Source organism: Pedobacter sp. AW31-3R, from assembly GCF_052180285.1.
Classification (GTDB): Bacteria; Bacteroidota; Bacteroidia; order Sphingobacteriales; family Sphingobacteriaceae; genus Pedobacter.
The window spans coordinates 5,248,104-5,478,789 of sequence record NZ_CP197475.1; the positions used below are offsets into that span (position 1 = coordinate 5,248,104).

168 protein-coding genes and 2 tRNA genes (2 of these 170 only partly in view) are annotated in these 230,686 nt (G+C 42.3%); 58 read left to right on the top strand and 112 right to left on the bottom strand.

Going from position 1 to position 230,686, the window contains the following annotated elements:
- From ACSBL2_RS21590 to ACSBL2_RS21600, 3 genes are all read right to left on the bottom strand, one after another.
- On the bottom strand, positions 1–468 hold the 5' portion of the coding sequence (locus ACSBL2_RS21590; protein ID WP_442588632.1) for an adenylate kinase. Its footprint begins 102 nt before the window's first position; the window shows 468 of its 570 coding nt (coding positions 1–468); its start codon is at positions 466–468; its stop codon lies beyond the left edge, outside the window.
- A gap of 365 nt (positions 469–833) precedes the next feature.
- Positions 834–2,015 carry an MFS transporter gene (locus ACSBL2_RS21595; protein ID WP_442588633.1) on the bottom strand — a complete coding sequence of 394 codons (1,182 nt, stop codon included), beginning with the start codon at positions 2,013–2,015 and terminating at the stop codon, positions 834–836.
- A 211-nt stretch (positions 2,016–2,226) separates the two neighbouring features.
- Positions 2,227–2,778, bottom strand: coding sequence for a hypothetical protein (locus tag ACSBL2_RS21600; RefSeq protein ID WP_442588634.1), 552 nt, complete (start codon positions 2,776–2,778; stop codon positions 2,227–2,229).
- Between the two features lie 206 nt (positions 2,779–2,984).
- Here ACSBL2_RS21600 and ACSBL2_RS21605 point away from each other — a divergent pair, with 206 nt between their 5' ends.
- Both ACSBL2_RS21605 and ACSBL2_RS21610 read left to right on the top strand, forming a co-directional pair.
- A complete protein-coding gene (locus ACSBL2_RS21605; protein WP_442588635.1) occupies positions 2,985–3,362 on the top strand; it encodes a hypothetical protein in 378 nt (125 codons plus the stop codon).
- Positions 3,363–3,511: 149 nt separating this feature from the next.
- Positions 3,512–4,063 carry a ClbS/DfsB family four-helix bundle protein gene (locus ACSBL2_RS21610; protein WP_442588636.1) on the top strand — a complete coding sequence of 184 codons (552 nt, stop codon included), beginning with the start codon at positions 3,512–3,514 and terminating at the stop codon, positions 4,061–4,063.
- A 49-nt stretch (positions 4,064–4,112) separates the two neighbouring features.
- Here the strand turns inward: ACSBL2_RS21610 and ACSBL2_RS21615 are convergent, their stop codons facing one another.
- Positions 4,113–5,438 carry an SWIM zinc finger family protein gene (locus tag ACSBL2_RS21615; RefSeq protein ID WP_442588637.1) on the bottom strand — a complete coding sequence of 442 codons (1,326 nt, stop codon included), beginning with the start codon at positions 5,436–5,438 and terminating at the stop codon, positions 4,113–4,115.
- Positions 5,439–5,440: 2 nt separating this feature from the next.
- Complete coding sequence (locus tag ACSBL2_RS21620; protein WP_442588638.1) at positions 5,441–8,533, bottom strand: DUF6493 family protein; 3,093 nt, start codon at positions 8,531–8,533, stop codon at positions 5,441–5,443.
- Positions 8,534–8,944: 411 nt separating this feature from the next.
- Here ACSBL2_RS21620 and ACSBL2_RS21625 point away from each other — a divergent pair, with 411 nt between their 5' ends.
- On the top strand, positions 8,945–10,996 hold the full coding sequence (locus ACSBL2_RS21625) for a M13 family metallopeptidase (protein ID WP_442588639.1): 2,052 nt from the start codon (positions 8,945–8,947) through the stop codon (positions 10,994–10,996).
- Between the two features lie 178 nt (positions 10,997–11,174).
- Positions 11,175–11,732, top strand: a complete 558-nt coding sequence (locus ACSBL2_RS21630) for a GNAT family N-acetyltransferase (RefSeq protein WP_442588640.1) — start codon at positions 11,175–11,177, stop codon at positions 11,730–11,732.
- 248 nt (positions 11,733–11,980) lie between these two features.
- Here ACSBL2_RS21630 and ACSBL2_RS21635 read toward each other — a convergent pair whose 3' ends face one another.
- From ACSBL2_RS21635 to ACSBL2_RS21675, 9 genes are all read right to left on the bottom strand, one after another.
- A complete protein-coding gene (locus ACSBL2_RS21635; protein ID WP_442588641.1) occupies positions 11,981–13,207 on the bottom strand; it encodes a redoxin domain-containing protein in 1,227 nt (408 codons plus the stop codon).
- Complete coding sequence (locus ACSBL2_RS21640; RefSeq protein ID WP_442588642.1) at positions 13,204–14,877, bottom strand: trypsin-like peptidase domain-containing protein; 1,674 nt, start codon at positions 14,875–14,877, stop codon at positions 13,204–13,206. The genes ACSBL2_RS21635 and ACSBL2_RS21640 overlap by 4 nt, the downstream gene beginning before the upstream one ends.
- A 4-nt stretch (positions 14,878–14,881) precedes the next feature.
- A complete protein-coding gene (locus ACSBL2_RS21645; RefSeq protein WP_442588643.1) occupies positions 14,882–16,060 on the bottom strand; it encodes a redoxin domain-containing protein in 1,179 nt (392 codons plus the stop codon).
- A gap of 26 nt (positions 16,061–16,086) precedes the next feature.
- Positions 16,087–17,550, bottom strand: a complete 1,464-nt coding sequence (locus ACSBL2_RS21650; protein WP_442588644.1) for a PKD-like family lipoprotein — start codon at positions 17,548–17,550, stop codon at positions 16,087–16,089.
- A gap of 14 nt (positions 17,551–17,564) precedes the next feature.
- On the bottom strand, positions 17,565–18,272 hold the full coding sequence (locus ACSBL2_RS21655) for a DUF4843 domain-containing protein (protein ID WP_442588645.1): 708 nt from the start codon (positions 18,270–18,272) through the stop codon (positions 17,565–17,567).
- 33 nt (positions 18,273–18,305) lie between these two features.
- A complete protein-coding gene (locus tag ACSBL2_RS21660) occupies positions 18,306–19,730 on the bottom strand; it encodes a RagB/SusD family nutrient uptake outer membrane protein (RefSeq protein WP_442588646.1) in 1,425 nt (474 codons plus the stop codon).
- Positions 19,731–19,738: 8 nt separating this feature from the next.
- Positions 19,739–23,002 carry a SusC/RagA family TonB-linked outer membrane protein gene (locus tag ACSBL2_RS21665; protein WP_442588647.1) on the bottom strand — a complete coding sequence of 1,088 codons (3,264 nt, stop codon included), beginning with the start codon at positions 23,000–23,002 and terminating at the stop codon, positions 19,739–19,741.
- A gap of 278 nt (positions 23,003–23,280) precedes the next feature.
- A complete protein-coding gene (locus ACSBL2_RS21670; RefSeq protein WP_442588648.1) occupies positions 23,281–24,486 on the bottom strand; it encodes a FecR family protein in 1,206 nt (401 codons plus the stop codon).
- Between the two features lie 82 nt (positions 24,487–24,568).
- Entirely contained in the window at positions 24,569–25,168 is a 600-nt protein-coding gene (locus ACSBL2_RS21675) for an RNA polymerase sigma factor (RefSeq protein ID WP_442588649.1), read from the bottom strand.
- A 223-nt stretch (positions 25,169–25,391) separates the two neighbouring features.
- Between ACSBL2_RS21675 and ACSBL2_RS21680 the strand changes: the two genes are divergently transcribed.
- The 5 genes from ACSBL2_RS21680 (at position 25,392) to ACSBL2_RS21700 (ending at position 29,196) form a co-directional block, all read left to right on the top strand.
- A complete protein-coding gene (locus tag ACSBL2_RS21680) occupies positions 25,392–26,432 on the top strand; it encodes a sensor histidine kinase (RefSeq protein WP_442588650.1) in 1,041 nt (346 codons plus the stop codon).
- The gene (locus ACSBL2_RS21685; protein WP_442588651.1) at positions 26,413–27,177 is read left to right on the top strand and encodes a LytR/AlgR family response regulator transcription factor; all 765 of its coding nucleotides are present in this window, start codon (positions 26,413–26,415) and stop codon (positions 27,175–27,177) included. Before ACSBL2_RS21680 ends, ACSBL2_RS21685 begins: the two co-directional genes overlap by 20 nt.
- A gap of 159 nt (positions 27,178–27,336) precedes the next feature.
- Entirely contained in the window at positions 27,337–27,945 is a 609-nt protein-coding gene (locus ACSBL2_RS21690; protein WP_442588652.1) for a porin family protein, read from the top strand.
- Between the two features lie 76 nt (positions 27,946–28,021).
- On the top strand, positions 28,022–28,468 hold the full coding sequence (locus ACSBL2_RS21695; RefSeq protein WP_442588653.1) for a DUF2141 domain-containing protein: 447 nt from the start codon (positions 28,022–28,024) through the stop codon (positions 28,466–28,468).
- 53 nt (positions 28,469–28,521) lie between these two features.
- On the top strand, positions 28,522–29,196 hold the full coding sequence (locus tag ACSBL2_RS21700; protein ID WP_442588654.1) for a DUF4397 domain-containing protein: 675 nt from the start codon (positions 28,522–28,524) through the stop codon (positions 29,194–29,196).
- Positions 29,197–29,222: 26 nt separating this feature from the next.
- Here ACSBL2_RS21700 and ACSBL2_RS21705 read toward each other — a convergent pair whose 3' ends face one another.
- A complete protein-coding gene (locus ACSBL2_RS21705) occupies positions 29,223–29,558 on the bottom strand; it encodes a DUF6922 domain-containing protein (protein WP_442588655.1) in 336 nt (111 codons plus the stop codon).
- Between the two features lie 204 nt (positions 29,559–29,762).
- On the opposite strand from ACSBL2_RS21705, the gene ACSBL2_RS21710 reads away from it, so the two are divergent.
- Together ACSBL2_RS21710 and ACSBL2_RS21715 are read left to right on the top strand one after the other, a co-directional pair.
- A complete protein-coding gene (locus ACSBL2_RS21710; RefSeq protein ID WP_442588656.1) occupies positions 29,763–29,927 on the top strand; it encodes a hypothetical protein in 165 nt (54 codons plus the stop codon).
- Positions 29,928–30,098: 171 nt separating this feature from the next.
- Entirely contained in the window at positions 30,099–31,667 is a 1,569-nt protein-coding gene (locus ACSBL2_RS21715; protein WP_442588657.1) for a Fic family protein, read from the top strand.
- A gap of 451 nt (positions 31,668–32,118) precedes the next feature.
- On the opposite strand, the gene ACSBL2_RS21720 is transcribed toward ACSBL2_RS21715, so the two are convergent.
- From ACSBL2_RS21720 to ACSBL2_RS21730, 3 genes are all read right to left on the bottom strand, one after another.
- A tRNA-Arg gene (locus tag ACSBL2_RS21720) sits at positions 32,119–32,192 on the bottom strand.
- 97 nt (positions 32,193–32,289) lie between these two features.
- Positions 32,290–32,754 carry a redoxin domain-containing protein gene (locus ACSBL2_RS21725; protein ID WP_442588658.1) on the bottom strand — a complete coding sequence of 155 codons (465 nt, stop codon included), beginning with the start codon at positions 32,752–32,754 and terminating at the stop codon, positions 32,290–32,292.
- A 23-nt stretch (positions 32,755–32,777) separates the two neighbouring features.
- Positions 32,778–33,689: an SDR family oxidoreductase gene (locus ACSBL2_RS21730; protein ID WP_442588659.1), complete on the bottom strand. Its 912-nt coding sequence runs from the start codon at positions 33,687–33,689 to the stop codon at positions 32,778–32,780.
- A 150-nt stretch (positions 33,690–33,839) separates the two neighbouring features.
- Here ACSBL2_RS21730 and atpD point away from each other — a divergent pair, with 150 nt between their 5' ends.
- The 14 genes from atpD (at position 33,840) to ACSBL2_RS21800 (ending at position 51,258) form a co-directional block, all read left to right on the top strand.
- Positions 33,840–35,345 (top strand): F0F1 ATP synthase subunit beta, encoded by a 1,506-nt coding sequence (gene atpD / locus ACSBL2_RS21735; protein WP_442588660.1) that lies wholly within the window; start codon positions 33,840–33,842, stop codon positions 35,343–35,345.
- A 22-nt stretch (positions 35,346–35,367) separates the two neighbouring features.
- On the top strand, positions 35,368–35,610 hold the full coding sequence (gene atpC / locus ACSBL2_RS21740) for an ATP synthase F1 subunit epsilon (RefSeq protein ID WP_442588661.1): 243 nt from the start codon (positions 35,368–35,370) through the stop codon (positions 35,608–35,610).
- Between the two features lie 590 nt (positions 35,611–36,200).
- A complete protein-coding gene (locus ACSBL2_RS21745) occupies positions 36,201–37,091 on the top strand; it encodes a branched-chain amino acid transaminase (protein WP_442588662.1) in 891 nt (296 codons plus the stop codon).
- 58 nt (positions 37,092–37,149) lie between these two features.
- Entirely contained in the window at positions 37,150–38,847 is a 1,698-nt protein-coding gene (gene ilvD / locus ACSBL2_RS21750) for a dihydroxy-acid dehydratase (protein ID WP_442588663.1), read from the top strand.
- 34 nt (positions 38,848–38,881) lie between these two features.
- Positions 38,882–40,621 carry a biosynthetic-type acetolactate synthase large subunit gene (gene ilvB, locus ACSBL2_RS21755; RefSeq protein ID WP_442588664.1) on the top strand — a complete coding sequence of 580 codons (1,740 nt, stop codon included), beginning with the start codon at positions 38,882–38,884 and terminating at the stop codon, positions 40,619–40,621.
- 9 nt (positions 40,622–40,630) lie between these two features.
- Positions 40,631–41,251 carry an acetolactate synthase small subunit gene (gene ilvN, locus ACSBL2_RS21760; RefSeq protein ID WP_442588665.1) on the top strand — a complete coding sequence of 207 codons (621 nt, stop codon included), beginning with the start codon at positions 40,631–40,633 and terminating at the stop codon, positions 41,249–41,251.
- 71 nt (positions 41,252–41,322) lie between these two features.
- Positions 41,323–42,804, top strand: a complete 1,482-nt coding sequence (gene ilvC / locus ACSBL2_RS21765) for a ketol-acid reductoisomerase (RefSeq protein WP_442588666.1) — start codon at positions 41,323–41,325, stop codon at positions 42,802–42,804.
- 59 nt (positions 42,805–42,863) lie between these two features.
- Complete coding sequence (gene leuC / locus ACSBL2_RS21770) at positions 42,864–44,270, top strand: 3-isopropylmalate dehydratase large subunit (RefSeq protein ID WP_442588667.1); 1,407 nt, start codon at positions 42,864–42,866, stop codon at positions 44,268–44,270.
- A gap of 220 nt (positions 44,271–44,490) precedes the next feature.
- Positions 44,491–45,075: a 3-isopropylmalate dehydratase small subunit gene (gene leuD / locus ACSBL2_RS21775; protein ID WP_442588668.1), complete on the top strand. Its 585-nt coding sequence runs from the start codon at positions 44,491–44,493 to the stop codon at positions 45,073–45,075.
- Positions 45,075–46,538 carry an ATP-binding cassette domain-containing protein gene (locus ACSBL2_RS21780; RefSeq protein WP_442588669.1) on the top strand — a complete coding sequence of 488 codons (1,464 nt, stop codon included), beginning with the start codon at positions 45,075–45,077 and terminating at the stop codon, positions 46,536–46,538. Before leuD ends, ACSBL2_RS21780 begins: the two co-directional genes overlap by 1 nt.
- A 176-nt stretch (positions 46,539–46,714) precedes the next feature.
- Positions 46,715–47,809: a 3-isopropylmalate dehydrogenase gene (gene leuB / locus ACSBL2_RS21785; RefSeq protein ID WP_442588670.1), complete on the top strand. Its 1,095-nt coding sequence runs from the start codon at positions 46,715–46,717 to the stop codon at positions 47,807–47,809.
- 12 nt (positions 47,810–47,821) lie between these two features.
- Positions 47,822–49,330 (top strand): 2-isopropylmalate synthase, encoded by a 1,509-nt coding sequence (locus ACSBL2_RS21790; protein WP_442588671.1) that lies wholly within the window; start codon positions 47,822–47,824, stop codon positions 49,328–49,330.
- Positions 49,331–49,332: 2 nt separating this feature from the next.
- The gene (gene ilvA / locus ACSBL2_RS21795) at positions 49,333–50,583 is read left to right on the top strand and encodes a threonine ammonia-lyase IlvA (RefSeq protein ID WP_442588672.1); all 1,251 of its coding nucleotides are present in this window, start codon (positions 49,333–49,335) and stop codon (positions 50,581–50,583) included.
- 261 nt (positions 50,584–50,844) lie between these two features.
- Complete coding sequence (locus tag ACSBL2_RS21800) at positions 50,845–51,258, top strand: hypothetical protein (protein ID WP_442588673.1); 414 nt, start codon at positions 50,845–50,847, stop codon at positions 51,256–51,258.
- A gap of 20 nt (positions 51,259–51,278) precedes the next feature.
- Here the strand turns inward: ACSBL2_RS21800 and ACSBL2_RS21805 are convergent, their stop codons facing one another.
- From ACSBL2_RS21805 to hemA, 15 genes are all read right to left on the bottom strand, one after another.
- The gene (locus ACSBL2_RS21805; RefSeq protein WP_442588674.1) at positions 51,279–52,274 is read right to left on the bottom strand and encodes an ABC transporter ATP-binding protein; all 996 of its coding nucleotides are present in this window, start codon (positions 52,272–52,274) and stop codon (positions 51,279–51,281) included.
- Positions 52,275–52,454: 180 nt separating this feature from the next.
- Positions 52,455–53,264, bottom strand: a complete 810-nt coding sequence (locus tag ACSBL2_RS21810) for an outer membrane beta-barrel protein (protein WP_442588675.1) — start codon at positions 53,262–53,264, stop codon at positions 52,455–52,457.
- 102 nt (positions 53,265–53,366) lie between these two features.
- A complete protein-coding gene (locus ACSBL2_RS21815; RefSeq protein ID WP_442588676.1) occupies positions 53,367–54,221 on the bottom strand; it encodes a hypothetical protein in 855 nt (284 codons plus the stop codon).
- Positions 54,202–54,771: an RNA polymerase sigma factor gene (locus ACSBL2_RS21820; RefSeq protein WP_442592249.1), complete on the bottom strand. Its 570-nt coding sequence runs from the start codon at positions 54,769–54,771 to the stop codon at positions 54,202–54,204. Before ACSBL2_RS21820 ends, ACSBL2_RS21815 begins: the two co-directional genes overlap by 20 nt.
- A gap of 150 nt (positions 54,772–54,921) precedes the next feature.
- Positions 54,922–55,377, bottom strand: a complete 456-nt coding sequence (locus ACSBL2_RS21825) for a hypothetical protein (RefSeq protein ID WP_442588677.1) — start codon at positions 55,375–55,377, stop codon at positions 54,922–54,924.
- Positions 55,378–55,698: 321 nt separating this feature from the next.
- Entirely contained in the window at positions 55,699–56,838 is a 1,140-nt protein-coding gene (locus tag ACSBL2_RS21830) for a hypothetical protein (protein WP_442588678.1), read from the bottom strand.
- 19 nt (positions 56,839–56,857) lie between these two features.
- The gene (locus ACSBL2_RS21835) at positions 56,858–57,406 is read right to left on the bottom strand and encodes a CopD family protein (protein ID WP_442588679.1); all 549 of its coding nucleotides are present in this window, start codon (positions 57,404–57,406) and stop codon (positions 56,858–56,860) included.
- 47 nt (positions 57,407–57,453) lie between these two features.
- Complete coding sequence (hemE, locus tag ACSBL2_RS21840) at positions 57,454–58,476, bottom strand: uroporphyrinogen decarboxylase (protein WP_442588680.1); 1,023 nt, start codon at positions 58,474–58,476, stop codon at positions 57,454–57,456.
- Positions 58,477–58,633: 157 nt separating this feature from the next.
- Positions 58,634–59,152, bottom strand: a complete 519-nt coding sequence (locus ACSBL2_RS21845) for a hypothetical protein (RefSeq protein ID WP_442588681.1) — start codon at positions 59,150–59,152, stop codon at positions 58,634–58,636.
- On the bottom strand, positions 59,152–59,859 hold the full coding sequence (locus tag ACSBL2_RS21850; RefSeq protein ID WP_037439683.1) for a response regulator transcription factor: 708 nt from the start codon (positions 59,857–59,859) through the stop codon (positions 59,152–59,154). Before ACSBL2_RS21850 ends, ACSBL2_RS21845 begins: the two co-directional genes overlap by 1 nt.
- Before the next feature lie 5 nt (positions 59,860–59,864).
- Complete coding sequence (locus ACSBL2_RS21855) at positions 59,865–60,731, bottom strand: sensor histidine kinase (RefSeq protein ID WP_442588682.1); 867 nt, start codon at positions 60,729–60,731, stop codon at positions 59,865–59,867.
- Between the two features lie 179 nt (positions 60,732–60,910).
- A complete protein-coding gene (hemL, locus tag ACSBL2_RS21860; protein ID WP_442588683.1) occupies positions 60,911–62,284 on the bottom strand; it encodes a glutamate-1-semialdehyde 2,1-aminomutase in 1,374 nt (457 codons plus the stop codon).
- 1 nt (position 62,285) lies between these two features.
- The gene (hemB, locus tag ACSBL2_RS21865; RefSeq protein ID WP_442588684.1) at positions 62,286–63,206 is read right to left on the bottom strand and encodes a porphobilinogen synthase; all 921 of its coding nucleotides are present in this window, start codon (positions 63,204–63,206) and stop codon (positions 62,286–62,288) included.
- 62 nt (positions 63,207–63,268) lie between these two features.
- Complete coding sequence (hemC, locus tag ACSBL2_RS21870) at positions 63,269–64,849, bottom strand: hydroxymethylbilane synthase (RefSeq protein ID WP_442588685.1); 1,581 nt, start codon at positions 64,847–64,849, stop codon at positions 63,269–63,271.
- Between the two features lie 134 nt (positions 64,850–64,983).
- The gene (gene hemA / locus ACSBL2_RS21875; RefSeq protein WP_442588686.1) at positions 64,984–66,210 is read right to left on the bottom strand and encodes a glutamyl-tRNA reductase; all 1,227 of its coding nucleotides are present in this window, start codon (positions 66,208–66,210) and stop codon (positions 64,984–64,986) included.
- Positions 66,211–66,381: 171 nt separating this feature from the next.
- On the opposite strand from hemA, the gene ACSBL2_RS21880 reads away from it, so the two are divergent.
- Complete coding sequence (locus ACSBL2_RS21880) at positions 66,382–67,203, top strand: alpha/beta hydrolase family protein (RefSeq protein ID WP_442588687.1); 822 nt, start codon at positions 66,382–66,384, stop codon at positions 67,201–67,203.
- A 112-nt stretch (positions 67,204–67,315) separates the two neighbouring features.
- On the opposite strand, the gene ispG is transcribed toward ACSBL2_RS21880, so the two are convergent.
- The 5 genes from ispG to ACSBL2_RS21905 form a co-directional block, all read right to left on the bottom strand.
- Entirely contained in the window at positions 67,316–69,277 is a 1,962-nt protein-coding gene (ispG, locus tag ACSBL2_RS21885; RefSeq protein ID WP_442588688.1) for a (E)-4-hydroxy-3-methylbut-2-enyl-diphosphate synthase, read from the bottom strand.
- Between the two features lie 18 nt (positions 69,278–69,295).
- On the bottom strand, positions 69,296–69,910 hold the full coding sequence (locus ACSBL2_RS21890) for an RDD family protein (protein ID WP_442588689.1): 615 nt from the start codon (positions 69,908–69,910) through the stop codon (positions 69,296–69,298).
- Positions 69,911–69,916: 6 nt separating this feature from the next.
- Entirely contained in the window at positions 69,917–70,876 is a 960-nt protein-coding gene (locus ACSBL2_RS21895) for a LiaF transmembrane domain-containing protein (protein ID WP_442588690.1), read from the bottom strand.
- Between the two features lie 125 nt (positions 70,877–71,001).
- Positions 71,002–71,727 (bottom strand): PspC domain-containing protein, encoded by a 726-nt coding sequence (locus ACSBL2_RS21900; RefSeq protein WP_442588691.1) that lies wholly within the window; start codon positions 71,725–71,727, stop codon positions 71,002–71,004.
- Positions 71,728–71,751: 24 nt separating this feature from the next.
- Entirely contained in the window at positions 71,752–72,441 is a 690-nt protein-coding gene (locus ACSBL2_RS21905; protein WP_442588692.1) for an SDR family oxidoreductase, read from the bottom strand.
- A 143-nt stretch (positions 72,442–72,584) separates the two neighbouring features.
- On the opposite strand from ACSBL2_RS21905, the gene ACSBL2_RS21910 reads away from it, so the two are divergent.
- The 3 genes from ACSBL2_RS21910 to ACSBL2_RS21920 all read left to right on the top strand — a co-directional run bounded on the left by ACSBL2_RS21910 (position 72,585) and on the right by ACSBL2_RS21920 (position 75,074).
- On the top strand, positions 72,585–73,319 hold the full coding sequence (locus ACSBL2_RS21910; RefSeq protein WP_442588693.1) for an MlaE family ABC transporter permease: 735 nt from the start codon (positions 72,585–72,587) through the stop codon (positions 73,317–73,319).
- The gene (locus ACSBL2_RS21915) at positions 73,316–74,068 is read left to right on the top strand and encodes an ABC transporter ATP-binding protein (RefSeq protein ID WP_442588694.1); all 753 of its coding nucleotides are present in this window, start codon (positions 73,316–73,318) and stop codon (positions 74,066–74,068) included. The genes ACSBL2_RS21910 and ACSBL2_RS21915 overlap by 4 nt, the downstream gene beginning before the upstream one ends.
- A gap of 118 nt (positions 74,069–74,186) precedes the next feature.
- Complete coding sequence (locus tag ACSBL2_RS21920; RefSeq protein ID WP_442588695.1) at positions 74,187–75,074, top strand: class I SAM-dependent methyltransferase; 888 nt, start codon at positions 74,187–74,189, stop codon at positions 75,072–75,074.
- Between the two features lie 59 nt (positions 75,075–75,133).
- Here ACSBL2_RS21920 and ACSBL2_RS21925 read toward each other — a convergent pair whose 3' ends face one another.
- Positions 75,134–76,246, bottom strand: a complete 1,113-nt coding sequence (locus tag ACSBL2_RS21925; RefSeq protein WP_442588696.1) for an HmuY family protein — start codon at positions 76,244–76,246, stop codon at positions 75,134–75,136.
- Between the two features lie 140 nt (positions 76,247–76,386).
- On the opposite strand from ACSBL2_RS21925, the gene ACSBL2_RS21930 reads away from it, so the two are divergent.
- From ACSBL2_RS21930 to ACSBL2_RS21940, 3 genes are all read left to right on the top strand, one after another.
- Entirely contained in the window at positions 76,387–77,436 is a 1,050-nt protein-coding gene (locus ACSBL2_RS21930) for a hypothetical protein (RefSeq protein ID WP_442588697.1), read from the top strand.
- Positions 77,437–77,657: 221 nt separating this feature from the next.
- Complete coding sequence (locus ACSBL2_RS21935) at positions 77,658–78,455, top strand: Fic family protein (RefSeq protein WP_442588698.1); 798 nt, start codon at positions 77,658–77,660, stop codon at positions 78,453–78,455.
- Between the two features lie 206 nt (positions 78,456–78,661).
- A complete protein-coding gene (locus tag ACSBL2_RS21940; protein ID WP_442588699.1) occupies positions 78,662–79,249 on the top strand; it encodes a HupE/UreJ family protein in 588 nt (195 codons plus the stop codon).
- Here ACSBL2_RS21940 and ACSBL2_RS21945 read toward each other — a convergent pair.
- The 7 genes from ACSBL2_RS21945 to ACSBL2_RS21975 form a co-directional block, all read right to left on the bottom strand.
- Entirely contained in the window at positions 79,246–82,323 is a 3,078-nt protein-coding gene (locus ACSBL2_RS21945; protein ID WP_442588700.1) for a DNA gyrase/topoisomerase IV subunit A, read from the bottom strand. The two genes, ACSBL2_RS21940 and ACSBL2_RS21945, sit on opposite strands and share 4 nt — an antisense overlap.
- A gap of 362 nt (positions 82,324–82,685) precedes the next feature.
- The gene (locus tag ACSBL2_RS21950; protein WP_442588701.1) at positions 82,686–84,425 is read right to left on the bottom strand and encodes a RagB/SusD family nutrient uptake outer membrane protein; all 1,740 of its coding nucleotides are present in this window, start codon (positions 84,423–84,425) and stop codon (positions 82,686–82,688) included.
- A gap of 10 nt (positions 84,426–84,435) precedes the next feature.
- Positions 84,436–87,531: a SusC/RagA family TonB-linked outer membrane protein gene (locus ACSBL2_RS21955; RefSeq protein ID WP_442588702.1), complete on the bottom strand. Its 3,096-nt coding sequence runs from the start codon at positions 87,529–87,531 to the stop codon at positions 84,436–84,438.
- 35 nt (positions 87,532–87,566) lie between these two features.
- Positions 87,567–89,267 carry a RagB/SusD family nutrient uptake outer membrane protein gene (locus ACSBL2_RS21960; RefSeq protein WP_442588703.1) on the bottom strand — a complete coding sequence of 567 codons (1,701 nt, stop codon included), beginning with the start codon at positions 89,265–89,267 and terminating at the stop codon, positions 87,567–87,569.
- Positions 89,268–89,280: 13 nt separating this feature from the next.
- Entirely contained in the window at positions 89,281–92,283 is a 3,003-nt protein-coding gene (locus tag ACSBL2_RS21965; RefSeq protein WP_442588704.1) for a SusC/RagA family TonB-linked outer membrane protein, read from the bottom strand.
- Between the two features lie 486 nt (positions 92,284–92,769).
- Positions 92,770–94,005 carry a DUF2264 domain-containing protein gene (locus tag ACSBL2_RS21970; protein ID WP_442588705.1) on the bottom strand — a complete coding sequence of 412 codons (1,236 nt, stop codon included), beginning with the start codon at positions 94,003–94,005 and terminating at the stop codon, positions 92,770–92,772.
- A gap of 86 nt (positions 94,006–94,091) precedes the next feature.
- Positions 94,092–94,604: a cytidine deaminase gene (locus ACSBL2_RS21975; protein WP_442588706.1), complete on the bottom strand. Its 513-nt coding sequence runs from the start codon at positions 94,602–94,604 to the stop codon at positions 94,092–94,094.
- A gap of 759 nt (positions 94,605–95,363) precedes the next feature.
- On the opposite strand from ACSBL2_RS21975, the gene ACSBL2_RS21980 reads away from it, so the two are divergent.
- From ACSBL2_RS21980 to ACSBL2_RS21990, 3 genes are read left to right on the top strand one after another with little or no spacing between them, the layout of a single operon-like run.
- Positions 95,364–100,364, top strand: a complete 5,001-nt coding sequence (locus tag ACSBL2_RS21980) for a translocation/assembly module TamB domain-containing protein (RefSeq protein ID WP_442588707.1) — start codon at positions 95,364–95,366, stop codon at positions 100,362–100,364.
- Positions 100,348–102,675 carry a translocation and assembly module lipoprotein TamL gene (gene tamL, locus ACSBL2_RS21985; protein WP_442588708.1) on the top strand — a complete coding sequence of 776 codons (2,328 nt, stop codon included), beginning with the start codon at positions 100,348–100,350 and terminating at the stop codon, positions 102,673–102,675. The genes ACSBL2_RS21980 and tamL overlap by 17 nt, the downstream gene beginning before the upstream one ends.
- An 8-nt stretch (positions 102,676–102,683) precedes the next feature.
- Positions 102,684–103,706, top strand: a complete 1,023-nt coding sequence (locus ACSBL2_RS21990; RefSeq protein WP_442588709.1) for a YihY/virulence factor BrkB family protein — start codon at positions 102,684–102,686, stop codon at positions 103,704–103,706.
- Positions 103,707–103,836: 130 nt separating this feature from the next.
- Here ACSBL2_RS21990 and ACSBL2_RS21995 read toward each other — a convergent pair whose 3' ends face one another.
- Positions 103,837–105,741: a DNA topoisomerase IV subunit B gene (locus tag ACSBL2_RS21995; protein ID WP_442588710.1), complete on the bottom strand. Its 1,905-nt coding sequence runs from the start codon at positions 105,739–105,741 to the stop codon at positions 103,837–103,839.
- 182 nt (positions 105,742–105,923) lie between these two features.
- Here ACSBL2_RS21995 and ACSBL2_RS22000 point away from each other — a divergent pair, with 182 nt between their 5' ends.
- Both ACSBL2_RS22000 and ACSBL2_RS22005 read left to right on the top strand, forming a co-directional pair.
- Positions 105,924–107,276, top strand: a complete 1,353-nt coding sequence (locus ACSBL2_RS22000; RefSeq protein WP_442588711.1) for an APC family permease — start codon at positions 105,924–105,926, stop codon at positions 107,274–107,276.
- Between the two features lie 288 nt (positions 107,277–107,564).
- The gene (locus ACSBL2_RS22005; RefSeq protein WP_442588712.1) at positions 107,565–108,899 is read left to right on the top strand and encodes a DEAD/DEAH box helicase; all 1,335 of its coding nucleotides are present in this window, start codon (positions 107,565–107,567) and stop codon (positions 108,897–108,899) included.
- An 82-nt stretch (positions 108,900–108,981) separates the two neighbouring features.
- Here ACSBL2_RS22005 and ACSBL2_RS22010 read toward each other — a convergent pair whose 3' ends face one another.
- The 3 genes from ACSBL2_RS22010 to ACSBL2_RS22020 form a co-directional block, all read right to left on the bottom strand.
- Positions 108,982–111,642, bottom strand: coding sequence for an outer membrane beta-barrel protein (locus tag ACSBL2_RS22010; protein WP_442588713.1), 2,661 nt, complete (start codon positions 111,640–111,642; stop codon positions 108,982–108,984).
- Between the two features lie 422 nt (positions 111,643–112,064).
- Positions 112,065–112,793 carry an acyl-CoA desaturase gene (locus ACSBL2_RS22015; protein WP_442588714.1) on the bottom strand — a complete coding sequence of 243 codons (729 nt, stop codon included), beginning with the start codon at positions 112,791–112,793 and terminating at the stop codon, positions 112,065–112,067.
- Between the two features lie 176 nt (positions 112,794–112,969).
- On the bottom strand, positions 112,970–113,467 hold the full coding sequence (locus ACSBL2_RS22020) for a phosphoheptose isomerase (protein ID WP_442588715.1): 498 nt from the start codon (positions 113,465–113,467) through the stop codon (positions 112,970–112,972).
- Positions 113,468–113,727: 260 nt separating this feature from the next.
- Between ACSBL2_RS22020 and fabF the strand changes: the two genes are divergently transcribed.
- Positions 113,728–114,972 (top strand): beta-ketoacyl-ACP synthase II, encoded by a 1,245-nt coding sequence (gene fabF, locus ACSBL2_RS22025; protein ID WP_442588716.1) that lies wholly within the window; start codon positions 113,728–113,730, stop codon positions 114,970–114,972.
- Between the two features lie 53 nt (positions 114,973–115,025).
- Here fabF and ACSBL2_RS22030 read toward each other — a convergent pair whose 3' ends face one another.
- The 5 genes from ACSBL2_RS22030 to ACSBL2_RS22050 form a co-directional block, all read right to left on the bottom strand.
- Positions 115,026–116,117 carry a glycoside hydrolase family 43 protein gene (locus tag ACSBL2_RS22030; protein ID WP_442588717.1) on the bottom strand — a complete coding sequence of 364 codons (1,092 nt, stop codon included), beginning with the start codon at positions 116,115–116,117 and terminating at the stop codon, positions 115,026–115,028.
- 81 nt (positions 116,118–116,198) lie between these two features.
- Positions 116,199–117,371: a mannonate dehydratase gene (gene uxuA, locus ACSBL2_RS22035; RefSeq protein ID WP_442588718.1), complete on the bottom strand. Its 1,173-nt coding sequence runs from the start codon at positions 117,369–117,371 to the stop codon at positions 116,199–116,201.
- Positions 117,372–117,403: 32 nt separating this feature from the next.
- Entirely contained in the window at positions 117,404–118,144 is a 741-nt protein-coding gene (locus ACSBL2_RS22040) for an SDR family NAD(P)-dependent oxidoreductase (protein ID WP_442588719.1), read from the bottom strand.
- A gap of 16 nt (positions 118,145–118,160) precedes the next feature.
- Positions 118,161–119,207: a LacI family DNA-binding transcriptional regulator gene (locus ACSBL2_RS22045; protein WP_442588720.1), complete on the bottom strand. Its 1,047-nt coding sequence runs from the start codon at positions 119,205–119,207 to the stop codon at positions 118,161–118,163.
- Positions 119,208–119,313: 106 nt separating this feature from the next.
- Positions 119,314–120,342, bottom strand: a complete 1,029-nt coding sequence (locus tag ACSBL2_RS22050) for a LacI family DNA-binding transcriptional regulator (RefSeq protein WP_442588721.1) — start codon at positions 120,340–120,342, stop codon at positions 119,314–119,316.
- A 122-nt stretch (positions 120,343–120,464) separates the two neighbouring features.
- On the opposite strand from ACSBL2_RS22050, the gene ACSBL2_RS22055 reads away from it, so the two are divergent.
- The 6 genes from ACSBL2_RS22055 to ACSBL2_RS22080 all read left to right on the top strand — a co-directional run bounded on the left by ACSBL2_RS22055 (position 120,465) and on the right by ACSBL2_RS22080 (position 132,120).
- Positions 120,465–121,940, top strand: a complete 1,476-nt coding sequence (locus ACSBL2_RS22055) for a xylulokinase (RefSeq protein ID WP_442588722.1) — start codon at positions 120,465–120,467, stop codon at positions 121,938–121,940.
- A gap of 50 nt (positions 121,941–121,990) precedes the next feature.
- Positions 121,991–123,322, top strand: a complete 1,332-nt coding sequence (xylA, locus tag ACSBL2_RS22060) for a xylose isomerase (RefSeq protein ID WP_442588723.1) — start codon at positions 121,991–121,993, stop codon at positions 123,320–123,322.
- A 430-nt stretch (positions 123,323–123,752) separates the two neighbouring features.
- Complete coding sequence (locus ACSBL2_RS22065; protein WP_442588724.1) at positions 123,753–126,860, top strand: SusC/RagA family TonB-linked outer membrane protein; 3,108 nt, start codon at positions 123,753–123,755, stop codon at positions 126,858–126,860.
- Between the two features lie 18 nt (positions 126,861–126,878).
- Positions 126,879–128,720, top strand: a complete 1,842-nt coding sequence (locus tag ACSBL2_RS22070) for a RagB/SusD family nutrient uptake outer membrane protein (protein ID WP_442588725.1) — start codon at positions 126,879–126,881, stop codon at positions 128,718–128,720.
- A gap of 71 nt (positions 128,721–128,791) precedes the next feature.
- Positions 128,792–130,411, top strand: coding sequence for an endo-1,4-beta-xylanase (locus ACSBL2_RS22075; RefSeq protein ID WP_442588726.1), 1,620 nt, complete (start codon positions 128,792–128,794; stop codon positions 130,409–130,411).
- Between the two features lie 191 nt (positions 130,412–130,602).
- Positions 130,603–132,120 (top strand): GH35 family beta-galactosidase, encoded by a 1,518-nt coding sequence (locus tag ACSBL2_RS22080; protein ID WP_442588727.1) that lies wholly within the window; start codon positions 130,603–130,605, stop codon positions 132,118–132,120.
- Between the two features lie 24 nt (positions 132,121–132,144).
- On the opposite strand, the gene ACSBL2_RS22085 is transcribed toward ACSBL2_RS22080, so the two are convergent.
- The 5 genes from ACSBL2_RS22085 to ACSBL2_RS22105 all read right to left on the bottom strand — a co-directional run bounded on the left by ACSBL2_RS22085 (position 132,145) and on the right by ACSBL2_RS22105 (position 139,698).
- Positions 132,145–134,058 (bottom strand): sialate O-acetylesterase, encoded by a 1,914-nt coding sequence (locus tag ACSBL2_RS22085; protein ID WP_442588728.1) that lies wholly within the window; start codon positions 134,056–134,058, stop codon positions 132,145–132,147.
- Between the two features lie 3 nt (positions 134,059–134,061).
- Entirely contained in the window at positions 134,062–136,905 is a 2,844-nt protein-coding gene (locus ACSBL2_RS22090) for a glycosyl hydrolase 115 family protein (protein ID WP_442588729.1), read from the bottom strand.
- 675 nt (positions 136,906–137,580) lie between these two features.
- Positions 137,581–138,720 (bottom strand): porin, encoded by a 1,140-nt coding sequence (locus ACSBL2_RS22095; RefSeq protein WP_442588730.1) that lies wholly within the window; start codon positions 138,718–138,720, stop codon positions 137,581–137,583.
- A gap of 227 nt (positions 138,721–138,947) precedes the next feature.
- Positions 138,948–139,334 carry a response regulator gene (locus ACSBL2_RS22100; RefSeq protein ID WP_442588731.1) on the bottom strand — a complete coding sequence of 129 codons (387 nt, stop codon included), beginning with the start codon at positions 139,332–139,334 and terminating at the stop codon, positions 138,948–138,950.
- A gap of 142 nt (positions 139,335–139,476) precedes the next feature.
- The gene (locus ACSBL2_RS22105) at positions 139,477–139,698 is read right to left on the bottom strand and encodes a hypothetical protein (protein ID WP_442588732.1); all 222 of its coding nucleotides are present in this window, start codon (positions 139,696–139,698) and stop codon (positions 139,477–139,479) included.
- A 222-nt stretch (positions 139,699–139,920) separates the two neighbouring features.
- Between ACSBL2_RS22105 and ACSBL2_RS22110 the strand changes: the two genes are divergently transcribed.
- Together ACSBL2_RS22110 and ACSBL2_RS22115 are read left to right on the top strand one after the other, a co-directional pair.
- Positions 139,921–140,190: a UBP-type zinc finger domain-containing protein gene (locus ACSBL2_RS22110; RefSeq protein ID WP_442588733.1), complete on the top strand. Its 270-nt coding sequence runs from the start codon at positions 139,921–139,923 to the stop codon at positions 140,188–140,190.
- 50 nt (positions 140,191–140,240) lie between these two features.
- Positions 140,241–142,742: a M1 family aminopeptidase gene (locus ACSBL2_RS22115; RefSeq protein ID WP_442588734.1), complete on the top strand. Its 2,502-nt coding sequence runs from the start codon at positions 140,241–140,243 to the stop codon at positions 142,740–142,742.
- A 125-nt stretch (positions 142,743–142,867) separates the two neighbouring features.
- Here ACSBL2_RS22115 and ACSBL2_RS22120 read toward each other — a convergent pair whose 3' ends face one another.
- From ACSBL2_RS22120 to ACSBL2_RS22135, 4 genes are all read right to left on the bottom strand, one after another.
- Positions 142,868–143,653, bottom strand: a complete 786-nt coding sequence (locus tag ACSBL2_RS22120) for a TerC family protein (RefSeq protein WP_442588735.1) — start codon at positions 143,651–143,653, stop codon at positions 142,868–142,870.
- Between the two features lie 86 nt (positions 143,654–143,739).
- The gene (locus ACSBL2_RS22125; RefSeq protein ID WP_442588736.1) at positions 143,740–144,108 is read right to left on the bottom strand and encodes an STAS/SEC14 domain-containing protein; all 369 of its coding nucleotides are present in this window, start codon (positions 144,106–144,108) and stop codon (positions 143,740–143,742) included.
- 38 nt (positions 144,109–144,146) lie between these two features.
- Positions 144,147–144,314: a hypothetical protein gene (locus ACSBL2_RS22130; RefSeq protein ID WP_442588737.1), complete on the bottom strand. Its 168-nt coding sequence runs from the start codon at positions 144,312–144,314 to the stop codon at positions 144,147–144,149.
- Between the two features lie 111 nt (positions 144,315–144,425).
- Positions 144,426–146,681 carry a TonB-dependent receptor gene (locus ACSBL2_RS22135; protein WP_442588738.1) on the bottom strand — a complete coding sequence of 752 codons (2,256 nt, stop codon included), beginning with the start codon at positions 146,679–146,681 and terminating at the stop codon, positions 144,426–144,428.
- 118 nt (positions 146,682–146,799) lie between these two features.
- On the opposite strand from ACSBL2_RS22135, the gene ACSBL2_RS22140 reads away from it, so the two are divergent.
- The 3 genes from ACSBL2_RS22140 to ACSBL2_RS22150 all read left to right on the top strand — a co-directional run bounded on the left by ACSBL2_RS22140 (position 146,800) and on the right by ACSBL2_RS22150 (position 148,596).
- The gene (locus ACSBL2_RS22140) at positions 146,800–147,465 is read left to right on the top strand and encodes a metal-dependent transcriptional regulator (RefSeq protein WP_442588739.1); all 666 of its coding nucleotides are present in this window, start codon (positions 146,800–146,802) and stop codon (positions 147,463–147,465) included.
- 48 nt (positions 147,466–147,513) lie between these two features.
- Positions 147,514–148,314 (top strand): hypothetical protein, encoded by an 801-nt coding sequence (locus ACSBL2_RS22145; protein ID WP_442588740.1) that lies wholly within the window; start codon positions 147,514–147,516, stop codon positions 148,312–148,314.
- A 66-nt stretch (positions 148,315–148,380) separates the two neighbouring features.
- A complete protein-coding gene (locus tag ACSBL2_RS22150) occupies positions 148,381–148,596 on the top strand; it encodes a hypothetical protein (protein ID WP_442588741.1) in 216 nt (71 codons plus the stop codon).
- Positions 148,597–148,773: 177 nt separating this feature from the next.
- On the opposite strand, the gene ACSBL2_RS22155 is transcribed toward ACSBL2_RS22150, so the two are convergent.
- From ACSBL2_RS22155 to fucP, 4 genes are all read right to left on the bottom strand, one after another.
- Positions 148,774–150,426, bottom strand: coding sequence for a M28 family metallopeptidase (locus tag ACSBL2_RS22155; protein ID WP_442588742.1), 1,653 nt, complete (start codon positions 150,424–150,426; stop codon positions 148,774–148,776).
- A gap of 101 nt (positions 150,427–150,527) precedes the next feature.
- Positions 150,528–151,358, bottom strand: coding sequence for an amidohydrolase family protein (locus ACSBL2_RS22160; protein WP_442588743.1), 831 nt, complete (start codon positions 151,356–151,358; stop codon positions 150,528–150,530).
- Positions 151,359–151,394: 36 nt separating this feature from the next.
- Positions 151,395–151,739, bottom strand: coding sequence for an L-rhamnose mutarotase (locus ACSBL2_RS22165; RefSeq protein ID WP_442588744.1), 345 nt, complete (start codon positions 151,737–151,739; stop codon positions 151,395–151,397).
- A gap of 9 nt (positions 151,740–151,748) precedes the next feature.
- Positions 151,749–152,993, bottom strand: coding sequence for an L-fucose:H+ symporter permease (fucP, locus tag ACSBL2_RS22170; protein WP_442588745.1), 1,245 nt, complete (start codon positions 152,991–152,993; stop codon positions 151,749–151,751).
- Positions 152,994–153,149: 156 nt separating this feature from the next.
- Here fucP and ACSBL2_RS22175 point away from each other — a divergent pair, with 156 nt between their 5' ends.
- Positions 153,150–154,019 (top strand): AraC family transcriptional regulator, encoded by an 870-nt coding sequence (locus ACSBL2_RS22175; RefSeq protein WP_442588746.1) that lies wholly within the window; start codon positions 153,150–153,152, stop codon positions 154,017–154,019.
- Positions 154,020–154,129: 110 nt separating this feature from the next.
- Here ACSBL2_RS22175 and ACSBL2_RS22180 read toward each other — a convergent pair whose 3' ends face one another.
- The 4 genes from ACSBL2_RS22180 to ACSBL2_RS22195 form a co-directional block, all read right to left on the bottom strand.
- Positions 154,130–155,662, bottom strand: coding sequence for a RagB/SusD family nutrient uptake outer membrane protein (locus ACSBL2_RS22180; RefSeq protein ID WP_442588747.1), 1,533 nt, complete (start codon positions 155,660–155,662; stop codon positions 154,130–154,132).
- Positions 155,663–155,677: 15 nt separating this feature from the next.
- Entirely contained in the window at positions 155,678–158,938 is a 3,261-nt protein-coding gene (locus ACSBL2_RS22185; protein WP_442588748.1) for a SusC/RagA family TonB-linked outer membrane protein, read from the bottom strand.
- Positions 158,939–159,260: 322 nt separating this feature from the next.
- On the bottom strand, positions 159,261–160,292 hold the full coding sequence (locus ACSBL2_RS22190; protein ID WP_442588749.1) for a zinc-binding alcohol dehydrogenase family protein: 1,032 nt from the start codon (positions 160,290–160,292) through the stop codon (positions 159,261–159,263).
- A 4-nt stretch (positions 160,293–160,296) separates the two neighbouring features.
- Positions 160,297–161,307 (bottom strand): aldo/keto reductase, encoded by a 1,011-nt coding sequence (locus ACSBL2_RS22195; protein WP_442588750.1) that lies wholly within the window; start codon positions 161,305–161,307, stop codon positions 160,297–160,299.
- A 137-nt stretch (positions 161,308–161,444) separates the two neighbouring features.
- On the opposite strand from ACSBL2_RS22195, the gene ACSBL2_RS22200 reads away from it, so the two are divergent.
- Positions 161,445–162,305 carry an AraC family transcriptional regulator gene (locus ACSBL2_RS22200; protein WP_442588751.1) on the top strand — a complete coding sequence of 287 codons (861 nt, stop codon included), beginning with the start codon at positions 161,445–161,447 and terminating at the stop codon, positions 162,303–162,305.
- Positions 162,306–162,452: 147 nt separating this feature from the next.
- On the opposite strand, the gene ACSBL2_RS22205 is transcribed toward ACSBL2_RS22200, so the two are convergent.
- The 16 genes from ACSBL2_RS22205 to ACSBL2_RS22280 form a co-directional block, all read right to left on the bottom strand.
- Entirely contained in the window at positions 162,453–163,499 is a 1,047-nt protein-coding gene (locus ACSBL2_RS22205) for an NAD(P)-dependent alcohol dehydrogenase (protein WP_442588752.1), read from the bottom strand.
- A 267-nt stretch (positions 163,500–163,766) separates the two neighbouring features.
- Positions 163,767–165,014 (bottom strand): cystathionine gamma-synthase family protein, encoded by a 1,248-nt coding sequence (locus tag ACSBL2_RS22210; RefSeq protein WP_442588753.1) that lies wholly within the window; start codon positions 165,012–165,014, stop codon positions 163,767–163,769.
- Between the two features lie 90 nt (positions 165,015–165,104).
- On the bottom strand, positions 165,105–167,282 hold the full coding sequence (locus ACSBL2_RS22215) for a right-handed parallel beta-helix repeat-containing protein (protein ID WP_442588754.1): 2,178 nt from the start codon (positions 167,280–167,282) through the stop codon (positions 165,105–165,107).
- 25 nt (positions 167,283–167,307) lie between these two features.
- Positions 167,308–168,555, bottom strand: a complete 1,248-nt coding sequence (locus ACSBL2_RS22220; protein ID WP_442588755.1) for a hypothetical protein — start codon at positions 168,553–168,555, stop codon at positions 167,308–167,310.
- The gene (locus ACSBL2_RS22225) at positions 168,533–169,714 is read right to left on the bottom strand and encodes a glycosyltransferase (protein WP_442588756.1); all 1,182 of its coding nucleotides are present in this window, start codon (positions 169,712–169,714) and stop codon (positions 168,533–168,535) included. Before ACSBL2_RS22225 ends, ACSBL2_RS22220 begins: the two co-directional genes overlap by 23 nt.
- Position 169,715: 1 nt before the next feature.
- On the bottom strand, positions 169,716–170,777 hold the full coding sequence (locus ACSBL2_RS22230; RefSeq protein ID WP_442588757.1) for a glycosyltransferase family 4 protein: 1,062 nt from the start codon (positions 170,775–170,777) through the stop codon (positions 169,716–169,718).
- Between the two features lie 54 nt (positions 170,778–170,831).
- On the bottom strand, positions 170,832–172,007 hold the full coding sequence (locus tag ACSBL2_RS22235; protein WP_442588758.1) for a glycosyltransferase: 1,176 nt from the start codon (positions 172,005–172,007) through the stop codon (positions 170,832–170,834).
- A 92-nt stretch (positions 172,008–172,099) separates the two neighbouring features.
- A complete protein-coding gene (locus tag ACSBL2_RS22240) occupies positions 172,100–173,419 on the bottom strand; it encodes a flippase (protein WP_442588759.1) in 1,320 nt (439 codons plus the stop codon).
- A 204-nt stretch (positions 173,420–173,623) separates the two neighbouring features.
- On the bottom strand, positions 173,624–175,018 hold the full coding sequence (locus ACSBL2_RS22245) for a PQQ-dependent sugar dehydrogenase (protein WP_442588760.1): 1,395 nt from the start codon (positions 175,016–175,018) through the stop codon (positions 173,624–173,626).
- Between the two features lie 253 nt (positions 175,019–175,271).
- Positions 175,272–177,761 (bottom strand): TonB-dependent siderophore receptor, encoded by a 2,490-nt coding sequence (locus tag ACSBL2_RS22250; protein ID WP_442588761.1) that lies wholly within the window; start codon positions 177,759–177,761, stop codon positions 175,272–175,274.
- 220 nt (positions 177,762–177,981) lie between these two features.
- The gene (locus ACSBL2_RS22255; protein WP_442588762.1) at positions 177,982–178,719 is read right to left on the bottom strand and encodes a LytR/AlgR family response regulator transcription factor; all 738 of its coding nucleotides are present in this window, start codon (positions 178,717–178,719) and stop codon (positions 177,982–177,984) included.
- A 122-nt stretch (positions 178,720–178,841) separates the two neighbouring features.
- Entirely contained in the window at positions 178,842–180,164 is a 1,323-nt protein-coding gene (locus ACSBL2_RS22260) for a RagB/SusD family nutrient uptake outer membrane protein (protein ID WP_442588763.1), read from the bottom strand.
- A 151-nt stretch (positions 180,165–180,315) separates the two neighbouring features.
- Positions 180,316–183,672 (bottom strand): SusC/RagA family TonB-linked outer membrane protein, encoded by a 3,357-nt coding sequence (locus ACSBL2_RS22265; RefSeq protein WP_442588764.1) that lies wholly within the window; start codon positions 183,670–183,672, stop codon positions 180,316–180,318.
- A gap of 27 nt (positions 183,673–183,699) precedes the next feature.
- The gene (locus ACSBL2_RS22270) at positions 183,700–186,231 is read right to left on the bottom strand and encodes a zinc-dependent metalloprotease (RefSeq protein WP_442588765.1); all 2,532 of its coding nucleotides are present in this window, start codon (positions 186,229–186,231) and stop codon (positions 183,700–183,702) included.
- Between the two features lie 145 nt (positions 186,232–186,376).
- Positions 186,377–187,996: a histidine kinase gene (locus ACSBL2_RS22275; RefSeq protein WP_442588766.1), complete on the bottom strand. Its 1,620-nt coding sequence runs from the start codon at positions 187,994–187,996 to the stop codon at positions 186,377–186,379.
- Positions 187,997–188,216: 220 nt separating this feature from the next.
- Positions 188,217–189,074 carry a helix-turn-helix domain-containing protein gene (locus ACSBL2_RS22280; protein WP_442588767.1) on the bottom strand — a complete coding sequence of 286 codons (858 nt, stop codon included), beginning with the start codon at positions 189,072–189,074 and terminating at the stop codon, positions 188,217–188,219.
- 576 nt (positions 189,075–189,650) lie between these two features.
- On the opposite strand from ACSBL2_RS22280, the gene ACSBL2_RS22285 reads away from it, so the two are divergent.
- Both ACSBL2_RS22285 and ACSBL2_RS22290 read left to right on the top strand, forming a co-directional pair.
- Complete coding sequence (locus ACSBL2_RS22285; RefSeq protein ID WP_442588768.1) at positions 189,651–190,238, top strand: RNA polymerase sigma factor; 588 nt, start codon at positions 189,651–189,653, stop codon at positions 190,236–190,238.
- A gap of 65 nt (positions 190,239–190,303) precedes the next feature.
- The gene (locus tag ACSBL2_RS22290) at positions 190,304–190,984 is read left to right on the top strand and encodes a hypothetical protein (RefSeq protein ID WP_442588769.1); all 681 of its coding nucleotides are present in this window, start codon (positions 190,304–190,306) and stop codon (positions 190,982–190,984) included.
- Positions 190,985–191,415: 431 nt separating this feature from the next.
- Here the strand turns inward: ACSBL2_RS22290 and ACSBL2_RS22295 are convergent, their stop codons facing one another.
- The 23 genes from ACSBL2_RS22295 to ACSBL2_RS22405 form a co-directional block, all read right to left on the bottom strand.
- Positions 191,416–192,093: a LuxR C-terminal-related transcriptional regulator gene (locus ACSBL2_RS22295; protein ID WP_442588770.1), complete on the bottom strand. Its 678-nt coding sequence runs from the start codon at positions 192,091–192,093 to the stop codon at positions 191,416–191,418.
- A 301-nt stretch (positions 192,094–192,394) separates the two neighbouring features.
- On the bottom strand, positions 192,395–193,627 hold the full coding sequence (locus tag ACSBL2_RS22300; protein WP_442588771.1) for an alkaline phosphatase family protein: 1,233 nt from the start codon (positions 193,625–193,627) through the stop codon (positions 192,395–192,397).
- Positions 193,628–193,632: 5 nt separating this feature from the next.
- Complete coding sequence (locus tag ACSBL2_RS22305; RefSeq protein ID WP_442588772.1) at positions 193,633–195,090, bottom strand: SusD/RagB family nutrient-binding outer membrane lipoprotein; 1,458 nt, start codon at positions 195,088–195,090, stop codon at positions 193,633–193,635.
- Positions 195,091–195,103: 13 nt separating this feature from the next.
- Positions 195,104–198,535: a SusC/RagA family TonB-linked outer membrane protein gene (locus ACSBL2_RS22310; protein ID WP_442588773.1), complete on the bottom strand. Its 3,432-nt coding sequence runs from the start codon at positions 198,533–198,535 to the stop codon at positions 195,104–195,106.
- A 137-nt stretch (positions 198,536–198,672) separates the two neighbouring features.
- Positions 198,673–199,662, bottom strand: coding sequence for a FecR family protein (locus ACSBL2_RS22315; protein WP_442588774.1), 990 nt, complete (start codon positions 199,660–199,662; stop codon positions 198,673–198,675).
- Positions 199,663–199,858: 196 nt separating this feature from the next.
- Entirely contained in the window at positions 199,859–200,416 is a 558-nt protein-coding gene (locus ACSBL2_RS22320) for an RNA polymerase sigma factor (protein WP_442588775.1), read from the bottom strand.
- Between the two features lie 134 nt (positions 200,417–200,550).
- Positions 200,551–201,891: a serine hydrolase domain-containing protein gene (locus ACSBL2_RS22325; protein ID WP_442588776.1), complete on the bottom strand. Its 1,341-nt coding sequence runs from the start codon at positions 201,889–201,891 to the stop codon at positions 200,551–200,553.
- A gap of 123 nt (positions 201,892–202,014) precedes the next feature.
- A complete protein-coding gene (locus ACSBL2_RS22330) occupies positions 202,015–204,471 on the bottom strand; it encodes an outer membrane beta-barrel protein (protein ID WP_442588777.1) in 2,457 nt (818 codons plus the stop codon).
- 83 nt (positions 204,472–204,554) lie between these two features.
- The gene (locus tag ACSBL2_RS22335) at positions 204,555–204,821 is read right to left on the bottom strand and encodes a hypothetical protein (RefSeq protein ID WP_442588778.1); all 267 of its coding nucleotides are present in this window, start codon (positions 204,819–204,821) and stop codon (positions 204,555–204,557) included.
- A 35-nt stretch (positions 204,822–204,856) separates the two neighbouring features.
- Positions 204,857–205,408 carry a hypothetical protein gene (locus tag ACSBL2_RS22340; RefSeq protein ID WP_442588779.1) on the bottom strand — a complete coding sequence of 184 codons (552 nt, stop codon included), beginning with the start codon at positions 205,406–205,408 and terminating at the stop codon, positions 204,857–204,859.
- Positions 205,409–205,438: 30 nt separating this feature from the next.
- Positions 205,439–206,776, bottom strand: coding sequence for an ankyrin repeat domain-containing protein (locus tag ACSBL2_RS22345; protein ID WP_442588780.1), 1,338 nt, complete (start codon positions 206,774–206,776; stop codon positions 205,439–205,441).
- A gap of 10 nt (positions 206,777–206,786) precedes the next feature.
- The gene (locus tag ACSBL2_RS22350) at positions 206,787–207,974 is read right to left on the bottom strand and encodes an ankyrin repeat domain-containing protein (protein ID WP_442588781.1); all 1,188 of its coding nucleotides are present in this window, start codon (positions 207,972–207,974) and stop codon (positions 206,787–206,789) included.
- Between the two features lie 306 nt (positions 207,975–208,280).
- Positions 208,281–210,146 carry an alkaline phosphatase gene (locus tag ACSBL2_RS22355; protein ID WP_442588782.1) on the bottom strand — a complete coding sequence of 622 codons (1,866 nt, stop codon included), beginning with the start codon at positions 210,144–210,146 and terminating at the stop codon, positions 208,281–208,283.
- A complete protein-coding gene (locus ACSBL2_RS22360) occupies positions 210,140–211,663 on the bottom strand; it encodes a RagB/SusD family nutrient uptake outer membrane protein (RefSeq protein WP_442588783.1) in 1,524 nt (507 codons plus the stop codon). Before ACSBL2_RS22360 ends, ACSBL2_RS22355 begins: the two co-directional genes overlap by 7 nt.
- Before the next feature lie 22 nt (positions 211,664–211,685).
- On the bottom strand, positions 211,686–214,988 hold the full coding sequence (locus ACSBL2_RS22365) for a SusC/RagA family TonB-linked outer membrane protein (protein ID WP_442588784.1): 3,303 nt from the start codon (positions 214,986–214,988) through the stop codon (positions 211,686–211,688).
- 182 nt (positions 214,989–215,170) lie between these two features.
- Positions 215,171–216,130, bottom strand: a complete 960-nt coding sequence (locus ACSBL2_RS22370) for a FecR family protein (RefSeq protein ID WP_442588785.1) — start codon at positions 216,128–216,130, stop codon at positions 215,171–215,173.
- A 63-nt stretch (positions 216,131–216,193) separates the two neighbouring features.
- Positions 216,194–216,781 (bottom strand): RNA polymerase sigma factor, encoded by a 588-nt coding sequence (locus ACSBL2_RS22375; protein ID WP_442588786.1) that lies wholly within the window; start codon positions 216,779–216,781, stop codon positions 216,194–216,196.
- Between the two features lie 112 nt (positions 216,782–216,893).
- Positions 216,894–217,292 carry a response regulator gene (locus tag ACSBL2_RS22380; protein WP_442588787.1) on the bottom strand — a complete coding sequence of 133 codons (399 nt, stop codon included), beginning with the start codon at positions 217,290–217,292 and terminating at the stop codon, positions 216,894–216,896.
- Positions 217,285–219,132, bottom strand: coding sequence for a PAS domain S-box protein (locus ACSBL2_RS22385; protein ID WP_442588788.1), 1,848 nt, complete (start codon positions 219,130–219,132; stop codon positions 217,285–217,287). Before ACSBL2_RS22385 ends, ACSBL2_RS22380 begins: the two co-directional genes overlap by 8 nt.
- 165 nt (positions 219,133–219,297) lie before the next feature.
- Positions 219,298–219,948, bottom strand: coding sequence for a hypothetical protein (locus tag ACSBL2_RS22390; protein WP_442588789.1), 651 nt, complete (start codon positions 219,946–219,948; stop codon positions 219,298–219,300).
- Positions 219,945–220,775 (bottom strand): ABC transporter permease, encoded by an 831-nt coding sequence (locus ACSBL2_RS22395; protein WP_442588790.1) that lies wholly within the window; start codon positions 220,773–220,775, stop codon positions 219,945–219,947. Before ACSBL2_RS22395 ends, ACSBL2_RS22390 begins: the two co-directional genes overlap by 4 nt.
- On the bottom strand, positions 220,775–221,626 hold the full coding sequence (locus ACSBL2_RS22400) for an ABC transporter ATP-binding protein (protein ID WP_442588791.1): 852 nt from the start codon (positions 221,624–221,626) through the stop codon (positions 220,775–220,777). The genes ACSBL2_RS22395 and ACSBL2_RS22400 overlap by 1 nt, the downstream gene beginning before the upstream one ends.
- Positions 221,626–222,213, bottom strand: a complete 588-nt coding sequence (locus ACSBL2_RS22405) for a hypothetical protein (protein ID WP_442588792.1) — start codon at positions 222,211–222,213, stop codon at positions 221,626–221,628. The genes ACSBL2_RS22400 and ACSBL2_RS22405 overlap by 1 nt, the downstream gene beginning before the upstream one ends.
- A 597-nt stretch (positions 222,214–222,810) precedes the next feature.
- Here ACSBL2_RS22405 and ACSBL2_RS22410 point away from each other — a divergent pair.
- From ACSBL2_RS22410 to ACSBL2_RS22425, 4 genes are all read left to right on the top strand, one after another.
- Entirely contained in the window at positions 222,811–223,182 is a 372-nt protein-coding gene (locus ACSBL2_RS22410; protein ID WP_442588793.1) for a hypothetical protein, read from the top strand.
- Between the two features lie 2,011 nt (positions 223,183–225,193).
- Positions 225,194–225,267 (top strand) — tRNA-Ala (locus tag ACSBL2_RS22415).
- A 237-nt stretch (positions 225,268–225,504) separates the two neighbouring features.
- Complete coding sequence (locus ACSBL2_RS22420; protein WP_442588794.1) at positions 225,505–225,735, top strand: hypothetical protein; 231 nt, start codon at positions 225,505–225,507, stop codon at positions 225,733–225,735.
- A 4-nt stretch (positions 225,736–225,739) separates the two neighbouring features.
- Positions 225,740–226,744: a hypothetical protein gene (locus tag ACSBL2_RS22425; RefSeq protein ID WP_442588795.1), complete on the top strand. Its 1,005-nt coding sequence runs from the start codon at positions 225,740–225,742 to the stop codon at positions 226,742–226,744.
- Between the two features lie 208 nt (positions 226,745–226,952).
- Here ACSBL2_RS22425 and ACSBL2_RS22430 read toward each other — a convergent pair whose 3' ends face one another.
- Positions 226,953–228,626, bottom strand: coding sequence for a tetratricopeptide repeat protein (locus ACSBL2_RS22430; protein ID WP_442588796.1), 1,674 nt, complete (start codon positions 228,624–228,626; stop codon positions 226,953–226,955).
- Positions 228,627–229,726: 1,100 nt separating this feature from the next.
- Here ACSBL2_RS22430 and ACSBL2_RS22435 point away from each other — a divergent pair.
- A protein-coding gene (locus ACSBL2_RS22435) for a SusC/RagA family TonB-linked outer membrane protein (RefSeq protein ID WP_442588797.1) crosses the window boundary here: on the top strand, positions 229,727–230,686 show its beginning. Its footprint extends 2,193 nt past the window's final position; only the first 960 of its 3,153 coding nucleotides appear in the window; it begins with the start codon at positions 229,727–229,729; its stop codon lies beyond the right edge, outside the window.

Genomic DNA, 230,686 nt, shown 5'->3' on the forward strand with positions numbered 1-230,686 from the left:
AACATGGATCGTTTTACTGAAATACTCTTCAATGCGTTTTTGCAATTTATCTGCCTGATCATCAACCCTATTGGTTAATTTCTGACGTTCAGCAATACGTTTTGTCAGTTCATCCTGGTCCACATCCAAAGCAATTACACCCGCGATGGAACTTCCTTTACTTTCCAGAAATTCGTCAAGGGCAATGGCCTGAGGCACTGTTCTTGGGAAACCGTCAAAAATAAATCCTTTTGCTGATGGATTTTTGTCCACTTCTTCTTCCAGCATAGCAATCGTGATCTCATCTGGTACAAGCTGTCCGTCAGCAATAAGCGCACTTACTTTTTGTCCTAATGTAGTCTGGTTACTGATATGCGCCCTGAAAAGGTCGCCGGTAGAGATGTGTATCAATTGATATTTATCAATCAATTTTTCAGATTGGGTGCCTTTGCCTGCACCCGGTGGGCCAAAGATAACAAAATTGAGCATTTGGGTTGTCTTTTAAAAGTTAAAAGCCTTCCAGCCATCGGGCAAGCAAGGCTTTTTTTCAATTGATTATGTTCAGTGTCACAAGCAAAGCCTTTGTGCCTGTTGACTAAATTTATCTTTATGAATTCTATGCGAATTGATCGAAAATGTATTTCCTTATATCCCTTCCAAAATAAAAGAGATATTTCAATTGGCAAACTGCAAAACGTTATGCAGACCAAAATCCTTTCAAGGCTGCAAATATATAATTATAAATCAAGTTAGTTCTATTTTCAACAAAAAAATACGCTGATGGTCATTTGAAAGGAGCTTCCCCGGTGATATAAGGCAGCTGACAGTCGGCCGGTTTAATTGCTGTAAGCCATTTATTTAGCATAAATTCTGCGAAATGCCATATGCACCATCAAGGCAAGCAGGCTAAATCCCATACCTACGGCAAGCACCCCGTTCCATTGCCAATGCGACCAGCTTAAAGCAGCGAGGAATGTACCCAGCGAACCCCCAATAAAATAGGATGTCATATACACCGTATTCAACCGGTTATTGGCTTCAGGGTGCAGTGCAAAAATAGAAGATTGGTTCATAATGTGCGTAGCCTGCATGGCTATATCCAGAATGATGACCCCCAGGATCAGCGTCCAGTATTGGTCTCCCCCTTGGTAAAAGATGAACCATGCGGATAGAAAAATCAACATAAAAAATGCCGTAAGTTTGAAAAAGGAAACTTTCTTCGCCAGCTTCCCCACACCAACGGCCATCAGTGCCCCGGCCATGCCAATAATACCGAAAGCCCCGGCAATTTCACTTCCTGCGTTAAATGGAGGTTGGGCGAGATGGAAGACCAATGATGTCCAGAATGCGCTAAAAGAGGCAAACAGGAAAGCACCACGGAGTGCAGCAGCCTGTAAGGCAGGCTCTGTCCTGGCATAATGCAAAACAGATTGCATCAACTTTGCATAAGTCCCTTTATATACGGGATAGAGTTCTGGCAGTTTCCAGCTGATCATTACCCAAAGCACCAATGTAATCCCGGCAGCAATGAAAAACATGGCACGCCAGCCATACAGGTTGCCGACCCAGCCACTCAGGATTCTGGATCCCAGAATACCAATCAGCAGTCCGCTCATGACCAGGCCGATAGACTGGGTTCTTTTCTCCGGACGGGCAAGGCTTGCCGCCATAGGGATAAACAATTGTGGGACAACGCAGGTTAAACCGGTTAAAAAACTAAAGATGTAGATCTGGTAGAGCGACTGACTTAGTGCGATTCCTAAAACAGAGAGGAAAATAAACAGAAAATCAATGACAATCAGCCTTTTTCTGCGGAACAGGTCTCCGAGAGGCACAATGGTCAGTAATCCTGCGGCATAACCGATCTGTGTCAGCATAGCGATATTTCCGGCACTGGATTCCGATACCTGCAGGTCTTTCGCAATCAGCGATAAAAGAGGTTGGTTATAGTAATTATTGGCAACAACCAATCCTGATGAAATGGCCATTAACCAGAGTAATGGTGCAGTAAGTTGTGGTTTCTGAGAGGTATCCATTGAGGCAGCGGCTTTGTGTATCCCTCAAAACTATCATTATTTTCATAGAATAAACTTGTTTTCCAGTAGTTTTTCAATAACTCGACAACTTGGTTTCTCAATTTATGAATTGTTCTTCACAGGATTTCAAGAGTCCACCAGCCCGGTTTTCATGGCTGCTTGTATTCGGTAGGCACATGACGGATTTATCAGGGCTGCAAAAGACCTGTCCTTATTCTTCCTTTCCTGCAAATGCTGCAAGCGTGACCTTATGGCCAACACTAGTCAACGCATTGGCAACAAATGCACCCGTATAGTTCAGTTCAGGTACATCGAAAGCATTTTTACGGGAGGCGATTAACCTGTAACTTCTTTCCGCACCCTGATAAATCACCACATGTTCATGGATTTCCATTTTCTGGTCATCCTGGTAGCTATAAATGAGCTGTGGTTTTGCCTTAGCAGGGAAAGTGATTTTCAGTTCATCTTTACCCGCTTCCACCCATGCATCAGTAAAACCAATGGTACGAATGGCGTAGGCTCCCCCTCCTTCTGAAAAGAGAAAACCTGTATCATCAGAAAACCGGCTTTCTGTTACTTTTCCTTTGCTGGCATCATACAAAGAATATCCTGAGGAAACAATCAGGCTATCGCTGAAAAGATGGTATGACAGTGGCGTACCGCCATCACTCACTGTTGGCTCTCCGGAACCAGGAGCCAGATTCATTTTCTTACAGGAGCAAAATATGCCCGTCAGGAGGATAAGGATAATAGTTATTTTCATAAAATATACAGTCGATTAAACCTTAATTCATTAATCAATAACAAAGATAATTAATTTCCTTTTTATACGTAAAATAACCATAGTAAACACTTTTAATTCATATTGTAAAATTATTATAGCATATAGTTACAAATATCATACAATTTGCTAGTATTAAAGTACAGCGCCCAATAGCAAAACATCAAACAATTGGGAAAATTTGTGAGATGATACATTTGGGTAAAAAGTTAGAGGAAGTAGCAAAGGAAAGGGGGGTTGGGGCGACCGCACTGAGCAGGCAGCTGAATACAACCAGAGAGAATATCTACAGTATCTATACCAGGGAAAGCATTGACATTCCCCTACTGCTGCTTTGCTGCAAAGTTTTAAACTACAATTTTTTCCAGCATATTTACCAGGAAGAACCATTATTAAGCTTCAAATTACAGGAAGAGCAGGAAAAACGTGCAGAACTGGAAGCAGCCCAGCTCAAGATCAAAACCCTTGAGTCATCTTCCATCCTGCAAAAGGAACTCATAGAAACACAACGGAATTTATTGGTGGAAAGGGAAAAAGAGATCGGCCAGCTGAAAGAAAAAATTTAAAATACTTCCCGGTCCTGGCCCGGGACTCACATCAAATCCATTGACGAAAACAGTAATGCGCTCCACACCTGTTTAGTGTCCAGAATCATATTTCAAACTCATACTTTTTCCGGTAAACTTGAGTTAAAAAATAAGATAAGAGCAATCCCATGGCCGTTCCAAACAGTAAAGAAGAATTACAACAAGCAATCACCACCAATTATACTAAGCTCAGAGATGAGCTGTTGAAAATCCCTGTTAACTCCGCTACGGCCAAGGAACTGGAAGGACATGCAAAAGGTACTTTGATGAGTATCAATAACCTCCTCGCCTACCTCATTGGCTGGGGAGAGCTCGTGCTGAAATGGGAACAAAAGAAAAAAAACAATGAACCTGTGGATTTTCCTGAAACGGGATATAAATGGAATGGGCTTGGCATGCTGGCCCAAAAGTTTTATCAGGATTATGCTGAAGATGATTATCCCAGGTTAACCAAGAAATTAGACCATACCGTACAAAAGATCCTTATGTTAATAGAAACGAAAACAAATGAGGAACTTTATGAAGTTCCATGGTATGAGCACTGGACACAAGGGAGAATGATCCAGTTCAATACTGCTTCACCCTACCAGAATGCAAGGGGAAGAATAAGAAAATGGATCAAAACCATTGCAATTCCACAACACAAAATCACAGTAAATCATTCAACAGGAAATCAATAGCATACAAATAGGATCGCCATGACCAGTTACAGCGTAGTTGTGATCATCATCAAACCACCATTTTCACTGCCAGTATATGTTTACAAATGCCCCTCTTCCCCTGATAGGTAGTAAACCATTCACAGGTACAGCGGTCTCCTTTCCCATCCAGAACAACTTTATGCTGAACGCCGGTACCTTTTACACTGGCCTCAATATAACCTGCTTCATTCCGTAAAATCTGTACTTCCTCCTTATCGATCAGTTTTTTCGCATTTTTCAACCGGGGGTTTAAGCTCAGGATTCGTTCAGCTTTGAATGGCAGCTGTCTGTAAAAATGGTTACGTTCTGTCAGGTCATAACCCAACAGCCCAATGGAAGACAAGCTGGAAGTCAGCTGATCCATTGTTCCGAAATCTATATCATGCGCTATGGATAATAAAGTAGGATCAAAAGTCTCATTTGATTTCAGTAAACTATTCAATCCATACACCCATTCTACCGGAACATCTTCCTTCATATTTTCCAGGGCCTTTCCTTCTCCTGAAAATCCACGGTAAGCATCAGGCGAAAAAGCCATCAGTAACTGCATTTTACCACATTCGCAGACCATTGAACAGGTTTGTTGATCTGCCGATTCATAGATATAAACCTTCTCTGCCAATGCCAGTATGCCCTCCAGCAGCCGCAACCGGTGAATACCCCCGATCCGAACCGCATCTGCTGTCACCAGGGTAGAAAACATAAACTTACCGGCGCGTTTCGTGATAAAAAAATCCCCCTTAACACTTCCTTTGGGCAGGGTTTGAAAAAGTTGTATGGCCTGAATTCTATTCAGCTCAAACTTCAGGTCCATATCGGCAAGATAAAGCTGTACACTCGTCAGACCTTTGATCCAGCGCATGGGCAGTGTTACTTTCTTTTCTGTGACTTTAGTTTTAGCAGTAATTACCTGTACATCTTTCTGTCCGACAGCCAGGGTAACTTTTTCATTTTTCTGGATACTGTTCAGGGCATTCAGCATGGGATCATTAAAATCCACATTCGTAGTGCCATTGGCGATAAATTCTCCATCAATAGATTCCGGCTTCATATCCAATCTCACATACACACCATTGCAGGAAGAGAAACCTTCAAACCTGATTTTTTCTGTACCGGCTGAAACAATCGGGTCACGAAGACTGGGTGGAACAGGACCGAAACTGGAACGCACGACTTTAGCAATGGTACTCCAGCATTTTGCAGTCACGTATGGATCCGTGAGGCTACCCCAAAAGAAACAGGGAATAGTATTTACGGCCTCAATCTCAGTTTGATGGGCAAGAACAAGGCTGTTTACACCTTTCACTTTCGTATAGGTGGAAACTCCCTGATATGCATATTGTAAATCTGTCATTGTCATCTGTTTAAAATTTGTGCTGCCAATTTTTTCAAAGCTGTATTGGCCATTAGTTTCTCAAATAAGGTGATTACAGGCGGCGAAGGTTTCAAATTGGTCTTGTAAAGGACATCGACATAGTGTTCCACCAATTTCTTAAAATTAACAGGAAGCTTGTCCATGCCGGACAGCCCCTCAAATATGCCATCAATCAACTGTAAACATGCTGAATTGTGTAATGAAGAGACTTCCTTCAGCATCCCCATGCACTCAACTAACCTTAGGAAAGGGCCGTATTTGTGAAAAGCAAGAAAGGAAAATTTCCGGGCAAGCAGGTTAAGATCTACCGACCGCTTCTCTATCAGGTTAATCAATACCTCGGCGGACATCAACCGCAACTCTTTCTTATCCTGGAAAAATGTACAGGCATACAAAAGCAGAGCCGTATCCGAAAACAAGAAACCATATTGGTTCACTATGTTCAGAAATCCTTTAAGCTCCTCTCCACCACCAGCAGATGTTACACAGGAGGAACGTAAAAGGAAAACCGCTAGGGCGTCAGTATTTTGTGGCATCAGGCTGTTCCAATGATACACATTCCCCGCACTATGCAAGAGATAATCCCAGGTGTTTTTCCGGCTGAAGAGGTCCAACCCATATAAAAAATATCCTGTTGTTTGCTGATAACCGGGAAAGGGAATATGTATTTCATACCAGGATGTGGAGCGTTCCTTTTTCTTTGTCTGGTAATTTACATACTCATTCCAGCGTTCCTCAATTCTGATTTCCGGAAAAAATGGAGATACTACGAAAGGAACATTTTTAAGGGAAGTTCCATTAAATTCCGGAAATGTTTCGTTGGGATAATAAGTTCTGGCAGCCATGGCCCATAACTCCTCCAGGCCATCATCCGTTGCAGTCTTTATTTTTGACAGCAATTTATTGAGTATAGATGGTTTTTTGAGCAGAATTGCAGGTTCTGTTCCCAGGCAATACGCCATCAGATCTCTCAGATCAGCATTCAACTGTTCGAGCAAAGGAATAGCTTCGGCAATATTTTCCCGTGGCATCCTGCTGATGGCCATACTCAGGTCGAGTTTATTGATTTCCACTCCTAGCTGCTGACAGGTAATCAGCCGCTCCAGTAATATCTTTGGCGCAACCCAGTACGGATAGTGGGAAGGAAACGAAAGCATCGGTATAGACTGGAGACTATCGATCCTTTGCTGGACCGCATGGAGATAGGGTTTGATCAATAAAAGTGTCTTTATTTTATGATAAGCACTGTCCTGCACCTTAAAAACGTAATCATAGTTGTAAATCTTTTGCTGTAAGAAAACGCTGATATAAGACTTATAAGTACTATCAAAGTATTTCTTCTCCAACTGCTTTCCATAAGGCTGCAGTTGTTCCGCATAATTTTCAGGAAAAAGATGCCGTTGATTAATATATACATGGAGCAACAATTCAGCATCCAGTACTTCATCGGAGGTCATAAACTTTCCGAATAAAAAAACGATATCATTCCAATCCTCCGGCAGTTCAACTTCCTGAAGCAAAACTTTTTCTTTCTTTGGTTCGTACCGGTAAACTACCGTTTCCTCCAGATCCATTGTCGCTATATCCGGATGAAGAAGCTGACTTAAGTCAGTACTGATATTCCCCTGCATCAGGGAAACGTAATCAGATAGTTTCTCCTTCAAGACCTCATCTTTGTCAGAGGCAATTTTCAGGAGCAGCTTAGTTGCTCGCTCCTGTAAACTTAAATCCGGCACCATGTAAACATTAGCAGTCAGCAAGGTGATTTTTTGATTGAGCTCCGGATACAGCTTATTCAGCTTCTCCAACACCGGAAGCACACTTTTAATTGCTGCCTTGTTATCATTTGCCATCAATACCGGTTCCAGCCAGTCAAGAAAAGAATTTACATCGAATTCCTTTTCCTGGTACAATAGCTTACTCAGGTCCATAGCGAAATTCACTACGGGTGCATAGGTATATTGCAGACAGGCAAAGATATTCTCCTGAAAGGGCAAGAGTTCCCCAGCGACAGGATTTAATTCCGTCAGCCTTTTGCGAAAAAAAGATTTAAGGCTATTGTTCCAGTCTTTGGTCTGGATTAAAATGGTTTGTTCAATAAAATGTGCCCTGCTCAGTTTGCCTTCATCCAGCAGAGAATTGAAAAGGATTTGCCAGAGACTATGTGCATTGTAGGGCTCAGTGTCTTTATCCCTGAAATAAGATTGATGCAGACCGGTTTCATAATTAAACAATTCCGGGACTTCCCGTTCATAGGCAGTCTTATCATTCAATACACGCGTAATGAACGCTCTTGGTTTAATTTTAGCCGACCATTCATTGTATGAGGCCAGACTTAAGGCATACAATTCAGGCTGGAATTCAATTAAGGATTGATCTTCCAGAAAACGCAATGGCAGGTAATTGAATCTGATCCACTCACTTCTTTTACATTTTTCCAATATGAATTCAGCAATCCATGTGGGTTTAGCCCATTTCAATACGGCAAGGATGAATGGTTCCTCAGCTCTTTTGAATATTTCTATGGCTTGATCCCACGGATTGATGTCGGTTTTATTGCTCAGGGCAATCGCACTCAGTACAATAATATCTGACTGGATGGCATCTCCCCTTACTCCCCAATTAGACCCATTTTTCTTATATTCGGGTTCATTGACAAGATCTATATAATCTAACCAGTACCGTTTACACTTTCTAAAATGTTTTTTTAAGGCTTCAAGATTACCTTTTGAATGCTCCATTAAAAAAGGCAAAAGTGCCTGCAGATTCCTGGAGAGAAGAATCGCATCATAAGCTTCCAGCACAACTTTAATATCAGTTTTTGCATCTTTTCCTGATTTGGATGCTGAGGGAACGGCAACCACTTCTCCATTCTCCGAATATCCCTTTTTCATTTTCTCCTTCAACAGTTTTTCTGCTGCTTTCAGGCAATCTTCATGACTGGAAAATGATTTGGTTTGTGAAAGTCCCGGTGTGCCGTTTCTTCCATAAGTCACTGTATACGCTGTATCGGCAACTTCAATTTGCCAGAATTTATCTGATGTACCGTCAATGTATTTTAGCTGTTTCTTCATAATAATATCGGGCTTGACATTGTCCAACACAGGAATTGATCGTCAATAAATATGCGATTAATTCATTATTTATAAAAGAAAAAGAAGCGGCATGACCTATTCTTATTGTCCGTACGTACAAAGGATCTTTCGATCCGGCATCTCCATTTTCCTGACCGCTGAAACAATCCAGGGGACCTGATTTACACGCAGCACAGGTCTGCTCTGTTTAGCTTTAATCAGCTTACTACTCGCGGATAGTACATAGAATAACCAGATAGGTCTCTTTCCTGCACAAGCACATGACCGGACTGTTCGGCCTTATTTTATCCTTTTGCAACAAGGCAACAGGTTCCATTGTCGATTTCGGATAAACTACCGGAATGGTGAATTATTTTTTCTAGTTTTGACATCTACACTAATATATTCATAATGAAGATAAAAACAATGAAATCTTGTAGTGTTCCCCTACTGGCAGGGACAATATTACTGATGGCTTCCTGTAATGGTACTGGCAGCCATCAGCCAAAAGAACTGAAATCAGGAATCCTTACCCAGAATATGGATACTACTGTACTCCCGGGTAATGATTTTATGGCCTATGTGAATGGAACATGGCTGAAAAAAACCAGTATTCCATCTGATAAATCCCGTTATGGGGTTGGTGCCATTATCAATGACAAGGCACAGGAAGACGTCAAGGCCATCATCGAAAACGCAGTGAAGACCGGTGGAAAAGAGGGCTCTGAAGAGCAGAAAATCGGGGACTTTTATGAATCCTTTCTCGATAGTAAAGGACGTGACGCGATAGGCCTGAAGCCCCTGAATGAGGAGTTTAAAAAGATTGATGCGATTTCCTCGGCCAAAGATCTTTCGGCTTACTTTGCTTATGCAAATAAATTCGGCCATGACATCCCATTCGGGATAAGTGTGATGGAAGATCTGAAAGACCCTAAAAGGTATATGTTGATCACCTGGCAGGGTGGCCTGGGATTACCTGAGCGTGAATATTATTTACTTAAAGATGCCAGGTCGGCTCAAATCAGGGCACAATATGTTACCCACGTAGAAACCATGCTTGGTTTGTCTGGTCTGCCTGATGCAAAAGCAGCGGCGGCAAAAATCATGACACTGGAAACCCAGCTGGCAGTAAACCACATGAAAAAAGAGGAAACGCGGAATATGGCAGGTTTGTATAATAAATATGCAATTAAAGACCTGGGCAAACTGACTCCCGACTTCGACTGGAATACGATGATCAGTGAAGCAGGAATCAAGGGAACCGATAGTATTGTCATTGCACAGGTTGCATACACCAAAGCCCTGAATGGCATACTCAAACAGACACCCCTAACCACCTGGAAAACCTATTTAAAATGGACGGCGATCAATGGATCAGCATCATTTCTGAATTCAGCACTTGATAAAGAGCATTTCAATTTCTATTCAAAAACCCTGAATGGAATAAAAGAGCAAATGCCCCAATGGCGTCGTGCAGTGGACCTGGTGAATGACAATCTCGGAGAGATGCTGGGCAAGCTTTATGTAGAGAAGCATTTCTCTCCGGAGGCTAAAGAACGCATGTTACAACTGGTAGGTAACCTGTTGAAAGCTTATGAGTCCAGTATCAAAACATTAGACTGGATGAGTGAAGGTACTAAAAAACAGGCGTTGGATAAGATCAGTAAATTCACGCCAAAAATAGGTTATCCTGATAAATGGAGAGACTACTCCGCACTGAAAATTGTGAAGCATGATTTGTTTGGGAATAAAAAGCGTGCTGATGAATTTGAATACAACAGAACAATAAATAAGCTGGGCAAGCCCGTAGACCGCAGCGAATGGGGCATGACGCCTCAGACTGTAAATGCATACTACAATCCACCAATGAACGAGATCGTATTTCCGGCGGCAATCCTGCAACCTCCTTTCTTTGATATGACTGCCGAAGATGCAGTAAATTACGGAGCAATCGGAGCAGTGATTGGTCATGAAATTGGTCATGGATTCGATGATCAGGGAAGTACATTCGATGGGGATGGCGTGATGCGCGACTGGTGGACAGCGAAAGATAAAAGCGAATTTAAAAAACGTACAAGTGCACTGGTAGCACAATACAATAGTTTTAAGGTTTTCCCTGATCTGAATGTAAACGGGGATTTTACCCTTGGTGAGAATATCGGGGATCTTGGTGGATTAAGCATCGCCATTAAGGCTTACAAAGAGAGTCTTCATGGTAAACCGGCTCCTGAAATGGATGGGTTTACCGGCGAACAGCGGGTGCTTATTGGCTGGGCACAGGTCTGGGCAAATAAATCTACTGAAGAAGGATTGAGAACACAGGTAGGTACAGATCCGCATTCACCGGCACAATTCAGGGTAAATGGTGTGGTGAGAAACGTACCTGAATTTTATGAAGCGTTTAAGGTGAAAGCAACAGATTCCTTATATCTTGCTCCGGATAAAAGGGTGAGAATCTGGTAAACAGCGCAATGCATTACTGCATTATTAGGTAAGAAATTGATGTCTATCCTATAAAGTTGGTATTTTAACCCAATCATGGCCGGAAGAAATTCCGGCCATTTTCATATGTTGAAGAAAAAGCCAGGGTCAACCCGACATGGACTAATATTTTACCAGACATTTTAAAGAAAGTTAAGGTATGAAGATAAGAAAAGCAACAGTAGCCGATTCACAAGACATTGCTACATGTATTCTACTCGCTATGGGTGACATTATTTATCAGTTTATTGGTTGCAAAGACGATGTTCTGGCAAAAGAATTCATGTTATCCTTTGTCAGCAAAGGAGGCAACCAATACTCCTATGAAAACTGCTGGGTAGCAGAAGAGGACCATGGCATAATTGCAGCTGCCTGCATTTATGACGGAGCAGCACTGCATAGACTAAGAACCCCGGTTTTAGATTATGTTAAAAGTAAGTACGGTATGACATTAATTCTTGAAGATGAAACCCAGGAAGCGGAGATGTATATTGACTGTTTAGGGGTAGATGTTCATCAGCAAGGCAAGGGTATCGGCTCGGAAATGCTCCGGTTTCTGATTAAAGAATATGTGGTAAATCGCCATCAAATATTAGGCTTATTGGTCGATGAGGATAACCAGGCCGCGAAACGCCTGTATCTCAGTCTGGGTTTTATGGTGATGGGAAATAAGACTTTCGCAGGAAAAAAGATGGAGCACCTGCAGATCGGTCACTGAACTCCCTGAACGGTTGATCAGGATAAAGAGAAGGCAGAGATAAAGTGGATCCAGGTAAATCACCTTAGATAACAGGTAAACCACATCAGATAATGAAAGCCCCAGATTTCTCCGAGGCTTTCTAGGTGACCACATACCAATTCCAACCCCTCATCGCTCTGAGGGGGACAAGCGTTAGGACCTGCCGCTGTCATTGGTGCCCCCACAATTGGGGATCATGCAAAGAAAGGAGGCCAAATAACAGCAGATTATCTCCTTGACATATCGATCATGGTTTTGATTTCAGGGATTGCTTCATCTACGCCAATAAAACCAACAGTCCTGAACCTAATGATTCCCTCTTTGTCGATGACCAGTTTTGTAGGCAAACTACTTACCCTGAAAGCTGATGACATAGGGTTTTGGTTGCTCAAAGGGTCTTTCAAATCCATGTACACGTTAAAAGTATAGTGTTTACTATTGACAATCTTCATTGCATCTTCAGTTGCTGAAGCTCCCTTTTTTTCTGAGGTGTGCACAAACATGAAGACCACTGAATCATCACCTTTATAATAATCCACTGCTTTCTGCATTCCCGGAAAAGAGCCTACACAAGGAATACACCAGGTAGCCCAAAAATCAATGAATACCGTTTTTCCCTTTAGACTTTTTAGCGAAACAGTCTTTCCATTTACATCTTTAATCTCAAAATCTGGCGCAGGCTGGTTTACTTTCATTTTTTCAACCTTTGCCTGTATTTCTTTCGTTTGTACAGCAGCGATGGAATCCAATACTGTTTTAAAGCGCTGTTCACTGCCATATTTCTTCAGATAAAGTTTCCCGAGTTCGGTTTTAAAATCAGGACTGAGGTGTACATATTTCCCCCTTAGCAGTTTATTCGCTTCTGTGAGTGCCAGATCAGGATTGCCTGTGCGGATTAACGCCAGGGTATACAACTCAGGATATGCGCTACTCCCACCGCCCTGACCTGCTGCCAGGTAAGGCAAAGACTCTTTGTATTTCCCCTGTTTAAAGCGAATGACACCCAGTTGAAACTTCAGCTGCTGTTTTTCCTCCCCGGAAAAAGAAGCCGATCCCTTTTCATCAATCAACGGGATAATCATCTGCTCAGCTTTATCCAGCTTTCCCGCTTCGATAAGTGTACCAATTACCGCACTCCAACTATTGTTCTTCCAGCTTTGGTCTTTAATCTGCCTGATCCAATACTTGGCTTTTTCCGTATTCCCGGCTTCGGCATAGGCAATTGCCGTATGCTGTGCGCCGGCATCAAGCAGCATCTGGTTCATCCCATCATCCGGCTTTTTAAGCATCTGATTTAACATCAATTCCATACGGGGTGCTTCTACCTCTGATTTTATCGCGTTGTACAGGCCCGAAAGACTGGTATCGGCTGGTAACGACTGGGCAATTGCATTTGTGCTGAACAGCAAACAAACAATGCCGGCCTTCATTATATATAAAATATTCTTTTTCATGTCTTCCTCTTTACTGCTTGTTGAATAAAATCGGCAACAACATCTGCAGGCATTACAACTGCGGATGTTCTGCTGTGTCTGGCAATATTAATGCCCCTGAACCGGCCTTCAGCGTCAAAGACCGGGCTTCCGCACTCCTCTGCTTTAATTGCCGCGTCCTGAACAAAAACCTTCTTAAATCCATCTGAACGCGCACTTCTGCCACCCTCAAAATGACTGGCTACATGGTCGGCTCCAGGATATGCCGGAAGGTACATTTTTACCCGGATCGGCTTCCCGTCCCTTACAGCATCTATGCTAATGGAATCACCGGCAAGATACTTCATCAGCTCTGCGCCATATTCCGGTGGCCTGCTGATAGAGACCCCGTTAATTGCAGTGACCTGGTCCTGCAGTTTCAGAAATCCTGCTGAAGCACTTCCTTTCTGGATATCGGTAATGGTAATCTTCTGGTCAATGAACCTTGCATTCGCACCGAAATGACCCACACTGAAACGCATAGGCATATCGATAAATTCTGTACTGAGTACCCCTACTTTTTTGTGTTCCGCGGCCAATGCCGTCACCAGGAAATGTCCTAAATCAGCATGGCTCCATTCCGGCATTTCCTGATTAGTTTTCAGGGGGGTAACACCAGACATTTTGGCGACCGGTTTCAGTAACACCAGGTCATTGTCTTTGTCTCTGTAATATACCCCGGCAGGGATACTTTTTCCATTGAGCATAATTTTCACACTATCGGCAACAGCAGAACTTTTGCTCAGGATGTAAACTCCGTTTTGTCCCGCAGCGGAACATTCTACCACGGAACCCAGTATGTTCAACTTCGTTCCTCCCCTGGAACTTATTATTCCAACAACACTCTTCGCCGACTTTTCGGATAATCCTGCCAGCTGTTGTATTCCAGGGATCACCGATATTTCAGGTTGGCTTGCTGCCGGGTTCAGCTGATCCGGTTCTGGTAACTCCTGATAATCCTTCGCGACATTCAGCGCTGTCCAATATTTTTTGTAGAGATCTACAGGCACTTCGAAATTCTCCTCCTCGCTGTCCCTTATCCAGCTATGAAGCGCAAGCACTCTCCCCTCGATGTCAAACAACGGACCACCGGAATCGCCAGGCTCCATCTTGCAGCTTGAAGTGATATAACCGCTGCTGATATCTACGTTGGTGAACTGACCGAAACGGACATTGGGTTGTTTGCCGTCAAAAGATCCCGGATAAGAAATACTCAGGGCGGGCTGATAGACTTTGGTATTTGCATTGGATCCCATCTCTGCAAAGGGCCATTTCCCAGGTTTCAACATTTTGATCATGGCCATGTCCAGATCCCGGCCTTCTTTTTTGATGGCCATGCGACCAAGACCTGTTGCCAGATATTCAGTGCCATCGGGAAAAGTTACCTGGTAAACTTCATTGGGTTTAGTGGCATGGGCGACAGTAAGGATATGTCCTTCCGCAGTGACCACCACACCACTGAAGCCGCCCTCCCCGGTACGCTTGCTCAGCGTGTCATATGCACATATCCGCACACTGGAGGCAAAAGACTTTTCAATACCTCTGGAAATTAATGCCTCGAGTTTTTTAACCTCAGCAAGCTTTTGAGCGATGCTGCTCTGAACACAGAGCAGCAACAGCATTACAGGTAGAAACTTTATAACTTTCATCATTGGGTTAGCTGGACTGGCGGGATAACTCAATCATTGTCGACAATTCATTTACTGCAGCTTCATTGGTGCCACCAAATCCGCTGGTTGAAAAGCGAATATTGCCTGTTCCATCGATGACGAATTTAGCCGGGATACCTTTTACATCAAATAATGAAACCGCAGGATTTTTCTTCGTTTCCGGATCCCTGACATCCATATACAGCGGCAGATTAAAATTATTGTCGGCCAAATACTTTATTGCATCAGTCTTTGGATCATCAACACTTTCCCAGGTATGGATAAACAGGAATTTTACCTTCGGATCATTCTTGTATTTATTTACCGTCATCTGCATGGCAGGCAATGCTCTTTTACAGGGGCCGCACCAGGTAGCCCAGAAATCTATAACGACTGTTTGTCCTTTAAAATCGGCCAGCGTAACTACTTTTCCGTTCTGGTCAGTAACCTTAAAGTCCGGAGCAGGCGTTTTCAACATTTTGGCAACCAGTTCTTGTTTTCTTTGTTCTTCAGCCTGCTGCACAAGTCCGGCAAGATACGCTTTGGCATCTTTTCCGGGATTGACCTTACTGTAGGCGGTTTTTACTTCGTTCTTAAAGTCATCGTCCCCAAGACCAGCAGTCACAGCTTTTTCCAGTTCTGGAAGAGCCTCCTGGTAGGCACCCGTTTTACTCATCAGGTAGTAATATCTGGCAGTTAATGCCGGACTTTTCCTTTGCGCATCCGCATAATATTCCTTCATTGCCGTAAAAGCTTTGGCATAATCTCCTTTTTTTGCCATCAGCTGACTATACATGTTCAGTAACATCTGGCGATCTTGTGGAGAATTGTCAGCTTTAGCCATTTCCTCATTGAGCAATGCCTCAGCGGTTTTGATATCATATTCCATCAATTGCCCTGGTATAGTTCCCAAAGCCATCGTACGTGACCTTGCATCAATCTGACGGAAATAGGTAAGTGCCTTCTTTGTATTTTTTGCGTTTGCAAAATTACTGGCCAGCGTAAAATTATACATTTCAAAATTATCCTTCGGATGAGCGCTTTTTAATCGGTTGAGGATGGCTTCCTGCTGTAAAGGATCATTAATTATTTTCAGGGAATCCAGGCTTGCTTTGTAACCGGGTTGCTGACTGTAAGCTATAGCCGCAACGAATGTTAGGGCAGCTGTTGTTATAAATTTCTTCATTTGTTCTAAGTTTTAATTTTAATGTGTTATTCTTCGTAATTTCCTCTGGCCGCAGCCACTTGTTCAATCTCGCCAAAGCCTTCAAATTTCTTGGTATAGGTATTATTGGTAAACCTTCCCTGTCCGTCAATATCGAAGTAATAAACTTCGCCGGCATTCCCATGATTTATTCCCACCACCATTTTTGTACTGGTACTCCGCAGCATTTTGATATCCTTTATGACATCACCTGATGGGAAAGTATAGATCAGACTAGATGAATTGGCCAGCATATCATATACATATATTTTGTTTCCTGCAGCATAATACAGCTGCTTCAAAATCGATGAAGTAGCAAATTTTGTGGCATCGCCGATGTCAGGACTATTCAGGATTTGCTGGTAAATACCTGGAGAAACTGAAGAAATGGTACCTGTGGTCGACAGCAGAAAGCGTGCACCGGCCGTATTTTCCATCACATAATAGAATTCGGCACTTTGGAAATAGGAACTTGTCCCCATGTCATAGGCAATCATTTTTTTACCCACATTAGCCATATCAAAAGCTCCTGATGGTGTTGCCGCCGATGTGGTCATTGTCCTGTCCAGATACCCCAGCTGCACGAACTTCATGCCCTTATTATCATAAAAATGAGTAGTATATAAATTTCCGGAAAATACCCCCGGAAAGGCCTCATAATCTCCGTTAATACGGTCAGAAAAAGGCTTCAGGGCATCATCTCCAAAAGCACTGGCACCCAGGCCGGCGTACACGCCACCATCGGCCACAATAAACTGGTCATATCCAAGAATTGTTGTAGAAAAAGCCGGAGTGCTTTTAAATGGAAGACGGGTTGCCAGGCCAGGAAGTATAGTGGCGGTATTTCTAAGCTCCAGCCAGTCGTTGATATTAAACAGGTAGGCGCCCTGATCGGTGAAGAAAGCGAGCGTACCACCATCTTCATAAGCATATAAACCCAGGGCTTTTCCAGGATAGCTCTTGTCGTTAGTCGTTTCCATGGGATTATCAAATACTTCATCATCCGTACGGATCAAAGACACCCGGGCGATACCATTTTTAGTATTGACCACATACCAGCCTCCGTAATAAATTCCAGTTACGGTTAAGGTATATCTTGCCAGTGCTGAAATCCCGGTTTTATTGCTGGTTACTTTTGCAATGATCCGGTATGTTCCCGGGCTCAGCTCAACATACAACCTCAGGTCTTTGGTTGTTGCCAGGGGGGTAAATTCTGTATTGCTATCATAAGTATCACTCGCTGAAATCTGCCAGAGATAGGTATACTCCTCATTACCGGGCATCCCTTCCACCAGCTTAGGGCTGATAATTAATGAATCCAGTGCCGCTACCGTATACACCGAGTCAGCAGTTTCGAGTTTTAAATTATTGATTGGATTGTATTCAAACAATTGCTTGTCCTTATGACAAGCAGCAGCCAGCATTACCGTACAGGCAATCAGGCATTTTATAGCAAAATATTTTATACGCATGATTTCAAATTAAATTAAAAACTAACCTCATTGCCATTTTCATCTATCAGTGGTCCGTTCAGGGCCTCGTACTCTTCCAGGGCCTTTTGCAATTTGACAGGTAGATTGTATACCCCATCTCTTCCGATAGCTTCACTTGAAAAATCTGTCAAACCGGTAACCTCTACCATAAACCGGTATTTCACGGCACTAAATACGCCAAAAGCAGACTCCAGCCAGCCATCAGGTTCCACAAGCTGATTGGTAAGATCAATCTTAAAATATTGAAAATTCTCCTCCGTATACATTGTATTCGTTTCCGGGGTCTGACCTATCGTACCTAATTTAAAATCAGCTGTTTCCGCAGGTTCCAGCACCAGCCTGTACGTATTTGCCGCCATTCCTGGAGAGTTAAATACAACAACAGGATAATCGAATTTATAAGCACCTGCCGGGATGGTCACCTCCTTCAGCTCGTAATCCACTCCCGCAGTTGCCGTAGTGCCTTCAGCAGCTTTAAGCAATACCTTTCGCGGGTAATCCTTGACTGCTCCTGTAACCCGCATGCTCAGGAAAATGGTGTCTCTCGTTAATGCTGTTACCGCAAAAGCGAAGGAATACTTTTTAACGGCTTCGAGATGGTACTCCTCCCAGGTATAGGCAAAAAAGGAGATGCCATCTTTACCTTCGTAAGTCATCACCTCTTCTTTTTTACAGGAAAAGAGGGTTGATAATAGGATCAAAAAATATAAATATTTCATAATAATAGGCTATAACTAATTGGAATAATTGGGGTTAAATTGCAGTTCAGCATCCGGAATTGGCAATACATACTGTGAAGCGGTCATGGCTGCAGACCTGAATTGCATGGTAGAAGCGTTGATACGTTTGTAGTAAAAGAACAACTGGCCCTCTGCATAAAACTCCTTTTGGTATTCTTTTGTGATTGCTGTCCTCAGCGCCGCCTCAGTAGTGGCAGTAGTGGCTGCGAGCCCCCTGTTTTGTCTGACGGTATTTAAAAACGCCACACCTTCTGCAGGAGTTGCAGCAGTTTCTGCCAATATATAATACATTTCAGACCATCTGATGCCCGGCACGTACTGGTCCTTCCTGGTATCCGTAATCTCCGTATTTGCAGACTGCCAGAACTTAGATGGAAACAGCGCTGAACCATCCTGCTCTAAGCGGTAAACATACCTGATATCTGTTGACCCTCCCGAAGTAGTTTCATATAAGGTGTTGAAATTTGCCTGGCTACGGGTCAGTTTGGCATTTGCACTTCCATTGTACCTGAAATACGTTTCAGTCCAGTTAACCATATCCCTTACCCTGATCATAAACACCTGCTCGTTAAAATATAGCCGGTCGCGGGTATTTGAAGAACTCGATACCTGGGAAGCCTCAGCTTGTGTTACCCAGGTATATTTTCCTGAATTAATGACCACTTTAGCTGCCAGGGCTGCACCGGATTTATCACCGCTATACAGTAGTATCCTTGCCTCCAACGCTTTAACACCGTAATAATTTAATTTGTTACGCCTTGTCCTGGTATCACTGGTGACAATAGGATCAACTGCAATCAGTAAGTCCTCAGCCTCTTTTACATCGGCAAGTGCAAAATTGATGACTTCAGCAGTTGTCGCAGGTACATTGGCAATCTGGCTAACGGTAGTGGTATAGGGAATTGCTTTAAGCGATTCACCTGAAGCATACGCCGGACCAAATAAACGCAACAGGTCAAAATGGATGAAAGCACGCAATGCCAAAGCTTCTCCACGGATACGTCCATAAGCACTGGCGGTAAGTACTGCCCTGTTAGACTCCGTATTTGTAATGATCTTATTGAGACCTGCAATTGCAGCATAAGCTTCAGACCATATGGCAGCAGTATGTGTTTTCACTTCATCAGCAGCATAGTTCAGCTTTACACTCTCCACAAGCGGGATGTAACTATTCACGGTGATGGAATAGTTTTGCTGTAATGCGGAAACAAAGCCCATGGATAACTTATCACCATAAAGATTACGGCCAGCCAGTTGTGAATACACCCCGGTTAAGGCCTGCTGGAATCCCGCCTCAGAAGTAAATAACTCCTTTTCAGACACATTGGATTTTGGACTTACCTCCAGGAACTTTTTACAGCTGGCAAAGCACATCGCTACAGCGAGGCACCCTATCATAAAAATTTTATATTTCATCATTTCGAATTTTAAAAACGTGCAGTTAAATTTAGGGTGTACTCTCTCGCAAATGGATTATCTGTTCCACGTTCGATTTCAATTGAACTTAATGTATAGGTGTTATTCGAAGTGACACCAACCGTTAATCCTTTTATCCCGATACGCTGTAATAGTACAGGCTTGAACTGGTAATTGAAATTCACAGAACCCACCTGAATATTGTTGTCATTCTGCACAAAACGGGAAGTCAGCTGCGTTTGCGTAGCTGTACCACGGATTCTCCGGTATGGGCTCACATCACCAGGGCCAGTCCAGCCCAGGTCATACGCCCTGCGGTCTACGTTATTGCGGGCATCCACACCTTCTACCCTGTTCATCAAAGTAGAATTGTAAAGCTGTGCACCGTAGTTATACGTGAGACTGAAGTTGAAGCTAAAACCTTTATACAGAAAATTTGAATTGACGGCACCAGTCCATTTCGGACGTGTGTCCCCCGCATACACTTTATCTGCAACATCCCATAAAAAGGTGCTGCTGCCATCTTTTTTTACATACACTTCCTGGCCCGTAACCGGATCAATACCCAATGACTTCACGACATAAATCGCTGTAGTCGACTGGCCTTCAATAAACTGTGGATTTACTGCAGTCTGGTCCGTATTGTTTCTATTTAAAGCCTCATTAAAGGACCTTAGCTGATCTGAAAGTTCCTTTAAAACAGATTTATTGGTAGCCGCATTAGCGGATACATTCCACCTTAAACCGGTAGCGGGATTATTCAGAATCCGGTAACCGATATCAATCTGTAATCCCCTGTTCTGAATTTTGCCTAAATTCTCTGTATAAGATGAAAACCCTGTTGAAGGTGCCACAGAAACTGTGGTCAGCGCATTTTGGGTAACCTCCTGATACACCTCAGCATTAAACGTCAGACTGTTATCCAAAAAAGCAGTTTGCAAGCCAATATTTGATTTTAATACCCTTTGCCAGCTCAGATTTGGATTTCCGAGGCTTCCCAAAGTACTGCCGAGTTCTCCATAATAACCAGTAGTGGAATCGAAATTATACCTGAACTGCGATGCATAAGGATCCTGGGCGGAGGTACCTGTCGCACCATAACTTCCGCGCAGCCTCATCAGGTTAATGATGCGGTTATCTTTCAGGAATTCTTCATTGTGCATATTCCAGCCGATCCCTGCAGACCAGAAATTACCATATTTATTATTTTCTCCGTAGGCTGATGAACCTTCACGGGTATAGGTAAAATCTGTAAAATATCGGTTATCATAGGAATAATTGGCACTTCCGGTATAGGAAATCCTGTTTGTCGTAGCTTCAGTTCCGGTTGGCCTGCCCGCTGCATACTGGGTAGCAAACAGGATATGGTCCAGGCGATCAAAGGGGTATCCTTCTGTCGACATTAAATAAGAATCAGCTTTGGTTGTGCTCAGGTTCAACAATGCATTTGCGGAGATTCCGTGAAGCCCAATAGTTTTGTAATAGTTGAGGGAAGTATTTCCTTCCAGTGAAAACGAATTACTGGTATTGATCGTATAGCTGCCTTTTCGTGCCAAATCTGTTACCTCAGCAAAACGGCTATCCAGTCCAGAATAAAAATTATCAACCGTTCCGTTAACTTTAGTTAATCCTATACCTGCATTTACATATAGAGATTTACTGGCATCATAACGAACTGTGCTATTGTTCCGCAGGGTGAAATTCTTATTCCTGTTATCAATGGTATTATAGCTGACATCCATCAAAGGGTTCAGGACAGTAGAACCTTCCCTGGATGTACTGTTGGGAACGGATATATTTTCCAAGTATTCCTTCATCTGTCCATTCTGGTCATATGGGGTCCAATAAGGGTTGTATGACAGGTAGTCGCTGAATGAACCATAAGGCGAAGCATTGGAAATCACCTGGGTTCCGGTGGTATTGTTTTGGAAGAGGAACTTTTTGGATCTGTAACTGAGGGTAAATGCACCGGCATAATTTTTACGGTCCTGCCCTTTCATTACCCCCTGCAGAAAATTTGTGGTGAAATTCAGGTTAAATGTGAGGGCCTGATCACCTCCACGCAATCCCAAGGAAGTTCTGTTGCTGTGTCCGGTTTGTACAGGAATGGCTTTCCAGTCTGTATTTGCTCCGCTCAGCATCGCGTTATACCTTTCATTCCAGAGGTATTGCTGGCCAAAAGTCTGTACCAGTCCCGCACGCTTTTCAAAATCCAGTTTTTCCGAAGCATTTAACATATTGTAGACAGAAAGATCCGGAGTAGATAAAGTAAAATTATTGGTCAGGGAAACTTCTATAGTACCTTTAGGAGGCATAATCGTTGTTACTACCATTACACCATTTCCTCCTCTTGAGCCATAAGTAGCCGTTGCCGATGCATCTTTTAATAAGGTGACTGAGGCAATCTGGTTCATATCAAGATCCTGAATAGCCTGCAGGGTAACCTGAAAGCCATCAAGGATAAATAAAGGTGTATTTGGGTTACCTACAAGTTCAGAGCCCAGTGTTGGGTAGGAGTTTTGTCCCCGCATCTGCACATCAGGAAGCGCATTGATATCACCACCGGAAATATTATTCGGAATAATCCTGAAAGATGGATCCAGGGCCGCCACAGCAGTAAATACATTTGTCGGACTTACTTTCTTCAGTTCCTCAATGGTCATGCTTTTTGCAGCCCCTGTATAGGTTGATGCTTTACGTTCGATATTACCGGTAATCACGGTTTCATTGAGCACCTGCAAATCTTCTTCCAGATAAATGGTATAGTCAGCATTTACTGTAATTGGCATCACTACAGTTTTATAGCCAATATACCTGAACTCCAATGCCTTTGCACCCGAAGCCACACTAATGGAAAACTTCCCGTTCTTGTCGGTCTGGACCAAAGACTTCGTTCCTTTTATGGTCACGGTTACACCTGGTATGGGTTTACGGCTTTTATTGTCGCCTACAAAACCACTGATGATGTCCTGTCTCGCCACAGCCCCCATCTTAATAATCACGGTTTTGTCCCTGATCAGGTAGTCGAGCGACTGACCTTCAAATATCAGCTCCAGCACATCCTCCAGTGCAGCATTTTTCACATTGATGCTGATGGGGCCAGTATGCTGTAGCAGGTTATCCGTATAAAAGAAATTATAGCCGGTCTGTTCTTTCAATTCCTTAAAGACTGCTTTAAGGGGGGTATTAGATTTCGATAAAGTGACTTTCTGGGCAAGGCCTGAAGCGCTCACCTGCATAAAGAATGCTATTAATATCACGATGGTTAAGCGCATAGTTAGCAATATTTTTAGGTATAGCCGTTTAGGCATACCAAATTTCCTGGAATTTTGATACATTAGTGGAAGGTTTGGTTGATCAGTTGCCTTTTCTTTCGACGGGTCAGGCAACTGTGGTTAACGTTGATTTTTTAATTGAATGTTCCAAACTTGTGACCAGGTCCTGATTTGACATCGGGGCCTGGGTTCATTTCACAGGAATCTTTTAGGGTAGTTTTCTGATCATGCGCTTTTTCTTTTATGGTGAATATTCTGGTTAATTATCGGTTTAGGTTTTATTTTGACACGTATATTTTTCTTCCTTTGATTTCAAAATGAGCGGCACCGGTAGATTCAACGATATCCAATACCCTGGACACTTTGTCAAACCTTGATACGCCTCCGCTAAATCTTTCATTTGTTGGTGTTCCCACGTAGATGACCTCTACATTGTACCAGCGTTCCACCATCTTCATAATGGTTTCAATACGTTCGCTTTCTACGACAAATTCGTTGTTTTTCCAGGCTACGGCCAGGTCAGTATCAACTTCCGAGATATGGATTTTTCCATTCAGCACATTGGCCTGCTGACCAGGTTTCAAGACCCTGGAGCCCCCAAAAGCACTCAGTTTTATACTTCCTTCCAGCAGTGTGGTTTTTTCCTGCTCCTCATCTGCGTAACTGCTGATATTAAAATGGGTTCCCAGCACCTCGACTTCCTCTCGATCTGTTTTCACGATAAAGGGATGTGCCTTGTCCTTCGCTATCTCAAAATAACCTTCTCCACGCAGGCTTACCACACGCCTGCCGCCTTCGACCAGTGATGTTTTATAGCTGAGGCTCGATGCCGCATTCAGGTAAACAAGGGAACCGTCAGGCAGGTGCACCTGATAAGTTTCACCATTTGCAGTGGAGAGCGTGTTGACGGCATTTGTGTTCGATGCTGATTCTTCAATTTCATATACCAGCTTGCCATCTGCTGTTTTCGAGATCGATATACCGGATTCTTTCACCAGCTCGCCGTTGGATACATCTGCCAACCTGATTTTCTTGCCGTTTGCCAAGGTAAGCGTGGCACCAAAATCGCCAGGTGCAACATCATCTGCAGTGTGTACTGCAACATCCTGAACTATCGTTTGCTGATGGTAGGTATAGAAGTAAATACCCACTACCGCCAGTGCAATAGCAGCCGCGGCTGCAACCATACGGAAGCCAAGCTTCATCCTGGCTTGCCTTCTTACCGCCATCACATTGGTTGTTGAACGGATATATTCAAAAATATTATGATCTACCTTAGCCACAATAGAGGCCATTCTGGGGTCGATTTCTGTACTTTCGTCCTCAACGTCCTCAATAGCTAAAGTGGATGTAATCATCGTCCGTAGCAGGTCCTGATTGTCACCCAGATAAAAATAATCCATCAGTTCTTGCGTTTCTTCAAGACTACAGGCATTATTCAGGTATTTATGAAATAAATTTTGAAGTTGTTCTGGATGTTTCAAGGTTCAATTTTTACAGCTAATACGGAGCCGGGCAAAAAAATCCTTAGTCTGATGTGAATTTTTATTAAAAAAAATACATTTATCAGAATCCTTTGAATAAAACAGCTAAAATAACAGACATTTCCAATCCAGAGGTGTTACCAAAGTAATCTTTAAGAAATTTATTAGCCTGTAACATGTGACTACTGATAGTTTTCCCATTAATACCCATGATTTCTTCCACTTCTTTATAAGATTTACCTTCCAGCTTACAAAGTGTATAAACTTTTCTGCGTTGCGGTGGCATAAGTCCTATCGCATACTGAAATTTCTGGGAGTTTTCCCTGATGAGCATATTTTCTTCGATATGCAGGTAGATTTCAGAGCTTGATGCCATGATCTTAGCCAGTAGCCGTTTATCCTTTGCCACTTTCCGAAAGTAATCGTATACCAGGTTCTCCCCGATACGAAAAAGGTAAGATTTAAACGATTTTTCAGGATCAATATCAGCCCTGCCTTCCCAGATTTTAACAAATAGCTCCTGCAAAATTTCCTGCACCAGATCATCCGACTTCAGCAGCTTGAACAGGTTACCAGCAAGACGGAACTTATAAGTATGATATAGGGTTTCAAATGAACGCTCGTCACCCATCTTCAATTGAAGCAGTAGTGCTTTTTCATCAGCTTGGCCAACAATATTCATGATTTGATCCCCAGACAACTAAACGTGTTATACAAAGCGCAATTTATAAATTATTTAAAAGCTTCCTACCATCCCCTGGAATAAAGATACGGTGGCCATGTCAGCAGTAGTTATATATTAAAGAAAGCAAATGGGAGCCGGATTACTATTCTTTAAATCCAATTTTGTCCGCTTTAGGTAGAAATACCTAAATCCATCTGTCTGAATAGCTAGCTTTATAGCTATGCAGGAAAAATTACCTTTAAAGCGCTTAGGCAGTTTAACATGCTTGCAGGCTGTTATCATAGGTTTTATATTTTATCTGATAGCATCCTACGCCGATAAATCTCCTGCACATATTCCACAATACACCCTTCTTACCATACTGGGAATTCTGCTGGTAGGCTTTTCTGATATTGCCTTAATGGTGATGCTGGGACAGCTATTTCCCATCAGGTCTAAAAAGTTCAAATACCTGAGACGCCTGCTGACCTATCTTTCCAGTATTGCCATATACCTGATTCTACGTCCTGTTTTTGCTTATTTTAGTCACAAAAATTGGTCATTTTGGGAAACAGGCTCTCTTTTAGCATTCATCGGATCAGGTATAGTGATCAACACCCTTATAACCTTACTGCATGACTCTGTGTTGTTATATGAGCATAAAATGAATAGTGAGCTGGAATTATCCAGGTTAAAAACCGCCAATGCGGAAGCCATGAATCTCGCTTTAAAGCAACAGATCCACCCTCATTTTCTCTTTAATGCACTCAATACACTGAAGGCCCTTTACCATAAGGATACCCATGTGGCCGATGATTACATTGTACACATGGCTAATTTTTTACGGTCTTCGATCTATCACCGAAGTTCCAATGTTTCCAGGTTGAAAGACGAAATCATATTTTCGAATGATTACCTGGAGATGCAGCGTATCAGATTTGGGAAAGCGCTCGACTGCACTATTGATTTACCAGCAGAAACCTTAGAAAAATACTTCCTGCCTTCCTTTTCATTGCAGCCATTGCTGGAAAATGCGATTAAGCACAATAACTTTACACAGGAAGCTCCGCTCAGAATCACAATAAGCCAGCGGGATGACCGCTTGCTCATCAGTAATAATATTCAGTGTAAAAAGATGAAAGTCCAGTCTACCAACTACGGCCTTGCGAACCTCGCCGAACGGTACAGGTTATGGTCTGGCGACCAGATTATCATCCTGGAAGATCAAAATATTTTTTCCGTCAGTATTAAATTATTAGAGAATGAACATAGTAATCATTGAGGATGAATCCGTTGTCGCAGAGGATCTGGAAATTAATCTTAGAAAACTGATAAACGAACCGGTAGAGATCACCCATATCACATCGGTTAAAGCTGGAAAGGCCTACTTTACTGCCAATGAAATTCCCGACCTGATCTTTAGCGACATACAGCTTGGGGATGGGCTGAGCTTTGAAATATTCCTCAGTCAGCCGATGACCAGTCCGGTAATTTTTTGTACGGCCTATGATGAATATGCAATGGACGCATTTAAGGCAAATGGCATCGACTACATCCTGAAACCATTCACCACCAAAACACTGAATCTTGCCCTGCAGAAGTATATGCACCTCAAAAAGATATTCTCGGCAGATCAGCTGCCACAGTTTGACGCTTTATTAACTATGCTCGTCAATAAGAGTTCCGGTAAAGCCTCATCAGTCCTTGTTTATCATATGGACAAGATTATCCCCGTTAATATGGACGACATCGCCATGTTCTATCTGGAACATGAAACTACCCATCTCCTCACCTTTTCAGGAAAAACATTTTATCCCAATAAGAACCTGGATGAACTGGAACGGTTGTCAGGCAGCACTTTTTTTAGGGTAAACCGCCAGAAGCTGATTTGCCGGAAGGCGATTATCGATGTATCCAGCTTTTTCTCCCGTAAGTTATCCCTCAATCTCACATTTCCTTTTGCTGAAAAGATTCTGGTGAGCAAAGTGAAAGTTCCACAGTTTTTGAAATGGCTTGCCAACGGGTAATTTGCCGCTTTATTTCCAATCGCTTTTCATTTAGTTCCACCCCAACTTTGTCCGCTTCGGTTACATTTTAAAATAATACACATCCTGCATTCCTCACCTTTGATTTAAATAAAAAGCCTGCCGTATTTAAAGCGGCATATTTAATCAAAAAAGAGAATTATGAGAAATTTAGTATTCATGTCAGTGGTATTGGTTGCCCTATCAACCAGAGGTTTCAGTCAGACCGCACCTGAGAACCAGAGCTTCGGAAAAAAATTGCTGAGTAAAATGGAATTCGGCATCACTGCGGGAGGGAGCGCCAATAATTTTACCAATGCCAATTTTGAAACAGATCCACTGCCTGGTTTCCAGGCGGGCCTTACAGTAGCCTACAAGTTTAGTCCTAATTTTATGGTGCAGGAAGAGTTTCTCTATGCCATGCAGGGCGCCAAAGTCAAAGGTGGTGTACTAGGGGAACAGGAGATTAAACTTTCTTATCTTTCTGTTCCAATTCTTCTTAAGTACAGAAGCAACTCCGGCTTTTTTATAGAAGCTGGTCCGCAGGCAGGATTTAAGATAAAGGAAGATCTTGGTGGTGTAACCGATGCCAAATTTGCTAAAAAAATTGATTTCGGAATTCTTGGAGGACTTGGTTACAGATCCAAAATAGGTTTGGGATTTAATGCAAGATACCTCTACGGACTGCAGAAAGTCCAGGAAGTTCCGTCAGCAGCACTGGGAGATTTCACCAATAACAGTATACAAGCCAGTATTTTTTATACTTTTTAAAGTATCCATTGCTGATGGAACCTGACCATGCGTCAAGATTCATCTCCTCCGTACAGTTATATTTAAGTTTATACAGATGAAAAACACACTTGAACTATTCACCCTACTTTTAACCGGGATACTGATGGTATTACTCAGTTCTTACGTACCATTTCAACAGAAAACAGCTATTAAAATCACCGGGATCAGATCAGCCAAAGGAAAAATTATCATTCAGGTTTTCAAAGACGATTTGAGTTATCAGGACCAAAAACCTTTCAAAAAGATCAGTTTCGACAAAAAAGAACTGTCTGCTGGAACCCTGAATTTGCAGCTCGCGCTTGAGCCAGGAACCTACGGATTCACTTTAGTGGATGACGAAAATGGGAATGGTGATATCGACAAGAATTTTATAGGAATGCCAAAAGAAGGCTTCGGATTTTCAAATTACTTCATGCAGAAGATGAAGAAACCCAGGTTCGAGGACTTTAAGACGGACATTCGCGTGCATTCCGGCATCATCATTAAAGTAAAATATATCTAGTCAGACACCACATGCTGATTGAATCAGACATTCAACACCTCATTAACATGAAAATGAAATCAATTCAAAAACAATTATTTACTGGCCTCGCTCTGGCACTGACGCTGCTTTCCTCTGCCTGTAAGAAAAATGACATCGATAATTCCGGACAGTTCCTCCTTAAGGTGGTAAATGCATCACCAACGGCAGGTCCGCAAACTTTTACGCTGGCAGGAACAATACTGGTTAACACTGGTTTGGATTATAAAGAATCATCAAACTATATCAGCAGTCCTTCCGGAACGAGACTGGTAGCTGAATACAAGAATCAGGGAACAAATAGTGTGTTCGCATCAGGCGAAATCTGGACGGCGAACAATATCAGCCAAACCGTATATCTGGCAGGTCAGGGTTCCAAAGCGAGGGTTAAAGTTTTCACTGATGATCTTGCTACCCCTAATAATGGGCAGGTAAAAATCAAGTTTATTGACTTCAGCGACAATGGCCCTTCCCTGGTGAAGATCAGGAATGGCTCCGGCGATGAGCTGGTAGGCAGTTTGCCGAGAAATGAAGACAGTGGGTATAAATACATTTCGCCAGGACTTCTTACGGTACAGATCAGCGGTATAACAGGCAATAGTAGTGTGACGCTGAGTGTCCCTGATTTACAGGCAGGAAAAATTTATACCATTTATTTTACTGATGCTGCAGATGGCAGTATGGTTGCCAATACCGTACTCCACAATTAAATGCTATCAGATGGGATCGGATCATTTCAGTGGTCTACTATTGTTGCCAAGTAATTTTGTCTGTTTTTTCTGTCTAATCGTGTCAAAACATTAATCATACTATTTGGCATGCGGCATAAGCGGTATCCAGAATCTATTAAAAATAAGGTTGAACCTGGAATGGAATTGTGCTCAGCCCAGGATTCCACTGGATACCGCTGTACCGTGAATGTAATAGGCTTATATTGTTTCTCCCAATCTAATTTACTCTTATCTGTATCCCAAAAAAGAGCTTTACGGAAAAGACTCAAATCGGGATGAAGCTCAATTCTTTCTTTAAGTTTTTCTTCCTTAATTGCAGAATAAGCTTGAAGAAGATACATAGCTCCTTCTTCTAAGCCGAGTGCACGATCTATTTTGAAACACAATTCTAGTGTTCAAATATCAAATTGGGCATTGCTCTATCTGACAATTCGCACGAATATCCTAAAATTTAAAAATGGATCCATTGAAGTGAGCAATGCTTTTGCAGGGAATAATAAAAAAACAACATGAATAGCAGATGAACATACAGCGTAAAATAAAAAATGGATGATAAACAAATTATAATCATAGCTTTGCCAGAAACAATAGAAATAGCACAACAACAAACAAGAGAAACAACACAACAAAAAGAAATAAAAGTAACACAACAACAAACAATAGAAATAGCACAAGAGCGAAGCATAGAAATAATGCAACAAATAGAATAGAAAGAGTATAATAACAAGACAGTAGAACAAACACAACGAAAGAAACAGAAGAATTAACGACCCAAGTACTAACATCAGATACTGGAAAACCCGAAACTAAACTTGAAGAGATACAAGAGAACATTAGTACAAGGAAATAACAGAATCAACAATCATAAAAGTTAACAAACCATGGCCACACCAAAGGAGAAATTTGCAGAAGCATTAGTTACATTAAAGGAACTTCAGGAAAATGGGTCAGCAGGAATTCATACTGATGAATTTCCGAGCCGTTCCCAGCGGGAGATCCTGTTGAACAATGGCTTTATAAAAGAAGTTTCCAAAGGATGGTATATTTCATCCAACCCTTCAGAAGCACCGGGTGACACCACATCATGGTATAGTTGTTATTGGGATTTCTGCGCAAAATTTATACGGCACAAGTATGAAGAGAATTGGTGTCTCTCTGCTGACCAGTCACTGATGATACATGCTGGCAATTGGACTGTTCCGGTACAACTGCATTTGCGTTCTCCAAAAGCTAATAACAGCCCCATTTCCTTACCACATCATACCTCGTTATTTAATTATCGTGCCGAGCTTCCCGCTGATGGATTGATGACTACCGTTAACAACATACGGATCTACACCCTGCAGGCGGCGCTGATCTACATCAGCGAAGGGATATACCGTGACAGGCCTTTGGATTGCCGGGTTGCTTTGGCCAGTATCAGTGATGCCTCGGAACTGCTGCCTGTTTTGCTTGACAATGGACACTCCACAATCAGTGGCAGACTGGCTGGTGCATTCCGAAACATTGGACGAGACAGAATTGCCGACCAGATCCTTGACACCATGAAACAGGCTGGATACGACACCAGGGAAAATGACCCCTTTCAGGAAAAACTACAACTGTCAATCAGCCCGCGTGAGCGCTCTCCCTTTGTCAATCGCATCCGGATGATGTGGCAACAAATGAGCGAAATCATTGTAAAAGATTTTCCGGCAGCGCCTGGTATACCAACTGATCAGCAGGCTTATATCAAAATAGTGGATGAGGTATACCTTACCGATGCCTACCATTCACTTTCCATCGAACGCTATAAGGTCACACCGGAACTCATTGCTAAAGTAAGTAGTGGAGAATGGGATAAAGACAGTTCCCGGGAGGACCGCAAACAGAAAGACGCCATGGCAGCCAGAGGCTATTTCCAAGCTTTTCAGGAAGTAAAAAAAACCTTGGAAAAAATCCTGCAGGGGGAGAACCCGGGAGGACAGGTAGACAAGGATCATCAAAAATGGTACAGGGAACTATTCGACCCGAGCGTTCAGGCAGGCATACTTAAAGCATCCGAACTCGCCGGTTATCGCAGTCATCAGGTATACATCAGTTCATCCAAGCACGTACCGCTAAGCGTAGAAGCCATGCGTGAGGCCATACCTGAACTATTTGAGTTATTGCAAACAGAACAACATCCTGCAGTAAGGGCAGTACTGGGGCATTACATTTTTGTTTTCATACATCCCTATATGGATGGCAACGGCAGAATGGGCAGATTCTTATTGAATACAATGCTTGCATCAGGAGGCTATCCATGGACAGTAATACCGGTAGAGAAAAGAGATGAGTATATGAAGTCTCTGGAAATCGCAAGCGTGACAGGTGACATCAGTGCCTTCTCCAAATTTATCGCCTATCTGGTTGGGGAAAACATGAAAGGAAATCCAGTCGCACATTTGCCGGGAGATAAACAAGCATAAAACTAATAACACGAAGACCATATGGACAACTGAAGAATTTTATTTATTTGCCGACTGTGCAAAAGATAAATTTTAAAAACCTACATCACGCGGCATACCACAACTACAGCAAAATGTACCATCTGTGGAATAAAAAAACTGTAGCGGAGGTGAGAAGATCAGGATCTATCTCAGTTCAGTCGATTTTTGATCCGGTATCATTGGTCTTAGCCTTTTTGCAATAGCCACTGGGGAAGCACTTGAAATCATGGACAGGCATCTAGATATGTCGGCAAATCTGAAGGAGATTTATCAAAAATTTAATACGCTCGAAAAAAGGGAATTTATAGACCTGGTGTTAGATTTTTTACCAGTGCTACGCATCTTTTGAATTTGATCCTCATAACCCGGACGCCATGATTCACCAAAAGATATAAAATAAAAGAGCCTTAGATTTCTCTAAGGCTCTCTGTGCACTTGTAGGGATTCGAACCCCAAACCTTCTCATCCGTAGTGAGATGCTCTATCCAATTGAGCTACAAATGCATTTCCCTTCGTTTCGGGATTGCAAAGGTAACACTCGAAATTGAATTTCAAAACTTTTTTGAACATTTTTTTCAAGCGTTACCTCTCCATGGAACAATTATCCTTCAATTACTTTTTTAATTGCATCAAAATCAGGAAGATCGCCTGCTGACTCTAAAACTTCAGCATAAATAATTTTTCCTTCTTCATCGATCACAAATGCCGATCTTTTGGATACGCCTTTCAAATTGAAGGCAAATTCTTCATAAAAAGCACCGTAAGCCTGTGATGTTTCTTTATTAAAATCTGATAACAGCGGGAACTGATAAAACTGTTCCTCCTTAAATTTTGCCAGTGTAAATGGGGAATCCACAGAAATACCCAATACTGCAGCATCCATTCCTTCATAAAAGCCAAAGCTGTCTCTCATTGTGCACAACTGCGTTGTACATACACCGGTAAATGCCATAGGGAAAAACTGAAGGACTACTTTCTTTCCTTTAAAATCTCCAAGAGACACTTCCTTTAGTTCTGAACTGAATAATTTAAAATCTGGGGCCTGATCGCCTGCTTTTAGTGCCATACGTATATTGTAAAATTTGTTGTTTATGAATTCAGTTCTTTAAGCTGACGGTCAACCACTGCCAGCCCTTCCTCAAAACTATGAGGATTATAGCCAAGTTCTGTCATGGCTTTGTTTAAAATAAATCCGGTACGCACCGGACGTTTGGCTGCCTGGCTCAATGAAGCTGAACTGATTTCCGTGATAGGCGATTTATCCAGTCCCCAGAAATCGGCCACCCTGTAAACCAATTCCACAATACTCATCATATCCTTACCGGAAACATTATAAATGCCCCGGGCATCCTTTTCTACGGCGAGCAGACAGCAGTCTGCGAGATCTTCCGCAAGTGTAGGCATCCTCCATTGATCGTTCACCACATTAATCGCGGTTCCCTTCTCCAGCGCATTCTTTGCCCAAAGCACAATATTACTCCTGCTAAGGTCATTCACAATACCATACACTATAATAGTGCGAATAATTACCCAATTACAACTAGAATTTTGCAACACCTTTTCAGCTTCCAGCTTGGTCTGCCCATAATAACTCAGCGGATTAGGGATCGCATCTTCTGCATACGGACCGCTTGCACCATCAAATACAAAATCAGTAGAAAGGTGAATCAATTGTATCTGATAATGTTCACATATCGAAGCCAGGTCTTTTACCGCCCCCACATTAAGCTGGTAAGCCAGTTCCTTTTCCGTTTCACAGGGATCTACGTTCGTCATTGCTGCCGTATGAATAATTGCATCCGGCCGGTATTGTGCAATCACCTGTTCCATATTCTCCTTATCGAGAATATCCATTTCTGCATATTTATACCCCTCTTTCACAGGAAAACGGTTCTTTCCCTTAGAAGTTGCAACCAAATGGAACTGCTTGTGGGACAACAATTGGGCGGTGATTTTTTGCCCTAAAAGGCCATTACTGCCCGTAACCAATATAGTTTTCATACCTGCTAAATTATCGATTAAAAAACTGTGGAAAAACTTTTTATTTATATACTAAAATTATATTGAAAAATCATAGCTTTGCGAACCGAATTGCCTGCCTAGGGAAGGTAGTTAGCAATTTGAGATTTATAATTTTACCAAAAACAATATATGCCTAACATTGGAAAAATAGCGCAGATTATAGGACCGGTAGTTGACGTGAGTTTTGCGGACGATGCTCATTTACCCCAAATTTTCTCTGCCTTAGAGATTGAAAAAGAAAACGGACAGAAGATCGTTTTAGAAGTTCAACAACATCTTGGTGAAGACCGCGTTCGTGCGATTGCGATGGACTCAACAGATGGTTTGGTGCGTGGTATGAGTGTTACTGACACTGGTTCGCCTATTAAAATGCCTATTGGTGACCAAATCAAAGGTCGGTTATTTAATGTTGTGGGTGAAGCTATCGACGGTATCAACAAAGTTGATAAGACAAATGGTAAATCTATTCACAATGCACCTCCTCGTTTTGATGAACTATCTACAGAATCTGAAGTACTTTACACAGGTATCAAAGTAATTGACTTATTGGAGCCTTACGTTAAAGGTGGTAAAATTGGTCTTTTCGGTGGTGCTGGTGTAGGTAAAACAGTATTGATCATGGAATTGGTAAACAATATTGCGAAAGCATATGATGGTTTATCTGTATTCGCAGGTGTTGGTGAGCGTACACGTGAAGGTAATGACCTTTTACGTGAGTTTATCGAATCTGGTGTAATTAACTATGGTGAGGACTTCCTTCATTCCATGGAAAAAGGTGGATGGGACTTAAGCAAAGTTGACACTGAAAAATTATTAGAATCTAAAGCAACACTGGTATTCGGTCAGATGAACGAGCCTCCTGGAGCACGTGCACGTGTTGCCTTATCAGGATTAACGGTTGCTGAATATTTCCGTGACGGTGATGGTGAAGGCGCTGGAAAAGATATCCTTTTCTTCGTGGATAACATCTTCCGTTTTACTCAGGCAGGATCTGAAGTATCAGGATTATTAGGTCGTATGCCTTCTGCGGTAGGTTACCAACCAACTCTTGCTACTGAAATGGGTTTAATGCAGGAACGTATTACTTCAACTAAACGTGGTTCAATTACCTCTGTTCAGGCTGTATATGTACCTGCGGATGATTTAAGTGACCCGGCTCCGGCTACAACATTTGCCCACCTTGATGCAACGACTTCATTGTCACGTAAAATTGCTGAGTTAGGTATTTATCCTGCAGTAGATCCATTAGAGTCTACTTCACGTATCCTTTCTCCTGCGATCTTGGGTGATGAACACTATAATACTGCACAACGTGTAAAAGAAATCCTTCAACGTTACAAAGAATTACAGGATATCATTGCAATTCTTGGTATGGATGAGCTTTCTGAAGAAGATAAACTTGTTGTACACCGTGCAAGACGTGTTCAACGTTTCTTATCACAGCCATTCCACGTTGCTGAGCAATTTACAGGATTAAAAGGTGTATTGGTTGACATCAAAGAAACTATCAAAGCATTTAACATGATTATGGATGGTGAAGTTGATGAATACCCTGAAGCTGCATTTAACCTGGTTGGTAACATCGAAGATGCAATTGAAAAAGGTAAGAAATTAATGGCTGAAGCTAACGCTTAATTACAGCTTAGATACTCAAGATATGACATTAGAAATATTAACACCAGATAAAAAAATCTTCGAGGGCGAAGTAACAGCAGTTACGGTACCTGGTACAATGGGATCTTTCCAGATTTTACATGACCATGCTCCGATTATTTCAACGCTGGAAGATGGACCCGTAATTATTAAAACAAAAGCTAAAGATGAAACCTTTAATATCAAAGGTGGTGTTGTCGAAGTTTTAAAAAATAAGATTATTGTTTTAGCTGAAGGTGTAGCCTAATATTTAATCATACGATCAAAAAGCCCTTTGGAGATTCTTCAAAGGGCTTTTTTTGTAGCTGTTCCTATAGGTACCAGAACACAGATTTTACTGGAAACCTTTGCCAATAGCTCCCCGGTATCCAGCACCGCTCCACCGAAAATAATTTTAAGTTTTATGTCGATTTTAAGCATTTCACGCAGAATTCGCCACTCATTACAATGCTAGCATAATATCTATACCGAATACCAATATCATATTCGGTATACACACATAAGACTTATGTGTCAATAAAGACACATTAAACAGAATATAATTCCGAAATTAAACAGCAATAAAGTTTTATATTTTTTTTCAATTATTTTCACCCCGCTATTGATAGTATAGATAACAACAACTAAATTGGTTTTATATAAAGGAAGTAAAAAACATAAGAAAATGTATAGTTTATTCACCGCCAAAATTAACGTCATTATCAACCTAATTGTTCTGCTGATTCTTCAGGAGAAAACGGCGCTGTGAATGAGTTTTTAAACAATAAAATATCAGAAAGCGCCTCCAAAAGAGGCGCTTTTTTTAATGAAGTTCAACAAATACTGAAACCAGATAAAATGCAATACTACGATTCAAACACAGTCCTGTACTTAAACGGAAAGTTTATTAAAGCAGCTGAAGCTAAAACAGATCTGTATGGTCAGTCTCTGCATTATGGATATGCAGTATTTGAAGGCATACGGGCTTACAACACGCACAATGGAACAAGGATATTCAAAGCCAGGGAACATTATGAACGCTTAAAACGTTCAGCAGAACTGATGCATATCCCCTTCCCTTATGATATCGAAGAGCTGATTAAACAAACGTATAAGTTGTTAAAGAAAAACAACCTTAAAGATGCCTATGTACGCCCCTTAATTTATTGTGCACCAAACATGTCACTGGTTCCGGCAACGGAAGCATCCATTTTAATTTGTGCATGGGAATGGGGAGCATACCTCGGAAGTAGTTTACAAAAAGTATGTATCTCCAGCTATCAGCGTCCTAATCCAAAATCAACCCATGTGGAAGCGAAAGCAAGTGGCCACTATGTAAATTCAATCCTGGCCACTACAGAAGCAAAAATCAAAGGTTTTGATGAAGCAATATTATTGGATATGAATAATAATATTGCAGAAGCTTCCGGTGCAAATGTATTTATAGAAAAAAAAGGTAAATTATATACACCTCCGCTAGGTAATATCTTACCAGGAATTACCAGAGCCACCGTTATTCAGTTGTGTAAAACACTTGATATTGAGTGTATAGAGAAACATCTTTCTACAGATGACCTGAGAAATGCAGACAGTGCCTTTTTATGTGGCACCGCAGCAGAGATCGCAGGTATCTCAACAGTTGATGAGGTGACCCTCCCAACAGCCTGGACGGAAAGTCTTGGTGCCACATTACAACGTACATATAAAGCGTTGGTGTTGGAAAAACAGAACTACGAAGTCATTATCTAAACAAGAAACCAATAGTTAAAAAGAACTATCTAAATAAAATTATTAAGCGTAAAAAAAAATGTCAGAATCACCAGAACTAAACCGTTATAGTAAAACATTTACACAAGACCCTACTCAACCAGGCGCACAAGCGATGTTGTATGGAATTGGCCTGACCACAGAAGACATGAGTAAAGCACAGGTCGGTATTGCCAGCATGGGATACGATGGAAATACCTGCAACATGCACTTAAACGGACTGGCTCAGATTGTCAAAGACGGCGTGTGGAAAAATGATATGGTAGGTTTGACTTTTGGTACCATCGGTGTGAGTGATGGAATGTCGAATGGTACTGACGGTATGCGTTATTCCCTGGTATCAAGGGATGTGATTGCCGACTCTATCGAAACGATTTGTGGTGGACAATACTACGATGGCCTGATTACCATACCTGGCTGTGATAAAAATATGCCAGGTTCAATTATGGCGATGGGACGTCTGAACAGACCATCAATCATGGTGTATGGAGGAAGTATCCACTCTGGAAAATATAAGGGAAAAGCACTGAATATCGTGTCCTCTTTTGAAGCATTGGGACAAAAATTAGCAGGAAACTTATCGGAAGAAGATTATCAGGGTATTATCCGCCACACTTGTCCGGGAGCCGGTGCCTGTGGAGGGATGTATACTGCAAATACAATGGCTTCTGCCATCGAAGCTTTAGGAATGAGTTTACCTTACAGCTCTTCACACCCTGCAGTGAGTGAGGAGAAAAAACAGGAATGCCTGGATGCCGGTAAAGCTATCCGCGTTTTATTAGAAAAAAATATCCTTCCTTCAGATATCATGACGGAGAAAGCATTTCACAATGCGATTGTTACCGTTATGGTATTGGGTGGATCTACAAATGCAGTCTTGCACCTTATTGCCATGGCAAAGTCTGTGGGACTGAATCTGGATCTTCAGGATTTCCAGCATATCAGTGACAATACCCCTGTTTTGGGAGATTTGAAACCAAGTGGACAGTATTTAATGGAAGACCTTCATGAAATTGGCGGTATCCCTGCGGTATTGAAATACCTGTTGAAAGTAGGTCTTTTACATGGGGACTGCTTAACGGTGACCAGCAAAACACTTGCTGAGAATGTTGCTGATGCTGCTGACCTTGATTTTGAAACCCAGAAAATTATCTTCCCTATTGAACAGGCACTGAAGCAAACAGGTCACCTGCAAATGTTGTACGGTAACCTTGCTGAAAAAGGTTCTGTTGCTAAGATCAGTGGTAAAGAAGGAGAGAGATTTGAAGGCCCTGCGCGTGTTTTCCAGGGGGAACAATCCTTAATCGCAGGAATACAAAGCGGAAAAGTGAGTCCCGGAGATGTGGTAGTGATTGTTCAGGTAGGCCCTAAAGGCGCACCGGGAATGCCCGAAATGTTAAAACCTACCTCAGCAATTATTGGCGCTGGTTTGGGTAAATCTGTTGCACTGATTACCGACGGGCGTTTCTCTGGTGGTACACACGGTTTCGTAGTGGGACACATTACACCGGAAGCCTGGGAAGGTGGAACAATTGGTCTGGTACAGGATGATGATATCATCACTATCGATGCGGTTAACAATACTTTGCATTTAAATATTTCAGATGAGGAACTGGCGAAAAGAAAAGCGGAATGGAAACAGCTTCCACCACCCGTCAAAAGCGGCGTACTATACAAATACCTTAAACAAGTAAGTAATGCCAGTGAAGGCTGCGTAACAGATGCCTACACTGATTAATTAACCAGGATCTCTACATTAAAAAACTAAAAAAATGGAAATAGCACAAGAGGAAGCAACCGCCCCATCGACACCAAAGAAAACCACTACGGTTACGGGTTCAGTTGCGCTATTGGAAGGATTAATCGCCGAAGGCACGGAAACCATTTTCGGTTATCCGGGTGGCGCTATCATGCCAATATATGATGCAATTTATGATTACAAGGAAAAGTTAAACCATATCCTGGTGAGACACGAGCAGGCCGCAACACATGCAGCACAGGGATTTGCACGTACCTCAGGAAAAGTGGGTGTCGTATTCGCGACTAGCGGACCGGGTGCAACAAACCTGGTGACAGGTTTGGCAGATGCCCAGATTGACAGTACCCCTATGGTTTGTATCACCGGTCAGGTGTTTGCACACCTGCTGGGAACCGATGCTTTCCAGGAAACAGATGTGATTAACATTACCACTCCTGTAACTAAATGGAATTACCAGGTAACGGATGCAAATGAAATTCCGGCTGTGTTGGCCAAAGCTTTTTATATTGCACGCAGTGGAAGACCAGGCCCTGTACTGATTGACATTACTAAAAATGCACAAATACAGCTGTTTGACTATGAAGGATATACCCCATGCAATCATATCCGCAGCTACCGCCCCAAACCCATCATCAGGAATGAATATATCAATCAGGCCGCAGCTTTAATCAACAGTGCGAAAAAACCATTTATCCTGTTCGGACAGGGTGTTTTACTGGGGAATGCTGAGGCAGAATTCCAGGCTTTTGTAGAAAAAAGTGGTATTCCGGCAGCATGGACCATCCTCGGTGCAGGTGCGATTCCTTCAGATCACCCTTTAAATGTTGGGATGTTAGGAATGCATGGTAACTATGGCCCGAATGTACAGACCAATCAGTGCGACGTATTAATTGCTATAGGAATGCGCTTCGATGACAGGGTGACCGGCCGTTTGGACAAGTATGCGAAACAGGCAAAAGTGGTGCACCTGGATATAGATCCTGCAGAGATAGATAAAAATGTGAAGGCAGATGTTCCTGTATGGGGAGACTGTAAAGCGACTTTACCTTTACTGACCAGCCTGATTGAAGAAAAAAGCCATGAAGAATGGCACAATGAATTTAAAGCTTTCGATAAAATTGAACAGGAAGAACTGATCCAGAAAGAGCTGAATCCGGAAAGCGGAGAGCTGACCATGGGTGAAGTGATCAATCAGCTGAACATTTTGACGAATGGAAACGCAGTGATCGTAAGTGATGTGGGCCAGCACCAGATGGTAGCCTGCAGGTACGGAAAATTGAATACCACACGCCTTAGTGTAACCAGCGGTGGTTTAGGTACCATGGGCTTTGGCCTTCCTGCTGCTATAGGTGCTAAATTTGGGACACCCGACCGTACAGTGGTTGCAGTGATCGGTGATGGCGGATTCCAAATGACACTACAGGAACTGGGTACCATTATGCAGTTTGATGTAGACGTTAAAATCCTGATCCTGAATAACCAGTTCTTAGGTATGGTACGCCAGTGGCAGCAGCTGTTCAATGACAAACGTTATTCCTTCGTGAACATCACCAGTCCTGATTTTGTGAAACTGGCATCAGCGTACGACATTCCCGGAAAAAAAGTAACGGAGCGTGAAGACCTGAAAGGAGCATTGGAAGAAATGCTGAATTCCAAAGGGTCCTACCTGATGGAAGTAATGGTAACTAAAGAACATAATGTATTCCCTATGGTTCCTCAGGGCTGTAGTGTAAGTGAAATCAGACTAAAATAATTAATGATCATGAGCAATTCCCAGGATATAGAGTTAGCGAATGCTAAACAGGAATTTACTTTCACGGTATATACAGAAAACCAGATCGGTATACTGAACCGTATTGCAATTATATTTTCGAGAAGAAAGATCAATATCGAAAGCCTTAACGTGTCTCCTTCTGAAATTGAACACATCCACCGTTTCAATATCCTGATTACCGAAACCGAAGAGGTAGTCAGTAAATTGGCCAGACAAATTGAGAAACAGGTAGAAGTCCTGAAAGTATATTATAATACAAATGAGGATATCATCTGGCAGGAAATGGCCTTGTACAAAGTGCCGACAGACACTATCGCAGAGAAAGTATCTGTAGAAAGATTATTGCGTGAATTTGGCGCAAGAGTAGTGGTGATCCGTAAAGATTATACCGTGTTCGAAACCACAGGTCACCGCCAGGAAACAGATAAACTGATCGAAGTATTGCAGCCTTACGGCCTGATCGAATTTGTACGCAGTGCGAGAGTAGCGATCATTAAAGACAGCGAAGGATTTAACAGCAAACTGAGAGAGTTTGAAAGACTGGAACCAGGACAGGAAGTAATTGAAAACGAATTCCTTGATAAGGAAAAGAATGTTTTCACCATGTAGTCCATAAGCCATAAAAAATCAACATTAATAAATAATAAAACGAACCTTAATAATCAAAAAACAATAAAACGATGTCAAATTATTTTAACACACTACCTCTTAGAGAAAAACTAAACCAATTAGGTGTCTGCGATTTCATGGACAGTTCTGAATTTCTGGATGGTGTAAATGCATTAAAAGGAAAAAAACTGGTGATCATAGGCTGTGGCGCACAAGGCCTGAACCAGGGTTTAAATTTAAGAGATAGTGGTTTAAATGTTGCGTATACCTTACGTAAAGAAGCTATTGAAGGTAAAAGAGATTCATGGAAAAATGCTACAGACAATAATTTTACTGTAGGTACTTATGAAGAGTTGGTTCCTGAAGCTGATGTAGTGATTAACCTTACACCAGATAAACAACATACTGCTGTAGTTAATGCAGTAATGCCATTAATGAAAAAAGGGGCTACGCTGTTATACTCACATGGCTTTAATATCGTAGAAGAAGGTATGCAGGTACGTAAAGATATTACTGTCATCATGGTTGCGCCTAAATGTCCGGGAAGCGAAGTGAGAGCAGAATATGTAAGAGGCTTTGGTGTACCTACATTAATTGCAGTACACCCTGAGAATGATCCGGAAGGAAAAGGTCTGGTACAGGCAAAAGCTTATTGCGTAGGTACAGGCGGTCACAGGGCAGGAGTTTTAAAATCTTCTTTTGTTGCTGAAGTAAAATCTGACTTAATGGGCGAACAGACTATCCTTTGTGGTTTGTTACAAACAGGTTCTATCCTTTCATTTGATAAAATGGTGGAAAAAGGAATCGATGCAGGTTATGCTTCCAAACTGGTTCAATATGGCGTGGAAGTAATTACTGAAGCCTTGAAACAAGGTGGTATTACGGCAATGATGGACAGACTGAGTAATGTAGCGAAGATCAAAGCTTTTGAAGTTTCAGAAGAATTGAAAACGATCATGCGCCCCTTGTTTCAGAAACATCAGGATGATATCATGAGTGGTGAATTTAGCCGTATCATGATGGAAGACTGGGCAGCAGGTGATAAAAACCTGTTGGCATGGCGTGCTGCAACCGGCGAAACCGCTTTTGAAAAAACACCTGCAGGTGAGGTTAAAATTGGCGAGCAAGAGTATTTTGACCATGCCTTACTGATGGTTGCTTTTGTAAGATCAGGTGTGGAACTGGCATTCGAAACCATGGTAGAGGCAGGAATTAAACCTGAGTCTGCTTATTATGAATCATTGCACGAAACCCCACTGATTGCAAATACCATTGCGCGTAAGAAATTATTTGAAATGAACAGGGTGATCTCTGACACTGCTGAGTATGGTTGCTATTTATTTGATCATGCTTGTAAGCCCCTACTGGCAGATTTCATGACCCGCGTAGATACAGACCTGATTGGTAAAAACTATAATGAAGGTAAAGACGGTTCTGTAGATAACAGGACATTGATCTCAGTAAATGAAGTGATCCGTTCTCATGAAGTAGAACTGATCGGTGCTGAATTGAGAAAAGCAATGACTGCAATGAAATCGATTAAAACAGTATAAAAAACGACAAGAACCTCTCAGGTGAAATAGCCTGGGAGGTTTATAAAAAAACAATAACGATGTCAAAAACATTAGTAGAAAAAATTTGGGATGCACACGTTGTAAAAAGCGAAACAGGATTTCCTGATATTTTATACATTGATACACACTTAATACACGAAGTAACCTCTCCTCAGGCTTTTGACGGCTTACGCAAAAGAGGATTACCTGTTTTCCGTCCGCAACAAACTGTTGCCACTGCCGACCACAATGTTCCTACCATTAATCAGCTTCAGCCGATTAAAGAGGAACTTTCGCGTTATCAGGTGGATATGCTCACCAAAAACTGTGCAGAATTCGGTATCGAACTGTATGGATTGGGTCACCCTTTCCAGGGAATTGTACATGTGATCGGGCCGGAACTCGGTATCACCCTGCCAGGAAAAACAATGGTTTGCGGTGACAGCCATACCTCAACACATGGTGCCTTTGGGGCCATCGCATTCGGTATCGGTACCTCACAGGTAGAACAGGTGTTTGCTACGCAATGTTTGTTGCAGCAGAGACCTAAAACAATGAAAATTGAAGTGAACGGGAAACTTGAAAAAGGTGTTGGTGCTAAAGACATTATTTTATACATCATCTCTAAAATATCTGCTGCCGGCGGTACAGGTTATTTTATTGAATATGCAGGTTCGGCAATTGAGGCTTTAAGTATGGAAGCCAGAATGACAATCTGTAACATGAGTATCGAAATGGGTGCCAGAGGCGGATTAATTGCTCCTGACCAGATCACTTTCGATTATATTAAAGGCAGGGAGTTTGCTCCTGCAGGTGAAGAATGGGATAAATCCCTTGCTTACTGGAAAACATTATACAGCGATGCGGACGCTGCATTTGACAGCGTATTGACTTTCGCTGCTGAAGATATTGCCCCTATGATTACCTATGGAACAAATCCAGGTATGGGTATGGGGATTAAAGAACATATTCCATCAACAACCTCCCAGCCTGATAAGGAACAGTTGTCTTATCAGAAAGCATTGGATTATATGGGTTTTGATGACGATTCTTCATTGATAGGAAAACCTGTGGATTACGTATTTATTGGCAGCTGCACCAATTCCCGTATTGAAGATTTGCGTGAAGTCGCCGAATTCGTAAAAGACAAACAAAAAGCAGAGCATGTAACGGTATGGATTGTTCCAGGGTCAAAACAGGTAGAACAACAAGCCATCAATGAAGGTCTCGATAAAATATTCCAGCAAGCAGGCTTTCAGCTTCGCGAACCGGGATGCAGTGCCTGCCTGGGAATGAATGAAGATAAAATTCCTGCGGGGAAATACTGCGTTTCTACCTCCAACAGGAATTTTGAAGGCAGACAGGGCCCTGATGCAAGAACCCTACTGGTAAGCCCCCTTACTGCCGCTGCTGCTGCTGTAACAGGAAAAATTACCGATGTAAGGGAAATGCTGACTGTCGCTTAGTTGAAGGCAGATCCAGTGACGAATTCAGAACCTATTAAAAGAGAATGAGCTCATGAAAGCTATAAGCAGAGCAATAATAGTGAAAAACCAAGCTTGTGGCCTCCTGAATTCAGGTAAAGAATAAATATTCACTAATGAAACATCAATAAGCCTACTGCTTACAAACAGCAATGAATAGGCACGTGATAGCTTCATCACCTTTAAAAAACAATATATCCTGATGAAAAAGTTCGAGAGATTAACATCGGCAATTGTGCCATTAAATATAGAGAACATTGATACCGACCAGATTATTCCGGCAAGGTTTTTAAAAGCGACAACCCGTGAAGGTTTCGGTGAGAATCTGTTCCGCGACTGGCGTTACAATGGTGATCATACACCTAAACCAGATTTTGTACTCAATGACCCTGCCTACAAGGGTAGAATCCTGGTGGCTGGAAAAAACTTCGGTTGTGGCAGTAGCCGTGAACATGCTGCCTGGGCTATCCAGGATGCTGGATTTGATGCGGTGATCAGCAGTTTCTTTGCTGATATCTTCAAAGGAAATGCATTAAACAATGGTCTTCTTCCTATTCAGGTAAGCGATGAGTTCCTGTCAGCAATTTTCACTGCAGTCAGTAAAGACCATCAGGCAGAACTTGATATTGATTTAGAGCAGCAAACGGTAACGATTGTATCTACCGGCGAAAAGGCAGATTTTGAAATCAATGCCTACAAAAAATCGTGCTTAATCAATGGTTATGATGACATCGACTTCATCTTAAACCAGAAACAATTAATTGAAGAATTCGAACAAGCAAAATAATGTCAAATCCCGTCGTCCATATTACCCATCTGAACCTACAATACCACCACAAACCGGTATTGCAGGATTTGAACTGGATAATCAACCGTCATGAAAACTGGTTATTGCGTGGTATCAGTGGAAGTGGCAAGACATCATTAGCGAAGGCAATTGCCGGGCAGGTCAAGGTTCAGGGCAGTATCGGGATTTCTTTCGATCCCCACAGTACACGACCTGCAGTTGCACACTATGTAGCCAACTGGTATCAGTTTACAGATTTAGAAGGCCAGTCCAATTTCTATTATCAGCAACGTTACAACAAACAGGCCACAGAAACTACCGCCACAGTGAAGGCTGAGCTGGAAGGTTATGCAAAAAAACATCAGCTTCAGTTCTCAGATGCCCAAAAACTCGTTGAGGCACTGGGCTTTTCCGCATTGATCAACTCTACCCTCATCCAGTTGTCCAGCGGTGAACATAAAAAACTGCAATTGGTTAAAGCTTTATGGTTCAGACCACAGCTGCTCATTCTTGACCAACCCTACAACGGATTGGACAAACTTTCCCGTCAGCATTTAAACAGTCTCCTGGAAGACATCACCGAAGGCGGAACCCAACTGATTTTAATCAGCAATGACAGGGAATTACCTTCCTGCCTAAACGCTTTTGCAGAAATCAAAGACGGTAAACTGGAACAAAGTTCTGCAGGAGCCTATATTAACGTACAGGTGGAAGAAACAGGAAAACCATTTCCTGAATTTTTAAATGATTCACCCGTTTCTTCTGCGGAGAGCATCATCAGCATGGTGGATGTCAATATCAGTTATGGTGAAAAACAGGTGCTGAAGAACATCAACTGGGAAGTAAAAGCAGGAGAAAAATGGCTATTGCAGGGACACAATGGTTCAGGAAAATCAACTTTACTGAGCCTGATTACCGGTGATCATCCACAGGCATACGCCAATAACTTCTCTCTTTTTGGCAACAAAAGGGGAAGTGGTGAAAGCATCTGGGACATTAAACAGCGTATCGGATTAATATCGCCGGAATTACATTGGTATTTTGATCCTTCTGCAACCGTACAGGACTGTGTGATCTCAGGTTTCTATGACAGCTCAGGCTTATTTTGTGAACCCGGTTATACTAAGCGGGCTCAGGCAGATGAGCTGATTGACTATTTCGGGCTTTCCGCCTATAAAAACAGGCTGATGAACCAGCTTCCTTTAGGTAAGCAGCGACTGGCCATGCTGGGCAGAACAATTATAAAAAATCCGGAATTACTGATCCTGGATGAACCCTGCCAGGGTTTAGACGAACAGCAGACGCAATATTTTAACAGTCTGGTAGATGAATTGTGTAAAAATGGAACCACTTTGATTTATGTAGGCCATTTTGAATCGCAGTTACCGGATACCATAGAGAAAAGAATTTTACTAGAAAACGGCGAGGTAAAATCCGTCGAGAACAAATTAGCAAGCATTTAGACAATGAAGCGATCATCAGCTTTCCGCTAACAAATAGCAATGAATAAGCTGATGATCATTTCATCGCCTTTAAAAAACAATGATACACTAATGAAACGATCATCAGCTTACCACTAACAAACAGCAATAAATAAGCTTATGATCGCTTCATTACCTTAAAAAATAATTATATTATAATGAAAAAAAATATACTAGTTATACCTGGCGACGGTATCGGACCAGAAGTAACCACCTGGGGAAAAGCAGTACTGACACAAATAGCAGAGAGTTTCAACCATGAGTTTTCTTTTGATGAAGCCCTGATGGGTCATGCGGCCATTGAAGCAACAGGTAATCCACTACCCGATGAAACACTTGAAAAAGCGAAAAAAAGTGATGCAATCCTTTTCGGTGCAGTGGGACATGCAAAATATGACAATGATCCCTCTTTAAAAGTAAGACCTGAGCAAGGTCTCTTAAAAATCCGTAAGGAACTGGGATTGTATGCGAACCTGCGTCCCATCATGCTTTTTGATGAACTGCTGAATGCATCAAGCATTAAAGCTTCTATCCTGAAAGGTACAGATATCCTGTTTTTTCGTGAACTGACCGGGGATGTGTATTTTGGAGATAAAACCAGATCTGAAGATAGACATACTGCATCTGACCTGATGATTTACCACCGTTATGAGGTAGAAAGAATCGCCCACAAAGCTTATGAAGCAGCGATGCAAAGAGGCAGGAAATTATGTTCAGTAGATAAAGCTAACGTATTGGAAAGCTCAAGACTATGGCGGGAAACTGTTCAGGAAATAGCCAAACAATATCCTGAAGTGGAAACTACCCATATGTTCATTGATAATGCAGCCATGCAGCTGATTAAAGATCCGAAACAGTTTGATGTGGTATTGACAGCAAACCTGTTCGGCGATATCCTTACCGATGAAGCTTCACAGATTGCGGGTTCTATGGGCATGCTGGCTTCAGCTTCTGTAGGTGATGGAACCGGATTCTTTGAACCCATCCATGGTTCTGCACATGATATTGCCGGTAAAAATCTGGCTAACCCACTCGCTTCTATACTTTCTGTTGCACTGATGCTCGAGATCAGTTTCGGCCTGAAAGAAGAAGCACAGGTGATCATTGCCGCGGTAGACCAGGTGTTGAAAGAAGGATTCAGAACAGGTGATATCGCTGATGACAGCACCAGTCCGTACAAAGTATTGGGCACCGAAGAGATGGGTAAACTCGTCTTGAAATTTATTACACAAAACACATACACAAAACAATAAACTGCACACTATATGTTACATGACCCGAATAAAGTTTACATATTTGACACCACCTTAAGGGATGGTGAACAGGTACCAGGGTGCCAATTGTCCACCCCGGAAAAGATTGAAATTGCGAAAGCACTGGAAGCACTGGGCGTAGATGTAATTGAAGCGGGGTTTCCTATATCCAGTCCTGGAGATTTCCAAAGTGTGGTTGAACTCTCAAAAGCAGTAAATGACCCTATTATCTGCGCCTTAACAAGGGCCAACAAAGGCGACATTGATGCTGCAGTTGCGGCATTACAATATGCCAAACGCCCGCGTATCCATACCGGTATTGGTTCTTCCGATATGCACATCAAATACAAATTCAACAGTACCCGTGAAGATATCCTTGGACGTGCTGTGGAAGCCGTTAAATATGCAAAGCAATTTGTGGAAGATATTGAATTCTATGCAGAAGATGCCGGTCGTGCAGACAATGAGTTTCTTGCACAGATGATCGAAGCAGTCATTGCCGCAGGAGCAACAGTAGTCAACATTCCCGACACGAATGGTTACTGCCTGCCTGATCAATACGGCTCAAAGATCCTATACCTGAAAGAAAATGTTAAAAACATAGATCAGGCCATCATTTCCGTACATTGCCACAATGACCTTGGATTAGCGACTGCCAACTCACTGGCTGGAGTCATCAATGGCGCACGTCAGATTGAGTGTACCATTAATGGAATTGGGGAACGTGCCGGGAATACGGCCCTTGAAGAAGTGGTGATGGTCTTAAAAACGCACCATGCATTAAACCTTCATACCAACATCAATACCAAACATTTCAGCCAGATCAGCAATATGGTGAGCCGTATGATGCGTATGCCAGTACAGCCCAATAAAGCAATTATTGGTCAGAATGCATTTGCCCATAGCTCTGGTATTCACCAGGATGGTTTCCTTAAACACAGGGAAAACTATGAAATTATCAATCCTGAGGATGTAGGGATCAACTCCTCTGAGATTATCCTTACGGCACGCAGTGGTCGTCATGCCTTAAAACATCACCTGGAAAGATTGGGTTATGAGATTGACAAAATTAACCTGGATCAGGTATATGAGCAATTCCTGTTGGTAGCCGATTCGAAGAAAGAAATCAAAGATGATGACCTTCTGGCTTTAATGAGCGATGGAGAAGAAGACACCTACAAAAACGGATATAAGCTAAACTCATTACAGGTCGTATGTGGTGACCATGTGAATCCTACAGCAACGGTAAAATTGGAGCATGAAGGCGTGGAACATGAAGCACAAGCAGAAGGTAATGGCCCCGTAAATGCAACGATTAAAGCTATTGAGCGCATTATAGGAAAAGATATTCAATTGAAAGAGTTTACTATCCTTGCTATTCATGGGGGCAGTGACGATGTAAGTAAAGTGAATATGAGGGTTTCTTATGAGGACAAGTCATACCTGGGCTATGGCTTCAGCACGGATATCGTGAAAGCTTCTGCCGATGCCTATCTGGATGCATTGAATAAATTTTTATAAACATGAGCGTAGAAAGAGAAATAGAGCTGGATTTTAACTCCGCAGCAGCACGTATAGCCGATACCGTAAAACATACCCAATTGGAGTATAATGAAGGCTTATCGAAGAAATACAATGCAAAAATCTATTTAAAAAGAGAAGATTCACAGGTGGTGCGTTCTTACAAACTGAGGGGTGCTTATAATATGATAAGCACACTTGAGGAAGAACAGATGAAAAGCGGAGTAGTATGTGCCAGTGCGGGAAACCATGCACAAGGGGTGGCTTATTCCTGTAAGAAGCTAAACATTCAGGGGGTGATTTTTATGCCGGAGATTACACCGAGGCAAAAAATCAAACAGACAGAAATGTTTGGCGGCGACAACATCAAAATCGTTTTAGTAGGTGATACTTTTGACGATTGCATGAAAGAAGCGCTGATTTACACTGCTGCACATCATATGGTATTTATTCCTCCTTTCGATAACGCTAAAATTATAGAAGGCCAGGGTACTGTTGGTGTAGAAATTTACCAGGACCTTCCGGAAACTGAAGTGGTGATCATGCCTATTGGTGGTGGCGGACTGGCATCAGGGGTAGGAAGTTATTTCAAAAATATCAATCCTGCCATACAGCTGATCGGTGTGGAACCTGAAGGTGCACCATCAATGAACCAGGCATTAAAAAATGGAAGTCCGGTAACACTGGATTATATTGACCGCTTCGTGGACGGTGCAGCTGTCAAAAGAGTAGGAAACCTCACCTTTGAGTACTGCAGTGAATTACTGGACCAGATGCTCTTGATCCCTGAAGGTAAAATCTGTACAACGATCCTCAAGTTATACAACGAAGATGCGATCGTAGTGGAACCCGCAGGTGCATTGGCAGTAGCTGCTCTTGATCAGTTGAAAGATACGATTGCAGGTAAAAATGTAGTCTGTATTGTTAGTGGCGGCAATAACGACATTGAGCGGATGCAGGAAATTAAAGAGAAATCATTGCTCTTTGAAGGACTCAAACATTATTTCATTGTCCGCTTCCCACAAAGACCAGGAGCACTTAAAGCTTTCGTAAATAACGTTCTCGGTCCTAATGATGACATTACCCGTTTTGAATTCATCAAGAAAACCAATCGGGAAAATGGTCCTGCATTGGTCGGTATTGAACTGCAGGAGAGCAGTGATTATGCTTCACTAAAACAGAGGATGGCAGAATTCAAGTTTGATGTGATTGAACTGAATAATGACCAGACACTTTTTGAATACCTGGTTTAACCAGGAATGACAAAGTTCAACTGTTTTGCCCCAACTAAAACAGGCCTTACCGCTGTAGTTTTCATGACCTGAAAATTATGGCGAAGAAGAATTAAAGATAAATTTGAATACCCTGTTTAAACTGTAGAGGGATGTTTCTTAACCGGACATCCCTCTCCTATTTTTTACAGTAGTGATGGGGATAATCTGATATTTCCTAATTATATTTGTGTAACTATAGATTTGGCAAAAGAATTGCTGATGATTCCTAAACACACAAATATGAAAAAATCAATACTCCTGCTGTTATTTATAGCAACTATCGGACTGGTTTCCTGCGAGAAGGAAGTCTATGTCCCGAATGATACCATCCCCAACCTCACTTTCTTAGACTATGTACAGCCCAATGAGTGGCAATACAATTCCACGACTCAAACTTATTCAGTGAACATACCAGCTTCAGAGATTGATAGGGAAACTTTTGAAAACGATGATGTTTCCTTAATGATATCAAGAGGTGACAATGACACGTATGATAAAATACCTTTTGTTTATGACGGTTTAAGCTGGAGTTATGACATTACCCCAGGAAATGTGACTTTATACATTCAAACTTCCGGAACAAGTGCGGAGATTCCTGCCAGGCCAAATTATACTACACGGGTAAAAGTTGTCATTGTCCGTTCTTCGTTATAAACAGACCTGAATTATACCTACTAAAATTCCAAGAAACGACCAATGTTCGCCTGAACGTGGTCGTTTTTTTTATGCTCTCCCCTGTTTAAATGAATAGCCCTGATGGTTACCCCATTTCTTTCCAGCAGCAGCTCTTCATAAAATCCTTTATAATACACATCCTTCACCTCATAACGTTTGCTGTTCCAGGTATTTTTAAGTTCCACCCATTCCGGATAGAATAATACTTCTTTTCCTTTAGCGGATGTCATCCCTAACTTCAATGCATCTTCCATTGGAAGCACTACTGCATTGCCCAGTAATTGTGCGGTATACACATGCTCCGGATGATTGTAAACGTGAGATGGCTCTCCCTTCTGGATCAGCTGCCCCTCTTTAATTAAAAGCAGCACATCGGCTAAAAACAGCCCGTCTGCCGGATCATGTGAAACCATGATCACCGTTACCCCGGTTTCAGCAGCAATACGTTTAATATCCGCACGCAACTGATTTTTTAATAGCGCGTCCACCTGACTGAAAGGCTCATCCAACAAAAGCAATTGCGTATCGGTCACCATGGCACGGGCAATAGCCACCCTTTGCTGCTCACCACCACTTAATTCGATAATCTTTTTATCGCGCAGATGGTCAATACGCAAATGTTCCATGATCGCTACCGTCTTTTCCTGCTTGGATTTAATATTGGTATTCGAAAGCTGGGAAGCAATATTATCGTACACCTTTGCATAAATATTCAATGAAAAATCCTGGGTAACCATTTTCATCTCTTTGTGTCCCGGAATAAGCTGCTCATCAGGTCCTAATACCCTTTTGCCATTAAAAATAACTTCTCCTGTATCTGTTTTCAATAATCCGAAGATTGATTTCAACAGCGTCGATTTACCACTTCCGCTTTCACCGATAATGGCAACAACTTCTCCTCTTTTGATATCAAAATTGATATCCCTGATCCCTGAAGCCTGCGCTGTCTGGTATTGTTTCGTTAAATTTTTAACACTTATAATATTTTCGTCCACGTCGTAAAGATACGTTTCAACGGGAAAATACCTCAGTATTTCAGCTGAATTTAAATCAGCGTGACATAAAAAACCTCCCAGGGAAGATCCTGAGAGGTTGGGTTACATTTGTGTGTGCAAATATTTTGGAGAGGTAGCGCTCCTTCAGGCGATAAACGACCTTAACGAAGCGTACAAAATCTAATTCAGACCGAAGGTGATACCAAATGACATATTTTTTAATCCTTTCTGTGCAGCGGTATCAAACATGTCATTGAAAGCATATTTAGTGAAAAGTCCTATACCACCATAGCCCAATCTCACTGTACCGCCTAAACGTACCGGCTGGAAGTTATAATCATCCCTGATCTTTTCTTTGCCGCGCTCATCGCTGATTTGTTTCACCTTACCATTCAGCAGGAAGCTCACTTCCGGGCCAAAGATAAAATAGAATCTTTTGCCTTTATCATTCTCTTTGGTCCTCAATTCAAAGTTCAAAGGAATGTGTACATAGCTGCTTGAAAGTCTGTTTTTGCTGAAATCAATTCCTTCGTCAATATAACTCAGCTCACGTGAATTCGGAATAATGGTATAATCATTTTTCAATCTGATCAATGTCCAGTCAAACCCACCGGCAACATATACTTTAAAATTCGGGTTGAAACGGTAGCCGAAGTACAAAACATCAAATGACAGTGTACTTGTTTTTGATCCTTTATAATCCAGGAAATCATTTTCAGGCGACAAAGAGAAACTGCCATTATCAATTAACCTGGAGAATCCGATGTCCAGTCTTGTAAAGGTAATCCCCCCCATAAACCGGCCTTTAGAAGCCGATGCAGTTTTTGTCGTGTCCTTTTTCGATTTTTCATATTTATCACCGAAAGAAAGGTCTACCGAGAATTTTCTTTCTCTGCGGACAATGGTATCCTGGTCTTGTGCCTGTGCAGTGGGAGAGATCATACCGGCAAGTCCGCTTACCAGTAAAGTTGTTAAAATCAGATGTTTCATATTCAGGTTTATTTGTGTGTCTTAATTATCTATTTATGTGTCTTTATTATTTGAGCGTCTTTTCCAGCATTATTTGAGCGTCTTTTTCAGCAGCATGTGCCCTTATTTATGTTTTCTATTACTAAATCTTATCATCCCGATATTAATCCCTATGATGGAAGAATTATCATCGTCATCTGTTTTAAACTGGATAAACTTCTCTTCCCTCTTGTCTACCTTCTCTACCACATAATTGATCAGGTCACCAACATTTCTTATTCCTCTCCTGTCACGCTCATCATTATCATTGATCACTTCATCTTTAGTTAACAGAGGAACATCAGTACTTGCCATGACAATCACTTCTTTCGGTTGTTCCACGGAAGCCTCTTTGGTAGTAAGACGGGCAATAACTTCATTAGGTTGCATCGGGTTTACATTTTTTTCTGAATTATGATTTAATTCATCTTTTACACCTCCGTTTACACCATGAGCCATCATTTTGATCACGGCATCTTCCTTTCTTACCTTAGCATTCATCTGCTGTTTAACCCGATCATCTTCATTAAAGGCAGCAGCAGCAGGCGCAGGTAATTTTTCATCAGTAGCTTTTTGAGCTTTCTCATCGATGAACTGTTTCTGTTTACCACCAATGTGCGGGTTCGCGGCAGTCTGCTGAACTTCAGCAGGCACATCCGACACCACCACTGTAGTTTTCTGCCACTGGTTAGCTGAGGGTTCAATAACTGCAACAGGTCCCTGAAGCTGTATTTTTTGTGGGCGGTTAAAAACCAATCCTACGGCAACAAGAGCCACCACAGCAGCCGCAGCCATCCAGTAAAATGGAAAAGTATGTTTGCGCCGGGGTACCAGCTGCTGTTCTATGTTATTCCACAGATCGGTAGAAGGCATTACCTCAGCTTCTTCAAACCTATCTCTAAATAACTTATCAAATTCATTATCCTGCATTTGTTGCATAATCTATGCCCTCCAGTTTTATTATTTCTTCTTTTAAAATCGCTCTTGCACGGGAAAGCTGCGACTTACTCGCCCCCTCTGAAATCCCCAGGGTTTCTGCAATTTCCTTGTGTGAATATCCCTCAATAGCGTACATATTAAAAACCATACGGTAACCATCCGCAAGTTTCCGGATCAGTCCCATTAAATCCTGCATCCCCAGGCGACTAAAGTCAAAGCCTTCAGACGGCTGTTCATAGGCATCTTCAATAGGTACGATATTCAGTGTCCTTAGATTTTTACGGTAGCTTTCAATGGCAGTATTCACCATCACACGTCTTATCCATCCTTCAAAAGATCCCTCTCCGCGATAGGCACTGACCTTCTGAAAAACTTTAATATAGCCTTGCTGCAACACATCTTCCGCCTCCATCCTGTCGCGGGCATAACGCATGCAAACCGCCAGCATCTTCGATGCCGTCTGCCTGTAAAGCAATTCCTGCATCTTCCGGTCGCCAGCCTTACAGCCATCCATCAAATCGTTAATTGTATAGGTTTGCGTCAACTTCATCATTTGTTTGTTATAGAGTAGATGCCTGAACGGGACCAAAGGTTGCACGCGAATGAAAATAAATATTTTTTAATCAGCTATGACCAAAAATAAGCGCGTTGCTAATGGATAAATCAAATAAGGATTACTTTCTCTCTACCGGTTAAGATGCTAAATCCGGGTTAATTTCTGAGCTTCAATATTCCTCATCATCAGTGTCAAAAAAGTAATTGAAGAGAAAAACCAAAATATACCCATACTTATCCATGAGCAAGAGTAAGACCGACCAAAACAAATGATTAGAGAAAACAGAAGACACCGTATAATGTCTGTCTTGAATACTTTATCCTTTGTGCTGTCCTCAAACTTTTTTATGGAGGTGCTGAACATACGAAATACAGAGACATATATAGTGACATAGAGCATCACATTGATGGTGATATTAACTAAAGGAATAGTCGTCAGATCAAATACACCGGAAGCACCGGATGGAATTGTAAATGGAAACATCACCAGCGTAAGGAAAACAAATGCAGATATTTTGTCCCCTGAAATAGTGATCAGCAAAAATGATACAAGAGTCAGTACCTTGAGTAAACCAACACTTCTCAACAGATATTTTTTCATTAGTGAATATCTTCTTTTTAAAGTTATGAAGCGATCATAAGCATTTTTCATTAGCTCTTATTGTTCTTTATTTGTATTCAAGAACCCGCAAGCCCGGTTTTCATTGCTGTTTCTAAGCGGTAGGCTTATTAGGATTTCATCATTGATAAATCCATCCAAAAATGAGAAAATTATTTTACTTTCCAGGCCGAAATATCACTTCTTTTCAGGAAGAACAAAAACCAGGACGTTCAAAAACCAAGAAAATAGTTCAGCTCTCCACTTGAAACCCTCTTTTTAAATCACGAAAAAAACACGAATGCTAAAAAACAAGGGAATAATTTACTTCTTCACCTTAAACAACCTGAAATCCTCTTTATACGTCAGGAAAAACGAATGCTGGAACTGTAACTTCTCCGTCTGGGAAGTTCCAAGATCAATATGGGGTTCCACACGCACATCCAGATAAAGGTTGGGGATCAATTCTTTCTGATAGGCATACCTCAACAGCAAAATACTTCTGTTACTTTCCTTATGACCATAATCATACATCGTGGTAGACACCGATTCATAAAGTGGCATCCCTTTAATACTCATAAAATTATTTCCTTTCCAGTAGGAAGCAACCAGGCTCCCGAATTTAGTCTCCATACCGGCATTTAACCACAAGCCAAATCCACCCTGATAGGCCAAGGTTTTCGTCGGTGAAAAGTCCTTATAAGCGGCTACATAATTGTCTGTAAACACTTCTCTGACGTTACCTCCGCCCAATTCTTTATGCAATTTAAATCCGGTAGCACCATTAAATAAAGTCTGCAGCGGTTCATCTTTCAGGAGATCAATCTGTCCTCCCTTATGGTAGGCAAGAAATTGTGCAGGAATACTCAGCTTCCAGCCGTTTCTATATAACAAGCGGGTTTCAGTAGATAATCCACCAATAATCTGTTCCTTAACTGGTGAAGGTCTGTAAATTTGTTTTTGCCAGGCAATCCAGGCATCCAGTTTAAACTTTTCCTTTTCCACCAGCAACTGTGTGCCATATTGTACTGGTTCCGTGATCTGGCGTTCAAAATTCCATAAAGGCTCAATATATCCATGGTGGATTCCACCTTCAATCGTACCAAAATTCAGCGTAAGGTCTTTCTTATGATATTTTAACGTAAACAAAGGTTTTGCATCATGTACCCCATTATCACCAAAATCCTTTCGGATATATGCACCGGCAACAATAGCCAGATTCGGATGGGCAAAATACACCAGCTGAGGCTGAAGCTGTGAACCATACAAAGTATAACCATCATGAAACTGGTTAGAATACTCATAATTTCTTACATAATTAAAATTATAGAAATTGAAATGTACCTCTCCTACAGCATTACTATCCGGACGGATCCTGTTCTCTATGGCAGTATTGTTAAACTGTGCATAACTCACCTGGTAACCTGCAACAAGGAGGAATAAAAATAGTAAGGCTCTTTTCATGGATGATAAATATAAATTCTTAAGATTCGTGCTTCTCTCTGTAATGCTTATACCATTTCACTGCAATCATAATCACCACAGAAAAAATGATCAGGCCAATAAGGCCATAAATCCAGTCCACCGCACTTTTTAAGACCACAGCGAATACAATAGCCACCAGTAATATTGTCGCCACTTCATTCCAAAGGCGTAATTTGAATGAGCTGTGCTTAAATATCCCCCTTTTCATCTTATTCATGATATCCTGGCAGATAAAATGATAGATGAGCAGTAAAACTACAAATGCCAGTTTTACATGAAACCAGGGCATTTGTAATAAAAAAGGGCGGATACAGACCATTCCGATTCCGGCAAGGACAGCAAGGGTCATCGCTGGATTGGTAATGATATGCCAGAGTTTATGCTCTATTTTTGCGTATTCACGCTGCAAAATCAAGCGTTCATTTTCCGGAAGCTCATTTGCTTCAGTATGATAAATAAATAAACGAACACTATAAAATAATCCTGCCATCCAGCTCACCACGAAGATAATGTGGACAGCCACGACATATAAATAGTACTGATCCATTAGCTTATAAACATAATAGGATTAACGTTATACGATGAATTGGTGTATTAGTATCTGAATTCTTTGATGACCTCTATAGCATACTTTACATGATCAAATGGAATATCCGGCATAATACCATGTCCCAGATTGAATATAAATCCATTCTCTCCACGCATACGCTCGAACAGCTGCAGGATTGTTTTTTTGATCACCGGTTTATCGGCATATAAAATATGCGGATCAAGATTCCCCTGTACCGCAATGCCTGCAGGCAGGCTATTTTTAATATTCAGCAAGTCAGCATTCCAGTCGACTGAAATCACATCCGGTTGTGCTGTAGCCATCATTGGCGCAAACACAGAACTTCCTTTACAGAAAGAAATCACTGGAATATCTTTTCGGTTCAGGTTGACAATAATCTCCTTAATATAACGGTGTGAAAATTCTTCATAATCATTCCATGACAGGGAAAGTGCCCAGCTGTCAAAGATCTGGATGGCATTCACACCGGCTGCGATTTGCAGGTTCAGGTAATCGGCCGTAACCTTCGCAATTTTCGCCAGTAATTTATGGGCAACCTCAGGATGGTTATGCATCAACAACTTTGTTGTTTTGAAATCTTTGGATGAAGCCCCTTCCACAAGGTAGCTCATCACCGTAAATGGTGCACCGGCAAAACCGATTAGTGGAATATTTCCATTCAACCGCTGCTGGATAACTTTAATGGCATCAGCAACATATTCCAGTTTATCCAGACAGTCAACATTCAGGTTTTCAACATCTTTAAGGTTACGTACCGGATTGGCAAAACGCGGTCCCACACCCTGAGTGAAACTCAGGTCACCACCCATAGCTTCCGCAGTAACCAGGATATCACAAAATAAGATTGCGGCATCAATTCCCAATAAATCTACAGGTAACATGGTTACATCAGCAGCTATTTCAGGAGTCTTACACATCTCCAAAAATGAGTACTTGTTTTTAATTTCCCAGTATTCCGGCATAAAACGGCCAGCCTGGCGCATCATCCAAACCGGTGGACGTTCTGTTGGTTTGGACCATGCTGCATCTAAAAATAAAGTGTTCATCTAATCTTAATTTGTTTTTGAGGTGCAAATATGCACATTATGTGGAAGAACTTGAAGAGCCGGATCAGGTTAAATTGTATAATTACATTCAGTTCATAATGACAAAACGGTCATGGATCAGATCCATAACCGTTTTGTTTTATCAAAGCCAGACAGCTTAGGCCAGTGCCAGTGCTTCTTTTTCTATTTTCTGAATAATATCTTTTGCCCTGTCCGTTACCGCCAGTTCTTTCGCCTTGCTTGCATAAGCAAGCGCCCTATCCTTATCCTTTTTGCGCAGTGCCAGGTTAGCCAGGTGGATCATCACAAAAGACTTATCGCTTTGTCCGCCCATCGGAAAACGGCTGGCAATCTGGAAGTGGTATTCAGCAGCTTCATAATCCTCCTTTTTGAGGGCAATATTGGCCATCATAAATTCGTAATAACCACGTCTGTTCCTTGCCAGTCTGTCTGCATTGGGCACTTCAGCAAGCAAACGTGCCGCACGTTCATGATCACCGTTTTTAAAAAACTTCGAAGCCATCAAAATCGAACTGCTCTTATAATGACTCCAGATCACAAAGGCGAACATCAGACCCACTACTGCTGCAAACTGATGGTGTCCATAATAGAGACTTACACCAGCCGCAATGGCAAGAACCAACATCAGGACATACCTGCCCTTTGCATTATACATTAGCTATGGATATCTGTAAATTTATAACCTACTCCCCTGATCGAATGGAAGTACACAGGGTTCTTCTGATCAGGTTCAAAATACTTACGGAAAGTAAGAATGAAGTTATCTATCGTCCTTGTTGAAGGGTAAACATCATAATTCCATACCGTCTCTAAAATCTGCTCGCGCGAAACTGCCTCATTTTTTCTTTCGATCAGCAATTTCAGCAACATCGTTTCCTTCTTCGTCAGTGGAACGATCACACCATCATCCTGTTTCAACTCAAAAGAGTTAAAGTAGATGGTTTTATCCCCAATTTTGTAAGAGTTCAATTCCTTCAGGTCGTCAGATTTCATGCTGCGTTTCACCAGGATACCTACCCTTAAGATCAGTTCTTCCAGGTTGAAAGGTTTCACCAGGTAATCGTCAGCACCTTTTTTAAGGCCCATTACGCGGTCTTCACTGGTATTTTTAGCCGTAAGGAACAGGATCGGTACTTCCGTATTTTCCAGACGAATAGTTTCACACACCTGGAAACCATCCATTTCGGGTAACATCACATCAAGTATAATCAGGTTAAAACGCTCTTCTTTAAAAATTTTGAGCGCAGTTTTACCGTCTTTAACGGCATGGACTTTATAACCTTCCAATTCAAGGTTTAATTTTATGGCATCCAATAAATGGTCTTCATCTTCGACCAATAAGATTCTTAATTTCTGTTGCATAATGCTCAACTAAATGTGATTTCAAAAATTGTACCCTGCGGTACATTGTCTCTAACGCTGATATCAGCGTCATGTTTTTGCAAAACTTCCTTCACGATAAATAATCCCAGGCCTGTACCTTTTGCTTTCCTTGTATTTTCGTCGCCAACACGATAAAACTTATCAAAGATGAGCATTTTTTCTGCATCCGGAATGCCCGGTCCTTTATCAGACACCTGCAGAAAAGGATGTCCTTCTTTCATTTTTAATTCTACGCCAACCTCTGCACAGGGACCGGAATATTTCACGGCATTCTCAATAAGGTTAGTCACCACAGAAGCCAGTGTAAAAGGATCCCCTGTAATATTGATCTTAGGTTGAATGTGGTGATTGATCACCTGCTCACAACCGCAGGAATGGATCTGTAAACGGTCCGTGATCTTCGTCACCAGCTCTGAAAAGTCAAACTCTTCCTGAGGGAATGAATAAGAACGGTTTTCAATTTTAGTCGCCAGCAACATGTTTTCTACCAGGTCATCAAGCCGCTCAATATCTTTCAGGGAATTGTTCAGCAGCGAAGTCTGGCGCATCTTATCCAGGTCCCGTTTAACAATCGTCTGCAAAGACAACTTGATGGCCGCCAGCGGTGATTTCAGTTCATGCGTTACCGAAAGCAGAAAATTCTGTTGCTGCTCCCTCAGTTTATCTTCTTTCTTAATCGACTGGTGCAGAAAAAAAGCACCAATACACAATAAAAAGAGGAAAACAGAGCCTTCACCCATTACCATAGCCATTCTCGATGGCTGCAGGCGTACCACTAAGGTACCCCAGGAAATGAGCTGCACCAAAGAGTACAGCAGCATGAAGTAGAATATGATAATTGATTTCTTCAAAATATTTTGAATAACTCTTTAAATATAGTGTAAAATTTACTTATTTATCAACCCGCCATCGTTTGATAAAAAACAGCACAAAATGAACATCTGTACCATCCTTTAAAAACCAGGAAGGGTCAACAAACAAATTAAAAAAGCCGGCATAAAAACACCAGCTTCTCCTTTGCGGTTAAAGCTTATTTATTCCTGAAGACAATATCCAGGGTTTCCAGGATCGCTCTTTTGGCTTTCTCCAGTTCCACTTTCGTATGCGCCGCAGAGACAAAACCAACTTCATATCCTGAAGGGCCCAAATAAATTCCCCTGTTCAACAGTTCCCGGTGCATCACTTTAAATTTCTCCATGCTTGCCGGATCAATATCATCTGCACACTGGATCTTATCCTTGTCTGTAAAGGCAAACCAGAAAATCGAACCTACATGAAAGACTTTGAACTTATAATTTCTGGCTGTAGCAAAACGCTGTATACTTTCCGCAAACTCTTCCGCTTTACCATTCAGTTCTTTGTAGAAACCAGAGCGCAGCAATTCCGTTAACTGGGCAATCCCGGCAGCCATAGCCACAGGATTTCCGGATAAGGTTCCTGCCTGATAAACACCGCCATCCGGAGAAATCTGCCCCATGATTTCGGCTGAAGCCCCATACATCCCTACTGGTAAACCTCCTCCAAGGATCTTACCATAGGTAACAATATCAGGTTTGGCATTGTAATGTCCGGCAGCTCCTTCAAAACCTAAACGGAAGCCGGTAATCACTTCATCAAAAATAAGCAGTGCAGCATTGTCCTTACAGATTTTCTGCAGGAAATCAATATACTCCTGATCCTGCATCAGTAATCCGTTATTTGCAGGAATACCTTCAATAATTACTGCAGCCACCTGGCCTTTAAACTGTTCAAAAGCCTGTTCTAAAGCATTTTTATCATTCAGCGGGATCACCACCGTTTCTGCGGCAAAAGATTGGGGCACCCCCAATGAGGAAGTCTCTCCAAAAGTCACCAGTCCCGAACCTGCCTTGACCAGCAAGGAGTCCGTATGGCCATGGTAACATCCTTCAAATTTAATGATCTTATCCTTTCCGGTATAACCGCGTGCCAGACGTATGGCCGACATCACTGCTTCTGTTCCGGAGCTGGTAAAACGTATTTTTTCTACGTGTTTATTATTTTTAATGATGATCTCTGCAAGCTCATTTTCCAGTGCCGTAGGGGCACCGAAGCTCATGCCATTCTGCATCACTTCCGTCACTTTCTCCCTCACTTTTGCAGGATTATGCCCCAAAATAAGGGGTCCCCAGCTGCCACAGAAATCAATAAACTGATTTCCATCAGCATCCCATACAAAACATCCATCGCCCTTTTGAATAAACAACGGCGTGCCGTAAACAGACTTAAATGCCCTTACCGGAGAATTTACCCCTCCCGGGAAATAAGTCTTTGCTTTTTCATACAGTTCGGCAGACTTCTGTCTTGAAATATCTGGTTTGCTTCCTGTATTTACGGGCATATCGCCTTCATTTCCGGAAAACATCTTTTTCAATGATTCTAACATATTACATCCAATTGTTTTCAACGATATCCCTGATGTGATACGTTGTGATAATACTTGCTCCCGCACGTGCGAAAGCATGCATAGTTTCCATTACTACCTTTTGTTCATCAATCCATCCCCGCTCCGCTGCAGCCTTTACCATGGAATACTCACCTGATACATTATAGCAGGCAATAGGCAAATCACTGTGTTGTTTCAGGTTATGGATTACATCCAGATAAGCCAGTGCGGGCTTCACCATCAACACATCTGCACCTTCACTCTCATCCAGCAGTGCTTCCCTGAGGGCTTCATTGGGATTTCTGAAATCCATTTGGTAAGCCTTCCTGTCCCCCTTACTCGGTGCACAGTCGGCGGCCTCACGGAAAGGACCATAATAGGCCGAGGCAAACTTTGTCGCATGTGACATAATCGCCGTATTCACATACTTATTCGCATCCAGTAAACTTCTGATTGCACCGATCCGTCCATCCATCATATCTGAAGGAGCCAGCATATCAGCTCCTGCTTCTGCATGGGCAAGTCCCATTTTAGCAATCAGCTCAACAGTCTCATCATTCTGCACATAATCATCCTTCATAATACCACAATGTCCGTGAGTGGTATAAGAACAAACGCAAACATCAGTCACCACATATAAATCATCACCGAAATTTTTCTTCAGTTCACGTATAGCTGTAGGAACAATAGAATGGTCATGGTAAGCGAAATGGGCATCCTCACTTTTTTCATCACCCACACCAAAAAGCATAATTTTATTTACCCCCAGTTCGAGTCCTTTCTCCACATCCTTTACCAGGGTATCCAGGGAAAAATGGTTTACACCAGGCATCGCATCAATAGCGTGCTTCACTCCTGTTCCAGGAACAACAAAATACGGATAAATGAACATGTCTTTTGATAACCGCGTTTCGGCAATCATCTCTCTTACTACTGGATTTTTTCTTAATCTTCGTGGACGGTGCAACATAATCAACCTTTTTTTTATTTAATATCAATTCCGAATACGGCTTCTGCCAGACCAATCTCGTCCGGTGAATACGGCAAAATATAGGTTACGCCCATTTCATCAAACTTCTTCCCTGTAGAACTGCCAATGGCAATAACCTGCTGTCCCGGATCCAATAAATTATCTGCGAAATACGCATCAACATTAGAAGGGCTGGTAAAAATCAGCACATCGGCATAGGTATGGTCTACATCCTCTTCGATTACAGTCTCGTAAATCGGCAGATCAATAATTTTAGTCTCTTCTGTCAGTGATTTCTGGATGCTAAGCAGGGAATCCTGTGCACGCGGAAACAAGACGACCTCCCCTTTTACCAGGTCAGCAAACTCTTCAGCCACTTCAGGAATATCACCACTTTCACCAACATAATCGGCCAGGTGGCCAAACTTTCTCAATGCATCTTCAGAACCTCGTCCCACCACTCCAAACTTCACATCTTTCGGCAGCACAGGATTCAGTTTGAAGAAATATTCAACACCATTACGGCTGCTGAAAAATATCCAGTCCACACGTTTCAGATAAAAAGGATCAAGCACATTCACAATAGGAAAAGTACGGATCAGCGATCGTCCTTCTATTTCAACATGGTTATTTTCCAATGCTCTCCTGAAATAATTGTGTTCTCCAACTTCCCGGGAGATAAATACTTTAGCAGGTAATTTCCTGTCCTCAGCAAACTTGGCTACAATTTTCTCTGCAAGTCCTTCCAGGTTATCCACCCTGAAAAACAAGCGGTTTGGAAAATCTTCAGCACTTAATGCTTTAGAAGTCCATACCTCATATTCGCCATCTTCTTTTTTACAGTAACAACCTAAAGGCATGTGGCAACCCCCGTCAAACAGGTTCAAAACCTTGCGTTCCACCGCAATTTCATCTGCCGTATCCTGGTCATTGATCGACTGCAACAGTTCATGCAGTTCCCTATCATCTTCCCTGATCTGTATGGCCAGCACGCCCTGTGCGGGAGCAGGAACAATCTCTGTAGGATCGATCACTTCCACATGAAAATCGCTTACATCCAAACCAATACGGTGTACACCGGCACGGGCAAGGATAATGGCATCATAATTTTCATCTCTCAGTTTCTGAACCCTGGTATTGATATTTCCACGCAGGTCTTCGATATTTAAATCCGGACGCATCGCCAGCAGTTGCGCCTTACGCCTGTTGGATGAAGTACCCACCTGTGCACCCGTTTTAAGGGAAAGTTTCTGCGTAATATCCACACAGTCCTTCAAAATCAATAACAACTCTGAAGGGTCTTCCCTTTCGGAAACAGCGGCAATGGTCAATCCCGCAGGATGTACCGTAGGCAGGTCTTTATGGGAATGTACAGCAATATCAATAGTGCCGCCAAGTAATTCTTCTTCCAGTTCCTTGGTAAAGAAACCTTTTCCTTCCAGCTTATCCAGCCTCAGGTTAAGAATTTTATCGCCCTGGGTTTTAATAATTTTAAGTTCAGCTTCCACCCCAATTTCAGCAAGTCTGTCTTTAGTAAAGTTGGCTTGCCATAAAGCAAGTTCGCTGCCCCTTGTGCCGATAATCAGTTTTTTCATCGAGAGATATATATTTTTAAACGGTGATGCATACGCACACCACGCAAATAGATTTTTGTGCGAATTTAACCCAAAAGATTTAGAGTGTTAAATAATAAACAAATAATGTATTTACACTGACTAAATTATAAAAACTAGCTGTTGTTTACCAGAATTTCTTTGGCCATCACCATCGGTACACTAATGTATTTCTTTTCCATGTAATTCATTACACGTTCAAGTACCTGGCGGGAGTTTTCATCAAGACCATTAATTTCATCAGCAAAGACAATATCAAGGGCTTTACTTTTAATATCTTTAATCTTTTGAGGAACGCAGCTCATGGCGATCTCAATTTTACGCTGACGCAGTACAGCATCGAATTCTTTGATATTCTGATCAATAATCTGTTCTGCATTAATCAGTTCATCATATCTTTCCTGAATATTCTTACGGGCAACTTCTTTTAAAGACTCTACTTCAATATAATGAACAGGATAGTTTTTGATCACTGCAGGAGCAGTATCGTTGGGTACAGCGAGATCTACAATTACCTTTTTGGACGTATCGCCATTCAGTAATTTCTTGTATAGTTCTTCTGTAATGATTGGTTCAGTAGCACCAGTACAGGTAATGATCACATCAAAACCCTGGTTAAAGTCCTCCAGCTCAGCAAGCGGATAGGCCGTACCATTCAAGTCTTTTGCCAGACTTACCGCATTTTCCACGGTCCTGTTGAAAACAGAGAAATTGGTGTATTTGTGTTTTTTAAGGTATTGGGCCAGGTTTTTATTTGTCTCCCCAGCACCAATAATCAGTACTCTGGGATTACTGCTCAATTTAAGGTCACGCAATTTACGGTAGGCCAGGGAAACCACTGAAACCGGATTTTTAGAAATATTGGTATGTGTATACACCTCTTTGGCTGTCTTCACCACCCTGTTCATGATCATCCGCATATAATCGGCCGTAAAACCTCCAAGCCTGCAGGATTCATAAGCACGGCGAACCTGTGCAAGGATTTGTTTCTCTCCAACCACCAGGCTCTCCAGGGAGCAGGACGTACGCAACAAATGATTAAAAGCTTCTACTTGTTCATACACAGAAACGTTATCTACAAACTGATCCATGTATTGTTTAGGCAAGCCCATATCAAGTACAGTAAGAAAACGAAGAATAAAATCACGGTCTACATCATGTGCTGACGTAAATACGAATTCCACACGATTACAGGTGCCAATGTAAAATATTTCCTTTACATCCAGTTCAGCCTGTATATTTCTTAGTCTATCATCCAGCGTTTGCTCGCAAATAACTAATTTACCCAATGACTGAAGGTCGATCTGTTTGTGTGTGAAAGCAAGTATTTTTAAATATTCCAAAGCGGTGTTTACTAAATTCTTATTGCAAAACAAAAGTAACAACACCCTTCTGCACCACTGTCATTCCGCTGTAATTAAGATTAATTTAGAAAGATTTTAAATTAAAAGGCTTTCACACTAAGCATTCTTTATATTTGTTATAAAAGCACAATAATCTATAAAGACGAAGATATGATAAACACAAAGCAATTTATCCTTTCAGGTTCGGGAGAAAAAACTATCACAGGCGATATCACGTCAGATGACACACCTACAGCCATACCAACCATCATATTCGTACATGGTTTCAAAGGGTTTAAAGACTGGGGGGCACACCACCTTGTCGCAGCATTTTTTGCTGAAAATGGGTACAGATATATCAAATTCAACATGAGTTTCAGTGGGGTGACACAGGAAAAACCTCATGATGTCACGGATATGGATGCATTTGCAAACAATACCGTGAGTGCAGAACTTAAGGATATCGATACGGTCATCAATTATGCAACACATACCTATCCACAGCAACCTATCTATTTAATCGGGCATAGCCGTGGCGGCGGATTAGTGATCCTGAAAGGTGCAAATGATGAACGTTTAACGAAGATCATCAGCTGGTCTGCCATATCAGATTTCAGTTCCCTCTGGAAAAAAGAACAGGAGGAAGAATGGATCAGGGAAGGACAGATCTATGTAGAAAATGCCAGGACAAAAGAAAAAATGCCCTTAAACAGCATTCTGCTGGAAGATTTCAATGCACATAAAAGTGAATTCAACATTATGCATGCAGCAGCGCGGGTAAAAATCCCCTGGCTGATCCTGCATGGTGATGAAGATGTCAACGTAAATTTCAGTGTGGCGCAGCAACTTGCCCAGGCGCAGCCTTCCGCAAAAATACAGAAGATTGACGGAGCAAATCATGTGTATGGAGCCTCACATCCCTATACCGAAGAAAAGCTGCCCGCTCATTTACAGCAGGTATGTGATAAAACTTTAGCTTTTATAAAAGAATAAAGGTCAGAAGAAAAACCAGTATCAACACTAAGGAGAGAAAAACCAGCTATAACCTGGTTATTCCCTTTACGCATACACAGGATAGAATTGGTGGAATAAAAATCCGCCAATTCTACTTTACTTCTGTCCAGTTTCCGTCTTCCTTGATCAATCCGATCAGGTCATCCAGGGCAAAAGCAGTATTCACATTCTTTTTCACGACTTCTTTACCTCTGTACAAAGTTATCTTTCCCGGTCCTGTCCCTACATATCCATAATCGGCATCAGCCATTTCACCGGGGCCATTCACAATACAACCCATGATACCGATCTTAATTCCTTTCAGGTGATCCGTCCTGGAGCGTATCAACTGTGTGGTCTCCTGTAAGTCGAACAAGGTACGTCCACAACTTGGGCAGGAAATATATTCCGTTTTAGAAATCCGGGTCCGGGTAGCCTGCAGAATCCCAAAACTGGTAGAGTTTACCAGGGATAAGGCAATCTCTCCAGGGGCATCGAGCCAGATTCCATCACCAAAGCCATCAGTCAGCAGTGCACCAAGATCCGTTGCCGCATACAGCATCAGGTCATCCGCATTGATATCCTTATACGTCCTTTTGATAATTACCGGAACCTTGATATGCTGCTTCAGCAAATCAATAAAAAAAGCGCGTTGTTCTGCCATACCATGGTCTGCAGCAGTTTCAAGCAAAATCACTTCTGTATGTCCAAGTACAGACAAAGCACCAACACTATAGGTTGCTGAATTTACCGCTACAAGGTTTAAGACCGGATCTTTCTGCACTGTATCTTTAAAATCCTCCAGCTTTATAATGGGGTGGGCATTGGACTTATCTGTCAGGCCCAGCCAGGTCTGATAATTATAAATCTGACGTAAATTCCCCGGAAAGGCAAAAGAAGGCAGGTTGTCACCGAGATAAACAAGGTCACATGCCTGGTCGGCCATATTGTACTTATCCAGCAAGGCACTGTACGAATAGCCCACCTCTCCCAGGAAATAAGGATCTTTTAAGTTCTTTGAAGACACGTCCAGCATCACTACCGGATGGTGGTGACCTCCAATATGTTGTACCGGGAGACTTACCCTGCGGTTATATTCATAAGGACTATAAGGTAAATCATGGAGTTGAATAGCTGAATTTCTCAGCGGCTCCAGCAGGGCACGTTTAGTATACCTGTCGGCCATCGCTTTTGCTACCGGTGCTTCAAATTCAGGATCTTCCGTCAGGGAAACCCTGATGGTATCCCCAAGGCCGTCTTCCAGCAAGGTACCAATTCCAACAGCAGATTTGATCCTGCCATCTTCCCCATCTCCCGCTTCAGTCACGCCCAGGTGCAATGGGTAGTTCATCCCTTCTTTCACCATCGTATCCACGAGCAGGCGGTAAGCCTGCACCATCACTTGCGTATTGCTCGCCTTCATGGAAATAACCAGGTTGTAATAGTTCAGGGATTCGCACATGCGGATAAACTCCATTGCCGATTCCACCATTCCCCTAGGGGTATCCCCATACTGGCTCATGATCCTGTCCGACAGGGAACCATGGTTTGTGCCTATACGCATTGCCGTTCCATATTCTTTACAGATTTTCACCAGAGGTGAAAACTTCTTGTAAATACGTTCCAGCTCAGCCTGATAGGCAACATGGGTGTACTCTATATTTTCAAAACGTTTTTTATCCGCATAATTACCTGGATTGATACGCACTTTTTCCACTATACGTGCAGCTGCTTCAGCAGCATTTGGTGTAAAATGGATATCGGCAACAAGGGGCACATCGTATCCACGGAAAAGCAGTTCCTTTTTAATCAAGGCCAGATTTTCAGCTTCCTTCATGCTGGGTGCTGTAATCCGCACATATTCACATCCGGAAGCCACCATCCGTATCGTTTGCTCTACAGTACCTATGGTATCCATGGTATCTGTAGTCGTCATCGACTGGATCCGTATAGGGTTCAAACCACCCATAGGAATGGCTCCGATATGGACTTCTCTTGTTAAAAACCTGGAGTATTGGTTCAAATCACTGCAATACCCTCCGGCCAATTCCTTTTGTGCTGATGTATTTTCCATGCGCTGCAAAGATAAAGATTAAATCAATCGCTCTTTAACAACAAGCGTATTTGCAGCAATATCATGCCATGTTTGTTGCTTTTTATTAAGAAAACTATACAAATAGCCGAAGCAAAGTGGTAGTGCCGACAAAATTTTTGCTGTATTTCTTCCGAACGACCTCCCCGGACTAATCCTGCGGCCCAGCTGGTCGCCCACTTTGATCTTCAGTAAGCGTTTGCCAATCGTTCCCTGGTGTGCCGATGATTCAGCGAGGCTGCCATACATAAATTTGGCTACAGGCAGCAGGGGAAGAAAAGTAAGTGACATGGTCAGCCGTTCCGCCCTGTCCTCCACAAAAATAAAACTGAGCAGGATAAAAAAAATATAAATCAGCAGCAACAGGAAATAGTCTATAGCCCAGGCCAGCAGGCGCTGATCAAAAGAAGCAAAATACTGGGGCGCGGTCTGTTCAAAGCTGAAGCCAAAAAGCGCACGTAATTCGGGGAATTCGTGCGCTTCTTTATAATCTTCCATCCCCGGTTTTCTAATGAATGTTCCGGGTACAATACTCAATTCTTTCAATCCGTCCAGATCATAAGGGCCCTGGGGTTTTCCTTCGATCACAACGGTATAGGATTCATTTTTTTCCAAAGTATATTAATATCTGCTGACTTCAAAATTACTCAATCCCCCATCAAGATTTATAAAAATCTTTTTTGTGGAAGCCTTATAATTTGAGGTCTCATAATTGCTGTTGTCAATTTTATTGAAACCTTCAAAGTCTTTCGCCGAAAGGCCTGTTTTCGTTTTAATTCTGCAACCGGCACCTTCAGGAATCCTGATCTTCACATCTGCCACTCCTGTTTTTACCACCACATCTGTAATGGGCAGCAGGTCACCAAGCATAATATCAAGTGATGCTGCCCCGCCATCAAAACGGAAGCTTCTCACTTTATACTCAGAAAGATCAAAATCTACTGCACCGGCTCCCATATTCATGTTGATGTTCCATTCCGGGGTTTTATTCAGCTTAAAATCCACCTTATTGCCGCCATCGTTAAATTCCCATTTGCCTTTTTTGTCCGCCATTTTAAAAGTCAGCGTATTTACAGAGTCTGAAGTTTCCTTTTGCAGGGTATACCTTCCATTCCGGCGTTCCACATTAGCCACAATGAGGCTATCTGTCCCTCCATCCAGATCAAACGAGGTACCTCCACCGGATATATTCAGTATATTCTTCTTGGCGGTATCCAGAGGAATAAAAGGCTCAGAGAAGTTAATCATCTCCGTATTGCTTGTCGTGTCTTCGTGATCATCTATATTGATATCGAAATCCTCGGCAAAATTCTCCCCGAACCATAACCTGTGCGCAGGTGGTTGCTGGCCTTTATAAAATACAAACCCCAGCATGATCACCAATACACCAAGGCTGATCATATTCCCCGTCTGCGACTTATTCTTATTAAATAAGATATTCACTCCGGATATGATCAGTACCACAGGCCAGAAGCTCCAGACGTTTCTCCAGTAAAATTCTATGATATTAAAGTTTTCCAACAACAGGACAATACCTACAAACAGTAGTATAATTCCCCACATTACTCTATTTAGTTTCATCTTTTTATTTTTTTATGGGTCAGATGGAGCCTTTGGCGATTAAAATAATGCTGGCCGTAGCGGCCTAACCTTTATTTTAATCCTGCAGGAACCATGGTAATTCTTTCTAATAATTCTAGCTGAGTTTACAGTCCTTCCCTGGTTTTATCCGCTTCCGGATTTTCAGGTGTACCGCTAACAGGTGTTTCCTGCACCGGGTTCTGTTTCAATGGCTCTTCCTTTTCTTTGGCAGCTACAGCAGCGTCCTGCTGACTCTTCCATTCTTCCCAGTTATTCTTACGTTTCGCTTTAAGGATAAAGCTCAGTCCGATAGCGACAAAAACCAATGGCCATAACTTACTTAACCTGAACCAATACGGAATAATATCAAACTCATTCATCAAAAAATAAAATCCGATCACCAGCAGGAACAAGCCCCCAACGGTACGCCCGGTATCATTGTTTTTCGGCAATGTTTTAAAATCTACCGGATTCTGCCAATCGCTGCCGGCACCTGTATTGAAACCGCCTTTATCAGCTGCCTTGAAGGGTTCCGTCTGTTCCGGAGAAGCTGAGGGTGGCGTAAATCCTGCCGGATTGTTAAATGGCGACGGATTATTAAACGGTGAAGGGTTATGCTGTTTCTTAAAGAAATCGTCAAACTTGGTAAACCTTGCATGCGGGTCATTATTTGCAGGAATAATGATCCACATCACCAGGTAAACAAAAATCCCTGTTCCTACCAGGAAAAAGGTAGAGAGTACAAATAACAACCGTATAATGGTTACATCCACCTGCATATAAGTGGCTAAGCCTGATGAAACGCCGGCAATGACTTTGTCGTGTTCGTTTCTTAATAATCTATTTTCCATAAAGCGTTCTCCTTTATTAATCTTTTAAAATACTAGTGGTCTGATGATTATCTCCTCAACATTTGCTCCACTGCTTAAGTTCAGTACAGTCACTAAAGTGGATGCAATATCTTCTGGTTGTACAAAACGTTCTGCCGGGATTGCTGTTCCTTCCCAGGAAGCGGTTAATGTAGGGCCGGGTAAAATGGCAGTCACTTTAACGTTGAATATGGATAACTCTTTCCGTAATACAGTATTAAGACTAAGCAAGGCAGATTTAGTTACAGCATAACTGCCTGCATTTTCAATATATTCTTTACTTGCCACAGAACATAGGGTAAAAATATGTCCATATTGCTGTTTACGCATCATTTTACCGAAATACTTCGACATATAATAAACAGCATTCAGGTTCAGCTGCTGCTGCAATTCAAACCGTTCATCCTCTTCATCCAGCAGTGCACCAGGTAAAAAAGTACCGGCATTATTCACCAGTACATCGACATGGTCCATTTCCCTCCTGCTCTCCTCACAAAAACGGTAAACCTGTTCCTTATCGGAACAATCCGTTGCCCTGTAAAAAACCTGAACCTTTGTATATTCAAGTTCAGCAGCCATTGCTGCCAGGTCCTGTTCATTTCTCGCACATATCGCAAGGTTATAACCTGCTTCAGCGAGTTTCACTGCGATAGCTTTTCCTATTCCTTTTGTTGCGCCGGTGACAATTGCATTCATCTTTTGATCTTGAATTTCAGGCTGCAAAAAACCGCATAATTCATTAAATAGCAGAATATTTTTAATAAATAAAGAAAGCCACAACAATTTTTGTTGTTTCTTTGTATTAATATTGAACAAATACACCAGCTAAATTTCCACGAATGAACTTCACCAATTTTGGCAAATACCTTCTCCTGTTAAAAGCAGTTTTCAGAAAGCCGGAGAAATCCAGTATATATTTGAAAGCAATATTCCAGCAAATGAACTTTATTGGTGTAGGCTCACTTGGACTGATCTCTATCATTTCCACTTTTATTGGTGCGGTAATGACTTTACAGATTGCTTTTCAGCTGGTAAGTGATTTCATTCCCAAAACGATCATTGGTTCTGTAACCCGCGACTCCAGTATCCTGGAACTCAGTCCGACCATTACCGCAATTGTTCTTGCTGGAAAAATCGGTTCAGCCATATCCTCAGAAATCGGTACAATGCGTGTAAGCGAGCAGATTGATGCCCTGGAAATTATGGGAATCAATTCTCCGGGTTACCTGATCCTGCCAAAATTACTGGCCGGGATCACCATGGTACCTGTATTGGTGGTCTTTGCCATGGTATTGAGCATCACAGGTGGTTATTTGGGCGGAACCCTTTCCGGAGCAGTAACGCCGGCGGAATATGTACAGGGGATCACTACAGATTTTAATCCGTATACCATCACTGTAGCCTTGGTTAAAGCCTTTGTATTTGGCTTTATCATTACCACAGTACCAGCCTATGAAGGCTTTTATGTAAAGGGTGGTGCTTTGGAAGTTGCACAAGCGAGTACCAGGGCAGTAGTTGTAGCTTGTATCAGTATTCTTGCCTGTGATTACATTGTAACCCAGTTATTACTATGATCGAAATTAAAGACATTGAAAAGTCTTTCGGTTCCAACACGGTACTGAAAGGCATATCCGGTAAATTTGAAGCTGGCGTAACCAATCTGATCATCGGCGGTTCCGGTTCCGGAAAAACCACGCTACTGAAATGTATGATCGGCTTACATACCCCTGAAAAAGGAAGTGTACTCTATGATGGCAGGGAATTTACCACAATGGATTTCGAGGAACGTATTGAAATCCGTAAGGAAATAGGGATGTTATTTCAAGGCTCCGCCTTATTTGACTCCATGACCGTAGAAGAAAACATCATGTTTCCACTGAATATGTTTACCAACCAGTCCTTCAAGGAAAGACTGGAAAGGGTAAATTTCTGTCTGGAAAGGGTAAATCTTGAAGGTAAAAACAAACTGTTCCCAGCAGAATTATCAGGAGGAATGAAAAAACGGGTAGGAATTGCCCGTGCCATTGCCATGAACCCCAAATACCTGTTCGTAGATGAGCCCAATTCAGGCCTTGACCCTAAGACGTCCATCGTTATCGATGAACTGATTAAGGAGCTTACGGAAGAATACAATGCCACTACTATCGTCGTTACGCATGATATGAACTCGGTAATGGGTATTGGTGATTATATTCTCTTCCTGCATGAAGGCAAAAAATTCTGGGAAGGATCAAATAAAGAAATTGCGCATACCGATATCCAGGAACTGAATGATTTCGTTTTTGCCAGCCGTTTCATGAAGGCTGCCAAGAAAAACTTTTAAGCGCCGGTTTGCCATAAACAATATTTAATTATAAGTAAGGGAAGGCCATACCTGAAAGCAATTCAGGCCAAAGCCGGATGCTCACATCACATACAATACTGAACAATACAATTATAATATGATAAGCCTTTTAACACCCACTCACTGGAAAGATTATGAGCTGATTGACTGTGGTGATTTTGAAAAACTGGAGCGCTTCGGCAATCTCATTTTATCCCGCCCTGAACCTCAGGCAGTATGGAAAAAAACACTGACAGACCAGGAGTGGAAAAAACAAACCCACATCAGGTTCAAAGGACGTTCTGCGACATCAGGTGAATGGATAAAAAATTCTCCACAAATCCCTGACCGCTGGAATGTAACCTACCAAAACGATGAAGTCAAGATCAACCTGCGCCTGGGTTTAACGTCATTCAAGCATGTGGGTGTATTTCCTGAGCAGGCAGTGAACTGGGACTATATCTCTTCGTCCATCAAAAAGTTCAAAACGAGAATGCCGAAGGTACTTAACCTTTTTGCTTATACCGGGGCTGCTTCATTAATCGCGAAGGCTGCCGGAGCAGATACGACACATGTGGATTCGATTAAACAGGTGGTCAACTGGGCCAATGAAAACCAGGAACTATCACAATTAAAAGATGTGCGCTGGGTAGTTGAAGATGCGCTTAAATTTGTGAAACGCGAATTGAAACGCGGTAAAAAATATAATGGAATCATTTTAGATCCACCCGCTTTCGGTCATGGCCCTAATGGGGAAAAATGGAAACTGGAAGACCATATCCAGGAAATGATGCAGGAAGTGGTACAGTTACTGGATGAAGAAGAACACTTTCTTATCTTAAATACCTACTCTCTTGGATTTTCATCTGTGATCGTAGAAAACCTGATTAAAACCTCTTTTCCACCAGTTAAAAACCTGGAAACCGGAGAACTTTACCTGCAGGCAACTTCAGGGATAAAACTGCCTTTAGGCGTTTTTGGAAAGTTCAACTCTTTTTCTTCGTAAAAAGCAGATACGGTTCAACATTAACCTCAATCAGGCCGGTTCCTCACCGGCCTGATCAATTAAATCTCAGCGGCCTGAACCAGTATATAATCAATATTTGGCCTGCCGCGCGTACCGCCATCAGCCCTGGTGAAGCTGTTAAACCTCAGTTTATAAATGTTACCTTCCGTATCCTTAATCAGATAAAACCTGTCCCTGTAAACACTAGAGCCCGCAGTAGCAAGGTTTCTCCAGTTTACCCCAATCACGTCACGTTCCGCGGAAAATGTTACCCCTTCCAGGTTGGCAGCAGAAAAATTCCTGTAAGTAATCGCAGAGGTTACCATTACCTGTGCTGCGGTTACTCCATTCTCCGCATTTATACGCACAAAATCTGTAGTTCCTACGGGATTTCCTTCCGCATTCGGATAGGAAGTATACGTCCATTGAATATCCCATAGTTTCTTAACAGGCTCAACGGTTACTTCGCCCCCCGTAAAAGAGAGGTAAGAAAAATTATTGGATGTATTCTTGTTGATCGTTACCGTGCTGAATGTAGTCGCTCCGATCGCGGCATACTGAACGGTATATCCCCTTGCAGAACGCAGTACACGGAACTTTCTCCAGTTGTTACGTGCCGTTATGGCGGTAACCGTCCCGGTTACGCCAGACATGCCACGGTTCACCATATAAACCATATTCTCCGCATCCGTGGCAGAAACTTCATCCACAACAGTACCGCTCAGGTAATCAGCAAAACTTCCGGTCATGGGGTCAACATTGCTCGTGCCGTTACCGAAGACGAGGGTGTTAGGCCCTACCAGTGCAGTGCTGTCACTCTCTCCCACGGCATTCATATTGTTTTTATCCAATTTTACCGCAGTGGCGCCTGTACTATGGTTCAGGATCACCCTAAAATCCGTTCCCCCGTAAAAGCCGAGGTCCCATTTTGTACGCAGGGCAGTAGTCTGCGTACTGGTACTGAGATCGACGAAAACACTATTCAATGCAACGGCGCCAATGAGTTCTTCATCATTTCCGGTAACCACTTCCGTTCCCGACACTCCACCTAAAATAAGGGTATCTGCAGCAACAGGCGCAATGGGGAAAAATTCTGTAGTTTCATCCTTACAGGCACTGAATAAAAAAAGTATACTTAAAAGTGCCAGGAGCACGGATTGTTTGGTCATCATGATTTCTTTTTACAAATAACGCTATAAATATAATTTTAATTCACTTCAGGAATCTTATACTTGTAGATAGATTTTGTCAGCCTAATGTGTAGTTTTGCGCTGAAAGATCAAAAGTATCTATTTAAACCTTACAATATCCTATGAAATTACCTCAACTAGCAGGAACTTTACTCATTGCATTGACGTCCATTGCATTGTTTGCCAATTGCAGTTCCAATGCAAACAAAAAAAACGGAGATGTTAAATCTGCACTTACAGCTGCAGGTGATTCTACCGGCACTGCCCCGGCAGATACTAGCCGCAAGCCGATTGATACCGCTAAGTATACTGCTTTAATGCTGAAACTGGCCAATGGAGATACCACAGGTAAATGGCCTGTCAAACCACAGCCCTATCCCCTGCCGGGCGCCATATTGCCCTTCAAGAGAATCGTTGTTTACTACGGTAACCTGCATTCCAAAAAAATGGGTGCCCTGGGAGAGTATGCCCCTAAAGAAATGTGGAGCAGATTAAATGCAGAAGTAAAAAGATGGGAAAAGGTAGATCCTTCCACTCCTGTACAGGCCGGTGTACACTATATTGCTGCTGTTGCCAGCGGTACCCCCGGAAAAGATGGGAAATATATCAACAGAATGGGCGATAAACAAATTGATTCTGTCATCAAGATCGCCAAGATGCATGATGGGATTGTATTCCTGGATTTACAGGTAGCCCTGAGCAATATCAAGGATGAATTGCCAAGAATAGAAAAATACCTGAAAATGCCACATGTTCATTTGGGTATCGACCCTGAATTCTCTATGAAAGACGGCTCTAAGCCGGGCAAGAGAATCGGTACGTATGATGCAGCAGATATCAACTACTGCTCACAGTACTTAACCAACCTGGTAAAAAAATATAACCTCCCTCCAAAAGTATTTACGGTTCACCGTTTCACCAGAAAAATGGTGACCAACTATAAAAACATCAAATTGCGTCCTGAAGTTCAGATTGTGATGCATATGGATGGATGGGGCGAACCGGATCTTAAAAAAGGAACTTACCGTCACTTTATCTATGGTGAACCCGTTGAATTCACCGGATTTAAATTGTTCTATAAAAATGATTTAAAGAAAGCACCGAATCGTTTGATGACTCCAGAGGAACTGATGAAACTGACTCCGGTACCTATTTATATTCAGTACCAGTAATACTGTTCCTGCTTATACCAGTATCTATTTATAGACAAAGGCTGTATCAAATTCAAAAGATACGGCCTTTGTTTTTGCAGGCAATATTTTGGGTTGGTAAAATTGCTGGTCTTCGTGTTCCTTTGGATATTTTGGCCCATCGCTCCAAAACCAGTTTTTTTATGCTGCTTTTTTGTGTAGCTTGCTATATCAGTGCATGGTCGTATATTTGTAATCATTACATGGATATAGTTAAACTCATAGCGCAATATAAAAAACTTGGAATCAATGAGGTCATAGATCATGAGAAATTCAATCTGATTTCAATTGTGCACCATTCCACCCGGATTGAAGGTTCTACCCTTACCGGTATTGAAACCCAGGTTTTACTGAACGAAGGATTGACACCTAAAGGCAAACCTTTGCACGAGAGTTTAATGGTTACAGACCACTTTGCGGCACTCAAATATGGGCTGGAACATGCAAAAGTTCAGGCACCCATTACTGTTGAATTCATACAAAAGCTGAATGCGCTCATTGTTAAAAATACGACGAGTACATACCATACGGTTTTCGGAACCATTGATGCGGCTACAGGTGCTTTTCGTAAAGGGAATGTCACTGCTGGTGAGACTTATTTCCCGAATTTTAATAAGGTGGAATCGCTTACTGCTGGTTTAGTTTCAGAAATCTCTGCCAAAATGAAGCTCAACCTAAGCACTCGAGCGCAACTGGATTTATCCTATGATGCACATTTCAATTTAGTGAGTATCCATCCGTTTTATGATGGCAACGGAAGAACTTCCAGATTATTAATGAATTATATTCAGGCAGGATATAAACTTCCGCTGGCTATTGTGAACAATGAAACGAAGGCGGATTACTATCAGGCATTAATTGATACAAGAGAAAAAGGGGACATTCGAATCTTCAGATCTTTTATGGATGAGGAATACCAGAGATTACTGAGTGCTGAAATTAAAAAGTTTCAGCAAATGGTCCATCCTAAAAAAGGGAGTGGGTACACCTTTTTATTCTAAGGCCCGAATACGATCCTGATAATTTATCGACTTTACTCATGAGCCTTACAGACTGTCATTCCATGTAGAGAATTTTCTATAAAAAATCAATATGAATACCAAATACGAGTTCGAGCAACTTCAACGCATGTAATAATTTTGTGTGGCACTCCAATAAATCAACCTATTCATTCTCATTAATCATATAAAATAAATATTTTAGTCCGATGCAGGATTTCCCATTATACTTTGAGCTCGGATGGCAACATATTTTAGACTGGAAAGGATACGACCATATCTTATTTGTAATGGTCTTTTGTGGCATTTACAGCCTGTCTGACTGGAGAAAGGTCCTGCTACTGGTGACTGCCTTCACTATCGGACACAGTGTAACCCTTGCCTTAAGTGTATTAAAAATCATTACTGTCAACACAAATCTGATAGAATTCCTGATTCCTGTGACTATCCTGGTTACCGCCTTCTCCAATATCGTCTCCAAAAAAGCCAGCAGTAAAGGGATTACCTTCAAATATATACTGGCTCTGTTTTTCGGGCTCATCCATGGTATGGGTTTCTCCAATTATCTGAACAGCCTGCTGGGAAAAAGTACAAACATCGTTGCAGAACTCTTTGCTTTCAATATCGGTCTTGAATTTGGCCAGATCCTCATTGTCATCGCGACCTTGCTGCTTTCTTTCATCCTCATCAACATCTTCAAAATCAAAAAATGGGACTGGACATTTTTCCTTTCCTCTGCCATTTTCGGGATCTCCTTTATCATGGCAGCGGAAAGGTTACCGGGCTTATTGAATTAAAACAAATCCAGCTGTCCCTGGTCTTCCAGGTCATCCGGATTCGTAATTTCCAGTTTAATATCTTTATTGGGTTTATTCTCTTTAGTTACTTTACTGGAGGCATCATCAGATTTACGCTGTTTATCTTCCTGATCAGTTACTTCATCAACGCTCTTCTCCGCAGCAGGACTTAACTTCGTCGTCTTGCCCGCAGCAGAACTTCCCCATGATTTTTTTACTTTAGGGGCAGGTGCCGCAACTTTTTCCTCAGCACTAGCCTGTCCAACTGTATCAGCCTGGTCAACAGGATCAGCTTGGTCAACAGGATCAGCATGGTCAACAATTCCTGATGCAGACGACACCTCATCAGATTCAACAACATTGGGTTCTTCAGCCTGTTCAACTTCAGATTGCTTCACTGCAAATGGTATCACAGCAACTTCTTCTTCCTCAACGGCCAGATCCTCTTCTGCTGGTGCTGCTTTTGCTACAGGAGATACTTTTTCCAGTGCGAACAAGGTATCCGGTTCTTCAGCCAGATTTTCTTCAGCTTCAGCTTCTTTTTCATCGGCACCTTCATCCAGGCTCAGCTCCAGTTCTTCATGATTAGAGATTTCAATTTTCTTCACCTCATGCTGACTCAGCCGGTTCCCGTTTGCCCTGATCCCTTTCAGGTCAATAAATTCAGCGAGAACCACTTCAAGCGTCTCCGGAATCTGGGTTTTCCCTTTCAGCACATCTACTGTCAATGTTGCTGCCGGATTACCCGTCAGGTACATAAACCTCGAGCCGCTTTCCTCACTGATTAAAGTCTGTTTTTTGCCTATCGCAATCGCCTCAAATACAAAACGTTTAATGTAATAATTCTTTGCTTTTCCTTCAAAGTGGACCACAGCAAAAGGTTTCTCCGGATCAAACTTCTGGATCAGCAGCAGATCGGCATCAAAGTGGTTACTCAGTTCAAAAGAACTCAGTTCATACCAGCCATCTTTATGTACCTGCAGGATCCTGTCATCCCCATCAAACTCTCCCAAATACTTGCCCCTGCCATCCACATTCAGCCTTCTCAGCAACTCATCATACCAGATCTTCAGGCCTGAAAGTGTACTTACCCCTTTGCTCTTCAGCAGGATTTTCTTCACAGGATATTTGGAAACAATATTCCCCTGGGAGGCACGCCCTTTAATCGCAATATCCGCAAAATCCATATCGAACTGTAGCTTCTTCAGCTTGGTATGCGGTTTAAGCATCACTGTAACAATCTCCGCTTCACCGTTAGGGTTGGCGGTAAAGTATAATATTTTGGAGCCTTTACTGCCCTTCGTTAAATCATACTCCTTATCGCGTGTAATCCCTATCACCGCAAAACGCTTGATGTAGGAAACACCGCTTGCAGCATCCTTATAAATCAGGTTATAAATGGTACGCTCATCATTCTTTTTAAACACCTGTGCATAAAGGATATTCTTACCCACAAACTGTTTATCGGCAACTTTCGTGATGATACACTTTCCGTCCTCACGGAAAACAATGATATCGTCAAGGTCCGAACAATCCGCAATAAACTCATCTTTCTTCAATCCCGTACCGATAAAACCATCTTCACGGTTCACGTATACTTTCACATTCGCCAGTGCCACTTTCGAAGCTTCTACCCTGTCGAACAGTCGGATTTCAGTTTTACGCTCCCTGCCTTTCCCATATTTATCCTTCAACCGCTGAAACCAGGCAATTGCATAATCGGTAAGGTGGCGAAGATGGTTTTTCACTACCTTGATCTCATCCGACAGCGACTTCATTTGCTCGTCGGCCTTCTTCACATCAAAGCGTGTAATACTGCTCATCGGTTTATCGATCAGCTTTTTAAAATCTTCAGGCAAAATCTCCCTGTACAGTTGATCCTTAAAAGGCGCGAACAAAATATTCAACACCCCCACTACCGCATCAAAGTTTCCGGAATTCTCATAGTCAGGATGTTTATACATCCCTTCCTGAATAAATATTTTCAGTAATGAACTGAAGAAAATCTTCTCCTGTAGTTCATGTAACTTAATCTCAAGCTCCTGCTTTAACAGGTCTTTGGTATTCTGTGTATTCTGTATCAGAATATCATTCACCGTCAGAAATTGAGGCTTATCATTCTTAATGATACAGGTATTCGGGGAAATAGACACCTCGCAGGAAGTAAAGGCGTATAAAGCATCAATAGTTACATCAGGTGATATTCCCGGTGCCAGTTGAATCACAATCTCCACATTCGCAGCCGTATTGTCTTCAATTTTCCTGATTTTGATTTTTCCTTTATCATTGGCAGAAAGGATACTGTCAATAACAGATCCCGTAGTGGTACTGTAAGGTATTTCTGTAATGACCAGTGTTTTCTTATCCTTCTCTGTAATTTTTGCCCTTACGCGGACTTTTCCACCGCGCATCCCCTCATTATATGCAGAAAAATCTGCCATTCCACCGGTAAAGAAATCGGGCAGGATATTTGGCCTGTTGCCTTGCAGCACTTCAATGGAAGCATCCAGCAATTCAATAAAATTATGGGGCATCACTTTCGTGGCCAAACCAACCGCAATACCTTCAGCTCCCTGTGCCAGCAATAGCGGGAACTTTACAGGTAAGGTGAGCGGTTCATTATTCCGTCCATCGTAACTCAGCTGCCAGATGGTCGTATCAGAGTTGAAAACGACCTCATTGGCAAATTTGGATAACCTTGCTTCAATATAACGGGGTGCTGCTGCACTGTCACCGGTAATCGGGTCACCCCAGTTCCCCTGGCAATCAATAAGCAGGTCTTTCTGCCCGATCTGCACCATGGCATCACCAATAGAAGCATCCCCGTGCGGGTGGTACTTCATCGTGTTACCGATCACGTTCGCCGCTTTATTGAAACGTCCATCGTCCATTTCTTTCAGCGAATGCATAATTCTACGTTGAACCGGCTTCAAACCATCATTGATATGGGGTACAGCGCGGTCCAAAATTACATAGGAGGCGTAATCGAGGAACCAGTTTTCGTATAGTCCGTTAATAGGGATTACGTTATGTTTTGTCTCTTCGTTTACGTTGTTATCTAATTCGTCGCTCATTAAGAAAATTGTTGGATGTTGTAAATATAAGGCATCCTGTCAAATTTAGGGAACACAATTTTCCAACACTTTACCAACACTGTTTCTATATCAGATATTTATAAACAGCAATAACCCCTACAAGCTTACTGTCCTCTTCGATTGATCCGTCTCCTATAGGTAATGATTCGCCTCAGTAAGCCGAAGGTGTTTTAATATTATAAAATACATCCTGTACCTACCTATAAGCATTGCTGTTGTTTAGGAAACAACAGCAATACTTATAAAAGCCGGAAAAATAAGTGACCAGGTTTCAGCACTCATATGCCAAGCATTCATGTTTAACAAAAAAAATGTTGATCAGGAGGTACTATCCATACCACTTAATAACCCGGATTCTGAACCATCGCTGTCATTTTCAGAATTTCCACCTGCGGAATAGGCATTAAATATTGTTTAGGCCTGAAAACATGCATACGAATGGTATTTACAACTTCATAAGTGAAAATATCGCCAGTTTTGGTAATTTTCATCGCCTTGTTATATCCGTTATTTACAGCTTCAGCAATTTTCCATCTCCTGATGTCATTCCACCTGTGGTCCTCATTCATCAGTTCCACTCTTCTTTCATTCTGGATAAAGGTTCTCATTTCCTCTGTAGTCATCCCGGCCTTCATTCCATACAGTCCATCTGCTCCTTCATCAATACCTGCACGCCTGCGTATGGCTGCCAGCTTCGGATAGGCCAGGGATGTCTGACCAGCTTCATTGATGGCTTCCGCGTAGTTAAGCAGCATCTCGGCATAACGCATCAGGGGAAGTCCTCTTTCCGTCACAAAGGAACTGTTCGAGGAGATATTCACATCACACAGCTTCCGGCCATAATAACCTGTAGTTGTCGGTCCGGTGCCCACCAGCAGATACCCGTCCGTAGGGGCATTGAGATAAGTATTTACCGGCGCTAAATTCCCTGTACTGGTACTGTAATAAAGTGCTCCGTTATGAATGATGGAATAATAGAAACGGGGGTCACGGTTTACATAGGGATTTGCCGGATCAAAACCAGAGCTTGCATCATAGGTAGACTTCCCGTTTTTCATAGGAAAGGCCCTTGCCAATTGCTCCGTAGGCTGGGAGTTTTTAGCCCCACCCCTGCTTGGTGGATTGTAATACCATTCCAGGTCCCTGTTGGTGCCGCGGTTAGCCATAAAAATAGACTCCGTATTGGGAAATCTTTTCAGAAAGGTATTGTAAAAACCATAACCGGCAGCGGTTGTATTGTCCTCCATAAGGCTATAATAACCGGAGTTAATCACTGCTTCGGCAGCATCCGCGGCCTTTTGCCAGTGCGATACATCATAAGCCGGGTAACTCACTACTTTAGCCAGTTCGCCTGTAGCCACAGATTGCCCATTAAACAAGGGACTGGCAGCGTATAACAATACTCTCGCTTTCAAGGCCAGACACGCGCCCCTGGTTGCTCTCCCATAATTTTCCTCGGCATAACCTGAAGGGGCAGGGAGTATAGCGGCAACAGCATCAAGTTCAGAAACTACATAATTTACCGATTCCTCAAAAGAAGACCTGGGTATATTAATGATATCATTAATGCCAAATACCTGATCACCGATCAGTGGAACACCGCCAAAATTAACCAGTAAAAAATGATAGTACCAGGCCCGCAAGTACCGGGCTTCTCCAAGCATTCTCGTCTTTAGCGCCGCAGAAAGTGGTGCACCGCCAATTTTCGCAATCAACTGGTTTACCTTACGGACATTGGAATATGGGGTAGACCAGAAGTCGGGTACCGCGCCCTGAGAAAAGAAGTTGTTGGGTGAAATGGTGCCATTATACATAATCACCGCAAACTGGCCAGTACCTGAATACGAATACTCTGCATCATCGGTAGCCTGCTCTGTATTTCCATGGGAACTGAACCTTCCTTTTTCAAAACTGTAGCCAACAGCACTGTAAATGTTGTTCAGGAATCCCACAGTTTTAGCACTATCCGTAAATATAGTTTCTTCCGTATCACCGGTATTGGCCTGGTTATCCAGACTGGCTCCCTTTTTACAGGAAGCGATAGCCAAAGCACAAATAAATAAAATAAATATCTTTTTCATAGCAAACACATTAAAACGTAACACTTAATCCAATATTGAAAATTTTCTGGGGCGGGTAGCCAATCTTGTCGTTTGCTGTATTGGACTCCGGATCAAACTGATAACGTTTGGATAGGTTCGACCAGGTCAGCAGGTTATATCCATTCAGGTAAGTGCGGATATTCTGTACTTTAAGTCTTGTCAACAGCTTTTGTGGTAAAGTATATCCCAGCTCTATATTTTTCAATCTCAGGTAGTTCCCTTTTATAGACCAGAAGGTAGATGGATACGAAGCTGCGCTGCTCATGCCGGGTGTAAATGATAACCTGGGATACTGTGCAGCATCACCCAATTCAGGCGTCCAGTAGTTCTGGTGGTTGGAGGTCAGGTTAGAGCTAAATGCCTGAATTCCTTCTGCTATAGCCCGGATATCGTAATTCAGGGCACCCTGGAATAGGGCGGAGAAGGAGAAATTTTTATAATTAAACCCTAAATTCAAGCCATAATAGCTATTCGGTAAGTTGGGCATCCCCGTGTAAGACATATCATAAGGATCAATTTTTCCATCACCATTGAGGTCTGCATATTTCAAATCGCCTATTCTTGGGCTGATCTCTGTTGTCGGACTGGCAGCAATATCTTCCGCCGAAGTATAGAAACCTATCCATTGATACAATAGGCCGGAACCAATACTGTTACCTGTTAACTGTTGATAAGGAAAAGCGGCGGCAGGCTCATCCCTGTACAGGATCTTGTTTTTAGCATACGAATAATTCGCAGTGACCGACACCCCCAGTTCCCCGAACCTATCTTTATAGGTCAGCTCAATTTCTCCCCCCTGATTTCTAACCCTTCCTAAATTCACCGGGGGTAAGCCTACACCGAATACGGCAGATACGGTACCCCTGGTTGTCATGATATCGTAGCGGTTATTCCTGAATACGTCAATACTCCCGGCAAGTTTGTTGTCAAACAACGCAAACTCCAGGGCAATATCCAGTTTTTTCTCCCGCTCCCAGGTTACTGCATTGTTTCCTAATGTTCCCTCATAGAACCCCGTATACCAATTGCTGCCCGATCCGAAATTTGCACTTCCTCCCGAGTAATAGTTCTGCAGATAATAATAGTTGAACTCATCTCCAATCTTGTCATTCCCCACAACCCCATACGAACCTCTTAACTTCAAGTAGTTAACCACTTTGACATTGTTCTTAAAAAATGGCTCCGAAGAGATATTCCATCCTGCAGATACTGCCGGGAAAAACCCAAATTTATCATCTCCAAAGCGGTCAGATCCATTGTAGGCAGCATTAAACTGAAGCAGGTATTTATCGTCAAAATCGTAACCTACCCTGCCCGAGTATCCCTGGAAGTTATTCGGCACGAAATTATATACAGAGTTACCACTGTATTTAAGTACCGTATTGCGGTTACTCAGTGCCAGACCATATACATGGTGCTTGGCAAAAGTACGGTCATAGTTTAAATGAATCTGTGTATTCAGGTTCCTTTCCGTACTTCCTGCACTGTATCCTATAAAATACCGTCTTACCCTGTAAATATTGATATCACGCGGGGTATAGGTATCATTTGCCGGATTATAGATGAAAGAAGGAAACTGATCCCTGGTCATATTCCTGTTATAGGAATACTTACTCGAATAAGAAACTACCCCTTTTAAAGACAGGCCTTTGGTGATAAAATCCAGTTTCTGATTGGCATTACCTATAAAGAACATATTGTTTTCATGCTGCCTGGTATACCCATAATGCGCTATCCGCCCTACGATATTATTCTGGTTGTACAGCGGATTTTCATCCCTCTGCCAGGTGCTGTAGCCGAAACTGCCGTCCGGATTATAGATCGGATACGCCCATGGCGCCAAAGAAAGAAAACTTACATAATCATAAAACACATCATTTTTACCAAATGCACTTCCAATGTTATTTTCATTCGTGATGGCCACATTACCATATAAATCAATCCTCAGGTCTAATGTTTTGGTCGCCTTGATGTCTAAATTGGAACGGTAATTATACCTGTTATAATAAAAGTTAGAGTTTACCCCATTTTCCTCCACACTGTATTCCTGCAACATTCCGTCCTGGGTAAGGTATCCGGCAGAGACAAAGTACTTCACCTTATCTGTACCCCCGTCAATATCAAAACTTGCTTTCGCCTGTGTACTGTAATCTTTAAATAACACACTTTTCCAGTCTATATTGGGATGGCCATAAGGATCCGAACCATCCTTAAACTTCTGCAGGTCATCAGCTGTAAAACGCTCCGACAGATTGTCATTCGCCCTCGCCTTATTGTACAGTATCGCCGATTCGTAAGAATCCAGGTATTCAGGCATCGTGGTCGGCGTCAGGATACTGAATTCATTTCTGTAGGTGATATTTGGCTTGCCTTTCTTGCCCCTGCGGGTGGTTACCACCAACACGCCATTCGCACCTTTTACCCCATAAATCGCAGTCGTAGCCGCATCCTTAAGGATACTTACATTTTCAATCTCATTGGCATCAAGCAAAGAGAACTGGTCGTAATCGTATTCAATATCATCTACAATAATCAAGGGTTTATTTGATCCCGTGTTATAAGAACTTACCCCGCGGATAAAAAAATCAGCCCCATCAGATCCAGGCTTCCCCGACCTTTGCTGGGCAGAATATCCCGGCAAACGGCCTACCAGGGTATTCTGCAAACTGGCAGAGGGATTTTGCCTGATTTCCTGTCCCGAAATTGTACTCACCGCCCCGGTTAAGGTGAGTTTCTTCTGCTTTCCATAACCGAGGATCACCACCTCTTCCAAGTCATTGTTATCAGTTTCCATCCTGACATTGATAGTGGTCTTGTTTCCAACGGTGATTTGCTGGGTGATATACCCAATATAGATCACCTGTATAATCCCTGTTTTCCCTCTCAGCGAGATTTTATACTTTCCATCACCATTGGTGAGCACGACATTACCGGCAACGTCCTTTTCTTTTACCGAAACCCCAACCATAGGTCCGATATTATCTCTCACAATACCCTCTACCACGCGGGTCTGGGCACTCCCTTTTTCCGGCATACAGAAAAAGAGCAGGGCCGTAATGATTTGATATAAATATTTTCTGTTCATTTGAATAGCTTTAATGATGGGTACTATTGAATAAATTACCAACCTTCGTTTTGTACCAGGTTTACATTTTTTGTGATCTCACTATAGGGAATAGGCATGTGATACAGCTTATTGGTAAAAACAGTGGTTGCGGCAACAATCGTCGCGTAACTGAAGCTGTTGTCTGTATTTTTAGTGATTCTGGTACCTGATAAATTTCCATTTAAAACAACCGGTGCCGTTTTCCATCTCCTGATATCCCAAAAACGGTGCTCTTCAAAGGCAAGTTCTATCCTTCGCTCATTCTGGATCAATGTTCGCATCTCTTCCTGACTAATGCCTGCAGGTATGCCATAGGCCGAGTTTGTCCCCGCTTGTATTCCTGCTCTTCTTCTGATGGCGATAATTTGTGTCACAGCCTCCGTGGTACGGCCAACCTCATTTAGCGCCTCCGCATAATTCAGCAATACCTCCGCATAGCGGAAAAGGATAAAATTGTGCGCCTGGTTACTGTAGGTGGTATTGGTAGCAAAATTGGCCATAAACTTGCGGAGGTAATAACCCGTTTTGGTCTGCACGACATTACCTCCTGGTTTATCCAAACCACCTTCATAGGTTTGTACCGCACGGTTAAGCCAGGTATATCCATTATAAAAAACCGTTAATGCCAAACGCGGATCCCTGTTTGCATAAGGTTGTGCAGGGTCATAGCCTGAAGCAGGACTAGTGCTGTTGATCGCTATCCCCGTATTCATCGGGAAAGCATTGACAAGGTCAGCAGTAGGACTGGTTCTTCCATAACTGATTGCTGGTGTACCATAGCCAACCGGAGCATTGTTGGTTTCTATCTCAAAATTCGCATACGTTTGCTTACTCAGGATCACCTCACTGTTTTTGTTCACGGTAAACACATTTTGAAAAGAAGCCTGCAGACCGTAATAATTTAATGCCATCAATTCCTCAGCAGAATTGATGACCAGCTGCCAGCGGTTCGCATCGTAGGAAGGATACCCTGTCAGTGCTTTTACCGCAGCATTACCTTCAAAGCCTCCTCCATTAAATAACGGACTTGCGCTATACAGCTGAACGCGGTTTTTTAAGGCTATCGCCGCACCTTTAGGTATCCGTCCCCAATCTGAAGCCCCGTAGTTCGCTCCCGATTCTAAGCGGAGACTGTCTTTTACCGCATCACATTCCGTTACGATATAATTTACACATTCCGCAAAACTCCCTCTTGGCAGTTCCAGGTTATCATTGATGGAGAAAATCCTGTCGCCCACCAAGGGTACCCCACCGTACCGTTTAAGCAATTCAAAATACATTAACGACCTGATAAACCGGGCTTCTGCTTTCCAGTACCTTTTGGTTACTGCCGCCATTGGTACCTGATCAATATTAGCCAGGAAAATATTGGCAGCCCTGACACCGCTATAGCTTTCTCCCCAGTAGGGATCCGGATTATTCAGCACACTGATCCGCCCATTGGTGTAATACTCTACGGTCTGGTTATTGCGCGAAGGAATGGCATCTCCGGATGCCGCATCCAGGTAATCACCACCGATACGGTTAAATCCCCTGGGAATATAACTGTACACGCTATTCAGAAAAAAACCTGCCACAGTTCCGTTTTTATCCTTATCGTCCCATACCAATTCCGCATCAATCCAGTCTCTCGGTTCGGTCTCAATTCTTTTACAACCTGAGTACAGTGCTATTGCCTGTAAAAAGAACAACAGCATATATATATTTTTCTTCATTGATCTCATCTCTTTAAAGTTTAATGTTTATGCCCAAATTGATTAAGCGCTGAATAGGATAAGCCATGTTATACACCTCCGGATCCACGCGGTCATCAACCGAAACCGTGAAAAGATTGGTTCCACTGGCGAACACACGCAGTGATTGCAACCTGATCTTTCTTGTGATCACCTTTGGCACCGTATATCCTATTTCAATATTTTTCAACCTGAGGTAATTGCCGGATTTCATCCAGAAGGTAGAGGTCGCTTCATTGTTAATGTTCGTCCCTACGGTTAACCGTGGATATGCAGCAGTCGCAGCAGTAGCCGGTGTCCAGCGGTCCAGGTTATGCTCCCATGCCTGTCCTAAACCATTATTTTGAAAAGCCCATTCGGTGGCTCCCGACAAGTAGATTTTTCTGTTCAAGGCACCCTGTACCAAAGCATTCAGGTCAAATGCTTTCCATTGGAACCCTAAACTTAATCCGTAAAAGAAAAGTGGCTTCGTTGCGCCAATCGCCGTCTGATCGAACTGATTAATCAATCCATCTCCGTTTAGGTCTTTGTATTTAATATCCCCAGGATGGGCGGTATATCCTTCATATTTCGGGCTATTATTGATTTCAGTCTGCGACTGGAATAGACCATCCGCAATATAACCGAAAGTCTGCCCCACCATTTGTCCCGTTCGTTTCATCCAGGAATAAGGCTGGATAACTTCATCAATATAGGACACTTCAGATTCCTGCAGTCCCCCCGTAAAAGCAAGGAAATAGCTTAGGTCATTCTTCAGCGTCTGCTGCCAGTTCAGGCTAAAATCCCAGCCACGGTAAGTATATTCCCCAATATTCTCATTCGGATAAACCTGTCCCAATAAGGCAGAGTTCTTACCCCTGACCATCAATAAATCGTAATATTTATTGTTGTAATATTCCGCTTTAAATCCAAGATGGCTGTTAAACAGCGTACCCTGAACTCCGGCATTGAGCTTTTTGGCCTGCTCAAAACTTACATTCGCATTTGCGATAGGCTGCTCAAAAATACTGGTATTGGAGCCGGCACTGGAGCCGAAATAAATTCCGCTTCCATCATAATACCGCTGGATATAAGAAAAATAACCAGGGTTGTCATTTCCATTCTTACCATAAGAGGTAAATAATTTCAGGTCATTCAATACCTTGTTTTTTGGAAAAAAATCCTCCCGGCCAATATGCCAGGAAAGCCCTGCCGCAGGGAAGAAACCAAACTTGTAATCCCCATCCGGCGGATAGTAATTAGACCCGTTGTAGGCCATCGCAAATTCAGCGGTATACTTCTCATTGTAGGTATAGGCTGCCCTTCCGGAAATCCCTTTTAAAGTATAAGGCAGATTGGAATCTGCAACGGTATTGTCACGGTTGGCGAAGATGACACTGCTGATTGCATTCTTTCCGATGGTCCTATCGTATCCCAGTTTCAGCTCCATATAATCTGATCGGCTCTGATAAGCTATCGCGTTACTATTGCCTTGGGTTCCATTGGTTCCATACTGTGTATAAAGGCCAGTCTGCGCGTTGTAGGCAAAACTTGCGAAAGACTTCGTCCGGTATATATCTTCAGAAATGGTGGAATAAAGGGAAGCCGCTGCCCTTATCCATAAACCTTCAGTGATCTCATTCAGCGTACGTTTCAGAAACAAATCTGCCAGTACATCACGTTTATAGTTGGAAGTATAACCGGAATTTATCGCCTGCCCCAAAACATTGGTCTGGTAGCTTGCAGAAGTACCATAGGTACCATCCGGATTAAAAACCGGATAAGCATTTGCCGGTGTATTCTGGATGTAGGAATAAAGCAGGGGCGCATAACCATAGCCTGGCTCATTGCCATTAAGGATACGGCCGAACAAATTTACTCCCGCAGAAAGGTTCTTATTGAGGTTAATATCTACATTGGACCGGACTACATAACTGAGGAATTTATTATTGGTATCATAACTATTTTCATCGGAAGTCTGCATAAAACCGATCTGGTTGATATGCTGCATGGATACAAAGTATTTCCCCCAATCATTTCCGCCTGTGATGTTAAGGGAATACTGGTCCATCCGTGTATTTGGTTTTATGGTCTGGTCTATCCAGTTTACATCAGGGTGGCCATAAGGATCTGTATGGTTCTGATAGGCTGCAAGATCCGCCTGTGTGTAGGGCTGCGCCAGTCCGTCATTTGCCGCTGCTTCATTATATAAAGTGGCATAATTGAATGCATTCAGCGACTGTGGAACTTTGAGCGATTTCTGGAAAGCCGTTTGTGCAGTAAAGGAGATCATCTGGTTTGCTTTAGAGCCCCTCTTGGTGGTAATCAGCAATGCGCCATTAAACCCTTTACCGCCTAACATTGCATTCCCCAGCGCATCCTTAACTACCGTTACCGATGCGATCTCTTCCAGGTTGAAAATTGATAGTCCGCGGGGTACACCATCTATAATCACCAGGGGTGACCGGCCCCTCAGACTCAGAGAAGAGCCATCCCCCCCAGGCTGTCCGGAAGATTGCAGGGCATATAAACCAGCGAGCCTGCCAGTCAATGCTGTAGAGACAGAGGTAACGGGCATCCTGGTCACATCAGAAGAATAAACCGCATCAGTAGAAGCAGCCGTCTGGTTGGGATTCGCAGTGACCCCGAATAAAAGCCGTACCTCACGGTTTTGCTTGAGGACCACATTTTTTGAATGGATCACAATCACGGTGGTATCTGTATCGTTAATGGTGTACTTAAAGAGCGCCTGGTCATTCAGGCTCATCAAGAGCACATCTTGTTTTCTGGCGCCAACAGAAAAGATACCATCAGCGTCAGAAATAGTTTTAAGCCCCGTTCTTTGTACCTTAACGGTTATATTTTTCAGGGGGGACCGGTTTTCATCGGTTATTGTTGCAGTAAATCTGGCGGTATCCTGCTGAACAATAGAAATGGCCGAATGTGCACTTTCTGCGAATAACATAAGCATACCGAGCAGAAAAACACCCCGTATTTTTTGTAGTGGTTCTTTCATCATATTTGGAGTTAATTAATTTATTGAGCTAGGGTAAGGACACAGGAATAGCCTACAGCTATAGGATACCATAGCAGTTACATCTGTGTTTGCCTGTGCGGAATGAAGCACTGGCTTTAAAGCTGGGTGGGTTCAGGGATCAGGAGTAATTTTTTCTCATATTCAGGTTGGTTTTGGTTAGGTTAATGAATTGTTTGTAGACACTGGTCAGGTTGCCGCAATAAAAAGGTATTCAATCTCAGGTAAAAATATACTTTAGAAAAAAGCAGTTAATGTTCCCTTTGAAAATGTTTTATATAATTTGATTTAAACAAATTAACCAATAAAAACCTGCTTGTAGTGAGGGGTAATTCGGTATATAATAGGGGGTAAATCTTATTTTATTGGTTATTAAATATTGAATACTAGCCCATTATACCAAACAGCGCAACGAGAGGTTGTCTTTTATCAAAACAACCTTTCGGAGGCCTGGCCTATTTTATAACCTGATTATTTTAAGCTTTGACTATGGTCATTCGGGAAATCTTCTCCGCTCCATATTTTCTGTGCAGTCCATTTCGCAGGAGCCCCAGCCCAGAAAGGATCGCTTGCCGGAAGACCTAAGGGTAAAAAGATATTCGTGCAGATATATGGACTCCCCTGGTTGTTGTAAAAATCTCCCAGGTCGGGCTGACTTCCGTACAAGCCAATCGTCAGCCAGCCATTTTTATAGGTAGAAGGACTTTCCAGTGTTTTATTGATCACGGCAGTCAAGGCACACCTCACCTGTTGGGGGCTCAACTGTTCCGGTAAGGCCTTGCGCCATGCCATATCTGCCAGATGGTGAAAGGCACCACCACGGTAAACGATAGAACGCCCTGTGGCGGGATAAGTACCATCAGTATTGATCAGTCTCTCCTGTATCACTGCATAACGTTCATTCCGCTTCCTGATTTTTCCGAACATATTTTCATATGCCCGGTCCTTTTTACCCATTACATCCATCAGGGAGGCTAAAAATGGGTGGATCACATAACTGTTGTAATAATCGTATGCAAAAGAGGTTCCATCGCTGTACATTCCATCCCCTACATACCATTGTTCCATTTGTTGCAGCGCATAGTCTACCCTCATGTTATCCCATTCATAACCGAATTTCGCAAGGAATATTTCATTCATCGCCGAGAAAAGCAGCCAGTTGGAAAAAACAGGTTTAAACCTGCGGGTGGTCAGGATGGACTTCCGGAGCAATTCCTGGTTTTTCTTACCCAGGTTCTCCCATAACCAGGGTGCACGGATAAAAGCAATGGCAACATAGGAGGCATCCACCAGCTGCTGTCCCCCGATATCAAAGTTCATGAAATCTTTTGCATTGGAATCCAGCGCATTGGTCATCCCCTGAATTACCCATTCACGGTACTGTTTACGCAGCGCAACCTCCTCAGTAGACCCGCCTTCCAGCTGTAACCAGGGTGCAATACCACTCAGTACCCTGCCCAGAACCTCTACATATTGTACTTTGATCCGATGTTCCTTGTTGTCGATATGAACAGAAGTCACCTTTGGCATGACTAACCGCAGGCTATCTTTTGCCAGATTGTAAAGTACCGGCTTAACCATTCTGTCCATTTGCTGCAGCCAAACCTGCCTGTCGGATAACTGTTTTTTCGGCTTACCTTTCTTCTGTGCATATACAGTTCCGCCAAGCAGCGCAAAGACCAGGGCTATCGTGGAAATCTTTCTCATGACCATGTTCATATCGATATGATTTTATATTTGATAGCCCAAAGTACCCTATTTTTATTCTTTAACAGAGGGGACTGAATGAACTTTTATAGGGGGTATATTTGTTCAGCACCGTTTTCCAGCCGTTTTTCTACAAATACAAAGGGCAACAGGCTTTTTATTCCCTGCACTTTCAGCACCTGTCCGTCAATACAATAAAACAACACCTCAATTTCCTTACCCTGCTTCCTTTCAAATTCAGCCATCACCTGCAGACAAGCACCACAACAGGTAACTGGGGTAGTGATCTTAAAATTATCGGTATGGGCAGTAATCACCATCGTCTCAATCACCGCATCCGGGCGACTGGCACCAATAGTAAAAAGGGCGACACGCTCCGCGCAAAGTCCTGAGGGGTAGGCCAGGTTTTCCTGATTGCTGCCCAGGATCACTTCACCTCCGGACAGACGCACGGCTGTACCCACTTTAAAATTGGAATAGGGCGACCAGGAAGTTTTCAATGCTTTCACCGCATCTTTGCAAAGTGACTGATCCCTTTCATCCAATTCCTGAAGCCCTTCATAGGCTTCATAGGTAATGGAAAAACTTAGTTTATTCATTGTATGCTGTGTTGTGTGTATATGAAACAAATATAAAGGTGATATTAAAATTCATAATACCGGATTTAATTTTGATTCAGTTGACTGAATTCCGGTCTTTCTCCGAAAAAAGGGCAGTAATCAACCCTTGTGTTGTCAAACCGAAAAGGCATAAACTAAGATCAGGGTAAACATTCTTTTTTATCCGCAATACTGACGAAGTTTTTGGTTGATTTGATCAGGGAACCCTTTTCTGCGACTACGGTTCGGGAATGGTTCGTCTTTAGTTTTGCTTACCTCCTGCTTGTAGCTTACTTGTAGCCTGATCATAAGTACCCCATAAGTAGGATAAACTTAGTTCAATCATACGGCAAACATACCTTTAGGTAAATTAGGAGTATAGTATATCTAGACATGGGGTACTTATGATCAGGCTACAACCAGGAAACAACCAGGCGACAAGCAAACTTCATCACGAACCGTGTCCGAACTAAGATACCACCAAAGCTGTTCTTCTTCAAAAAGATCCGGGGCTGGAAATCCCCTCCTGAATGAAAGCCCGTCCTGTTTTTTATCCCAAAAAATAATTTTAGGAGTGTTGCGATATGAGGTGACTTCCTATTCAGTTAAAAATGCCTGTCTTAAAACTATTAATTAACAAAATTTTGAGGAGAACCTAAACAAAATGTTAAATCACTTGTAATATAATAAGACTAATGGCCGGTGGCATGGTTTTAGTTAATGTTTTGATATTGTAAATTTCTAAAAAAACGCATCGTCTTGAATACATACGTACGCAAAAGCATAAAAATTGTCCTCTGGATTATCGCCAGCATCATTATGCTGGTTGTCCTGGTTGCCTTATCCCTAAATATTCCTGCTGTTCAGAATTTTGTAAAGGGCAAAGCGATTAACTACCTGAAAAACAAGACACAGACAGAGGTGAGTCTCGAAAGTATCAAGATTGCCCTTCCAAAAGATGTAGTCCTGAATAAATTCTACATGGAGGACAAAAAAGGTGATACCCTATTGTATGCCCAGAAGCTGTCAGTAGACATCAGTTTATTCAAATTACTGAAAAACACCGTAGAAATCAACAATATAGAATTAGAAAAGATCAGAGCCAATGTCACCCGGATCGATCCGGATACGGCTTTCAACTACCAGTTCATCCTGGACGCTTTTATGTCTGAACAGGCAAAACCGGAAGAAAAAGTACAGGAAGATACGACCTCAACCATGAAATTCTCCCTCAGCAAAATCAGCCTGAAAGATATTGCCATCGTCTTCAGGGATGATGTGATTGGGAATGATGTCAGCGTGAAACTTGGAGAATTCAGCACCAACATCAAGGATTTCGACATGGTCAATCAGCATTACGTCATTAAAAACCTGTCCTTAAAAAACACCAATTTAAAATATTTGCAGCAAAAGCCATTGACACAACTGGCAACTTCATTGCAGCAAAGTATAGACACCGCGCAATCGGAAACAGGGAAACTTCCCCTGGTGGAAGTAGAAGACGTAGATTTCAACAATGTCAGGATCAATTACGATGATCTGTTATCCGATACCCGTGCCGACCTGAACATTAACGAACTGACCTTGACGAAACTGTTCGCCGATCTCACCAAGATGGACATCAAGCTGAATGATGCTACCCTGAATAAATCAACTATCCTGTTTGCCTTCAAACCGGCACCTGTAGATCCGAAAGAAGTAGCCGCTGCCGATACTCTGGCGGCAAAAGCTTCGCCGATGGCTATCCTGGTCAACAAACTCAACCTTGAAGGTAATCAAATCCAGTTTGATAACCTTGCGGCAAAACCAGTTAAAGGAATGGACTTTAACCACCTCAACATTACCGGGCTCGGCTTGGGCGCGGAAGAGTTGTCCTACAGTCCGGCAGGCATCAAAGTAAACGTGAAGAAGGGAGTGATGAAAGAGAAAAGTGGATTTGAGCTTTCCCAACTGCAGGGAGACGTGGTTTACAATGATAAAGCCGTTAAAATCAGCAACCTGATTTTTAAGACCCCAAATACAACTATTGAGAACAATACAGAACTGAACTATACCGCTATAGAGGATTTAACGAAACATCCGGAAAGGGTAAAATTAAACATCCAGGTTAAAAATACGGTGCTGGGCCTGAAAGATGCCACCTATTTCAGCGATGCCATACCCGCAAATTACCGCAATGAAAAGATAAAGGTGAATGCCCGTGCCCTGGGTTACATGAATAATTTGAGTATCCCGCAATTACAGATCAGCGGACTAAAAAGTACAAACATCGATGTGAACGGTACCGTAAAGGGATTGCCTGATGTAGAGAAAACTTTCCTTGACCTGAACATTAAACGTTTCTCTATGACAAAAAGGGATTTATTGGTGATTATCCCTAAAAATACTTTACCTGCCAGCATTGAATTGCCCAACTCCATTGCTGCCAACGGTAAATTCAAAGGAAGCATGACGGCCTTCAACACCGGCTTCAATATCAATACGGATATGGGATCTGCGAAATTACTCGCCAGCATGAAGGGACCCAAAGGAAAGGAAAGTTACACGGCCAATATTGACCTGAATAATTTTAATGTAGGCAGGTTGATGAAAATGCAACCTCAACTGGGCAGAATAACAATGAAAGCCAATGTGAGCGGTACAGGAATTGATGCCAAGACTGCAGTAGCAAAAGTAAACGGACAGTTGGTGAGTGCTTACTACAATAAATACACCTACAAAAATCTGATCCTGAGCGGTACTTATGCTGCACAAAAGCTGAATCTTAAAAGCAGTATGGCCGATAGCAATGCCAACTTCAGTTTAACAGCATTTGTGAACATGAATGGAAAATATCCGGCGGTGAAAGCAGACCTGGATCTGAAACAGATAGACCTCCAGAAATTAAACTTTAGTCCTACCCCATTCCAGCTTGCCGGTCTGGTTAAAGCAGACATCAAAACTGCTGATCCTGACTACCTGAATGGTGATGTGAGCATCAGAGGGTTACAACTGGTAAAAGATGGGCAGAAGTTTAATATGGATACGATCGATGTCCATTCTGAGGCCACTGCAACTTCCAATCTCCTGACTTTACACTCGGAAGTGTTGAGTGCAAGTGTGGATGGTAAATATCAGCTCACCAATTTGGGGGCTGCCTTTATCAACCAGATCAATAAATATTATGCCTTTGGCGAAGTAACTAAAATTCCTGAGCAACGCTTCCGGTTTAACTTGAAATTGCACAATCCCAAGTTCCTTCAGAACTTTGTACCGGAGCTGACCGCCTTCTCTCCTTCCCAGATGAGTGGGTTGTTAGATACAGAGAAAGATAGCCTAACGATGAATGCCTGGTTCCCGCAAGTGGTTTACGGCGACTATAAGGTAGACAGTACCAGTCTCACGGTCGACAATGCCAATCAGCAGCTCAACTATAAGCTCATGGTAGGCCATATCCAAAGCCCTTCTATTGCTTTATACCATACAGAACTTAGCGGACAGGCAGACAATAACCTTTTAGGGGTAAATATTTTCCTTAGGGACAGCAAGCTGAAAAACAAATACCTGCTTGGCGGTACTTTTAAATCCATAGATAAAAATTACCAGTTCAGCTTTGATCCGGATAAACTGATCCTGAACTATGAAAAATGGGCAGTATCTCCAGAAAACTATCTTCAGTTTGGTGCCTCAGGCATCCTGGCAAATCAGTTTAACCTGAGCCAGGGGAACCAGTTACTGAGCATCAACAGCCTGAATGCAACACCTAACTCACCGTTAAAAGTAGAGTTTAAAGATTTCAGGATTGAAACCCTGACAAAGTTTGCAGAACAGGACAGTGCATTGGTGGGTGGCGTCATCAACGGAACAGTGGACGTGAAAGAATTGATGTCCAGTCCAAAGTTCGAAGCCAACATGACCATAGACCGTCTGCGTTACCAGAAAGATGAACTGGGCACACTCCGTGTGGCCGTCAACAACAATACTGCCGATGCTTTTGAAACCAATATTGCCTTAACAGGAGTACATGAATTGAGGGTTTACGGTTTTTATTACACCAATAGAGAGGATGCCCTTGACCTGAATGTGAATATCGATAAAATAGACATGAAGTCGCTGGAGAGTTTATCTATGGGGCAGATCAAACGCGGTTCAGGTACCATTACCGGGGCACTTACCGTGAAAGGATCTACAGCGAAGCCCAGAGTACTCGGAGATATCAAGTTTAACCAGGTTGCCTTTACTGCTACTTATGTGAATTCCTATTTCCGTATGCCTAATGAATCGATCAGTTTCACCGACGCTGGTGTGAATTTCAATAACTTTACGATTATTGATTCCCTGAATAAAAGGGCAACCATAAACGGAGGTGTGCTGACGACAGATTACACGAACTTCCGTTTCAATATGGATATCAAAACTGATAACTTCAGGGCACTGAATTCTACCTCAGCGGATAATGAGCTGATTTATGGAACCGTATACCTGACCAGCGATATTAAAGTCAGAGGAGATATGAACCAGCCGGATGTGAACATGTCGGTTAAGGTAGAGAAAGGAACGAAATTCTTCTTTGCCATGCCTACTGAAGATCCATCCGTGATTGACCAGGAAGGTATTGTACAATACATTGATGCTGATGCGGCACCTTTCAACGGACAAAAATCATTGAAAGCAGACAGCATCAGTAAGGCTCCCGTTAAAGGGATTAACCTGACTGCCGATCTTGAAGTGGATCCGGAAGCAGAATTGAATGTGGTGATTGACCCGGCCAATGGAGATGCCCTGAAAGTAAGGGGAACAGCAGACCTGAATGCTACGATGGACCCTAGCGGAAAGATAAGTGTCACCGGACGTTACGAAATCAACGATGGTATATTTGGAATTTCAGTGAGTGCCCTGGGTAAAAAAGAGTTTAAGTTAACCAAAGGCGGGACGATTGTGTGGACGGGAGATCCCATGTCTGCCAATGTGAATTTATCTGCGATGTACGAAGTAAATGCAGCACCGATAGACCTGCTTAACAGAGAAGATGATGCTACATTAAAAACGAAAATACCAGTTCAGGTTTATCTGATTATGAAAGGTGAATTAATGAAACCAATTATTTCATTCAGACTGGATCTACCGGAAAACGAACGTGGAGCAGGAGGTGGTGCGGTATATCCAAGAATCCTGCAGGTGAACAGGGATGAAAATGAATTGAATAAGCAAGTCTTCTCCCTACTGGCCCTGAACAGATTTATGGCCAGTAATCCATTTGAAAGTCTCGCCGGTGGCGGTGGCGGCGTAAGCACACTTGCACGTTCGAGTGTGAGTAAATTACTGACCGAGCAGCTGAACAACCTGGCATCTGATTTAATCCAGGGTGTAGACATTAACTTTGGAGTGAATTCTTCCGAAGATTATTCTACAGGATCATTACAGCAGAAAACCGACCTCGAAGTTGGTTTGTCTAAAAAACTATTGAATGACAGGCTGACCGTAACTGTAGGTAGTTCATTCGGACTGGAAGGTCCCCAGCCTCAGGGACAAAGTTCCTCTAATATCGCAGGAAATGTGAATGTCGAATATGCACTTTCCGCCGATGGCAGATACCGTCTGAGGGCTTACAGACGCAACCAGAACGAGGGCGTAGTTGAAGGGCAGATTATAGAAACCGGACTAGGCTTTGCCCTGGTGGTAGATTACAATAAATTCAGGGAGATATTCCAGAAAAAAAGAAACAGAAATAGAAACAGAGCAAACACAGAACAGAAGCCTAAGGATGAGAAAACTAATTAAACCCAGCTTATTTATTTTTATATGTTTAGTATGGGCTGCCTGCAGCAATACCAAATATTTAAAACCTGGCCAGAACTTATATACGGGTGCTGAGGTAAAGATCAATCCTGATTCTTCCGGAAGGATAGACAATGAGAAAGATGTAAAAACTACGCTCGAAAGTAAAACAAGACCACGTCCGAATAAATCTATATTGGGACTAAAGCCTAAATTATATATTTATAATCTTGCAGGAGAGCCGAAGAAACCTAAAGGAATTAAACACTGGCTGAGAACCAAAGTGGGTGAGCCACCTGTACTTCTGGAGCAGGTGAAAATTCAATACAATAATGATGTATTAACCAGTTTCCTCATTAGTCAGGGTTATCTGCAGTCAGTTGTTACCGGTGATACCGTAGTAAAAAACAAAAAAGCCAAAGCAATTTACACCGCAAATACCGGCGACCGCTATAAAATAAACAGTATCACTTTTCCTAAAGATACCGGGCAACTCTCACATATCATTAACGAGAAAAAAGGAAATACTTTGCTAAAGGTTGGAGAGTATTATGATCTGGATGTATTCAAGAATGAACGTATCCGTATTGACAACGACCTAAAAGAACTGGGATACTTCTACTTTGCGCCTGATTACCTGATTATGCAGGTAGACAGTACCATTGGCAAAAGCATGGTCGATATTACCGTGAAGGTGAAAGACATTGCTCCCGATGCCGGGATAAAACCATACAAAATAAGAAACATTAACATTTACCCGAACTACTCTTTCAGAAGAGACAGTGCCTTAAGGAAACTTACCCCATTGCAATATCATGATTTCAGTATTTATGATAACCGCAATACCTTTAAACCAAGGATATTTGACAGGCTGGTATTCTTCAAAAAGGGAGAAACATACAACAGAAGAGACCATAGTCAGTCGTTGAACCGAATGGTTAACATCAATGCTTTTCAGGATGTCAGAGCAGAGTTTTTGCCTCTTGACAGTTTCAAGAATGACGAGCTCGACCTGAACATTTACCTCACCCCATTGAAGAAAAATTCACTTTCATTCGGCGTAACAGGAACCAGTAAATCCAATAACTTTGTCGGTTCGGAAGTAAAGGTTACCCAAACCACCCGAAATTTATTCAGGGGTGCGGAGCAGCTGGATGTCAGTGTGAGTGGTGGTTTTGAGACACAGGTGAGCGGAGCATCACAGGGACTCAATTCTTATTCTTTCACTGCGGAAGGAAAACTTACCTTTCCAAGGTTTATCGTTCCTTTTTACAAACCAAAAAGTACTACCGCATTTGTTCCTAAAACCATTGCTTCTCTCTCCTATCAGCTAATCAACAGGGGATCGTTGTATAGCCTGAACTCATTCAAAGGGGAATTTGGTTACAACTGGAAAGAAAACATCCATAAAGAACATACCTTAAATCCAATTTCTGTGAACTATGTAAGGTCGTCAGTCAGCAGTAGACCTGGCGTTGAAGATAGTTTATTCAACATTGGCCTGCGCAACATTTTAGAACCGCAGTTTATCATTGGTAGCAATTACAACTTTACCTATACCAACCAAATGGAAGACTCCCGCAGGAACACCACCTATTTCAATGGAAGCCTGGAAACAGGCGGAAATGTATGGGGGCTGTTTACGCCTAAAAGTGATGGTCCTCAGGGAGGCAGAGAGATCTTTAACACTACATTGTCCCAATTCGTACGGTTAGAACTGGATCTCAGGGATTATTTTAAGATTACAAGGAATGTCACCTGGGCGAACCGATTGAATATGGGATATGGTTATGCCTATGGAGGATCCAGCTCGCTTCCTTATGTGCGACAATTCTTTGCAGGTGGTAGTAACGATATCAGGGCATTTGCGGCACGTTCATTAGGTCCGGGTTCATATTACTATAAAAATGATCCGAGATATGCGAATGGTTCAATTATACCTGACCAGAGTGGTGATATCAAATTGATGCTGAACTCCGAGCTTCGCTTTAAACTGGTCAGCATTTTATATGGAGCCTTGTTTGCTGATGCCGGAAACGTTTGGCTGAGGAAGGATGATCCCACTAAACCAGCGGAGTTAGGAACCACTGGATTCAAAGCCAGCAGGGCCTTAAAGGAACTGGCTGTAGGTACAGGAGCAGGTTTACGCGTAGACGCGACAATCTTTGTGATCCGCCTTGACGTGGCTTTCCCGGTAAGGAAACCTTACAACCCGGAGGGAGAACGCTGGGTATTTGACGAAGTTGCTTTTGGAGACAAAGGCTGGAGAAAAGAGAATTTAGTATACAACATTGGTATAGGGTATCCATTTTAATCTGCCACATGAAATTAGTACATAAGATCAAACATTTTTTTATAGAGCTGTATCACCTTTTTATTGCAGCCGGAACCGGTTTCATGGAAGACAGGGTAATGAAATTAAGTGCTGCACTTGCCTACTATACGATATTTTCCCTGACGCCCCTGATCATCATCATCATCTCTGCAGCGAGCATTTTTTTTAGCAACAAACTTAATCCGGGAACAGAGTTGTTCTCTGAGATCAGCGAGATGGTTGGCGACGATGCCGCCAGATCATTACAGGGATTTGTGGAAAATGCGAACCTAACGGGCAAGACCACGATCGGACTCATCATCGGGATCAGTACCCTTATCATAGGTGCTACTGCTATATTTATAGAAATCCAGGACAGTATCAATCTGATATGGAAAGTAAAAGCAATTCCTAAGAAAGGATGGAAAAAGATGATCACCAACAGACTGTTATCTTTTTCACTCATTGTTTCCATGGGCTTTCTGCTGCTGGTTTCCCTCGTTGTCAATAGCATCGTAGTCAGTCTGGGTGATAAGCTTGGATACCTTGTCAAAAATAGTCCAATTGGGGAAGCTATACCTGTTGCCAATGACACCACTACCCTATTAATTTATATTCTGAATAATGCCATTACCATCGCGGCTGTAACCGCTGTCTTCACCATCATATTTAAAGTCTTGCCGGATGTAGACCTGAGATGGAAATCGGCGATCATTGGAGCCCTGTTTACGGCACTATTGTTTAGCCTTGGTAAGTACGTTATTGGGATCTATATTGAAAAAGGTAATCCCGGATCTGCCTTTGGTGCTGCCAGTTCTATCATCGTTATACTCTTATGGATTTATTATACCTCTATCATTTTATATTTTGGTGCTGAATTTACACAGGCTTATGCAGAGAAGTTTGATGGTGGAATAAGGCCGAGCAAGTATGCTGTCCATACGCGGATTACTATTGTGGAAGAAAAAGTGGATGTGCTTCCTCCGCAGCACCCGGAAGAAACAAAGGACCATCCGGTAGAGGGGGCTTAAGCACCGACAGGTTTTACACTATGCTTTCCTATGGATACTTAAAGAAAACAGAAGATCACATACAATACAAAAGAAATGGCCCGGATCTCATCGATCCGGGCCATTTCTTTTGAGAAGACAAAACCTATAATTAAGCGACTTCAACAATATCCTCAGATACGGCTGCTGTTGCGGCATCTGAATCAGCCGAAACCAGCTCTTCTATCGTATCTTTTTCAATCCTCAAGTTCCTGATGATATGCTGCTGTCTGTCAGGCGTATTTTTACCCATGTAATATTCCAGCAAGCTTTTGATCGTCTGATCTTTTAAAATCACAGGGTCGAGCCTGATATCCTTACCGATAAACAAACCAAACTCATCAGGTGAAATTTCTCCCAAACCTTTGAACCTGGTAATCTCCGGTTTGTTACCCAGTTTCTCAATGGCTTTCTTGCGCTCATCATCACTGTAACAATAGATAGTTTCCTTTTTATTCCTTACCCTGAACAATGGAGTCTGCAGGATATACACATGCCCGGCCCTTACCAAATCGGGGAAGAACTGCAGGAAGAAAGTCATCATCAGCAACCTGATGTGCATTCCATCCACATCTGCATCCGTTGCAATAACGATGTTGTTGTAATGCAGGCCATCCAGTCCGTCTTCAATATTTAAGGCATGCTGCAATAAGTTGAATTCCTCATTTTCATACACCACCTTTTTGGTCAGCTCATAACAGTTCAACGGTTTCCCCTTTAAGCTGAATACGGCCTGGCAATCCACATCCCTTGATTTGGTGATCGATCCTGAAGCAGAATCCCCTTCCGTAATAAACAGGGTAGTTTCATAACGTTTGTCATGGGGAGTATTAAAGTGGACTTTACAATCCCTGAGTTTTTTGTTGTGCAAGGAAGCTTTTTTTGCCCTGTCATTGGCCAGTTTCTTGATTCCGGCGATATCTTTACGTTCACGTTCCGACTGCAGGATTCTTTTCAACAAAGCATCGGCCACATCCGTATGCTTGTGGAGATAATCATCCAGTTCTTTCTTTACAAAATCATTAATGAAAGTACGTACGGATGGTCCCTCAGGTCCCATATTCTGGGAACCCAGTTTCGTTTTCGTCTGCGACTCAAATACAGGCTCCTGTACACGCACCGAAATTGCTGCAATGATAGAAGCACGGATATCCGATGCTTCGTATTCCTTTTTATAAAATTCACGTACCGTTTTCACTACTGCTTCCCGGAAGGAAGCCTGATGGGTACCGCCCTGTGTGGTATGCTGCCCATTTACAAAAGAATGGTAATCTTCACCATACTGCTGCCCGTGGGTCATGGCAATTTCAATATCATTCCCTTTCAGGTGGATGATCGGATAACGCAGGTTTTCCACATCGGCCACCTTGTTCAGCAAATCATAAAGTCCGCGTTCCGAGAAAAACTTCTGTCCGTTGAAATTCACGGTTAATCCGGTATTCAGGAACACATAGTTCCAGATCATACTTTCTACGAAAGCAGGGATATAATGGTAATTCCTGAAAATACTTTCATCGGGATAAAAGGTGATGGCTGTTCCGTTCCGCTGTGTGGTATCAATAACAGGGTGATCGGTAGTGATCTCCCCTTTAGAAAATTCCACCTTTTTGGTCTTTCCGTCGCGGTAAGACTGTACCACAAAGGTGGTCGATAAAGCATTTACCGCTTTTGTACCCACCCCATTTAATCCTACTGATTTCTGGAAGGCATTGCTGTCATATTTACCACCGGTATTTATTTTAGACACACAGTCGATGACCTTACCCAATGGGATACCACGACCGTAATCCCGAATGTTTACTTTAGAATCAGATACCGTGATATCGATGGTACGTCCTGATCCCATGACAAACTCATCGATAGAGTTATCCATGATCTCTTTTAACAGCACATAAATTCCATCATCCTGAGCAGATCCGTCACCCAGTTTACCGATATACATACCGGGGCGTAATCTGATGTGTTCCTTCCAATCCAGGGAGCGTATACTATCGTCGTTATAAATCGGTTCAGCCATATTTGTCAGCAGTATAATTTTAGTGAAGCTTGCATCAGCCAATACTGCTTAAAGAGAGCGAAGACTCATGCAGGTTTCTGTATATCTGCAAATTTAATGAATAATGCGTCTTAATTGTTCTACAGTTTTCAACAAATACACAAATTGCCGTACATTCGGCGATTATCTTTCAAGAATATTACATGCAGCCCAAAAAACAGCTTTCCCTCTTTGATCTTTCCATGATCGTTGTCAGTTTAGTGATCGGTATGGGAATCTTCCGCACACCAGTGAATGTGGCAAATAAGGCGCAGATTCCGGAATTGTTCTTTATGGCCTGGATTGTCGGGGGACTGGTGGCTTATGCCGGGGCCTTGATCTATGCGGAAATTGGCTCGAGACTTCCGGTAACGGGAGGTTATTATAAGATATTTGCAGTGTGTTACCACCCTTCTGTAGCCTTTGCAATTAATGGAATAGTGGTGCTCAGTAATGCAACAGCCATGGCGGGGGTTACCCTCATCGGCTCAGAGTACCTCAGCAGTGTGATCTTCCCGGCAGCAATGCAAACTGATTTTTACAGGTTGCTGATCGCCGGCATTACGGTGATGGTGTTCTTTGGCATCAATATGCTGGGGTTAAGGGCAAGTTCCGGCATACAGAATATATTGACGGTCATCAAGGTAACCCTGATACTGACACTGATCAGTGCGATCTTTGTCAGCGAAAAGGCAGGCCACATCGTTCCGGTATTTAAAACTGCCTCTGGTGCTTTACCGGGATGGGCAGATTATGGCCGGGCACTTGGGGCATGCCTCATTGCAATCACTTTTTCTTTTGCCGGTTATACCCAGACCATCAATCTTGGCGGGGAAGTAAAAGATGCCAAGAAGATTCTTCCCCAGGGCATAAAAACAGGATTACTGATCATTATTACCCTGTACCTGTTGTTAAACTATGCCTATGTGAAAGTCATTGGTTTTGAGGAGCTGAAAACTGCCCAAAGTATTGCATCCATCCTGGCAGGAAAGATTTTCGGCCCTGCCGGATATACCATCCTGTCGGCCGTCATATTCCTGTCTGTATTGGGTTATGTGAATGTGAACCTGCTGAGTAATCCCCGTGCCATGTATGCCATGGGACAGGATAAAGCCCTTCCCTCCTTCTTTGCACAGAAAAGTAAAAAGACAGATGTGATGGTGATCAGCCTGAGTACCTTCACTGCCCTGGTCATGATTATCCTGTTTTTTGCACAGACCTTTGACAAGATCCTGAATTACTCCATCATCCTGGAATGTATCGGTACCGCGGGCTCAGCAGCTACCTTATTTATTCTCAGGAAGAAAACCGCCCATTTATCAAAAGACAGTATCTATACCATCAAATGGTATCCGCTTCTTCCCATCCTGTTTATTGCTTTTTTCCTTTTTGTGGCGATCAGCATTTATCAGGATGATCCTGCAGCTGCCATTAATGGCTTACTGATTCTGGCGGCTTTTATCGCACTTTATTTCATCACGGGTCTTTTTCAAAAAAAAGAAAATCCTGCCAGCTAAAACCCCAGTTTACGCAACGAACTCATTGATACCCTAAAGCGTCAGGAATTTCGCAATGCAAATTTGTCCGGCTGTTTAAACTTTGGGCAAAACTGAATTCCTGTTGCCAGGCAGATTGCTGCACGTATGGTCTCCTGTATTTCCAGGCAGATGTAAAGAAAAGAAATAGTTACGAACTTATATGTATATTTGCAGTTGAAACGTAATTGTTTAAACAACAATCAATTCATTAAATTTAATGCGGATCCTTCGTTTCGTCATCATTATACACATTAAAATTCAAACACATTGTTATTCGAAGAATTAAACCTGATTGAGCCTATTCTTAAAGCGCTGCAAACAGAGGGTTATACCAACCCAACCCCAATACAAGAACAATCTATCCCAACTATATTAACCAGCAGAGATCTTTTGGGCTGTGCACAAACCGGTACAGGTAAAACTGCTGCTTTTGCCATCCCAATGCTACAGCTGTTGAATAAAGACCATGTAAACACCAAAGGCGGTCCCAAAAGACCGATCAGGGCACTGGTATTGACACCAACACGTGAGCTTGCCATTCAGATTGAAGAGAGCTTTAATGCTTATGGTAAAAACCTGTCCCTGCGCAACCTGGTTATCTTTGGTGGTGTTGGCCAGAAAAGCCAGACAGATGCACTGCACCGTGGTGTGGATATCCTGATTGCTACCCCCGGCCGGATGCTGGATTTGATGAACCAGGGTTTTATAAACCTGAAGGACATTGAAATCTTTGTACTGGATGAAGCCGACAGAATGCTTGACATGGGTTTCATCCATGATGTGAAGAAAACCATTGCCAAACTTCCTGCAAAAAGACAGACCTTGTTTTTCTCTGCAACCATGCCTACTGAAATTCAGAAGCTTGCCGATACCATTTTAACGAATCCGTTGAAAGTGGAGGTGACTCCTGTTTCTTCTACTGCTGAAAAAATTGAACAGTCGATCTATTATGTGGAGAAACATGACAAAAAAGACCTGCTGATCCATATCTTAAAGGATAAGACCATTGCTACAGCCCTGGTCTTTACCCGTACGAAACATGGTGCTGACAGGATTGTGAAAGAACTGATCAAGGTAGGGGTGAAAGCGGAAGCGATCCACGGCAATAAATCCCAGAACGCAAGACAAAGGGCATTAACAAATTTCAAGGCTAAAACCACCCGTATTCTTGTGGCAACAGATATCGCTGCACGTGGTATTGATGTGGATGAGCTGACACACGTTATCAATTATGAGTTGCCGAATGTTCCGGAAACTTATGTACACAGAATAGGCCGTACCGGCCGTGCCGGTAACAGCGGTATTTCCTTCTCCTTCTGCGATAGTGAAGAGAAAGAATTCCTGGACGATATTGAGAAACTGATTGCCATTAAAATTCCTGTACAGGAAGACCATCCTTATGCACTGAGCTGGCAAAGCCTGATGTCTGGCGCAGCAGCAGCAAAAGTAAAAGGCAAAAGCAAACCTGCAAGAGGTGGCCGCCCGGAAAGAACAGAACGTCAACCCAATCTGAGTGGTAAGAAACCACAGGGTGGTGGAAATGGTGGTGGTAACCGCAGATTTAATGGCGGCGGTTCAAGGCCAAAAGCAAAAACCAGCTAACACGTTTATTTAGCCTATATTAAAAAGAGGATGCAATTCATACGATTGCATCCTCTTTTTTTATGGGTTAAACTGCCCCTGTTTAACTGCCAAAACTTTGCAGCCTGACATTCAAACTCAATAAGAAATACCGTGTGATCTGGTTGGTCTGGCTTTCTGTAATCGTATTGTCCGAAACTACCCTGTCCAGATTGTTTCCCTGTTTTAACAAGTCATTCCCTTCAATTTTCAGGCTGGCCATTCTGTTTTTAAAGAATGTTTTCTCTACATAGCCCCTAATCAGCAAAGGATTCGAAGCGGCAACGGAATACCCTTTATTGATTGTTTTTGAAGCTACGACCCCGGCTGTGAGACTCTTGATGATAAATGTCTTGATATCTGCATTAAACATCCAGGTCTGTACCGTATTGGAAACAGATTCCGCTAAGGAAGAGGTATTGCTCTGGTAATTATAATTCACATCAGAAGACACCATCATCCATTTCTGATTCATTCTCATCGACAATCCCTGACTTAAATTTAAACCGTCATTGAAGTTCTTCTGATTGTCAGCATAAGATACCCGGCGGTTGTAATTCATTCCTCCTTTAAATTCAATGCTGTATTTCTTTTTTTCAATAGGGATAGACCAGAAATAATTTCCTCCCAAGCCATAATTGCCATTGGTATTGTCATACCTGGTTTCACGTCTGAAGCTTTCCGTGCCCGCGATAGTTTCCGGAATCAGCACGGTATTGCTCACCACCTGGTCCTGCACTGCCGTCCCTCTCAGGGAAAGCTGTAATGTCCGCCCACTGCTCATGTCCATTTGGCGGTAACTTAAATTCAGGAGGTGATTAAAAGCCGTTTTTAACTCCGGATTTCCAATAATCACATTTTGCAGGTCCCTCGTGTCATTCACCGGTTGCAGCTGATCAAATGAGGGAGCTACACTATTGCCGTTGTAATTCAGGCTCAGCATGCGCTGGGCTGAAAACTTGAAGTTTATTCGTGCTACCGGCGCGATATTAAATCCCGCGCGCTGGATTTTATCTGTCCGTCCTTCATAGGCACCACTCAGAAAATTAGGCTGGGCACTTGCACCGATACTGTAGTCCAGCTTTTCGGTATCGTAACGGTAATTCACTTCAATATTGTGCGTGCTGAAAGTAGAGCTGTATTTATTACTGAGCGAGTCGATACGTCCAAATACACCGTTGATGTCATTTGCCTGTGTTTCCAGCGCATTGGTGGTACGGGTCAAGGAAAACTGATAGCTGAAATCGATACTCTTCTTTGCGGCCGAATCTTTCGGATTGTTCAAAGGCTCGGTAAAGGAAAAGTTGGTGGTTAATCCTTTGGACAGGTTACGTGTATCGACCAGCCTGTTCAACACAGAATCCCGCAACGGTAAGTCCCTATTGTCATAATACCTGATCAGGTTATCCAGATTTTCAGTATTGTCTGTTGTCCCGCTAGTGAGGGTAATGCCCGCAGAAAGGTTTCTTCCCTCCCTTTTAAATTTTCTGCCCATGGAAAATTCGGCGTTCAGGTTCGGATTTTTCTGCCTGGAACTGCTGTTGGTATTGATGTCCTGACGGTTGATATCTTCCTGGGTATAGTTTTGTATAGAAGACAATAAGGAGTTGTTATTCGTTCCCGCTAAGGTTCCACGGATATTCCCACGGAAAAAGTTCAGCTCGTTCTGTGACTGCAACTCCAGCATCAGGTTATGGGTATTGCTCTTTCCGGCATTTTCAGTGGCCGACTGGTTGAACAGAATTCCTTTGGGAAGTGTGGTTTCTATATAGCTCTGATTCTTACTTTCATTTTTGTTAAACCCATAAGCATACATCCCGCTAACCACCAGGTTCTTATTTGCACTGTTGCGGTAATTTAATCCCACATTGGTATTCGTATTGATCCCGGCACCGGTATCTGTATTACTGGCATCGCCGTTTAAACCAATCTGTTTTGTCTCCTGCCACAGGTTTTTATTCAGGTTTAAGGCATAGCGGTCGTTAGTCCCCGCACTTGCCCCTATCCCGCTGAAAGATCCCCTATTCCTGTTGGGTTTCAGCACCAGGTTAAGGATCTTCTGCGGCTCTCCTTTTTTGACGCCCGTAAAATTTGCCTTATCCCCATAATCATCCACCACCTGAATTTTGCTCACAATATCGGCTGGCAATTCGGAAATGAATTTCTTTACATCACCGGTAAAGAAGTCTTTACCATTCACGCGTATTTTGGTCAGCGCCTTACCTGCAGAAGTGGCATTGCCATCTTTATCGATTTCTACTCCCGGCAATTGTTTCATCAGGTCTTCCACCCTGTCATTTTCACGTACGACGTAAGCATCTGCATTAAATTCAACAGTATCTTTTAATACCCGCATCGGAACAATTTTACCTTTAATGACCACCTCACTCAGTTCCTGGGAAGACGATTTGATCACAATATCAGGCAGGGTAAGCTGATCATTTTTGAGGGTATAATTTTTGCTGAACGAAATATACCCTATACTTCTTACGAGTAAAGAAATATCGCCGGATTTTACAGCGGAGAAACTGAATCTCCCTGCGGTATCTGTACTGCTAATTAAGGTATCTTTTCCGGTGATAAGGCGCACATTGGCTCCTGGAATACCCATATCCGTAGTATCCCGTACTATACCGGACAGTTTATGGCCCTGCTGCGCCTGCGTCTTCAGCTGACAAAATAAATTTAGTACCAGGAATACTAAAAGAGTGATGTTTATTTTCAAAATAATATTTAGAAGATGCGAATATCTGAATTGTAATTCTATCTAACGCCGCATTGGTAAAAATATTCTTTAATTAAACAACTTATTGCCGGTCAGTAAATTCAATACCCTTCCCCGGTCTAATAGTCAGCGTTTTATGAAGGATTCAGGCGGGCATTCGGACTCCATACGGATAAATGGATCCGTCATGCCAAGTTTATGATATCAACTTTTAGGTAAAGAAGTCTTCTTATGAAGATTTCGGGCCTTATCCCGCAATAGAAAATTATTGAATGTTTTCCCGTATGAAATGAAATTAGCGCCTATTGCTTCCAAGATGACACAATTCACTGAAGCAGTGGTGTTAAACACAGGATAAAAAAACAGCCCCTGTACTATAGGAGCTGTTTCTGACTGATATGGTGTGTGTGTAATGGCGTTGACTAGGTCTTCCTGATCCTGATGATACGCATCCAGTGCATTAATTTCATCAGTGGATAGGTAGGGTCAAACTCGAACCACCTGGAGGCGAAGTTCGGGTTATTCGGTTTTTTATGGTGATTATTCTGGAAAAGCTCTCCCATCATCAGAAAATCAAGTGGCAGGGAATTTTTACTGTGGTCATCATTATCATGGTTGGCATAGCCATATTTATGTCCGCACCAGTTGACAATTGCGCCGTGTAAAGGTCCCATCAGGAAATGTATGGGAAGTAACAGGAACATCCACCAAGAGGTAGCAAAAGTGACGTAAAACCAGATATAGAAACTGATAAACACGGTTCTTGTTATCCAGGAATCGCCGATCCTGTCAATTAAAGGCCATGAAGGATACTTATCCCTGAACTGCTCTTCCGGCTCTTCATTGTACTTGGCATAATTCAGGTAGATATTTTTTGTCTGGATCATCATTCCCCATACATCTTTTACAAAGTGTGGTGAATGCGGATCCTTCTCTGTATCGCTGAAAGCATGGTGCATACGGTGTAAGATCGCATAGGCGCGGGGATTCAGAAAAGATGAGCCTTGTGATAAAAAAGTAATGGCATAAAAGAACTTCTCCCAAAAACCATTCATTTTAAACATTTTATGCGAAGCATAACGGTGTAAAAAAAAGGTTTGTGAAAAGAGGGATAAAAACCAGTGTAAAAGAAAAAATATTAAAATAATCATAATAGGTATAGATATACTAACGGAAACTGCTCTGCATCAGATGTTCAAATGACAAATATAAGGTTACAGAAGCGAATTGGAAGGAGTTGGAAATTGCGGAAAGTAAAAATAAGGATACCCTGCCTGGCGGCAGGATATCTATAAATGGTATTTAATTCAAAATATAATAGAATTGCCTATCTGCCGAAATCATCAGAAACACGGACAATATCTGATTCATCAGATGGATTTGATGGATCGGTGTGCTGCCAGATTTCAGAAACGATACCCCAGTCATCCAAACCTACCAATCGGTGTCTTTCCCCTTGTTTAAGTTTAATGGTATGGGATGGTGGCAACTGCTGAACATCACCCTGTTCGTCTGTTTCACTGGTAATTACCCCTACAGTACCACTGACTACACGCCATATTTCCGCACGGCGGTGGTGATATTGCCAGGATAGACGGGTATTGGGTGCCACGATTAAAATTTTTGGACTCAATTTTCCTGAAATCTTTAAATCCTCAACGTTTAAGCCATCAAAATAAACATTGGCAAATTGCTGTGCCTGCTCTTCATCAATAACAAAAAAACCTCCCCATGGACGGGTCTCATCACGATTAACGACGTTAAAACCTTCAATTTTAAGTCTTTGCGCTACACTATCGAATATTTCTTTTTTCTGATCTGACATTCTTATAAAATTATGGTCTTCAAATATAATCATCTCAACTTAAATCTTTTCATCCCGCAGCAATATCATTATTCCTTTACACACAACAACTTTACAAAATTCGGTTTGTAGATTCTGAGCAATTGATTATATATATTCGTATTTTCGCACAAAATATAAAATTACAAGATTTATACCAATTGGTATAAAATATAATCTTACTTTTGAAATCTTATTCCGCAGCGCGTAAAAATGCTGAGCAATTATTAATTATAAATGATATGTTAAAAAGAGTTGTTATCACAGGAATCGGGGCATTAACGCCACTCGGGAATGATGTAAATACTTTCTGGAGCAATACTGTTGCCGGTAAAAGCGGTGCAGCAAAAATAACCCGTTTCGATGCTTCCCTGTTCCGCACGCAGTTTGCCTGCGAACTGAAAGATTATGATGTGACAAAATATTTAGACCGGGCTGATATCAAAAGAACAGACCGCTTTACACAATATGCACTTGTGGCTTCAGATGAAGCAATTAAAGATTCAGGTTTTGAATTCGATAAAATGGATCCTTTTGACGTTGGCGTGATCTGGGGATCAGGTCAGGGCGGTATGGATACGTTTGAACAACAGGCTTCTGAATTTGCGTTGGGCAATGGACAACCCCGTTACAGCCCTTTCTTTGTTCCTAAACTGATTGCCAATATGGCATCCGGCATGATTTCTATCCGTAATGGATATATGGGGATCAACTATACTACCGTTTCTGCCTGTGCAACTTCGAATACAGCAATTATGGATGCCTTTACCTATATCCGTATGGGAAAAGCCAAAGTAATCATTACCGGCGGCTCTGAAGCACCGATATCTGCTTCCTCTGTAGGTGGTTTCTGTGCCATGAAAGCCATGTCAGCACAAAATGACACCCCAGAAACAGCATCAAAACCATTTGATGTGAACCGTGATGGATTCGTGATGGGTGAAGGTGCGGGTGCATTGGTACTGGAAGAATATGAACATGCAGTTAAACGCGGTGCGAAGATCTATGGTGAACTGGGCGGTGCTGCAATGACAGCAGATGCTTACCATATGACTGCTACACACCCTGAAGGACTTGGTGCTTCCCATGCCATGAAACTTGCCCTGGAAGAAGCAGGACTGACGATTTCTGATATCAGTTACCTGAATACCCATGCAACTTCAACCCCGGTGGGTGACCTTTCTGAGACTAAAGCAGTGACCACGCTGTTGGGCACAGAGAAAAACAACCTGCTGATCAGTGCAACAAAATCAATGACCGGTCACCTTTTGGGTGCTGCAGGTGCAATTGAGGCTATCATTTGCCTGTTGTCCATGAGAGACGGCGTAGTTCCTCCGACAATCAATACGACGGAACTTGACCCGGCAATTCCTGGTCACCTTAACATCGTGATTAAAGAAGCAGTACAGGCTAAAGTTAAACATACCATGAGCAATACGTTCGGCTTCGGTGGCCACAACGGTATTATTGTATTTAAATCTATATAAGGTAAGTTAAAACAGAAAAGCCTCAGTACGGTTTCGTACTGAGGCTTTTCTGTTTATTTCCCATAAGGATTGATCGTTTGTATACTTCCATCTGCCTCATGCTGCAAACCGGTAACTTTTACATTCCTGAGGAAGGTTTTACCTCCGGATACCTCTGTATCATGGTAGAATAACAACCATTTGCCTTTGTACTCCAGAATAGAATGGTGGGTAGTCCAGCCAACCACCGGACTAAGCAACACTCCCTGGTAAGTAAATGGCCCATAAGGACTGTCGCCTGTGGCATATACCAGCTGATGGGTATCACCAGTGGAGTAAGAAAAATAATATTTCCCCTGGTATTTGTGCATCCAGGCTCCTTCAAAGAAGCGTCTGCCATGGTCGCCCCCAAGGAGTGGCTTTCCCTGCTGATCGAGAATAACCACGTCCTTCACCGCCCCGGAGAACTGTTTCATATCGGGATTTAACAGTGCTACCTTTGCCGTCAATGCAGCAGCAGTGCTGTCTCCGAGATCAGTTTTGGAACCATTTTCATCATATTGACCTTTGCTCCAACGTTGTAGCTGTCCCCCCCAGATCCCCCCAAAATACATATAGGACTGGCCATCACTATCGGTAAATACTGCAGGATCAATACTGTAACTTCCTTCAATAGGTTTGGCCTCCGGAACAAAAGGCCCGGAAGGAGAGGAGGAAGTTGCCACCCCAATCCTAAAAACATCTTTTTTATCCTTTACCGGAAAATAAAGGTAATACATGCCATTCTTGAATGCTGCGTCTGGCGCCCATAGCTGCCTGCCTGCCCATGGAATATCTTTAACGCTAAGGGCAATGCCATGATCTTTCACTTTTCCACCGATACTGTCCATAGAGAAGATATGGTAGTCCTGCATATCAAAGTGATCCCCATTGTCATTTTCAGGTTTGCCAGACTCGATATCATGTGAAGGGTAAATATAAATTTTATCTTCAAAAACATGTGCGGAAGGGTCTGCAGTATAGATTTCAGTGATCAGCGGTTTGGAGATCGCTCCTTTAAATGCAGGATTTTCTTTGGCTTTTTCTTGTGCGTTACACGCGCCCAGCAATACCAGCGGTACGCCAAGTAAAAGGAGGGTATCCCTGTTCATCAGTCTTTTCATCATATTTGGTTTTTTATTGGTTATGAAGTTATCCTATTTGGTTCTTTAAGTTTTATGCGGGAATGTTGCCCGGGTAATCAAAAATTATCCGGTTCCTGATCCCGTTATTCCAAGCTCCAGTCCCCTTAATTCTGCCAGACCTTTAAGGCGGCCGATTGCGGAATAACCGGGATATGTTTTTTTCTGAAGATCATCCAGCAGCTGATGTCCGTGATCAGGGCGCAAAGGCAAAGAAACCTGTGTTTCCTGCATCAGCTCAATCAGCTTTTTCATGATCCGGTACATATCTACATCCCCATCCAGATGCGCTGCTTCATAAAAATTCCCAGCAGTATCTTTTGTGGTATTCCTTAAATGGACAAAGTGGATTAACCTCCCGAAGTCGGAAATGATTCCTTCCAGATCATTCGACGGAAGTATACTTAACGATCCGGTACAATAACAAAATCCATTTGAAGAAGAAGGAGAACAGGCAGCAATAAAAGCCAGGTCTTCCGCCGTACTGACAATACGCGGCAAGCCCAATATGGAATAGGGTGGGTCATCAGGATGTATGGCCATCTTTATCCCCACTTCTTCCGCCTGGGGAATGATTTCCTGAAGAAACGCATGGAGATGGACTTTGAGTGTATGCCTGTCGATCTCGGCATAGGTTTGCAATGCCTTAAGAATAAGTGCTGGTGTAAAGGGCTCATCAGAACCTGGCAGTCCGAGCAAGGTACTCTTAAAAAGATGCGCCTTCTCTTCAGCAGACATGCTGTCAAACCGTTCAGCAGCCTGCCTGATTTCTGATGCGGTATATTCTTTTTCCGCCCCTGGCCTGTTCAGCAGGAAAAGATCGAAAACCAGGAAGGCCAGCCTTTCAAATCGCAGTGCTTTGCCCCCCCCGGGCATAGGATAAGCAGGATCTGTTCTCATCCAGTCGAGTACCGGCATAAAGTTGTAGGTCACCACTTTTATACCGCAGCTGCCCAGGTTTTTCAGACTCTGTTTATAATTGCCGACCAGTTCTTCAAATTTACTATTCTTTGTTTTTATCCCTTCATGCACGGGTAGGCTTTCCACCACATGCCAGCACATCCCCGCTTCCTCGATGAGATGCTTTCGTTTCCTGATTTCTTCGACAGGCCATACCTCCCCTACGGGAATGTGGTGTAATGCCGTGACTACTGCCGAGCAGCCTGCCTGCCTGATGTCACTCAGTTTTACCGGATCATTTTCACCAAACCAGCGCATACTTTGTTCGAATTTCACCATAACAATCGATTGTCTTTTTGGGTTAAAAAAAATTAGAAGCCTATGGAATTCCCGCCATCCACCGGTACGATCACTCCAGTCACATATTTTGAGCTTTCTGAGCTCAGGTAATATACTGCCCCTGCCACATCCTCTGGAAGTCCTAAATAGCCCATGGGGGTTCTGGAAAGCACTTTGCTCTTTCTTTCCGGGTCGCTGTCGAGTGCCTTGGATGACATCGCTGTTTTAATAAATCCCGGAGCCACACAGTTGACACGGATACCGAGTGGGGAAAGTTCTACGGCCATGGCTTTGGTCATCCCTTCTATGGCCGACTTTGCCGCTGTATAAGCGATGACTTTGGGGATACCATATTGTGCAGCCATAGAACTGATGTTGACAATAGCACCGCTTCCGGCACTGATCATCACCTTGCTCACTTCCCTGCTCATGGCAAAAACAGCAAGGACATTGGTATGGATAATATGGTAGAAATCGGTATCTGTGACTTCCAGAAAAGGTTTCTTCTGATTGATCCCTGCATTATTCACCAGGATATCAATTGTGCCCAATTCTGCTGCAATGCTACTGATACAGTCTGGGATTTCCGTAATCTGCTGCAGGTCCAGCACCTTGTAACTACACAATTCTCCAAGTTCTGCGACTGCCGCCCGAAGCGAATCTTCATTTCTTCCGATGATCACCGTCCTGACCTTTTCTTCCACCAGCTTCCGGCTGATTGCAAAACCAAGCCCTGAAGCCCCCCCGGTAACTATAGCAATTTTTGTTTTCATAATGATGTATGTTCGTTCACATTTGCAGGAAATCCGCTTTCTTTTTTAAGGAGGATTCCCTGATCAGCAACTGGGATTTCAGAATAATGGTGTTGGTCAGTGCCCCATCACTTTCACCGTTAACCAGGTTGATCAGGTTCCTTGCTGCCAGTTTCCCCATCTCCTCACCAGGATAGTTCACCGTAGTCAGCATAGGGGCAGAAATTCTGGAACTGATATCGTTGTTAAATCCTGCAATAGCCATATCTTCCGGAATCCGAAGTCCCGCGTCCTGAAATACTTTCATGCAGATCACCGCCGAAAGATCATTGGCGACAAATAAGGCGTCGGGCCGGTTTTTCATCTGGAGGATATGTTCTGCAGCTTTCACTGCCGACGCCTCAGTAAGGTCGGTTTCGAGAACAAGTTCTTCCCGATAAGGAATATGGTGTTCGGCAAGTGCCTTCTGATAGCCTGATTTTCTGTCTTCATAGACATTCCTCATCAGGCTACCCGTCAAGTGCGCAATACTTTTACAGCCCTGTGCGATCAGATGGGAAGTCACATCGTAACCTGCCTTGGTATTGTTGATCACGACTTTGTTAAAATCATCATTTTCAATCACCCTGTCCACAAACAGCAAGGGGATATGGTGGCGGATATATTCATCAAAGTGGTCGAGGTTCCTCGTATTGGCAGCTAAGTTGACGATAAGCCCGTCCACCCTATTGTGTAACATCGCTTTCGCATATTTGATTTCATTCTCTTCCAGCTCAAGCGATTGACTGATGAGCATGTTATAGCCTGCCCCATTCAGTTCCTTTTCTATTCCTGCAAGGATATCAGAAATGAAATAACTGTTCAGGCGGGGTACAATTACACCAATGGTATTGGTTCTCTGATTGCGAAGATTGCGGGCAAAGGTATTGAACCTGTATCCCATTTCATTTGCGGCATCGAAAATTTTCTTCTTCGTCCGCGGATTGACTGCAGGATTATCCTGAAGGCCGCGGCTGACTGTAGATGGTGCCAGGTTTAAGCGCTCAGCAATATCATAGATGGTTATAACTTTATCGGTCTTCATACTTTTCGTACCTTATGGGGGACTAAAGTAATGATTTTTTAATAAAATGCAATCCGTTGCATTATTTATTCATTCGTGATATAACAGGCCGGAAGCCTCCACAAACTCATTTTCTCTGGGTTGACTTCCTGACGATGAGTTTAGGCTTTATACTGACGATTTTAGGTTCCACATTCAGGTCAAAAACTTCCATTTCCTGGAAGTAAAGATTGGCAATGGTTTTACCCATGCTCATGCTGTACTGGTCGATAGTGGTAATAGAAGGGCTGGTAATTTCAGTAAAAGGTTCATTTGAATACCCACAGATCCCCAATTGGTCGGGTACAGAGATCCCTTTATCCGTAGCAGCCTCCAGTACACCCAGTGCAGAGAAGTCAGAGGTGGAGGCAAATATAGCATCAGGCGGTTCCGGCAGTTCCAGCAGGGTTGTCGTTCCCTGGGCTCCAAGCTCTTTGGTCCATGCATTTTCAATCATTAGTTCTTCCAGGATAGGCAGGCCATGTTTTCTGAGTGCAGAAAGATAGCCTTCCTTACGCTGCCGAAAGATATCAAGGTGTATCGGTCCCTCCAAAAGGGCAATTCTTTGGTATCCCTGATGAATCAGGTGCGTTACGGCTTCATAAGAAGCACGCTCATTGTCGTTGATGACCTTAAAAGTATCCAGTTCATCTACCACCCGGTCAAACTGGATAAGGCGGATCTGACGGTCAAGTACCTGCTGCAAATGATCGTGGCTGCCTGTTTCTGCCGCAATGGAAATGACAATACAGCTCACATGCTGGTTAATCAGCGCATTTACACAGTCGACCTCCCGTGCATGGAGTTCATTCGACTGGCAAATAATTAAATTATACCCCTTTTTATAGGTAATCTCTTCCAGTCCCGCGATGACATTGGAGAAAAATCCCTGGTTAATCCGGGGCACCACTACGCCAATGGTCGGATTATTTCCTTTCCTCAGATTTGAAGCCATCGCATTTTGCTGGTAATTCATCTCGGCGGCAGTTTTCAATACGAGTGCTTTGGTGGCTGCATTTACTTTATTGCTGTTGCTCAGTGCCCTGGAAACAGATGAAGCGGCGATATTCAGCCTTTGCGCAATGTCGTAGATCGTTGTTCTTTTCTGGCGTTTCATAATTAATTGTAAAAATGCAAAAAAATAATTGGGCAATCGATTGCGCAATAAAAATAATAACTTAAATTCGTTTCCCAATAACCAGGATATAAACCCAAGGGAATGTTAACACAAAAAATATTATGTTGTTACTAGGAATAGATATAGGAACATCCTCCATAAAAGTTGCCGTTGTGGATGCGGAAAGCCAGCGAGTGTTGAGTCAGGCACAATACCCTGAAGAAGAAAGCTTAATTACGGCCCTGCAGCCGGGCTGGGCGGAACAGTCGCCCGAAATGTGGTGGGACCACGTCCTGCATGCCTTTGATGCCTGCAAAAAAACAGGAAAATTTAATCCCCATGACATTTCATCGATAGGAATCGCTTACCAGATGCATGGATTGGTACTGGTTGATAAAGAACAGCAACTGTTGCGGGACAGCATCATCTGGTGTGACAGCAGGGCAGTAGAATTGGGAAATGCAGCATTTGAAGCGCTGGGTGAAGCGCACTGCCTCTCCCATCTGCTGAATTCCCCGGGAAACTTTACGGCCTCAAAACTGGCATGGGTCAAACAGAACGAACCGGAAACCTATGCCCGCATCGATAAATTTATGCTGCCGGGTGACTTCATTGCCATGAAGCTGACCTCAACAATCACCACCAGTATTTCCGCACTGTCGGAAGGGATCTTCTGGGACTTCCAGACCAACAGTGTATCAGCAGCGCTGATGGACTATTATGGTTTCGAGCATTCCCTGATCCCGGAAATTAAACCGGTATTTGCTGAACATGGGCGTGTAAGCAGTCCTATTGCGCAGCTAACCGGCCTTGCAGAAGGTACACCGGTAACTTATAAGGCTGGCGACCAACCCAACAATGCCCTGTCCCTTAACGTGCTGCAACCCGGTGAAGTTGCTGCCACTGCAGGTACTTCAGGTGTAATTTACGGGGTAAGCGATCAGCTTGCCTATGATCCGCAATCACGTGTAAATACGTTCGCCCATGTGAACCATACGGAAGAAGAAAAACGCTTAGGGGTACTGCTTTGCATTAACGGAACCGGGAGTTTAAACCGCTGGACAAAAAATCTTTTCGGTTCCTCGGTCAGTTATGCCCAGATGAATGCCGAAGCCTCCAGGATAAAAATTGGTTCAGAAGGTCTACGGATCCTCCCTTTTGGGAATGGTGCCGAGCGCATGCTCAATAACAGGCTCGTCGGTGTACATTTTCACCATATCGACCTCAATGTCCATACACAATCACACCTCTTCCGCGCTGTGCAGGAAGGCATCGCCTTCGCATTCCGCTATGGACTGGACATCATGCGTTCCAATGGATTAAATCCGACCGTAATCCGTGCCGGAAAAGCCAACCTCTTTTTGAGCAACCTGTTTCTCGAAGCATTTGTAAACAGTACTGGGGTACCGGTAGAATTGTATGAAAATGACGGCAGTGTGGGTGCAGCGCTGGGTTCCGGCATCGGAGCGAAGACATTTTCCATACCGGCAGAAGCTTTCAGCAATGTAAAACCGCTGCAACTGGTAGAGCCATCGAGCACAGCGGTTTATGAGCCCGAGTATCAGGACTGGTTGTACTTCTTAAATAAACAGGATTAAATTCCTGCAGGAACAAAATTCAAATAAAAAATACGATAAATAATTCAGATATGACAAATGTAATTACAGGAGAGAAAGAATTCTTCAAAGGAATTGGACAGGTAAAATTTGAAGGCCTTGAATCAGACAATCCACTGGCCTTTCGCTGGTACGATGAAAACAGGGTTATTGCTGGTAAAACAATGAAAGAACACCTGCGTTTTGCGGGAGCATACTGGCATTCCTTTGTGGCTACAGGGGGCGATCAGTTCGGAGAAGGTACACTTAACCATCCCTGGAATGAAAAAGCTGATGCTGTAGAACGCGCGAAAGATAAGATGGATGCTGCTTTTGAATTTTTGACTAAAGTAAACCTTCCATACTACTGTTTCCATGATGTGGACCTGGTAGACTTTACAAATGACGTACAAGAGAATGAAAGACGCCTGCAGGCTATTGTGGATTATGCAAAGCAAAAGCAGGCAGCGAGTGGGGTGGAATTACTTTGGGGTACAGCCAACCTGTTTTCTAACCGCAGATATATGAATGGTGCCTCTACCAATCCAAACTTCCATGTACTTGCCCATGGTGCTGCACAGGTAAAAGCGGCCCTGGATGCTACAATTGCCCTGGGTGGTGAAAACTATGTATTCTGGGGTGGTCGCGAAGGTTACATGAGCCTGCTGAATACCAATATGAAACGCGAGAAAGAACATCTTGCACAATTCCTGCATGCCTCGAAAGATTATGCACGCAGCCAGGGTTTTAAAGGGACTTTCCTGATTGAACCAAAACCATGTGAGCCTACCAAACACCAGTATGACTATGATGCTTCTACCGTAATTGGCTTCCTTCGTCAATATGACCTGCTGGAAGATTTCAAGCTGAACCTGGAAGTTAACCATGCTACACTTGCCGGACACACCTTCACCCATGAGCTTCAGGTCGCTGCAGATGCAGGCCTGCTGGGCTCTATGGACGCAAACAGGGGAGATTATCAGAATGGATGGGATACTGACCAGTTCCCTAATGACATCAATGAAGTCACGGAAGCCATGCTGGTTGTTCTTGAAGCCAATGGATTACAGGGTGGCGGTATCAATTTCGATGCAAAAATCAGAAGGAATTCCACCGATGTAGCAGATATATTCTATGCACACATTGGCGGAATGGACACTTTTGCAAGGGCATTGGTGACGGCAGACCAGATTCTGCAGCATTCCGACTATAAAAAAATCCGCAGCAACAGGTATGCTTCATTTGATACCGGTGCAGGAAAAGATTTTGAAAATGGTAAACTTAACCTGGTAGACCTGCGCAACTATGCAGTTGAAAAAGGCGAACCTGAAACATTAAGCGGACAGCAGGAACTGCTGGAGAACCTGATCAACAGGTTCATTTAATTCCCCTGCCCCGGCTTTCCTGTTGACACTGACCTGATCAGCAGCTTAGCGGTCGAACTGATCGTGTGAAACCGGATACAAAACTTAAGCCTCCTGATTTTCCAGGGGGCTTTTTTATGGCTTCCCCTTCCTTATTTCTTCCCTCCTACCCCTCCTCTCGGCAAATTACGGCTTTGCTTCTTTTTGTATCATACCCATATCTCAAAATATGCAATCGGTACACCCTCATAAAATAGCCTTTTTAGTGTATTAGAAGCCATAAAAAAGGAAAAATAAAAATATTAATTGCAATCGATTGCAAATTCACAATTAATTTATACTTTTATCCTAACCAAATATACCAGGGCTGTATTCCCTCCTCATAATAAGACAGATACAGCCTGGGATAATTAAAACATCAGATCAATACTGTGAATTAATTTAAACCCTTATGAAAAGACCTAGACAAAAAAAACTCTTCAGGTGTGTACTGCTGCTCTTATTGCTGAACCTCACTCCTGCTGTGCTTTTCGCACAAAAAATTTTAAAGGGAAAAGTTCTGGATGAAAAGAATGTACCCTTGCAGGGTGCCGGTGTAAAACTTAAATCCTCCGGCAAAGCAACCGTGACCCTGGCCGATGGCAGCTTTACCCTGAATGCCCCTGCAAATGAAACCGCAATCATTGTCACCTATATTGGTTATCCGACCCAGGAGATCGAAATCAAAAGTACCCTAACCAATTATACCATTGTACTTACACCCGATTCCAAAAACCTGAATGAGGTGGTTGTGATCGGTTACGGAACGCAAAAACGTAAAGATGTGACAGGTTCTGTGGTCTCTGTGAGTGGCAATACCCTGCGGGAAGTCCCTTCAGCCAACGTCCAGCAGGCCTTGCAGGGTAGGGCAGCCGGTGTGGAAGTACAGGCTGTAGGCACCAGGCCGGGCGCAGGTGCACAGATCAGAATTCGCGGAGAACGCTCTATCCAGGCCGGAAACGATCCTTTGATCGTGCTCGACAACATCCCTTACAGCGGCTCTATTAATGACATCAATCCGAATGATATCGCCGCAATGGATATCCTGAAAGATGCCTCTGCAACAGCAATCTATGGATCCAGGGGAGCAAATGGTGTGATCCTCATTACCACCAAAAGAGGTGCCGCAGGTGCCACGCGCGTGAATATGAGCAGCTATTATGGGATCAGCAGCGTCACCCGCAAATACAAGGTTTATGATGCGGACCAATACCGTGCACTGCGTGACCTTTCCGTATTTACCCAGGGATACAATGCAGATGAGCAGGCAGGAATCGCTGAAGGAAGGAATACTGACTGGCAGGACCTCCTTTACAGAAATGGATTGATAACCGACCATAGCCTTAACATTTCAGGGGGCTCCGAGAAAAGCCAGTTTTCTGCTGGTGGGGGTTTCTTCAAGCAAACCACGGTATTGCCAGGGCAGGATTTTATTCGCGGTACGATAAAAGCGACGGCCGATTTTACATTGAACGATCGTGTAAAAATAGGCTTCAATAACCTGACGAATTATAATATTACCCATGGATCCCAGTTTCCGGCAAATGTGTTTCCTCTGCTGACGCTAAGTCCCCTGGCTTCCCCCTACCATGCCGACGGATCCATCAACCTCAAGCCTGCAGGGAATGTTGACGATTTTAACACGACCTATAACCCTCTGCTGCTCCGTAGCGATAAAGATGCGTCTGTAGACAGGGTTCGCCGTTTCCATTCCTTCAACAGCATGTTTGGGGAGGTGAAAATCATTGAGGGATTAAAATACCGCCTGAATGTGGGGCTTGATTTCCAGCAGGAAGAGGGCGCACAATTTCAGGGAACTGACAGCTATTTCAGGCCTAGCACCTACAATACAGCAGCAGTAAATAATGCTTCTGCTACCAAATATAACCTGGATAACCTCCTTACCTATGAGAAAACCTTTGCAGAAAAACACCGCATCAGTGTCACCGCACTCTTCGGTTTTGAGCAGGAACAAACACACAATACTTCTGTCAGAAAAGATTCTATTACGGCCGATTTTGTCCAGTTCTATAACCTGGGATTATCCTCCTCCTCACCAGCAGCGGTTCTAAATGGTGCGGAGTCGAAATCATCTTTAGTTTCTATGATGCTCAGGGCAAATTATGTATACAATGATAAATACATGATTACCCTCACCGGCCGGCGCGATGGGTCTTCCAGACTTGGAGAAGGAAATAAATACAAATCATACCCCGCTGTTTCTGCAGGATGGATCATCAGCAATGAAAAGTTCATGCAGCAACTGCCTGCCATTTCAAATTTGAAACTGAGGGCAGGATTTGGGGTAACGGCCAATCAGGGTATTGCGGCATATAGTACTTTAGGCGGCCTGTCAGCCGTAAATACAGGTATTGGTGGAAATCCACAGGTCTTGTATAATTATGGTTCCACTATCGTCAACGGGTATTATGTAAGCCGGATTGTTGATCCTAACCTGGACTGGGAATATACTAAAACTACCAATATCGGATTGGATTTTGCCTTCTTTGCGAACCGACTGTCAGGAAGCGCAGAGTATTATACGGCCAGTACCACGAAATTATTATATGGCGTATCCCTTCCACCGACATCGGGGATAATTGACCCTTACCTTACCAACATTGGCAATGTAAAGAACAAAGGGATGGAATTCGCCATATCCAGTCAGAATATTGTATCAGACCGCGGAGGATTTACCTGGGGAACAGACCTGAACTTTTATTTCAACCGCAATAAACTGGTCGCCCTCAACGGTAACGTGACCTCAGTGGTAAACAGTCAGCTATTTGTTGGCGAACCGCTTAGTGCCATTTTTGATTATAAAAAATTAGGGATCTGGCAGCTGGATGAAGCGGAAGAGGCTGCAACATATGGTTTTGTTCCGGGACAGATCAAGCTGGAAGACCATAATGGTGACGGTAAGCTTACTGTAGACGATAAACATGTGATTGGGAACAGTCAGGCGAAGATTCAGGGTGGTCTGACCAACAGGTTCAGCTACAAGGGATTTGATTTTTCCTTTGTGCTTTACGGACGTTATGGAGGTACATTGATCAGCCAGGTCCACCAGCCCCTTGCCGGATACACGACCATTAACGATGGCAGGAGAAACCAGATCGCAGTAGATTACTGGACACCCACGAATCCTACCAATTTTTATCCATCGCCAAATGTCAACGGCGGACAAATTTCGTCTCCGCTGACAAGTGATGCAGGAAGTACCCTGGGTTATTTTGATGCCAGCTTTTTAAAAGTAAGGACCATTACCCTTGGCTATAACCTGAGTCAGACCTGGGCCAAAAGGATTGGTGCGCAAAACCTGAGGATCTATTGTTCCTCCCAAAATCCATTCATCCTTTTCTCTCCCTACGTCCGTGCAGGAGGCGTAGATCCTGAAGCAACAGGTCTGGGGAACCAGGGCGTTCAGAATCCGGGAAATATCTCCAGTCGCGCATTGACCATCGGGGTAACCACACCTTCCACCAAATCGATCATAGCAGGTATCAATATCACTTTATAATCTTTAACCATCGAAATTATGAAATCAACATATCAATTCTTTATCCTGTTGCTGGCTATGGTTTCCATCACAGGGAGCAGTTGTAAAAAGGCCCTCATTGAACAGCCCTATACCGCCTTTACAACGGATTATTACAAAACTGAAGGCGGTTTGCAGTCGGCAATCAATGCCGTATACGCGAATATGCGGTACGACTTTGGTCCCCTGGGAGCCGTAGGGCTAAGTAATGTAGGAACCGATGAGTTTACCTTTGGGGATCAGGTGACCTCAGGTCAGTTTTTAGAACTCGGCACCTACCAGATCCCACCTACCAATGGTGCCATCCTGACTCCCTGGAACAGGAATTACAATGGCATTAACCTCTGTAATGCCATACTGAAGTTCGCACCGGATGTAGCGATGGATGACAACCGAAGAAATGTCCTTATGGCTGAAGCAAGGTACTTAAGGGCACACCTCTACCTGCTGCTGGTAGAACATTTTGGGGCTGTGCCGATAGATCTCGGTTCGGGCGACCTGCAGTTTACCGAGGTACCCTACTATGGATTTAACAGGCTGCCTTTTAATGATATCTTAAAAAAGAACTACCAGGCGATGATTGACGACCTCACTTTCGCCAGTCAGCATCTCCCTGTTCAACGGCCGGGATCTACAAATGCCTCTCCTTCCGCCGGGAATTCCTCTTTCAAGCTGGCACAACCGGCAGCTTTACACCTGCTTGCCAAAGTTTACCTGTTCAGAGGGTATTCCGCAGTAAAAGAAGCTACGGATTTTAAAAATGCCTATACCACCGCAATGGAACTCATCAACAATAAGGCTAAATATGGGACAGACCTTTTACCTGATTATGGTCAGGTACACAAACAGGGAAATGATTACAACAGAGAAATCCTGTATTCGGTAGAACGACTTGCCTTAAACAATGCAGCGAATGAAACACTTGACCCCAGCACTGACTTTGCCAATAAAGTAAACATTGCCAACAACCTCTTTAATGCCAATTATCAAAATCAGATTACTGTTGATGGCGTAAGCCTGATTGATGACCGTCCACTGATCTATGGCAGGCCATTGCGGCAATTTGCACCAACGAGGTATGTTTCCAATACTGCTTTTTCCGATAAGGTGAATGATAGCCGCTGGGACCATACCTTCCGTACCTTATGGAAGGTAAATACAGTCAGGACAGGTGCCGACCTGCAGGCTTTTATTGCCAAACTGGCCACAATAGGCTTTAAAATTGGCGACACGGCCATTTACCTGCCTCTGACCACTGCACGTGCAAATCAGCTGGTCGCAGCAGGAAAAAAATACAAAATTGTGGGCCCGGACGATTGGTGGACCAACCAGACCAAAAAGACACAGCTGTATCCAAACCTTAAAAAGTATGATGACAGTCTGCGCAATAATCCCCAGGATGTTTCAGGAAGACCATTTATCGTTTCCAAACTTTCCGAGACCTACCTTACCGCGGCGGAAGCAGCAATGCAGGATGGCCATCCTTCAGATGCCGTTACCCTGATCAATGTATTGCGTACACGTGCAGCCTACCGTCCGGGACTTACGGCAGAACAGCTGGCCCAGAGAGTAGCGGCAATGCAGATAGGGCTGAGCCAGATTACCCTCGATTTTATTCTTGATGAGCGCACACGGGAACTGTGTGGTGAAAGCTTGCGCTGGGCAGACCTTGCGGTAAGGAACAAACTGGTAGACCGTGTGAAGTCTTACAACCCTGATGGAGCGGCAAATGTACAGAGTTTCCATAACCTGAGGCCTATTCCCCAGGACCAGATCAACAGTGTGGTTGATCCCGGCGGAGATGCCAACCGCAATAAATACCAGAATCCGGGCTACTATTAGACACCTGCACAGATAAGGTCGTGTGACGGACCAGGACAAGATAAATTATATCCAATTAAACAGACATTCTGATGAAACAGAAATTAATGATATCAGGCTTAATGATAGTGATCGTGGCTATGTGTGCCTGTAAAAAAGAAATGTACAATGGGGTAAACAGCACCCTGGAAAATTCATATACGGATACTTCCGGGACACTCCAATCAGCCAGCGCTGTCCCTATAGGCATGGCTATTGACTATGATTTCATAGCCAATACCTATGGCGACCGGAATATTGTAATCCGCGAGGCCGGTAACGTAACCTTCGGATATGCAATGAAACACGGAGCTATCGTAAAGGCAGACGGCACGCTGAATTTCAGTCGTGCCGATGAACTGGTCACCAATGCCAATAGTGCAGGTCTTAAGGTGTATGGGCATACCCTGGTATGGCATCAAAATCAAAATGGGACTTACCTGCGTTCCCTCATACCCGGAAGTACAGGTAATCCTGTTCCGAACCTGATACGGAATGGCGACTTTGAACTGGGAACAGGAAGTACTTTTACAAACTGGAGTGCCTATAATGGTGCCACGTCATTCAGTGAGACCAAAACTGCTTCAGAAATTCATGGCGGAACCAGGGCGCTAAAAGTCGTCAACACGACTGACAATCCGGGCGCACAATACAAAATACAACTCGCCAGTGATTTATTCAATACTGAAGCAGGAAAAACTTATACCATTTCCTTCTGGATTAAATCTGCCACAGCAGGAGGATCTATCCGTTTATCTACGCAACCGAATGCGCAATACCAGGGAGACCAGACCACAGGAACCTCCTGGACACAAGTCAGCTGGTCTATCACAGCAAAAGATGCACAAACAAGGTTATTGCTGGATATCGGATTAAAGGCAAACACTTATTTTATAGATGACATCACCGTTACCGATGCCAGCCTGGGCACTCCCCTGCCCCCTACTGAAGTGGCATCAAAAATTGACGATGCCATGAAAACATTTATCACAGGTATGGTCAACCATTTTAAAGACAGGGTGAAAGAATGGGATGTGGTGAATGAACCCGTAAATGACAATGGAAGTTTAAGGACAGGCCCCTACACCGACAAAGATGCAGCCGATACCTTTTATTGGGCAGAATATCTGGGCAGGGCTTACCTTGCAAAAGCCTTTACCTATGCAAACCAGGCAGATCCCACTGCTTTGCTTTTTATCAATGATTATAACCTGGAAGCCGGATCGGCAAAAGTAGACAGCCTGGTAAAAATCGTCACCGCATTAAAAGAGGCAAATGTGCCTATTCATGGAATAGGCACACAAATGCACAGCAGCATCAACAGTTCTTACCACGATATCGATAACATGTTCAAAAAACTGGCCGCGACAGGTTTGCAAATACGCATCTCTGAACTGGATGTGAAATTAAATCCAAGCAATAAAGTGATGGATCCGGCAACTTCTGCAACACTGTACAGTTTACAGGCGAGTATGTACAAATATATCCTTCAGTCTTACTTCAACCATGTTCCCGCTGCACAGCGGCATGGCATTACCATCTGGGGACAAATGGATAAGAACAGCTGGATTGTTACCCAGCAAAAGTTAAATGACGCTCCCTTATTGTTTGACAACAGCGGGAAGAAAAAACCAGCCTATGCAGCGGTAATTCAAGTGTTAAAAGGGAAGTAAAATATCAAATCAACAGCACAATGAATAAATTCATTGTGCTGACCTATTTTTAAATTCATTCATTTTATCGGAACACTATGTTAAAGCTTACAGGTTGTATTTTATCCATTTTACTCTCGTTATGCTGTCCGGCGAATTCGCATGCCCAACAAAAAGGGACAATACCCCACCTGATCAAAAAAGGCAAATTTATGCAACTGCTCGTTTCAGACCAGCCATTTTTAATCCTGGGAGGAGAACTTGGCAATTCGAGTGCATCACATACGCCATACCTGCAACCAGTATGGCCTAAGCTGAAGCAAATGCACTTAAATACAGTCATTGCCCCAGTTTACTGGGAGCTGATAGAAGCTGAGGAAGGTAAATTTAACTTTAACCTGGTAGATGACCTGATTAGGGATGCACGAAAAAACCAGATGAAACTGGTCCTGTTATGGTTTGGTGCATGGAAGAACAGCATGTCCTGTTATGCACCTGCCTGGGTAAAAACAGATACAAAGAGATTCCCAAGGGCAGAAGATAGGAAGGGTAAAAAACAGGAAATACTTTCTCCCTTCAGCAAGGCCAACCTGGAAGCAGACCAACAGGCTTTTGCAGCACTGATGCGGCATTTAAAACAGACAGATGGTCATGAACATACCGTTATCATGATTCAGGTAGAAAATGAAATCGGCATGCTGCCGGAAGCAAAAACCTATGATGCCGCAGCCAATACCGCATTTAAACAGGATGTTCCTGCAAAACTGTTCACCTATCTCCAGGAAAACAAGAATTCCCTCCTACCGGACATCAAAAGAATATGGAAAGAGGGCGGTTATAAAACCCATGGCAGCTGGGAAGAGGTTTTCGGCAAAAGCCTGGCCACAGACGAAATATTTATGGCCTGGTATTATGCCCGTTTTATTGATGAACTGACGCTTGCAGGAAAAAAAGCCTATAATTTACCCATGTACGTAAATGCAGCCTTAAATGCACCCGGCAAAAAACCTGGTGATTATCCTTCCGCAGGTCCCCTTCCCCATGTGATGGATATATGGAAAGCCGCTGCGCCGTCTGTAGATATCCTGGCTCCCGATTTTTATAACCCTGACTTCCGGCATTGGAGTGATCTGTATACCCGTGCATCCGATCCTTTGTTTATTCCTGAGATCAGGTTTGAAGCCGGTGTGGATGCCAAAGCGTTTTTTGCCTTCGGGAATTACAATTGCCTGTCTTTTTCTCCTTTTTCTATTGAATCTACAGATCAGCCGGAAAAAGAACCGATTGGGAAAGCCTACGCTATCTTACATCAGCTGATCCCATTGATCACTCAATATGGCCCTGCAGGACAGGTGAAGGGATTTATGCTGGATAAAGATTCCGCTTCCACCACCCTTGTTCTCGGAAATTACAAATTGCACATCAGCCATGATTATAAGCTGGGCTGGTCGCCGGAATCAAAAAAAGATTCATGGCCACTCACAGGAGGCCTGGTTGTGGCTACAGAACCCGGAGAATTTTATGTTTCAGGTACCGGACTGGTGATCACTTTTGAATCTTTGGAGCAGGATAAAAGAGCGGGTTTCTTAAGTATAGATGAAGGAAAATTTGAAAACAGGCAATGGCTCCCTGGCCGCAGGATGAATGGGGACCAGGACCACCAGGGAAGGCATGTCAGGATTCCGGTAAATGATTATGGCATCCAGCACGTTAAAATGTATAGTTATTAGGTTTCCAGGATAAGCCAGGTAAATTTATTCTGTTTCAAAAGGACCAGCAGGTAAACCCTCCATATTATACAGGTTCGCTCCTTCCGGATGATCTGCCCAGGCATACCTGACCGATACCGGATGGGCGATTTCCTCATTCCACACGACCACCTGATTGCCCCTGATTTCCGCGGTTGCCTTCCTATAGACCTTATCGCTGCCCGCAATGGTAAACTCTTGTAAGCCTGACTTGTTTTTTGCCACCAGGCCCTTGCCCCTATGACGGAAACTAAGGATAACCGTGTTCCCTTTAATCTGCATCCCGCTGAAATCAGGCCCTGAATAGACAGCGGATTGATCACCATAAATCAGGTGTCCCGCCTGCAGCGCCAGCCGGTAACCTACATCCTTTTTATTTAAAGGATGGATATCATTCCATTCGCCCAAATCTATTGCAACAGCCATGGCAGTATGGGGCAGGAGCTGTAATTTGCGCTGTGCCGCTCTTAATTCCGCCCATTTGCTTTCCGAGGGCTCTTTTTTAGCTTCCATGTATCCCGGCAACTGTACATACAGAAAAGGGAAATCACCCTGTTTCCAGCCTTCCCGCCAGTCCGCAATAAGGGTCTTCATCAGGTCAAAATATTCGGATGGCTTTCCTGTATTGGCCTCTCCCTGATACCATAACACCGCCTTTATCCGGTATTGCTGCAAAGGAGCGATCATCGCATTGAATAATCCGCCGGATTTCCAGCGTACAAATCTCTGCTGAGGAGCAGGGGCTGTCATTGCCCCTATTTTATATTTCCATGTGCCCGCTAAATCAAGGGTGTCATTTCCGGCAATGAGCATATATTTCTTATCCGGCACAAAGGCTGCACCACCGGCATTGACAACCAGTCTGACAGTGATGGTATTCTTCCCTTCTTTAAAAAACCCTGAGGGTAACACATACCTTCGGGGTGGGTACTGATAGGTCGTGTGACCAGCGAACTTTCCATTGATAAAGACAGAATCTGCATCTATCAGGCGCCCAAGTAATAATTTCAGGGGGTGCATGGCCATGGTTTTGGAGATTTGAATTTCCTTACTGAACCAGATCACCCCATTCATTTTTGCAAGCGGTGGCGTAACAAAGTATCCGGGAACCGCTATTTCCTCCCAGCCTTCGTTTGTACGGCTGTTCTTCCAATCCCCTTTTATACCTTCATCCTTGCTGTTCAGTAAGGTATACCAGCTGGCCGCCCTCTTCCTGTCAGCGGTTTCCATCGTATCGATGAGCATTTTGTTTTTAAAGGCCTGCATCTCCTTCTCATATGCAGGAAATCTACGGAGTGCTTTTTCACTGATCCAGGACTGGGCAGGCGAACCTCCGACAGCCGCATTGATCAAACCGATAGGAATTTTATACTTCTCCTGGATATCGAGGGCAAAAAAATAAGCTACGGCAGAGAAATTAAGTATGCTTTCCTGGTTGGCGCTGACCCATGATCCGCTGGCTACATCCGTCCCAGGTTGCTCAAAATTATAATCATCCGGCACCAGGAATTGCCTGATTGCAGGATGTGCAGCATGTAAGATCTCTTCAGGGTACTGGTCCATTAACCGCTCCATAGGCAGTTCCATATTACTCTGCCCACTGCAGACATATACATCGCCAAAAAGAATATCTTTAATGATGACCTTATTGCTCGCTGTCAACACCATCTCATAGGGCCCGCCAGCACTTTTTGGAGGAAGCTTAATTGTCCATTTCCCTTTTTTGTCTGCATGTGTGTGGTAAGACTGACGGTCAAAATCTAAGCGGACAGGTTCTCCTGCGGATGCCCAACCCCATATGCTGGTGCTGTCATCCCTTTGCAGAACCATCCCATCACTGATCAGTTTTGGCAATGTAATTTGTGCTGTTGCGCCGTAGGCACTAAAAATCATGAAGAGTAGTGTGTTGATCTTTCTCATTTTTTAATAGGATAGGAATGTTTCCGGCGGGCCTAAAAAACTTGGCTTTAAACCACCTAAATCCAGTACCAGTTTCTGTAAAACCACTCCACTGCTCACCATCCAATATTTAAGGGTATGCTTTCCAGGACGGTCAAACTTCAACCTTTGTTTAAAAATCTTGATGTTGTCGGCTACTGATTGCCGCCATGCCATTTCTGTCTGGTAATCTTTGGAAATATTGACCAGCTCAGGAGTGCCATCATCTACCGACAGGGCAAACTTCAACCCATCGAAACCGGTAAAATCTATCGTTGGGGAAATAAATACATTCAGGTCGAAACTTCCTGCTTCTTTCAGGAACACCTCGTATTCAAGATGAGGTGTAGACGCTGTTAATGTTTGCTCGGGAGAACTTACCGGAACGGGCATTACCCCACCTTCGGTTTTGCCATATCCTTCCAGGGTTTTCCAGAAAACCGGGCGACTATGCACAGCTTTTGAATAATGTATGGCTTCCATGGAGATATATCCGTTTTGCGGATAAAAACTGTGTGAAATTTCCTGTTTGTTGTGCTCAATTCTTACCGGCAATACCAATCTCGAACCGTCACTGCCGGAAATAATAATCTCTGTGCTTGTATTTCCCGCAGGAGCCTTCGACCAGTCGATCGCTGTAATTACCCGGCATTCCCCACTGAAAGTATGCTTTCTTTTTCCGGCCAGGATATAATCCGGTGCTTTTATGGCATAAGACAATTCTCCATTCCCCAGGTTGAAAAGTTCAAAGTAATACGATTTGTTACTATTCCTGTCAAACACCGGAAAAGACTTGCTGACCCTGCTTTTTCCTATCCAGCTGGTATCACATCCTTCGATGGCAATCCCTAAAGCTGGTTTTATAGCCGTAATTTTATGGACTGCCGGCATCGCGTTGGCCTCAGGCTGTTGCCAATAGGTATAACCAATATGTGTCTGGTCCATCATATGGTTCCATTTCCCATTGGCCATGGTATGATGGTAGTAATTTGTGATCTCCGCATCACGCCGGTACAATGAATCTGCCTTCACTGCCAGTGCATTGGTTAAAATCCTTCCCTGCTTTGCGTACATCTTATTTTTGGCAACGGTGTAATACAATTCATTGAGATTTGCACTGGCTTCAACCGGGTGTAGGACCAGCTGATAAAAAGCATCCCGCTGAGCTTCCGGTAGCTGTTTGTAAATGAATGCCGCTTTCTTCTCCAGGTTCTTATAGTCTGAGACCACTTGCTGGAATTCATTATAGTTCACCAGGCTATAGGTATTTTCATTGAGCAATTCGGGCTTGATCCGTCCGTTATATTTTGAGTAGCTGTGAATGATATCGGCAATATCTTCAGCATAGGCACTTCCAAACTGTTTTTCGGACCATTCTATAGTATATTGTTTCAGTCTTTCTGCCGGAATTGCTTCCGGTGCCCAGGCATAATCCAGGAAGAATTCTATGGGAAATTCCATAGGCTTCAGGTCCCCTACATTTACAATCCAGATCTGGTTCGCATTGTAGGTATAAGCCAGGTTCATTTGTTCCCATATTTTTTGAATGGGGTTCGTATTTATCCATTTGTAGTTTCTGGGATCACCCACATAATCGAAATGATAATAAATGCCGTAACCTCCTGATCTGGGTGCTTCATCTAACCTGGGAAGTTTACGGATATTCCCCCAGTTATCATCGCACAGCAGCAGTGTCACATCATCTGGCACCCGCATTCCATTGTCATAATAAGCTTGTACTTCCTTATAAAGTGCCCAGAGCTGCGGTGTTTGTGCTGCTGGTTTACCCGTTACCTTCGATATGATTTCACGCTGGTCCTTCACGATTTTCTCCAGCAAAGCGGTGGCGGTTCCTTCTGTCATTGGCTCATCGCCATCACCACGCATTCCAACAGTAATGATCTGTTCCTTATCAGCCACCCTCTTTAAACCAGTTTCCCAGAATTCCCTGAGCTGCGCTGCATTCTGATCATAATTCCATTTCCCACCCTTGTACCTTTTCCATTCATCATGTGCACGACTCAGGGGTTCGTGATGGGACGTGCCAATAACCACACCTGCTTCATCGGCAAGAACCGGGTTCATCCGGTCATCATCATTAAATGCACTTCCCCACATGGCCGGCCATAAGTAATTGCCTTTCAGGCGAAGGATCAGCTCAAATACTTTATCGTAAAACAGGTGGTTAAACCCACCAAATTCTTTTCTCGACCAGCCTGATAAGGCAGGGGCTTCATCATTTAAAAATATCCCCCTGTATTTTACTGCAGGCGAAGCAATCACATGCCGCCCGGAAACAGCGAACAAAGCGGTACTCTTTTTTACAGGGACATCCGCCCAATAATACCAGGGAGATACACCTATCTGATAAGACAGTTCATAAATTCCATATATCGTTCCCCTCTTATCGCTTCCCGCTATCACCAGCGCACTATCTACCCCTTTCAGCGGATGTTTTACCACTTCAATCAGTGTACTTTCCCACTTCCCTGAGATACCGGCGACATTGATCTTATGGTCTGCGACCAGCTGGTCAATCAGTTTACTCTTTCCTATTGTTCCAATAATGATTGCCATACCTTCAGTTTTCCCCCTTAACATCGCAGGCAGGATACCTGTAACTTTTTCCACATCTTTTTGCAGGTTCCCAGCCGCCCTGACCACTCCAGGCCATTCATCGTCGGCAAGGAGAATTGCAGGAACCTTGCCCTGATGAACAATCGGAAAACTTCCCGGAGTATAAGAAGGAGAAATAAATGGAGCAGGGCCTCCAGCAAGGCAAATGCTATTCAAAGCCATAAAAGCGAGGAGAAGGATATATTTATTCATTTGTACTGATTTAAAATGTAGCTGCAGTCAGAAATCTATATTGTATCGTATAGGTACAGGCTAAGCCTAAGACCCTGATCAATTTTAAATGCGTGTCATTGCCGTTCATTGTATAAGTGGTTAGTCTTTACAGAGAATAGTGTACTGGGGATAACCAGTACTCCCTGTGACTAAAGTACAATTTATAAAACAAAATTGCAATCGGTTGCAATACAATCCTAACAGAGATTTTAAGCTATAAACCCAATCAGGGCCAGGAGTTGTTTTTTTAAGGGAACCTTGAGATCAAATGAGGGTATAAATGAAAAAATTGATTTGTAACAAGATGAATACATGCAGAAATTCTTTCATATTGGTGCCCTATGTTAGTGGTTTCGCGACTGATCAGCTGAAAAAATTATAAAAAACAAAGCCCCTCCACCTTGCGGTGGAGGGGCGATTGCATTCATTTGCGTTTAAATATCTTTATTCCTTAAATATAAATACCAATACCAACAGAACACACCAATATTAAGACAGTAAGTGATTTATAAGGACAAGAACCAGACGCAAAGATCTTATCTAACGTTTAGTTAACGTGGCATATGGTATAAACGCTACACCAGACGATAATATATTTTTATAGATTCCGGTTAATTCCATTAATTTGTTTTAAATATACCTATTTATTTTATACTATAACCGGGATTGCACCTGTACAATAAAGAGTTCATTATTATACTGTGCCGTTGCTGGCAGCTGATGTTTATACCTGTCTATCGTTACGCCGAGTTGTATACGTGCGTTGTATGTTTTAAGAAACTCTGCACTGATCATAGGCGTGTAGGTTTCCCTCGGATTATGGCCATGCTTAAAATCTTTGTCAAAATATTCATATCTGCAGGAGAATTCTATTGAATTTAACCGGTGGTAATTGATGGCATAACGGAGATTGGGCAAGAAATAAACACCCCTTATTTGGTACTGACTGATATTACCTAACCTGCTTGCCGTATCAATTCCATGAAACAGGGTATGGTTGTTTCCTTGTTTTCCTTCGGTTTCAATTTCTAATGCCCATTTTTTGATCAATGGTATCTTTGCCGTTAGGTCAATACCGGCAGCATACACACCATTCCCGGCTACCCGTGCCAGTCCACCGTTCAATCCCAGTTTCATGTCCAGGCATTTCTCCAGGCCAAATTCTATACGGGAAGAAAAGTGTTTTCCATTATCACTATCCATCACCTGGTTGCGGTTGTTCCCATTGACTACCGTAAATTCATAATGTACAGGAATAATACCTTTTACAGCTCCAAAAATGCTTGCCCCCATTTGGAAACTCTGCCAGCCATTGTTACCGAATGCAGTATATTGGTTAGAATAATCCATAGACTTAATGACATCTACAGGATACATATCCTCCAGGCCAAATGCAGGCCTGAACTGTCCCATCCTGAAATTAATATAAGGATTGAGCCTGTACGTGATAAATGCATTCTCCAGCACCTTGTTTTCAGGATCTGATTTGAAATCAGCCAGGTTCAGCAAAATAAATACTTCTGTACGGTCCGATATCTTAGAGGAAGCCTGGAGCCTTACCCGCTTCAGGTCAAAATCATTATATATCGCTTTGCCATCCGTATGGTGCAAGCCATTCAGATCGACATTCTTGTCATTACTGAAAGCATACCTGGCCTGAAACAAGCCGTTAAAGGCAATATTCAATTTTGGTATGGACTCTTTTTTCAGCGGCTCCTGATTCAGCGGCTCCTGGCCTGCTGCATTAAAAATCCCGGTGATGATCAATAGTAATAAGAATGAAATGGTACGCATGGTGCAGGTTAAATTTTCCAGCCCAAAGATCAAATATGATACGGCCCTGCCTCATGTCATGCGTCACCAGGAAAAGTGATATTTATCAGTATACAAGCCAATGATCAGTACTGCCAGGAGCCCTGCAACAACTTATGGTGCGATCTCCCTTTTTTACAGTAAAGGTGGATCCCAAAAATGATAAAACCAATGAACTGAAAGTAAATAAAAGGGGAAAACAAGGCCGGTCAGGAATTCAGGTAGCTCCGTTCAGGCTCCTGTATACAGGCAGCTATCTGTATCAGTAAATTATTGACATCAAATGGTTTGGAGATAAAAGCATTACATTCATAATCGCCCAAAGACAACATCACTTTAGGAAAAGCAGAAAAAATGATGACAGGAATGTGCTTCAGCTCCTCGCTCCTTTTGATCTGTAAACACAAATCTCCGCCGTTCACCCCAGGCAGGAGAAAATCAAGCAAAACAAGGTCGGGTTTGAATTCCCTAACCACCGGACGAATGTCATAGGCTTGGGACAGGAATTTAACGTCATACCCGTTTTTAGGTAAAAGTCTGGTTAAAATATCGATAAGCTTCTCATCATTTTCAACAATTAAAATGCTATTCTCCATGATTATTCCTTCAAGATATTAACAGACACTAAAGCCTATGTCACACTTCATGAATGACGTTAGATAAAAATAAGTGTCTGTTTTATCACCCGGAAGGTAATAAATACGGATAATAGCAGATTAAAATACGTGTTTTAACAAGTTAATCGACATCCGGTTTCCGCGGGGCGATCCCTCCATCAACATTTAAAGTAAAGGAAGATTCAGCAGCTTTATCTGCCTGCGACAAATGATCAATAGCTGAAGCATTTTCATCTGCTTCAGAAGCCGGAAGATCATCAATACCGTCTGACTGTACATCCTGCTGACTTAACTGATCTTCAGCATCATCGTTATTTAATGAGTTATGCTCTGGAGTTATCATATGATTGTATTTAGTTGACTAATTAACAACAGTAAACCGGGCTTGTTTTATTTTTAGCAGCTTTTATGAACGAATATATACTCTTTATATTTTATATATACTGGTAGGATCTGGTCTATGGTAACGTTCAGGATAATGTTTGAAGACAGAAGTTTTGACCCTGACTATGGGAAACAGGAACTAATGCATAGATTTATTCAGGATAAACTCAAAAGATAAGCTATGGAAGATCAGATTTGTCAGCACATCGGCACAATTCAAACATTAAAAACGGCTAAAGCATACCTCTGTGAGGAATGTATAAAAAATAACACGAACTGGGTACATCTCCGTACCTGCCAGACCTGCGGAAAAACGCTTTGTTGTGACCAGTCGCCCGGCAAACACATGACAGCACATTTTCATGAGACCGGCCACCCTGTAATCATCTCTTCTGAACCGGCTGAGCGTTGGTTATGGTGTTATGTTGATGAGGCTTTTGCAGAGTATTGACGGATAAACGAATATAATCCTTAAATTTATTGCATCATACAAATCTTATTATGCATATAAATTACAAGGACTGCCAGCGCGCAGTGTTCCGAACTTTACTGGTATTTGGGAGCATGCTTACCTTTCCCGTGCTCGCACAGGACAAACAAGAAGATCCACTGCTTAAAATTTACAGGGCTGCACCGGATAAGATTAATGACCTTGTCCATACCAAACTGGATGTTCGCTTCGATTACAAAAAACGTTATCTATACGGTAAGGAATGGGTAACACTGAAGCCACATTTCAATCCGACAGACTCCCTCAGACTGGATGCGAAAGGGATGGACATCAATACACTGTCCATCGTTAAAAACGGTAAAAACCTTCCCCTGAAATTCACTTACGATAGTCTTACCCTGGCTATTAAACTTGATAAAGTTTATCGGGAAAACGAAAAGTATACGATTTATATCAGTTATACCGCAAAACCTGATGAGTTAAAAATTGAAGGTGGACAGGCCATTACTGATGCAAAGGGACTCTATTTCATCAATCCTGACAGTACCGAAAAAGGTAAGCCTGTACAAATCTGGACCCAGGGAGAGCTGGAAAGTTCATCTGCCTGGTTCCCGACGATAGACCATACCAACCAGAAAACCACACAGGAAATCAGCATGACTGTTCCTTCCAAATATGTCACACTTTCCAATGGCCGTCTCACTTTACAGAAAAAAAATACTGATGGTACCCGTACGGACACCTGGAAAATGGATTTGCCCCATTCTCCCTATCTTTTTATGATGGCTGTCGGGGATTTTAAAATCTATAAAGACAAATGGAGAGATAAGGAAGTGAACTATTACCTGGAACCAAAATATGCTCCTTATGCAAAGGATATCTTTGGTTTTACTCCGGAAGCCATGGACTTTTATTCGAAAGTATTGGGCGTTGACTATCCATGGAATAAGTATTCGCAGATTGTAGTCCGCGATTTTGTGAGTGGTGCGATGGAAAATACAACGGCCACCTTACATGGATCTTATGTCCAGGGAACAAAAAGAGAATTGCTGGACCGGTATTTTGATAAAGGAAGAAGTACCATTGTACATGAACTTTTCCACCATTGGTTTGGGGACTATGTGACGGCAGAAAGCTGGAGTAATATCACTGTAAACGAATCATTTGCCAATTTCAGCGAGACCTTGTGGGCAGAACATAAATATGGGCAGGATACGGGGGATGAACATAACCACCAGGCCATGCTGGATTATTTTGCAAATCCTGAAAATGCGAAAAAAGACCTGGTCAGATTTCATTACCACGCCGCACTGGAAGTTTTTGATGCCGTTTCCTATCAGAAAGGTGGCCGTATTCTAAATATGCTGCGTACTTATCTCGGAGCCCCGGCCTTCTTTAAGGGACTCAACATTTACCTTAAAACAAATGCCTTTAAAAATGGAGAGGCCCAGCAGTTGCGCCTGGCACTGGAAGAAGCGAGTGGTAAAGACCTGAACTGGTTCTTTAATCAATGGTATTATAATGCCGGGCACCCTTTACTCGACATCGATTACAGATGGGATGAAGCGACTAAAACCCAGTTGGTTTTTCTGAAACAAACGCAGGAAGCCAAAGCTTTCATTTTACCTATGGCGATTGATATCTATGTTGGCGGTAAAAAAGAGCGCCACCAGATCACGATGCAAGGTAAATCGGATACCCTTAAATTTATCCTGCCGGCCAAACCCGACCTCGTGAATGTAGATGGGGATAAGATCATCCTGATGCAGAAAACCAACCACCTGACCATGGAAAATTACCTTTTCCAATATACCAATGCCCCTTTGTATATGGACAGACTGGAAGCCATTGAAGCCGCATTAAATCTGCAGACTGATCCTTCCGCACAGAAAATATTGATCGCAGCCTTAAATGATAAATATTATCAATTACGTTTAACGACCCTACAGGGACTGGATAAGGGCAATACCCAACTGATCGCAGCTGCCTTGCCGGTTATTCTAAAACTTGCTGGCCAGGATGAAAATACATTGGTAAAAGCCGGAGCACTAAGTGCCCTGAGCAATACAGCAAATGCCAACCAATACCTTGCACTTTTCCAGGCAGCAGTAAAAAATCAGTCCTATGCAATTCAGGGTGCAGGTTTAACCGCTTTAGCACAGTTAAATCCTTCAGAAGCATTACCACAGGCAAAGTCGCTGGAAAAAGATAGCGGCGGCGACCTGATTCCTGCCATTGTAGCTATTTATGCAAACTATGGCACTGATGCAGAATGGACTTTTGTGAACAGCAATTTCAAAGACCTGGGTGCACAGGAGAAATTCGACATGATGAAAAACTATATCTCTTTTGTCATCCGTGTTAAAAATCCGGAGTATGCACAGCAAGGGGTGAGCACCATCAAAGATTTTGCATTAGCCTTCAAATCATATGGTGTTGCACCACAAATCGTTGAAGCCCTGAACTATGTTAAAGGAGAAAGAAGCAAAAGTGGTGATCAGGCTTCAGTTAAGTTTATTGAGGAAGCAGTGAAACAGATCAATGCCAAATAAATGAAGTCACCCCTACTGGTGATATTAAAATTCCTGTTTATACCAAAAAAGGCTGATGATGATCAGCCTTTTTTGGTATAAACATTCCCATAGGATAAAGCTCCTGACAGGTAAGCGGGCATAAATTACTTCGCCGTAGGCTCCACAATGTGTTTTTTAGGGAAATTAAACAGTAATGATGAAAGCACCGGCAATAAGAATATCGCGACTGTAAAAATCGAAACAAAAAGATCTGTCTTCTCTCCTTCTATAAAATGTGAAACTGGTGATTCAGGATAAAAATGTGTGAATAAGGAAGAGGTAAGTTTAATCCCCAGCACACCAATCACCACAAATGCCACAGTTTCAAGAAAAGTAAATTTCTCCATCAGTTTTACAAATGCCTGGGCGACAAAACGCATCGCCAGAATTCCGATGAACACACCAATGTAAATTAAATAGATATGGTCTGTAAACGCTACAGCAGCAAATACATTATCAATAGAGAATGCCAGGTCCATCACTTCCACCAGGGCAACAGTAGCCCAGAATGAACCAATAACCCCAACTGTCGATTTATAAATCCAGCTTTTACTTTTATCGACAGATTCCTCCTCTTCATTGTCTTTCTTGCTCTTTTTGATAAAGAAGTCGACAGCCAGGTACAAGAGATACAGGCCACCCAATGGTTTCAGCCACCAGATTTTGACCAGCCATGCTGCCAGGAATAAACAGATTCCCCTAAATATATAGGCGCCGATAATTCCATACTTCAATGCCTTTTCACGCTGTTCTTTTGGCAAATCCATGACCATAGTGGCCAACACCGCTGCATTATCTACCGATAGCAGGCTTTCAATTACAATTAAATTTAGAATGATGAGAAGGCCGGCCTGTATGTCGTCCCCTAAAATAGTGTGTATAAAATCCATTATGTTAATTTAGATGGACTAAGGTACCTATTTTTATATTTCTCTGCTTTCAAAATCAATTATATCCTGAAAATTCAAGGTTATTGTTATGATTTTATACTTACCCAGGCTATCGCTTCATTCAGTTCAGCAATACTGAATCCTTTTGCTTCACCTGGCGTGACATAGCTGAATAGGTCTGTGAATCTTTCCACCGCCTTCTGGTCGGTTACTATAGCCATTTTTTCCCATTGGGTTAAGTGTTTTATTCCTGCGATCATATCCTGTATCCATGCGCCGGCAGTAAAATTTTCGACCTTGGTATCCAATAAAAGCAGGTAATAGATTTCTCCGTACTTTTCAACCAGCGCAGCAAGTCCGGGTAACAATACATGTTTTAAATCTACTTCAGTAACTTCTCCTATAGCCTGTACACCGAATACATGGTCAGGCAGATTTTCAATTGGTAATAACATAATTTTATTCTTTAATAGTAATTAAATTATCTTTACTTCTAGTCCTGATCATCCGCCGAGGGTTTCGGACCATTTTCATCCTCTCCCTGATCATCGGCATAATCATTGCCTTTAGGCGACTCATTTTCCTTTCTTTCCAGCTGTGCTTTAGATGGACTTTTTTCCTGGTCCGCTGATTGTCCTTTTTCTTTATTGTCTTCCATCATAGGTTTTTTATGGAAAAACAACCTCTTTCCGCTAAAGTTTCTGAAATCTTATAGAGGAATAACAATTTCCGGGAATCAGGTACAGTATATCGTAGCTGTACCTGATTCTATTTATAAATGACTAAGGAGGTTATAACGGATTCCTGCAAAAATCCTTCTTCCCTGTAATGGGGCATAATTATATTCGGTATCAAACGTATAACCATTTGGATTTGATACCGGATCGTTTGCGGTTTTATCAAACGGATCAAATGCGCGTATCAATGAATACTTAGGGATGAATGCGAATATATTTTTTATACCACCATATATTTCAAGTCCGTTCCCAAACTTTTTAGTCAGCTGTACATTGGCAATGGTAAACCAGGGCGAACGCTCCGGTCTGTAATCATTCGGCTGAACCGGCAAGCGCATGGGCCCGGTAAAAACACCGGTAAAATCTACACTGAAATCTTTAGGGAAGGTATAAGACAACAGGTAGTTCCCACTCCATTTAGGAGCATGAAGCTGTGTAGTCCTTATTCTGCCCTGCCCATGGTCATCCAGCTGATACACATCAGAATAGGTAAATCCGGCAAGTACTTTCAGGGGGAAATAAAAACTCAGCTCACTGTTCAGGGAAAGCCCTCTTGAAATCGCATGCCCATTCAGGTTGGAATAGATAATCTGATTAGGGTTCTGATCAAAATCCCCGGTAATCTTATTGGTAAAATAAGAATAGAACCCTGTAATATCCAGGCCTAACAGGAAACTTTCTGAAGGTACTTTCAGTACATAATTTAAATTTCCATTGTAGGAGCGTTCTGGTTTAAGTTCCTCAGTGATCACCACCTGTCTTGCACCTGTAAGTGCGGCATGGTCTTCCGTAAACAGATTAACTACTCGGAAGCCGGTTCCAAAGCTTGCCCTGAAAGTATTTTTAGCATTGGGTGAAAATTTATAGGCCAACCTCGGAGAATGGATACTGCCATGGTGTTTATCGTAATCATATCTGTACCCCGCCAGTAAGGTCTGCCGTTCAGTAAACTTCCATTCATCCTGAATAAAAATTCCTGGCAAAGGTGTTTTTGCCGGTACATTCACCAAGCCATCGGCAGATAGGGTTCCCGGTGTATTGTCGTCATACCAGGTATAACGATAAGTGCCCCCCAGCAACAGGTTATGTTCTTTACCGATCATCTTGTCCCAATACAGCTGTGCAAAACCGACTTGTTGTGTCGCCATATACGGTACATTTCCATACCATGAATTCTGGTTGTGCCAATTATATGAAAATTGGGTCATGATCTTCTCTTTAACTGGTAACTGATACTGTCCTATAAATTCCCATCTCCTGGTATAAATACTCTCCCCATAAATACTGTCAGATCCCCGGTAGGCTTTATTCCAGCTCATTTGTCCCCCCCAACGGTCTTCATTCACAAAACGTGCTGCAATACTGGCTACCCGGTTTTCTTTACGTACAAAATTCCATTTATTAAAAATCGATATCCTGTTTTGCAGGGTCACATCAGTAAAACCGTCCTGATTATGATCTTCAGGATGCTGATAATTGAAATAATTCATGCCCAGCAAACCCTGTACTTTTTTACCACCAAGCTTCAGTGCCGCATCCACATTATACTCCTGCCATGAAGTACCAAAAGCATCAATACTGACCAGGGGTGCATTTTTGGGATTCTTGGTAATCACATTGATTACCCCTCCCATAGCTTCAGAGCCATATAATGAAGATGCCGGCCCTTTCACCACCTCAATCCTTTCTACCAGACTATTGGGTATTCCGCTCAGGCCATATACAGTAGATAAGCTGCTTACAATTGGCATTCCATCAATTAAAATAAGGGTATAAGGCCCTTCCATACCGTTGATATGGATATCTCCCGTATTGCAGATATTACAATTTAGCTGAGGCCGTACCCCGTTGATCATGCCTATGGCATCAAATAAACTTGGTGTAGGATTTTTTTGGAAATGAGAAGGCCGGTATACTTCTACCGGAACCGGACTTTCCAGTCGACTGACTTCTTTCATCGTACCAGTGACAACCACTTCATTAAGATCACCTTCACGCTCTTTCAACTCAACATCCAAAACAATTGTGCTGTCGGCCGCAATATTCACCTGCTGCTTATAGGTAATATACCCCACACCACTTACCGAAAGAGTATAATTCCCCGGAGGAACTTCTTTTAAAGCATAATTACCGGAAACCGGGGTCGCCATCCTGAAAGAGGTTTTGAGAAACATCACTGTAGCCGCAGGCAAAGCTTTTCCGTTTGCGGTAATTTTTCCCTGTACAGCGCCTGTCTGTGCTATAGAAAAAAAGGGAGATAGAATACTGAGCAGTATAATTAGGTATTTCATATTTAATATTTTAGACAAACATAAACACATAAAATAGATAAACCAAATTTTATAATTAGATAAGACTAATTTAAATGATTAGACAAATAATAAGTATCTTTGTTTCATACCCGGTACCATGAAGAAAACCTATTCAGAAGAAAATTATTTAAAGGCCATTTATCACCTCGGAAAAATGGAAAACAAAGTGAGTCCCAAGGCCATAGCTGATGCGCTGGAAAATAATCCAGCCTCTGTAATTGACATGTTAAAAAAGCTTCAGGACAAGGAACTCATCACCTATGATAAATCCAATGGGGCATTTTTAACTCCTCCCGGGGAATCAACAGCACTTGATATCATCAGAAAACATAGATTATGGGAAGTATTTCTCGTGGAAAAACTAAATTATGGTTGGGATGAAGTCCACGATATTGCAGAGCAGCTGGAACATATCCACGATGATCAGCTGGCAAAAAAGCTGGACGACTTTTTAGGGAATCCAGCTGTAGATCCCCATGGTGATCCTATTCCATCTTCCAGCGGTAAAATGCCTGTGTATGCCACAACATTGCTGAGCGATATTTCCATCAACCAATCCTGCAAAGTAGGAAGCGTAAGGGACACCTCTGCTCCATTTCTTAAGTACCTGAAACAGCTGGAGGTAGGCCTTGGAGCCAGGATTACGGTAATCGACAAACAGGAATTTGATAATTCGATGGTCATTACCATTAATGGCGGAACCCAAAAAACGGTCTCTAACAAAATGACCGACCATATCCTTGTCATACCTGATAAGAGTTAAAACTCTTCGCGAAGATCATTGTTGCTCTAGGTAGCAATTACAATGAACATGAAAAGAATACTCCAGCTGTCAAACCTTTTATCACTTATTGTCGCTGTTTTTATCAATTACTATGTAAATGCCAAAAAAGCGGGGACACCATCGATCAGTGAAATATCAGGTAAATACGATACGCTCCTTACGCCGGCGGGTTATGCTTTCAGCATTTGGGGACTGATTTACCTGGCACTTTTTGTTTTTGCCATTTATCAGCTGCTGGATATTTTTTATAAAAAAATTGATACCAGTTATGTGAATGAAATTGGATGGTGGTTCAGCATTGCCAACCTGGCCAATGCGGCCTGGGTGATTGCTTTTACACAGGATATGCCCGGATTATCGGTCATGGTTATGCTTGCACTCTTTTTTTCCCTGCTGAAAATAGTGGTAAATACCCATATGGAAAAGTGGGATGCCCCTGAAGCTACCATTGGATTCCTGTGGTGGCCTATCAGCCTTTACTTCGGATGGATCAATGTTGCGCTTATCGTGAATATTGCGGCCTGGCTAACTTCCCTGGGCTGGACAGGCGGGCCATTGGGTGCTGCACCCTGGGCAATTTTGGTACTGGTAGTTGCTGCTGTCATTTTTATTGCCATGGTATGGAAACGCAATATGCGTGAATATGCTACAGTCGGGGTTTGGGGCATCGTTGCTATTGGGGTAAAAAATTGGAACACACAGGCATCAGTAGCTTATACTGCCATCATCATTTCAGCAGTGATATTGCTGAACGTAATGGTCCATGGATACCAGAACAGAGCTACCGCACCTTTTATGCGGACAGCAAAACGAATTGGAGAAAATTGAAATCTGTTATAACCGTAATTTAAATCAGCTACACCTGTTACAAAACAGGTACTTAATTATAACACTATGGAAAACACAAAAGGAAATTTAGTACCGGATAATGATCCCTGTCAACAAAAAGATAAAGACCAGGCGAAGGCAACAGGCCTGGACAACTGGAATGACCGTCTGGATGAAAACCTTGAAAAGGAAGAAAAGGGTAATTTATGGGCCGATGAGAAGGCCAAAGAATATTCAGCAGAAAAAGGGAGCGGCGACCAGTCTGATGCCAGTAACAGTTGATCAGATCCCTTTATTCATTCATGAATTACCCAATCTATAGTAAATATAAAGTGGGGGTATCAGCAATGAAATTCGGTTTCTGAAAATTGAATAGTTGAAAATATCCCTGCCTGTATGAATTAACAACAAAAAAGGGTTACCATGATTTATGAAGTTATGATAACCCTTCTTTGATTTTTATTTCAACGATTTCTCTCTTGCGGCCATAAACTCTGAGCCTTTTTTCCATTTCGGGAAGGTAGACTCATTGCTTAAACGATACCCCATATCAAATAATAGTCGTATATCTTCAATAATGCCAGTACGGTCGCTGATGGCCTCAAAATTATCTTGTGGTGAGTGGTACCTTGATTTGGTATAGGCAGCCACTTCTTTCAACCCCCATTCTTTTCCATGTTCCACATTGTCAACGCCAGAACCCGTGAATAAAGAAGGTATTCCTACTTTTGCGAAATTAAAATGATCGGAACGGTAATACAATCCTGAGGAAGGTACAGGATCTCTAACGATAACTCTCCCCTGTTTTTTCGCCGAAGCTTCAGCATAGTCTTCCAGTTCAGACTGTCCATAACCATATACAATAATATCTTTTGTTTTACCGGCAAGTCCCATCATATCCATATTGATATCTGCCACCGTTTTGTTTGCTGGGAAAACCGGGTTTCTGGAATAATATTCAGATCCGATCAGTCCCTGTTCTTCCCCGGTAAATGAAATAAATACAATAGACCGGCCTGGCTTGTGTGCCGATTTCTGGAATGCTGCTGCCAGTTCCAGCAGTGCAGCAACACCCGTAGCATTATCCACTGCTCCATTGTAAATAGAATCCCCTTTTACGGTTTCTCCTATACCCAGGTGATCCCAGTGTGCAGAATAAATAATACACTCCTCAGCCCTTTCAGCCCCTGGAATAGTTGCAATTACATTATTTGATACTGACTTCTTGATCTGATTATGGATGGTCAGTGAAGTCGTTGCCTGCAGGTCTACCGCTTTAAAACCTTTGTGGCCTGCAGCGGTAAACAGGGCATCCGACTGTCCGCTCAATTTAAACAACTGTTTAGCAATATCCATCGTAATCCATCCTTCAACAATCGCAGGGGACGCATGGTTATCAGCTTTCTCTGCCTGCAATTTAGATTTCGACCATCCACTTCGTACAACTGACCATGGATATGCGGCCGGAGCCGTATCGTGAATGATAAGGATACCGGCAGCACCCTGACGCGCAGCTTCTTCAAACTTATAGGTCCAGCGGCCATAATAGGTCATGTTTTTTCCTTTAAACAGCGTAGAATCAGCAAATCCAGGATCGTTAATCATCACCACGACAGTCTTACCTTTGACATCAATCCCGGCATAATCATTCCAGTGGTATTCAGGGGCTACAATTCCGTAACCTGCAAACACCAATGGAGACATTTTTAAATGAACACTGGGTTTAACATGTTTGGTGCCTGCGACAAAATTTTCCAGATAGGTTGCCGTAACTGCCCCTTTTAATCCCTGAAACACCAGTTTATTGCCTGGAACAGACTTGATTTCCACCATAGGAACTTCCTGAAAATAACTATTGCCATTCCCCGGTTTCAGGCCCAGCTTACTAAATTCCTCTTCCAGGTAATGAATGGTTTTTGTTTCACCGGTTGTAAAAGGTTTCCTGCCCTGAAAATCATCTGAGGCCAGGATCCCCATATGTTTTGCGAGGCTGGTATCATTAATGGCCTGAATTGCTGTAGAGTCTGCATCAATGGCATCGACTCCAGGATGCTGTGTACAAGAAATAAAGAAATATCCCGCAAAGATTAAAAATAATAGGTGTTTCTGCATTATATGAATTTTAAGTCAATTTACCATAAAAAAACCAATTCAGAAGAATTGGCTCCAATAGCTTACTTTAAAGAAGTAAAAACACCATAAAAAGAGAAATATTAATCTAATTTATAAAAATGGGTGGCATTACCGCCAAAAAACAACTCCTGTTCAGCTGTGCTAAAATCCCTGAAATAAGAACTGACCAGATTAAAAACCTGTGCATAACTCCCGGCAGCCAGACACACAGGCCAGTCAGATCCATACATTACCCTGTCTATCCCAAAAGCATCCACAACCACATCAAGATAGGGCTTAAAATCTGCTGGTTTCCAGTTTTTGAGATCCGCTTCAGTCACCATTCCGGAAATCTTGCATGATACATTACGGTGCTGTGCAACCCCTTCCAGATCCTTTTTCCATTGGCTAATATTTCCATTTTTTATCTCCGGTTTCGCAATATGGTCTATGACAAAACGGGTATCCGGAAACATGGCAACAAATTCAGGAACAAACTGGAGTTGGTCTGCAAAGATCAGGATATCATAGCTCAGGTCGTACGTGGCCAGTTTACTGATCCCTTCAAGAAAAGGGGGACTTAACATCAGGTCCCTTTTTGCCTCACCTTGCAATACATGCCTTAGCCCCTTGAATTTCGGATGCGAACTGAATTGCTGTAAATAGTCAGCCACATCAGGCGACTGCAGGTCTACCCATCCGACTACACCTTTGATGAATTCATTGGTGTCGGACAATTCCAGCAAAAATGTTGTTTCCTCCACCGTCTGGTCAGCCTGAACGGCTACACATCCCTCTATATGATTCTCCTGTAAAACAGCAGACAATTGGTCCGGCAAAAAATCACGACGTATAACAGCCATATCATCTCCTATCCATTCGTGTTTCAGGGGATCATAATTCCAGAAATGTTGGTGTGCATCTATCTTCATTATCTAATTATATATCGGTTAGCTAAACTAGTTAAATCAATGCGCTATCTTTTTCAGGGCAAAAATCTGGTCCATTAACACCCATTTTTCTCCGGGTTTTGCCGAAGGAAGCGCCTGCTGGTATTTCCACATGAGCTGCTCCCATTCCTGAACTTTTGGATTCGCTGCATCCATCTCCGCTTTGTGCGCAAAGCTGAACTCCTCATCAGTATCCATGATCATCACCAGCAAGGTATCCACCCTATAGATTTGCATATCAATGATTCCTGATCCAAGGATACTCGCCTTTATTTCCGGCCATACATTTTTATGCATTTCCTCATATTCTGCAATAAGTTCTTCATCGTCTTGCAATCCAAGGCCTAAACAATATCTTTTCATATCTTTGTATTAATGTGCAGTTCCCATCTTCACTCCTTTTATCTTCAGGTTGGTCAGTGCAAAATAAAAGATCACACAGAAACACACAGCAGGAACGATATAAGCGGTCTGAATATTTGTACTGTCAGAAACCCTGCCCATAATCACGGGAAAGATGGCACCACCGACAATTGCCATAATCAAATATGATGAACCTTCCTTCACTTTTGAGCCCAAGCCCCTGATTCCCAAAGAAAATATCGTAGGGAACATAATCGACATAAAGAATTCAACCCCTATCAGTGCATATACGGCTGCTTTTCCAGCTAAAACTATTGCAGCGATAACCAGGAAAACATTAATCACACTGTAAACAGCCAGTAATTTCGGAGGTGAGATAAATTTCATTAAAAAAGTACCGATAAACCTGCCTGCCATAAAACCGAGCAGGGCACCAGAAAGGAAAAGCGCAGCAGATTTTTCAGCAATACCGGCCACATGAGAAGAAAAACGGATAAAAAAGCTACTTACACACACCTGCGCACCCACATAAAAGAACTGAGCGATCACCCCCATGACAAGGTTTTTCTGTCTCCAAAGGGATACTTTCCCAGCCTCATCTTCCTCTTTCTCCTGTATTTCCGGCAAGGGTGTACGCATTAAAAATACGGCAACCAGCAAAACGACCAAGCCTATAATGATAAAAGGAAGTTTAACGGCATCAGCTTCAGTAGCGAGGTAATTGTTTACCTGTTCGGGAGTCATTGCTGCTTGTGTTTCCGCATCCAGTGAGTTTCCGGAAAGAATAAACATCCCACCAAGGAAGGGAGCAAGGGTTGCCGCCAGCCCATTAAATGACTGGGCAAAGTTTATGCGCTGCGTAGCCCCTTCAGGATCACCCAATACCGTGATATACGGATTCGCCGCAGTTTCGAGAAAGGTTAATCCGCTGGCGATAATAAATAAAGCGCCTAAAAAGAATACATAGGAACGGGTATGTGCCGCAGGATAAAAAAGAAAAGAGCCTATAGCAAAGAGTAACAGACCCAGTACAATTCCACCTTTATATCCGAACCTTTTCATGAATTTACCGGCGGGTATGGCCAGCAGGAAATAAGCAATATACGAAGCGGAATCAATGAATGCCGATTGTGTATCGGTTAATTGACAGGCCTTCTTTAAATGCGGGATAAGGATAGGGTTGAGGTTAAGTGCAAAACCCCACAAAAAAAACAGGGATATAATAAGCACTACAGCGAAATGATTTTTTTTCATCTTAACTTCGTTAACAAACAGGTTTACATATTTATATTATGGTGCGTCCAAAGTAAGTATGATTTGGGATAAGAAACAATACGCTCTTATCCATTCATTAAGGTATATTAACATTTTAATTGCCAATATTTTAAATTCCTGTATATATTTATAGCCATGAAGCCGCAAAAGCTTAAAATTCAACCTCATGCAAACCAATCGTTCAGTATACGGAAGGAGCTGTCCCCTTATGTAAATAACAGGTGGCATTACCACACGGAACTCGAACTGATCTGCTTCCACAGAGGAAACGGGACACAATTTGTAGGCGATAATATCAGGCGTTTTATGCCGGGAGACATTATATTGGTGGGTAGCGACCTTCCACATTACTGGCGTTTTGACCCTATGCCGCTGAATGAATCCATGACCAATGAACCTTATGCTACTGTTGTACACTTTCAGGAGAATTTTCTTGGTGAACAGTTTATGCACCTTCCCGAAACCAAGATGATCAGGAAATTAATGGAAAAAGCAAAAAGGGGAATATCTATAAGGGGTAAGGAATCATTAAAAGTCGCTTCATCGATAGCGAAAATATACAAGGAGGAAGGCCTCAGTAAAATCATCGCCTTACTGGATTGCCTCATCCAGATTTCAGCTTTACCACAGTTGAACCAATTGGCGTCGATAGGATTTAAAGCCGATTTCCGGGAGGCAGAAAATGAGCGGATGAACAATATCTATAATTTTGCACTTACCCATTTCAAGAATAAAATACAGCTGGAAGAGATTTCTGCAGTGGCCGATCTGGTTCCCAATTCCTTCTGCCGTTATTTCAAATTAAGAACAGGTAAAACCTTTTCAAAATTCATGACGGATATCCGGATTGGTTATGCCTGTAAACTGATTCTTGAGAACAGGCTAGATGTGAAACAGATCTGTTTTGAATCTGGTTTTAACAACTTTACCTGCTTCCACAAAAGCTTTAAGGCCATCACAGGGAAAACACCAAAATCCTATCAGGAAACACACCTGCTAGGTTAAAAATTAATTGTAGCAGTTCAGGCCAAATATCATCTGAAATTAGCAAAAACCATCTGAAACGCGAAAAGCCGGATCAGCAATTGATCCGGCTTTTCGCGTAAAAAATATTATTACTGATCTAAAACAGTATTAAAATCAGTCTCTCTTGCTGGAATTTTCCATGTCCACTTGTTATTGGCAGAGGGGGCAATTGTAACCGCTAAACTTTCAATAAAATTACTACCGCTGGTGTAATTTTTTCTATTAATAGAGTCACCCCAACGTTTCATATCGAACCAGTCGAATCCTTCACCCCATAATTCTATAGCACGGTATTTCTTGATCTCAGCTAATAAATCAGCACCAGTTTTGGTACAGGTATAACTTGCATCTCTTCCTGATGTTGCCGTCAGCTCAACCAGTAGTGCCTGAATTTCGTCGGCTGGTTTATTTTGAAAATATTTAGCTTCCGCTTCATTAAGGATCATTTCTGAGGAACGGAAATGATTCAGGTTACCTACACCAGGCATATCTGTAGCAGCAATTTTAAACTGCATATAAGCATATGGTGTAGCATTGCTTGCTAAAGCAGGAAATAATTCAAAAGCTTTAGCTCTCAAAGCTGATCCTGCTGTGGTAGCACCTGTTGAAGTAGTGTACGTATACCCTGTTGGATCAAGGAATAAACCTTTACGAATATCAGTTGATGGAATTTGATTATACAATTCTCTGCTTATCATCTTCGGAGCAGTTCTTACCGCACTTGCGGTGGAATTATACCCAATGTATGAAAAATACGAATAGAAATATAAGGTTTCATCAGCAGCACCATAGCTACTCCAGATCCATTCAGAATTAGGCGTACTAAAGCCTGCTTTATAGTCAGTATTAGACATCAAAGCATAGGATGCCCTGGCTTTTTGTGAAAATGTCTCTGCATTCGCATAATCAGCACGGTTTAAAGCTGCACGCGCATAAATTGAATAAGCAACATTCACATCCATTTCATAGTTAGCAGTTCTGGTTTCAGTAGACGTAGCATACAAACCTATTGCCTGATCTAAATCTGCATAAATTAAATTGTAAGTCTCTAATAGTGTAGACTTGGGTAAGTCATCATTAGAAATATCTATTTTATTTACTACTCCATCAGTTGCTCCATTATTAGAATCACTCCATCTGTTACCATATAGTTGTGCCAGCATCATATAACAATAAGCGCGATAGGTTAATGCTTGTGCCTTGATAAAGTTTTTATCAGCAGTGGTACCCTCAGCAGCATCAATATAATGGATGATTTTATTTGCATTCCCAATAATCTTGTAATAATAATACCATGGATAATAATCATAGATACTGGTTATATTCTCATTATAAGTAGCATTTATAATAGCCGCCCATCCAGATAAGTTTACGGAAAAGTGATTTCCTGGATAATTGCCATAATACATTTTTATGGTTCCTTCTCCATTGAAGCCTTGTGATCCCAGATATTGGATAGTCATCATTTTAGCCAATCCATTCACCGCAAATCTTGCGCTGGCAGTGGTTTCAAAAGCAGTTTCTGTTGGTGTTTGGTCTGTAGGCAATGTATCCAGATAATCCTTTTTACAAGAAGTAAATAGGAATACAAAGCATATCAAAGTTATAATTGTTTGTTTCATTTTTTCTGTTTTAGATTATAAACCAATATTCAATCCGAAAGAAATCATTCTTGGGGTAACATATGCATTCCTGCTTGTTCCACCGAATGATTGCTGAGGATTCATTCCCTGTAATTTGGTGAAGGTTGCAAGGTTCTCAATTCCAACATTTACCCGTACAGAGTTCATATCGAATCTCTTGATCAATTCTTTAGGCAACTGATAAGCTACAGAGATATTTTTAATTACGCCGTATGAGCCATCTTGCAGATATTGAGTAGATAGTACGTTAGTTAAGGTACTTTTTGAGAAATCCACAACAGGTACACCGTTCGGATCGATACGGTTTGCCGATTCAGCAGTCATCCCTGCCGGAACTCCATTCCATGCTTTTAAAATATCTGTATGCAATGCGCTTACACTACCACTCATCGTCATCAATGACTGGTATGAAAAGTCGAAGGTCTTTCCACCCAAACCATAAGTGAATAATCCGGATAAAGTGAAACTTTTATAGCTTACTGAAGTACTAAAACTTCCGAATACATCAGGCATAGCACTCCCACTCCAATCTCTTTTTCCATAAGTCGCATTGGTAGTATAATACCTACCACCAATTTCAACAAGGTTTGCTGTAGGAGAAGCAGTTTTATCTGGCGCTGAACCATTGACATTATAATTTTCAGTATCAGCAATATACAATGCATTACCAGTCATCTGGTCTACACCTGCAAATTGAGGCATCCAATAATCATAAATTCCATGTCCCTCAGAATATTTGAATAAATTGTTACTGGTAATAATACCATTTGCTCTGTTTTGCTCAGGAAGTGTAACAATCTTGTTTTTCATCCATGTTGCATTGGCACCAACATTCCATGTAAAACCATTATTTCTTACGACATCAACATCAAAAGCAACCTCAATACCTCTGTTTGAAACAGTGCCAAGATTTCTCGCAATAGTCGCCTCAGCAGTACTATTCGAAGTGGCACCGTTCGATAATGCCAGGTTTACGTTATATAATAAATCTTTTGAGGATTTATCGAAGTACTCTACACTGAAATTTGCTCTGTTAAAAATGCGCCCTTCCAGAGCTATACCTACAGAAGCGGAAGTTTCCCATTTTAAGGCAGGGTTTCCATTCTGACTAACATATATGGCTGCGTTATTTGCATTCTGATCCAAATCATATAAATCAGGGCCTGCAAAGTAAGGAGCAACAACGTCGCTACCAACTGTACCATAAGATGCTCTCAACTTAAGGTTATTAATCTGATTTGACAATGGAGCAAAGAAGTCTTCTTTTGAAACTATCCAGCTACCCCCCACTGACCAAAATGTTCCCCATTGGCTTCCCTTGGCAAATTTTGATGAACCATCTCTTCTCAGGGATGCATCAAAGTAATATTTACCATCATAGTTGTAACGTGCGCGGCTAAAGAAACCTTCTGTTCTATAATCTCTAGTATCACCAGTTAGCGTAGTGATTTCAGAGAAATTGATAAGATTAGTTTGATTTGCAAATGTCTCCTTGGTTTTATAACCATAAGTATACACACGGTTCTCAGAATAATTTTCATGACCAGCTAAAACGTCAATATTATGCAAGCCGATTCTTTTTGTCCATGTCAATAATTGTTGCATCGTATAGATTTTATATCTATAACTCTCCTGAGATGCACGTCCGCCGTTACCAGCACCATCACCAATTACAGCACTATTATAAGTGTTCTCATCGGTGCTGATCAGGTTCATATCTCCCTTGAAGGTAAAGTTGAAATCATTCAAAAACTTCACATCAGCATAAGCCTGTCCCGCTAATGTATTACGGACAGTCCTATCCATATTCAATTGATTTTCCCAAATCGCATGGCGACCAGGTAACTGATTACGTGTATTTGATCCTTCATCAAACTGAATTTCACCGAAACTATCTAATACATATTCTCCGGTCTGTGTATCATGTAAATGTACAGGATAGATAGGAGCAATATTTCTCGAAAAATAAAAAGGGTTAACAATTGAGGTTGCATTACTTGCAGTTGCAGGAAGCAAATTTGAATTCTGGTGTGAACCTGTTAAATTCAAACCATATTTAAACCAATCGTTTACTTTCAAATCAGCATTAATTCTACCAGTGAAACGTTTATAGTCTGAATTCTCTATATACCCTTTTTCATTTAAATACCCTAATGAGTAATAAAGATTTGATTTCTCTGTAGCAGTACGTGCACTTAGCGTGTAATCCTGGCGGTGGCCTAATCTTTCAATATCCTTGAACCAATCTAAGTCATTGGCATACCCTGGTAAGATTGTAGCATCAGCTACCAGTTTACCATTCGCATCAAATAACTCACCATCAGCTTTATTGTAAATGTTTAATTTCAGGTAATCACTGATCAGGTTGCTTGAAGCTCTCGCTCCCGCAAGGGCATCAGTAGAATAAGTTGTAGGATTGGTAGATCTCAGGTTATTTCTGAAACCGGTCCACATGGTTTCCATAAATTCATTTGGATTCAGGCGGTCGTATTCTTTGATACCTCTACTAAAAATACCCTGATTGACTGATAAGTTAACATTACCTGCGTTGCTTGTACCTTTTTTTGTGGTTACAATAACAACACCATTTGCAGCTCTTGAACCATATAAAGCTGAAGATGCAGCATCTTTAAGTACAGAAATACTTTCAATATCTGCAGGATTTAAATCTGAAATGTTACCGTTATAAGGTACACCATCTACAACATATAAAGGTCTGTTGGCGCGTTCAAGCGTACTCGGTGAAGTAAACCCTCTAATCCGGATTTCTGGTTCAGCACCAGGCTGTCCAGCAGTGTTGTTGATCTGAATACCTGGAGCAGCTCCTTCTAAAGCACCAACCGCATTACTGATCGGACGTTTAGCAAGATCCTTGGCCGTTATACCGGAAACAGAACCTGTCAGGGATTCTTTTGTAGCAATACCATAAGCAACTACAACAACTTCACTTAGGTTCTTCGCATCTGGTTTCAATGCGACATTCAGAATGTTAGAAGCAGGAACTGGTAACTCTTGAGAAAGGGAACCAATAAAACCAATAACTAAAACCGGATTTGAGCCAGAGATTTTAATCGTAAATTTTCCTGAACTATTTGTTAGGGTCGCAGTCTTTGTACCCTTTAATGTGATACTTGCACCTGGCAAGGGCAGTCCGTCTTCAGCGGATGTAATTGTTCCATTTACTGTACGATCTTGCGCGAATGCAAAATTCATGACACAGCAGAACAAGAATAAACTTAGTAAAAGTTTTCTCATGTAATTTAGTTAAGGTGATTAGTTAATAATAATATTTTCGAAAATAAATCAAAATATTATAAAAAACACCCTACTTTTTTACGACTATCATAACAAACATGTAATTTTTGCTATTTTTTCAAAAAAAACCTGTATTGAATAATAATATTTAAATATTATATCCAATACTAGGCCTGTTTTTATGCAATACGCAAAAAAAGTTTTCAACAATAACCTTAAAAACCTCAATAATTAGCTAATTAAAACGATTTAGCAAGCAATATTCACGCTTAAAAAGCGTAAATCAAGTCAAACTGACTAAGTAATGTTCTCATTCAAGATATTATCCTACAATAACCATTGCTTTGATCACACCATTTTTCGGATCAGTCCAGCCTGCCATTTCTTGCTTTACTTCTTCAAATAACACGCGATGGGTGATATAATTTCCCGGTTCTACCTGCTTATTTTTAATCGCATCGATCACCAGTTCAAAATCCTCCCGTACAGCATTCCTGCTACTCATCAGGGTGGTTTCGCGTTTATGAAACTCCGGATGATTAAACTGCAGATCCCCTTTCTGCAAACCAATCAGCACGTATCGTCCTCCATGGGCCAGATAATACAAAGCATTATTAATTGCTTTTAGATTTCCTGTTGCATCAATAATCACTGTAGGCATATGTCCTGAAGTCATCTCTTTCAACTGTTCCATCACATCGGTATCCCCGGCATTCACTGTATAGGGAATACCAAGCTTATCTTTACAAAATTGCAGCCGCTGCGAATTGATATCCATCGCAATCACCTTTCCTCCTGCAATGCGTGCAAACTCCATCGTTCCGAGACCTATGGGCCCTGCACCGATAACCAGTACAAACTCATCTTTTTGGACGCCTGCCCTGCTTACCCCATGTGCTCCGATAGCCAGCGGCTCTATCAATGCAAGCTCATCATAATTCAGTCCATTCCCATGAATAAGCGATTCGGAAGGCACAGATAAGTACTCTACCATTCCCCCATCAACATGTACCCCGCAGACCTTTATATGCACACAGGCATTAGGTTTGGCACTGAGACAGGCAATACAATGACCACAATTAAAATAAGGAATGAAAGTGACCTTCTCTCCAATAGAAAAATACTCCGGGTCAGCCCCTTCCGCTTCGTCAAATGCCACCAATTCCCCTGATAATTCATGTCCCAGTATACGGGGATAATTAAAATAAGGCTGTGTCCCTTCAAAAGCATGCAGATCTGTCCCGCAAATCCCTATTCTTTTTATTTTTATAATCGCATGTCCGGGCGTTAATACCGGGCGTTCTTTTTCTTTATATTCCAGCATTCCTGGTGTGCTGCAAACCAAAGTCTTCATATCTTTAAATCGTTATTTTTGTATTAATTAATCCTGCGGCGTGCATTTTATCTAAAAATCCATCCGGCAATTGGTGGTAAACAAGCTCAGTATTAAACTTTACCCGGTTCGGATTGGTCGTATTCAAAGCGATACTTCCCACACCAGGAGCATTTAAGGCAAATTGTACACAAGCCATTGCCGGAGAGGTGTTAAATTCATTACAGATATTGAAGAATTCCTCCCTCCACCTGAACAGTTCCCCATCTGTCTCCATGCTCACTTTCCGGTAATCATAATGGTCGCTCCCGGTGAGGAAACCCGAATGAAAAACAGCAGAATTGATGATGCGGATCCCAGCCTTCTCCAGCTCTTCCATAAAATGGAATAGGTCTGCAGGATGGCGATGGATGGTATAGCTGTTTGCAATCATCACCCAATCCAGCTTTACATCACGACTCAGCTTTTGGATCACTTCCCATTGTTTAGCCCCTACCCCTATAGCTTTTACAAGACCTTTCCCTTTCAGCTCTGCCAATGCAGTATAGGCATCCAGAATATCTTTGTAGCGTTTTTCATAATCAGCTGCATCTGTTGCTGCATCAAGATATTCATCAGGATCATGGACGGAAACCATTTGGGGAATATAACTGCCCAGTAATTTATTCCCCTGCTCGAAACACTCCAGGATCCCCTCATAACTGATCTTCTGCACAGCATCATGCTTAATTTCTTTCCACACCCCTGGCTCAAATGTCGGTTCAGGTGTGCGGAGTTCCGTTTGCAGCCAGCCGAGTTTATTGCTGATGACCACTTCATCAGGATGGATATTGAGCGCATTTAAACATTCGCCAAGCGATTGTAAGGCAAGGCCTGCTCCATATTTTCCTGCCGTATCAAATACGGGGATTCCTTTACAGTGTTTGATACATTGTTCAACAATAGCTTTTTTATGTGTGATATCAAGTGCTGTAAACAGATTACCAAGTCCACTTGTTCCGTAGATGACTTCCGGTAGCTTAAATTGATTGTCCATACTTTTACTTTATCATTTGGTTGACCAAAGAAAAAGTATTTAACACTTAATATGTCAGAATTATTAACTTAGTAGTAAGTTATATTACCATTAATAAGGTCTATACCCAAAAAATATTAGCCAGATACCTTACCCATATGAAAGCGCAGTTACTTCAGGTTCCCCATGGTTTCGATTATTCTTTCAGTATAAGAAAAGATATGATGCCAAATATCAATAATAAGCGGCATTATCATGATGAGATAGAACTCATCAGCTTTCACCAGGGAAAGGGAAAACAATTTATAGGAGACCACAGCAAAGATTTTGAGCCCGGGGATATTGTATTGGTTGGCTCAAACCTTACCCATTACTGGAAATATGATGAAGATTGTTTACCCACAATAAAATCCTCATTGCCCTGTTCTACGGTTATCCACTTTTTTGAAGATTTTATGGGTAAACAATTCATGCACCTGCATGAAGTAAAACCGGTAAAACATCTCCTGGAAAAAGCCAAGCGGGGAATACTGATCAAAAAAGACAGGGCAAAAACCATTGCCTTACTGATAGAAAAAATTTATACCGCAAAAGGACTAAGCCGCATCACCACTTTGCTTGAATGTTTGGTACTCATTGCAAGAATCGAATCCAGCCAGCTACTCTCCTCAGTTGATCTTTCTGAAACACCCCATAAGGAAAATGATGAGCGGATCAACATTATCTATAATTTTACGGCTGCCAATTTTAGCCGCAAAATCCAGCTGGAAGAAATTTCCTCCCTGGTCAACCTTGAAACCAATTCTTTCTGCCGCTATTTCAAATCAAAAACGGGTAAAACATATTCACAGTTTCTATCCGAAATCAGGATCAGTTATGCCTGCAAGCTCCTCACCGACAATAAAAAGAATATCAAACAGATCTGTTTTGAAAGTGGCTTCAACAACTTCTCCTGTTTCCACAAAAATTTTAAAGAAATTACGGGTAAGACTCCCCAGAATTATAAGAAGAATTTATAAGCCTATCCATCGTAAGGAAGGCTGCTGAAACAGCCTGATCGCCGGTGCAACTTGGTGAAGCGCATCATCACCTCTATCAGGAAAACAAAACGGTCTCCAGACAGATTCAAAAATCCAGCTGAAGACCGTTTACAGGATAACTATTGACTAATTTAAAGTAGCCATATCAATGACAAAACGGTAATGCACATCGCCGTTAAGCGTGCGTTCATAGGCTTCATTAATCTGGTCAATGCTGATCATTTCTACATCAGAAGTAATTCCGTGTTCAGCGCAGTAATCAAGCATTTCCTGTGTTTCTTTAATTCCACCAACCAATGAACCCACCAGACTGCGGCGGCCAAAGATTAAATGAACAGCCTGTACTTCCGATGGGGTTGGCGGCACGCCCAATAAGATCATGATTCCATTGTTATGAAGCAGGGCAAGATATTCATTGTAATCATGCTGGGCGGAAACTGTATCGATAATAAAATCGAAACTGTTAGCCATTCTGGCCATATTATCTTTATCTGTAGTGAGTTCGAAATGGTGAGCACCCAATTCTACGGCATCTTTTTCTTTGCTTTTAGAGCGGCTCAATACCGTTACTTCAGCACCCATTGAAGAAGCCAGTTTAACTGCCATGTGTCCCAAGCCACCTAAACCAAGAACGGCCAGTTTATCTCCTTTTTTAATATTCCAGTGTTTTAATGGCGAATAGGTAGTAATACCGGCACACAATAATGGGGCAACCTTTTCCAATGGCAAACGATCGGAAACACTCAATACAAAACTTTCCTTTACCACAATATGGCTCGCATAGCCACCCTGAGTGATGGTCTTTTTATCCTGTGAATAGGAATTGTACGTTTGTGTATGTCCGTTCTCGCAGTATTGCTCCTGGTCATCTTCACAGCTTTTGCAATGCCCGCAGGAATCAACGAAACATCCGACCCCAACCGTATCACCGACCTTAAAACGGCTCACCTGATCACCCACACGGGTTACAGTTCCGACGATCTCGTGTCCGGGAACTGTAGGATAGATGGTACCTCCCCATTCATTTCTTGCCGTATGGATATCTGAATGGCATACCCCGCAATATAAAATCTTAATTTCCACATCATCTGAAACTGGCTCACGACGGTCTATATGAAATGGAGCTAATGGTTTGTCGGCAGCCTGAGCTGCATACGCTTTTACATCTTTCATCTGTTTTCAATTATTTAGTTGTTACAACAAATATAACAACAACCATCTGCCGGGATATGTTCAGCAATCTGAAAAAAATCTGTGTGGTGTAAAAAAACTGGGTTAAACAGGTGATACCGGATGAAAAGATATCATAACGGATTCAGGCATGGACTCAAAAAAAACCATAAGGAGGAAGCAAAAAAACGGGGCAAAAAAAATCCGTTAAAAAGGAATTCCCAAATAAGAAAAATCCCCTTTTAACGGAATTGAACCATAAGCGATAGCTTATGCTTTTGATGCTTCCAGCGCCTGGCGGAAATCTTCCAGTAAATCAGCCGTATCTTCAATACCGACAGATAAACGGATCATTGAATCGGGAATTCCCATCTCAGCCCTGCGTTCCGCACCCAGTTCAAAGAAAATAGTATGGGCAACAGGAATAGCAAGCGTACGCGTATCACCAAGGTTACTCGATTTAATCACCAGTTTTAAATGGTTTAAAAACTCAAAGCAGTCTACTCCATCATGAAGTGCAAAACTCATCAGTCCGCCAAAACGGTGAAAAATAGAAGAAGCAAGTCCATGCTGGGGGTGACTCTCCAGACCAGGGTAATAAACCTTGCTGACCAATGGATGTGTGTCCAGAAAACCTGCAAGTGCAGCTGCATTGGCACAGGCACGATCCAGCCTTAAAGCAATGGTTTCAGCACCAACGGCAATGGTATGTGCCGCCTCAGGTGATAAGGTTCCACCACCATCACGTAAACCTCTTTTTCTGATCTGTGTAATCCCAAGCATCTCCGGACGGATCTGCTGGCGAAGAACAGCAGTGATATTCGGATAATTCACCCAGTTAAAAAGACCTGTATCGGTCACACTACCTCCAAGGGCATCACCATGCCCCCCAATATACTTCGTCAGCGAATTGATGACCAAACTTGCCTTAACCGTCACCGGACGGAAAATATATGGAGAAGTCATTGTATTGTCCACCACATAGACCAGTCCTTTTTCTTCACAAAAATCACCGATTGAACCCAGGTCGGCCACCTGAGTAGCAGGATTAGCAATCGTTTCAATAAATACCATACGGGTATTTTCCTGCAGGGCATTCTTTATATTTTCAACAGCTGTAGCATCCACAAAAGTGATATCAATTCCCAGATCCATGAAAGTCTGCATTATACTGCGTGTATTTCCGAAAAGGAAGGAACTGGCAATTATATGATCCCCTGCTTTTACCAAAGCAAAGACAGTAGCTGAAATCGCTGCCATCCCTGTAGAGAAGGCCACTGTAGCCATTCCCTGTTCCATCTGCGTTACCTTGTGCTCCAAAGCAGTTACAGTAGGGTTTCCCTGACGGGAGTAGGCATATCCTTTAGCTTTATTCTGAAATACGTTCACCAGCCCCTGTACATCATCATATCCCCAGGTCACTGCCGTATGAACAGGTTGGTGCAAAGCGCCGAATTCCGGTTTCAAAAGCCGGTCTGAATGTAGAATGGTTGTTGTAAATCCTTTTTGATCGCTCATTTATTTTTTAATTTTAACAGAGCTGGCAAACTTCCGGCTTTTTTTCCGAAATCTTAAACCATTTTGCATTTAATTGACTCAGCGACTGATTTATCCTGCAAAAGCCTTAAATAAAACCCTGTCGCCCATCTTCTCCCAAATTGCAGAGCCATCCTGGACAGTTTTTCCTTCCCCGATCGCAGTTTTGAACATGACACTACCGGTACGACCGCCTTTAAAACATCTCCAGACCTGTGTGCCTACAATAATGGTCTGTCCTTTACTGACCGGCTGATTACTTACCCATCTGTTTTGTGCTGCAAATCCTGAATTTGTGGCCACCCAGCGTTCCGGGGGATTGGCAATATTGTGTACCACCGAACCTTTGGAATAGTTCCCATAATCCGGGACTTTCAGTGCATAACTTTCCGTAATGATCCATGGTTTTTCCACCTGGTTATATCCCGGGATAATTTCCTTTGGTGCATCATCGGTACTGCCCGAATAATTCTTACGGAATCCTGTAGCGGGGTACCTATTCTCCTTGTTCACGAAATAGGATGACACCAGGTCAGAAAAGCCTATTTCATCCGCACTATGCCCGGTAATCTGATTATCCGCCACAATAAGGTTATTGAACCTTGCAAAACCGGCTCCTGTGAAATAAATGCCATGGGTGGTAAATACGGAATCATTACGGCTCTGGTGATTCCCTCTCTTACTATTCCGCAGCTGGTTGGACGAAATATTCAGTTGAGTCAGCCAGCCATTTTTAGCCTCTACAAAAATATCAGCAGCAACCTTACGGTTCAACCAATTGCGGCCATCCGTTACCGTATTGTTTCTGATGGAACCAAAAAGATTAGTGGCAACAGCACTGAAATAGATGCCCTGCCCACCGGCTGCATTGATGACATTATTAATAATTTTTATATCACGCCCTTGTCCTGTTACAAACAAAGCATGATTTTTTGTATCAAAAATAGAATTACCGTCTACTATAATATCCTGGCTCTGCCCTTTGGCACTGTTGACAATCATGATACCATTCCCGTCTTCTATTCCAATAGTTTTTTTGCGGTCACTATTGTCGCCTATGCCATTGATACTGTTATACATCACTTTTAAATGAAAAGCATCAATAATATAAATCCCGCAGCTTTGGGAACGTGAGGCCAGCGTATCCGCTTCAAAGTTGAAATCTCCCCTGATAAAATTATTGCTGATGATAGCTTTATTTGCTGTTCCGGTTGCATAATCATCGCCATAGAATATGGCCGCGGCCGATCCAGCATCACCCGCATTCTTATTCCCTGCACAATAAAAATAATTGGCAGAAATCAAGGTCTGCTGACAGCGTTGCACATCAATCCCATTGTCGCCTGTATATTCTATCCTGTTTTCAGTAATCCGTATATTCTGGCACTGGTGATTGGCCAGGCCAATTCCTGAAATCTGGGAAAGGTAATTGTCAACCACATTCAGCCGGTTGATCCTGTAGGCGGAAACCGCGTGTGTACCGACAAAGCGGAAAGTATTGTGTTCAATTCTAATGTCGGAACATTCATTCCGGCCAAAATTGCTTATTGCACCATCCACCGCCTTAAAATCGATTGAATACCTGCCCAAACGAAGGAAATCACAATCCCTGATCGTAATATTTTTTCCTTTGAAAAGCAGTCCACGGCCATGTGCATCACTTAAGCGGCAATCCTCTATCAGGATATTTTCTGAAGCTTTACTGTCAAAACTGATATTGATCAGGGTGTATCTTCCCGTTGAGGCCTTGGATTTCTGGTCTGCAGCAATTGGTCTTCCCCCTGAAATACCGAGATTCCTTAAAGTAATCTGTTGTCCTTCAATGCTGATCAGTGTAGGAAATGCAGGGGTCAATACACTATCGGTCACGAGCAGACTTTTCTCTTTCCCACTCCCTTCAATGGTCACCATGGAAGGAATGTGAAGGGAAAATGCAGAAGGAATATAATATTTCCCTGCAGGGATAAGCAGGGTGGTCATTGTCCGTGCGGCTTCATCAATAGCTTTCTGCAAAGCAGGGCCATCATTTTGCCTTCCATCACCAGCAGCACCAAAAGATAAGGCATTGAGCACCGTATCCCTTTTCAAGGGCAAATTAGAGGTGAGGTTACCGGGAGAAACGTTCAGCCCTGCCTGAACAGCAGGTGCAGCAGCATCAAATAAATGAGCTGTCGTCATCGATTGTACAGACGAATTGAAAAACAGGGGAAATAAAAAAATAGAACTGAATAAAATAAGGGGTAAGCGCATGATCAACAGGGATTATTCGCAGTGTCTACACCAAACTTTTACGCTCCACCCAATACGGAAGAGACAAGAGTATCCATAATGATAAATAAGCAAACTCAGGTACCGAGCACATCAGGATCATAAAAGCGGCGAACAGTGCAATGACGTAAAATTTATTAAACTGTATATTCTGGACTTTCACAAAAGCATGCCTAAAGAAGAAAACGGTAAATACCGTTAGCCCCAGGAGTCCGTTATTGACTAACAAAGTAGAAAAGAAATCGGTAGAGCGTACATATCCAAACCCAACACCCACCAGCTTACCGGCAAGATTCAACTGGTCTTTCCAAAAATTAAACTGTCCCAGGAAATATCCGGAACGTTCAGAACCGCTCTGATTGGTTCCTGAAAACTTATCAATAAATACGCTATGTACCAATTTATGTATGGCTGGTGAGACAAAAAACAAAGCCACCACCACCACAAGACCAATTGGCACCACCCATAACATCGGTTTTGCAATTCGACGGTCTGCCACACAGGCACCTATGATTAAAATGATTATCCCCAAATAGGCCGAGGTGGAAAAAGTAAACAACAAAGCGATTCCGAAGAAAATGAAATCCGCATAACGCTTTAACGGGATACATAAAATCCAGAAAGGGATCAGTGAAAAAGCAAACATAGAAGGTTCCCCAGTGAGGCTCTTCATGCGCTGCATACGCAATCCACCAAGGGTAATCGTCTGGAATAAACTGCCACTTCCCTCTTTTCCATTAAATACGCGATTGGTCATCAAATCGCCATTGACCCCGGTAAGCTGGAAAAGTATAATTTCAAGGAAACCCAGTACGACAATAATCCTGAGACCGATATAGAGATATTTCAGGTGTGCGCTAGTCGCATAATATTTCAGGTACAAATAGCAAAGTATCCCGGCGAACAGGTAAATACTCTGGCTAATCAGGGTTGTTCTCAGGAGAACTTTATCAGGATTGGCCTTGTCTACCAACGTCAGTGTATCGGTAAAAGTCACCGAAAAAAAATACACCTGTGCCTGTGCCAGCAGATTCATCAGCACAAACACACCTGCTATAAAAAACAGTTCCTTCAACAGTAACCGGTCTTTCAGATAACTCGCTGCGAAAAACACAGGAGCAAAAAGATAGATCATTACATATGAAGGAACTGATAAAGATATTTTAGGATATAAGACAACAGAAACAATAAAAGCAATGCACAGTAAAAGCGCTATATAGAGATGAATAAACTTAGGCAACTTCCTTTCTGGCATAAACAACTTTTTCTGTAAGAGACATATAAAAATCAGTATCTGTTTTCAGGTTATAAATCCTGCTCACAAACGTTTTCAATTTAGCAATAAAATTGGATGCGCTAAACAAATTCGCATGATTACGGATAAATCCAGGACTGAATTGAAGCATTTCTGCTTTTTCTATAGCTGCTGATAAAGATTCAACAGTTTGCTCTTCAAAAAACACCGAAGTACAACGTGCACTGTCACCATTATAGGGAACCATAGTTTCGGTCACCCCACCTTTACCGAAAGCAATTACCGGACGGCCTGATGCTGCAGCTTCCAGCGGAGTAATTCCGTAATCCTCATGCTGAGGGAAAATCAATGCTTTACAGTTGGCATATAATTTTGCCAGTTGTGCGGCTGACTGTGCTTTTAAGAAGGTAATATTATCACCTGCAAGTGCTTTCAATTCTGCCTCCATCGAACCAGTACCTACAATAACCAGCTTTTTCTCGGGAGTTTGATTAAATGCTTTCACTACAAGATCCACCATTTTATAATCTTCCAGCCTGCTCACGACCAAATGGTAATCCTTAACTTCATTCGATATATAAAAATTATCAAGTTTAGCTGCAGGGTTGATGATACTTACGGGTTGTTCAGGGTGGTATGAATCTTCAATACGTGCTTTAACCTCTTTTGAATTTGTCAGGTAAAAATCACTTGCTTTAGCAGCCATGCTATCAAAAACTCTCAATACCCTTGAAGCAAACAAGAAAATATTACGGATGATCATATTGGATGAATTCACAATCGCATAAGAAAATGGTCTCCATGCCAATCTGAATGGTGTGTGGCAATAAGTAATTACCGAAGCATTTTTATCTACACGTACAAATTTTCCGCAGTGGGTAGTAGAGATCAAAACGACATCGTAACCTTTAAGATTGAACATGCGCATCGCAAGGATCGCAAAGGGAAAATAAAGGATTTTGATCAGTTTTTCACTTTTTCCAAGGTATTGAAACCAGGAAGTAAAAATCCTTGCTTTTTTAAACTCTTCATAAGTTTTATCTTTGTTGTAACAAAGGGTAAAAATATCTGCTTCAGGATATGCTTTGTGCATATCTAATACAACCTGTTCGGCTCCCCCTCTTCTTACTAGTTCGTCATGTACAATAGCTACTTTCATCTTATGTGGTATTAAATTGCTGAATAATGTGATCTACTCTCTCAGCTGAAGTTTTCCAGGTTACACTTTTCATTTGGTTAATGGGATCAGTTTCCTGGGAAACCGAAAACGTTTTTGAGAACGTTATTAACAAACTGGAGAGTTCTGAAGCGTCAGCTGTATTGAAGTAAACAACATCTGTGCCACCAACTTCCCGGAAGGCTTCAATATCTGATGCCAAAACCGGGCAGCCCATAGCCAATGCCTCTGCGACAGGTAAGCCAAAGCCCTCATACAGGGAAGGATTTACCAATGCCAAAGCCCCAGCATAATAATCGCGCAGCTGCGCATCTGTTACATAACCTGTAAAAACGATGTTAGATAGCTTTCTGAATTGCTCTATGGCCGGATTTTGAGCAAAAGAGGCATGTCCGGCACCTACCACAACCAAATCAATATCAGCTAATTCTGCCATGCGGAAAGCATTCAGCAGAAAAATCAGGTTTTTCCGGGGATCCAAAGAACCTACAAAGAGAAAATATGGCCTTGGATATATTTTGACAGCCTTTTTTGACGGTTCCTTACTAAATGCACTCGCATTGGGAACCACGGTAATTTTCTCCGCATCAATGTGATAAAAAGAAGAGATTTCACGCTTAGAGAATTCGCTTACTGTAACAACATGTTTACTATTCCTTAGCACATTAGGGATCAACCACTTATAATATAGAACGAACTTTCTGGAAAAAAATCCTGGATAACGTTCAAATGCAATATCGTGCACACAGGTAATCTTATTCTTGTAAAAAACAGGGGCAGCATTACAGAAACTGATTAAAAGCGGGTTTCCCTTCGCACGCAGGTGCAAAGGCAGCTTAAACTGCTCCCAGCCTATGCCAGCAGCAGATTTCATGATTTCAAGGGGTTGTTTAAGCTGATAAATTTCATTATTCTGCTGGTCTTCCCCGCAAATGATTTTCAGTGGACTCTCCATATTCCTGCAAATCTCTGAGGCATACCGTTGTACACCACTCATCTTCTGAGAAAGGAATTTTCCGTTAATATATACTGGTTGGTTACTCATGACATAAATTAAATAGACAAAATACTGATATACAAAATCTTAAAACAACCTACTTTACACTTCCAGAAGAAAGGATGACAGCTGTTCATTGAGCAGGGCAGGTGCATATTTATGCTCTGCTTCAGCAGCGGCAGCAGATTTGGCGGCAATGACCTGAGGATGAGCTAAAATCTCCTCTAATAGTGCCTTAAGGCTATTTTCAACCATCTCAAACTTCCACATATACCGTTCATCATACAATTCTGCAAGCCCCGCTTTATCCGCCAGACAAACGGGGGTAGCTGTAGCTATGGCTTCAATAGGTATTCTTCCAAAAGGTTCATTCCAGTTAGAAGGCACCAAAATCAGGTCTACACTGCGGTAAAATGCCTGTGCATCAGTTTTTCCAATGAAACTGAATTCAAATTTCCCTTCATACAGGGCGGTCATCTCATTGATGAAATCAGGATCCGCTTTTCCGGCAATAACCACCCTGAAACGTGTATGCGTATCGATTTTAGCGATTTCACCCAGCATAAAATCAACACCTTTCTGCCTGTTTACCTTGCCAATGAACCCCAAAACAACCTCATCATGGGGATTTTTAATTCTCGGTACCGGATAATTGCGGTTATCCAGACCATTGGCAATCACCTGCTGTGGCTTCTGATGACCGATATTAAACCTGCTGTGCTGATCAAGAATAAACCTGCTTATGCCAATAAATCCATCGGGTAATAAAAAATATTTTTTTTTAATTGACCAGGTCAATTTACATGCTGTACAAAGTTGTTGACAATCTCCACACTTTGTGTACATAGTGGTTGTATGGCACATCAGGTAATAATCCCTCATGGTATGCACCAACTTGATATTTCTGGATTTTATCGTTTTCCAGATGGAAGGAGAGAAGCCCTGTATATTATTGGTATTAACGACATCCGGTTTGATTTTGTCCAGCAGGCGTCCTAAAACTTTTTTATAAAATGGATTCCCGGAATCCAGCAGGTGCCATATCAATTTTTTTATCGGATGCTGACCCGCTGATTTTTCAATATGATACAGGTTCTTTGTTTTCAATGAAATCACAACCACGCCATTCAATCGCCTAACGGATTGTTCATAACCCAGTGTCAGCACATACACCTGATGTCCCGTGGTTACGAGCCCTTCAGCCATTGTCCTTACGGAAACTTCCGCTCCCCCTACCTGGAATGGAGCATAAAGTGTATTCACAAAAAGTATCTTCATCAGTAAATATTTGTTTATTATCGGTTATGGAGCTACCATGAGCTTGTATTTATTCGTTGTATAGGCGGGGCGGTAAGTCCATGCTGTTTTCATTAGCCTTTCCGAAAAGATTTAAACGCAGTCTGCTTCATTTGCTTAAGATAAGCAAGGCTGAAATAATTGCGGTCAATAAGGTTGATCCTCTGTCCCCTCAATACGATAAACAAGGTCAGCATTACACTCAGCTCTGTTCCTACCCAGGCAATTGCAGTCCCATAATAACTATACAGCGGTATCAGCAATAAGTTAAGGCTGATATTAAATATACATCCAATGATGGTCACCCTGAAATACACCTTATCCATTTTCAGGTTGAGTAAGGTCTGCACACCCATTACGTTACTGATACTGGCGACGAAAGGGCTAATGGCCAATATCCTCAAAATCCATATGGAATCCTCGAACTTAGATCCATATAAAATATGCACCACCAATGGGGCGAAAAGTGCAGCGAGAAAACACATCGTAAAAGTATACATCATCACCAATGGAAAAATCCGCTTTACCTCATTCACTCCTTCTTCCTTACCTTTCGAAAAAGCAGTACCGATATGAGGAAATAAAGCCTGGCTCATTGGCAACAGCATCACACTCTGTACAACAGCAATCACCCTGGAGGCAGCGGTGAAAATCCCTACTTCTTTTTCTGTCGTCAGCAAGCCCAGAATAACCGTATTACTGGTAGTATAAAAGCTAATCATCAGCGTAGCAATAAATACCATTTTATCTTCTTTCAGCAGATTGAACACTTCCCTGTAATCCGGAACGCGGAACTGGACATTAAACTTTCTTATGGCATAAATGAATAGGGCGATGGCAACCACCACCTGGGAAGAAGCAGACATCACTGCATACCAGATATAATCATCGGGTTTACGGATCAGAAAGACGATAGAAACGCAGAAAACCAGTTTTGAAAGGAAATTGAACAGGGCCGTTTTGTGAATAATCTGAAGTCCCTGGAAAAGCCAGTTGGGGGTAAACACATTCGCCAGACAACTGGCGAAGATAAACATACTGACTATCGGATGCCGGTTCATCTGCGGGATAGTGCTGAACATGATGGCAAATACCAGAACTGAAACGATAAAAAGCAGAATCCTCGAATAGAAGATCTGTGAAAACAATTCATTGATCATTTGCTTGTCTTCCCTGTTTTGCGCCACCCTCCTGGTAGCCGTAAAGTCGAATCCAAAATTGATAAACAGGATAAAATAGGTAACAATAGCAATGGAGAAATTTATGGCTCCAAAGCGTTCAGGCCCTATTGTTCGTACAATAAAGGGAAGCGTTAAAAAAGGAAGTAGAAAATTAGACGCTTGTATGATGGTTAAAGCACCATAGTTTTTACCTAATGCTTTATTCTTAGACATTCATATATGTTTTACAGCTGTTTTTAGGTCTCGAATAAAACAAATATACTGCCAATTATTGCTTTACGACACGTATTTTGTACTATAAATAAAATCTTTCGCAGTGCTATCCATCCAATATCCAGCTATTTTTTCGAAGATGGTATTGAAATCCTGTCTTTCCAAGGACATCCCCTATAAATTACGGTGAAAACTGAAGAAGGACTACATTGGGACCAGCTTATACACCCTTCCCGGAGATTCCACAGCCATATAGATAAACCCATCCGGCCCCATCCGTACATCCCTGACACGGCCAATATTTTTGAACAGGATCTCTTCTTTGATCACTTTATTGCCTTTCAAGACCGATCTTTGCAGGAACTGGAACCTTAACGAACCGGAAAGTACATTTCCTTCCCAGCCTTTATACCTTGTACCGGTTACAAATGCCAGTCCGCTTGGTCCTATAGAAGGGATCCAATAATGGACAGGTTGTTCCATCCCTTCTTTTGCAGTCAGGTTACTGATCGGTTTTCCATTGTAATTAATACCATAGGTAATGACCGGCCATCCATAATTTTTTCCAGGTTTGATGATATTGAGCTCATCTCCTCCCCGGGGGCCATGCTCATTGTCCCACAGCTCACCAGATACCGGATGAATGGCTAAGCCCTGCGGATTCCGGTGTCCATAAGAATAGATCGATTGCGCTGCTCCGGCAACATTCACAAAAGGATTGTCAGCAGGAATACTTCCATCGCTTTTTATCCTGTGGATTTTACCCAGGTCATTTCCTTTAATCTGTTGTGGATTCACTTGTTCATTCCCACGTTCGCCCACAGAAAAATACAGGTCGCCCTCTGTACCAAACTGGATTCTGGAACCATAATGGTGCTGTGTCCTGGCATAAGGAAGTGCTACAAAAATATCTTTCTGCTCCTGCAGGCTATTTCCTTCCAGCTTCGCACGCATGATTGCAGTAGTAGCCAGGGTACTTCCATTTTCAGTTTTGAATTTTGAGTAAGAAAGGTAGATATAATGATTCCTGGCGAAGTCAGGGTCGGGCACGACATCCATCAATCCGCCCTGTCCCTGCGCCAAAACTTTTGGTGTACCGCTTATCGGCTGTAAGGACTGGTCTGACTTGACCGCATATAATTTACCCCCCCTATCGGTAACGAGCATTTTTCTGCCTGGTAAAAATGCGATTCCCCAGGGCACATCCATGCCTTTTGCAACGACTTCCAGTTTAACCTTCAATTCCGCTGTGTTGAAAACATCAGAAACAGGGCGTTCATTCGTGTTAAACTTATCCACGTTTTTGATTCCTTTGAGGATATAATCTGCAAGGGCATTGATCTCCGCATCCGACATACTTTCAGCAAATGCCGGCATTCCTTCATTTTCAAGTCCGAACTTGATCGATTTAAACAGGTCTTCTTTTTTATTGCCATGCTTCCAGTCACGGTCTACAAACATATCCATCTTCTCTCCATGGCATCCCGCACAATAGTTTTTATAGTTCGCTGCAGGTTCTGCACGTTCCGCCGTATCGAAACTCAGGCATATTGCAACTACTGCCGTTATGATGGTTAAAACACCGAAATTCCTTAGCATAAACGTAAAATTTAGTACTAAAAATACCGAATAATATTAACAAAAATCGGCAAACGACGCTATTTGAAACGATTCTATCTAATTGTTACATTACCTCCTGCCAAATCCATCCCGGAAAGGCAATTTCCAGAACAATAGCTATAAAACCCGGCAATAATAGACATAGGACCAGTCAATAATAGGTATAAAAAAAGGTACAATAACAGCAACCAGAACTGTTATTGTACCTTTTCATCAAAATCTAAAGTGTATTTTAGAATAAGTAACCAATACTGGTCATAAAGTTCCTGGGTGTACCCGGAAAAACACGGTTATAATCATATCCACCCATCCAGTGTGTTTTATCGAAAATATTGTTGAAGTTCACAGCCATCTTAAACTTATTCACAGAATAAGAAAGCGCTGCATTCACCAATGCGTAAGCCGGCAATTGCAGTGTCTCCTCCAGGGTATTTCGCTTGGTTACATAATTCGCTCCGAGAGCCAGTCCGAGACCTTTAGTCTTTAATCCTGTAAAGGTATATTTAGCCCAGATATTTCCTTGTGAACGGGGTGCATTGGCCATCAGGTCACCAATATCAGAGGAGACTGCACTTTTTGTAATGATCGCTTTGTTATAGGAAAAATTAGCAAGAATACTAAGATTACGTGTGAGGGAACCATAAATATCAGTTTCCACACCGGTTGCCCGCTGACTTACCGGACGTAATAAATCCTCGTTATCCTCATCAAGTGCATTTACCAACACATTATCCTGCTCAATTCTGTAAACGGCTACGTTTACCGCCAAACGTTTTTCCAGCAATTCCATTTTAAAACCACCCTCAAGCATTTTACCATCCAGCGCTTCAAAAGGACCTCCATTATCAGCATTTGTACTAATAATAGATAAGCCCTGTGGCTGGTAACTTTGCGTATACGTACCATATATACTCAAAGCCTCAATTGGCGTATACACCATACCGAAACGCGGCAGGAAAGCAGATTCCTTAACTTTTTGCTCCTCCTGCTGATCCAAATTCAATACATCCACATAGTACTCTTTTCTCAAACCAATCAGCACCTGCAGATTTTTCCATTTGATCTGGTCTTGCAGGTAAACGCCATTTACATAGTATTTTGTAGGGGTGAACTCATTCGCTTCAGAAAGGCTAAAATATTCGCTGATTTCAGAGAAAGAATAATCAGGATTGGTCAGGTCAAAATGCGGGACATTAGGAACAGGCATTCCGTCTACGATCAGGTAATTTGCCGAATTTGCAGGACGATAATTATTGATGGCACCGGTATTGGCCGCATTACGGTAACCTCTTGCATTAAAAGCCGAATTGTTATCTTTAGGTTTCAAACTTTGAATGAAATCATAACCGGCTAATAAATTATGGCTGACCTCTCCCGTATTAAATGCATAAACACCATATAAAGTAAGATTGTCAGTATTGTATAAGGTCTTTCTGCGCGTGGTACGCATTCCCATCAGGGTAGGGATCTCATTTCCTAAAGCATCTACGGCATAATTGTTAGAAGTTCTGTGTTCCAGCAAATCTTCTTTATACATCGATTTCATATAAGAAGCATTCAAAGAGATCTTATCTGATACTTTATGCTGAATGGAAATGGTAGAAAATAAAGTAGTCTCATTCAAAAAGTCATTGTCCTTCCCGATAGCAAAGGAAATTGGAGTCGTGTATAACGATCCTTGTCCCAATCCTGCTGCTTCTCCAAACGTAGGCTGTCCACGGTCCAGGCGACCATTTGTCCTGGAATACATCAGTTCAAAATTCACTTTAGTCTTGTCATCAGGAATAAATGAAAAAGAAGGGGCAATTACAATATCTTCTGTTCCCTGCAACTGCCGGAAAGACCCTGCATTCTGGTAGGCCAGGTTTAAGCGGTATAAGAAGGTCTGGGAGCTATCAATTGGCCCGGTAAAATCACCCGTAACCCTGGTGGTATTGTAACTTCCTGTCGACAGCATAACCGATTTTCGGTTCTCATGAAGTGGTTTCTTGGTCACCATATTCACGGTTCCTCCGGCATCGGTATTGGCAAAAAGAGCGGAAGCAGGACCTTTAATCACCTCCATCTTCTCAATATTAGGCAACAGTGAAGAACTCCATCCCTGTGAAATATTGCGCAGCCCATTTAGCAATGAGTTTGAAGTCCGGAATCCCCTGATCACGAAATCATTGTCATAGCTGGAAAAAGCATTCATCCCACTCACATTCTTCAGCAAGTCGATAGTCCTGAAAGCCTGCTGATCTTCCATCACTTCTTTCGTTACATAACTGATTGCCTGCGGTACATCCCTGAGCCTGGTTTCTGTCTTTGTCCCAGAGAAAGATCCGCCATCCTTGAAAGAACGCTCTTTCCTTCCTGTGATCTCTACATTCTGTAGCTGACTTCTATCTTCCTGTAATACCGCATGAAATCCTTTTAAACTTCCTGCAGTTAAGTCTGCATTTCTGACTTTCGTCTGAAAACCTATAAAACTGAACCTCAATGCATATTTGCCTGATTTCAACTTTAGGATATAATGACCCGACTGATCAGTCCTGGTACTTATTTTCTGATTGTCTATCCTAACGGATACATTGGGAATAGGTACCCCTTTTTCGTCTTCAACCTGTCCCTCTATAGAGACCTCGGTCGTGACTTGTGCTACTGCCGATTCCACCGGCATCCCCAACTGGAACCCAACTAAAGTCAGGATTCCGCACCATAAGCTTCTGCTCTTTGACATCTTGTTTATAATTAGTATAAATTAAATAGTGCCGCAATATTATGGAAAGCGGGGCTGATATCAAAATAATTGTTTAAACACGCAGTGTCAGGCAAGACCACAAAAACAATTAAAACACTATATTACAGCACAATACTATTGATAATACATCTAAATAAAAAGATCAATGCGATACAGCCGAAAGGGCGGCATTTTTTGGGAAGCCGTTTTAGAAATAAAATTACTGATTAAGCCATTCTTTGAAGGCATCGGCCCTATCCTCGCTAACGATCACCTCTGTTACATCAACGGGCGCCGGAGAGAGCTTAATCCGCACCCTGTTCCGGGAAAGTTTATACATCTCACTGATCGCATTGATATGGATAATAAATTTGCGGTTAATCCTGAAGAACACCTCATGGTCCAGCTTAGGTTCCAGGCTGGCGATGGTTTCTTCAAGAACGTAATTTTGCTGCAGGCGGGTAACCAGAAAAAGGTACTTGCCGTCGGCCATGAAATAAGCAACCTGGTCGGATGGGATAGATTTAATTAATTTACCAGCTTTCACCATAAAGCGGTGCTGTATCGTGGCTACCTTAGAAAGAACGGGTACATCCGTATTCGTTTGACGGATACCACTTAGTTTATTCAGGGCATGTCGTACATCTTCCTCATCAAAAGGTTTCAGCAGGTAATCTATTCCCTGATTTTTGAAAGCCTTTAGTGCATACTGATCGTATGCCGTAGTGAAAATAACAGGACTACTGATATTGGTCTGCAGGAAAATCTGGAAGCTTTCCCCATCCCCCAAGTGGATATCCATAAAAAGAAGGTCAACAGTGTGCTGTTGTAACCAGCCTACAGCAGATTCAACAGTCCCCAACACAGCGATCACCTGGATATTTGGATTGATCTGTAGCAGCATATTCTGCAGGGTGGCTGCAGCCAGTTCTTCGTCCTCAATAATCAGTACATTCATGCGCTAAATCCTTAGGGGTAAATGTAAAAAAAAACTCCGGCACGTAAAACATGCCGGAGTTGGAAAATAGAACTGATTTATTGGTGTGTGTTGTAAATCCTATATAAAATAATTAAACAGCCTTACTGAAGGTTCGGATTGCTGGATATAGCAGATTTAGGAAATCTCAAGGTATATCTTGGATCGTTTTTTTCCAATGTATAATCAACTTCCTCTACACGATGTGTAATTTTAGGCTGGCCATATCTTCTCAGATCATACCAACGATGACCTTCAAGCGCGAATTCTTTCTCTCTTTCACTGATAATTTCCTTTAACAGGTCTGCATCAGATAAGCTTTCAATCCTTATTTTCTCTGTAATAAAGTAAGCTGGCTTCAAACGCTTTGCTGTAACTGCCAGCAGGCTTTGCAGTGCCAATCCTTTATTCCCTGATTGCAATGCAGATTCTGCCTGGATGAGATACAGTTCAGCATTCCTGAAAGAAATTTTCAATGCATCAGAAGAACCTTTATTTGAAACATAATCCCCACCGCTAAAGCTAAAATAAAGTGGGAAACGAAGATCATTCTCCTGGTTATAAATACCCGTTAAATGTGATGAGATATAACTTGAATTGGAGATGATATTATTGAAGGCATTTTCCATCGACATGATATTCTCCACGGATAAATAATTATTTGGCAAACGTGTTGACGTATTTAAATCCTCCAGCTTGTTATTCAATGCTAAACCAGCTTGTGCTGCAGCAAGAGAATTTGCCCATTCACCTTTGAATTCATATACTCTTGCCTTTAATGCCAGCGCTGCACGGGTAGTAAAACGATAATTTTTACCTGATTCATAAGTCTCCACATTCAGAAATTTTTGCCCCTCAGTAATATCCGAAAGAACCTGAGTATAGACTTCTTCTACGGTTGCAGGAATATAGTTATGCTCCAGATCCAGCTTAAGCGCTATAGCAATTCCACGATCGGTTGCCGCAGTTGCATTCTGATATGGCTTGGCATAAAGATTTACCAGTTCAAAATGACAGTAAGCACGTAAAAGGTAGGCTTCACCCTTCATTTGTTCCGTTAACGCATTTTTTCCCGCTCTGTTTTCCACTTCCGAAATAACTTCGTTTGCATAAAAAATTGTATTGTAAAAAGCCAGGTAAGGAAATTCAAATGTCACAGCATCCGGATCGCTGTCTTTCCATTTATAGATGTCCCGTAATCCTGGATAGTCGTTTCCGTATTCATTCAGCGTCAATTCATCCGTACGGGCTGCTAACAGCGACTTATGGGTAGCAAAATTATCATAAGCTGATGTTAGTAAAGCTCTGAAATCCTCTGCTGTTGTTGGAATTACCCTTCCTACAGGTTCAATATCTAAATATTTTTTGCAGCCACCCAGGGTAACCAGGATCAGTACTACTGCAAGAATTTGTATAATCTTTTTCATCAGTATATAATTTTTTTTAAAGGTGATGAAGCTATCATTGTTCTTTATTTGCATTCAAGAACTCGCAAGCTCCGTTTTCATGACTATTTGTAAACGGTAGGTGCATGATGGCTTCATCAGTGATTAAATTTTGTCTCTTATTAATTTACCATTAAAATGTTGCATTTAAACCAAAAGAGATACTTCTCGAAATCGGTTGAGCATAGATACTTCCATAGGTCTCAGGATCAAAGAACCCATCATGACCATTGCTGAAAACAAACAGGTTTCTCCCCTCAATGCTAAACCTTAATGTATTCGCTCTGATTTTAGAAGATATTTTTGCCGGTAAGGTATAACCAACACGCATACTATTGATGCGTACATAACTCATTTTCTTAGCGAAGATATCCAGATTGCGGTAAGAAATTACCGGATCACCTGAATTCAACCAGTCGTAAGCCATCCACCTGCTTCCATCACCAGTATTCCTTCCAATAATTGCAGGCATATTGGTATTGGTATTTTCTGCAGTCCAGGCATTTAGAATATCTCTCGAATAATTCATCCCACGATCTACCAATGAAGGATTATAATTTGAAGAGTTAATCATCATCTGATCAATATTAAAGATTGCTGATATGGAAAAATCAATATTACGATACCTGAAACGGTTAACTAACCCTCCTGTATATTTCGGATCCCTGTCACCTGCATAAGTATATAAATTCTGGTAATCTTTACCTGTCAATGAAGTACTGGTAAATTCACCAGGGAAAAAGTCAGCATATGGATCATACAGTTTATAAAAATTCTCTAAAGACACGACTTGTCCGTCTTTTACAAACTGGGGAATACCATTCGCATCCAGTCCGGCAGTTTTTAATACAAATAAAGCATTTACAGGATACCCTTCTCTTGATGCAGTATATTGATTATCACGAACTTTTTCTTTTAGCACTTTGCTCCTGTTATGTGCTATATTAAAGTCTGTAGACCATAGGAAATTCTTATTGCTGATGTTTCTTGTGGAAATTGTGAGTTCCAGTCCTTTATTCCGAATCCTGGCAAAATTAGAATTTGTAAATTCAAAACCATTCTCCAGTGACAATTCCTGAATACCAATCAGGTCTTTACTGTTCCTGTTGTAGTAATCAAACGTTACCTGCACTGCATTTTTAAATAAGCCCAGGTCCAATCCGGCATTAAAAGTAGTGGTCTTTTCCCAGCGTAATTTATTGTTTGGCGGACTTGTGACCACAATCGTAGTTTCATTTCCACCCGGCAGTATAGAAGTAGTGTTATATGCACCAGTAACAAAAGGAGAGGTATTTTTATCAATATTTCCCTGAATACCGTATGAACTTCTTACGCGAAGATTAGAAATCCAGGAAGCTTTTTTAATGAATTCCTCTTCACTCGCATTCCAGGCTCCGGAGAAGGAGTATATGGGCAAATATTTATACTTCGGATCTACACCAAACAAATCCGACCCATCATAACGAACACTTCCATAAGCGGTATACTTACGGTCATAAGTATATGACAGTGTTGCATAAAATGAAGCAAATGCATTTTCAGACATTTCTTTCTGATACGTACGGAAGTTTGCATTTTTAGCAAAATCAGCATTCGGGAATAAAATATTCTGATTTGTTAGTGTCCGCTCGTCATAACCAAAACCCTTTGTGAACAAATTTTCATTGTTATTTCTTCTCAGCTCGGTACCTGCAAGTGCTTCAACCTCATGCTTATCATTGAATACTTTTCTATAGTTCAGCATGCTTTTCCAGTTATATTGGAAAAAGGAAGTACGCTGATTTTGAATAATCCCTCCTACTGGCAAAAAGAATTCATAGGTTTTACTGGTAGAATTATAATAACGGGTACTTTGTCTTATTTTCCTGCCAAAATAACTATCAGCAGATCCATATTTCTCATTTCCTGTTTCTTCAAACTGAAGTCCCAATTCTGAATGCAGGTTTAAATCCTTTGTAATTTGATAATCACCAGTGATGATACTTTTTACACTTTTATTAAATAAAGTATATCTTGTATTCTCACGTTCTTCTATGACATTAAAAGGAATCAGTACGTCACCAGAAAGGTTACTGGAACCAAATATGTCATCATCATAACGAAAGCTGCCATCAGCATTTCTTATGGTCTGGTAAGGATTTACATTTCTGGAATAACGGGTAGGACTCGTGAAGGAGTCTGCATCGCTAAGGAAGCTTTTACGGTCCGATTTGGAAGCAAATACGGCTGCTCCGAATTTCAGTTTTGAGCTTATCCTGTAATCAGTTTTCAGCGTCAGGTTATAACGCTCCAGACCGGTACCAATAACAGTACCTTTCTCATTGTAATAACCACCAGATAAATAATAACTAGCCTGGTCATTTCCACCCGACAAACTCAAGCTATACTGCTGATTCAGTGCCGTCTGATAAAGTTCTTTACCCCAGTCTGTATGGTTCTGACGCAAGTTATTAATTGCTTGTTGTGTACCAGTGCTTAAACCTGAAAAGCCATTTGCCCTGTAATTCGCCAGCTCATTGTTTGCATTCAGTATCCTCGTTACTTCACCCTGGTTATTGCGGTAAGTAAGGTCTTCCCTTGAAGCCAGACCCAATTCAAAATCAACCTTCTCCGTTGAATTCATGAGGTTCAGCCTGTCGAAATCCGGACGTTCAGAAAAGAAAGTATTTGCACTGAAATTAATCGCTACAGGTCCTGTTTTTCCTTTTTTGGTCGTAATCACAATCACCCCATTTGCAGCCCTTACCCCATAAATAGCTGTCGCTGCCGCATCTTTTAAGATCGTGATATCTGCAATATCATCAGGGTTAAGTCCTGCAATAGGCAGGTTACGCAACTCATTAATGTTATCCTTATCAAAAACATTTGGCAGGTTCGTGCCTTCCAAAGGGATTCCGTCCAGTACCCATAATGGATCCTGACTACCGTTCAGCGATACCGTTCCTCTGATACGGATTTTCGGAGCTGATGACGGCCCACCACTTAAGCTGGTCACAGATACCCCTGCAACCTGGCCTTCCAGCATCTGGTCGATACCTGAAACACCTGCCTGACGGATATTTGCATAATCAACTACGGCAAGTGAGGTCGTGTTCTTACGTTTTGCGGTCGTGGTGTAGCCATTAACGATGACCTCCCCAAGGGTATTCTCATCGCTCACCATTGAAACTGTGACTTTCGTTTTGTTAACGATATTGACCAGCATGGAATTATATCCCAGGTAACTTACCCTCAGAGAAGGTGTACCTTCAGGAACGGCAAGCGTAAATTTACCATCTGTATCCGTCACCGTTCCGATAGCTGTATTTTCTATCATGCCGGCAACTTTACTTTTCTCCCCGATGGTCGCTTTATCTACATACACCGAAGCTCCCGGGATAGGTTTACCCTCCGAATCCAGCACCTGTCCGGTAACGGTTGTTTGTTTTTGACTAAATCCTGCAAAGCTCAGGCTAAGCAGAAAAAGTAACAATAGTAAAGGTTTATTCATTTGTGTGTGGTTTAGTTTATTTATATATTATTTAATATCAAGGCTCTGTCCAATTCTCAGTATCAAGTCCTGATAATGGTTTCTGGTGGCCTCATCCCCCTTATCCCTATTTTTCTTCAGCAGTGTGAAGATCTGCAAGAGCTCTCCACGTTTAGCCGGAGCCACTTCTGAAACACGGCTCATGGAAGTCACATGGATATTCCGCAGCTCCACATTCGCTTCAAGACCAAGGTCGCAGGTCTGCGGTAAATTATTCTGCAGTGACTTCTTACTTACTTTATCGAGCATCTTATCTGTGCTGACCAGTAATACATCTACGTAATTTTGCTGCAACATGCGTTCAGTAATGGAAAGCCCTGCCCCTTTCATTGTTTTACCGAAAACCGACTGGCGTACTTCTTTAAACAAATCGGCCATGGTAAAGACTTTGTCGCTTCCCATCATCACTTCCATTTCCAACATCCTCAGCAATCGCTCTTCCCCCATTAAACTATACAGCAGGCTATACTGAAACTCACGTCTCATATTATACGGACCATACTCAAACGGACCAAGTGGGGTATCTTTCACAGGGAAAGTCTTCTTCAGCAATTCCTTGTCAAACAACCATTCCGGCATTGTGAATACATTGTCTTTGAGATAATCAAGTGCGGCATGCTGCACCTTTACCGGTACGGCAGTATAGGCATCTTTGTGATCGCCACTTACCGGGTTCTCCAGGTAGTAACCACCAATATTCGCGGCTACATGTTCTGCATATGTCTGGTATTGGAACAAGGCTGCCATATATAACTTACCCGCCTGGTAATAATCCTCACCATCTTCGGCCGACCAGCCCGCAATCTGCGGAATCAGCCGCTTTAGATTTGCCAGGCCATAATTGCTCGCTTTAACAGCATCATCTCCCAGGTCTTCCGACTGCGCGCGCGGATCAACAATATTCATTGAATTCTGCTGTTCCCCATAATGGTACAGCGGATCATCGGCATGTGCCTTTATCCAGTTTTTCAGCACGGGGATCTCCTGGTGCGGATCAGCCACATCCAGCCATCTGTATCCCCATTCAATTGCATATTTATCATATACACCAATCTGCGGGGTAATATTGGTCACCTGATCTTCCGGCTGCGCCACATAATTAAAGCGTGCATAATCCATAATCGAAGAAGCAGTTCCACCCATACGGTTCGTAAAAGAAGCCGAACGCAGGGAATCTACCGGAAATGCAGCCGAAGCCCCCATATTGTGCTTTAAGCCCAGGGTATGGCCAATTTCATGTGAAGACACAAAACGTATGGCATGTCCCATCTTATCGTCTGATAATTTATTTTTCCGCGCCCCTGTATCGATCACACCGGTCTGCACACGCATCCAGGACTGCAATGAAGTCATCACATTGTGCCACCAGATCACATCCGATTCCAGGATTTCCCCTGTACGGGGATCAACCACTGCCGGCCCCATCGCATTGGACTTCGGTGATGCCGCATAAGTAATTTCCGAATAACGGATATCATCGCCATCATAATCTGCAGTATCTGTCACTTCCCTTGCCTGGATTGCATTTTTAAATCCGGCCTTTTCAAAAGCCTTCTGCCAATCCTTCACCCCTGCAATAATGTGTGCTCTCCATTGTGGAGGCGTTGCAGGATCTATATAAAATATAACGGGCTTAACCGGCTCCACCAGCTCACCCTTCAGGTAGCGGGCACGGTCTTCCGGTTTAGGCTCCATGCGCCAGCGTGTCACCAGCTCACGGGTTTCCATTTTATGCTGCTGATCAGAAAAATACCATCTCGGTGTGCTGAAAAACCCGACCCTGTTATCTGCGAAACGTGGTTTCATCGGTATTTCAGGCAATTGCAGCAGGTTTGTGGTCACGGTGATACTGATAGGGATACTGCTTTGTCCTTCTGTAACCCGTGTACTCAGCAAGGCGCGTACAACAATATTCTGCGGAAAACTTTTAATGCGTTCTATAGACGACAATGCGCTTTTAGGGGAAGTCCCCAGGCCAACATCGGTAAAGACATCATTGAAGCTTTTTTCTGTCCCATCAAAAACTTTGTTCATCTTCAGCACTACAGCAGAAGAATCGGGTGAGTAGGCCTCAATCTTAAACGACTCAATCACAGAGCCCGTAAAATTATCATTCACAGATTGTGTAATCGCATCACCTGCAACTGACTCCACCTGCGGAACAATCGTTTTCACCCATACAGTCCCCGCAAGTTTATTCCTCGAAAAACGGATCACCTTATTGTCAAAGTTCATCCCTTTATTCAGGCCGGTTTCATTCAGGGCCAGAGGTACAGAAGAGATCTTGTTGACCAATAAAAAGTCTTTCCCCATCAATACCAATGGGATTTCGAAATAATAGTCTGTACCCACCTGGTGTACTTTAAACAAACCTTTCAGGGTAGTCGCTTTTTTCAGCAACTCTGAATAACTTTTCAGGCTTTTACCTGTGCTGTCCTTATCTTTCTTTTTAGCGGTATCAGCCAGTGTTTTTTTACCTAATTGTCTCGGAAGTTTTTTGGAGGATTGAGCATTGCCCACAGTACAAAATGAAAATAAGAACAGTACTATAAAAGCAAATTTCAAAACATTTGTATTCAAAATCATGCTCCAAAATCCTGCTTAGTTCTCATATTTTAAAATTATTAAAAGCAAAGCCGCGGTTTTAGGGAGTGAGGCCGCTGTATTAAGGAGTGAAAGCATCTTTAATTACAGGTAAAAAACACATATAGTTACCATTCTCGATGCCATGGCGAATAGCATAGTCGCCAAAATGTGCATAAACTTGCTGCAAATAATTCAGCCCCTGTTTACCCGAATCCTTGACATCATTCCGGGGCTGAAGGTTATTCGTCACCACAATTCCATTGCCTGCGCTTTGGATGCGGATATGTAAAGGTTTTAATTTGGAGACCACATTGTGCTTCACCGCATTTTCAACCAGTGTCTGTACACTCATAAACGGAAGGTAGGTCTGGTTATGTTCCTCATTGACTTCAACCTCTAAAGAACCCAGGGCATCCCCAAACCTAATTTTCAGTAAAAAGAAATACTCCTTGGCAAAAAGAACCTCTTTAGAGAGTTTCTCGAGCCCGTTTGGCGAAGGATCCAGCACATAGCGGTATACCCTTGACAATTTCACCACAAACGACTTCGCCAGTTCCGGCTGTTCCTCTATTAAGCCATTCAGGGAACTTAAAGAATTGAAGAGAAAATGGGGATCGATCTTTTCTTTTAACTTGTCCAGCTGCAGGAGTGCATTCTCCTTCTGCTGCCGTTCGGCAGTCAGGCTTAATGCCTGCTTCTCCAGCGACAACTCCTGTCTCTTCATCTCTGCCTGCTGCCTCAGCATAAACTCCTTCTGCCACCTGGACTGTGCAAAGGCAATCAGGAATAGCACAATCAGGGCTGTAGAAATAAACATGACAAACACAGCCCTTTCAATCGCCCTCACATCTTCATCTACTGTAAAAACCGGAGTATCCACCACCATGGTCCATTTCATCGGACCTATTTCGATAGGCGTATAAAAACGGAATACGGGAACTTCCAGATAAGAAGAATTGGTAATCTCATAACTGCTGATACTATCGGCTATAATTTTAATCCCATTCCCCCTTAAAGGCAGGGGAGCCTGCTTACCGATCAGGCTTTCCTCCTGGTTGGTAATATAATAGCCTTCCGGATCTACAATAAATGCATATGCCCTGGCAGAACTATCCACACTATACCAGTAATCCTGCAACTCTTTCAGGTTAATATCAATCCCGAAGACTATGGTAGAAGCATCTGCTAATTGCTGTTTCGCTGCCGGCAACCAATGCAGCGAGTCTTTTACATTGATCAGCGTCCCCCTATCGTTCAAACTATCTTTCAACAACAATTGCTTTTTCATCCATTCCTGCTGATAGGCAAGGGGTGGGTGTTGCGTATACACCTGCCCTGTTTTACGGAGCATCCGGTATACCGTATCCCTCCCTTCCGCTAAGGCATACCAACCTGTATGTATCTTTGGATGGCTAAGTAATAAGGCTCCAACCACTCTTTCCGCCTTATAGAAATCCTGTTTAGACCTCAGCTGCGGGAGGATGGTCTCCACATCATTGACTCCCTTCACAAAACCATTGAACTCATTTTTAATGATGGTCGACTTCAGACGGAATGCCTGTGTCGCCATATCAATGCTGATCAGCTTTGTCCCCTTACTGAACTTGCTGGTCATATAAAACCCGATACCCGAAAAACAAAGCAAAATCAGGATGCCAATGGCAATGAAGTATTTGGAATTATAAATGCTTAGTTTCATGGACGGCAAAGATAGTTAGCCGGATCGATTAAATGGAAATACCTGAAAAGCATTGAGCCGTTGCTGCATCCACAAACAACGGCTTAACAATTAACTATTCACCACTTACTAACTTTGAAGAAAATCTAGGGTGTTTTTATAATAAGTTGATAATTAGGTACAGACGTCCTATCTCACCCCAATTATTTTTTTTTAAATGACAATTCTTTTTGCAACGGCATCACCGGAATTGCCCAGGAGATTGCCGGACCTCTATAGGTTGAATCAGCGGGCCTTCCAGGAAATTGACGGTCAGTAGTTTATAATCCCTCATATACTGGGTAGGCGTAATTCCGGTTATCCGCTTGAATTCCTTGATCAGGTGAGAATGGTCATAATAGCCCGCCTCATGGCCGATATAATTCAGCCTATCTTTATACAGTCCCGTTTTTAAAAATTTAAGAAAAACATGAAGCTTCACGATACTGCAATATTGTTTGGGACTTATGCCTACAACTTCAATAAATTTCCGTTCAATATGCCTCCTATTGTATCCGGTATACTGAACCAGCTGCTCTACACTAATTAATCCACGGTTTCTCCGGATCAAATCAATAGACACAGTGACTATAGGCTGAACGGAAAAAGTATGGTCGGCCAGCAGATTGACCAAAAAAGATTCCACAACCTGGATACGGTCTTCCACTGTAACCATCCTCCTTAAGTTGCGCGTAATTTCTATACCCAAAAAACCGAAGAGAAAAGAGAGGTCATAGACCCTGTTATTCAGCTCCGAAGATTCCAGTGCTACGATCTGATCCAGTCCGACCGGATGGAATACGATCACCAGGAGCGAAATTTCGTTATTACATAAAATATCCCTAAAATTAATAACCTGCCCATAAATGAATGCTTCCGGTAAATAATCGGGTTCACCGGAAGTTGAATAACCAGTGAACAGCCTGTTCTTAAAGGAGAAGACCATCCCTGTATTGCCATCAGGAAACAGCCGGAGCTTTCTGGTTCCCTGTGTCTTGCTCTCTAAAATAAGATAGGATTTAACAACTTTAGATAATGTTTTTGAAGGTATAAATTGCATATAAGAACATTTTGAAATGAAAACTTATTCGGCTTCCCAGTAATCTTCTAGCATACGGATGAACATCAAAGCCCCTTAACAACATACTCCACAAATTGTTATCAGCTATAAAATTTTGGCTTGTCCTCCTTACACCACAGTGAATATAGAGCTGTTCCACCCATAAACACTTGTACATATGCGACATTTAATATTCAAAAGTGATCCTATTTATTTCACGAATACGTCAAAATTATTTCACAGCAGAACTTACAGAAAATAATTATTTTAAAATATTTTCCCCGTCAGGAGTACCATATGAAATAAACTTAGGCAGTTCAGCCCATTTAAAAAACGAAATTCCGACTTCACATGAAGGAATACCTTTCCATAACCTCTCTGAAAAAGGTAATTCCAGCCCAACATTCCAGGTTAAGTAACTTATAAAAAAACATTGCTATATCGTTTTACTAAAACCATATATTTTTTTAGTAAAAGAATGTCGCCTTCTTACAATTTCATTAAATCAAAAAATTATTATAATTGTTGTCAAAGGCATTTCAAACCCCATTAATGTAATGCTAATCAAAAACAGTTATGCAAAAATCAAACTATCCCTCAAAGAGTGATGAAGAGCTGCTAGCACTCTTAAAATCTGGTGACAAACTTGCATTCGACACCATTTATTCAAGGTATTGGAAAAAATTATATGCAGAATCTTACAAAAGATTAAAAAACCACCAGCAAATACAGGAAATGGTGCAGGACATCTTTTCTGACCTGTGGGTAAAAAAGGAAACGAAGGACATCCTAAACCTGGAACGCTACCTCTACATGTGCACCAAATATCAGGTATTTGCCGTCTACCGTAAAGAGAAAAACAATCCTCAGTTTGAGGAACCTTTGGAAACCATGGCATACTACACGATCAATGCAGATTCGGTACTGAACGAAAAAGAATTAAAAAAATATGTCAGCATCTGGTTGCTGACACAACCGGAGAAAAGACGCGAGATCTTTCGTCTTAAGCATATAGAAGACCTCAGCACTTCTGAGATTGCTGCACATTTAAAGATATCGCAGAAAACCGTGCAAAACCAGTTGATCACTTCCCACAATAACCTGAAAGTATTCCTGAAAAAAATCAATTACCTCCTGAGCCTGCTCGCCCTCCTGATCAGATAGTTATCCCGATCAGGGTTTGGATTAGATCTCAGAATTACTTCCCAAAAATTTAACATAGAATATACATGGATAGAGTAAAACCATCTAAAACAGTATACATCAGAAAATCACGCCATCTCGGAATTTCAATCACCTTTGGCCATACTGCAAACCCAGACACCATCAGCTGGTCAGCCCCATTTGACCAGCTCGATGCGGACCTTGCTATCCATGGGGACCTCCAAAAATTATGTCGTTACCACATCCTTGCCTTCCGTTTGCAGAACGACCAATGGCTGGAACAGAAATATATGGGCACCAGCAACTGGTATTCAGTTTCCAGCTACCTGTCAAGAATTGAGAAATACATCAAAAAAACAATATTCTTCAAATACAAAACCGGCGCAATTGCAACAGAAAAATTTAAACTGCTGTACAAAGTAATTCCCGCCCCTCAGAAGAGTAATATATTCATCTACCTGACCAGCGAATGGTACAATCCATCCCAGCCCATCCCTGGGCAAAAAAAATACGGCTCTTTATCATATACTTGCTTCAATCATTATATAGCGATACAAATCAGGAGATATGGCACCGAAAAAGTAATAGAAAAAGAGGGCCATAACTTTAGGCGGAAATCAGCCAGGATGATCCAACACATGTTTAAAATCGGAGCCTATTACCAGGTGCTGGAAATGATTGAACTGATAGAAGTGTTCATGTCACTGAAGATTAACCTGATCGCAGCCGAAGTACTGAAGGAATAACTTATCCACATTTACCTCCAACAGCAATGACCAACTGAAAAAAATGCAAAAAAAACACCTCGACACCAAGGAAAAAAGAGGATTAAAACACCACCAAAAGACAACTTATCCACAATTCACAAAACACAACTACCTAACAAACAAATGCTTGAAAACAAATTGTTTATAAACACCATTTATTATCCACACCCAGCGAAAACCCCATTAAAAAGGAAGAAAAGGCTGCAGATAGCCATTTATACCAAAAGGCTTCTAGTGGCCTAAAAACGCTTATAAACTCATTACTAACCCCTTGTAATATGGCAAAAGACAATTTTCGCGATACGCTGTAATATAAGATACTAACACAGTTTTCCACACAGTTATCCACATCCTTATGGAATAAAAAAAATGCCCGAAGCGATCACAAAAATGCTGGCTATCAGAAGAACCTATATTAAACTATAGGCCTGTGCAAACTTCACTGCTTCATAATTATTCTTCAGGTTTAACTTGCTCCGGATATTCCTGCGGTGTGTATCGGCGGTAGTGGAAGAGATACAAAGTAAGGCGGCTATTTCTCCGGAATTTTTACCCAGGGCGGTATACTTCAATACTTCCTTTTCCCTTTTGGTCAGTTTCAAAAAGGAATTGTTGTTATTGCGCAGGAAATTAATTTCTTCCATCACACGGTTAACCTTACTGGTGATATGGTGGACAGGATCCAGCATTCCGGCAACAGTGATCAAATGTGTCGCCCTCCCATTTTCATCCCGATAGAAGACCTTGGTATTACTTACGTACATCTGCCACTCCTTTTGTAGCGGGACACGTACCTGCTGAAAATAGGAAACATGGTCATCAGTACCGCTTTTCACAATCTGAACAATCTTAGGCACATAATCATTACTGTCTTCTTCATTAAAGAAACGGATGTAATATTGTTCCTGGCTCATGTTCTGCAACTCTTCCAGCGTAGTGCCTATACGCTCCAGTCCGGGCTTATTCATGTAAACTATACTGAGGTCTTCCAGGCAGTGGATAATCAGTGCAGCAGGAAGGTAATCGGCAAACAGCCGGATATTTTCCAGGCGTTGCTCAAGTTCGGGATCAAGGGTAGGCTTATTCATTGTTGAGAGCGTAAGGATTGAGCGTTTAGGTAGGGTAAAAATACTTAAAGTTAAGTACTCTAACCTCTTTTTTTAATGATATTATTAAAAAATAATTAGCATTAGCAGATTGGATATTAAGCTTTTGTAAAATTAAAAATGTTAAATGATGAAGAGTAGAATTATACACCGTAATATTCCATCCAGACAACGAAGGAAAATGACAGGATTTTTGTCCCCCTACCCATATACCTTAGAGGACAGGCATAAAAAAAGCGGGATCCGCTTTAAAGAATCCCGCTTCCGCTAATTGAGGATCTGATTATTTCTGATCTTCTGTGTAGATCCACCTATTTACGGTATGATCGGGAGCTTCCAATACCACCTTGTAAAATGTTGACGGGTATTTCTTCACCCCGGCCAGAAAATGTCCGGCAGTTACAGGAACTTCAGCCAGTAGCTGGTATTCATCCTTACCCCCCTTGTTAAAATTATTGGTAGTCGTCACCCAAACTTTCACCTCGCCCTTTTCCTCCATGGCCTTCCAGCTGATGTCGATATTTCCCTGGAAATAGTTCATGGTTACTCCGGCAATGGAAACCGGGCCAATTAATGGCGTTCCATCCACTTCACGCCTTACCTCCTGAGGAATATCCAGGTGCATGAACCTCGCAATAGTCGGCATAATATCCACAATGGCAGGGTTATAATATTTCGCATAGGCATTTAAGTCCGGATAATTTGTCACCATCCAGGTACTACGCTGCCTGGGCGACTGTCCACCATGGTCTCTTCCGTCCTTTTCACCTCTTCCATGATCCGTTGTAATCACCAATAACCAGTCCTCCTTAAAGTGCTCTTTCCGGTAATTAATGGCTTCATAGATTTTCCCGAGTTGCTGGTCCAGTTTCAGTACCGCCGCTTCAAACTGTTCACTATCCCCATACATATGTCCCATATCGTCCGTATACTCCAGGTAGATCCATGACAGGTCAGGTGCATCCTTCTTCAACGTAGCTACAGCTTGTTTCACTACCTCTTCATCAATCTGATGCATAAAATCTCTTTTACGGTCATGCTTAAACCTCAGCGTATCCAGTTCATACCCATCAAAAAACTGGTCCACCTGTAAATTTCCTGCAGCAGGCAAATGATGGCCCATTAATTTGGTACGGTTATCTGTCCAGCTGGAAAAAACAGCTGTCTTTTTCGCCGGGAACTGATCTTTAAATATCCTGAAAATATTCTGGTAGCTGTAATTGGGCGCTTTGATATCATTATCCGGAACATTATGTTTATTCACCCAAGTTCCTGTCAGCAAACTGTTATAGCCAACAGCTGAAATCGTCGGCGTTTGGCTATACGTACCTTTTTCACCACCCACATACATCCTGGTATAACTACCATCTTTAATGATCCTGTTGATCTGGGGAAGGTTCATCCTTTCCAGTACATCCGCAGAAATTCCATCGGCAATCACAAACACTGTTTTCTGCTGTGCCCTGCCTTGCAGACCCAGCAATAGTAAACTCAATGATATTATTCTTTTATACATAACTATTAAGGTTTGATAAGCCACATGACACCATTGATATTATCCCCCTGCTCAAACTGTCCTGAAATCGCTTCGGAAACATGTTTTCCATTGCGTTGCAATTCCAGCGTTGGGTACATCCAGCGTTTAGGGATCATCTTGTTATTTAGCACCCCCTCACCTGAAACATCAAAAACAGGGAATCCCGTCCTCCTTTGTTCATAGAAAGGCTGCCATGAACTGTTCATAAATGAAGCAATATATTTCTGGGTAATGATACTTTTCAGTGGATCAACAGCAGGAAGCTGCGTCGCAGGTTGGGCCAGGTAGGTTGCGATAGTTGCAGGAGTAATTTTATAAAATAACATAGATGCCTCAATCCCTTTCTGGTAATAGCTAGCGGCATTACCGGTAATCCAGCCGCGAGAAACTCCTTCAGCCAGGATAAACTGAACCTCCGCATATCCAAGTCCTATACTGGGCTCATTCACCGCATTTTTATAAAACCTCGGGTTAATCTTTGACACCACTCCGGCTACCGTTTTGGAATTGTTTTCATTGACTGCATCGCTTCCATTTACCCCTCCATAGGCAGCAAAGTCAGTCGCTTCCAGATTGACAAACTTAGGCGCCTTATCAGCAAAGCTAAACAGTCTTGGGTCTTTCAGTCCTTTTAACAGGTCTACAAAAGTCTCATCCATATAAAAGGCCGTCTGTAAATCATTGTTATTGAAAAAAGGATACCGGTTATCCTGCAGGTCGTTATAAACCAACTGGGCATTGTCCCCATTTGAAGAAAGAAGGGGATACTGGGCAGGGTTGTTCACAATTTCTGCAAAACGGGTCTTCGGTGCAATCCGTGTATTGCTTTCCTTGAGGGAAAGGCTCATCAGTACCCTTAACGACAGGGAATTGATGGCGCGTTTCCATTGTTCCATACTTCCCCCATAAATGATATCTCCATCTACTGATGCGGTGTTATTTGTTATCAGCACGTTGGCATCTTTCAGCTCATTCAGGATACTCAGGTAAATATCTTCCTGTTGATCATAAACAGGTGCACTTATTCCGGCTTCTCCGTTCAGGGCCTGACTGTAAGGGATATCACCAAACATCTGGGTCAGCTGAAGAAAATACCAGGCCTTATAGAACTTCACCAGCGGAATATATTCCGGCCTGTTGTAAGAAACTGCTGCCTCTTCCATTTTTATCACCTGGCGTAAATTATTATAGACGTCAAAAGTACCTCTAGTCCATCCGTAATACTGAAAATTAGACACATTATCAGTAAACGCCATCTGCCTGCTGGCTAAGGCAACATCCAGACTGGAAGAATCGAATGCCTGCTGCGACACTGCAGAAAGCAACAATTGGGGTGGTGCCACCGTAGATTTATTCGGGTCTACCTGAAACTCACTGAATTTCTTACATCCGGCGAGCGACAGGATCATGCCCCCAAGAAATAGGATAATTAATCTTTTCATATCTGTTTAAGAATTAAAATTTAAAGTTTGCGTTGAAACCGATAGTTCTGGTAGATGGCGTCTGCAGGTTATCAGTTCCTGCATCCGGATCAACATTGGGCATTTTTGAGAACAGCAGTAAGTTACGGCCGACAGCAGAAAGTGTAATTCCTTTAACAAAAGATTTACCCAATAATTTTGAAGGGATCTGCCATGTCAGTGTCACCTCGCGCAGCTTTAAAAATGTTTGTGAGAAATAATTGTAATTATTATAGGCAGCGTTACTGGTATTGGTCATATAATCGATGTAATTCACCGCTTTGGTATTCGGTGCGAAGGTGCGGGTATCAGAGATCAATGTGCCATTTACGTCATATGTAGCCTCTCCGGAAGTAACGATCACGCCCTGGCCAACAAATGTAGACAGGTTATTATTCGCATCTACCCTGTACTGGTTAAGCGTCCCCGGATGGGTTCCTCCCCACCACATTTTCTGGTTGGTCGTAGAATAGATGGATCCGCCGATACGGCCGTCAACCAGGAACCTGAGCGTAAAACTTTTATAAGAAAATGAGTTTTCCAAACCATAGGTCCAGTCCGGATCGTCATCACCCACAGCACGCTGGAAAGTATCATTCAAAGGAAAACCATTACTGCCATAAATCACGTTTCCTTGCGGATCTCTCTGATAAACAGTGGTAAAAATTTGATCTACCCTGTCGCCACGCTGTAAATTACCCAATCTTTCCTCATCATTATAAATCTCCGTCAGATACCTGCGGTACTGACTCAGGTTGGCCGTCACATTCCAGTTGAAATGATTACCCTTTACCGGGGAACCTGACAAGACAAACTCCAGGCCTTTACGCTGATACACGTGACCATTAATAGTTTTGGAATCATAACCACTGGCCAGTGAATAAGGGATATTAACCAGGTTGTTGAAGTCACGCGTCTGGTAATAAGTAGCCTCTAAGCTCAGTCGGCTGTTGAAGAATTTCGTATCTACCCCAATCTCCCAGCTGTCAGACGTTTTTGGCTTCAGGTCAGGATTTGTAAGTGTCTCTCCAAAAGTTAAAGACGGAACATTCCCCCAGGTTACCCCTTTATCAAAAGTCGGCAGATAATCATAGGTATAATCATCATCATCATTCAACTTTCCGCTGGTTACACGTGACCATGATCCCCTTGCTTTTAAATAGGTAAACCACTGCGGCAATTTGGTCAATTGCGAAATAACCACAGCAGTACTCAGAGAGGGATAGAAGAAACTGTTGTTTTGCGTAGGCAGTGTAGAAATCTTATCGTTCCTTCCAGTTGCAGTCACATATATACCGCTTAAAAACTCCAGGTCCAATACGCCGTATACACTGCTGGTTCTTCTTTGTTCCTGGAAGTTTTCTCCCTGTATCGCATTGGAGGAATTACTCAGGTTATACAGGCCCGGGACATTCAGTCCATCCGTATTCGTTGACCCGTGATTATGGTTGCGGAAATAATTCGAACCACCTAACTGGGCATGGATTTTGAACTTCTCCGTAAACGTATGGTTATAATCACCAATCAAATCTGTCGCGATATCAAAGAAACTTCCCGTTTCTACGGTAAACTGTCCGCGGGATTTATCCCCATAACCAATATAACTTTTCGGTTCTTTAAACGTACGGTTTAAGGCGTAGGAATTCATCCCATTCCGGAACTGCACACTAAAATCCGAATTGATCTTATAATTGAAATTCAGTGATCCGAAGGTATTGTCTTTATCATATCCCCTCAGGAATTCATAGGCCTGAAAATAGGGGTTATTATAGTAAGAAGTATTGTAATTACGCTGCTGTAAGCCTTCCTGGCCCGGCACCCAGTAATCGCGAAGATCTTTCACGCTTACATCCGGTCCAGTCCATAAAATCAGGTTGTACAGGTAGTTGGTAGGGCCGTAACCGGTTTCAGGAAAATTATTGGTATACTGGCGGTTATAGCTTAACCTTGCATCCATGGTCAGTGCAGAACTCAGCTTGTAATTTCCGGAAAGGTTAAAAGAGGTATTCTGGAGATTGGTATTCGGCACAATCCCGCTCTGGTAAATATGTGAAGCGGAGGCCCTGTACGAGCCTTTGTCAGAACTCTGGGTTACACTGACGTTATTACTGGAAATCATCCCTGTCTTGAAGAAATCACTTACATTATTCTTTCCCCTGGAAAGGAAGGGCAATGGCACAAGTACTCCCGTAACCGGGTCAACGGGACTATTAAATTGTGGCGTTTCAAAAAAACCGCTTCCAGTTGTCGGATCAGGCTGGTCAAGTTTAGGCCCCCAGATCCATCCCGAACCCTCAGGCCCACCACCAGAACCATCTACATAAGTATATTTCCCTTTGAAACCCGCTCCATATTCGGTCTGCACCTTTGGAATACGGATAAAGCTGGGCTGGAATTCTGTCGAAGAATTCAGCTCCACACTCAGGTCTTTACCTTTACCCCTTTTGGTGGTAATCATAATGGCACCATTCTCTCCAATGGATCCATACAATGCAGAAGCATTCGCGCCTTTCAGCACACTCATACTTTCTACATCATCGGCATTGATCTTCCATAAATCGGCAGATTGGTCAGGTATACCATCAATCACAATCAGTGGCTTACGGCCCCTCATGGTGATCTGCGGATCGGAAAACAGGTCGGTAGAATTCTTAATATTTAATCCTGCCACGCGGCCGGTTAATGAACTGATCAGGTTGGGCTCCCTTGCTTTCACCAGGTCTTCCCCCTGTACTTCCTGTACAGCATAACCCAGTTTGGCTTTCTCTTTCCTGATTCCCAATGCGGTCACCACTACTTCAGACAAACCATTGGCACTTTCGTCAAGAACAACCGTAAAAAAAGCAGCTTCAGTTACCGGAACCTCTTTTTTATTGAACCCCAGATAGGAAAACACCAGCACATCACCTGTATTCGCTTTAATCGTGAAATCCCCTTGCTGACTGCTGGTTGTTCCGGTATTTGTTCCTTTTACCAAAATGGAAACTCCAGGCAATGCTCCTTTATTGTTATCCGTTACATGCCCTTTAATTACCCTGATGATATGATCTGACGGGGTTTTAACAGTCTCGGGTTTAATGATAATCCTTTTGCTCAGTGCCGTAAAACTAAAATTGGCTTTAGTGGAAAGCATTCTCAGGACTTGCTCCAGGTTACTTTTTGAAGCATCAATAGAAACTTGTTTAGATAAGAAACCTGATTGGTCTACACATACAATACTATAAGAAGTCTGTTTCTCGATCATTCCAAAAACAGATTGCAGGGACAGGTTATTTGCTTTCACAGAGCAGGGTATGGCTGAAAGCGTTGGCTCCTTGGCCTTATCCGCAGCAGCGTTTACTTTTATATTAATCGTCAGCGTGAGTAAGAGCAGCGTAAAAATGCTGACGCAGGTAGAAATAAAAAGTGTGTGTATCTTTTTTTTCATAAATTAGCTATTTCGTTATTTAAATATTCGATTGTTTCTTTGGCGATAAACTAACCGGCATCTCGTAAATGCCGGTTAATTCTTTTTTTAAGCTGAAGCCTTGCCTCTGCTTAGGTCATATTCCCATGATTTCTAGGTCATTCTTTAAGATTTAAGTATACTTTTTTATCTTCTATAGTGTAATTGATATTTCCTGTGGCTTTAATGGTCTCCAGGATATTGAGGAGTGTTTCATTTTCAAAAGTGGCATACAGACGCGTGTCCGCTGTATTCTGGTCAGAGAATATAATCTGGACCCCATACATCAGGTTAATCTTTTCCGCAGCATCACTCAGCTTTTCATTCTTGAAGACCAGCCTGTTGGTCATCCAGCCTGTAACAGCACCCCGATCCATATTGCGCTGGTAAACCTGGTGCGTCAGCCGGTTAACATAAAATTCCTGCCCCGGTTTAATGATATAATTATCTTCTTCATTGCCTGAGAGGCTAACCGACACCTTGCCCTCAATCAGTGACACGCGGGTAGATTTATTCCGCTGGTAACTGTTCACATTGAAATGAGTCCCTAAAACCTTAACCTCCAATAAGGAGGTATGTACTGTAAACGGCCGGTGCGGATTTTTGGAGACCTCGAAATAAGCCTCTCCCTGTAAATCCACGGTCCTTATGCCTTCTTCAAATTTTTTAGGGTATTTCAACCTGCTCTGGGGAGCCAGGTGGACTTTTGTGCCATCTTCAAGAAAAACAATTTTCTTCTCCCCTGCTTTAGTCGACAGCTGGACATACTGCACCTTCTTCTCATTCGGCCCGTAAAATTTCAACAGCAGGGTAGAAATCAATAACAATCCAGCAACAGAAGCGGCTATGCCATAGAATTTCCTTCTTGTGTTCAACCGGACAGGCTGATCCTCCGCCCTGATTCTTTCCCTGAGTTTAAGCAAAGCTCCCTCCGCCCCCACATCTTCCTTCCTTCCCGAAGAGGCTAACCATACGGTCTTGATCTCCTCAAAAATCACCTCATTATCCGGCGATGCGGCAATCCAATCTGCCAGAAGTTCATTTTCTTCAGTATTCGTTTGTTTTGACAGGTAACGGGTAATCAATAAATAACTTTTCTGCTCTTCCAAAATAATAATCGGTATATACAGGGAAGACGTAAATCAAAAGGCAGGTCATGACAACTTTTTTCGATTTAACAGAAGGGTAACAAGAGGAAAGAATTGTTAACATTGGGGTAATCCGGTAAGCGGACTGCGGAGCGCTGCGAGGTACAGGAAAGATCCCCTTTATAGAAAGAAACCCAATTGGAAAGAAAGCCAATGATTAGTTGGAGGTATCCGAAGCGCGGTAAGTTTCCTTCAGGAATTTGATAGAACGGTACATATGTGTTTTCACCGAATTGATGGAAATATTCAGAATAATGGCAATATCCTCATAAGTCAGGTGATCTTCCCTGTTCATCCTAAAGACAAGTTGCGTCCGTGCCGGCAATTGTGTGATCAGGTGTTCAATTTCGGCTTTCAATTCTTTGAATACCAATTGCTGATCGGGAATAAGATAATGTGGCATCACTTCATCTGCATCCGGTTCATACACCGTGATATTCTTCTTTCTGTAATAATCATGACAACGGTTCTTCAGGGCGATATAGAGAAAAGACACCAGGGAAGAATAGATCACCAGCGTTTTACGCTGCTGCCACAACTTAAAGAAAACTTCCAGGACAATATCCTCTGCTTCATCACTTGGATAAGGCAAAAGAACTGAGCAATAGCGCATCAGGCCTGGATAATACTTCATAAATAACCGGTCAAATGCTTTTTCATCTCCCTGCTGAATAAGGGAAAGCAATTGTCGGTCTTCATATTCTTTGTGATTCATAACGCTCATCACAAAGCTATTCTTATCATGTTAAGCCATCATTAAGGTTTAGAAACCATATGTACGGTTAGGCCTTCCCTGTTATGAATTTTGCAAATGGCCTGTATGTAGCTAATTTTTTTGCCGGTATACGTCTATTCTTTTTTAAATAGATACACCCCGCCACCCTGCTTCAGGGTCACCTGTTTATTCGCAGGATCAAATACCAGCACGATACCTGCCGGCGCAAACTTAAATTCATTTTCCTTCACTGCTTCCAGGGGAAAAGCAGCCTGGCCTGTAGCCTGGCCCAGTAATGTCGCTCCTTTCTTCGTAAACGTGATCTTGATCGGCAATTGCGTGGTGGTATAAATCCCCAAAAACTTATCCAGATCGGCTTCCTTCAGCGTAACCGTATTAAAATCCGGAACCTGGTAAGGTTTATGGTAATAGATGCTCAACATACCAATGGCTACATCATTTAAAGTCATATTGACACCATTGGATAAATAAGAAAACGCAAGCTTATCCTCCGGGAAATATCCTGCCTGTGACTGAAAACCATCTATTCCACCATTGTGGCCATAAGACTTCCGCTCATAAAAAGGAAAGGAGAACAGGGCCTTGCCATAACCATCCTCCATGGTTTTCATTTCATTCAGACTCTTCTCATTGATCAGCTTGCCATTGAACAAAGCCTCCATGAACTTATTGAGCTCTGTGGCCGTAGAAACCAAAGCTCCTGCCCCTGCGGGAATACTCATATCCGTCTCCGTGGCAGGCTTCCAGCCTTCGGCTTCCCATTTAAAGGAATTGACTTCATGGGCCAGGGGATTGATCTTGCCTCCATAATACGTCTCTGTTAAGCCAATCTTATTCAGCACACGGCTTTTCAGGGCTAAAGCATAGGGTTTCTTATCCAGTTTTTCAATAATAAAACCCAGGAGTACAAAATTGGTATTGCTGTATTCATGTTTGGCACCCGGCTCAAAAACTACAGGCACCTTAAAGCTGGCCAGCAGCTCTTCCTGTGTTACCTTTTGACTAAGCCTTGAACTGTAAGTAGAATCATTGGTGAAATTATACAAGCCACTGCTGTGGTTAAGCAGCTGTGCAATGGTAATTTTTGTGGCATTCGGAACCGATGGAAAGTACATAGACAATGGCGTGCTGAGCTTCAGCTTTCCTTCTTCAATCAGTTGAAAAATCATCACTCCGGTAAATACCTTGGTAATAGACCCAATCCGGTACCGGCTATGGATGGTCGCATCTGTCTTTTTATCCGCTGAGATCGTACTGTATCCTACAGCCCTTGAATAAACAGTTTTGCCATCCCTGGATAAAGCAACACTGATCATTGCCTTATTTTTACTGGAAATTACATCCAGGAGGCTGTCCATTTTTGCCTTATCAAAAGTCAGACCGGCACCATCTTGTGCAAATGAAGCAGGAATAAACTGTCCTGCAAGGAGGAATAAGAGTAAAAACTTGCGCATAATTGAAAGAATTTATTTTTATGATGATAAAAATAATTAAATGTTACAAGAAATGGGAAAGCCTTCTCAAAAGAGGCCATAATTCTCTGCCCATCCTCTTCCAGGATTTCTTCGCGGCATCAGCTATTGCGATTTTGCCCGGCGTCCTTCAGCCTCTGAACTGCCGGAACGCTGTCTTGCCGCCTTAATATCCTTGCTGCCGAAGCGGTAAACACAGGTAAGCCAAAACACCTGCGATTCCCACCTTTCTTTGACCACATAATTCTGGGAAGGAATGGCACTGGTAATCTGGCTCCGCTGCATTTTAAAGATGTCATTTGCAGCCAGCTTCACATCCATCTTCTGCTCAAAAAACGATTTTTTGATTCCCAGGTCAACACTATACTGTGGTTCAATAATCAGGGTACCATAGATCTGTCTTGACTGGTAGTATGCTGAAGTTTCTATGCTTGTGGTTTTGTTCACTGTCACACTTTGGTTGGTATTCAAGTTGAAAGCCAGCCTCCCGCTCTTATAAGGGGAGCCAGCAATATCTGGCGCACTGAACCTATTGTAATAACCCGTGAAATTATTACTGGTGTTCCACCATTTCGTCACCTGCACCGGATAACTCACATTCAGGTTATAAGCATCCTGTGCAGCCAGGTTTTGTTTAGAGATAAAAATCGTTTTAGTTGCAGTATCTGTTAGCAATACATCCGTAATTACATCCTTCGTACGGCTAAAGGCGACAGATATATTCAGGGTTTTCCTGTAACTGTACGACAATTCAAATGCATTTGTATACTGGGGTTTTAAGAATGGATTACCATAACGGTAACTATACAGGTCAACAAAATACACAAAAGGGTTCAGCGAGCCATAATCCGGACGGTCAATCCTTCTGCTGTAAGACACCCCCATATCGTGGTTTTTCGACAGTTCCTGGTTAATAAATACACTTGGGAAAAGATTAAGGTAATTGCGGTTTACAATTTTATTCTCCGTTACAGAGTTTCCCTTCGAATTGGTCTGCTCTGCCCTCAGTCCCAGTTGTACATTCGTCGTTTTAAACTTCCTGTTGATGTTGGCATATGCTGCATTGATATTTTCATTGTACAGGAATGTATTGCTGCGACGGGCATCATTCTGCCAGGCATTGTCCGTAAAGTTCTCAAATACGAAATGATTGTCCGTCTCTACAAAGCTCGATTTCAGTCCCATTTCCAGCTTCATTGTTTTATTCAGCGGATAGGTATAATCTGTTTTTGCAGCCCATATATTGATCTTCTTAGGCGTGAAATTGCGGAACAGGTAATCATCTTTTGAGGTTTGTCCCGCAGCATCCAGGTATTGGTTATGGAAAGCAATATCCTCCCTGTCACGGTACTGGGAATAATCGGCATCAAAGCTAATTTCCTGTCCCAAGGTATCAATTACTGATTTAAAATTGAGGTTAACAGACATCCCGGTGTATTTATTCCTGCTGGGGTTTCGGGCTACAACCGAAGAATCTGTTTTAGATGGGCGGTCACCTATGAGTGTTAAAATCTTTGCATCATTTGCTCCCTGACTATCGTATCCATTGATTGCCAAGCCCAGGGTATTCCGGTCATTAATGAAATAATCTAGGCCACCTTTATAATTGTGGCTCGTTCTCTTCTTGGTCATATAATTGGTCTGGTCGAAATAGGTTTTATCTGTTGCGGTATTGTTCAGCCTTACAATATCCGTACTGCCGAACCTTTTGGTACTTGCGAAATCATAGTTTCCGAATACATTGAACTTTTTCTCCCGGTGGTTTAAGGTTAATCCAGCTATGGCCTTATAAAAACGACCATAACCACCACCACCTAAAACAGATCCGTTGGTGCCATAATTGCGGTTCTTCTTGAACCTGATATTGATGATACCCGAATTTCCTGCGGCATCGTATTTGGAAGAAGGGTTGGTGATGAGCTCAATAGACTGGATGGCACTGCCTCCGGTAGACCTGAGCAGGTTCGCCAGTTGCTCGGAAGACAGGTAAGTAGGTTTACCGTCAATCATGACATTCACCCCTTTTTTCCCCCTTAAACTCAGGTTACCATCTTTATCTACAGTCACCCCCGGCGATTTCTGGAGAATTTCCAGGGCATTGTTGCCCACCGACAAAGCGCTGTTCTCCACATTGATCACGGTTTTATCAATCTGTCTTTCCACGAGTGGTTTTTGCTTAACGATCTCCACTCCCTTCAGCTGCCTGCTGTCCTGCGCCAGTTGCACCTCCTTCAGCACCTGAACATTTTTTTCTGCGGAAACAGAAAAGGGCCCCCGGTATATCTTTTTATAACCCACTACATAAAAAGCCACCACATAAGTTCCCGGTTCAATATTATTCAACTGAAACGTTCCGTTATCGGCAGATAAAGTGCCTTTGACCACTGCTGAATCCTTTGCATTCAGCAGACTTACAGTGGTATAAGGAAACCCTTTTCCGGTCTCATCCAGTACCTTTCCGGAAATATCTCCCTTTACAGGGCTTGTTTGTGCCTTCAGCTGCAAACAAGCAATACTGAAAAGCAAAAGGGTGGCGAAGGAAGTATTTAGGTGTAGTCTCATGCCTATTTGACACGAAACCAAAATTAAAGTTGCAGGCCTTCCTGCACTACTCTACCAAATTGATCCAATTTTCGACCAACCTGCTAAATACTTCGACAAGCAAGTACAACAATCGCCACAACTGCCCAAATGATCCCCCAGTATTGCAATGCAATAAAATAAAGGTCATGTCTCGATTTACGATTCAACCCTATTCCCAGAAAGAAAACCATTGGAGCAGAAGCCAGGAGACTATAAAGAAAAAGTTCCAGGCTAGAATTACCATTCAGGCCAAAAAAATATATCCCAGCTAAAATGGTACACAATGGAATCAGGATCGCTAAAATCCCCCAGCCTCTGTATATCAACATCGTTTAAAGTTTAACTGATGAATCTCCATTCCTGATTAATTCCAATCCACATTCAGGTTATTATCCTTCGCAAAGGACTTTCCTTTTTCCAGCAATGCCGCATACCGTTCTTCAAATCCTGCATTATACTTTTCTTCAATAGTTTTGATCAGCTCATCTTTTTGCTCCTGGGGAGCTTTCGCATCGCATAACTTTGCATAGGCGGTATACTCATTTTTATAGACCGGTAATGCGAACTCATACAGGGCGATAGAACGTTGTTTGATCTCTTTTCTTTCCTCACTGTTATCGTTCAGGGCTTTAATATCATTAAGGGATTTCTCCATATACAGGATATTATTCTGGATATGTTTAATCGCCTCGTCACCATTTTTTTTGCTGGAAGGGATATCGGCAAATTCCTTCGTTTCATCATTGATATGTTTGGCCAGAATAGGGGTACCAAAATCTGACATCGTATTTGTATTGAGCACGGCAACGCCAAAAAACTTATCCGGGTCCTCAGCGCAGGACTGTAAGCATAAGGAAAGCGTTAAGGTAAAGGCGACAGCAATTTTAGCTGCAAAGGGTTTGATGTGTTGAATCATATATAAATTTTAAGTGTAAATATTCAGGACTTATCCAGCAAGGATCTTTCCCTTTTCGGTATCAAATTCTGCCTTGGTAAGGATCCCGGCATCCAGTAATTCTTTGAGGTCCATTAAAGCCTGCTTTTTATTGTTTAGGGGCTGTTGAGCTGCAGTTTCGGACGGTGGTCCGGCAATCATGTCATCCTTAGCCTTATCCTTAGGGCCAAAAGCCAGTAGCAAGGCTGTAATTTCATTAAAACCTTTGATATTGGAATAATCAATGGCTTTCTGCTCCTTCACATTGATCAGGGCAGTGTCGGCACCGTTCTCCAGCAGGTACTTCACCATATCCTTCTTGCCATTCGCCGCAGCATAATGTAAGGCGGTATTTCCACTCTCATCCTGGATATTCACCAGGGCACCCTGTTCCACCAATAGTTTCACCATACTCAGGTGCCCCATTTTCACAGCGACATGGAGCAGGCTTTCCGCTCCATACTGATAGGTACTATGGAGTGAAAAATTACTATCATTGGAAAGGTTATTTGCTGTTTGTACCCAATCCAGGTAGGAATCCATGGCATCTTCATTGCCCGATAAGGGCTTACTGTAGTTCACGTCAATTCCATGCTGCAGGAAAAGGGAGACAATCTCCTTCTGATTATGGCTGCAGGCATACCAGATCGGCGATAAACCCGTATTGGAAGACACGGTAATATCGGCATTGTGCGCTACCAACAGCTTAATCATCATGTTGTTATTCTGGTAACAGGCCAACAACAGTGGTGTTTCCCCGGCATGATTGGCCTGATTAATTGCGGCACCATTTTCCATTAATGCTGCAATGGCAGCTAAACTTCCTGCATTTACCCCATAAAAGAGCGCCGAATTTCCGGCTTTATCAGTCGCATTGGCATTTGCGCCATTGCTGAGGAACAATTCAACCACTTCCTTATTCCTGCTGCAGGCCGCGAACATCAGCGCAGTTTCGGCCTGGTTATTCTCTGCATCAATCTGCACGCCGGTCTGCACTATTTCCCGGATGGTCTCTACCTGAGCCGTTCTTGCGGTAATATGTAAGAGACCGTTTCCCTGATGGTCACTGATATCTGCCCGGGCACCCCTTTCCAGTAAATAATGGGCGGTTTGTTTTTGCTTTTGCAGACAGGCAAAAAACAGGGGTGTTTCTCCATTATGGTCTTCATAATCTATTTCTGCACCGGCATCGATCAATGATTTCACGATATCCAGGTAGCCCCTGTGTGCAGCATAATGCAATGCCGTCCTCCCCTTTTCATCGGTATAGGCAACATCAACCTCCTTATTTTTAAGCAGGATCTCCGCAATTTTTCTTTTACCCGATTCACAGGCAATTATAAATGACATCGACATATGTTTAATTCTTGTTGGTAAGCAATAGTTCCACAGTTTTCGACTTCAGGTTATCCGAAGAGGCCAGCATTAAAGGCGTTTCATCCCTGCTATTGCTGAGGTTTGCATCAGCCCCCAGCTCCAGTAATGCCTTCACCTTTCTATACGTATCCTTCGCCGCCTCTTTATCAAAATTGATATCATATTTACACACCAGGTGCAGGATGGTGTTCCCCTCCTCATCTGTTGCCGATACTTCTACTTTTCCGGTATCGAGAATAGCCTTGAATATTTCAAATGGCTTTTCCGCAGCAGTAGCCACAGGTGTTTTCTCTTTGCCATAGTACAGGGCAGGAGCATACAGGTCGGCTCCATCTTCAATCATCCTGGTCAGGAAGTTTAGTGATTCCTCCGCAGGGCGATTCAATCTCTTGATATATTCATGGAGGATGGTCTCCCCATTTTTGGTACGCAGTTCAAAATCAGGACTTTCATATTCCACCATCTTCAGGTAAAGCTTAGGATTCAGCATGTTCACTACGGCATTGTAAAATGCCGTCTCGCCCGACTTATCCTGCACATTACAACTGGCACCATTCTCCAGCAAAATTTCAATGAGTACTGGTTTATTCCTGGATATCGCTTCCATCAACGGGGTCTTGTCCACCACATTCGTTGCATTGATATCCAATCCTTCGGCTAAAAACAAGACAAGGTATTCTGCCGCCCGTTCCGGATTGATCCTGTTATTTGAGGTGATCTGGTGCAAATAGGTATCTTCGGCATTGTTTACCCAGTTGATATCGCAACCTGCCTGGATCAGGCCTTTAATGATAAACAGTGCTGTTCCGTTTTCCAAAGCATAGGCGAGTATACTTTCCCCTTTCACCTCATCATTGAGACTTTGCAGCCTGGAGAGAAAATCGTCTAAAAAGGCAACCGACTCTTCATCTTCCTTCAGGTTTTTAAAAATCGACTGAACAAGCGTACGGTCGAAAGTATCATACTCAAAAAGATCCGTTTCAATTAACTGATGATCAACCAGCAACTGGATGATATCGAAGGCCCTGCCAATAATCAGTTGATCAAAAAGCGGTATCCTTTCAAAAGGCCGTAAGTCGGATGGAAAATTTGATTCCTCTTTTAAGAGTTCCCTTGCTTCCTGGAAATTACTATTCTTAAATGCTTCTACTAATAAGGTGTGATCCTGCATAAAACAACCGCTAAATATGTTTAATTCCTAAAAAACATATTCAAATCAAAGATTGAGCCGTTTGTGTACCGTATTTTATGAATCCTTTATAGCTCCTTCATTACCTGCCATTTCTGTGAAAAATAATTTGGAATAGAAAACATATCCATGCAGATAAGGAAAATTTACATATGATGACCTTTTTATGCTACAATAGCAATTGTAAAAAAAATGAAAAAGAAAAGGCCATAAAAAATGCCTCAAATCATATCTCAAATTTGGGGGCATTTTTTATGGCTTTCTCTTCTAATGGCGTAAACCAGTGTGTTATTTCTTCCGCTTGGCGGGCAATAAAACTTTAAGTATTTTGTGGAAAATGGCCGTATTCGGATAAGTGCCGCGAAACTCAGCTGATTGCGGACCATACGCATACACAGGAACCATAATATTGGTATGGTCATTCGTACTGAATTCCCCCTGGATCCTTCCTTCCTCAGCCGAAGCTTCCAGCAAAGTCAATCCTCCGGTTTCATGGTCTGCGGTCACCAAAACAAGTGTTTCCCCATCCTCATCGGCAAAAGCTAAGGCGGCGGCTACAGCCTTATCAAAATCATGCAATTCCGTCACTACATAAGGCAGGTCGTTGGCATGACCTCCGTAATCGATCTGCGCCCCCTCAGCCATAATGAAAAAGCCTTCCTTATTGTCAGACAATAATTCTATGGTCTTTTTTAAAGATTGTACCAGCATATCGCCCCTTCCATTTTTTACAGGCCGGGTCACGCTATCCGGTAACAGCACCAGCTGTTTTCCATGGCGCTGCTGTTTAAAGTCGGCCATGGAACTGCTCCAGGTATATCCTTTGGCTTTCAATGAATCCATTAAGGTTGTATCTGCATTGGCCAGAAAACTTCTTTCATTCGAACCGACCAATATCTCCACCTTACTTTTCAGCAAGTCTTTGGCGATCGCCTGATTAAAAGAGCGGTCGGTCTGATGTGCATAAAATGCCGCTGGTGTGGCATCAGTAATATCAGCAGAACTAATCACCCCACTCTTCATTCCATAAAGGGCCAAAGTATCGGGTAGATTGGTCCTGTTTTTATCATCTGGCCCCATACCAATGTACCGGTTATTGGTTTTTTCTCCCACTGCCATGGCTGTACCTCCCGCAGCAGAATCCGTATTTCCCGAATTTGCAGCCGCCGTTTGTGAAAAACCGCTGTTGCGCATGGAGGTAATATTCAGATTCCCATGGTTGGCAATCCAGCCGGCATGCACCTGGGCAAGCCCCATTCCATCCCCGATCAGCAAGATCACATTTTTAACTTTCTTCTTGATGCCGTCCGATTTAAAAGTTGGGCTATACACCGGATAAGCAACCGGGTTGGTATAGCTCAGCTTATCTTTATGCTGGTAAAAATCATGCAGCTGTTCCGGCTGATCGGTATTGATCCAGTCTACCCCTAAACGTTCCAGTTCTACCCAGGTATTCGGGCTATCCTGGGTTGCCCAGAACCGGAAGGGCTTATGCTGCGCATGGGCCTTCTCAATCACCGATTTTAATTTCAGCTCATCGGCTTTCGTCGGCGTTCCCTTACCATTCCATTCGGTATAATTTTGGAGTTCATCACTGATCATACATACCCTTTTCAACTGATCGGCGGTATAGTCAATATAAGGCCGGCCGTCAAAAGAGATAAAATCCGGATAGTTTTTAAATTCCCCAGGTGGCGGAACATCACCGCTCAGGGCAATAGTAATAGCCTTCGGATTTTTCGAATGGTCAAAAATGGCATCAAATGATTTCAGTTCCCTGATCAGGATAGGTAATACCTGCTGGTAGTTTTCCTTGATATCGATGACCAGCTGAAGCCGCTGTACCGGATTCGGGTAAGGGTTATTCCCATTCTTCGCATAAAATTTCGCCAGGGGTTCCAGGTATAACTTCCTCAAGGTAGCCTCCTGACTAATTTCCGTGGTATCATGGGCAACATACAGCTGGCCATTTTTCAGGAAAATATCAGCTTCAATAGATCCCATGCGGGCATAATAAGACTGCAAAAGTGGGATATTCTGGTGATAGTCATTGTGACTATGCCCGTTATTAAAAGACAGCCCTGTTTGGGCCTCTGCCTTGCTAAACAGCAGGCAGAGGCTCAGGGTAGAAAATATTAAAGTTCTTTTTACCATCCGGGATTTTGTTTAATCACCCCTTTACTGTTGTCAATTTCACGCTGAGGTACAGCCCATACATCGTGTACCTGCGGATTGAAAGCCCTGGCAGCCCAGATCTGTTTTCCATCATAATCATGCAATGGCTGAGCATAAGTTGCCTGAGCATCACCCCATCTGACCAGATCACGGTGACGGTCAGCCCATTCTCCGGCCAGCTCATTGCGGCGTTCACGTTTCAGGTCTGCCAGGGTCATTCCTATTTTTGCGGCCAGGCCGGCACGTACACGGATACGGTTCAGTTCTGTATCCCCTGCTCCGGCACCACTCAGCTGAATTGCAGCTTCTGCTTTAATCAATAAAACTTCTGCAAAGCGCATCAGAGGAACATTCAAATCTGTCGTTCCATTATCACCATTCGGATTCACGTGAAGTGGAATAGGATTGGCATAGCTAAAAGGTTCCATATATTTTTTAAACTGGTAGTTTGATGTTGCACCGGCATCTTTGGTAAAAGTACGCTCAGTACCGAAGAACATAAATTTATCGCCTGGCTTCAGGATAGTTGCTTCACGACGCTGATCGCCTGCTTCGAATGAGTCATACAATTCTTTGGTTGGCAGGTAATATCCCCAGCCATTGTATATCCCCCATGCTTTATTGGTCAGCATTACCCCCGGTAGTTTACTTCCCCAGCCAGTACCACCACCATTTGGCGTACATACAACAGACCAGATGTATTCTTTCGACCAGTTGTTGGAAGCTTTAAAAACATCAGCAAAGCTGGTCAGTACCAATTCATGCTGACCGGAGCTGATCACCATATCGGCATACTTCTGCGCATTGGCATAATCCTTTTTGTAGAGATACACTTTAGATAAATACGCCCAGGCAGCAGTCTTATGACCTTTACCATAATCAGCAGCAGCCATCTGTGAGAATAATGGCAGGTTATCTGCAGCCTTCAGGAACAGGTCAATGATATAATCATAATTTTCATTCACATTCGCCGCTCTTGGGATTGCGACAGCCGCATCAGCTTCTGGTGTTACGATAGGCACACCGGCTTTATCATTTCCATAATTTGCTGCCAGTTGAAAATAAACCAGACCTTCCTGGAAATAAGCATCTCCTATAATCTGTTTTTTCAGTGTTTCATCCATCTCAATGGCGGGAACATTTTTGATCACATCATTGGCTGCCTTAATAATTGCATAACGTAATGACCATTGCGTTTCAGTATATCCACCACCTATATAACTCCTGTTGAAATCTTTGATATTATCACCTTCAGGTTTATTACGTCCTGTTACCATATCATCGCTGGCATTGATAAACCAAAACATCCCACGACCATAAAAGTCTTCACTGTTATAGTTGTTGTACATACCCACCTGACCTTTTATAGCATCTTCTTTCGTTTTCCAGAAATTCTTTACAGAAGGTGCACCTTCAGGAACAATGTCCAATTGTTTTGAGCAACCACTTAAAAGGGCAAGAGCTGCTAATGCCATCATTTTTATATTGTGTTTCATTTTTTTCTTGTTGTTTTTCAATTTATAAACTCAAACTAAGGCCAAACATAAACGTTCTTGCCTGCGGATAACGGCCTGCGTCCAAACCTAAATTGTCCATTCCTATTTCCGGATCAAAACCCGAGTAATCAGTGATCGTGAATAAATTGTTTGAAGTGGCATATACCCGGATAGCACCGGCTTTGAACTTATCACTTAAAGATTTAGGGAAAGTATAACCGATGGTAAGGTTACGAAGACGTAAATAAGAACCGTTTTCTACATAAAAGTCAGAGGCGTTAAAGTTTCCGTTAGCGTCTGAAGTAGATAAAATAGGTACTTTTCCACCTGGATTTTCAGGAGACCAGGCATCAAGAATACCAGATAATTTATTGTATGATGGTCCTGATGCACTGTAAGTGGTGCGTTTTACCGCATTAAAAAGTTCGTTACCGGCAACACCCTGAGCAAAAATATTGATATCAAAGTTTTTGTAACTCGCATTGAAACTCAAGCCATAAGAGAAATCAGGATAGGCACTTCCTGCAAAATAACGGTCATTACCATCAATGGCGCCACTGCCATCAAGGTCTGCGAACCTAAAATCACCGGCTTTGGCATTCGGCTGTATCTTATTTCCACTCGCATTCTTGTAATTGTCTGCTTCCTGCTGACTTTGGAATATACCCTCAGTTTTTAATACGTAGAAACTATACAAAGGCTGACCTACCCTTATGGCCAAAGGAGCCAATTCATTTCTGAAATTGTTAGTTACAGGAAGGGTCTGCTGCCCTGGAGCCAACTCCATTACTTTATTATTTAATTTTGTTAAGGTCGCATTTACTGAATACGTGAAAGCCCTGTCCGGATTGCTGTTATAGGTAATCCCCAACTCAATTCCTCTGTCACGAACCACACCTGCATTGATCGTTTGTGTACTCAAACCTGCAGTTCCTGGTAATGACTGGTTCATGATCATATTTTTCGTGTCTTTGATAAAATAATCAGCATTCAGGGAAAGTCTTCTGTTCAACACGCCCAGGTCGATACCAATATTTGTTTGCTCTGACTCTGCCCAGGTAAGATTTGTATTTTCAAGTACAGTAGAGATGTAACCATTCTGAGCAGTAGGCGTTTGTCCGAAGTAAGCTTGTGTACTGCTCAACAAAGGACTTACATCTGTTGGATTCAGGCTCGCAAGATTCCCCATCAAACCATAACTCGCCCTTAATTTCAGCTCATTTAACCAGGTACTTTCTTTCAGGAAATTCTCCCTGCTGATCACCCAGCCACCGGATGCTGAATAATAATAATTGGTTCTATTGTCGCTTGATAACATTGAAGTCGCATCCCTGCGGCCAATAAGAGACAAAAGATATTTTTCATCATAATTGTAATTTGCTCTTAAGAACTGAGAAGAGATCACTCTTTTATCCATGCTGGTTCCAATCGGCATCCTGATCGTCTTTGCATTAACCATGTAACGCAATTCAGGAGCTTCACTGTCAAACCCTGTTCCGATCACAGAAAGATACTTATTGGTCATTTTTTGAAAACTGTAACCGCCTACAAAATCTAAACCATGTAAGCCAATCTGGGTACGATAAGACAATACCTGCTCTGCGAGAAGATCGGTAATACGTCTATTGCTCTCTTCCAGGCTATTGTCCAATACCGGCTTACCCACCTCCGGGCGTTTTGGTATAAAACTTTTATAATTATTAAAAGTACTGGTAATACTTAAGTTAGATCTGAAGGTAAGACCTTTTGCCAGGGTAAGTTCGGCATAGGGGTTCACTGTGAGTATGTGTGTAGGATTCTGGATATCCATACGCTGCAATTCAGCAACAGGATTAATCACATCTCCATAATCACCGGGAGTTGGACCAGGAAGGCCTGCAAAAGAACCATCAGCATTATAGGCTGTACCATTTGTAGGATAATAAATAGCCGACAACAGTGCTCCGGTATAATCGCTGGTGGTGTTGGCACCATTTCCATTGGTATTGCTATAAGAGAGGTTTTCACCTATTTTTAACCAAGGAGTGATCACATGATCAGAATTGATCCTGAAATTATAACGTTTTACTTCTGTATTCTCTACAATACCTTCTGCTTTACGGTAGTTGAAACTCAGGAAGAAATTAGATTTGTCAGTACCTCCATTAATTGAAGTATTATAATCCTGTATCATACCTGTTCTGAATATTTCATCCATCCAGTTGGTACGTGTAATTAATCCATCAGGATACTTCGTTGCATCAAATGATGGCAGCAGTGTACTATTGCCATTCCTTGCCGCTGTAGCAGCCACTGTAGCACGTTCCTCAGCATTCAGGGGATCGAGTTTCTTCCACACACTCTGTGCACCAACTTTTGCATCAAAGCTGATCTGCAGTTTCCCGCCATGTCCATGTTTGGTTGTAATCAAGACCACACCACCGGAAGCCCTTGCACCATAAATAGCAGCGGCGGCATCTTTTAAGACCGACATCGATTCTATATCATTAGGGTTCAATTGCGGTGCACTGGTAAAAAGTACACCATCAACTACGTACAGCGGACTTTCACCATTGATACCACCAGCACCCCTGATGTTTACCCTTGGCGCTGCTGTTGGATCCCCACCTTCGTTGGTCACGATCACACCCGGCGACTTTCCTGCCAGTACTTCACCCACACTATTTAAAGAGCGGGAAGACAATTTATCCAATCCTACGGAAGTAATTGCTCCGGTAAGGGTGGCTTTCTTCTGGGTTCCATAACCCACCACAACCACTTCATTTAAAACAGACTTATCTTCGGTTAGTGTCACATTGATCACCGGTCTGCTGGTTACTTTAATCGTAACGGTTTTAAAACCGATCATGGAGAAGGAAAGCATGTCATTATCTTCCACACCGATGCTATATTTACCATCGATATCAGTTGTCGTACCCCTATTCGTACCCATTACTTTAACGGTTACACCCGGAATACCAGACATGCTGGTAGAATCCTTCACCGTACCGGTAATGACACGCAGAACCTTTTGAACTGGCACAGGCATTTTGCTAAGAATCACATATGCCCCTTTTTCAGTCCCGCGAAAACCCAATTGGTTCAGTAAATCCTGAACTTTCTCATTTTCAAAAGAACCGGTAACAGGCCTTGTATTTTTCGCGACCATGTCAGGATTATAAACAAAACGCAGTCCGGTTGCAGCTTCAATCTTTTTAAGGATAACGCCAGTCGACTGGCCTTTTGCGATCTTAATCGTAACCGTACTTTTATCTAACTTTTGAGCCATAATCGGCGAGGCCACGAGTGCCGAGCAAAAGATTAGGAGGACTGAAAGAGTTAACATTGAATATTTCATGATTTTATAAAGAGCGGGTAACCTCTTAATTGAGGGTGTTTTCATATATTTATAGGGTTTTATAACACAATTAGTTTTAAAATAAGCCAGGCAGTTATTGGCGTAAGGGCCGGCTTTAGCATTCCGGTACTGATCTGATCAGTACCGGTTCATGAGAAGTACTTATTTTTTCATATCTTATCTATTTTAAAGGTTTTATGATCATCAGCTGCCTTGAATTTTAAATGGTGCAGACTGCAGAGAATATCCAGGATTTCTTCCGCCTGTTGCCTGGTATTGAAAGTTGCCTTACATTTGAGTTCAGCGATAGACTGGTTTTCCAGTTCAATCCGGATACTGTAAGCATACTCCAGTTCGCGCAGTGCTTCACGTAAGGTAATCCCATCAAATACCAGTTTCACTTCAATAGGCACCGGCATATAGGTCACCTCAGCGCGCTGGTTTTCTTTATCAAAGGCAATCTGCTGGCCTTTGATCAGGGTAGCAAACTCCTGCCTCGAATTTCCGACAGCCACTTTCCCGGTTGCCACCAATACATCGATGCTTCTGCGGGCTTTATAAGATTTTATACGGAAAGAGGTACCGAGGACTGTTGTGGTAATGCTATCGGAAGTCTTCACCAGGAAGGGGCGTTTTTCTTCATGGGCGATCTTAAAAAAAGCTTCGCCTTCAGTCAATTCAACCGTACGGTTCGTGTGGCTGAAGTCCTTTGCGTAAGAAAGGCATGATGAAGGATTCAGCCAGATCTCAGAGCCATCAGCTAAAGTAAGTTTCTTTGTCTGTCCTGCTCCAGTTGTCACAGAGAATAATTCAGCCCTTGCAGGAGCTTTACCGGCAGGTTGCCATAAAGCAATGCCCATTGCGGCCACCACAAAAATCGCCGCAGCAATGCCAGACATCCTTAACAGGGCAGCCAGCTTCAACACTTTACGTTCCGGAGAAACTGCCATTGCCTTTTGAAGTCCGGCGAACATATCAGCTTTCATTTCAGCTTTTCTGCTATTGCCGATACGGGTGGTACTGTGCTCAAGAGAAGCGTACCATTCCTCTACCTTTTTTACTCCGGCAGGATCCAATTCCTGGTCTGCATATTTTTTCAGCAAATCTTTTGCTTTCTCTTCTTCTGTCATCTATATACCTGTCAGCTCAGCAGCGGATCGGTACCAGCAGAAATAGTTAAGCTTGCGTTAAGTTTACGTTAACAACAAACAAATGATCAAAATGAGGGTATAGGCAAGTTTTTCCCGGATTAATTTCAGGGCTGAGGAAATTTGGTTTTTCACCGTCTGTGCCGAAAGGTTAAGCTCCTCAGCAATCTCCTGAATAGATTTTTCCTGTTTCCTGCTCATGGAGATAATTACGCGCATTTTTTCCGGCAGTTCTTCCAGGGCATCATCAAACTGTTTATGGAGATCTTTCAGCATTAGCATATTTTCCGCGGAGGATGAGCTTTGGTTGCTGGTAAGGAGGGCAATATCCTCCTTATGTTTTTCACGGACCATGGCCGACTTAAAATAATTGATCACCTTATACTTAACAGCTCCCTTAAAGTAAGCCTCAATGCTTCCTTCAATATTCAGGCGTTCCCGGTTCTCCCATACGGAGATAAAAATCTCCTGTGTAATATCCTGGGCAATCTCTTCGTCCCGCAACCGCTTGTAAGCATTATCCAATACATCTTCCCAATACTTCTGGTAAAGATATTCCATTGCCAGGTGGTCCCCCTTTTTAAGAGAGGCCAGCAATGAAGATGCCGAAGGGGTATGAATTGTTCTGATCACTTTTTTTTTGCAAAGCTAGAGCTCCAATATTTCTTCCATATTAAGAAAGCTTGAAACTTGAAAACAGCAGAAAAAAATGATAGGACGGTAGAAAAAATTATGGAAATAAGGATCAGGTATTCATATTATTCACCATATCCACTAAATCCTTCATGACAATAGGCTTCACATAAAACCTTGATACTTCTTTATAACTGGCGGCCTTCACATGGTCGGCCTGGCTAATCGAAGAGCTGACGATATAAACAGTAATCTTTTTTTGAATATCAAAGCGTGTAAATTCATCCAGGAACTGCCATCCATCCATTACAGGCATATTCAGGTCCAGCAAAATCACATCCGGTAAATCCTCAGGGGATTCGAGGACAGGCTCGAGATACTTCAAGGCCTCCATCCCATTATGAAACACCAGCAGGGACATGGAAAATCCAACCAGCTTCATCTGCTTGGACAAGATATAAGTGAACATCTTATCATCATCTATAATACAGGCAATATCGGGCTTATTCATTCAGCGTACTGTTTAATATGATCCTAAATAATGTCCCGCTTCCGGGTTCGCTTTCTGCTGTAATTTTTCCACCCATGGCTGCGATCTGGTTTTTAACCAGGAACAACCCCATGCCTCTTGCATCTTCATTGCCATGAAAAGTTTTATACATGCCAAAAAGTTTATGGCCGTGCAGCTTCAGGTTAATTCCAACCCCATTATCCTGCACTTCCAGAACAGTGGTTTCATCCACATTGTACGCCCTGATTTGAATTTCAAGCTGACGTGAGGGTTCACGGTATTTGATACAATTCGTCAACAGGTTAAGCAGGATACTCTCCATATAAGCCTGGTGGTAGGGAATGGCCATATCCGGATCCACATCTACCTCCACCCTTGCCTTTATCTGACTAATGGATGGGGAGAGTACTTTTAAGATCTTCTCTATCTCCTCACGAAGAAACAGGTTCTTTTTATTTTCTATGTTCCTGCTTTGGATATCCACCACCTCATTCAAATGTGAAAGTGTTTGCTGAAGGTTATTGGCATTGGTCACCAGCATCTGCAGCATTTTATTCTTCTCCTCTGCATCCTCTTCGGTAATCACCATATCCAGCAGCATTTGAATATTACCGGTATGGGAACGAAGGTTATGTGATACAATATGTGCAAAATTCAACAGCCGTTCATTCTGGCTACTGATCACCTCCATGCTTCTTTTACGTTCCTGTTCAATGCTCTTTCTTTCATGAATATCTGCAAAAGTACCCAGCATAAAAAGCGGGACACCCGGAGCAGCCCATTCAATGATTTTACCTCTGATTTCAATCCACAGCCATGTTCCGTTGCGGTGGCGCATACGGCATTCTGTACTGTAAAATTTGCTTTCCTGGCGGAGGTACTGCTGCAGGTGCAATGAATTTTCCTCCCGGTCTGCCGGATGGATCAGGTTTAGGCAAGCCTCCATGGTATCCGGTGGTTCTTCATACCCCAACAGTGTCGCTGTTTTCTCATTGCAGACCACTTTATCGCTCCTGATATTCCATTCCCAGGTACCGACACCGGTACTTTTGATAATATTATCCAGCCGCTGCCGCTCCAGAATCAGGTCTTCCATATATTTCTTGCGGTCGGTGATATTCTTGATCTGTGAAATGAAATACAAGGGATCGCCCAGATGGTTCCTCACCAGCGTAACACTCAGCACCCCCCAGATCACCTGGCCATTTTTATGAAAATATCTCTTTTCTACCGTATAGGAATTGATTTCATTTCGCAGCAGCTGATTCATATAACTGAGATCAGGTTCCAGATCATCGGGATGTGTAAAATCAAGGAAAGTTTTGTTCATAAACTCTTCCTCCTCATAGCCCAGCATACTCCTCAAACTATTATTTACACGGATCCAGTGTCCTGAATAAGACACCAGCGCGATGCCGATTGGGGCATAGTCAAACGCCTGCCTGAACCTTTCCTCCTTCTCTTCGAGTGCATTGATCATGTTTACACTACTCGTAATATCTTCCAGTGTACCGTAAAGGAGGACACATTTCTCGTCCTTCCTGGTGGAATGTATCCTAGACTTCACCCATTTCACCGTTCCCTTTGCTGTTTTGATCAGGAATTCCCCGATCTGGTTTTCTCCAGTCTGGCTGGCTTTTTCAATCAGGTTCTTCACCCCTTCCTTATCCAGGAAAAAATCGAGTGTTTGATTTAAGGTAAAAGTATCATGGGACTCCACTTCATAGATCTGCCTGATCACTGCATTCCAATATACAGCACCAGTCAGTAGATTCCTTTCCCAGATGCCGAGTTGAGCGAGGGGAGTTACCTTTTCATATAATTCGAGCTTCGTTTGCATGGTGCGTGTGGGAACTTAAAACAAATTATAGATAATTTCTCAATATTTTGACACAATATCAAAATATTTATTTCAAGCCAATTTGCTGTCTTTATGACCAATGCAGGGGATAAGCTCTGCAATAGCGGGTCAAAATTTATACCAGAACCTTCCTGCGGAAACAGATTAATACTTAATGTTATAATTCTTGATCTGCATTTTGATTTTACCGGTTTTTGTTTCCATGCTGCGCATTTTTTTTCGGTCGATGGTCGTCCCCTTACCCATAAAATTGAGCGGTATTTTAAGTCGCTCGATTGCAAAAGTAGCCTCAACATAAGCTGGCAGGATATCTTTTAACAAGGCATAGTTCATCAACAAGGTATAAGAACCTTCTTTACGGGTATTGATTTCAGACTGGACTATACGCACGGCCTGGGTATCCATATAAAGTGTAGCCAGTGCAAGGTCTGACTGATTGGTTGTTGGGATAATATTAATCACTTTCAAAGTTCTGCCATTACGTTTTTCCAGACCACGGTCGACCGTAATAAAGGGATATTTAAAGATCTCCGACAGGGAAAAATCAAGGCCGCGTTTGGGCAGCATCACAAAATCTGTAGAGCTAAACTCCATCCGCTTTCCTGTAGCATAGGAAATTTTGGCTGTTTTAGTCGGCATTTTGATAAAAGGAACATCAAGATCCAGGACCAGTGAGGCAGAAAATTGTTTCACAGAATCCATGCGTTTTTTGATACGGAGGAGATCTGCATCAATTTGTTGGGCATAGACAAACTGGCTGGCAAATACAAGAAATACAAATAGGGGCTTAATCATCCGATGTCTTTTTTATGAAATACAAATGTTCCCGCAGCGGCAAATGCGAGGGTATAAAGTAAGAGTATAGCGTTATTGATCAAAATTTGCGTCCAGTCAGGCTCATAATAAAACAGTTGCTGCCAGGTATCAATGAGTTTAGGGAAAAAGAAGTTATTCAGTGCAGGAACAACAAAATCTACTTTCAGCAAAAGGGTAGTGATAATCAGGAACAGTGCTGCAGCGATCCAGGTTTTGGCTGCCTCCTTGATAAAAATAGCCAGGGTTAGGCTCACTACACAGTAGAACACCATAGACACAGCCCCTGAAGCGAATGCCCAGCAGATGCGGTGAAAGGCATCCTCAGCTTCAAAAAAGTTAAGCGTATTCAGGTAAACCACCAAATCGCCACTTCCAAAGATGGAATAGGCCAAAACAAAGGTCGTCAGCATCATAAAGCCAATCACCAGGATGGTAAAAAACACCGCGATCATATATTTGGCTGCTATAAACTTCCATTTCTTAACGGCCTGCAGCATGACGGTTTGCATGGTTCCATCCTTATACTCGTCGGTCACAATGCCCGAGGTCACGATCATCAGGATCAGTGGCACATTAAACCACAAGGAATTGAGCACAATATACATGATCAGGTTTCCATTCAGCAGACTGCCTTCAAAATAAAAAGACTGTTTGAGGTTATCCAGTAACAGGTCCAGGATGGTACTGCCCTGGAAATAAGCAGTGATCAGGATCAGGGTCTCTATGACCAGGATTGCGCCTAATGCGTAATAGGTTTTACTTTGTTTTACAAGCTTCAAAAGTTCAGCCGACAGCAATAATCTCATTAAATAGCCTTTTTAATTAATTGTTCTAAGGTTAACACCGGGGTACAGGCGGTTACTTCAATCCCTTCTTTCAACAATTCGTTGAGCAGGGAGGGGATGGCTTTGGCCGTACAGGACACCCTGGCATCATTCGTCCCCCACTCCACCTGATAATGCTGTAAGGTGGAGGAAGCCGCAATATTAGCTGCTGTGATGCTAAAGCTGGTGATGTGCTGGTTGATCAGGTCATTGGTAATGCCGGCATTCACGATTTCCCCTTTTTCAATGACATAGAGATAATGGCAACACTTGCTGATTTCTCCCATCATGTGTGAGGAAAGCAGGATTGCAATATTTTCTTCGGCAGCCAGCTTCTGTATAAGGAGGATTAAGGAAGCCACCCCAATGGGATCGAGTCCGGAGAAAGGTTCATCCAGCACCAGGCATTCCGGATCATTGATCAGGGCAATGGCTATTCCGAGCCGCTGTTTCATCCCCAGCGAGAAGTTCCTTACCGGATCTTTACGGTCCAGCGGCAAGCCCACTTTCAGTAAGGTCTGCTCAATGGACAAGCGATCTGTTGGTGCTCCCTGTATACCTGCGAAGATTTTGATGTTGTCATAGGCATTCAGAAAGTTATACAGCCCCGGCCGCTCAATGATGCCCCCTACCGGTTTAGAACGTTTAGAGTTGATGGTCACCTGTCCTGCGTCTGGATGGATGAGTCCGCATAAAATTTTGAACAGTGTAGTCTTACCGGCACCATTTCTTCCCAGCAGACCACAAATCTGCCCGGGGGGAATGTGGATGGTGACATTGTTTAGTGCTTTTCCAGAAGAATAGCTTTTACTTAAATTGTTACCTGCAAGCATTATTCAGCTATTTTATAATTGATACCACGGTCCCTGAAGTTGAACCTGGGTTTATAGTATTTTTCCAAAAAGGTACGGGAAACAAAAGATTTCCTGAAGAGGAACAAGGGATCTTCGATCATGAAGCGCGGTATAAAATGATACCACCTAATCCCTATCCTATGGTAGTAACTATTGACTTCCTTTTCCATTCCCAGCTCTTTCGCCGCCACCATAAATGCGGTACGCTGACATTTTGATCCCATATAGGGATTGGCAATTTTAGGGCTGAAACCGTGGCTATACAAATTATCCTTTATCCTTTTATAGTTCTGAAACCTTGACCAGGCGTCCATGATCACCAGGAAAATATGGCTAAAGGCGAACAAGACACAGCCCAGCCAGAATAAGATAAAGATCCATGAACCCTCGAAATAAGCCAGTTGAAGCCTGGTCCAGTAGAACCATGATTCAAGTACAAACAGGAACACAGAGAGGTGCAGCAAAACACCCACATTCCAGTAAGATACGGTTATGCTGGGCTGTTTAGGTAATCTGTGAAAATCGACACTGTTTCGGTCACTGATCAGATGGCGTTTCTGCGGCATTAAATTCGTTGAATATTGGGTTGTTACACTAAAACTGCCCTTAAGATACACAATCTGTCGCAAAAATGTTTTCGGAAAATTAAAATGAGGCTTTTGAACAATGAGCTGATGAAGCCCGCAATAGTGGCATGGTGATACCAGGGTTACTTTGTATGGATGTGTACTACTCAGCTTTACAAGAGGTGATGTGCGAAGTGGTGATATCAGGCTTCATTTATGAATGATTGGCAGTGCACAGGCATGTGAAACGTTATATAAAAAGTGTTGGCGTTAAAGTTACTTTTTTATTGATTATCAGTAGTGTAGGTATACATATTTCCTGGTAACCTTTACTTTCCGTATCATCCTTTCTTGGTAAAAATTGCTCAGGAGACCTGTGAAACAATGGAAAACTCCGCCACAATTGGGGGAAAATTGAGATATGTTTTCTCCGACATCGGGCATCCCTGTTATCTGATAAAAATATCATGGATATTAAAAAAAACGATTTTTAATGCTAAAAACATCAATAATAAACTTTTTTAACACCTAAGATCTATTTAACCTCAAAATGGCCTGGATATTGAATAATATATTTTACATATAATACACAACCAAATGAAATTTCTTAAATTATTTTTCCCTATTCTTCTCTTGATAGTTAGCTGTAAAAAAGATAAGAACCTGCCGGTGGATGAAGAAGTTAATAATAAAAGTGCTTATATCGTTGTCAATTGTGTAAACTGCAAAATTGATTACGGGATGCCTGATCAGTATCAGGGATTCAGTAATGCAAATGGAGATTCTCCTAAATTTGCATTCAACTACAAAGCTGGATATACGTTAAGTATGCACCTCAGTTCCTTAGTTGAACAACAGAAATTAACTGTCAAAGTGTATAATAAAAATGAAAAGCTGGTTTACGAGGGTTCAAACATACAGCCAGTAACGGACTATTGGGATGTTAAAATATTACTACCTGCTGAGTAAAGGTATTTTATTGATCATCATTGACCAGCTGACCATGTAACTCTCCGCTATTCAGGTAACATTTATGGTTAAAGCTTCCAGGCGATGCCTTTTTCGGCAGACGAGTAGTTAACTATTAGTTTACCCAATCAACGCGTTCCTTCATTACCATTCTTATGATGCTGTTCACCTTTAAAATTATGTTTAATGCAGGTTTTGAGGGATCCAGAAACAGCCGATGAACATCCTAAAATATCCAGGCTAAATTAAGCGACTATAAGCAATTTATTTTTGAGATGAACTAACAGTTCATTTCCACGAAAATAAGACCTGAGATTGGCTTTAAAGTGCAGGATACGAAGATTTATCTTTTCATATTGTACCTTACAGTTACCAAGGGATGGTAATTGTAAGGTACGTATTCGTCATGTCCTCGGTGAAGGTGCCTTTTAACTAAGCATTGGATAACCGCTACCTCCGACCAAAACAAGCTAGTAAAAAAAATACGCTCGTAGCTGGCACTTAACCGAGACCTGAATGCTACCTTGCCCGAGGACGTATCGAATCGTTCCCGAATACGTACCCTTTCTGCAGAGGCCAATTATCTTGCTCTTTCACAGCATTGTCCATAGCCATTTTAGCTGAAAAAAAGTGTGTTTATTTAATTTTAAATTAATAAAAAAAATAATCTTTACCCCTCCTCAATCTTATGTGATTACAATACTTCACCTTTTAAATAGTGGATAAATATGAGATATGAATGCTGCCTCTTTGAGCGCGGAACCCTGTGCGTTATTTCACTTTTAATAATGCTGGTAACGGGGGACCAATACGCTACTAAATATTATATTTTCAAAATGCCATTGCCGTTATTACATTTACAATCATGAGGAATACAATCAGCTATCCATTTAAGGTTTGGATGACAAGCGTGCTTATTGCGCCTTTGCTTATGCTTTCTCTTTCTACTCAGCCTGATTTAGTACAGTATATTTTCTCTAGTGGATTTCTACAATTTTATATCATAGTGGTACTCATAGGTGGTTTTGTGTCAATTCCAGCATTTCTCTTTCTTAAACTTTGTTATTCATGGATGAGGCGACTCTCATTATCCCCTTTAATAATTAGGATGCTACTTGTACCAATATGTTTGCTCTGTTGTATTGTAGCATTTATTCTCTTCTCTTTACCAGATCTCAGTAAGATTTGGCATTACAATAATGTATTGCTAATGGGCAGTTATGCTTTGCCATTGGTTTTTGCTATCGTATTTTACAATACAAATGCACTCCATGAAGTATAATAAATTATACCCGGTAAAAGTGTGGTTAACAGGCCTGTCGATAACAAGTCTGCTTATGTCCTTGGCTCCTCATGCGACTGAAATAAAAGGAACCATGAAAATGACGCTGAACGATTTCTCGCCCTTCTTCATTTTGCTGTTTTGCAATGCGTTACTTTTGCTTCCAGCTTTCATTATCTTTTATATCTCATTCTTACTTTTGCAGAGGCGGTCTTTCGATAATTCAAAAGCTAAGTCGATATTAATTGCAGTAACATGCATTTCCATAATAGGCTATTTTTTAGTTATTGGCAGTTCTTCTGGAGAAATGTTAAGCATAGAGACTATGTTAATGACGTTAGGGTATCTCCTACCTACCATATCTTGCGCTGCTTATTACAAAATTAGATATGATGACAGTAGTTTAGGCTAATTATACCAGTTAGATTGAATCTAGTGTAATAAATGCGTAGACATGCTGGATATGTATTGTCCTTTTTGATTTTCCTCTTTTCTAAAAAGACTTTAATAGTAACTATAATTTGTTTGTTATGGTCAGATGTGGGATAATTTTCACACGGTTCTCTCATGGTTGCAGTGTAAAAAACAGTGTGAGTTTTTAAAGTGGGGAATAAGCTAAATATTGATTTGTGATTATTTATTTAAAAATCATTTACTTAATGCCTAAAAACCACTTATTTTAACATAAAATTTGGAAGAGTGGAAGTTTTAATTACTTTTGCACCCCACGGGGGATTAGCTCATTTGGCTAGAGCGCTTGCCTGGCAGGCAAGAGGTGACCGGTTCGAATCCGGTATTCTCCACGTTGATTAAAGCCTTTCAGTTAGTTCTGGAAGGCTTTTTTGGTTTTTACCTTTTTTAATACTTACATATTACTAAATCCTAGCAAACACCACCCTCCAGAAGAATACAGTGCCGTATGCGGATAGAACTAGAATAACAGCCTCTAACGAAGCTTCCGATATCATCTTGTATTTTTTAACTTTCAACTATACATCTCTAAAAATTGTTTATATTAGTATTCAGTTATCTCAAGAGCCATGACCATCATCAAAGAACTATCTATCAGCATGAAAAATCTTCTCGAGACATTTTTCGGTTCAGATACCGATGTAATGAGCAACCGCGTCAAAGAAATTATGGCCAATCCGGAGGATAAAAAGAATTATTTGGAAGCATTGGGCAAACTCCGTAAACTTGAAGACGCAGGTGAACATGGCACTGAAAAGGTCAAATTAAGTAACGATCAGGAATTAGAATTAACCACATAATGAAGTGGATACAAGTGTTACCCTATTCAGTTTTGCATATATCGTTATCCTGATTGTTCCTGGAATCATTTTCAAACGTTTCTTTTTTCAGGGGGCATTTTCAGGACAATTTAACACTGGTATTTTTGCAGATCGCATCATTACAAGCCTATTCTGGGGAATTCTGGTTCAAATTATCAGTATACTGACCTTCAGCCGAATCATTAATGTGAGTTATCTGGATTGGAGAATAATGCTCCAAACTTTATATAGAAATGTTGTGGAGAATAAACTTCCCAATGCCACGCCAGATCAATTACTTTACGTGTTATTTTATGCTATTTATTCGGTGGTACTTGCAGCAGTCCTTGGTTTCTTTTTGTTCAAGGTGATTAGGATGCTTGGTCTTGATTTAAAATTTCCTGCCTTCAGGTTTCTCAATCAATGGCATTATTATTTCAAAGGGGAGATCCTACGCACACCGGAATTTAAGATGACAGGCCGGGGAAGAGTTTTATCAACGGAAGTAGACCTCATGCTCAGAGATAATGACGGCAAATCAAATCTCTTTTCAGGACTACTCACGCAATATACCTTAAATGCCAAAAATGAATTGGATACCCTTTACCTGACAGGTGCCAGTAGGTTTTCACAATCTCAGGATGGAATGAAACATATCCCAGGCGATATTTTCATTATCCCCTTTTCAACAGTGCAGAATATGAACATCCGTTACAACTTCGAGGTAAGACAAAATACGGAGGTTTTAAAATACGTAGCTCTTTCCTTTTTAGGTTTGGTGCTCATTGTTACCTTTATTTTTCCATGGTTAATTGAACTTGATGCCTGGCGGAAAATCTTCGGAGCCGTGACACTTTTTTTTTCATGGCTCCATTTTTCCATACTAATGATGTCTTTTTTTCCTGCTAACAATGGTACTCAACCGTTGTCTAAACGTGCCAGGATTGTAACTTCCATATTGCTGATCGGCTTTATTGTTGCCTCCTTATTCGTCTTCAACCAAATTTAGACAGTGGAATAATATTCCAGATTAACATCACGAAAAGAAAGGAAAATGGTGAAGAAATAGCCAATGCCGCATTTACCATCCAATTTGATTTCCATATTGAGAATCTCTACAATAATCAGCCTTCATCTCCAAAAATCAAGTACTTTTTCCGATTAAACATTGATGTTATAAATGGTAGGTTACTTTGAATAGAATACCTAAAATTGAATTACTTAAATGGTAAATGAGACATAATAATTTTAACATTTAGAAGCTGATCCTCTATAAAATAATTAAATGCTGAAGCCCATTCATCTGCACGTTCTACTTTTGGACCAAGGGTAATTTGTTCAAGCAAAGGTGTTATTTCACATAATTCAACATATACTCTTGGTGGGCTTAAGTTCATATCAAATTTCTTTTTCATTATAGTACTTGGCACCACCAGACGGACTTCATGTTCATATTGATATTCACCGCTTTTGAAAAAATAAGCAATATTTGTTAGGATTTGATAAATTAAATCCTGCTGAGGTTGATTCAAAGAAATGACCATCTCTTTTAGCATATTCATGCTATCATTTAATCTCGATTCATTCTTTGATCCATTATCGCCTGGAATGACAAACTTATCATTAATTAAATAAGCTATCCGATAAAAAGCAGGTTCTTGTCCCAATTCTCTAGGATAGATCTTTTCGTTGTTTAAGGCAATAATTACATCTTCAATACTCTCAATAAATTTTTCCCGGTTAATAGTAAGTGCACAACCTTTTGCTTCAGATAAGGCTTCTTTGCCATACATTCTCCACAACGTTAAATCATTATGCTTCTTTTCTTCAACAAAACTTCCGACAAATGGTTTTTCAACAAATGATGTATAAACAGTATTATTATCTTTATTTTTTGAATTGTTAAAGTTTAAAAAGGAAAATAATTCACGTCCCTCTGAGGTATCGTTCAAAAATGCCCCTTCAGATAATCGAAATGGACTTTTTTGCAAAATCATTGCTTTAGTGGCAGTTAAACTTGTATAATGTGTTACGCATAAGTCTTCGAATAGTAAAAGTGATTTTATTTCATTAATTACACTGTCAATCTCATCATACCACTTGTATTGTATTTTTAAATCTACTTCTTTTAGTTCTGTGAGTGAATAAAGATAAACCCTGTCATTAGGATTATTATTTATAGCGATGAATTCCTCTAAGTCTTTCTTTGTATTCTCATGATCCCGAATTTCTTTAAATGCTTTAGCTCTATTAAAGTAGGTGTTTGCAGATGACGGATTAATATCTAAGGCAGTTGAATATTTTTCAATTGCCTCAGGATATTTTTTTTGTTGAGCGAGAGTATTACCATGATTGTTATACGCGGCACTAAACTTCTTATCCAGATGTGTTGCATGGATAAATTCATTTATAGCTAAATCATATTGCTTTTGGCTAGCAAATACAAGTCCTTTATTATTGTAAAGTATACTTATTTTCGGATCCAATTTGATGGCCATATCAATGTCTTCCAAAGCTTTGATGTAATCCTTCAATCTTCGAAAACATAATGATCTGTTATTATAGCTTAGAATATGGTTTGGCTCTAATTCAATTGCTTTATTAAAATCTCTTATTGCATTTGGAATTTCGTTAGTATCTAAATATGAATTTCCTCTGGCATAATATGCCTTATACAAATTAGTATCCAAATCAATGGCAGCATTAGCGTAATACTTAGTAAGACCACTTTGACCCAATTTATCATGAGAGAGAGCCCTGAAAGCGAATAAATTTGCGTTCTTACAACCAATCAAGATACTCTCCGGCAAGATTTTAATTATATCTTTGAATTTTTTCTTCTTATAAAGATTATCGACTTCCTTTTCAAGACTCTCAGTTGACTGTAACATATCTTACTTTTTATCAGCTATTTAGCATAAAGATAAAGTTTATATTGAAAATATATAGTTCACCTGAATTAAATATTGACCACAAAAAACAACCTGTAGTTGTACCACTTTAGTCAAAAAATGCAGGCGCTTTCTGACATTAAATAAGGTGAAGAAGTGGAACAATAAATATTTGTGCCAAAAATCTAATGATGATATGGGGAAACAGAATGAATTAGTGGCCAAGAGTTAGTCAAACAAACTGCATTGAACGAGGCTAAAGATCCGGCAATTCAGAGAAGCTGACCAGAGGGATAATTTTAGGCTCATCATTAAATTCAAAGTAATCATAGCAGTCCTTCCCGGAATCTCTACCTTCCAAGTATATCCCCCCAAAGTGTAGTGGTATTGTAATTTAACACATCTATCACCCATTAAAACCAATAATTCATGCTCAGCAGCATTCGGATGCCGATCTGAAATGAGCATATCAGCATTTGAAAAACTGATTTTCACAGTCAAATCCTAAAACACACTGAACTTTAAAGTTATCAAAAGAGATTTTTTATATAAAAATAAAATATCAATCCATATTTAAACAACAATACCACTACAATACAGAAAAGTGCTATCATGATAATATCATATATTAACATGCTAAAAAGCACTAGTAAAAAGTGTGATTGATTGTAGAGTTTTGTGTTAGGCGGAATAGGCTAACCAAAATATAAACCGACAAATTATTCCCGGACATAATTTGTTTAACAACTAATATATAACCATATAAATATGTAAAACATATTATTCTCTTGAAGAGATTTACGGCGTTTAGCGAACCCCCATTTGGTGTGGACGCTCAGGTGAACATGTATTCATGAAAACTGATTCATTTGTTTGATTTGCGAATTCAGGGAATACTGAGCGCCAGATCAAGGAAATAACAGATTATCCAGGCCACATACTTCTTAACAGGGAAACTAATATTTACGAATCTGTATAAATACAACTTAAAATAGCTTCATCAGGCCATCTCATCAACAGGAGATAAACCACCGATCAGCGTTGTTTAAGCGCTCCGCTGAACATAATTAGTACCAAAATAAACCAAATATATTAAATTTATGAACTTAAAACTTTTACGCGAATTTTCCTGGGTTTTGTTACTCATGATAATTACCAGTACAACTATGTTCGCACAACAGCGGCAAATTACTGGTAAGGTTGTAGATAAGAAAGATGGGATGCCAATACCCGGGGTAACGATTGGCATACGGGGGAAAACCAATAATGTAAGCACGAATCAGAAAGGTGAATTCGCATTGCTTGCAGACCCCGCTACAGATGCCCTGGTTTTCTCTTTCCTGGGATATGTGAGGCAGATCATTCCCCTGGCTGGCAAAAACAACCTAACCGTGAGCTTAGCAGAAGACAGTCAATCATTAGACGAAAATGCTGTTGTCGTTGTAGGTTATGGCACAAAAAAACGCAGTGAGGTATTGGGATCAATTGCTACGATCACCGGTGCCGACATACAAGATGTACCAGCGCCCAATTTAGCCGGCGCATTGAGAAACAGGGTTGCCGGCGTAGGGGTAAGCCAGTCCTCTGGTCGCCCGGGTTCTCCCATTACCCTAAACATCAGGAATTCCACAGTTTCAGAATCGGTTCCCGGTGGTACTTCAGAACCACTGTATGTGGTGGATGGTATTACGGTTACCAGAGATGCATTTGATAATATTGATGCCTCGATGGTGGAGAATTTAACATTCCTAAAGGATGCTTCAGCTTCCATCTATGGAGCTTCAGGTGCAAAAGGTGTTGTTTTGGTGACCACGAAGAAAGGTAAAAGTGGCAGAACGAGTATTACCTACAATGGTTATTTAGGTATTTCGGATGCGGCAAAAGAGCCGGAAATGTTATCTGCTTATGACCATGCCGTGCTTTTAAATGATACCTACCGTACACAGAGTGCGCCTTTGTCAAATCTATTCTTGCCGGAAGATCTGGAGTACATCAAAACATTGAACTACAAAAGTTGGTACGATGAGGTGTGGCAACCCTCAACCATGCAAAGACATAAT

Coding starts and splice junctions, on each gene's coding strand:
- ACSBL2_RS22305 (WP_442588772.1), bottom strand. CDS start 195,090: ATGAAAAGATTAATTATCCTATTTCTTGGGGGCATGATCCTGTCGCTC.
- tamL (WP_442588708.1), top strand. CDS start 100,348: ATGAGAAAACTAATTAAACCCAGCTTATTTATTTTTATATGTTTAGTA.
- ACSBL2_RS22030 (WP_442588717.1), bottom strand. CDS start 116,117: ATGATGAAAAGACTGATGAACAGGGATACCCTCCTTTTACTTGGCGTA.
- ACSBL2_RS22180 (WP_442588747.1), bottom strand. CDS start 155,662: ATGAAACAAACAATTATAACTTTGATATGCTTTGTATTCCTATTTACT.
- ACSBL2_RS22220 (WP_442588755.1), bottom strand. CDS start 168,555: ATGCCAGAAAGGAAGTTGCCTAAGTTTATTCATCTCTATATAGCGCTT.
- ACSBL2_RS22070 (WP_442588725.1), top strand. CDS start 126,879: ATGAAATCAACATATCAATTCTTTATCCTGTTGCTGGCTATGGTTTCC.
- ACSBL2_RS21970 (WP_442588705.1), bottom strand. CDS start 94,005: ATGAGAAAGATTTCCACGATAGCCCTGGTCTTTGCGCTGCTTGGCGGA.
- ACSBL2_RS21725 (WP_442588658.1), bottom strand. CDS start 32,754: ATGGCACTAAAAGCAGGCGATCAGGCCCCAGATTTTAAATTATTCAGT.
- ilvD (WP_442588663.1), top strand. CDS start 37,150: ATGTCAGAATCACCAGAACTAAACCGTTATAGTAAAACATTTACACAA.
- ilvB (WP_442588664.1), top strand. CDS start 38,882: ATGGAAATAGCACAAGAGGAAGCAACCGCCCCATCGACACCAAAGAAA.
- ACSBL2_RS22190 (WP_442588749.1), bottom strand. CDS start 160,292: ATGAAGACTTTGGTTTGCAGCACACCAGGAATGCTGGAATATAAAGAA.
- ACSBL2_RS22395 (WP_442588790.1), bottom strand. CDS start 220,775: ATGAGATTATTGCTGTCGGCTGAACTTTTGAAGCTTGTAAAACAAAGT.
- ACSBL2_RS21745 (WP_442588662.1), top strand. CDS start 36,201: ATGCAATACTACGATTCAAACACAGTCCTGTACTTAAACGGAAAGTTT.
- ACSBL2_RS22250 (WP_442588761.1), bottom strand. CDS start 177,761: ATGTCAAAGAGCAGAAGCTTATGGTGCGGAATCCTGACTTTAGTTGGG.
- ACSBL2_RS21790 (WP_442588671.1), top strand. CDS start 47,822: ATGTTACATGACCCGAATAAAGTTTACATATTTGACACCACCTTAAGG.
- leuB (WP_442588670.1), top strand. CDS start 46,715: ATGAAAAAAAATATACTAGTTATACCTGGCGACGGTATCGGACCAGAA.
- ACSBL2_RS22135 (WP_442588738.1), bottom strand. CDS start 146,681: ATGAAATACCTAATTATACTGCTCAGTATTCTATCTCCCTTTTTTTCT.
- ACSBL2_RS21610 (WP_442588636.1), top strand. CDS start 3,512: ATGGCCGTTCCAAACAGTAAAGAAGAATTACAACAAGCAATCACCACC.
- ACSBL2_RS21660 (WP_442588646.1), bottom strand. CDS start 19,730: ATGATGAAATATAAAATTTTTATGATAGGGTGCCTCGCTGTAGCGATG.
- ACSBL2_RS22285 (WP_442588768.1), top strand. CDS start 189,651: ATGCAAAAATCAAACTATCCCTCAAAGAGTGATGAAGAGCTGCTAGCA.
- ACSBL2_RS22235 (WP_442588758.1), bottom strand. CDS start 172,007: ATGAAGATACTTTTTGTGAATACACTTTATGCTCCATTCCAGGTAGGG.
- ACSBL2_RS22345 (WP_442588780.1), bottom strand. CDS start 206,776: ATGTCATTTATAATTGCCTGTGAATCGGGTAAAAGAAAAATTGCGGAG.
- ACSBL2_RS22245 (WP_442588760.1), bottom strand. CDS start 175,018: ATGCTAAGGAATTTCGGTGTTTTAACCATCATAACGGCAGTAGTTGCA.
- ACSBL2_RS21680 (WP_442588650.1), top strand. CDS start 25,392: ATGCAGGAAAAATTACCTTTAAAGCGCTTAGGCAGTTTAACATGCTTG.
- ACSBL2_RS21960 (WP_442588703.1), bottom strand. CDS start 89,267: ATGAAGAAAAATATATATATGCTGTTGTTCTTTTTACAGGCAATAGCA.
- ACSBL2_RS21835 (WP_442588679.1), bottom strand. CDS start 57,406: ATGGATCAGTACTATTTATATGTCGTGGCTGTCCACATTATCTTCGTG.
- ACSBL2_RS22330 (WP_442588777.1), bottom strand. CDS start 204,471: ATGAGACTACACCTAAATACTTCCTTCGCCACCCTTTTGCTTTTCAGT.
- ACSBL2_RS22125 (WP_442588736.1), bottom strand. CDS start 144,108: ATGTTATTACCAATTGAAAATCTGCCTGACCATGTATTCGGTGTACAG.
- ACSBL2_RS22045 (WP_442588720.1), bottom strand. CDS start 119,207: ATGAAGACCGATAAAGTTATAACCATCTATGATATTGCTGAGCGCTTA.
- ilvN (WP_442588665.1), top strand. CDS start 40,631: ATGAGCAATTCCCAGGATATAGAGTTAGCGAATGCTAAACAGGAATTT.
- ACSBL2_RS22400 (WP_442588791.1), bottom strand. CDS start 221,626: ATGCTTGCAGGTAACAATTTAAGTAAAAGCTATTCTTCTGGAAAAGCA.
- ACSBL2_RS21620 (WP_442588638.1), bottom strand. CDS start 8,533: ATGAAGAAACAGCTAAAATACATTGACGGTACATCAGATAAATTCTGG.
- ACSBL2_RS21940 (WP_442588699.1), top strand. CDS start 78,662: ATGCAGGATTTCCCATTATACTTTGAGCTCGGATGGCAACATATTTTA.
- ACSBL2_RS22275 (WP_442588766.1), bottom strand. CDS start 187,996: ATGAAACTAAGCATTTATAATTCCAAATACTTCATTGCCATTGGCATC.
- ACSBL2_RS21955 (WP_442588702.1), bottom strand. CDS start 87,531: ATGAACAGAAAATATTTATATCAAATCATTACGGCCCTGCTCTTTTTC.
- ACSBL2_RS21995 (WP_442588710.1), bottom strand. CDS start 105,741: ATGGCTGAACCGATTTATAACGACGATAGTATACGCTCCCTGGATTGG.
- hemB (WP_442588684.1), bottom strand. CDS start 63,206: ATGATTGCCGAAACGCGGTTATCAAAAGACATGTTCATTTATCCGTAT.
- ACSBL2_RS21635 (WP_442588641.1), bottom strand. CDS start 13,207: ATGAAAAAGAATATTTTATATATAATGAAGGCCGGCATTGTTTGTTTG.
- uxuA (WP_442588718.1), bottom strand. CDS start 117,371: ATGGTGAAATTCGAACAAAGTATGCGCTGGTTTGGTGAAAATGATCCG.
- ACSBL2_RS21915 (WP_442588694.1), top strand. CDS start 73,316: ATGATCGAAATTAAAGACATTGAAAAGTCTTTCGGTTCCAACACGGTA.
- ACSBL2_RS22380 (WP_442588787.1), bottom strand. CDS start 217,292: ATGAATAAGCCCGATATTGCCTGTATTATAGATGATGATAAGATGTTC.
- ACSBL2_RS22110 (WP_442588733.1), top strand. CDS start 139,921: ATGGAAGATCAGATTTGTCAGCACATCGGCACAATTCAAACATTAAAA.
- ACSBL2_RS21730 (WP_442588659.1), bottom strand. CDS start 33,689: ATGAAAACTATATTGGTTACGGGCAGTAATGGCCTTTTAGGGCAAAAA.
- ACSBL2_RS22390 (WP_442588789.1), bottom strand. CDS start 219,948: ATGATTAAGCCCCTATTTGTATTTCTTGTATTTGCCAGCCAGTTTGTC.
- ACSBL2_RS22340 (WP_442588779.1), bottom strand. CDS start 205,408: ATGATTCAACACATCAAACCCTTTGCAGCTAAAATTGCTGTCGCCTTT.
- ACSBL2_RS22145 (WP_442588740.1), top strand. CDS start 147,514: ATGAAAAGAATACTCCAGCTGTCAAACCTTTTATCACTTATTGTCGCT.
- ACSBL2_RS22105 (WP_442588732.1), bottom strand. CDS start 139,698: ATGATAACTCCAGAGCATAACTCATTAAATAACGATGATGCTGAAGAT.
- ACSBL2_RS21900 (WP_442588691.1), bottom strand. CDS start 71,727: ATGGAAAATAGATTATTAAGAAACGAACACGACAAAGTCATTGCCGGC.
- ACSBL2_RS21975 (WP_442588706.1), bottom strand. CDS start 94,604: ATGAATAAACTAAGTTTTTCCATTACCTATGAAGCCTATGAAGGGCTT.
- ACSBL2_RS22430 (WP_442588796.1), bottom strand. CDS start 228,626: ATGTTACAGTCAACTGAGAGTCTTGAAAAGGAAGTCGATAATCTTTAT.
- ACSBL2_RS22290 (WP_442588769.1), top strand. CDS start 190,304: ATGGATAGAGTAAAACCATCTAAAACAGTATACATCAGAAAATCACGC.
- ACSBL2_RS21715 (WP_442588657.1), top strand. CDS start 30,099: ATGGCCACACCAAAGGAGAAATTTGCAGAAGCATTAGTTACATTAAAG.
- ilvA (WP_442588672.1), top strand. CDS start 49,333: ATGAGCGTAGAAAGAGAAATAGAGCTGGATTTTAACTCCGCAGCAGCA.
- fabF (WP_442588716.1), top strand. CDS start 113,728: ATGTTAAAAAGAGTTGTTATCACAGGAATCGGGGCATTAACGCCACTC.
- ACSBL2_RS22200 (WP_442588751.1), top strand. CDS start 161,445: ATGAAAGCGCAGTTACTTCAGGTTCCCCATGGTTTCGATTATTCTTTC.
- ACSBL2_RS22335 (WP_442588778.1), bottom strand. CDS start 204,821: ATGTTGATATACAGAGGCTGGGGGATTTTAGCGATCCTGATTCCATTG.
- ACSBL2_RS22310 (WP_442588773.1), bottom strand. CDS start 198,535: ATGAAAAAAAAGATACACACACTTTTTATTTCTACCTGCGTCAGCATT.
- ACSBL2_RS21910 (WP_442588693.1), top strand. CDS start 72,585: ATGAACTTCACCAATTTTGGCAAATACCTTCTCCTGTTAAAAGCAGTT.
- ACSBL2_RS22420 (WP_442588794.1), top strand. CDS start 225,505: ATGACCATCATCAAAGAACTATCTATCAGCATGAAAAATCTTCTCGAG.
- ACSBL2_RS22350 (WP_442588781.1), bottom strand. CDS start 207,974: ATGCAGGATCACACCTTATTAGTAGAAGCATTTAAGAATAGTAATTTC.
- ACSBL2_RS22075 (WP_442588726.1), top strand. CDS start 128,792: ATGAAACAGAAATTAATGATATCAGGCTTAATGATAGTGATCGTGGCT.
- ACSBL2_RS21965 (WP_442588704.1), bottom strand. CDS start 92,283: ATGATGAAAGAACCACTACAAAAAATACGGGGTGTTTTTCTGCTCGGT.
- ACSBL2_RS22295 (WP_442588770.1), bottom strand. CDS start 192,093: ATGAATAAGCCTACCCTTGATCCCGAACTTGAGCAACGCCTGGAAAAT.
- ACSBL2_RS21605 (WP_442588635.1), top strand. CDS start 2,985: ATGATACATTTGGGTAAAAAGTTAGAGGAAGTAGCAAAGGAAAGGGGG.
- ACSBL2_RS22300 (WP_442588771.1), bottom strand. CDS start 193,627: ATGTATAAAAGAATAATATCATTGAGTTTACTATTGCTGGGTCTGCAA.
- ACSBL2_RS22100 (WP_442588731.1), bottom strand. CDS start 139,334: ATGGAGAATAGCATTTTAATTGTTGAAAATGATGAGAAGCTTATCGAT.
- ACSBL2_RS22115 (WP_442588734.1), top strand. CDS start 140,241: ATGCATATAAATTACAAGGACTGCCAGCGCGCAGTGTTCCGAACTTTA.
- ACSBL2_RS21820 (WP_442592249.1), bottom strand. CDS start 54,771: ATGAAGTTGACGCAAACCTATACAATTAACGATTTGATGGATGGCTGT.
- ACSBL2_RS21905 (WP_442588692.1), bottom strand. CDS start 72,441: ATGAATGCAATTGTCACCGGCGCAACAAAAGGAATAGGAAAAGCTATC.
- ilvC (WP_442588666.1), top strand. CDS start 41,323: ATGTCAAATTATTTTAACACACTACCTCTTAGAGAAAAACTAAACCAA.
- ACSBL2_RS22320 (WP_442588775.1), bottom strand. CDS start 200,416: ATGAATCACAAAGAATATGAAGACCGACAATTGCTTTCCCTTATTCAG.
- ACSBL2_RS21665 (WP_442588647.1), bottom strand. CDS start 23,002: ATGCGCTTAACCATCGTGATATTAATAGCATTCTTTATGCAGGTGAGC.
- ACSBL2_RS21850 (WP_037439683.1), bottom strand. CDS start 59,859: ATGCAACAGAAATTAAGAATCTTATTGGTCGAAGATGAAGACCATTTA.
- ACSBL2_RS22355 (WP_442588782.1), bottom strand. CDS start 210,146: ATGGTAAAAAGAACTTTAATATTTTCTACCCTGAGCCTCTGCCTGCTG.
- ACSBL2_RS22225 (WP_442588756.1), bottom strand. CDS start 169,714: ATGAAAGTAGCTATTGTACATGACGAACTAGTAAGAAGAGGGGGAGCC.
- ACSBL2_RS21780 (WP_442588669.1), top strand. CDS start 45,075: ATGTCAAATCCCGTCGTCCATATTACCCATCTGAACCTACAATACCAC.
- ACSBL2_RS21710 (WP_442588656.1), top strand. CDS start 29,763: ATGGATGATAAACAAATTATAATCATAGCTTTGCCAGAAACAATAGAA.
- ACSBL2_RS21895 (WP_442588690.1), bottom strand. CDS start 70,876: ATGAAACTAAATAGAGTAATGTGGGGAATTATACTACTGTTTGTAGGT.
- ACSBL2_RS21695 (WP_442588653.1), top strand. CDS start 28,022: ATGAAAAACACACTTGAACTATTCACCCTACTTTTAACCGGGATACTG.
- ACSBL2_RS21825 (WP_442588677.1), bottom strand. CDS start 55,377: ATGAAAAAATATCTGTTGAGAAGTGTTGGTTTACTCAAGGTACTGACT.
- ACSBL2_RS21600 (WP_442588634.1), bottom strand. CDS start 2,778: ATGAAAATAACTATTATCCTTATCCTCCTGACGGGCATATTTTGCTCC.
- ACSBL2_RS22015 (WP_442588714.1), bottom strand. CDS start 112,793: ATGATTATTTTAATATTTTTTCTTTTACACTGGTTTTTATCCCTCTTT.
- ACSBL2_RS22090 (WP_442588729.1), bottom strand. CDS start 136,905: ATGAATAAATATATCCTTCTCCTCGCTTTTATGGCTTTGAATAGCATT.
- ACSBL2_RS22080 (WP_442588727.1), top strand. CDS start 130,603: ATGCAACTGCTCGTTTCAGACCAGCCATTTTTAATCCTGGGAGGAGAA.
- ACSBL2_RS21810 (WP_442588675.1), bottom strand. CDS start 53,264: ATGAAACATCTGATTTTAACAACTTTACTGGTAAGCGGACTTGCCGGT.
- ACSBL2_RS21945 (WP_442588700.1), bottom strand. CDS start 82,323: ATGAGCGACGAATTAGATAACAACGTAAACGAAGAGACAAAACATAAC.
- ACSBL2_RS21920 (WP_442588695.1), top strand. CDS start 74,187: ATGATAAGCCTTTTAACACCCACTCACTGGAAAGATTATGAGCTGATT.
- ACSBL2_RS21675 (WP_442588649.1), bottom strand. CDS start 25,168: ATGAATATTGTTGGCCAAGCTGATGAAAAAGCACTACTGCTTCAATTG.
- atpD (WP_442588660.1), top strand. CDS start 33,840: ATGCCTAACATTGGAAAAATAGCGCAGATTATAGGACCGGTAGTTGAC.
- ACSBL2_RS21685 (WP_442588651.1), top strand. CDS start 26,413: ATGAACATAGTAATCATTGAGGATGAATCCGTTGTCGCAGAGGATCTG.
- ACSBL2_RS22370 (WP_442588785.1), bottom strand. CDS start 216,130: ATGACAGAAGAAGAGAAAGCAAAAGATTTGCTGAAAAAATATGCAGAC.
- ACSBL2_RS22405 (WP_442588792.1), bottom strand. CDS start 222,213: ATGCCGCAGAAACGCCATCTGATCAGTGACCGAAACAGTGTCGATTTT.
- ACSBL2_RS21690 (WP_442588652.1), top strand. CDS start 27,337: ATGAGAAATTTAGTATTCATGTCAGTGGTATTGGTTGCCCTATCAACC.
- ACSBL2_RS22240 (WP_442588759.1), bottom strand. CDS start 173,419: ATGTCTAAGAATAAAGCATTAGGTAAAAACTATGGTGCTTTAACCATC.
- ACSBL2_RS21950 (WP_442588701.1), bottom strand. CDS start 84,425: ATGAAAAAGATATTTATTTTATTTATTTGTGCTTTGGCTATCGCTTCC.
- ACSBL2_RS21815 (WP_442588676.1), bottom strand. CDS start 54,221: ATGCAACAAATGCAGGATAATGAATTTGATAAGTTATTTAGAGATAGG.
- ACSBL2_RS21930 (WP_442588697.1), top strand. CDS start 76,387: ATGAAATTACCTCAACTAGCAGGAACTTTACTCATTGCATTGACGTCC.
- ACSBL2_RS22360 (WP_442588783.1), bottom strand. CDS start 211,663: ATGAAACACAATATAAAAATGATGGCATTAGCAGCTCTTGCCCTTTTA.
- xylA (WP_442588723.1), top strand. CDS start 121,991: ATGACAAATGTAATTACAGGAGAGAAAGAATTCTTCAAAGGAATTGGA.
- ACSBL2_RS21595 (WP_442588633.1), bottom strand. CDS start 2,015: ATGGATACCTCTCAGAAACCACAACTTACTGCACCATTACTCTGGTTA.
- ACSBL2_RS22230 (WP_442588757.1), bottom strand. CDS start 170,777: ATGAGTAACCAACCAGTATATATTAACGGAAAATTCCTTTCTCAGAAG.
- ACSBL2_RS22120 (WP_442588735.1), bottom strand. CDS start 143,653: ATGGATTTTATACACACTATTTTAGGGGACGACATACAGGCCGGCCTT.
- ACSBL2_RS22130 (WP_442588737.1), bottom strand. CDS start 144,314: ATGATGGAAGACAATAAAGAAAAAGGACAATCAGCGGACCAGGAAAAA.
- ACSBL2_RS22385 (WP_442588788.1), bottom strand. CDS start 219,132: ATGCAAACGAAGCTCGAATTATATGAAAAGGTAACTCCCCTCGCTCAA.
- ACSBL2_RS22215 (WP_442588754.1), bottom strand. CDS start 167,282: ATGCGCTTACCCCTTATTTTATTCAGTTCTATTTTTTTATTTCCCCTG.
- ACSBL2_RS21650 (WP_442588644.1), bottom strand. CDS start 17,550: ATGCGTATAAAATATTTTGCTATAAAATGCCTGATTGCCTGTACGGTA.
- ACSBL2_RS21800 (WP_442588673.1), top strand. CDS start 50,845: ATGAAAAAATCAATACTCCTGCTGTTATTTATAGCAACTATCGGACTG.
- ACSBL2_RS21645 (WP_442588643.1), bottom strand. CDS start 16,060: ATGAAGAAATTTATAACAACAGCTGCCCTAACATTCGTTGCGGCTATA.
- ACSBL2_RS22210 (WP_442588753.1), bottom strand. CDS start 165,014: ATGAGCGATCAAAAAGGATTTACAACAACCATTCTACATTCAGACCGG.
- ACSBL2_RS22155 (WP_442588742.1), bottom strand. CDS start 150,426: ATGCAGAAACACCTATTATTTTTAATCTTTGCGGGATATTTCTTTATT.
- ACSBL2_RS21935 (WP_442588698.1), top strand. CDS start 77,658: ATGGATATAGTTAAACTCATAGCGCAATATAAAAAACTTGGAATCAAT.
- atpC (WP_442588661.1), top strand. CDS start 35,368: ATGACATTAGAAATATTAACACCAGATAAAAAAATCTTCGAGGGCGAA.
- leuC (WP_442588667.1), top strand. CDS start 42,864: ATGTCAAAAACATTAGTAGAAAAAATTTGGGATGCACACGTTGTAAAA.
- ispG (WP_442588688.1), bottom strand. CDS start 69,277: ATGGAAAATACATCAGCACAAAAGGAATTGGCCGGAGGGTATTGCAGT.
- hemE (WP_442588680.1), bottom strand. CDS start 58,476: ATGAACACTTTATTTTTAGATGCAGCATGGTCCAAACCAACAGAACGT.
- ACSBL2_RS22410 (WP_442588793.1), top strand. CDS start 222,811: ATGAAATTTCTTAAATTATTTTTCCCTATTCTTCTCTTGATAGTTAGC.
- ACSBL2_RS21925 (WP_442588696.1), bottom strand. CDS start 76,246: ATGATGACCAAACAATCCGTGCTCCTGGCACTTTTAAGTATACTTTTT.
- ACSBL2_RS22185 (WP_442588748.1), bottom strand. CDS start 158,938: ATGAGAAAACTTTTACTAAGTTTATTCTTGTTCTGCTGTGTCATGAAT.
- ACSBL2_RS22085 (WP_442588728.1), bottom strand. CDS start 134,058: ATGAGAAAGATCAACACACTACTCTTCATGATTTTTAGTGCCTACGGC.
- ACSBL2_RS21830 (WP_442588678.1), bottom strand. CDS start 56,838: ATGAAAAGAGCCTTACTATTTTTATTCCTCCTTGTTGCAGGTTACCAG.
- ACSBL2_RS21615 (WP_442588637.1), bottom strand. CDS start 5,438: ATGACAGATTTACAATATGCATATCAGGGAGTTTCCACCTATACGAAA.
- ACSBL2_RS22020 (WP_442588715.1), bottom strand. CDS start 113,467: ATGTCAGATCAGAAAAAAGAAATATTCGATAGTGTAGCGCAAAGACTT.
- ACSBL2_RS22160 (WP_442588743.1), bottom strand. CDS start 151,358: ATGAAGATAGATGCACACCAACATTTCTGGAATTATGATCCCCTGAAA.
- ACSBL2_RS22280 (WP_442588767.1), bottom strand. CDS start 189,074: ATGCAATTTATACCTTCAAAAACATTATCTAAAGTTGTTAAATCCTAT.
- ACSBL2_RS22040 (WP_442588719.1), bottom strand. CDS start 118,144: ATGAAAACAAAAATTGCTATAGTTACCGGGGGGGCTTCAGGGCTTGGT.
- ACSBL2_RS22150 (WP_442588741.1), top strand. CDS start 148,381: ATGGAAAACACAAAAGGAAATTTAGTACCGGATAATGATCCCTGTCAA.
- ACSBL2_RS22000 (WP_442588711.1), top strand. CDS start 105,924: ATGCAGCCCAAAAAACAGCTTTCCCTCTTTGATCTTTCCATGATCGTT.
- ACSBL2_RS22065 (WP_442588724.1), top strand. CDS start 123,753: ATGAAAAGACCTAGACAAAAAAAACTCTTCAGGTGTGTACTGCTGCTC.
- ACSBL2_RS21990 (WP_442588709.1), top strand. CDS start 102,684: ATGAAATTAGTACATAAGATCAAACATTTTTTTATAGAGCTGTATCAC.
- ACSBL2_RS22175 (WP_442588746.1), top strand. CDS start 153,150: ATGAAGCCGCAAAAGCTTAAAATTCAACCTCATGCAAACCAATCGTTC.
- ACSBL2_RS22165 (WP_442588744.1), bottom strand. CDS start 151,739: ATGAAAAGATATTGTTTAGGCCTTGGATTGCAAGACGATGAAGAACTT.
- ACSBL2_RS21700 (WP_442588654.1), top strand. CDS start 28,522: ATGAAATCAATTCAAAAACAATTATTTACTGGCCTCGCTCTGGCACTG.
- fucP (WP_442588745.1), bottom strand. CDS start 152,993: ATGAAAAAAAATCATTTCGCTGTAGTGCTTATTATATCCCTGTTTTTT.
- ACSBL2_RS21880 (WP_442588687.1), top strand. CDS start 66,382: ATGATAAACACAAAGCAATTTATCCTTTCAGGTTCGGGAGAAAAAACT.
- ACSBL2_RS22140 (WP_442588739.1), top strand. CDS start 146,800: ATGAAGAAAACCTATTCAGAAGAAAATTATTTAAAGGCCATTTATCAC.
- hemC (WP_442588685.1), bottom strand. CDS start 64,849: ATGAAAAAACTGATTATCGGCACAAGGGGCAGCGAACTTGCTTTATGG.
- ACSBL2_RS21640 (WP_442588642.1), bottom strand. CDS start 14,877: ATGATGAAAGTTATAAAGTTTCTACCTGTAATGCTGTTGCTGCTCTGT.
- ACSBL2_RS22055 (WP_442588722.1), top strand. CDS start 120,465: ATGTTGTTACTAGGAATAGATATAGGAACATCCTCCATAAAAGTTGCC.
- ACSBL2_RS22195 (WP_442588750.1), bottom strand. CDS start 161,307: ATGGACAATCAATTTAAGCTACCGGAAGTCATCTACGGAACAAGTGGA.
- ACSBL2_RS22260 (WP_442588763.1), bottom strand. CDS start 180,164: ATGAAAAAGATTATACAAATTCTTGCAGTAGTACTGATCCTGGTTACC.
- leuD (WP_442588668.1), top strand. CDS start 44,491: ATGAAAAAGTTCGAGAGATTAACATCGGCAATTGTGCCATTAAATATA.
- ACSBL2_RS21625 (WP_442588639.1), top strand. CDS start 8,945: ATGAAGATAAAAACAATGAAATCTTGTAGTGTTCCCCTACTGGCAGGG.
- ACSBL2_RS22265 (WP_442588764.1), bottom strand. CDS start 183,672: ATGAATAAACCTTTACTATTGTTACTTTTTCTGCTTAGCCTGAGCTTT.
- ACSBL2_RS22050 (WP_442588721.1), bottom strand. CDS start 120,342: ATGAAACGCCAGAAAAGAACAACGATCTACGACATTGCGCAAAGGCTG.
- ACSBL2_RS22205 (WP_442588752.1), bottom strand. CDS start 163,499: ATGAAAGATGTAAAAGCGTATGCAGCTCAGGCTGCCGACAAACCATTA.
- ACSBL2_RS22325 (WP_442588776.1), bottom strand. CDS start 201,891: ATGCGCAAGTTTTTACTCTTATTCCTCCTTGCAGGACAGTTTATTCCT.
- ACSBL2_RS22095 (WP_442588730.1), bottom strand. CDS start 138,720: ATGCGTACCATTTCATTCTTATTACTATTGATCATCACCGGGATTTTT.
- ACSBL2_RS21705 (WP_442588655.1), bottom strand. CDS start 29,558: ATGTATCTTCTTCAAGCTTATTCTGCAATTAAGGAAGAAAAACTTAAA.
- ACSBL2_RS21845 (WP_442588681.1), bottom strand. CDS start 59,152: ATGTATAATGCAAAGGGCAGGTATGTCCTGATGTTGGTTCTTGCCATT.
- ACSBL2_RS21630 (WP_442588640.1), top strand. CDS start 11,175: ATGAAGATAAGAAAAGCAACAGTAGCCGATTCACAAGACATTGCTACA.
- hemL (WP_442588683.1), bottom strand. CDS start 62,284: ATGTTAGAATCATTGAAAAAGATGTTTTCCGGAAATGAAGGCGATATG.
- ACSBL2_RS22365 (WP_442588784.1), bottom strand. CDS start 214,988: ATGTTAACTCTTTCAGTCCTCCTAATCTTTTGCTCGGCACTCGTGGCC.
- ACSBL2_RS22255 (WP_442588762.1), bottom strand. CDS start 178,719: ATGAATGTACTGATTATTGAGGACGAAGAACTGGCTGCAGCCACCCTG.